Raw genomic sequence first — 226,785 nt, forward strand, 5'->3', positions numbered from 1 at the left:
GGGTGGCGCTGCATGCGCGCCGCGCGTGGCCGACGGATGCGGACGGCCTGCCCGGCGCCAGCCAGACGACGCACGTGCGCGAGCTGGGCCAGTCTGCCGAGGGCTGCGATACCTATCTGTCGCAGTGGGGCGGGCGCGCCACGCTGCGCTGGCCGGACGGGCACGAACTGGCGTTGCACGCCGACGCGGCGTTCGCACACCTGGTGGTCTACACCGCGCCGGGCTCGGATTTCCTGTGCGTGGAGCCGGTGACCAACGTGGCCGATGCCTTCAACCTGGCGGCGGCGGGCGAGACCCGCACCGGCCTGCGGGTGCTGGCGCCGGGCGAGCGCTTCAGCGCGACGCTGTTGCTGGCGCTGCGGCCACCGCGTGACGCGCGTTGAGGCCGGCGGCGATGCGGCTGGCAACGGCCGTAAGCTCCGGCGATAATCCGGCAAAACCCAATCCAGGAGTCGTTACGTGAAAAAGCTCAGCACCGAACAATTGCAGGCGGCGGCCGAGACGCTGCGCCGGGTGCAGGCCAGGCTGGCCCGTTCGGGCAGCCTGCCGCTGGAGCCGACGATCTACGCCAGCGCCAAGGGCTTCCGCCGCAACGTGCCCGACTATGTCTGGGCGTGGCTGTCGGGCCTGCTGGCGCCGCACAAGAGCCTGTCGGCCTGGATGGACGCGCATCGACCCGGTTGGCGCGAGGGCAAGATTCCGGCGGCGGTGGTGTACGCGCGCACCGAGAACGGCTGGTTCGACTGGTTGATTGCCCAGCTCGAGGCCGAGATCGGCGATCCGCGCGCACGCGCCCGGCGCGACGGCCAGGCCTGAGCGCTCAGGCGCGGATGCGGAACGCGCGCAGGCGCCGCAGCAACAGGAAAACGGTTTCCTGCGCCGCGGCCACCAGCAGCGCGGCCAGGATGGCGCTGAGCACCAGCTCGTCCCACATGCGCGGCGGCCCGACCCGGAACTGGATGGTGTCGAACACCAGTCCGGTCGTGACACCCGCGACGATGACGGCTCTCAGGCCCTGCAGCGGCACCAGCCGCAGCATCAGCAAGGCGATCGCCACCATGCCCCAGAGCATGGGTTCCAGCATTTGGTCGGACAGCTGAGAAATCAGGGCAAACTCCCGAAAGCGCGGCAGCGGGTTAAAGGTCTGCCGCGCGCAGTCGAGTTTTTACCTCTTTCCGCGCACGAATGCGAGACGCCCGTCCCAATTATGTCGTTGGGGCGGGGCGGCGTTTCAGAAACCCTCCAGCACGACTTTGCCGCGCGCCTTGCCGCTTTCGATGAAGGCGTGCGCGCGCCGCAGGTTTTCGGCGTTGATGCGGCCATAGTGCTCGCCCAGCGTGGTGCGCAGGGTGCCGTTGTCGATCAGCCGCGCGGCCTGGTTCAGCAGTTCGTGCTGGGCGATCAGGTCGGGCGTGTTGTGCAGCGGCCGGGCGAACATGAACTCCCAGTGCAGCGAGGCCGACTTGCCCTTGAGCAGGCGCACGTCGATGGCGGCGGGATCGTCGATCAGGGCGATCTTGCCTTGCGGCGCGATGGCTTCGGCCAGCTGCGCGAAGTGCTGGTCGGTCTGGGTCAGGCCGGCGATGAAGCTGACCTGCGGCAGGCCGATGCGCTTGAGTTCCCCGGCCAGCGGTTTGGTGTGGTCGATGACGTGATGGGCGCCCAGACCTTTGACCCAGGCCTGGGTCTCGGGCCGCGAGGCGGTGCCGATGATGGTCAGGCCGGTCAACTGGCGCGCCAGTTGCACCAGGATCGAACCGACGCCGCCGGCCGCGCCCACCACCAGCAGCGTGCCCTGGCTGGGCGCGGCGTTGTCCAGCACTCGCAGGCGGTCGAACAGCAGTTCCCAGGCGGTGATGGTGGTCAGCGGCAGCGCGGCGGCCTGGGCGAAGTCCAGGCTTTGCGGCATGCGGCCGACGATGCGCTCGTCAACCACGTGCAGTTCGCTGTTGGCGCCGGGACGCGTCAGGGCGCCGGCGTACCAGACGCGGTCGCCGGGCGCGAACAGGCGGGTCTTGGCGCCCACGGCGCGCACGATGCCGGCGGCGTCCCAGCCGATGATCTCGGGCTGGCCGTCCTTGGGCTTGCGGTTGGCGCGGATTTTGACGTCCACCGGGTTGACGGAGATGGCCTTGACCTCGACCAGTAGGTCGTGGTCGCCGGGCACGGGGTCGGGCGCGGTGATGTCCTGCAGCGATTGCGGATCGGTGGCGGGCAGGTTCTGGAAGTAGGCGATGGCTTTCATGTGACGATCTCGAAACGGGAAGGGGATCAGGCGATGGTGCGGACCACGCCGCCATCGACGCGCAAGGCGGCGCCGTTGGTGGCCGAGGACTGGCGCGAGCAGGTGTAGACGACCATATTGGCCACTTCCTCCACCGTCGCCAGGCGGCGCAGCAGCGAGGTCGGCCGGTGCTGGGCGATGAAGTCGCGTTCCATCCGGTCTTGCGGCAGGCCCTGCGCTTTGGCCATCTCGGCGAAGAAGTCGACCACGCCTTCGGAACGGGTCGGGCCGGGCAGCACCGCGTTGACGGTGACGCCGCTGCCGGCGGTCAGTTCGGCCAGGCCGCGCGAGACGCCCAGCAGCGCGGTCTTGCTGACGCCGTAGTGGATCATCTCGGCGGGAATGTGCAGCGCCGATTCGCTGGAGATGAAGACGATGCGGCCCCAGTCGGCGGCCAGCATGCGCGGTAGGTAATAGCGCGACAGGCGCACGCCGCTCATGACGTTGGTGTCGAGCATGTAGCGCCAGTCGTCGTCGGTGATTTCAGTGAAGGACTTGGGCGCGAAGTAGCCGGCGTTGTTGACCAGGATATCGACGTCGGGATGGGCGGCGCAGATCGAGGCGGCGCCGTCGGCGGTGGACAGGTCGGCCTGCACCGTATGCACCTGGGCGGCTGGGTGCTGGCGCGCGATGGCGGCGGCGGCCTGCTGGAGCTTATCGGCGTTGCGGCCATGCAGCACTACCTGGGCGCCGGCCTCGGCCAGGCCCTGGGCGATGGCCAGGCCGATGCCGCCGGATGAGCCGGTGACCAGGGCTTTCTTGCCGTCGAGTTCGATTTTCATGGGGGACTCCAAAGCGTTGCGGGGATGGCGCCATCATTGCCCAGTGGCGGGCGAGGAAAAACCGGCTAGCATCGGACTCAGTTTCAATGGTTTTTTGAAAATGAGACCCCTATGGTCCGGTTTGAGGATTTGCGCATCTTTGTCGCGGCGGCGGATCACGGCAGCTTCTCGGCCGCCGCGCGCGAGCTGGACCTGACGCCGGCGGTGGCCAGCGCGGCGCTCAAGCGGCTGGAACTGTCGCTTGAAACCCGCCTGTTCGTGCGCTCGACGCGCAGCCTGCGGCTGACCGGTGACGGCGAGCGCTACCTGGAATATGCGCGCGCCGCGCTGGCCAGCCTGCAGGCCGGCCAGAGCGCGCTGGCGCGCGACAAGACGGCGATCTCCGGCACGCTGTCGGTGTCGATTCCGTCGGACCTGGGCCGCCATGTGCTGCTGCCCTGGCTCGATGAGTTCCAACAACGTCATCCGCGCGTGAACTTCCAGGTGCGCATCAGCGACCGCCTGGCCGACCTGTACCGGCAGCCGGTCGACATCGCGCTGCGCTACGGCACGCCCGGCGATTCCGGCCTGGTGGCGCTGCCGCTGGGCGAACACAATCGCCGCGTGGTGTGCGCCGCGCCGGCTTATTTCGCGCGCCACGGCATGCCACGGACACCGGCGGACCTGCGCCGCCACAACTGCCTGTGCTTCGTGCTGGGCGAATCGCTGCACGACCGCTGGGCGTTCGAGCACGAGGAGGGCGCCGTGACCGTGCCGGTCAAGGGTGACCGGGTCGGCGACGATGGCGACCTGGTGCGGCGCTGGGCGCTGGCCGGCCATGGCGTGGCCTACAAGTCGCGCTACGACGTGCTGGCCGATCTGCGCGCCGGGCGGCTGGTGCAGGCCCTGGCCGATTGCCGCGGCGAGCCATCGCCGCTGTATCTGCTGTGCGTGCACCGCATGCTGCTGTCGCCCGCGGTCAAGCGGCTGCGCGAGTTCCTGCAGGCGCGTCTGCGCGACTTCGAGGCGGGGGCCGCGTCGTGACCGCCGCGCCGCTCAGTGATGGGCGGCGGCGCGGTTGGCGGCGCGGGTGCGCGCCGCCTTCTTGGCGGCGGCCGAGCGTCCCGCCGGGCCCTTGGTGGCGGCGGCCTTCCTGGCGGCGGCGGAGCGGTCCGCCGCGGTGCGCCGTGACGCCGACTTGGACGCATGGCGCGACAGCGCGGACTTGGACGCCGGCTTGGTGCTCTCACGCTTGAGGGCGCGGGTGGAGGCGCGGGCGCGGGTGGCGGATTTGGCGTGGCCGTCGTGCGCCATCTCGCTGTCCTGCCTGGCCTTGCGGCGAGTGGATGCGGTGGCCTTCTTCGGCGTGGGCAGATCGACGCCGGCGCGGCGCGCTTTCGACAGCCCGATGGCGATGGCCTGCTTGGTCGAGCGCACCCCGTGCTTGCCGTCGCGCACGTGGTCGATTTCCTCGCGCACGAATTCGCCCGCTTGGGTGGATGGGGACTTGCCTTGCTTCTTGTCGCGCGCGGCGCGTTGCAGCGTTTTCCGTTCAGGCATGACAACCTCCTGGCTTGCGTTTCAGAAGCGAGACCGGGACGTGGCCGCGGCCGCGTCGACGGAACTCGTAACACCACGCTATGCCTCACGCGGTATTCTGTGTGTTCGAATGGATTGCCGGTCGTAAGCGCCGGAACCCCGCGCGCGGCCGACGATTCGCAACGCTTCCCCTTCAAAGGAGACGAGCTATGTCGAATCATGTCTACAAGCAGATCGAACTGGTGGGCTCTTCCACCACGTCCACCGACGATGCGATCAGCAAGGCCATCGAACGCGCATCCGAAACGCTGCGCAACCTGGATTGGTTCGAGGTCACCGAGGTGCGCGGCCACATCAAGGACGGCAAGGTGGCGCATTGGCAGGTCGGGTTGAAGATCGGCATGCGCCTGGAGGACGGCGACGTCTAGGGGCGCCGGCTGGCAGCCCGAGAGCGCACCGCGTTCAGGCTGACACCGCGCCGCGGCCATGGCGGCCTGCTCCTTTTTTGAGCGGTCTTTGCAAGTGCTTGTCGGATAAGCTTTTTTTCAGCTTGTCATGAGACTGTTCAGAGGTTTGTCCACATCCGGTGGGGACAAGTCCGGCGCCGAAGCCGTGGCCGCGTCGGCCGCCGCCGGGCGGGGCCTCGCAACGGCGGGGCTGCGCCTTTATTGCCCGCCAGGCGCAAGCTGTTGGCGGCAAAGGGAATTTTGCCGCTGCCCGCAGACTGTCCTCAGCCTTATCCACATTTCCCGGGGACAACCGGGGCGGCGCCGGCACGTGGTTGGGCGATTCTTGACCAGCACTTGCAGGCACTTGATGTGCAAGGGAAAAATCCACCTGCCCTCATGCTGTCCTCATGCTTGTCCACAGAATGCTGGGACAAATGCCGGCCGGGGCGGGCCTTTGCGCGAGATGCGCGGCCGGCAGGCCGGCGACAGTGGATAAGTCCGGCGGACTTTCGCTGCGGGGGCGATTGCGCATTCTTTGAGCGGCGTTTGCAAGTGCCCGGCCTGACAGGTTTTTTTGCACCTGCCCCCGAACTGTCCTCAAGCTTCTCCACAGCAGACGGGGATAGGTACGCGCCGCCGCTATGCCGTGCCCGACTTGGCGCCCGCCGCCGCCAGCAGCTTGTCGCCGCCATGTTGCTTGAGCGCGGCATCCAGCGCCTTCTGGTAGTCGGGCTGGGCGCTTTCCAGGCGCGCCAGCCCGTCCTGCGTCAACACGGTATAGACCCCTCGCTTGTCGTCCGGGCACAGGTCGCGGATGGTGAGGCCGGCGCGCTCCAGGCGCTCGACCATGCGCGCCACCGAACTCTGGTGCAGGCCCAGGTGCGAGGCCAGTTCCTGCATGCGCAGCTCCGTGTCGGGTGAGCGCGCCAGGACTTCCAGCGCGCGGTATTCCGACAGGCCCAGGCGGTGGCGGGCTTGCAGCACGCCGCCCACATCGCTCTCGACGTTGGCGACGACTTGAATCAGTTTGAGCCATGCATCACTTTTTCTGGACATGAGCCTTGTGCTCCCTTTGCTGGACATTCGATTGCGTCATTTTCCCATATGTATGTCCATGCAAGTGCTGGGCGGCCGCGGCCTGCCGCGGGCAACGCGTTGGGCAGGCCGCGGCGGCCATGGCGCTCATGCGGGCCGGGTGTGCCTGCGGTCGCGCAGCCTGGCGCTGTCGGCCAGTTTCAACCAGACCACGCCGCCGATGATGACGGCCAGCCAGAACGCCTGGGCCAGTGTCAACGGTTGATCGAGCAGGATGCTGCCGAAGGCGGCGGCGCCGACCGAGCCGATACCGGCCCATACCGCGTAGCCGATTCCGACGTCGATGGATTTCAAGGCGACGCTGAGCGCATACAGCGTCAGCAGGAAGAAGACCCCGGCGGAAATTGACCAGCCCGGTACCGTGAAGGCCTGGCTGCCACCGACGCTGAGGGCATAGCCGATCTCGAAGGCGCTGGCCAGCAGCAGCATGATCCAGGCGCGTCCGTTGCCCGGGGTGGTGTGGTGGGTTGTGTTCATGTTGGATTCCTTGTTGCGTTCAGGTCAGTGGAGATGAATCGGTTGTTCCGGGGTGTCAGGCGGCGCCGCTCAGCCGCAGGCCCACCACGCCGCCGATGACCAGGGCGATGCCGACGGCCTTGCCTGCGTTCAGCCGCTGGCCGAAGAACAGGGCGCCCAGCACCACGATGCCGACGCCCGCCACCGAGGTCCAGATTGCGTAGCCGACGCCGACATCGAAGGTGAGCAGGGCCAGGCTGAGGAAGTAGGTGGCGATCGCCCCGCTGACCAGCGTTGCGGCGGTCCAGCCCAAGCGGGTGAACCCTTTCGCGTTGCCCGCGGCAATGGCGACTGCGATTTCAAAGACCACGGCGATTGCCAGATATAGCCAACTCATGGTGAAGCTCCTTATGTAGAGGGTGCGCCGCGGGGGGCGCGTCGATATGCCACGGGGGCGGTTTTTCGGTAAATCAATGTATGCGCATGCATATTAATGGGAGTTCCGTGGTGCGTCAAACTATTTGCGCGTGCATGTATTTTGCGGATGGGCGGATATCGCGCGCCGGTGGCGGGCAGTCAAAAAAAACCCCCGACGTGTCGGGGGGGGGATCGCCCGCAACCGGGTGGGCGATCGGTGCCGGGCGGGGCGGCGCCCCAGGCCCGGCAACGGCGGCAATCAAATCAGCTGTTGAACTTCTTGATCCAGTCGACGTAGCGGTCGATCCAGCCTTGCAGGAATTTGCGCGTGCCTTCGTTGGTGATGTTGTACTGGTCGTCGATCAGGCCGTCGGTGTATTGCAGGAAGACTTCCGGCGTCGTCAGGGCGATGGCGCCCTCGGCGGCCAGGATGTTGCGCAGGTGCTGCTGCATGAGCGCGGTGCCGGCGGCGCTGGGCGAGGTGCCGAGAATGCCGACGGCCTTGCCGGCCCAGGAATTCTGGCCCCAGGGACGCGTGCCCCAGTCGATCGCGTTCTTGATGGCGGCGGGCAGCGAACGATTGTGCTCGGGCGAGACGAACAGGATGCCCTGGGCATCGAGGATCTGCTGCTTGAGTTTGGCCGCGGGCGCCGGCAGGTTGTTCTCGTTGTCCTGGTTGTACAGCGGCACGTCGCCCAGGCTGACGTATTCGAACTTGAAGTCGGCCGGGACCAACTTTTCCAGCGCGCGCGCCAGGCGCAGGTTGATCGACGCGGCGCGCAGGCTGCCAACGAAGACAGCGATCTTGTAGGTGCTCATGAGGTGGGGCTCCTGGGTCGGGAAGACCCAGTGTAGACCTGTCCTCATGACGGCTCAATGGCGCCGCGCCCATAACGTTATGGGCGGTATGGACGTGTGTCGAGTTGCATCCGCCGCGTGCCGGCGCCGGCACGGCGCGGCCGTTTCAACCGCTCATCAGGCTGACATGCGCCGCGACAACGCGCCAGCCTTGCGGCGTGCGCATCCAGGTCTGGCTCTGGCGGCCAATGCGGTCACTGCCGTCGCGCTGGAACTCGATATGGGTGGTGGCGAAATCATGGCCATAGGTGGTGATGGCGGTGCGCAGCACGCGGCGCGCCAGGCCTTGCGGCGCGCGGGCGGCGCGGAAGGCGCGGATGGCGTCATAGCCATAGAGGTTTTCACTGGCGCCGTAGCGCAGCGTGTGCGGGCTGTTCCAGAACAGTTCGTCCAGCACGTCGACCTGATTGTTGACCAGGGCGGTTTCGTAGCGGGCGAAGGCCGCGCTGATGTCGGCGACGACTTCCGGCAGATTGATGTCCATGGGTTTTCTCTGGCTGCGAGTGGAATGCACCGTCATGGTGCGTAATTTAGGGTAATCACCAATATGGGGTGTGTTGCGGTGCGCAAATTCACGCCCGGCTGGGCGCCACCGGGCGTTACCCGCCGCGCGCCGGGGCGAATGCTGCGGCGCGAGGCTGGCACGCCGCTTGCTAGGGTTTACACCACATAACAGGCTGCACCTCGCACCAGGAGTTTCATCATGACCCGTTCCGCCGTTCCCGCTCCGGTCACCATGCTGGTGACGCGGCACATTACGCCCGAACGCTACAGCGACTTTCTTGCGTGGATGCGCCAGGGCGAAATCCTCGCCGCCGGTTTTCCCGGCTTTCTCGGCTCCGGCGTGCTGCAGCCGCCCGAAGGGGGCGACCAGTACCAGATCGTGCTGCGCTTTAACGACGAGGCCAGCCTCAACCGCTGGGAACAATCGCTGCCGCGCCGTATGTGGCTGGAGCGCGGCGCCGCGCTGGTGCGGGCCAGCCATGCACGCCGGGTCAGCGGCATGGACGGTTGGTTCGGACCGCCGCGCGCCGCCGGCGCGCCGCCGCGCTGGAAGCAGGCGGTGAGCATCTGGCTGGCGTACTTCCCGGTGCTGCTGGCGTTCACGCTGTTGGTAAGCGAGCACCTGGCGTCCCTGCCGGTGTTCTGGCGCGCCCTGCTCACCAGCCTGACCATGACGCCGGTGATGGTGTACATCTGCATCCCCTTCGTCACGCGCCGGCTGGCGCGCTGGTTGCAGCCGCGCTGACACCCCGCTAGGCCGCCTGCGCGCGGCGCGTGGCATAGAGCCGGTGCAGCGTGATCTTGCGCACCGCGGCCTGGCTGTCGCCGATGTGCGCTTGCAGCAGCGCCGCGGCGCGCTCGGCGTCACGCGCCAGGATGGCGTCGAGGATGGCGCCGTGTTCGGCATAGGTGCGGTCGATGCGTTCGGACTGGGTGAAGTCGAGCCGCCGCACGATGCGGATGCGCTCGGTGGCCGCGCGGTGCACGCGCGCGATCTCCGGATTGCCGGCGGCGGCCACCAGGTCCATGTGGAAGCGCTCATCGAGTTCGGCCAGCCATTCGCCATTGCCGGAGCGCTGCGCGGGGTCGACCCGCCAGACATCCAGCAGCGGTTGCAGCGCGCGCAGCGGATCGGGTATCTGGCCCGGCGCGCACAGGGCGCGTACGGCGGCGATTTCGAGCACGCTGCGCAACTCGTAGAAGTGGTCGAGCGTGTCGAAGTCCAGCGGCTTGACCAGCCAGCCGTTGCGCTGGCGCACCTCCAGATAGCCTTCGCGTTCGAGCCGGAACAGGGCTTCGCGCACCGGCGTGCGGCTGACCCGCAGGCGTTCGGCGATCTCGGTTTCGGTGAAGCGGTCGCCTGGCGCCAGGCGGAAGTCGAGGATGTCGTGCTTGAGCGTGCCGTAGGCCGAGTCGGCCAGGCTGCGGGGCGTGTCGATGACGGCGAATGCGGAATCCATGTCCGGACCTCGATGCGGCGGGGCTATATGGGGCGGGTGGCGGCGATGCCGGCCTGTTCCAGCCGCCGGGCGGCCAGCAGGCAATCGGCCTCGCGCCACGGCGCGGCGATCAATTGGACGCCCAGCGGCAGATGCGCGTCGGCGCCGATGCCGGGCCAGAGGGGCGCGACGCAGACCGGCAAGCCGAGGCAGGAGACCGGTTGCGTCAGCAAACCCATGCTGGCGCGCGCGGGCAGCGTCTGGCCGGCCAGCGTCAGGCTCTGGGTGCCGATGGCGGTGGCGGGCACCGGCGTGGCCGGGGCGATCAATACGTCGTAGTCGGCGAACAGCGCCTGCGCTTCATGGTAAGCGCGCTGGCGTACCCGCTGCGCCTGCTGCACCCAGGCGGCGGGCACCAGGCTGCCGGCGACCAGGCGGTCGCGCGAATGCGGCTCGTAGTAGTCGTAATGGGTGACCAGGCGGCGGCGATGCAGCGCGCCGCTTTCGGCCGCGGTGATCACGAACGCGGCGGCGCGTGCCTGCGCGGCGCTGGCCAGTTCGACGGTGGCGCTGGCGTCGAGCGCGCGCGCCGCCATCTGCACCGCCTGGCGCGCCTCGGGACCGGCCCAGTGGGCGAAGTAGCCGCCCAGCACCGCCACGCGCAGCGGCCGCGCCGAGGCCAGCTCCGCCAGCACGGGCTCGAGCGGCCGCTGGCCGCAGGCCACATCCTCGGGATCGGGGCCTTGCAGGAGGTCGTAGGCCGCGGCCAGGCCGGCCGCGTCGGCCGCGAACGGGCCGAGGTGATCGAGGCTGCCGACAAAGGGGAACGAACCGGTGCGGGGCAGGCGGCCGAAGGTCGGCTTCAGGCCGAAGACGCCGCATAGCGAGGCCGGCACCCGGATCGAGCCGTTGGTGTCCGAGCCCAGTGTCAGCGGCACCAGGCCGCCGGCCACCGCGGCGGCGCTGCCGCCCGAGGAGCCGCCGGCGATGCGGGCGAGGTCGTGCGGGTTGTGGCAAGCGCCGTAGTGCGAGTTCTCGGTGGTGAAGCCGTAGGCATGCTCGTCCATGTTGAGCGCGCCCACCAGCACCGCGCCGGCTTCGCGCAGACGCGCCACCAGCGTGGCGTCGCGCCGCGCGGGGGGATTGGCGGCGTTGACGCGGCCGCCGGCCAGCGTCACTTCATCAGCGGTGTCGAACAGGTTCTTGACGGCGTAGGGCACGCCGGCCAGCGGCGGCAGCGCCTCGCCGCGGGCGCGGCGCGCGTCGATGGCGGCGGCTTCCTGCCGCGCACGGGCTTCGGTGAGGCTGGTGAAGCAGTTGTAGCGCGCATCGGCCGTGCGGATGCGCGCCAGCGTGGCTTCGAGCACCGCCGATGCGCTGCGTTCGCCGTTGCGGATTTGCCGCGCGAGGTCGAGCAGGGCGCTGTTCACGGGCGGAACACCGAGGCCGATTCCAGCTCCAGCGGCAGCGCCTCGTCGATGAAGGTCGAGGCAATGTCGTGGATGCGGCTGAATTGCTGCGCCACTTCGGCCGCGGCCGGTTCACGCAGGGCGTAGCCGGCCAGCGCCAGCGCGCTGCGTACGTATTGGTCGATGGTTTCCTGGGTCATGGCGGGGCTCCCGGCGAGGATGTTTAAGACGGACGGCGGCGGCGCGTGGCGCTTACCTGCGCACCTCGCGCTGGAAGATCTCCAGGCTCAGTTTCTTCATGCCGATGAAGCTGGGCTCGGACAGCGTCTCGACCGTGCGCGGACGGGCGTCGCCGTAGTCCAGTATCTCGGCCACGCGCGTGGGGCGCTTGGTCAGCAGCAGCACCTGGTCGGCCAGGTACACGGCTTCTTCCAGGTCATGCGACACCAGCAGCATGGTGGTGCCGGTCTGCATGAAGACCTCCTGCAGTTTTTCGCGGATGAACAACGTCATCTCGAAATCCAGCGCCGAGAACGGTTCGTCCAGGAACAGCACCTCGGGTCCCGGGGCCAGGGCGCGCATGATGGACGCGGTCTGCTGCTGGCCGCCCGACAGTTCGTAGGGATAGCGCTTGAGGTCGAACTTGACATCGAACGAGGCCACCAGCTCCTCCACGCGCGCATCGACCTCGGCCTTGCTGCGGCCTTCCAGGCGCAGCGGGTAGGCGATGTTGTCGATGGTGCGCAGCCACGGGAACATGGCCTCGCGGTAGTTCTGGAAGACGTAGCCGATTTTGGTCTGCGCCAGCGATTTGCCGTCGAACAGAATCTCGCCGGCATCGATGGGAATCAGGCCCGCGATCATGTTGATCAGCGTCGACTTGCCGCAGCCGTTGGGGCCGAACACCGAGACGATCTTGCCCTTGGGGATGTCGAGGTTGAAGTCCTCATACAGCGGCCAGCCGGCGAAATACTTGGTCAGGCCGCGGATGGTGATGTGGGTGCCCGCCGGACCCGGCCGGAACGGCGCGGGCGTGGGGGCGGGGGCGATGACGGGGTTGATGACGGTGGACATGATTAGCGGCCGCTCCAATGGACCACGCGCTTTTCCAGCACCAGGAACAGAATGTTGAGGACATAGCCGAGCGCGCCGGCGGCCAGGATCGAGGCGTACATATCGCGCACGTTCAGCACCTGCTGGGCATTGATGATGCGGTTGCCCAGCCCGCTGTCCGAGCCGATGAACATCTCGGCCACGATCACGATGACCAGCGCCATCGACACGCCGCTGCGCAGGCCGACGAAGGTGGGCTGCAGGCTTTCCCAGATCAGCACGTCCTTGAAGATCTGCCAGCGCGAGGCGCCCATCACCCGCGCCGCCATCACGCGCTGCTTGCGCGCGTTGATGACGCCGTAGGCGCTGTTGAACAGGATCACCAGCACCGCGGCGAAGGCGGCGATGGCGATCTTGTTCATGTCGGTCACGCCGAAGATCATCAGGAACAGCGGGATCAGCGCCGACGACGGCGTCGAGCGGAAGAAGTCCACCAGGAACTCGACGCTGCGGTAGGCCTTTTCGTTGCTGCCCAGCAGCACGCCCAGCGGCACGCCGATCACGCCGGCGATGACGAAGGCCTGCAGCGTGCGGTTGACGGAGGACAGGAAGTCGCCCAGCAGCGGGCCGCCGGCCATGCCCTTGGCCAGGGCCACCAGCGTGGCGCCGGGCGTGGGCAGCAGCACCGGGCTGACCAGCTGCAGTCGCACCACCAGGTCCCACACCACGTACAGCGCCAGCGGGCCGATCAGCGGCAGCAGGCGCGCCGCGGTCCATTTGCGGGGCGGGCGCGAGGCGGGCGGCGCGCCGGCGGTTGCCGTGGCGGCCGCCGCGCCAGCGCGGCTTGCGTTGGTCGCGTCCATGGCTCAGCCCTTGTACAGCATCGAGGCCACATCCACCTTCTGCGCGAAGATGCCCTTGTCGGTGAACAGGTCGAAGAATTTCTGGAAATACTGGATGTCGCTGGGCTGGAACTCGTTGTAGAGCGTGTAGGCGGCCAGCGGCACGGCTTCGGTCATGGGGCCTTCGATGGCGGTGTAGCCCTTCATGAAGGGACGCGCTTCGTCAGGCTTGGTGCGGATCAGTTCGATGCCGCGGGCGTAGGCGGCGATGAATTTCTTGCTTTCCTCGGGGTGCTTCTTCAGGAACGCGGTGGTCAGCGAGGCCGAGCCGCCGAACCACGGCGCCATCGGGTCGCCCAGCACGTACTTGGCGATGACCCCGGCTTCGAGCACGCGGGTGGTGCCGTTCAGGCGGCCGACCGTGCCGGTGGGCTCGAGTGTGTAGCAGGCGTCCAACTGGCCGGCGGCGACCGCGGCTACGTGCTGGCTGATCGCCAGCTCGACCACGGTCGCCCCGGTTGCGCCGGCGCGCTCCAGTACTGCTTTGGCCAGCGTGGAATTCTGGATGCCGGGACCAGAACCGACCTTTTTCCCCTTGAGGTCTGCGATGGATTTGATGGGACTGTCTTTGGCGACGATGAACTCGTCCAGCACGTTCTTGGCATTGCTGGGGTTCGAGGCGAATATCTTGAACAGGCCGGGCGAGGCGATTTCGCCGATGGCGAGGTTGGCCGAGCCGGTGCCGTTGGCGCTGCCGTCGGCGCGGCCCGCCAGCATGGCTTCCATGACCTGCTGGGCGCCGGCGAACTTGAGGGCCTCGACGTTCAGACCGGCTTCCTTGAAGTAGCCTTTCTCGATGGCCGCGTAGAACGGCAGGCCGGCGGCGACCGGCCAGTAACCGATGCGGATGACCGGACCCGACTGCGCCCGCACCAGGGCCGGCGCGGCCAGCGTGGCGGCGCCCAGCGCGGCGCCCTGCATCAGCCGGCGGCGGGTGGCGTTGAAAGCGAAGGGCGCGGGGCGTTGGGTCATGTGGGACTCCTGGTCGGAAAAGGGACGGGCGCTTGTAGACAAGCTTGCATACCAGTCATCAAGCAAGACTCGTGCCAACCTTGAAAAGCCCGGTTTTTCGCCATGGCGGGGCGATCATGGCGCAGCGCGTGAACCATGCTGGTGCATGCGGCACCGCGGCAGGGCGCGCGGCCCGTCATGGCGCGCCGGCCCCGCCAGGCGTTAGGATGTGCGCAGGCCGGGGCCTGCCGCTCCGCCATTCAAGGAAGAAGGGCGCGCTGCGGCGTCGATATGAATACCCGTTTTGTCGAAGCATTTCTGTGGTCGGCCCGGCTGGGCAGTTTCCGTGCGGCCAGCGACCGCCTGCACATCACCCAGGCGGCGGTGGCCAACCGCATCGCCTCGCTCGAGGAAGACATCGGCGCGCGCCTGTTCGAGCGCGATGCCAAGGAGTTGCGGCTGACGGCGGTGGGCACGCGCCTGCTCGACTATGGCGAACGCCTGTTGCAGTTGCGCCAGCAGATCCTGTCGCTGGGCCGCACCGGCGACGAGGTGTTCGGCCTGGTGCGCATCGGCGCCATCGAGACGGTGGTGCATACCTGGCTGATCGGTTTCCTGACCAATCTGCGCTCGACCTATCCGGGCATCGAGGTGCGGCTGACCTCGGAGACCACGCGCGCGTTGCATCGCGGCCTGCGCGAGGGCACGCTGGATATCGCCTTGCAGACCGATCTGTTGACCGACACTGGCATCATCAGCACGCCGTGCCTGCCGATGGAGATGGGCTGGGTCGGCCCCGCCGGCGATGACGAGGCGCTGACGGTGCAGCAGTTGCTGAGCGAGCCGGTGTTGACCATGAGTCCCGGTTCGCAGCCGCATGAGGCGTTGAAAGGGCTGTTCCGCGAGGCCGGCCTGCCGCTGGGCAAGGTGCATTGCGTCAGTTCGATGTCGGCGCTGGCGCGGCTCGTGCGCAGCGGCTTCGGCCGTGCCCTGGTGCCGCTGCCGCCGATCTACGAATACGTGGCGCGCGGCGAGGTGCAGATGATCCGCTGCGACGTGCCGGTGCCGCCGCAGTTGCTGGTGGTGAGTTACCTGGAAGGCGCCGGCTCGGAGGCGATCCGGCTGGTGGCCGAGCTGGCCTGCCGCGCGTCGGACCAGTACACCGCGTCGGTCACGCCGCCAACATTCGCGTCGGCGCAATAGCGTTATCCCTAGGTCGGCTTTCAGTAATTCTGTTGCCGCCGCGAAAAATTACTCGTTTGGCGGACCTGGCCCGGCCGGCCGAAGATGAGTCCCTTCCGTTATCGAAGGGACGTTTTCTTTCCATGAGCCAAACCACCGCTTCCGCCACGCCCAACGGCATGCTGTTCGTTGCCTGCGACGTCGATCCCGCCTTCGAGACCGATTTCAACCGCTGGTACGACCGCGAGCACGTCGAGGAGCGCGTGCGCATCCCCGGCTTCCTGTCTGGCGCGCGCTATGTGTCGCTGTCCGGCGGCCGCAAGTACCTGGGGCTGTACCGCACGCAATCGCTGGGCGCCTTCACCAGCGCGGATTACCGCACCGCCTTCGAGCGCCAGACGCCGTGGTCGGTGACCAACCTGGATCGCATGCGCGACCCGATGCGCCGCGTGTGCGCGGTGCAGGCCGTGACGGGTTTCGGCAGCGGCAGCCACATCGCGGTGCTGCCGCTGGTGTACGGCGGCGACGCGGCGGGCCTGGCGGCGCGCGCTGCCGAGAGCGGTGGCGCCCTGGCGCGGTCAGAGGGTTTCGTCCAGTCCTATTTGCTGGCGCCGGATACGGCGCTCAGCGGCCCCTTGCCGCGAGAATCGATGGCAAACCGCCGCCTCGATCCGCTGTTCGTGATCGAGGCCGGTTCCGCCGCCGCCGCGCGCGCCCTGGGCGAACAGGCCGCCGCCGCGTTCGGCACGCGGGCCGCCGACAACTGGCTGCTGGCGCTGGGCTGGAAGCTGGCCGCTGCCGACCTGCGCTGAACCGCGCCAAGACAAGCAACGCCATGTACACGGGACAGGGGTAATCAAATGACTGAGAACACGTTGCACGCGCCGGCCGCCGCGCACGGCGGCGCGTCGTCCGGCAAGATGAAGAAGCTGGCGCTGGCCAGTTCGGTCGGCACCACGCTGGAATGGTACGACTTCACGGTCTACAACCTGATGGCGGCGCTGGTCTTCAACGCCATCTTCTTTCCGTCGTTCGACCCGCTGACGGGCACCATCCTGGCGTTCTCGACCTATGCGGTCGGCTATGTCTCGCGGCCGCTGGGCGGTTTCGTATTCGGCCACCTGGGCGACCGCCTGGGCCGCAAGTTCGTGCTGGTGGCCACGCTCGTCATCATGGGGCTGTCGACCGGCCTGATGGGCATGCTGCCGACTTACGCGCAGTGGGGCGTGTGGGCGCCGGCCGCGTTGGTGGCGCTGCGCTTTGTCCAAGGCGTGGCGCTGGGCGGCGAATGGGCCGGCGCGGTCCTGCTGTCGATGGAACACGGCAAGCCCGACCAGCGCGGCCGCAATGCGTCCTTCACGCAGGTCGGGCCGTCGTGCGGCACGCTGATCGGCACCGGCTTCATCGCCCTGGTCTCGCTGTGGCTCACGCCGGAGCAGTTCCAGGCCTGGGGCTGGCGCCTGCCGTTCGTGTCGAGCGTGGCGTTGGTGCTGTTCGGCCTGTGGCTGCGCCGCGGCGTCGAGGAAACGCCGGTGTTCCGCGACATGGAACAGAAGCGCGAGACCGCCAATGCCCCGGTCAGGGACGTGCTGGTGCAACACTGGCGCCAGCTGCTGGTGGCCGGCGGTGCGCGCATCGGTTCGGACGTGCTGTATGCGCTGGTGGTGGTGTTCACGCTGACATACGTGACCACGGTGCTGCGCCTGCCGCGGCCGCTGGCGCTGGGCGCCACCATGCTGGGCGCGGCGCTCAACGCCATTGCGGTGCCGGTGTTCGGCCACCTGTCGGACCTGATCGGGCGGCGCCCGGTCTACCTGGCGGGCGCGCTGCTGGGCATGGTCTGGGCCTTCGTGTTCTTCACACTGATGGACAGCGCGCAGCCCGTGGCCATCTGCGCCGCGGTGGTGGTGGGCCTGTTGATCCACGCGATGATGTACGGACCGCAGGCCGCCTTCGTCACGGAGCAATTCCCGGGGCGGGTGCGCTACGCCGGCGCGTCGCTGGCCTACACGCTGGCCGGCATCGTCGGCGGCGGTTTCGCCCCGCTGATCATCGCCAGCCTGTTCAAGTCATGGAACTCGACCGTGGCGGTGTCGCTGTACGTGGTGGCCGCATTGGCGGTGACCGCCATCTCGGTGCTGGCCGCGCGCGAGACCGCCAAGGCGCCGCTGCAACGCTGAACGCGCTGCCGGCCTTGCCCTCATCGGCCCGGGTTCGCCCGGGCCTTTTTCCGCGCCCGGGCTTGCGGCAGCGCAGACCGCGGGCGGATGGCGGCCGCGGCAGGGGGGCTTCCTTTTTTATTCGGAAAAACGTCAGGTAGCTGACTTTATTCTGAATAACAAACGAAAATTGTTTACACTCGCATCTACAAAATTTCAGTGTGGACGGGACTGCCGCGGGGCGGATTTTGTCCGAATTACGGGAGAAAGTGATGCGCAAGTTGTTGTTGGGGGTGGCGCTGGCCGCCGCGGTGTTCGGCGGAACGGCTCATGCGGCGGTGGAGCCCAAGGCCGTGGTCGCCAACTATTCGGATCTGGCGCTGGCCGGCTACGAAGACGCGCTGCGCTCGGCCAAGACCTTGCGCGAGGCCATCGACGCCCTGGTGGCCAAGCCCAGCGAACAGACGCTCAAGGCCGCGCGCCAGGCCTGGCTGGACGCGCGCGTGCCGTATCAGCAGACCGAGGCGTTCCGCTTCGGCAACCCCATCGTCGACGATTGGGAAGGGCGCGTGAACGCCTGGCCGCTGGACGAAGGCCTGATCGACTATGTCGATGCTTCCTATGGCACCGAGAACGACGAAAACGCCTACTATGCGGTCAACGTCATCGCCAATTCCACGATCTCGGTGGGCGGCAAGACCATCGATGTCAGCCAGATCACGCCCAAGCTGCTATCCGAAGTGCTGCACGAGGCCGACGGCAACGAGGCCAACGTCGCCACCGGCTACCACGCCATCGAATTCCTGCTGTGGGGCCAGGACCTGAATGGTTCCGGTCCGGCGCCGGCCGCGCGCAAGGGCTCGCCGCAGGAGCGTCACGCGGGCAACCGCCCGTATACCGACTTCGACGTCAAGCAATGCACCGGCGGCCACTGCGAACGCCGCATCGCCTACCTGAAGGCCGTCACCGACCTGCTGGTGAGCGACCTGGAAGAGATGGTTGGCAACTGGCGGCAGGACGGCGCCGCGCGCAAGGCGGTGCAGGAAGATCCCAAGGCCGGCCTGGTGGCGATGCTGACCGGCGTGGGCAGCCTGTCGTACGGCGAGCTGGCCGGCGAGCGCATGAAGCTCGGCCTGATGCTGCATGATCCCGAGGAAGAGCACGACTGCTTCTCGGACAATACCCATAACTCGCACTTCTACAACCAGATCGGCATCCGCAACGTCTACCTGGGCGCGTATACCCGGCCCGATGGCAAGAAACTGGAGGGCGCCAGCCTGTCGGCGCTGGTCAAGGCGCGCGATCCCAAGCTGGACGCCGAGGTGCGCGCCAAGCTGGACGCCACCGTCGCCGCCATGCAGGCGATGAAGACGCGCGCCGAAACGGTCGAGACCTACGACCAGATGATCGCGGACGGCAACAAGGAAGGCAACGCGGTGGTGCAGGCCGCCATCGACCGCCTGGTCGACCAGACCCGCAGCCTGGAGCGCGTGATCGCGCTGCTGGAACTGGGCAAGGTCGCCATCGAAGGTTCCGACAGCCTGGACCAACCCGACGCCGTATTCAAGTGAAGCGCGTAATCGTTGCCGTATTGGCGGCGTCGGCCCACGCCGCCGCTTCTTGCGCGGCCGCTTCCGCGCCGGCCGGGCGCGACGACCTGAGCGCGGCCGACCTCGAGCGCGTTCGCGCCATCACCGCGCCCACCCGCGATTTCTCCAAGGCCGAGGCTTTCGAGACCATGCAGGCCGGCGCCGCCACCACCAACAAGCTCATCAACGCCGACATCTTCTCGCAGCCGTCGGCCAACATGAGCTTCGAGCGGCGCCAGGAATTCCAGGTCGGCAACGGCCTGTTCCGCAAGGACTGGGTGTCGGCGCCCGCGTCCACGCAGGCTTCCGACGGCCTCGGGCCGCTGTTCAACGCGCGTTCCTGTCAGGCCTGTCATACCAAGGATGGGCGCGGCTCGGTGCCGGGCTTCGATCCGCTGGAGCGCCCCGACGCAGTGGCGCTGCTGCTGCGCCTGGCAGTGCCGGAAGGGCCCGACCGTGGCCATCCGCGCCTGGCGCCGGGCGAGATCGCATTGCTGCCCGAACCCGTCTACGGCGTGCAGTTGCAGAACTTCGCGGTGGCCGGCCTGCCGGCCGAAGGCCGCATGGAAATCGACTACACGCCGGTCACGGTCCGGCTCAATGGCGGCGAAAGCGCCACGCTGATGAAGCCGGCCTACCGCATCGACAACCTGGGCTATGGGCCGATGCGCAAGGACACGCAGATCTCGCCGCGCCTGGCGCCGCCGATGATCGGCCTGGGCCTGCTGGAATCTATCCACGAGGCCGACATCCTGGCCAATATCGGCGCCGACAAGCGCGACGGCATCGTCGGCAAGGCCAATTGGGTCACCGACGCGCGCACCGGCCAGCGCGTGCTGGGCCGCTTCAACCTGAAAGCCGGTCAGCCCACGGTGGCGCAGCAGAGCGCCGCCGCGTTCTCCAACGACATGGGCCTGTCCACGCCTCTCTTTCCCAAGCACTACGGCGACTGCACCGCGGCGCAGCCGCAATGCCTGCAGATGCCGCACGGCGCGCAGCCGCGCTTCGGCGCGGAAGAAGTGCCGGCCAAGCTGATGGACTTCGTCACCACCTATTCCACCAACCTGGCGGTGCCGCAGCGGCGCGATACCGACGACGCCCGCGTGCTGGCCGGCAAGAAGCTGTTCTACGAAGCCAATTGCGTGGCCTGTCACGTGCCCAAGTACGTCACCAGCCGCAACGCCAGGCAGGCCGAGCATCGCTTCCAGCTGATCTGGCCGTACACCGACATGCTGGTGCATGACATGGGCGAGGATCTGGCCGATGGCGTGTCCGACGGTTCGGCCAATGGGCGTGAATGGCGCACGCCGCCGCTGTGGGGCATCGGCCTGACCAGGACCGTCAACCCCAACGCCACCTGGCTGCACGATGGTCGCGCCCGCACGCTGCTGGAAGCGGTGCTGTGGCACGGCGGCGCCGGCCAGCCGGCGCGCGACCGCGTGGTGGCGATGACACCCGAAGAACGCGCCGACCTGATCCGTTTCCTGGAGTCGCTGTAATGACGCTCACCGCTATCCGCCGCAGCGCGCCCGCCAGAGGCCTGGCCGCCGCGCTGACGCTGGCCTGGTCCTTGTCCGCCGGCGCGGCCGGCTTGCCCGCCGACCTGGGCGAGCGGCTGGCGCAGGGCTACGCCCGGCCGGCCGCCGCCGGCATGGCCGAGGCCGCCGGCAAGCTGGAAGGCGCGCTGGCCACGTGGTGCGCCAAGCCCGACGCCGCCGGCGCCCGGACGGTCGAGGACGGGTTTGCCGGCCTGGCGCTGGCCTGGGCCCGCCTGGAACCGTTGCGCTTCGGACCGCTGGTGCAGGCCAACCGCTACGAACGCCTGGCGTTCTGGCCGGACACGCGCGGCGTGATGCCACGGCAGGTGCAGGCCGTGATCGCGGCGCAGGATGCCGGGCTGCTCAAGCCGGGCGCGCTGTCCGGCCGCAGCGTGGCGGTGCAGGGCCTGCCGGCGCTGGAATATGTGTTGTATGGCGAACCGGCGCTGCTGGGGCAGACCGGCGCGCCGACGTTCGCTTATGCCTGCGGCTATGCCCGCGCGGTCTCGGCCAACGTCGCCGCGATCTCGCGCGAGGTGGCCCAGGCCTGGGACGGCAAGGCCGGCTTCGGCCGCCAGTTCGCGCGGCCGCAGGCGGACAATGATCTCTACCGCGATCCGCAGGAAGTGGCGGCTGAAGCCATGAAGGCGCTGTCCACCGGCCTGCAATTGGCGCGCGACGTGAAGCTGCTGCCCGTGCTGGGCGCGGCAGCAGACGACGCCCGGCCCAGGCGCGCCGCGTTCTGGCGCAGCGGCCTGTCGATGCGCACGCTGGCCGCCGGCCTGGATGGCCTGGCGGCGTTCTACACGGCCGGCGGCTATGCGCTGCCCAAGGGCGAGGACTGGATGGCGCAGGCGGTGCTGGGCGAACTGCGCAGCGCGGCCCGCACGCTGCGCGAGGTGCCGGCGCCGCTGGAGCAGGCGCTGACCGACACCGAAGGGCGCCGCCTGCTGGGACTGGCGGCCTTGACGCTCAAGAACGCCAAGGCGATCGTCGACCAGGACCTGGCGCCGGCGCTGGGCGTGACCATCGGCTTCAATGCGCTCGATGGCGACTGACGGCAGCCGCTCGCCGCCGCGCCCCGCGCGGCGCGCGTTGCTGGCCAGGGGCGGCGCGCTGGGCGCGGCGCTGGCCTGGCCGAGCCTGGCGCGAGCCGCCGCCGATGACGACACGCGCGCCCGCTATCTGGCGGCGCGCCAGCGCGCCGGCCGCGACGAAGCGGTGGTGCTGGACGGCGCCGGCCAGGACCGGCGGGTGGTGCCGATGCCGGCGCGCGGCCACAGTTTCGCGATCGACGCGGCCTCCGAGCGCGCCGTGGTGTTCGGCCGCCAGCCGGGCTTTTTCGCCCTGGCGTTCGACCTGCGCGGCACGCGCGCGCCGCTTGCGCTGCCTTTGCCCGAAGACCGCCATTTCTTCGGCCATGGCGCCTATTTCGACGGCGCCCGCCTGCTGGCCGCCACCGAGAACGATTTCGACGGCGGGCGCGGCGTGCTCGGCATCTACGACGCGACACCGGGCGGCGGCTATCGCCGCATCGGCGAATTCGACAGCGGCGGCATCGGCCCGCACGAAGTGGTGCTGATGCCGGACGGCAAGACGCTGTGCGTGGCCAATGGCGGCATCCTGACGCATCCGGACTACGGCAAGCTGGAACTCAATCTGGACACCATGCGGCCATCGCTGGCGTATCTGGACGCGGCCAGCGGCGCGTTGCTGGAGCGCGTCGAGCTGGCGCCCGCGCTGCATCGCCTGTCGATCCGCCATCTGGCGCTGGCGGGCGACGGCAGCGTCTGGTTCGGCTGCCAGTACATGGGACCGGCCGGCGACCGGCCGGCGCTGGTCGGTCGCCACCGACGCGGCGCGCAGCCGGAACTGTTCAGCGGACCGGCCGCCACCTTGCGCGAGATGCGCAACTACGTCGGCTCGGTGGCGGCGGACGCGGCCGGCGCGGTGATCGCCACGTCCAGTCCGGTGGGCGGGCGGGTGCTGTACTGGGATGCCGCCAGCGGCCGTTGGCTGGGCGAAACCCGGCTGGCCGATGGCTGCGGCGTGGCGCCCGCCACCGGCGCCGGCTTTCTCGTCAGCAGCGGCCTGGGCGCGATGTTGCGCACCGATGCGGCGGGCGGCGAGCGGCCGCTGCTGTCGCCCTCGCGCGAGCGTTCCTGGGACAACCATTTCCGCCGGGTCGCCCGCGCCGCGTCTTACAAAGCCTGACATTCCGACGCCCTCGGCGCGGCCCAATCCTGGGGACGCATCTGATAAAGTTTTCGGTTGTCTGTTTTGCAAGAGGGAGCAACAACGATGGAAGACGCCTTGAAGGAATTCAGTACCTGGGCCCCCAGGCTGGTGGATCTGGGCATCAATCTGCTAGTGGCCTTGCTGATCCTGATCATCGGCTGGTGGGTCTCGGCATTGCTGGGGCGCTGGGTGCGGCGTATCGCCACACGCTCCAGCAAGATCGATCCGACCATCGTGCCGATGTTCTATAGCACCGTGGTCTGGACGGTGCGCATTTTCACGCTGATCGCGGTGCTGGCGCGCTTTGGCGTGCAAACCGCCAGCCTGATCGCGGTGCTCGGCGCCGCCGGCCTGGCCGTGGGCCTGGCCTTGCAGGGCACGCTGCAGAATATCGCCGCCGGCATCATGCTGCTGATCCTGCGGCCGGTGCGCGCCGGGGAATACGTGGGCCTGAGCACGGGCGCCGAGGGCACGGTGGAAGAAGTCGGCCTGTTCCTGACGCGGCTGGTGCAGGTCGATGGCATTCACCTGACGCTGCCCAACAGCACCGTCTGGAACGCCACCATCACCAACTACAGCCGCAACAAGACGCGCCGCCTGGATATCCCGGTGCCGGTGCGCTATGGCGATGATCTGAACGCGGTGGTGTCCAAGCTGCAGCAGATCGTCGCGGCCAATCCCAATGCCATGCAAGATCCGCAACCCATGGTCAAGGTGGTCGACTACAAGGAAAACGGCGTGGTCGTGAATGTGCGGGTATGGGCCGAGGCGGCCAAATACTGGGACTTGCGCTGGGACCTGTACCACCAGATCCGCAGCTCGCTGGAGGCCGCCGGCTTCCAGGCGCCGATCCCGCTGCGCGAGATCCAGAACCCGAAGGCCAACGCCGCGGCCTGAATGCCGGCCTGGCGCCGGCAAGCGCACGGGCGTCGCGCCAGCCAAGGCGGACGCCCGTTTTTTTGACTGCGCGGGACGGTCCCGGGCCCGCAAGCGGCGCCCGCCGCGTCGGCCCGGCACCCGCTCAGGCCTGCATCGCCAGCCGCGCCAGCTCGGCCTTGATCCAGCCGGCGATTTCGCGCTGGCGCTGCGCCGGCATGCGATCGATGATGGCCGTGACGCTGACGGCCAGCAGCGGCGCGCCATGCGCGTCCAGCAGGGCGCAGCCCACGCCGAGCGCGCCGCGCACGGCATGGTTGCCCACCACCGAATAGCCGCGCGCGCGGGTGTTCTCGATCAGGCGGAACATTTCCTGCGGCGTCATGCCGCCGTACTCGTCCAGGCGGCTGGAGTTGCGCTCGACGATGCCGCGGGCGACGTCATCGGGCAGCGCCGCCAGCAGCGCCATGCCGCCCGAACCCACGCCCAGCGGCTGGCGCTTGCCGGCGTAGGTCGCCAGGATCTGCACCGGATAGCTGCCGATCTCGCGGTGCAGGCTGATGGAATCGTCTTCGTCGCGCACCACCAGGAACACGGCATCGCCGGTGCGGTCCGCCAGCCGCCGCAGCACCGGCAGCAACTGGCGCACGCGCGGGTCGCGCGAGCGGGTGTCGGGGTCCACCGCCAACTGGGCGCGGTATTTCTTGGTGCCCGCCACCGGCAGCACCAGGCCCGCGTCGAGCAGGGCCGCCAGCAGGCGGTAGATGGTGGGACGCTGAATGCCCGTCAAGCGGGCGATATCGGTCACGCTGAGCCCGTCGGGCCCTTGGTCGCGCAGGGCGGCCAGAACGGCCAATCCGCGCCGCAATGTGCGTGGGCCTGCGGCCGCGGCATCGCTGTCTTGCATGCAACTCTCTGAAATCTTAGGGTTATTGCGGAATGGTTGAGGGAAAACCATCGTCCGTAGAGTGGACTCTACCTTGATGCATCGCTCATGTATAGATCAGAATGCACCATCCAATAATTCAAATCGTCCATTTGATGGACAGTATCAGCACGGAGACTATATGAAGACCGGTCACAAGCCTGGACTGCGGCGTTTTGCCGCCACGCTATTGGCTACCGCCGCAAGCGCTTTCGCCATGGGTTCCGCCCACGCCGCCTATCCCGACAAACCCGTCCGCATCGTGGTCGGCTTTTCCGCCGGTGGCACCACCGACGTGATCGCCCGCATCATGGCCAAGGAACTCACCGAGAGCCTGGGCCAGTCGTTTGTGGTCGAGAACAAGCCGGGCGCTGGCAGCAACATCGCCACCGACATGGTGCAGCGCGCCGCGCCCGATGGTTACACGCTGCTGTTCGTGGCGGTCACCAGCGCCATCAACCAGACGCTGTACAAGAACGTGTCGTTCGACCTGACCCGCGATTTCGCGCCGGTGGCGCTGGGCGCCAAGGTGCCGAACATCCTGGTGGTCAATCCGCAAGTGCCGGTGAAGTCGGTGCAGGAACTGGTCGACTACGCCAAGAAGAACCCCGGCAAGCTGGCCTTCGCCTCTTCGGGCAGCGGCACCTCGATCCACATGGCGGGCGAGCTGTTCAAGATGAAGGCCGGCATCGATGTGCTGCACGTGCCCTACAAGGGCAGCGCGCCGGCCATTACCGACCTGATCGGCGGCCAGGTGCAGTTCATGTTCGACAACATGCCGTCGGCCTGGCCGCACGCGCAATCGGGCAAGCTGCGCGCGCTGGCGGTGACTACCGCCGAACGCTCCAAGAGCGCGCCGGACCTGCCCACCATGCAGGAAGCGGGCTTCGCCGGCTTCGATGTGTCGTCCTGGTTCGGCCTGATCGCGCCGGCCGGCACGCCGCCGGAAGTGATCAACAAGCTCAACGCCGCCATGGTCAAGGCGCTGGACAAGCCTGAAGTGAAGACCAGCTTCGAAAAGCTGGGCGCCGTGGGCGTCAAGACCACTCCGGCCGAATTCGGCAAATTCATCAAGTCGGAAGTGGAAGGCTGGGCGCCGGTGGTCAAGGCGTCGGGCGCCAAGGTCGACTGAGCAGGCTTCGTGCCGCCGGCGCAGGCCGGCTGGCGGCCGATGACCGGGGACAGGCTTATGCCTGTCCCTATTTTTTTGCGCCGCTGTCGCGGACCGCGGCCAGCATGGCGGTGCAGACGCCGCGCATCATGTCGACCTCATCCCGCGTCAGGGCGGCCCGGGAAAAAAGATGCCGCATGCGCGGCAGCAGCTTCTTGGGATGGGCCGGGTCCAGGAATCGCACGCCCACCAGCGCCTCTTCCCAGTGCGCCAGGAAGGCCTGCACCGCTTCTCCGGAGGCCGGCTCGGCGCCGCGCGAGGGCGTTTGCGCCGTCGAAGCGGGCAGCAGGGCGGCGCCCTGATCCACCAGCAGCGCGTAGCGCAGCTCCCAGGCCGCCAGTTGCAGCGCCTGGGCCACGTTCAGCGAGCTGTACTCGGGATTGGCGGGAATGTGGCAGATGCGGTGGCACAGGCCGATCTGGGCGTTGGTCAGGCCGGCCCGCTCGGTGCCCAGCACGACCGCGGCGCAACCCTCGGCGGTTTCCGCCAGGTGGGCGCAGGCCAGCTCGGCCGCCTGGCGGATGTCGCAGGGCGGGGGGCCGAGGTCGCGCACCCGGGCGGTCAGGGCGAAGGCCAGGGTCACGGGCGCCAGCGCCTGTTCCAGGGTATCGTAGATGCGCGCGTTTTCCAGCACGTCCAGGGCGCCGCTGGCCAGGGCCACGGCTTCCGGCTGGTGGATGACATCGGCGAATTTGGGGCCCACCAGCACCAGTTCGGAGAAGCCCATGGTCTTGATGGCGCGGGCCGCCGAACCGACGTTTCCGGGGTGGCTGGGGTTCACCATGATGAAGCGAACGCGTGAAAATGCTTGAGTCATTTAAAATGGCACGTTTGGCTTAGTGCCTTCCTGGTTTTTTAGGCCGGTTTTCCCCTGTCGGGGCGGCGGATCCGGGAGGGCGGCTAGCGGCCTACCCACCGCATACGTACGGAATTTTATGCACCCGATGCTCAACATCGCCATCAAGGCGGCCCGGCGTGCCGGCACCATCATCAACCGTGCCAGCATGGATTTGGAACGACTCAGCGTGGCTCGCAAGGGGCCGCGCGATTATGTCACGGAAGTCGATCGCGCCGCCGAGGAGTCCATCGTCGAGACGCTGCGCGCCGCCTACCCGGACCACGCCGTCCTGGGCGAGGAGTTCGGCCTGCAGGGCCCCGACCAGGCGGAATTCCAGTGGATCATCGATCCCCTGGACGGCACCACCAACTTCATCCACGGCCTGCCCAACTACGCCGTGTCGATCGCCCTGACCCAGCGCGGCCAGGTCACGCAGGCGGTCATCTATGACCCGTCGCGCAACGAACTGTTCACCGCCAGCCGGGGCAGCGGCACGTTCCTGAACGACCGCCGCGTGCGCGTCTCGGGCCGCACCCGTTACCACGAGGCGCTGCTGGGCGCGCATTGGCCCAATTCGGGCGACCTGGAACAAGGCTCGGCGCGTTTCCGTGCCATGGCCGAAGGCAGCACCGGCGTGCGCCGCCTGGGCGCCACCGTGCTGGACCTGGCCTACGTGGCCTGCGGCCGCCTGGATGGCTTCTGCGGCGTGGGCCTCAAGCCCTGGGACCTGGCGGCAGGCAGCCTGATGGTGCTGGAAGCCGGCGGCCTGGTGGCCGATTTCGACGGCGAGCAGGGCTGGATGGATTCGGGCAATGTGCTGGCCGCCAGCCCGAAGATCTTCACGCAGATGCTGACCGCGCTGAATCCGGCGCCGGCCGCCTGACGCCTGGCAGCCCTGCCCATGAAAAAAGCCGGCCGATGGCCGGTTTTTTTCATGGCGGCGCCAGCGCCTGCGGCCGGGCGTGGGACGGGGGGCGCGAGCGCGCGAGGCGCTGCCGGATCGTCCGCCGTAAGCCATGCGCACGAGCCGTGTCACCGGCGTGTCACGCATTTTCCGGGTACGATTACCGGTCGTGTAACTTCTGGAGCTCCTGATGGAGTGGCTGCTGGACCCTGCTGCGTGGGTCGGCTTGCTTACCCTGGTCGTCCTTGAGATCGTCCTGGGAATCGATAACCTGATTTTCATCGCCATCCTGGCAGACAAGTTGCCGCCGTCGCAACGCGACCGCGCGCGCATTCTTGGCCTGAGCCTGGCGCTGGTCATGCGGCTGGGCCTGTTGTCGGTCATGTCGTGGCTGGTCACCCTGACCACCCCCCTGTTCTCGGTCGGACCGCTGTCGCCCTCGGGGCGCGACCTGATCCTCATGGCGGGCGGTTTCTTCCTGCTGTTCAAGGGCACCATGGAGCTGCACGAGCGCCTGGAGGGCGGCCAGCACGGCGGCTCGTCCGGGCCGCGCGTGTACGCCAGCTTCTGGGTCATCGTGACGCAGATCGTGGTGCTCGACGCGGTGTTCTCGCTGGATTCGGTCATCACCGCGGTCGGCATGGTGGACCACCTGGCCATCATGATGATCGCCGTGGTCATCGCCATCGGCATCATGCTGCTGGCCTCCAAGCCGCTGACGCGCTTCGTCAACGCCCACCCGACGGTGGTGGTGCTGTGCCTGGGCTTCCTGCTGATGATCGGCTTCTCGCTGCTGGCCGAGGCCTTTGGCTTCAAGGTGCCCAAGGGCTACCTGTATGCCGCCATCGGCTTCTCGGTGGCGATCGAGGCCCTGAACCAGGTGGCGCGCCGCAACCTGCTCAAGCTGGACGCGCGCCGGCCCATGCGCGAGCGCACCGCCTCGGCGGTGCTGCGCATGCTGGGCAAGCGCCCGCCGGCCGACGAGCCCGACCTGCCCAGCGCCGACGGCCCCGCCATCCCGGCCTTCGGGGTCGAGGAACGCAACATGGTCAGCGGCGTGCTGACCCTGGCCGAACGCTCCATCCGCTCGATCATGACGCCGCGCACCGACGTATCGTGGATCAATATCGACGACGACCCCGAGACCATCCGGCGCCAGATCACCGAGGCGCCGCACAGCTTCTTCCCGGTCTGCCGCGGCTCGCTCGACGAGGTGCTGGGCATCGCCCGCGCCAAGGAACTGGTGGCCGACCTGATCACTGAGGGCCGGGTGCGCCGCAACCGCCTGCGCGATCCGATCATCGTGCATGAATCGATCGGCATCCTGCGCCTGATGGACACCCTCAAGCGCTCGCGCGGCCAACTGGTGCTGGTGGCCGACGAGTTCGGCGCGATCGAGGGCCTGGTGACGCCGATCGACGTGTTCGAGGCCATCGCCGGCGAATTCCCGGACGAAGACGAATTGCCCGACATCGTCGCCGACGGCCCCAACATCTGGAAGATCGATGGCGCCGCCGACCTGCACCACGTCGAGCAGGTGCTGGAAACCGAAGGCCTGGTCGACGAGGCGCAGGATTTTTCCACCCTGGCGGGCTATCTGCTGTCGCGCTTCGGCCACCTGCCCAAGCCGGGCGACGTCTGCGAGTACGAATTCCACCACGACCATTTCCGCTTCGAAGTGCTGGAAATGGACGGTCGCCGGATTGCCCTGGTGCGCGTCGAAAAGCGCGTGCCGGAGACGCTGGACGAAGACGCCTCGCTGACCAACGACTAGCGCCTGACTCATTCCCAAGGAACCCTTGCCATCGTGACCGACAACGCGCTCTATCTGATCAAGGCCTTCATCCTCGGCATCGTCGAGGGCCTGACCGAGTTCATCCCGGTGTCCAGCACCGGCCACCTGATCGTCATCGGCGATTGGCTCCACTTCGAGTCCAGCCAGGGCAAGGTGTTCGAGGTGGTGATCCAGCTGGGCTCGATCCTGGCCGTGATGTGGGTCTTCCGGGCGCGGCTGCTGCAACTGATCCGCGGCACCCTCACCGGGGTGCCGAGCGAAGTCGCCTTCACCCGCAACCTGCTGATCGCCTTCCTGCCGGCCGCCGTCATCGGCGCCATCTTCATCAAGTCCATCAAGCAGGTGTTCTACCACCCGGGCGTGGTGGTGGTGACGCTGGTGCTGGGCGGCCTGATCATGCTGTACGTGGAGCGCCGCACTCGTCACACGCCCGGCGACCAGCCGGGCGCGGCCGATGACACCGCGTCCGACGAGCGCGCCACCGCCATGACGCTGGAGCAGATTTCCTGGAAGCAGGCGCTGGGCGTGGGCGTGGCGCAGTGCCTGGCCATGATCCCGGGCACCTCGCGCTCGGGCGCCACCATCATCGGCGGCATGATCGCCGGCATCCAGCGCAAGACGGCCACCGAGTTCTCGTTCTTCCTGGCCATGCCGACCATGCTGGGGGCCGCGGTGTTCGACATGTACAAGAACATGGACGTGCTGACCCAGCATGACCTGTCCGGCATCGCCGTGGGCTTCGTCGCGGCCTTCCTCAGCGCCATCGTGGTGGTGCGTGCGGTGCTGCGCTTCGTCGCCAATCACACCTACCGGGTGTTCGCCTGGTACCGCATCGTGTTCGGCGGCGTCGTGGCGGCCTGGATCCTGACCCGCTGACGCAGTCGCCGCTGGCGCACAATGAGCAAGGGCCGCGTTCAACGCGGCCCTTTGCTTTGTCCGGTCCGGCAAGCCGCCTGGTTAGCCGGCCGTTTCCAGGTCGTAGAACTGCAATCCGTCGCGGTCGATGACCAGCCAGCCGCCGCGCGGCGGCGAAACGTGGTCACAGTCCCAGTCGGGCAGGACCCAGCGCTCGCGTTTGAGGCCATCGACCTGCAGCACGTGGCGGGCGGGGCGGTGCGTGTGTCCGTGCACCATGAGGGCCACGCCGCTGTCGCGGAAGGCCTGCTCGATGGCGGCGGCGTTGACGTCCATGATCTCCATGGACTTGGCCTGGTTCGCCATCTGGCTTTCGCCACGCGCCTGTTGCGCCATCGCCAGGCGCTCGGGGATGGTCTTGGCCAGGAACGCAGCCTGCCATTGCGGGTCGCGCACCATCTGGCGGAACTGCTGGTAGGCCGCGTCGTCGGTACAGAACTCGTCGCCGTGGGTCAGCAGCACATCGCCGCAATCGGTCTGCAGCAGCGCCGGTTCGGGCAGCAGCCTGGCGCCGACGGCGTCGGCCAGTTCCGCGCCGATGAGGAAGTCCCGGTTGCCGCGGCCCAGCCACAGCGGGATGCGGCTGGCGGTGGCGCGCAGCGCGGTCAGCGCCGTGGCCAGCCAGGGCGGCGCGGCGCGGATCACGTCGTCGCCGATCCAGGCGTCGAAGATGTCGCCCGGCAGCAGCAGGGCGGCCGCTTCTTCCTCGGCCGCCCGCAGGAAAGCCAGGAAGGCCTCCGCCGTGGCCGGCGTGGCCGGCCCCAGGTGCAGGTCGGACGCCAGCCAGATCGGGCCGGGCAGGGCGATCTTATTCAAGAACTTCGGCCTTCTCGATGATCACGTCGTCGTTCGGCACGTTCTGGTGGAAGCCCTTGTTGCCGGTCTTGACGGCCTTGATCTTGTCGACCACGTCGGTGCCTTCGGTGACGGTGCCGAACACGGCGTAGCCCCAGCCGTTGGGGGTGGGCGCGGTGAAGTTCAGGAAGTCGTTGTTGGCGACGTTGATGAAGAACTGGGCGGTGGCCGAGTGCGGGTCGCTGGTGCGGGCCATCGCCACGGTGTACTTGTCGTTCTTCAGGCCGTTGTTGGCTTCGTTTTCGATCGGGGCGTGCGTCTGCTTCTGCTTCATGCCGGGTTCGAAGCCGCCGCCCTGGATCATGAAGCCATCGATCACGCGATGGAACACCGTGCCGTTGTAGAAGCCTTCCTTGACGTAGGTCAGGAAATTCTCGACGGTCTTGGGCGCCTTGGCGGCGTCCAGGGTGATGACCATGTCGCCTTGGTTGGTGTGAAGCTTGACGCGGGGGTTGGTGCTCATGGCTTTGGTGCCTTCAGAGGTGGAGTGGGAGGGGGCGGCCGCGGGCGCGGCGCTGACGAGCGCCGGAGCAAACGCCAGCGCGAACGAGCACGCCGTCAGGCGCAGCAGGTGTAGGGGGGAATAGCGGGACATCATTTGTGTTGCCTATCCTTCAGCATGGTTTCGACTTCACGGGCCTTGTCCTGCATGCCCGGCACGCCTTCCTTGGCGGCTTGCCTGTAGGTGCGCAGGGCCTGCAGCAATTGCAGATCGCCCAGGTTGGCGCGCGCGGCGGCGTAGCCCGGGTCGGCGCGCAAGGCCATTTGCAGGGCGTCCTGCGCTTTTTCAAGCTCGCCCCGGCTTGCATATAGAGCCGCCAGGTTGTTCCAAGGTTCCGGCAGCTCGGGGAAGCGGGTCGTCATCTCGGTGTAGATGTCGATGGCTTCGGCCTTGCGGTCGAGCTGGGCCAGGGCGCGCGCGTGCTGGAACATCAGTTGCACGTCGGTGCCGCGCTGGTCCTTGATCTCGGCTTCGCGCTTTTCGATCATCGCCAGGGCTTCGGCGTTTTCGCCGCGGTTCAGCAGGCGCTCGATGTGGGTGGTGATCTGCGAGGCGGAGGGCTGCAGGCGGGTGTCCACGCTGGGCTGGGCCGCCTTGAGCAGATTGGCCAGGCCTTCCCAGCCGCCCTCGGGCGGAATCGGATCCAGGGTGGTGCGGCGGGCGTTGGGGTTCTCGCCGGAACCGCCGGCCATGGATTGGGCGTGGGCGCCAGCGAGCGGCGAACCGGCCATTGCCAGGGCGAGCAGGGCGACGCAAAAACGCGGCTTGATAGTCACGTGGGCATCCGTTAAAAGTCGGGGCCGGCCGGCGCTGACGCGCGCGGGCGGACCGCTTGCTATACTTGACGACCGCCATTTTAGCCTTGGTTGAGTTTTTGGCTCGGCACGGAGGCACGGAGTGCTTGAAGGGGCCCGGACAAGGGGCCCAGACGCCGGGTGGAAGGGATTTCCCCTGGGCGCCTGCCGAAGCGCAGGCCAGGAGCCTCCCCGTTTCCTGGCCAGGCGGCAAGCCCTGCAGGTATCGTCCTTGGGGCGCAACTTTTTCCGCGGCCGTCCCGGAAAGAACTGGATCACATCACTCGCGCCATGCTGCAAATCTACAACACGTTATCGCGTACCAAAGAACCGTTCAAACCGGCCCAGGCCGGCCAGGTGCGCATGTACGTGTGCGGCATGACCGTGTATGACTTCTGCCACCTCGGCCATGCCCGCATGCTGGTGTCGTTCGACGTGGTGCAGCGCTGGCTGCGCGCCAGCGGCCTGGCGGTCGACTACGTGCGCAACATCACCGACATCGACGACAAGATCATCCGCCGCGCGGTCGAGACCGGCCGCCGCATCGGCGAGGTCACCGAGTTCTACATCGCCGCGATGCACGCCGACGAGCGCGCGCTGGGCGTGGCCTCGCCCGACCGCGAGCCGCGCGCCACCCAGTACGTGGGCGAGATGCTGGACATCATCGGCAAGCTCGAACGGAAAGGCCTGGCCTACCAGGCCGACGATGGCGACGTGAACTACGCGGTGCGCGGCTTCGAGGGCTATGGCAAGCTGTCCGGCAAGACACTGGACGACCTGCGCGCCGGCGAGCGCGTGGCGGTGGGCTCGGCCAAGCGCGACCCGCTCGACTTCGTGCTGTGGAAGTCGGCCAAGGAAGAGGAACCGGCCGACACCAAATGGGAGTCGCCCTACGGCCTGGGCCGCCCGGGCTGGCACATCGAGTGCTCGGCCATGAGCAAGTCGCTGCTCGGCCTGCCCCTGGACATCCATGGCGGCGGCCCCGACCTGAAATTCCCCCACCACGAGAACGAGATCGCCCAGACCGAGGGCGCTTTCGGCGGCGTGCTGGCCAACATCTGGATGCACTGCGGCCCGCTGATGGTCGATTCGGACAAGATGTCCAAGTCGCTCGGCAACTTCCGCACCATCCGCCAGACCATCGCCCAGGGCGAGCCGGCGGCCGACGTGGCCGACTACCGCGTCAACCCGCGCGAGGCCGAGATGGTGCGCTTTTTCATCGTGCGCAACCACTACCGCAGCCCGCAGAACTACACCCCGGACAACCTGATCGACGCCCAGAACGCGCTCGACCGCCTGTATCAGGCGCTGCAGAACGTGCCGGCCGACGATCAGGGCATCGACTGGAACGAACCCCAGGCGCAGGCCTTCAAGGCCGCCATGGACGACGATTTCAACAGCTCGGGCGCGGTGGCGGCTTTGTTCGAACTGGCCTCCGAGACCAACCGCGGCAAGCGCGCCCGCAGCGCCGGCCAGCTCAAGGCCCTGGGCGGCCTGCTGGGCCTGCTGCAACAGGACCCGGCCGCCTACTTCCAGTCGCCCACGCGCTATTCGGCGGCCGGCATGGAGCAGGGCGCGCGCGCTGAACTCGACGCCGCCGCCATCCAGGCCCTGATCGATGCCCGCGCCGCCGCCAAGGCGGCCCGCGACTTCGCCGAGGCCGACCGCATCCGCGCCGAGCTGCGCGAAGCGGGTATCGAGCTCGATGACAAACCCGGCGGCCTGACGCAGTGGCGTCGGGCGTGACCCCCCTGGATACCCCGGACATGTCCATCGCCGCCACCGAGATTCCCAAGCCCGACTATTGGGAAGCCGCCGTCGCCCACCTGATGCGGCGCGACCGCATTCTGAAAAAAATTATTCCCCAGCACCCCGAGGTCTGGCTGACCTCGCGCGGCACGCCGTTCGTGACGCTGGCGCGCGCTATCATCGGCCAGCAGGTCTCGGCCAAGGCCGCCGACGCCGTCTGGGACAAGTTCCTGGAAGCGGCCGGCAAGCGTCCCACCCCGGTGGCGGTGTTGCGCGTCGGCCTGGAAGGCCTGCGCGCGGCCGGCCTGTCGCAGCGCAAGGCCGAATACGTGCTGGATCTGGCGGTGCATTTCGGCGAACGCCGGGTGCATCCCGAGAAGTGGGCGGCCATGGACGACGAGGCCGTCATTTCGGAATTGACCGCCATCCGCGGCATCGGACGCTGGACGGCGGAGATGTTTTTGATTTTCAATCTGCAGCGGCCCGACGTTCTGCCGCTGGATGATCCTGGGTTGCTCAAGGCAATCTCGCTACACTATTTCAGCGGCGAGCCTGTCTCGCGCTTCGAGGCTCGCGAAGTCTCGTTGGCGTGGCAACCCTGGCGTACCGTGGCAACCTGGTATCTGTGGCGCAGTCTGGAACCGACGCCGGTCCAATACTGACGCAAGCCAGGTCGCCCATCTACGGAACCACACTACATGCGCAATACATTTCTGGAATTTGAACAGCCGCTCGCCGAGCTTGAGAACAAGATCGAGCAGCTGCGCTATGTGCAGGCCGATTCGGCGGTGGACATCTCCGACGAAATCGGACGTCTGCAGCAGAAGAGCCAGTCGCTGGCCAAGGAAATCTACGCCAAGCTCACGCCTTGGCAGACGGCGCTGGTCGCCCGCCACCCCCAGCGTCCCTACACGCTGGACTATGTGCGCGAGATCTTCACCGACTTCCATGAACTGCACGGCGACCGCATGTACGCCGACGACCAGTCCATCGTGGGCGGCCTGGCGCGCTTCAACGGCACGCCCTGCATGGTGATCGGCCACCAGAAGGGCCGCGACACCAAGGAACGCGCCGCGCGCAACTTCGGCATGCCGCGTCCGGAAGGCTACCGCAAGGCCCTGCGCCTGATGCGCCTGGCCGAGAAGTTCGGCATTCCCGTGTTCACCTTCGTCGACACCCCGGGCGCCTATCCCGGCATCGGCGCCGAGGAACGCGGCCAATCCGAAGCCATCGGCCACAACCTGTACGCCATGGCCGAGCTGAAGGTGCCGGTGATCGTCACCATCATCGGCGAAGGCGGCTCGGGCGGCGCGCTGGCCATCGCCGTGGGCAACGCCGTGCTGATGCTGCAGTACGCCACCTACGCGGTGATCTCGCCCGAAGGCTGCGCCTCGATCCTGTGGCGCAGCGCCGACAAGGCGCCCGATGCCGCCGAGGCGCTGGCCATCATCGCCCCGCGCCTGAAGGACCTGGGCCTGGTCGACCGCGTCATCAACGAACCCGTGGGCGGCGCGCACCGCGATCCGCGCGTCATGGCGCGCCTGCTGCGCCGCGCGCTGGGCGATGCCCTGCGCCAGCTGCAGGGCATGACGCCCGAGCAATTGGTGGAACAGCGGGTGCAACGCCTGCTGTCCTACGGCGCCTTCCAGGAAGTGCGCGCCTGAGCGACGCGCGCGCCGGCGCATGCCGGCGCCGCGGCCGCCTCCGGCCCGCGCCCGCCACCATGAATTCCCGGCCTTGCGCGCCCGCCGCTGCCATCGCCGGGACCGTCTTCCCCCATCCCGTATCGCCCGAGCTGGCCTCGGCCCTGCGCCGCGCCCTGCAAGCGCTGCCGCAGCCGCCGGCGCGGTTCGCCGTGGCCGTCAGCGGCGGCGCCGACTCGGCCATGCTGGCGCTGCACGCGGCCGCCGTGGCACGGGAAACGGGCGCCGGCGTGGTGCTGCTGCATGTGCACCACGGTCTGCAGGACGCCGCCGATGGCTGGCGTGACCAGGTCGAGGCCTTGGCGGACCTGCTCGGGCTGCCCTTGCGGCAGGCCCGGGTCGCGGTCGCCACGGCCGGAGGCCAGGGTATCGAGGCCGCCGCCCGCGACGCCCGCTATGCCGCGCTGGCGCGGCTGGCGGCCGAGGAAGGCGTCGGCCTGATCCTGCTGGCGCATCATCGCAACGACCAGGCCGAGACCGTGTTGCTGCGCCTGCTGCGCGGCACCGGGCTGGGCGGCATGGCGGCCATGGCGCTGCTGACCTCGCGTGATGGCCTGGCCTATCTGCGGCCGTGGTTGGAGCAGGACCGGGAAACGATCCTGCGAGCCGCGCGGCAATTCGCCGACGCCACTGGTTGGCACGCGGTGCAGGACCCGACCAACGCCGATCCGCGCTACACCCGCGCCGCGCTGCGCGAGCTGCTGGCGCCGGTGCTGGACGCGCGCTGGCCCGGCTGGCGCGCCATCGTCGCCCGCCATGCGCGCCACGTGGCCCAGGCCAACGAGATCCTGGACGAGGTGGCGCGCGAGGACTTCGCCGCGCTCGAACCGGGGCCGGACGGCGCCAGCTTCTCGCTGGCGGCCTGGCGCCGGCTGTCGCCGGCGCGCCAGGTGCATGTGCTGCGCCACTGGCTGGAGCGCAATGGCGCCCGCATGCCGACCGAGGCGCGCATGAACGACCTGCTGCGGCAATTGCGCGGGCTGCACAGCCTGGGGCATGACCGGCAGTTGCGGGTGGAGCAGGCCGGGCACCTGATCCGCTGCCATCGCGGGCGGGTCTGGGTCGAGCCGCGCCCGGGCGTGGGCACGCTGGCGCCACGCTAGCGCAAGGCTGGCCCGGCCGGCGCAGGAGGGCGCCGGGTGGGCGGAAATCCGCCGGGGCCGGTCAAATTCCGGCCCGAACGACAAATTCCGGAAAAAATGACCGTTCCGTGGAAAGAAAATTCCATGGCCTGCGCAAAATTTTACCGTCGAGATAGAATATGAGGTTTTGCCCGTCACGACTCTTGCGGCGGGTTTCCAGCCAGAGTACGAGATGTCCCTGATCGTTCATAAATATGGCGGTACCTCGATGGGCTCGGTCGAGCGCATCCGGAACGTGGCGCGACGCGTCGCGAAGTGGCACGCCGCCGGCCACCAGGTTGTCGTGGTCCCCTCGGCCATGGCGGGCGAAACCAATCGCCTGCTGGGCCTGGCGCGCGAGATCGCGCCCCAACCCGACGCGCGCGAGCTCGATATGATCGCCGCCACCGGGGAGCAGGCCAGCAGCGGCCTGTTGGCCATCGCGCTGCAAGCCGAAGGCGTTCCCGCCCGCAGCTACGCCGGCTGGCAAGTGCCGGTGCGCACCGATTCGTCGTTCACAAAAGCGCGTATCACCTCGATTGACGACGCCCGCATCCGCGCCGACCTCGATGCCGGCCGCGTGGTCATCGTCACCGGCTTCCAGGGCGTGGACCCGGACGGCCACATCACCACCCTGGGCCGCGGCGGCTCCGATACCTCGGCCGTGGCCGTGGCGGCGGCGCTCAAGGCCGATGAATGCCTGATCTACACCGATGTGGACGGCGTCTACACCACCGATCCGCGGGTGGTGCCGGAAGCGCGCCGCATGGCCGTCATCTCTTTCGAGGAGATGCTGGAAATGGCCTCGCTGGGCTCCAAGGTGCTGCAGATCCGCTCGGTTGAATTCGCCGGCAAATACCGTGTGCCGACGCGGGTGCTGTCCTCGCTGACCGACCCGCTCATTCCGCTCGACGAAGAAATGTGTTCGGGCACGCTGATTACTTTTGAGGAAGACGAAAAAATGGAAGCCGCCGTTGTTTCAGGCATCGCCTTCAGCCGCGACGAAGCCAAAATCACCCTGCTGGCCGTGCCCGACAAACCCGGCATCGCCTTCTCGATCCTGGGTCCGGTCGCCGCCGCCAACATCGACGTCGACATGATCGTGCAGAACCAGTCCGTGGCCGGCACGACCGATTTCTCGTTCACCGTGAACCGCAACGAGTTCGCGCGCGCCGTCGACCTGCTCAAGCGCGAAGTCATCCCCGCCGTGGGGGCGCGCGAGTTGTCGACCGACGAGAAGGTCGCCAAGGTCTCGATCGTCGGCATCGGCATGCGCTCGCACGTGGGCGTGGCCAGCCTGATGTTCCAGACGCTGTCGCAGGAAGGCATCAACATCCAGATGATCAGCACCAGCGAGATCAAGACCTCGGTCATCATCGACGACAAGTACATGGAACTGGGCGTGCGCGCGCTGCACAAGGCCTTCGGCCTGGATCAGGCGCCCGCCGCCAAGGCCTGAGAGAAACCGCTTCGGCACGTTTTTTTCCCGTCCGCAGCCTGGCCGCGGGTGACAGGATAAAAAGTCGTGCTAGAATCTCGTTCTCTTCGGAGATGTGCCCGAGAGGCTGAAGGGGCTCCCCTGCTAAGGGAGTATGTGGCTAAAAACTGCATCGTGGGTTCGAATCCCACCATCTCCGCCAGATACAGGCAGCGCGTTGAACCGCGATGTCTCAAAACCCGCAGAAGCTAACGCTCTGCGGGTTTTTCTTTGGGTATCCTTGCCTCCTGCTCGATCACCAGCCCGCGCTTGACCACGCCTTCCTGGATCGGCTGGTCGCCGAACTGCGTATAGGCCAGGTAGATGGTGACGGCGCAGCCGACCACCGCCAAGAAGGGCCCGGCCATCAGGAACCAGGGCCAGAATTCGCGGTACCAGGGTTTGACCGCCAGCGGCGCGGCAACATGGGCAGTATTCATCGTCGGCATCCTTTATTCGATATCACTCGGGCACATAGAAACTTGCGGCTTCCTCGGTCTCGATCGACCGGCTGCCATGGTCCTGGGCGCGGGCGCGCAAGGTGATCGGATGGGCGCCAGGCACGGCGCCGGCCGGCATGCGGATCACCATCGGCACCAGCTTGTTGGCCGCCGCCGCCACCTCCACCACATCCGACTCGCTTTGTCCGGCGCGCACCGCCAGCCCGGGCAAGCCCTCGGCCGACAGCCGCAGCCGCAGCGGCGCGTCCGAGGTGTTGATGATCTGCAGTCGGTAGACGTTCTCGATCATGCCGCCGGCCACTTCCCGGCCCAGCACGCCGCGGTCGCGGATCACGTCCACCCGCAGCGGGTTGCGCAGCGCCAGCGATGTCACGAAGGCCACCGCCAGCGTGAGGATCAGCGTGCCGTAGATCAGCACGCGCGGGCGCAGCAGGTGCGCGCGCGCGCTTTTCGTCGACAGGCCGTCCAGCATTGCCCGCTCGGACGTATAGCGGATCAGCCCGGGCGGGTACTGCATCTTGTCCATCACCTGTTCGCAGGCATCGATACAGGCGCCACAGCCGATGCACATGTATTGCAGGCCTTCGCGGATGTCGATGCCGGTCGGGCACACCTGCACGCACAGGCTGCAGTCGACACAGTCGCCCAGCCCCGCGGCCTTGTGGTCGACCTTGCGCGAGCGACCGCCGCGCGGATCGCCACGGCGCTTGTCGTAGGTGACCACGAAAGTATCGGGGTCCACCATCACGCTCTGGAAGCGCGCGTACGGGCACATGTACTTGCACACCGACTCGCGCATGAAGCCGGCGTTGCCCCAGGTGGCGAAACCGTAGAACACCATCCAGAACCACTGCCACGGCCCCAATTGCAGCGTGAACAGCTCGTGGCCCAGCTCGCGGATCGGGGCGAAGTAGCCGATGAAGGTCGAGCCGGTCCACCAGGCCAGCGCGATCCACAGAAAGTGCTTGGTGATCTTCAGGCGCGCCTTGCGCCAGGTCCAGGGCGATTCGTCCAGGCGGATGCGGGCCACGCGGTCGCCTTCGACCTTGCGCTCGATCCACATGAAGATCTCGGTGTAGACCGTCTGCGGACAGGCGTAGCCGCAAAACAGCCGGCCGGCCACCGCGGTGAACAGGAACAGCGCCAGCGCCGAGATCACCAGCAGCACCGCCAGGTAGACCACGTCTTGCGGCCACAGCACCAGGCCGAACAGGTAGAACTTGCGCGCGCCCAGGTCGAACAGCACCGCCTGGCGGCCGTTCCATTGCAGCCAGGGCAGGCCGTAGAAGATCAGTTGGGTCAGAAAGACGAAGACGATGCGCCAGCGGGCGAAAATGCCGCTGACCGAGCGCGGGTAGATCTTGCTGCGCACGCCGGCCAGGGTCTGCTCCAGCGTCTCCTGGCCGGGGCGCGGCGGCCGCACATGCGGGCGCCAGGGCGGCGGGTCGCCGCCAGGCGGCGTGCTGACGCTTGCGGTTGACCCATCATCCATGGGGCAATGCCTGGTCGGCCGAGGGGGCGGCCGGGGCTGGCTGGGACGGCGCCTCCGGCTTGTTCGACAGGCCCCAGACCCAGGCCGTCAGGATCTTGATCTGCACCGGGCTCAGGATGTCGCCGTGCGCCGGCATGTGGTTTTCGCGGCCTTCCAGGATGGTCCGGGTGATGGAGGTTTCCGAACTGCCGTAAAGCCAGACTTCGTCGGTCAGGTTGGGCGCGCCCAGGACCGGGTTGCCTTTGCCATCCGCGCCGTGACAGGCGATGCAGTATGTCTGGTAGCCATGCTGGCCGCGTAATACCCGCTCGGGATCGGCTGCCAGGCCCGACAGCGAACGCACGTACTGCGCGATGTCGCCGGCGGCCTTGGGATCGATGACTGATTTCCACGGGGGCATCACGCCGACGCGGCCATTGGTGATGGTCTGCATGATGGTATCGGGCGAGCCGCCATACAGCCAGTCGTTGTCGGCCAGGTTGGGAAAGCTGGGGCCGCCCTTGGCGTCGGAGCCATGGCACTGCGCGCAGGTGTTCAGGAACAGGCGCTGGCCGATTTCGCGGGCGCCGGGATCGGCGGCGATCTGCGGTATGGTCATCGTTTCGAAGCGCGCGTAGATCGGACGCACGGCTTCGGCCATCCTGGCCTGCTGCTGCGCCACTTCGTTGGCGCTGCTGTAACCCAGCTGACCTTGGTACGAGCCCAGGCCCGGCATGAGGAACAGGTAAGCCAGCGCGACCGCGCAAGCCAGCAGGAACATCCAGGTCCACCAGCCCGGCACCGGGTTGTTCAGTTCCGTGAGGTCGCCGTCCCAGACGTGGCCGGTGTCCTCCACCTGGCCGCTTCCGGCCGGCTGGACGCCGAGCCAGCGGCGTTGCGAGTACAGCAGCCACACGCAAAAGGCCACGCCGCCGACCGCGACGATCGAGATGAAATACCCCCAGAAGCCGCTGACGAAATCGCTCATGGCCGGTTCGCTCCATCTTGTTGTGCCGGCCCGAACTCATCGGGCAGCGCGAACGGCAACATGGCCGATTCGCCGTTGGCGCGCTGGCGGCCGCGCGAGCAGGCCCACCAGACGATGCCGAAAAAGGTTGCCATCGAGATGGCGGTGACGATGGCGCTCAGCAAGACCATGATCAGCCTCCCGCGGCGGCGGCTTGCGAAGCCTGGCTGGCCTTCCGGGCCTCTTCGGCCTTCTTGGCCTGCTGCGCCTTGCGCACGCCCACGCCCAGCCCTTGCAGGTAAGCCACCAGCGCGTCCTCTTCGGTCTTGCCCTCGATGGCCTTGGGCGCCGCCTCGATTTCCTCGTCGGTGTAAGGCACGCCCAGGGCGCGCAGCGCGCGCATGCGCTGTGCGACGTTCTGGCCGGTGATCACCGTCTTTTCCAGCCACGGGTAGGCCGGCATGTTGGACTCGGGCACCACCTGGCGCGGGTTGCGCAGGTGGATGCGATGCCAGTCGTCGGAGTAACGCTCGCCCACGCGCGCCAGATCTGGACCGGTGCGCTTGGATCCCCACAGGAAGGGGTGGTCGAACACCGACTCCGAGGCCAGCGAGTATGGGCCATAGCGCTGTACTTCGGCGGCCAGCACCCGGATCTGTTGCGAGTGGCAGCCGACACAGCCTTCGCGGATGTAGACGTCGCGTCCCATCAGCCGCAGCGGGCTGTAGGGTTCGACCCCCGCCACCGGCTGCGTGGTGCTGTGCTGGAAGAACAGCGGCACGATCTGCACCAGCCCGGCGAATGACACCACCAGGATGCTGGCGATGATCATCCAGCCGATGTTCTTTTCGAGCGTCTGGTGGGAAAAGAAGCCTTGTTGCTTGTTGGCCATGATGTCCTCGTCAGGCAGTGGCTGGCGCGGCGACGGCCTGCGGGTGGTCCTGGGGTGGGATGGCGGGGTCAACCGCCTTAGCGCCGCTGACGGTCTTCCATACGTTCCAGGCCATGATCCAGATGCCTGACAAGTACAGCATGCCGCCGAGCAGGCGGATCAGGTAGTACGGCGTCCGTGTCTTGAGTTCCTCGACGAAGCTGTACACCAGCGTGCCATCGGGTCCGGTGTCGCGCCACATCAGGCCCTGCTGCACCCCGGCGATCCACATCGCGGTGATGTACAGCACCACGCCGATGGTGGCGATCCAGAAGTGCAGCTCGATGGCCTTGACGCTGTACATCTTCTCGCGGCCATACAGGCGCGGGATCAGGTAGTAGAGCGAGCCGAACGAGATCATCGCGACCCAGCCCAGCGCGCCCGAGTGCACGTGGCCGATGGTCCAGTCGGTGTAGTGCGACAGCGCGTTCACGGTGCGGATCGCCATCATCGAGCCTTCGAACGTAGCCATGCCGTAGAACGACAGCGCCGTCACCATGAACTTCAGGATCGGATCGGTGCGCAGCTTGTACCAGGCGCCCTGCAGCGTCATGATGCCGTTGATCATGCCGCCCCAGGACGGCGCCAGCAGGATCAGCGAGAACGCCATGCCCAGCGACTGGGTCCAGTCGGGCAGCGAGGTGTACAGCAGGTGGTGGGGCCCGGCCCACATGTAGGTGAAGGCCAGCGCCCAGAAGTGGACGATGGACAGGCGGTACGAGTAGATCGGACGGCCGGCCTGCTTGGGCACGAAGTAATACATCATGCCCAGGAAGCTGGTGGTCAGGAAAAAGCCCACCGCGTTGTGGCCGTACCACCACTGCACCATGGCGTCCTGCACGCCGCCGTAGGCCGAATACGACTTCCACAGCGTCACCGGCATCTCGATGTTGTTGAAGATGTGCAGGATGGCGATGGTCAGGATGTACGAGCCGAAGAACCAGTTGGCCACGTAGATGTGCTTGGCGCGGCGCTTGATGATGGTGCCGAAGAACACGATGGCGTAGGCCACCCAGACCAGCGTGATCAGGATGTCGATGGGCCATTCGAGTTCGGCGTATTCCTTGCTGCTGGTGTAGCCCATCGGCAGGGTGATGGCGGCGGCCACGATGACCGCCTGCCAGCCCCAGAAGGTGAACGCGGCCAGCCGGTCACAGAAGAGGCGGGCTTGACAGGTGCGCTGGACCACGTAGTACGAGGTCGCGAACAGGGCGCTGCCGCCGAAGGCGAAGATCACCGCGTTGGTGTGCAGCGGGCGCAGGCGGCCGTAGCTGAGCCAGGCGGTGTCGAAATTCAACTGAGGCCAAATCAGCTGCGCGGCGATGAGAACGCCGACGGTCATGCCGACAATACCCCAGACCACCGTCATGAGCGCGAACTGCCTCACGATCCTGTAGTTGAAGGTATCGGCCTTGTGGAATGCGTTGGCCGTGCTTGCGATGGCGGCGTAATCGTTCATTACCCCCCCTTTTGTAAAAACAACAGCTTCAAGTTTCAATGATGAGGAGCGATCTGGAAATGGGATTCGATCCGAATCAGTCCCTGCCATCAGCCTGGCGAGCCGATAGCCGCTTCATCGTTATCTGCATGCGCGGGTGGCCGGGATTCTTGTCGGGAGAAGCGAGGCGCCCCATGGCGCGGGCATCATCCACCACGCGAGGCCGGACCGCTGTCATCGTCGCGCAGGATGGCGGTGCCGGCGTTGTCGGTGTCGTCGTACTGGCCGTTGAATACCGCCCACCACAGCGACACGCCGATGGCCAGCACGAACAGCAGCGACAAGGGCAGCAGCAGGTAGAGGATGGTCATGGCGCGGCCCCCTGCGCATCGCCGGGCGCCTGGCTGCCCGGCCAATCGTGGCGCGACAGCCGCCACGAGTTGTACGCCACCGCCAGCGACAGACGCACCAGCGCGTGCCGGCGCTGCTGGCGGTCGGCCTCGGGCAGACGCCGAGGCTGGGCGAAGATCGATTGGTATCGCATGCGGCAGTACGGCTTGACGTCGCCTCCGGTTTTAGCGCCCGGCGCCTTGCGCCAACTTGCCGCCGGACGGCGGCGCGGCGCTTCCGAGCAGGTGGCCGTTGATCTCGATGCCGTACAGCGAATCCTCGGAATCGTGGTACTTGGCGCGAGTCCTGGCCACGGATTCGGTGTAGCGGGGATCTTGGGGGCGTTCATGCGCATTCATGAAGTAGGCCACGTCCCAGGCCTCCTGGTCGCTTAACAGACCCCCACGGCCCAATGGCATGTTGACCTTGATGAACCCGGCGGCGTTCTTTATCTGATGCATGCCGGCTCCCCAGTTGAAGGAGTCGGGCCCCCACAGGGCCGGGAACACCCAATGCGCGCCGTTCTTCTGGCCCTGGCCGTGTTCGCCGTGGCAGACGGCGCAGTTCTGGGCGTAGACCTGGCTACCGCGCAGGTAGTCGGCCTTCCGTGGCGGCGGCGGCAGCTTGGGATAGCCCTGGCCCTTGAGTGGCACACCGGTGGGGGCGTTGCCGGCGAGCCAGAACATGTATGTCTGCAGGGCGATCAGGACCGGATCATCAGCCGCGGGTGGCTTGCCGTTCATGCTGAAGCGGAAACAGCCCTGCAATCGTTCGGCGAGCGTGTTGACGTGGCCGTTCTTGGCGCGATACGCGGGGTACAGCACGTAGGCGGCCCACATCGGCGCGGAGTCAGGACGACGGCCAGCGTCCAGATGGCAACTGGCGCAATTCAGATTGTTGCCGGCGAACTGGGGGGCCTTCTGCGGGGTATGCAGGAAAATCTGCTCGCCCTGGCGGACGGTCTTGCCGAATGCCGTGTCCGGCAGCGAAGCGGCTGTTGGCGGCGCGAAAGCCGCGCGGGTATCCGTGCGCGCGGTGGGCGCCGCGGGAAGGGCCGGCGTTTGAACAACAGGCGTATCGGCCGCCGGTCGAGGAGGGGACGTTGTCGGATACGCCGGGCCCGCGCGCCGGATCGCGGTGATCAGCACGATGGCGCCCAGAAAAAATAGCGCAAGGACGGCAGCCTGTAGCGGACGGAGGCGGGAGGATGGCGAGATCATGGTTCGGCTTTCGCGGCGTTTGCGGCAAACTGGTCGGCGGCCTTGGGCAGGCCGGCGTAGTAGGCGGACACCGCGTTGATTTCCGCGTCCGTCAAGCGCGTGGCGACGGACGCCATCAGACCCAGCGGACCCGGCGGACGCCGGTTTTCGCGCCACAGGCGCAATTGTTCCGCGATGTAGGCGGCGGGCTGGCCCGCCAGGCTTGGGAAATGGGCGCCCACACCGATACCGCCAGGGCCGTGGCACTGGTTGCAGGCGGGTACGTTTTTGTCCCAGGCGCCGCGAATGGCGAGCCAGGCGCCGACCTCGTCGGGCTTGGGCGACTGCAGCGCGGTGGCGGCCAACCGGTCGGTGTCCAGGGGCAGGGGCAGCGCGGCGTAGAACTGCGCCACGGCCTCGCGTTGCGCCGGGTCCAGGGTCTTGGCGATGGCCGTCATGACCGGGCTCAGGCGAGAGCCGTTGGCGATGGCCTCGAGCTGGTCTTTCAGATAGGCGGCGCCAGTGCCAGCCAACCGCGGAAAGTTGGCCACTGGATTGCCTTCGCCGTGAGCACCGTGACAGAGCATACAGGCGGGGCCGCCGTTGGCGCCGTGGGTGCTTATCAATGATCCGTCAGGCGCGTCCTGCGCTGCGCCGGGCCGTGTCGAAAGCAGGCAGGAAACGAGAATCGCAACGCCCGCCCGGCGGGCGACGGATAGAAGGCGAGGACGCATGGGGAAAAGCTCCGCCGAAGATTTTGTCGTGACTATATTTCCAAAGACGACGACGTAGAACCGCTACGCCTCAAAGGTAGGACACAAAGATCATGCGGGCGCAGACGCCATATTTGCGCCCGCGCATGCCCGAGGCGTTTTCGCGGCGCCGGGGCCGCGGTAAGGCGGCTGAATCGGTCTGCCGCGCTTTGAGAATATTCTTGGTTCGGCCGCGCAAGCTGAAATCTATGATCGCCAGATGATCGTAGACCTCCGTTCCCGGGAAGCGTTGACGGCGGCTCCAGGCCTGCCCATGCTTCTCCTGCACATGTTTGCCGTGGCGCTCACGGCATGCATCCTGGTGGGAACGGCGCTCTACGCGTATTGGTCGTTCAACGGCGAGGTCTCGAAATACCGCCGCCGCATGAATGCCGGCGCCTATAACGCCCAGCTGTATTTCGACCAGCGCGAGGCGCTGCTGCGCTCGGTGGCGGCCTCGGCGGTGCGCAACACCGACCACATGCCGGTCGCGCGCACGCCCAAGACCTTCGGCGCCACCGGCCAGATCAGCGTGACGCCGCTGGTCGACGCCGCCGGCGCCTACGAATGGGCCCTCGTCCTCACGCCGCGCGATCGCGCCAATGTGGCGCAATTGCGCGCCCACATCGTCTATGCGCCGTCTTCCGACGATGTCGTCACGCGCCTGCCGATCCGCGCCGATGGCGGCGCCGCGCCCATGTCCATCGAAACCGCCCGCTGGCTGGCCCAGTCCTTGCGCCTGCGCAACGCGCGGCCGGAGCCGGATGGCCGCACGCCCATCGTCTGGCTGCGCCCGCCCATGGACGAGGCCAATCGGTTGTTCCTCTATACCCCGGCCGACGTCGCCGGCGAGGAACGCACCTGGATCGGCCTGGAGGTCGGCGGCCTGGGCAGCATGGTCGAGGCGGAATGCGCCAGCGACGGCGCCGGCTATGCGTTGTACGACGGCCATGGCGTCATGGCCCTGCATGGCGGCCACCTGCCATCGCGGGTGGACCAGACGCCGGCCCTGCTGTCGCGCGATTCCTTCCGCCTGCGTGGCGACGGTTGGTGGCCGCAGACGCTGGTGCTGGTCAAGTCGGTTGGCGAGGCCGGCTGGCGGCTGGCCTATTACGTGCCCATCGGCGATCTGCTCGAAGACGGCGCCGGCGCGTTCTGGGCCGCGGGCGGCGTGGCCATGGCGCTGATCCTGCTGGTGCTGCTGGCGGTGCGCCATATCCGCGACCGGCTGGTGCGGCCGGCGCGGCGCCAATACGAGGCGCTGGTCGACAGCGTGGCGCTGAACCGCAAGATCGTCGACGTGGCGCCGGTCGGGCTGTGTCTGCTGCGGCGCGCCGATGGCGCCTTGCTGCTGTCGAACACGGCCGCGCGCCAGTGGCTGGGCGAGCAGGACCACTGGCGCCAGGCCCTGTTGCGGGCGGACGCCGGGACCATGGGCCAGGAGTACACGCTCGCCGATGGCCGCAGCGCCTACGTGGCCTTCGCCGCCACCACCTACCAGTCCGAGGACGTGGTGCTGTGCGGCATCAGCGACATCACTGCCCAGAAGAACGTCGAACGCGCGCTGCGCCAGGCCAAACAGGCGACCGACCGGGCCAGCGAATCCAAGGCGATGTTCTTCGCCACCATCAGCCATGAAATCCGCACGCCGCTCTATGGCATCCTCGGCACGCTCGAACTGCTGGCGTTGACCGGCCTGAGCGACCAGCAGCAGCAATATCTCGGCACCATCCAGCAATCGTCCTCGACCCTGCTGCGCACCATCAACGGCACGCTCGATCTGTCGCGCATCGAGGCCGGCCGCGAAGAGCTCGACATCGGCGCGTTCTCGCCGGCCGATCTGGCCGAACAGGTGATGGCGAACTACGCCGCGCGTGCCCGCGCCAAGGGGCTCGACGTGTACGCGGTCACCGAGGTCGGCATGCCGAAGACGATGCTGGGCGATTCGATCCGCATCCTGCAGATCCTCAACAACCTGGTCAGCAATGCCGTCAAGTTCACCGAGGCCGGCCGGGTGGTGCTGCGGGCCAGCGCCACGGCCGATGGGCCGGGCCGCGCGCACTTGCGGTTCCAGGTGGCCGATACCGGCCCGGGCATCTGCGAAAGCCACCGCGCGCGGCTGTTCGAGCCATACTTCCGCGCCCCTGCGGGCCATGTCAGCGACATCGCCGGCACTGGCCTGGGGCTGACGATCTGCCGGCGCCTGTCCGACCTGATGGGGGGCTCGCTGTCGGTGGTGAGCGAAGAAGGCTTGGGCACCAGCATCTCGTTCTGCCTGACGCTGGAAACCGGCGAAGCGGACGCCGGCCCGCCGGTGACGCTGCGGCGGCTGCCGGTATATGTGGACGGGGCGGTGCCGGAGGTCGTCGACAACGTGCGTGGCTGGCTCGACGCCTGCGGCGCGATCGCGTTGCCCTACCGCCAGGCGGCCGACGGCGCCGAGCCGGACGGGGCGGTGCTGGTGCAGACCTGGCCGCCATCGACGCCAGAGCCGCGCTGGACGCGCCAGCGCGTGCGGGTGCTGGCCCCCGGCGCGCAGCAGGGCGCCTTCATGGCCAATGCCGTCTGCGGTGCCGCCAGCGCCTTCAATCCCGTCAGCATCTGCCGCGCGGTGCAGATGGCGCAGGACGGCGTCGAGCGCGGCGCGCTGGGCGCGGACGGCGCACCGCAGCGGCCGCTCGGGCTGCGGGTGCTGGTGGTCGAGGACAACGTCATCAACCAGCTGATCCTGCGCGAGCAGCTCGAACACCTGGGCTGCGTCGCGACCCTGGCCAACAACGGCGACGAGGCATTGCAGCGGTGGCGCGAGCAGCCGTTCGACCTGGTCCTGACCGACCTGAACATGCCCATCGTCAATGGTTATGAACTGACGCGGGCCTTGCGGGACGGCGGCCACGCCGGCCCCATCATCGGCCTGACCTCCAGTTCGGCCGCCGAGATCGCCCAGCGCGGGCTGGCCGCGGGCATGAGCCAGGTGCTGTGCAAGCCCCTGCCTTTCATGGTCTTGGCCCAGACCCTGCGCGGCGTCGCAAAGGACATGACGTGAAACAGCTTTCCGACTACAAAGTGCTGGTCCTGGACGACCACGCCCTGCAATGCCTGCACCTGCGGGACCTGCTGCAGCATGCGGGCTTTGGCCGGGTGGACACGGTCGACAGCGCCAGCGAGGCGCTCGACCGCATCCGCGCCGAGGGCCACCACCTGGTGGTAATGGACATCAGCATGCCGGGCATGGACGGGGTCCAGTTCATCCACGAACTGGCCCGCCTGAACCTGCGGCCGATCCTGGCCGTGGTCACCGCGTGTTCGCGCCGCATGGCCAACAGCGTCGGCCTGATGGCCAAGGAGAACGGCTTTTCGATGCTGGGCGCCTTCGTCAAGCCCGTCACCGGCGAGCAGATCGCCGGCCTGGCCGAACGCCTGCAGCAGCGCGTCCCGCCGCAGGCGGCCGGCGCATCGGCCGACCCGGCCGACAACCGCCACCTGCTGGACCGCGACAGCATCGAATCCGCGCTGCGCGACGGCAGCATCCAGGCCTGGTTCCAGCCCAAGAAGTCGCTGGCCTCCGGCGCCATCGTCGGCGCCGAGGCGCTGGTGCGCTGGAAGCACCGCGGCCTGGGCCTGATGCTGCCGGGCTCGTTCCTGCGCACGTTGCGCCAGTACGGTCTCGACCACGAGTTGTTGACGCGCATGCTCGCGGACAGCCTGACGGCCTATCGCGCCTGGCGCCAACGCGGCTTTCGCGTGCCGGTCTCGATCAACCTGCCGGTCAGCCTGCTGGACCGGCCGCAGTTGCCGGACGAGTTGTACGAGCAGGTCACTCTTGGCGGCATTCCCGCCGAGGACGTAACATTCGAACTCCTGGAAGACGACATGACCGTGACGCCCGGCAATTACTATATGGGCGCGAGCCGGCTGCGGCTGAAGGGATTCGGTCTGTCACAGGACGATTTTGGCAAGGGCTACAGTTCGATGTACAGCCTCATCTCCACGCCGTTTACCGAACTGAAGATCGACCGCGCCTTCGTGCATGGCGTCACCCGCGACGAGGTTCGCGCGGCCGCGCTGGTGGCATCGGTGCAGTTGGGGCGGCAGTTGGGGCTGCAGGTCACGGCCGAGGGCGTCGAGACCATGGAAGACCTGCAATTCCTGCGCCGCATCGGCTGTGACTGCGTGCAGGGATTCCTGATTTCGGCGGCGGTGGATCTGGCGGCGTTCAACGAGCTGCTGGCCAATGAACCCCGCCATGGCGAGCCGCGTCCCTCCGTCCCGCGCGAGCCGGCGGCGGGACGGCGGCGCGGGGTCAACGGGCAACAGGGCCTGTGCGGGGATCCCTTTCGTGTGAACAGGCCCTAGAAGCATCTATGAAACTGGATACGCCGCTCATCAAGGTCATCCGCGCATCCCGCCGCCTGAACATCGCGTTGTTTGGGGCCTTGCCGTTGCTGCTGGCGCTGGGCGGCCTGCTGTACTGGGGAGGCCAGCGCATCCTGCAACAGGAAGAGGAAAAGCTGCGGGTCGACTTTTCCGTTCTGGTCGGCTATATCCACGCTCACGAGAGTGTGCTGCAGGGCCTTTACGCGCAGGGCCTGAGTCCCGACGGCCGGCGCCTGGTGGCGCCCGTGCCCGTCAGCGAGACGAGCGGATTCGACCGCGCTTCGTGGGCATTCTTCAACGGCCAGCACGCCATTGCCGCCATGCCGTTCTCGCTGCTGTGCCAGAGCCCCGACACCTGCCCCGTGAGCAAAGGCATCTTCACCGGCATCGGCGGCTACCTGTCGGATTTCTATTCCACCCGCTGGGCGGCGTCGGTGTATCCGGCAGCCCCGCTGTTCGTCATCTCCCCGAGTCAGCAGGTCAGCCTGAGCGTGCCGGCGATTTCCACCGCGTCCGGCTACGAGCCGCTGACCCGGCAGACGTTCCTGTCGGTGGTGGCGACGGTGCAGCAGGCCGCCGGCGGCGCCGATCCCGAGGATCGCTCTGGCAGCGAGGGGCCGCGGGTGGCGTGGCTGCGCGACGCCGACCTGCCGGACTCCGTCATCGGCATGCTGCCGGTGATGCTGCCATTGAACGCGCGCGAGGGTGAACAGGCCAATCGCCGCAATGTCTACGCGGTGTCGCTGTTGAATCGTGGCCGTGTCAGCATCTCCGAGCGTATCCTGAACCAGCCGCTGTATGACCAGTTCTGGCTGCAGCATCGGGATGGCGCCATTCTGTTCGGCAGCGGCGCGCCGCCGCGCGTGGAGACGGCCGGTTTTCATTTCGGCGGCGACGGACTGGTGTTGCGCATCGTCGACAAGACCGGCGCCTGGACCGGTTACTACAAGCTCGACTATGGCAGCTTCTTCCGCGCCAACATGTGGCTGCCGTTGACGGTGCTGCTGATGCTCGCGGTGGGGCTGGCGGCCGGCGCCGGTTACCTGCTCTGGTACAACCGGCGGGTGATCCAGCCGGCCGAGATCGCCCACCTCGACATGGTGGAGAGCGAGGAATTCAACCGTACCGTGCTCGATACGGCGCCGGTGGCGCTGTGCGTGCTGTCGCGCCTCGAAGGCCGGGTGGTGTTCAGCAACGCGCTGGCGAGCCAGTGGCTGGGCTTCGGCGTGGGCGAGCAGCCCCAGGATTCGCCCGAGGCCAACAAGCTGTTGCGCCAGGTGCTGGGCGCCACCCGGCCAGGCACCATCGAGACCTTCCGTACCCATGAAGGGCGGCCGCTGTTCGTCGCCTTCGCGCCGACCCGCTACAAGAAGCAGGACGTGGTGCTGTGTGCCTTCGCCGACATCAGCGCGCGGGCCGAGATGGAGCACACGTTGGCCCAGGCCAAGCAGCAGGCGGATCGCGCCAACGAGGCCAAGTCCACGTTCCTGGCGACCATGAGCCACGAGATCCGCACGCCGCTCTATGGCGTGCTGGGCACGCTCGAAGTGTTGTCCCTGACCGACCTGGACGACGAGCAGCGCCGCCATGTCGATCGCATCCAGGATTCCTCGGTGATCCTGCAACAGCTGATCAGCGACATCCTCGACATCACCAAGATCGAGTCCGGCCAGCTGGCGCTTGAAATGGACGGCTTCGATCCGCGCGAGTTGCTCGAGAACTGCATTGCCTCGTATGCGGGCATGGCCGAGCAGAAAGGACTGGTCATCTACAGCTGCATCGACACCTCGACGCCGGCCTGGGTGGTGGGCGACGGCGGGCGCATCCGCCAGATCCTCAACAACCTGGTCAACAACGCCATCAAGTTCACCGATTCCGGCCATGTGGTGGCGCGCGTGCGCGCCGAGACCCTGCCGGACGCGCGCACCCGTCTGCACTTCCAGGTGGTCGACAGCGGCGTCGGCATCAGCGCCGAAAACCAGGCGTGCCTGTTCGAACCGTTCTATCAGATCGATAGCGGATCGCATCTGGTGCGGGGGGCGGGCATCGGCCTGTCGATCTGCGCCCGTCTTGCGAAATTGATGGGGAGTACCATCCAAGTGACCAGTGAATTGGGCCTGGGCAGCAGTTTCTCGATCGCCATCGAGTTGGACACGGCCGAGCCGCCACCCGGGCCGTCGCCGCGGCTGGAGGGGCTGCGCGTCTATGTGCGCAGCGCGCGCAAGGAGCTCAGCGAGAACATCTGCCAGTGGCTGATCTATTGGGGAGCCCAGGCCAGCATCGCGCCGGCGACCCTGACGCGGGACGAGGCCGGCGACGGCGTACTGGTCGATGTACACATCGCCGGCGATGCGGCGGCGCCGACCGAATGGCAGGGGCCGGTGGTGTCGGCGGGCGGCCGTGACGTGCACGGCACCGCGCTGTACCGGGCCGACCGGCACTATCTCACCAGCATCGGGTTCGCGCTGGAGCGCTGGGCCTGCGGCGATACCGATACCGCGCGCGAAGCCGTTTCGCGGCATTACGCGCCGTTGAACCTGCGCATCCTGGTGGCCGAGGACAACCCGATCAACCAGGTGACGATGTGCGACCAGCTGGAGCAGCTGGGCTGCCAGGTGACGCTCGCCCCCGATGGCGCCGAGGCGCTGGCGCAATGGAACATTGGCGCCTTCGACGTGGTGCTGACCGACGTCAACATGCCGCGCATGAACGGCTACGAGCTGGCTGGCGCATTGCGCGCGCAGGGCGTGACGGTGCCCATCATCGGCGTCACGGCCAATGCGCTCAAGGACGAAGAGGCGCGCTGCAAGGCGGCGGGCATGAGCAACTGGCTCGTCAAGCCGATCAAGCTGAGCCTGTTGTGGAACCAACTGCGCGCACATCGAGGCGCGGGCGCACCGGCGGCCAGCCCGGAAAGCGCCGCCCCCGCCAATGACGCGCCCGCGCGAGGCGCGCCGCCGATCGTCGGCAAGTATCGCGACGTCTTCCTGCAGACCATGACGCAGGACCTGGCGCGCCTGGAGCAGGCCCATGCCGACGCCGACCTGCGCGACCTGCGCGCGGTGCTGCACCGCATGCGCGGCGGTTTCGCCGCGGTGCAGGCGATGGACCTGTACCAGCAGGCCGAACAGGCCGAGGAGCGCCTGGTCGCCGATGGCCTGAGCGATGCGGCCCAGACCCTGCTCACGGCCTTGCAGGCCGAGCTGCGCAGGACGTTGGCCGAGATCTGAGGTGGGCCGCGCCGGCGTGGCGCCGGGCGGGACGGCAGGGGCTGGCATGGGGCGCGGCGCCTTGCCTTACCAGCGGTAGCTGACGTTGATCATGCCGCCGTAGCCGTGCTGGCTGCCGCTGCCGGTCAGGCCAAAGACATGGCCCGATACCTGCGTCGCCTTGCCGACGCGGCCCTCGGCGCCCACCTTCAATTCGAACGCGTTGCGCGCTGGTTGCGCCTGCAGCGTATTGCTGCCCATGCGCACCGCTGGGTCGGCGCTGTCATGCAGCCAGTTGGCGGCCAGGAAGGGACGCACGGCGGGCTTGCCGGCGGCCGCGGGCGCGGCCTGCGGATAAAGCCGCACGCCGACGCGCGACTGCCAGGCACCGTTGTTGCCGCTACCCATGCGGGTGCCCTGCAGCGTGGCATCGCGCGCGTCATAGCGGCTGTAGAGCAACTGCGCGTTCGGTTCGACCACCAGGGTGTCCAGGGCCGAGCCGGCGGCGAAGGGCTTGAGGGCATAGCCTGCTTCCAGCGAGGCGCTCCAGACGTGGGAGCGATAGCGTACCGAGCCCAGTTCGCTGCTGATCTGGTTGGTGTAGCGGCCGTACTGGATCCAGGTGTCGGCGTAGGCGCCCAGGCGGGTGGCGTCGTTCGCGTAGAAGGTGCCGTAGAGCCCGGCCGAATAACCCGAGACCTTGCCGCGGGCGCGGGCATGGGTACGTTGGCCGCTGCCGGGCAGGATCAGGGTGGACACCGCGCGGCTGCGCGCGTCGCCGTAACCGCCCATCAGGCCGGCATAGAGGGCGCCCGCGCCGCCGAGCGGCGCCTTGAGCAGATCGCCGCCCAATTGCAGCACTGAACGGTCGGTGTCGACCTCGACGCGGCCCTCCGACATGCGCAGGCCGCTGTCGTGGCGGCCCTGCACCCGGGCCCACAGGCCGCGGCCGCGGCGCGCGTCGGCGTCGTCCTCGTCGCCGGCCGGTACACGGTCATGCAGGCCGTGGTTGAACAGGCGGGTCGCGGCCAGGCGGTTGCCGGCGTAGGCGCCGCTTTCGGGCGACACGTTCTTGAAGCCGCCGCCGGGCAGCATGGGATCGGGCGGGGTCACGGGCGGCGCCGGATCGCGGGGGTCGGGCGGGTCGGTCGGGTCCACCGGGCCGGGCGGGTTGACGGGCGGGGTGTAGTCCGAGGTCAGGTACCAGTCGGGCGCCACGCCGCCGTTGCCGCCGCGCACCAGGCTGTAGTCGTAGCCATTGAGCGAGACGGTGCCGGCGCTGGCGCGGTAGCCGGTGGAGCCGCTGTCCAGGTGGAACGCGTCGGCCGTGGTGGTGCCGCCGTTGATCGTCTGGACCACGCGTATCCCGTAGGTGGTCTGGCCGCCGCTGCCGCCGGCGTTGACGACGCGCAGCGCGGTATTGCCCGAGGCGGTGCCGCCATCGATGACCAGCTTGTCGGTGGGCGAGGCGTCGTCGCCCAGGCGGGTGTTGATCACCAGCGTGCCGCCGCCGACGTAGTTGTTGACGGTCAGCGTCTTGAAGCCGCTGGCGCCGGCCGGCGCCGTGAAGGCCACGGTGCCGGCGTTGGCCAGCGTGCCCAGGCGGGAATCGCCACGCACGTTCCAGGTGCTGGCGTTGTCCACTGTCAGGCCGTTGACGCGGCCTGTGCCCCGCTGCACCACGGCGCCGGTCAGCACCGAGCCGTTCTTGAGCGAGACGTCGACGCTGCCGCTGTCGGCCAGCACGTCGCCGGTGAGGCGGGCGTTGGACGCGTCCAGCGTGACTTGTTCGCTTTCGATGACGGTGGTCACGCCGCCGTTGGTGACCGTGACGGCGCGGGAATGCAGTAGCACGCCGCTGTCGATGTCGCCGCCGGCGCGCGCAGTGATGTCCGAGTCCGAGATCAGGAAGGTGTGGCCGCCGCCCGAGGCGAGCAGGCCGGCGCCGTCCTGGGTGTCGATGCGGCTGCCATTGCGCAAGGTGACGGTGTTGCTCAGGCCGGCGCTGGTGAGGTAGCTCCAGATGCCGTTGGCGCTGGCGCCGGTGACGGCAAAGCTGGTGTTGTCCAGCGTGACCGCCGCGCGGTTGCTGACGGCCAGTCCGTTGGCATTGGCGCCACGGGTATTGACCCGGGAGTTGCGCGCCGACAGGCTGGCGCCCGAGCCGCTGGCGAACAGACCATGGGCGCTGTCGCCAAGGGTGTTGATGGTGACGTCTTCCAGCTCGATGGCGGCGCCGCCCATGCGCGCCAGGGCGCCGACGGCGCCATTGCCGGCGGTGTCGATGGTGACCCGGGTGGCCTTGATGGTGGCCGAGCTGCCATATTCGCGCGACAGGTACAGGCCGTGACCGCTGGCATCGCGGGTCTTGATGCGGCCGTCGAGCAGTGTGACCTGGCCAGCCCGGTTGTCCACGCCCAGCAGGGCCGAGGTGATGTCGAAGCCGGTGGCCGAGAAACGCGTGCCGGTGGACGGCAGCCAGACGCCAGTGCCGGAGGGCCCCAGCGCCGAGATCGAGACGTTCTCGATCTCGGCCGAGGTGTCCTTGGCGTTGATGTTGATGCCGTAGTTGTAGCTGCCGGTGGCGGTGAGGGTGGCATTGCGGATCGTGGCGGCCGACGGCGCGCCGCTGCCGGAACTGAGCATCACCGCCGAACCGCCCGCGGTCAGGCTGCCGCCGTCCATCTCGAAGCGGCCGCCTTCGACGCGCGCGCCCATGCCATTGGCGGCGTTGACCTCGGTGTTGCGCAGGGTCACCACGGCGTTGGCGCCGCTGACGCTGACGCCATCGCTGTAATTGCCGGTGGTGGTGATCCTGCTGTCCTGCACGGTGACGCTGCCGCCCGTTTCGGCGGCGGCGCCGGCGGCGTTGTAGGCATTGGTGCTGATGGTCACGTCGTGGGCCACGATGGTCGAGCCTGCGCCCGTCGCCTGCAGGCCGCGGCTGCCGCCGCCGGCAGTGGTGATGCTGCCGCCATCGAGGTCGATGCGGCCGCCGGACTGCGCATAGGCGCCATGCGAGTAGGTGCCCAGGGTGGAGATGGCGCTGCCGCCGACGGTGATCAGGCTGCCCTTGCCGGTGGCCGTCAGTGCGTGGGCGCCCTGGCCGGCGCCGACCGTCTTGATGACGCTGCCGGTCAGCGTCACGCTACCGCCGGCGCTGGCGCGCACGCCAATGGTGTTGGCGCTGCTGGCCGAGCCCGCAGTGATCGTCACGCCATCGCCGCGCGCGCTGTTGCCCGCGACCGATACGTCAAGCGCGGCGCCGTTGCCGGAATGGGTCAGGGTGTCGCCGTTGCCGAGCGTGAGCTGGGTGGCGCCGGACGGATCGTTGACGACCTGCTGGCCGAGTTCGGCGGCCTGCGCGGGATGGACAAATGCCGGCAAGGCGATGGCCAGCAGCCCGAGCATGATGGGGTTGAGCGAACAGTGCATGGTGGGTTCCTTGGCCCTTGGCCTTGGCGTACCCATACACATCGAACATAACCAGACAGAAAGAAGCTGGGGGCGCTGAAGCGTACTAGTGCGTATCGGACAAAGGCGATGACGTGTCAGTAGCTGTCATGGTGCGTTTCGGCGCAGCGGAAAAAAATAAGACGATTCTTAGATGGCCCGCATTGATTTGAAGGAAACGTAACAGGCGCCCGGCCGCATACGTGCCGCGCCGGACAGGCGTGCTTTGGCGCGGACTTCGCGGAAGATTCCCGATACCACGGTGTGGGTCTGGTGCCTGGTCAGCGGGGCGCCAGGCTGGGTGTGCGGCGCCGCCGCGCGTTGCGAGCGGGCAGGGGTCGTGCTGGTGCGCGCTAGCCCAGTGCGGCCAGCAATGCCTGCGCCTGGGCCACCACGTCGGTATCGTTGGGCCGGAACACCACCGGCAGCGCCTGCGCCAGCCGCGTGAAGTGCGCCTGGCTGCTGCGCGCGTAGGCGGGGTCGTAGTGCGTGTCGATCAAGGCCCGCGCCAGGTCGGCGCGGCGGTCTTCGTCGACCAGGCGCAGCCAGCCGCCCACCGTGTCGCGGCTGTGCAGGCCGACCAGGCGCAACAACTGGGACTTGAAGCGTTCGGGATCGTCCAACAACTGCGCATAGTCCTGCTGCAGGAAGAGGGCGCGGTCTTCTCGGCTGGCCGTCACCGCGATGCAGGCGCCGCGATGCATCGCCTCGAGCAGCGGGGCGGGCAGGGCCACCGCGCCGATCCTGCGGCTCTCGGCCTCGACGAAGACCGGGCGGTGCGCATCGAGCTCTCGCAGCCGCGCCGCCAGCCGCGTATCGAAGCCCTTCTGCGTCGGCTGCGCCTGGCCCGGCCGCGCACCCAGCAGCGAGCCGCGATGCGCCGCCAGGGCTTCCAGGTCGAGCGTTTGCGCGCCCGCTTGCGCCAGGGCGTTCAACAGGCGGGTCTTGCCGCTGCCGGTGGGGCCAGTCAGCACCACGAAGCGCAGCGCCGCCGGCAGCGTGTCCAGGGTTTCGAGCGTGGCGCGGCGATAGGTCTTGTAGCCGCCATCGAGCTGGCGCGCGCGCCAGCCGATCATGTTGAACATCACCGTCATCGAGCCGGAGCGCTTGCCGCCGCGCCAGCAATAGATCAACGGACGCCAGCCCTGCGGCCGCGCGGCGAAGGTGGTGTCGAGGTGGCGGGCGATGTTGCGGGCGGCGATGGCGGCGCCCAGGCGGGTGGCCTCGAACGGCGACTCGCGATAGCGCGTGCCGACCAGGGCGCGTTCCTCGTTGTTGAACACCGGCGCGTTCAGGGCGCCGGGGATATGGTCGTCGGCGAACTCGAGCGGCGAGCGCACGTCGATGATGTCGTCGAAATCGTCCAGCCTATCCAGGCCGACAAGCAGGTGTTTCAAGGGATGGCCATCGCGGAATCAATGGCCGATTCTCGCATGTCGCGGCCGTCCGCCCTAGTCCGCGCGCGCGCGCGAAATTCCCTTAGACTTGTGGCATGGGTGAAATCAGAGTGAAAGCAATGACCGAAAACGCCGCGGCCGGATCCGCGCGCAAGGCGGCGCCGTCCCGCACCAAGCCGCCCGAAGTGCGCCTGGACGAGTTGATGGGCGCCGCGCAGGCGCTGTTCCTGGAGAAAGGCGTCGAGGCCACGACGATCAGCGAGATCACTGAAGCGGCCGGCGTGGCCAAGGGCACGTTCTATGTGTATTTCCCTTCCAAGCAGGAGATGCTGGCGGCGCTGGGCCAACGCTATGCGCGGGAGTTCGTCGAACAGCTCGAGCGTGCGGTCGAGGCCTGCGCCGAGGACGATTGGGTCGGGCGCCTGCGCGCCTGGATCCTGGCCAATGTGGCGACGTATTTGCGGACGTACCGCCTCCATGACATCGTCTTCACCCATCCGCATCATCATGCGCGCGAGGGCCATACCGAGAATCTGGTGGTGCGGCAGTTGCAGGGCATCCTGGAGGCCGGCGCGGCGGCCGGGGCCTGGCGCGTCGACAATCCGCGCATGATGGCGCTGCTGATCTACGCCGGCGTGCATTGCGCGACCGACGACGCGATCCTGTCCAAGCTGCCGGACGCCACCGAGTTCGCTCGCGGCGTTGCCGACGCCTATCTGCGCATGCTGGGCGTTGCGGCCTAGGAATGCGCGAGCGGTGGCCGACGCGCGGCGCGCCGCTGGCGGCGACGAGCAGGCCGGGTTCTGCAACGGTATGCGGGCCGAAACAGGCTATAGAAGGCGGCTGGCCGGTAGTCAAGAATAATGAATGGCGGGGGCGAGGCCGCTGCGTTTGTCGTTGCGGTTGGCCGAGGCTTACTTGCGCGATTTTCGAAACAACGCTATGATTCAAGGCTTGCTTTTTCACGCGCCCGTAGCTCAGCTGGATAGAGTACCTGGCTACGAACCAGGGGGTCGTAGGTTCGAATCCTGCCGGGCGCGCCAAGGTTTTTCGGGAATTCGCCGCGCACTGATCATGATCGGTGTGAAGTAGATTCCAAGAAAAACCCAAGGGAAAAGAGAAAGCGGAAAGAAAGTAAAGTAAGTGTAGAAAGTAACTGCGGAAAGTAACTGCAGAAATAAGTGCAGTGCAGCGGCAAAATTATTCTGATATAATCTTGCCTCTTTACCGGAGCGCCCGTAGCTCAGCTGGATAGAGTACCTGGCTACGAACCAGGGGGTCGTAGGTTCGAATCCTGCCGGGCGCGCCAACTCACTGGATGGTGATCATCAAGAGGGTCGGGTCGGTAAAAGCAGTGCCAATGCAGTGAAAGCAGTGCCAATGGAAAGGCCTTTGATCTCGGATCGAAGGCCTTTTTGTTTTGCTGCGGTTCGATGCTTCGCGGTTCTGTGTTTCGTGCCGCCTGCCGGGGCGGCGTTGCCCGCCTTTTGCGCTGCGCCTCAGCCCGCCATGGCGGCAGGCGTGGCCGCCTTGCCTGTGTCGGTGACGGTATCTTTCCCGGCGTCGTCGTCCAGGCCCGAATTCTCCACCCCCCAACTGTCCCTTCCCCAATCGCCCACGGTGTACCAATCGTCGCCCAGCAGTTCGGCCGGGTGCATGGTGCGATCCGAGCCGTTGCCGCAGGCCAGCGCATCGGTGGGGCAGTAGCGGTCGCAGCCCCAGCAGATGCGCTCGGGATGCTTGGGGTGCAGCGGAAACTTCTTGGTCATGGCGGCGCCTCCTGGGCGCCCGCGGGCATCGCGTGGGCGTGTGCCGGACAAGCCGGGCGGGCGCCGTTTCATGGTGTGCCGCTGGCGGTGCGATGGACTTGCCGCCAGCATGCGGGGAGTGTGGTTCAGCGTAGCGCGCGGCGCGAGCGCGGGGCTTGATATGACGCAAGCCGTGCCGGCGCGTACGGCCGCGCCGCGTATCTGTCCGCCGCTGTGCGCGGCCAGTGCATGCGTCGAGCCGCGCCGATTTGCGGACCTGCGCAGCTTCATGCTATAAACACGCCTCTTTAGCGCGCCCGTAGCTCAGCTGGATAGAGTACCTGGCTACGAACCAGGGGGTCGTAGGTTCGAATCCTGCCGGGCGCGCCACCTCATTCGATGCGCGTCGATTCGTCGGCGCCGGCTGTCGGCAAAGATGCCGACAATAGCGGAGTGGCTGACTGCGGGTTGGCCACGGCGGCTGACAGCAACGCATCACGCATCCTGGCAACGGCCTGGCGATTTTCGCCAGGCCGTTTTCGTTTGCGCATCCGGTTCGGGTAGTTCAGGGCAGGGCCGCCGACTACTTCCGGATGTCCTGGCGCTGGCGCTGATAGTCGTCGTAGGAGGTCGAGGCCGCGCTCATGCAGCGCTGGCGTTCCTGCATGTCGGAGATCCTGCCGCATTCGTTGCGTTGCCAGGCCTGCCCGAAACCATAGGCCTGTTGCGACGAGCAGGCGGTGGCGGAGACGGCGGCGGCCAGGCTGGCGAGGAGGGCGAGATGGCGCATGAGGGGTTTTCCTGGAATGAGGCCGAGTGTACAGCCTGCGATTTGCGCCGCGACCATGAACGCCATCGATATCCGACTCGCCGCTATTGCCGACGCGCCCCCCGCGTCGCGCCGCCGTTCGACGCCTACCGCCAGTTCTATGCGCTGACGGCCTGGCTACGCGGGGGTCACCAGACGCGGTACACGCGGCCGGTCTGCGCGCCTTCGACGCTGCGGCTGTAGGCCAGCGCCACGCGCGCGGCCGGCGCGGCCTCGAAGCCCGGGAAGTAGGGGCCGTAGCCCTCCCAGGATTCGCGCAGCACGGTCGGGCTGACCGAATTGATGCGCGCGTCGCGCAATTCCACGGCGGCGCCGCGCACGAAGCCGTCGATGGCCGAGTTGACGGCGCTGGCGTTGGCGCCGAAGCGTATCGGCTCGTCGCTGACGATGCCGCTGGTCAGCGTGATCGAGCCGCCCTGATTGAGATAGTGCTGGCCGATCAGCGCCAGATCGACCTGGCCCAGCAGCTTGTCGTGCAGGCCGATCCTGAATTGCTCGGCGGTCATCTCCGCCAGCGGGCCGAAGTGCAGGGCGCCGGCGGTGGAGATGATGGCGTCGACCTTGCCGATGCGCTCGAACAGGGCGCGGATGCTGTCGCTGCGGGTGATGTCGACCTGGTACTGGCCCTGGGTCTTGCCGACGGCGATGAGGTCATGGCGTTGGCCGAGTTCGTGGGCCACGGCGCGGCCGATGGTGCCGCTGGCGCCGATAAGAAGGATCTTCATGGGGACTCCTGGTATTCATGGGAGGGGCGCGGACGGGGCGTTCGCGCATGAAAGCATTCTGCGGATTCCATTCCTGTGGAAAAATCCGGGAATGGTTGGAACACTTCATACCCAGGGTGCGTAATTCATGGATCGTCTTCTCAGCATGGAGGTCTTCGTGGCGGTGGTCGAGCTGGGCAGCTTGACGGCGGCGGCCGCGCGCCACGAGATGTCGGCGGCCATGGCGGCCAAGCACATCAAGGGCCTGGAGGCGCGGCTGGGGCTGCGGCTGATGAACCGCACCACGCGGCGCCAGAGCCTGACCGAAGCGGGCCAGGCCTACTACGCGCGCTGCAAGACGATCCTGGCGGATATCCGCGAGGCCGAGCAGGGCGCGGAGGCCCTGCGCGTGGCGCCACGCGGTACCCTGCGCATCACGTCGACGGTCTCGTTCGGCTCGTTCGCGCTGGCGCCGGCGATTGCCGAATACCTCGACCGCTATCCGGACGTGAGCGTGGAGCTGGCGTTGAGCGACGTCGTCGAGGACCTGGTGGCCTCGCGCTATGACCTGGCGGTGCGCATCGGCGAGCCGCGCGATTCGGGCCTGGTGGCGCGCCGCATCGGCAGTTACCAGATGATCATCTGCGCGTCTCCGACCTATCTGGCGCGTCATGGCACGCCCGCGACGCCGGCCGACCTCGCTGGCCACCAGTGCCTGGATTTTTCCCATTGGAGCCGGCGCACCGGCTGGCGCCTGGGCGATGGCGAGGATGAGGGCGGGCAGCAGGCCGGCTATCCGCCAACCAGCCGCTTCCTTGCCAATAACGGCCAGGCGCTCAGGCAGGCGGCATTGGCCGGATTCGGCATTGTGCTGCAACCCGAACTGCTGCTGGCCGAGGATGTGCGCGCCGGCCGGCTGACGCCGATCCTGCGGCCCTACTGGCCAGCGGCGCGGCCGGTCACGCTGCTGTACCCGAAGGACAGGCAGGCATTACCCAAGCTCACGACGTTCGTGGAATTCGTCGTGGCGCGGTTCTCGGCGAAAACGGCGCGAAGATAAGGAGGGCGTCAGGCGCGTCGTCGGTCCACCGCCGTCAGGTTCAAGCCGCTCTTGAGCAATTGGTAGGCCTGTCCGCCCAGCCAGGCGACTTTCTCGCCGGAGCTGGTGCGGCAGACGCAATGCGTCTTGGGATCGAAGCGGGATGTGCCCAACGCGGAATAGGCGTCGGGGTCCGACACGAATCGTTCGATGCGATAAAGCGTGCCGTCGGGGGCGGTGGCCAGGACATCGGTCAATCGTCTTGCGGTTCCGAGCATTTTGGATACCTCCCATGCGCGGGCCGTTTTTTGCGCGGCGCCATAGTTGTTCGAACACATCATCAGGCTGGGCGGCGATGGCCCGGCGTCAATGAAAGTGTCCTCCTAACGATGCATCATCGAGTTGGTCGGGCGTCACTCCCAGGGCTGCCGAAATCCGATCCAGGATGATCTGGCGGGGCCGCGGGCGGGGCCTTTCCAATTCGATGTAGATGGAGTGGTCCACTCCCAGCCGGGCAGCCATGTCAGCGGTGCTGATGTTCAGGTGCTCGCGCCAGGCGCGTATCAGGCTCCAATCGTTGCCGGTTTTTAGACTTGCTACAGCTGATGGTACGACGTTTTTTGGTCCCGTGGGCGGTTGGGGCGCGCTTTCGGGGCGGCAGGCGTCGCGCAGGGTATTGCAGGCCTGGGCATCGCCGCCGGCGTCGGCCGGTGGCGGCGCGGCGCTTTGCTCGGCGGTGAAGATCGTGCCGCCATTGACCTGGCGATACCGGTTCTCGCCAATCCAGGCGAGCGCCTCGCCGTTGTCGAGCATGCATTCGCAATCCAGGTGGTAGTTACTGGGAATGCTCTCGAGCTTGGCGATGGTTTCCGTGGTTGTGGCGTGGCGCACCACGCGGTGCAGCACACCGTCGGGCGAACGCACGAACACGTCGGGAAGTCTCCAGGAAAACGGAATGATGATCTCCACGCCTGCAATGGTTTGATGCCACTGTATCCCGCTGCTTACGCGATGGGATGTGGGGTTTCCCCTGCATCGCGCGCGTTTGTCGATGGTAGATCCGATCGCCGCAAACATCTTCACAAATCTTCACGCGATCACTGTTGCGGCGCGAGCGCGCGGCGGCAAGATGGCGGATTCCCTGCAGGAGTCGCCGCGATGTTTTCCTCCGTGACGACAGCCGCGCCGCGGGCGCGCGCCATGGCGTGGACGGCGCTGGGATTGTCGTGTGCCTTGCACGGGGCGGTTGCGTGGTTGTTGTGGCGCGGCGCACCCGAGCACGCGGTGAAGCCGGCGCGGCATGACGATTTGTTCGTGGACCTGCTGCCGGCGCCATTGGCGCGGGCCGAGGCGCCGGTGCCGGTATTGCCGCTGACGCGGCCGGCCGGGGCGCAATCCGGACCACCGGCGCCGGCATCCTCGTTGATGCCGGCCGGCACTGCGTCGTCGCGGCGGCCCGGCGCATCTCCGCGCCAGTCCGCCTCCGCGCCATCGGCCAAGTCAGCGGCGACGCCAGCGCGCGATTTCCGCTGGCGTCCCGAGGACGCGGCCGCGCTGGGAATGCCGCATGCGCAAGGCGAGCCGCGCGTGCGCCTGGCGCCCAGGGCGGCGCCACAACCGTCGGCATTGGCTCAAGGTATCGCGCGCAGCGCGCGGGCGTCATGCCGTGACGCGCATGCGCACCTGGGATTGCTGGCCGCGCCATTGCTGCTGGTCGATGCGTTGCGCGATGACGGCTGCAAGTGGTGAGGCGGGGCGCTGGCGCGAGCGCGCGGCGGTCAGAAACCGGCCGCCGCCAGCAAGCGTGGCAGGAGCCCGGCGGCCGCGCCGCGCAGGTTGAAATGGGCATGCGGGTCCAGCGGCGTGGCGGCGGGATTGACCTGGGCCACCGTGGCCCCGGCGCGCAAGGCGCGCAGCGGCAATTCGGCGGCGGGATGGACCAGGGCCGAGGTGCCGATGCTGAGAAACAGATCGCAGTCGCCAGCGGCCGCCAGCGCGGTCTGCCAGGCGTCGGCGGGCAGGCTTTCGCCGAACCAGACGACGCCGGGCCGGATCGGCGCGCCGCAGTGCAGGCACGCGGGGGGCGCGAGCGCGCGGCCGGCAGCCGGTTCGTCCTCAGGTGCATTTTCTGGCGCGGCGGCGGCGCGCCGCCCGCAGGCGCTGCAGCGCGGCGCGTGCAGACTGCCATGCAGATGGACCACGCTGCCGCTGCCGGCGCGCTCATGCAGGTCGTCGACGTTCTGCGTGACCAGCGTCATCGCGGGCACCTGCCGCGCCAGCGCGGCGATGGCGTGATGGGCTGCGTTCGGCTGGGCACGCGCCACCTGGGCGCGGCGCCATTCATACCAACCCCACACCAGATCGGGCTGCGCCGCAAAGGCCTGCGGGGTGGCGAGCGCGCGCGCGTCGAAGCGCGCCCACAAGCCGGTCAGGGGATCGCGGAACGTGGCGATGCCGCTTTCGGCGGACACGCCGGCTCCGGTGAAGACGAGCACGTGCCGCGCCCGCGCCAAGGTGTCGGCGAGCGCGGGCGGGATGGGAGCAAGATCGGTGTGCATGCCTGGCCGGCGATGATGAGCGAGTCCGTTACGCTGCCCGCGCGGACCCGGTGCTGTCAAGCGCGGCGTGGCGCCGCTGGCGGGACACGGGTCGGGCGCGGGCCGGGGCGCGCCGATGTCGATTGCGATGACCGTCCCAAATCGTGGATACTGGAATGCCAAATTGGGACTACCAAGGGTCAGGCCCGCCGTGGGCCGCCCCCGATCCGGAGACATGCAATGCCCGAAGCCCTTGCCGGCCTGGACCGCCTGCGTCATTTCATCGCGACCGCGACCCGCCTGGCCACGCCCGCCGGGCTGGCGCAATCGCCCGACCTGCAGGCGGCGTTCGCGGCCCTGATCGCGCACGACGACTGGCTGCCCGAGGCCTGTACCGTGCCGCATCCGCAGTACTACCAGCAATACCTGCTGCATTGCGATCCGCTGGAGCGATTTTCGATCGTCAGCTTCGTGTGGGGCCCGGGGCAGCAGACGCCGGTGCATGACCACGAGGTGTGGGGCTATGTCGGCATGCTGCGCGGCGCGGAGGTGAACCAGCGCTATGCGCGCGATGCCGATGGCAGGCTGGCGCCGCGTGGCGGACCCGAGACGCTGCGGCCCGGCGATGTCGAGCGGCTGTCGCCGCAAGAGGGCGACATCCATCGCGTTTCCAACGCCTTCGACGACCGGGTGTCGATCAGCGTGCACATGTATGGCGGCAATATCGGCGCGGTCTCGCGCCATGTCTATGATCCGGCGACGGGACTGGCCAAGCCTTTCGTGTCGGGGTATTCGGGCGCCGCCGTGCCCAATCTGTGGGACCGCTCGGCGGCGGTGCGCGCGTGCCTGCCGGCCCAGGCCGCGTGAGGCGCCCGCGGGCCTGTTCGCGGCGCGCGCGCCATGCTATGTTCGTGTCCTAAATATTGGGAAACCAGGACATGGACAAGACATTGCTCAAGGGGCTGATGGTGCTGGAGGCGGTCACCGACGTCGATAATCCGCCGCGCACCATCGATGCGCTGGCCGCGCGCGTCGGGCTGACGCGCAGCAATACCCACCGCACGCTGCAAACCCTGATCCACGCCGGCTATGTCGTGCGCGACGACGACGGCGGCGGCTATCGTGGCGCGGTGCGGCTGTTCGAGCTGGCGGCGCGCCAGCTGGGCCAGTTGGACCTGCGCAAGCTGGCCGCGCCTTTCATGCGCGCGCTGGCCGACCAGACCGGCGAGACCGTGCATCTGTCGGTGCTGGACGGCTTCGATGTGGTGTACGTCGACAAGATCGACAGCCCGCAGCCGATCCGTGCCTATTCCATGGTGGGCGGGCGCGCCCCGGCCTACACGGTGGCCACCGGCAAGGCGCTGCTGGCTTATCAGGCCGAGGGCTATATCGAGCGCTATGCCGACAAGCTGACGCGGCATACGCCGGCAACGCTGGTTTCGATGCCTTTGCTCAAGGAGGAACTGCGCAAGGTGGTGCGCGCGGGCTATGCGATCAATCGCGGCGAATGGCGCGAAGGGGTGGGCGGGCTGGCGGTGACGCTGTTCAACAGCCTGGACCAGCCGGTGGCGGCGGTCGGCATCTCGGGGCCGCTGGACCGCTTGAGCGCGGCGCGCATGAAGCAGCTGGCGCCGGAAGTGGCCGCCTGCGCCCAGGCCATTTCGCGGGGCCTGGGGTACCGGCGCGGCTTTCTGGGCGAATGAGCGCCGCGCCGGCCCGTGGGCGGGCGCCAGTCTAGCCGCGGTCGCCGGCGCGCAGCCGCGCCAGTTCGGCGGAAAGTTCGGCCACCAGTGCCTGGGCCCGCGCCAGCGGGTCGGGGCCGGTGGCCGGGGCCGCAGCGGGGGCGCCGGCGGCGGGCGTATCGCGCAGGCGCGGCTGCACGTTTTCGTGGCCCACGCTGACATCGACATCGAACACCAGCTGTTCGGCGCGATGCCAGGTGCTGAACCATTCCAGGGGCCGGCCATGCTGGTCCATGCCCTGTCCCTCGAGCATCAGCAAGGGCGTGCCCGCCGCCACCTGCAGCAGGCCGGCCAGGGCGGCATCGGCCGCCACGGCCCGGATCTGGTTGCGGCCGGCGCCGGGATGCAGGCCGAATCGCCGCGTCAGCACGCCGTGCAGCGAAGCGTTGGTGAGTTCGTCGGCGCGCAGTCCGGGCACGGCGGTGGCCGGCAGCCAGGTGCGGACGTAGGCCAGCGGCGCGTCGGCAACATGGCGCACCCGTTCCAGCAGCAGCAGGTCGCTGCTGCCGAAGAACTCGGCCACCGCCTTGGGCGGCTCGGCCGGCGCCAGGTCCAGCACGCGCGTCTTGAGGGTCACGCCGGATTGCGCGAACTGCTCGTACAGGCCGGTGGAGCGCTGCACCAGGCGGCGGTGTTCGCGGGGCGCGGCGACCATCGCCGGGCGCCCGGCCTCGCGCTGGATCAGTCCTTCGGCCGCCAGCGCCGAGAGCGCCTGCCGCACCACGCTGCGGGCCACGCCGAAGTGATCGCACAGCGTCGCCTCGCTGGGCAGCAAGGCGCCTGCGCCGAGCTTGCGGCTGCGGATGTAGCCGCGCAACAGCGCCGCCACCTGGGCATGCAATGGCACCTCGCCGGAACGGTCCAGCGCGGGCAGATCTTCAGCGTTGGCGGGCGCCATGGAATCAACCTCCTGTTTGAGCCCGCGCAGTTTCCCATACATGCGTCCAGCCGGGTGCCAGATGCGCGGCGCGCTCGGCGGCCAGGATCAGACTGTCTTCGCGGGCGATGCCCTGGCCCGCGATGTCGAACGCGGTGCCGTGATCGACCGACACGCGCACCACCGGCAGGCCGACGGTGATGTTAACGCCGTCGTCGCCATAGACGGCCTTGAAGGGGGCGTGGCCCTGGTCGTGGTAACAGGCGATCACGAACTGCCACTTGCCACGCACCGCCTGCGGGAACAGGGCGTCGGCCGGGATCGGGCCGGCCGCCAGGATGCCGGCGGCATTGGCCTCGGCCACGGCGGGGGCCAGGATGTCGGCGTCTTCGGTACCGAAGATGCCGTTCTCGCCGGCGTGCGGATTCAGGCCCGAGACGGCCACCGGGCGGTCGCCGCGGCCCAGGGCCTTGGCGAACGAGCCGGCCAGGCGCAGCACCGCGCGCACGCGCGCCGGGGTCAGGTCTTCGATGGCCTGGCGCAGCGACACGTGGGTGGTGGCGTGGAAGATGTAGAGGTCGCCCGCCGAGAGCACCAGCGAGAAGGTCTTGACGCCGAATTCGTGCGCCAGCAGTTCGGTGTGGCCGGGCCATTTGTGGCCGGCGGCGTGCATGGCGGCCTTGTTCAGCGGGGCGGTGACGATGCCGTCGACTTCGCCGGCGCGCGCCAGGGCGCAGGCGGTGGTGACAAAGCGCACCGAGCCGTCGCCGGCGTCGGCGCTGATCTCGCCGAGCTTGACGTGGCCCAGCGAGGGGCCGGCCTGCAGCACTTCGATGGTGCCGGGCGCATTGCTGGCGTCGGCGGGGCGTTCGACGCGGCGCACGATGGCGGGGTCGCCGCCGAGGCCGCGCACCGCATTGGCCATCACGTCGACGTCGCCAATCACGACCAGGCGCGCCTTCTGGCGCAGTTCGTCATGGCCCATCAGCATCTTGGCCGTGATCTCCGGCCCGATGCCGGCCACGTCGCCGAGGGTCACGGCCAAGAGCGGCAGCTTGGGGGCGGGGGTTTGTGTCATCGCTTGAATCTCCTGTCGCGGATCGCGCGCACGGCGCGAACCAGTACGTCTTCGGCGCCAAAGCCGCCGGCCTTGGTCACCACGGGCAGGCCGTCGGCCGTACCCCCGGTCAGCGTGCCCAGAGGCACGCCGCCCATTACTTCGTCCACCAGGGCGATGCCGCTGGCGCCCAGCGCCAGCAGCACCTGGCGCGCGCCGTCGCCGCCGGTGGCGACCACGCCCGCGGCGCGCGAGGCGCCGATGGCCTGCGCCGCCAGGGCGCCGAGGCGCCACGCTACGGTGTCGGAATCGAGTCCTTCGCGCTGGCCGGCCGGCGCCAGCAACAGCAGCGTGCCGGCGGCGTCGGCGCCGCCCTGCGCGTGGGCGCGCAGCAGCGGCGCGCACCAGGCCTGCCAGGCGGCGTCATCGGCCAGATCCGCCAGCCGCGGCGCCCAGGTGCGCGCGCCGGTGGCTTGCAGCGCGGCGGCTTGCGCGCGCGCGGCGCTGTGCTGCGAGGTCACGACCACGACCACCGGGGCGGTCTGGTCGGCGCCGGCCCAGACGCGGGCCAGCGGCGCCGCCAGGCCCCCCGCGCCCACCGGCAGGGCGCGCGGCCCCAGCAGGCCGATGGCGCGCGCCAGCCGTTCCAGGTCGGCGTCGTCGCGGGCGTCGACCACCACCGTGGCGCCGGCCCGCGCGATGCGCGCGGCCAGCGATTCGGCGGATTCATCGGCCTCGGCCGCGACCTGGGCGCAGCCCAGCAGGGTCGGGATGTGGCTTTCGGTCACGGACGTGACCGGGTCGGTGGCGGCCGAGGTGGCGGTGACGGGCTGGCCGGCCACCCTGAGCACGCCGTTTTCCACGGTACGGCCAGTGGCGGGAAACGCCGGGCAGACCACCGCGATGGCGTCCTCGCCCCAGGCCTCGCGCGCCGCGTCGATCTCGGCCTTGAAGGCGCCGCGCAGCGTCGAGTCCACTTTTTTGTACAGGCGCGTGACGCCGGCGGCGCGCAGCAGTTCGACGTTGCGCCGGATCACCGCGCCCGCTTGCGCGGCCGGCAGGGCGCGGCTGTGGGTGGTGACCGCCAGCACGTCGACGTCGTCGGCGGCCGGCGCCGCCAGCGCCTCGTGGGCGCCGTCGATCGACAGGCGCGTGGTCCAGCCGGCGCGCACGAATTGCACGGCGGTGTCGCCGGAGCCGGTCAGGTCGTCGGCGACGATGGCGATGGCGGGATTCAAAGGGCCTCCCCGCGCGCCTCGCGGTAGTTGCCGCCCGAGCCGGCGTCGCTGGCGTCTTCGGACTTGAGTTCGCCGGCGCGCTTGAGGAAGAACGAGGCCAGCAACGGCGCCAGGATGGAACTGATCAGCACACACGCGGCGACCTGTGCGGTGGCGGTCGAGACGTATTGCTGGAAGTTGGGGTCGGCGGCCGCGACCACGGCGGGGGTGGCGATGGCGTTGCCGGCGGTGGTGCCGGCGGCGAAACCCAGGCCGCTCTTGCCGCCGCGGCGCAGGATCAGGCGATAGCCCAGGTAGACCAGGCCGCCGGTGATGGGGCTGATGATCAGGCCCAGGATCAGGCCGCTGATGCCGCCGTTGACCACGGCGCCCAGGTTGATGCCGGTGCCCAGCGCGAAGGCGAAGAACGGAATCACGATGTTGGGCACGGGCTTGAGCACGTCGCGCCACTTGGGGTCGAGGTTGCCGACCACCACGCCCAGCAGGAACGGCACCAGCGCGGCGACCAGGGCGATCATGGGGATGTCGGCCAGGCCCGAGGCGCCCAGGAACAGCAGGCTGAAGAAGGGGCCGTCGTTGACCGCGCTGGCGACGTAGGCGCCGCGGTCGCGGGCGTCGCCGTACTGGCCGGTGTAGGCGAGCCACAGGCCGCCGTTGCTGTTGTCGAAGGCCGCCAGCAGGGCCAGGATCGACACGCCCAGCACGCCGTTCAGGCCGACATAGCTGCCCAGGATGATGATGAGGGTGGCGGGCACCAGGGTCTTCATCAGCAGGATGGTGCCGGCGGTGGCCAGGATCGGGCCGCCGGTGCGGGCGTTGACGTGGGTACCGGTGGCGAAGATCAGCAATGCGATCAGCGGCAGGGCGCTGTTCTTGAACAGGGCGGTGGTGAAGCCGCCGATGGCCAGCGCGTCGGGCGCGAAGGTGCCGAGCAGCGAGCCCAGGATCAGCGGTACCAGCATCAGGCCGCCGGGGATTTTCTGCATCGTGCCAAAGAAGGGCGAACGGGTGGTTTCGGTCGTCACAATCGGAGTCTCCAGGGGGATTTTCTCGCGGCGCAGACGTTCATGTGCGTCTGTCAGGGGGTTGAAAGCCGCCAGTGTACACCTGTACGTACAGCATGTACGTACAGGGTATCCCCTGTGGCGAATCCGCGACGGACGGCGCGTGGATCAATCCAGGCCGACAAAGCCTCCGGTCTGGTGGCTCCACAGCCGGGCGTACAGCCCGCCCTGGGCGATCAGGCCAGCGTGGCTGCCGGACTCGACGATACGGCCGCCGTCCAGCACCACCAGCCGGTCCATGCGGGCAATGGTGGACAGGCGGTGGGCGATGGCGATGACGGTCTTGCCGCGCATCAGCGCCTCCAGGCTTTCCTGGATCGCGGCCTCGACTTCGGAATCCAGCGCCGAGGTGGCTTCGTCCAGGATCAGGATGGGCGCGTCCTTGAGCAGCACGCGGGCGATGGCGATGCGCTGACGTTGGCCGCCCGACAGCTTGACGCCGCGTTCGCCGACGTGGGCGTCCAGGCCGCGGCGGCCGTCGCCGTCGACCAGCGTGTCGATGAATTCGGCGGCGCGGGCACGGTCGATGGCATCGCGCAGCTGGGCGTCGGTGGCGTCGGGCCGGCCATACAGCAGGTTGTCGCGGATCGAGCGGTGCAGCAGCGAGGTGTCCTGGGTGACCACGCCGATCTGCGAGCGCAGGCTTTCCTGGGTGACGCCAGCGATGTCCTGGCCGTCGATCAGGATGCGGCCGCCTTCCAGGTCGTACAGGCGCAGCAGCACGTTGACCAGGGTCGACTTGCCGGCGCCGGACGGGCCGATCAGGCCGATCTTCTCGCCGGCGTGCACGGTCAGATCCAGGTGCGGGATGATCGGGCGGCGGCTGCCGTAATGGAACGACACGTCCTCGAAACGCACCTCGCCCCGCGTGATGCGCAAGGGCACGGCGCCGGGCCGGTCGAGCACCTGGCGCGGCTGCGAGATGGTGGCCAGGCCATCCTGCACGATGCCGACGTTTTCCGAGATGCCGTTCACTTCCCACATGATCCAGGCCGACATGTTGTTGATGCGGATCACCAGGCCCAGCGCCAGCGTGATCGCGCCCAGGCTGATGCTGCCGATGCTCCACAGCCACAGCGCCAGGCCGGCGGTGCTGGCGATCAGGATGCCGTTGAGCGTGTTGATGGAGACGTCCATGGCGGTGATGACGCGGGTCGACAGGCGCTGCTTTTCGGTTTGCTCGGTCATGGCCTGGCGCGCGTAGTCTTCCTCGCGGCGGGCGTGGGCGAACAGCTTGAGCGTGGCGATGTTGGTGTAGCCGTCGACGATGCGGCCCATCAATTTGGAGCGCGCCTCGGAGGCGATGACGGCGCGCGCCTGCATGCGCGGCACGAAGTACGCCAGCATGCCGCAGTAGATGGCGATCCACAGCACCAGCGGAATCACCAGGCGCCAGTCGGCCTCGGCGAACAGGTAGAGCGCGCTGGCCGCGTACAGGATCACGTGCCATAGCGCATCCACCGATTGCACGGCCGAATCGCGCAGTGAATTGCCGGTCTGCAGCACTCGGTTGGCGACGCGGCCGGCGAAGTCATTATGGAAGAACGCCAGGCCCTGGTTGAGCACGTAGCGGTGGTTCTGCCAGCGCACCAGGGTGGTCAGGCTGGGCGAGACGGTCTGATGCGACAGCAGGTCATGCGCCGCGATCGACAGCGGCCGCAGCACCATCACCACGAAGGCCATCCATGCCAGCGTGTAGGCGTGTTCGCGGAAGAAGTCGGCCGGCGGGGTGTGCTGCGCCATGTCGACCAGGTCCGCCAGGAAGCTGAACAACGCCACTTCCACCAGCGCGCCCGCCAGGCCCACCAGCAGCAGGATGGCGAAGATTGGCCAGACTTGCCACAGATAGTAGGCGTAAAAGCGCAGCACCCGCCCCGGCGGGGTGATGTCGGGGGCCTCCCGGAACGGGTCGATCAGGTTTTCGAAGTAACGAAAGACGGGATTCGCGACGGGGTCTGGTTTGGCGCCGGGCATGAGGGATCCAGGAAAGGAGGCCGCCCAAGCGTATCAGGGTAACCCCTTGAAAATAAAGGGGCTGGACGCCGTCATCCGTATTGCGCGCGCCGCGTTCCCCCTTCGCGGCGGCTGGCCTTTTCCGCCACGATGTTGTCCTGCGCCATGCGCCGGCCGCGTTCCCCGATGCGGCCCAGCAGGTCGCGCAGCAAGGCGACCTCGGCCGCGTCCAGGTCCTGCACCAGCAGGTCGTTCAGGCGCATGACTTCGGGCAGCAGGGCCCGGTAGCGGTCCAGGCCTTCCGCCGTGGCCTGGATCCGCGCCACGCGGCGGTCGGCCGGGTCGGGCAGGCGTTGCAGCCAGCCCTTCTGGCACAGCGCGCCCAGCGTGCGCGAGGTGCGCGCCAGATCGAGCCTGGCGGCGGCGGCCAGTTCGGCCGAGGTCATGATGCCGCCCTCGACCGCGCATGCCAGCAGGCGCCATTCGCGCCGGGTAATGCCGAAACGGCCTTCGCACAGACGCACGAAGACGGGGTTGGACTGGGCCCAGGCCTGGTACAGCTGGTACATCAGCATCCCGGCCAGGGGGTGTTCGACGGGGTCTTGGGGGGGCATTGTCGTCTCCTGCCAACGGCGTGCGCCGTGTCTGTCGCGCTGCGTTCATGGCGCGGCGCATATCGTTATGGTGAGTATTGGCAGTCCATATCGTTATGGCAAGTACTGGATTAGATCAAGCAATCTCCCCGGCGCTACAGTCGTTGCGCCGATCCAGGCTATGGCCCGACATGCAGAAACATAACCGACAGCGGGCCGCTGTCACCAGGGAGACAACTGTGCGAAATTGGATATCCTGTGCCGCGTTCGCGGCGCTCGCGGCGGTTTCAGCCGCGCCGGCCTGTGCCCAGCAGGCGCCGCTGGACGGCGCCTTGACCATCGTGGTGGGTTATCCGCCGGGCGGCAGCTCCGACCGCATCGCCCGCCTGGTGGCCGACCGTCTCAAGGAGCGCCTGGGCGTGACGGTGGTGGTCGAGAACAAGACCGGTGCCGGCGGCCGGATCGCGGCGCAGAGCCTGCATGTCCAGGCCGAGCGCCAGAATGTGCTGATGCTGGCCAATCCCGCGGTGATGGTGGTGGCGCCGCTGGTGTATGCCGAGCCGGGCTACGACGCCCGCAAGGATTTCAAGCCGGTGTCGCTGGTCAGCCGCTACAAGTTCGCGCTGGCCGTGTCGGCCAGTTCGCACATCCACGACATCGCTGCGCTGCGCAGTTGGCTGCGCGAGCATCCGCGCGACTTCACGGTGGGCGTGCCGGCCACCGGCAGCCTGCCGCATTTCTTCGCCCTGATGCTGGGCCGTGCCATCGAGCAGAAGCCCGAGGTGGTGGGGTACCGCGGTTCCGCGCCGCTGATCTCCGAACTGATCGGCGGCATCCTGCCGCAGGCCGTGGACACGCTCGACACGCTGCTGCCGCAGCATCAGGGCGGCAAGATCCGCATCCTGGCGACCTCGGGCGAGGCGCGCGATCCGCAGCTGCCTGACGTGCCCACGTTCCGCCAGGCCGGCATCGACCTGGCGGCGGATGGCTGGAATGCGTTCTTCGCTCCGGCCTCGATGGCTCCGGCCAAGGTCGAGCGGCTGGGCAAGGATATCGCCGCGGTGATGAATGAGCCGGCGATGCAGCGCGCGGTGCGCGCCGCCTATCTGGAGCCGGTGTCGGCCGATGTCGCCGTCACCACCCGCGAGCTGGATGCGTATCGCAATCAATGGGAGCCGGTGGTGCGCGCTTCCGGTTTCACGGCGACGCAATAGGAGCGGACAGCAATGAGCACGGTGCAGAATGTGTTGTTCATCATGGCCGACCAGTTGCGGGCGGACCATCTGAGCTGCTATGGCCACCCCTATCTGCAGACGCCCAGCCTTGACGCGCTGGCCGCGCGCGGCGCGCGTTTCGAGCGGGCCTTCGTCAATTCCGGCGTGTGCGGCCCGTCGCGCATGAGCTATTACACGGGGCGCTATCCGTCGCGCCACGGCGCTACCTGGAACCGGGTGCCGCTGTCGGTCAACGAGATCACGCTGGGCGAATACCTGGCGGGGCAGGGGCGCGACCTGGCGCTGGCGGGCAAGACCCACGTCATTCCCGACAAGGCCGGCATGGAGCGCCTGTCGATCGACGGCGCCTCCGAGCTGGGCGCGCTGCTGTCGCGCGGCGGTTTCACCGAGGTCGACCGCTATGACGGCCATCACGAACCCGGCGCGGAAAGCGGTTATCCCGCCTTCCTGCGCAGCCAGGGCTATGACAGCGCCGACCCCTGGACCGACTACGTCATCGCCGGCGTCGATGCGCAGGGCCAGGTGGTCAGCGGCTGGAACATGCGCAACGCGCACCTGCCGTCGCGCGTGGCCGAGCCGCATTCCGAAACCGCCTACATGACCGACCAGGCGCTGCGTTTCATGCAGCAGCGGGGCGGCCAGCCCTGGGTGCTGCACCTGAGCTACGTCAAGCCGCACTGGCCCTACATGGCGCCGGCGCCCTACCACCAGCGCTATACGGCCGACCAGTGCCTGCCGGTGCGCCGCAACCGCGAGGAACTGGCCGGCGCGCATCCGGTGGTGGCGGCCTATCGCCAGCACGAGGAAAGCGTCAGCTTCTCGACCGACGAATGCGTGCGCGTGGTGCGCCCCGCCTACCAGGGCCTGATCCGCCAGCTCGACGACCACCTGGGCCGGTTGTTCGACTACATGGAAGGCGCCGGCCTGATGCGCAACACGCTGATCGTGTTCACGGCCGACCACGGCGACTTCCTGGGCGACCACTGGCTGGGCGAGAAGGAACTGTTCTACGACACCGTGCAGCGGGTGCCGTTCATCGTCATGGACCCGTCGGCGGCGGCCGATGCGACGCGCGGCCAGGCGTTGGCGGACATGGTGGAAAGCGTGGACCTGGTGCCGACGGTGCTGCGCGCGCTGGACGCGCCGCGGCCGTGGCACCGGCTGGAAGGACGCGAATTGCAGACCGTGCTGCATGGCCGTGGCGCCAGCGAGCCGTGGCGCGATTGCGTATTCTCGGAACTGGACTACAGCTTCCGCCAGGCGCGGCTGCTGCGCGGCAAGACACCGCAGAACGCGCGCGCCTGGTCGGTGCGCACCGACCGCTGGCGCTACGTCTACTGGCTGGACGAGCCCGAGCAACTGTTTGACCTGCACGCCGATCCCGACGAATTCCAGGACCTGGGCACCAGCATCGCGCATGCGCCGGTGCGGGCGCAACTGCGCGAGCGTTTGCTGGACTGGATGTTGCGCGGCAAGCGCCGCACCACCATGAGCGACGCGGCGATCGAGCAGGGAACCAACGCGCACAAGCGCGCCGGGGTGTTTTTCGGACAGTGGTGAGGCAGCGGCCGCGGGGCGCATCCGCGCCGCCGGGGGCGGCCGGCGCAAGGCGCCTTCGCGTGCCGGCGGGCGCTAGGCGCCCGCGGTGTCCTTGCGCGGCGCCTCGGCCGTGGCCTGCTTGAGTTCGCGCCGCAGGATCTTGCCGACGTTGGTGCGTGGCAGCTCATCGCGGAACTCGATGTAGCGCGGCACCTTGTAGCCGGTGAGCTGGGAGCGGCAGTGCGCGATCAGCGTCTCGGCGTCCAGGTCGGGATCCTTGCGGATCACGAATAGCTTGACTGCCTCGCCGGAGCGCTCGTCGGGCACGCCGATGGCCGCCACTTCGCGCACGCCCGGGTGCAGCGCCGCCGCGTCCTCGACCTCGTTGGGATAGACGTTGAAGCCGGACACCAGGATCATGTCCTTCTTGCGGTCGACCAGGAACACATAGCCGGCCTCGTCCACGTAGCCGATGTCGCCGGTGCGCAGGTAGCCGTCGGGCGTCATCACCTGCCCGGTCTCGTCGGGCCGGTTCCAGTAGCCTTGCGTTACCTGGGGCCCGCGCACGCAGATCTCGCCGCGTTCGCCCACGCCCAGCTCGCGTCCTTCGTCGTCGCGGATCGACAGGTCGGTCGACGGCACCGGCAGGCCGATCGAGCCGGTGAACACCTTCACGTCCAGCGGATTGATGGTCACCGCCGGCGAGGTCTCGGTCAGCCCATAGGCCTGGGCCAGCGAGCGGCCGGTGACCGCCAGCCAGCGCTCGGCCACGGCGCGCTGCACCGCCATGCCGCCGCCCATGGTCAGGCGCAGGTGCGAGAAATCCAGTTTGGCGAAGTCCGGATGGTTGAGCAGGGCGTTGAACAGGGTATTGACGCCGGTGAAGGCGCTGAAGGGCACCTTGGCCATTTCCTTGATCAGCCCGCCGATGTCGCGCGGATTGATGATCAGCAGGTTGCTGGCGCCGATCTTCATGTAGGCCAGGCAGTTCGCCGTGAGCGCGAAGATATGGTAGAGCGGCAGGGCCGTGATGATGCATTCCTCGCCGTCCTTGACCCACGGCTTGATCCAGGCGTGGGCCTGGGTCACGTTGGCGGCGAGGTTGCCGTGGGTCAGCATGGCGGCCTTGGCCACGCCGGTGGTGCCGCCGGTGTATTGCAGGCAGGCCAGGTCGTCCTGGGTCAGGGTGACCTCCTCGAACGGCAGGTCGCGTCCGGCCCGCAGCGCCGTGCCCAGGCGGATGGCGGAGGGAATCGACCAGGCCGGCACCATGCGCTTGACCCGCCGCACCACGAAGTCGACCAGGCGGCCCTTGAGCGGGCCGAGCAGTTCGCCGATCGAGGTTACCAGCACCTTTTCGACGGGGGCCTTGGGCAGCGCCTTTTGCAGCGTGGCGGCGAAGTTGTCCGCCACCACGATGGCGCGCGCGCCGGAGTCGGCCAGCTGGTGTTCCAGTTCGTGCGCGGTGTAGAGCGGGTTGCAATTGACCACGGTGCAGCCGGCGCGCAGCGTGCCGAACAGGCACACCGGGTATTGCAGCAGGTTGGGCATCATCAGCGCCACGCGGTCGCCCTTGCGCAAGCCGTTGGCGTGCAGCCAGGCGGCGAAGTCGCGCGTCAGGCGGTCGAGTTCGGCGTAGGTCAGGGTCTTGCCCATGCTCAGGTACGCCGGCTTGTCGGCGAACCGCCGGTAGCTGTCGCGGGCAATCGAGACCAACGTGGTGGCGCGGTCGAGTTCGATGTCCTTGGGGATGCCCGGGGGGTAGCTCTTTTGCCAGATTCGTTCCATTTTCAAGGGGCTCCCAGCAGGGCTTTTTTGAGGGAGGATTGGGCCGGGTCGTCGCCCAGCCAGACGCGCAGCAGCGCGCGGCCGAAGGCCGGGTCGTCGATGCGGCCGCGCGGCTTGCCGTTGTCGGTGATCGCGACGCCACGGGCGTCGAAGTCCAGGTCGATGACGTCGCCTTCGCGGGCCGAGCCGATTTCGGCCATCAGCGCCGACAGGCGGGCCGTGGAGGGTTGCAGGGCGGCCAGTTCCGCTTTGGGGGTGTTGTCGCGCAATCCGTCCTGCAGCGCCGCGTCCAGGCTCTTGCTGTCGACATCGCGCAAGAGCTGCAGCCGCATGCGGCGCGGTTCGTCGCTGTTGATCAAGGCCGCTGCGTCCTGGCTCCTGGCGCTGGCATACAGCGCCGCCACGTAGACCTTGACGATGAACTTGGTGCGCAGGCCGGCGCCGTTCAGCACCAGCGCATGGCCGTCTTCGGCCAACTGCCCGGGCACGCGCACGCCGGCGACCTCCACATCGGCGGCCAGCGCGGGGCCTGCCACCAGGCAGGCGGCCAGGATCAGGCTCAGGGCGGCGGCGCGCCCTCCGGGGGTGATGTCACGCATGGGTCTCCTCCTGTCGTTTTCTGCTTGTAGTACTTCTTGTCGGCGATGTAGATCGTGCGTTCCACGACGGCATAGACGACACCGTCCTTGTCTTTCAATTCCACGGCGTATGTCCGGGTGGTCTCGTGGTCGCGCGCCAGGATGGCGCGTATCTCCGCGATTTCTCCCGGCGGCAGCCGGAAGTCCACATACAGCGTGGTGTAGGCGGGCTTGCGGTAGCGGATGGACGCGGCCTTGTCCCACACGATGTGGTCCGCGCCGAGCGCGGCCATCAGCATGGTGGGATGGGCGCCGTCGGTCACCGCGAACAGCGAGCCGCCGTACATGGACCCCACAATATTGCGCGTGCGCCGCAGCAAGGGCAGCTTGATGCGGATGTGCTGAAAATCCTGCGATACATACAGCACCCGTCCGCCGGTGGCGCGAAACGCCGGATGCAGGTTGAATCCCACCCGCATCAGGCGCGCGCGCCAGGCCGGCGACAGGCGTTTGAACCAATAGGGCTTCACCGCCTTGTCCGGGTTACATCGCTTCGAACAGGCCGGCCGCGCCCATGCCGGTGCCGATGCACATGGTCACCATGCCGTACTTGCCGCCAGTGCGGCGCAGGCCATGCAGCAGCGTGGCGGTGCGGATCGCGCCGGTCGCGCCCAGCGGATGGCCCAGCGCGATGGCGCCGCCCAGCGGGTTGATCTTGGACGGATCGAGCTTGAGTTCGCGGATCACCGCCAGCGATTGCGCGGCGAAGGCCTCGTTCAGTTCGATCCAGTCCAGGTCGTCCTGGGCGATGCCGGCGCGGGCCAACACCTTGGGGATGGCGGCCATGGGGCCGATGCCCATGATTTCCGGCGGCACCCCGGCCACCGAGTAGCTGACAAAGCGCGCCAACGGGCTGAGGTTGAATTCGCGCAGCACGCGCTCGGACACCAGCACCACGGCGGCGGCGCCGTCGGACATCTGCGAGCTGTTGCCGGCGGTGACGCTGCCGCGCGCGGCGAACACGGGCTTGAGCCGCGCCAGGCCCTCGGCGGTGGTGTCGGGGCGCGGGCCTTCGTCGACCTCGACCAGGCGGCGGGTTTCGCGCACGTCGCCCTTGGGCCCGCCGGGCAGGCGCGTCACCACCTCGAACGGCGTGGTCTCGGCGCGGAAGTGGCCGGCGGCGATGGCGGCGTTGGCCTTCTGCTGCGATTCCAGTGCGAAGGCGTCCTGGTCTTCGCGCGACACCTTCCATTGCTCGGCCACTTTCTCGCCGGTCAGGCCCATGCCGAAGGCCATGCCGACGTTCTCGGGATGCGAGAAGATGGCCGGATTGAGCGACACCTTGTTGCCCATGATCTGCGGCATGGCGCTCATGGACTCGGTGCCCGAGCCGATCATGATGTCGACCTCGCCGCTGCGGATGCGGGCGGCGGCGTCGGCCACGGCCTGCAGGCCCGAGGCGCAGAAGCGGTTGACGGTGACGCCGGCCACGCTCTGCGGCAGGCCGGCCAGCAACAGGCCGATGCGCGCCACGTTCATGCCCTGTTCGGCTTCCGGCATGGCGCAGCCGGTGATGACGTCGTCAATGCGCGCCGGCTCCAGCCACGGCGTCTGCTTGAGCACGCCCTGCAGCGCGGCCGCCAGCATGTCGTCGGGCCGGGTAGTGGCGTACACCCCCTTGCGCTTGCCCACCGGCAGCCGCGTCGCCGCAACGATGTAGGCCTCTTGAATCTGCTTGCTCATATCAATTCCTCGTATCCATAACGATCACCCTCTACGCACACCGCGGTCCCCCACCAGCGGGGCCGCGCGGATCCGGCTCCGCCGGTCCGCCACCGGCGCCCCTGGGGGCGGCGCCGAAGGCGCTAGGGGGGAGCCTAATTCCGCAATGGCTTGCCGGTGTCGAGCGTGTGGCGGATGCGGGCCTGGGTTTCGGGGGTGCGCAGCAGCGCCACGAACTCCTTGCGTTCGACCGCCAGCAGCCATTCCTCGTCGACCCTGGCGCCGGTCTCGACCTCGCCGCCGCACAACGCCACCGCGGCGCTGCGCGCCACGCGGTAGTCATGGGCGCTGATCATGCCGCCTTCGCGCATGTTGACCAGCACCATCTCGAAATTGGCGATGCCGTTGCGGCCGGCCACCGGCACGCCCTGCAGCCGAGGCGGCGGCGCGTAGCCGGCGGTGGCCGCGGCGCGGGCCTGGCTGATCGCCACGAACAGCAGTTCGCCGGGATGGAACAGCACGATATCTTGCTGCCGCGCGAAGCCGAGGTCGACGGCCTCGATGGCGCTCTTGGCGACCCGCGCCATGGCGATGGTCTGGAACACCGGTTGCAGGAACGGGAACACCTCGCCGGGCGTGGCGGTGGTGGCCGCCAGCGCCGCGGCGCGGCCGGCGAATTCCTTGCTGCCGCCGCCGGCCGGGATCAGGCCGACGCCGGCCTCGACCAGGCCGATGTAGCTTTCCAGCGCCAGCACGCGGTGCGAGGCATGCATCAGGAATTCACAGCCGCCGCCCAGCGCCATGCCCTGCACGGCCGCCACGGTGGGGATCTGCGCATATTTGAAGGCCTGCGAGGTGCGCTGGAATTTCTCGACGGTGGCTTCCAGCATGTCCCACTGGCCGGCGGCGCAGGCTTCCGATACCTGTTGCAGGTTGGCGCCCACGGCGAACGGGGCATCGTGCCAGATCACCAGGCCGTCGAAGTCGCGTTCGGCGCGGGCCACGGCCTGCAGGATGCCTTCGAGCACCTCGGCGCCCAGCGTGTGATTCTTGGAGGTGACGGAAAGAATGGCGATGCCGGCGTCCACCTCGGGCAGGTTCCACAGGCGCACGCCTTCGTTTTCCCACACGGTGGCGCCACGGTCGTCGGCGCCTTCGCCGAACACGCGCTCGGGGAACAGCTGGCGCTGGTAGACCGGCAGCGCCGAACGCGGCTGCAGCGTGCCGCTGCGGGCGGAATACGAGCCCTGCGGCGTGTGCACGCCCTGGCGGTCGGGCTCCAGGGCCCAGTCCGGCAGCGGCGCATCGCTCATGGCGCGGCCGGCGGCGATGTCCTCGGCCACGGCGCGGGCGATGGCCTGCCAGCCGGCGGCCTGCCAGGTTTCGAATGGGCCCTGGGCCCAGCCGAAGCCCCAGCGCATGGCCAGGTCCAGGTCGCGGGCGTTGTCGGCCACCTGGCCGAGCTGCACGGCGCTGTAGTGGAAGATGTCGCGGAACAGGCTCCACAGGAACTGGGCTTGCGGATGCGCGCTGGCGCGCAGCGCGGCGAAGCGCTTGGCCGGGTCGCGTTCCTTGAGCAGGGCGGCGACGTCGTCGGCCAGCTTGCCGGCGCTGGGACGGTAATCCTGCGCCTGCAGGTCCAGCACCTGGATCTCGCGGCCGGCCTTGCGGTAGACGCCGGCGCCGCTCTTCTGGCCGAGCGCGCCCTTGGAAATCAGGGCCGACAGCCAGGCGGGCAGCGTGAAGTAGCGGTGCCAGGGATCGTCCGGCAGGTTCTTGTCCATGGTGCCGACCACGTGCGCCAGCGTGTCCAGGCCGACCACGTCGGCGGTGCGGTAGGTGGCGCTCTTGGGACGGCCGATCTTCGGGCCGGTGAGGGCGTCGACCTCGTCAAAGCCCAGGCCCAGGCGCTGGGTGTGGTGCATGGCCGCCAGGATCGAGAACACGCCGATGCGGTTGGCGACGAAGTTGGGGGTGTCCAGCGCGCGGATCACACCCTTGCCCAGGGTGGAGGTCAGCCAGGTTTCGAGCTGGTCCAGCACCGGCGCCTGGGTGTGCGAGGTGGCGATGATCTCCACCAGCCGCATGTAGCGCGGCGGATTGAAGAAGTGGATGCCGCAGAAGCGGTCGCGCAGCGCGGCCGGCAGGGCGTTGGCCAGCGCGTCGATCGACAGGCCGGAGGTATTGGAGGCGATGATGGCGCCGGGCGCCACGTGCGGCGCGATGCGCTCGTACAGCGCGGTCTTCCAGTCCATGCGCTCGGCGATCGCTTCGATGATCAGGTCGCAGCCGCGCAGCTGTTCGATATGGTCGTCGTAGTTGGCCGGGGCGATCAGGGCCAGGCGGGCGGGGCTGGCCAGCGGCGCCGGTTCGAGCTTTTTCAGGCCGGCCAGCGCCTTCTTGACGATGCCGTTGCGGTCGCCCTCGGGCGCGGCCAGGTCGAACAGCGTGACGGGCACGCCGGCATTGGCCAGGTGGGCGGCGATCTGCGCGCCCATGACGCCGGCTCCCAGCACGGCGACGTGTTTGACGACGAACTTGCTCAAGGAAGTCTCCTGAAAATACGGGCCGACGGAGGGTGGGACCGGCCCGCCCTCCGCCCAGGCAGGGCTAGAAACGGGACGACAGTTGCAGCCCGAAGATGTGGCCGCTGCTGTCATAGGTGCCCGCGACGCGGCCCTTCGTCAACGCATTGCCGGACGTGGTGTCGATGTCCGTCTTGCGCAGGTACAGGTAGGTATACCCCAGATCGAGCGTGGTGGTCTTGGTGGCCTGCCATTGCACGCCCGTCGAGAACCAGTAGCGGTCGTTGTCGGGCAGCGAGGTGGGACGGTCTTCGGCCTTGTGGACCGGCGACTGGTCGTAGGCCAGGCCGAACTTCCATTTCCAGGCGGGCGCGAACTTGTAGGTCGTGCCGACGGCGATGCGCCAGGTGTCGCGGAAGTTCAGCGGCAGGTCGTCATCGCGCGCGCCGGTGCCGGAGTTGCGGATCTTCAGGTCGGGAATGCTGCTCCAGCCGGTCCATGAGACGTCGCCCAGCAGTTCCCACTTCTCGTTGAGCTGGTGGGTGGCGCTCAGGATCAGCGTGTCGGGCAGGTCGACCGAGGCCTTGGCGTCGAACGAGACCGACCGGCCGGAGGGGCCGCCGATGTTGTCGATGTCGGTGTCGCCCTTGGCGGTGTGCTTGATCTTGGAGCGGTACGACAGGCCGATGCGGGTGGCGTCGGTGGGTTGCAGCATGAAGCCCACGTTCCAGCCCCAGGCGTCGCCCTTCAGGTTGAGGTCGGCGTCGCCGTTGGTAAAGACGGTGCCGCCGCCGGGCAGCGTTACCGGCACCACGGTCTTCTTCTTGTAGTTGGCGTCGATGTGCTGCCAGTTCACGCCGAAGCCCATCGAGAACTTGTCGTTGACCTTGTAGGCGATCGACGGATTGATGTTGATCGTCTTGATCTCGAACTTGTTCGAGTGGTACTGGCCGGCCCAGTCGTCGTCGTATTCGGTCATCAGGCCGAACGGCGCGCCGATGCCCAGGCCGACGAACCATTTATCGCTCAACTGCCACGAACCGTACAGGTTGGGCACGACGCCGAGGTTGCCGGCGTCGCCGCCGTCACCGCCGGTGGGGCGGGTGCCGCCCAGCGCGGTCGGATTGCGGCTGTTGCCGTTATCCGAGAACTTGAACGAGGGCTTGATCAGGTTGACGCCGCCCGAGACATTGATGCCGGGCAGGTAGGTCATGCCAGCCGGGTTGTAATAGATGATGCTGGCGTTTTCCGGATTTGCCGCCGAGCCCGCGTAGGCATTGCCCAGGCCGCTGGCATTCTGCTCCAGGAGCTGAAAGCCGGCGCCATGGGCGGCGCTGGTGGCGCCCAGGCCGACCACAATGGCGGACAGGGTGCTCAGGGACAATAAACGTCTGCTCATGGTACTGCCTCCTCATGTTGGATAGGTATGTCTCTATGGCACTGCCGGTCTCGTCGTCCCGGTCTATCCGGCTCAAGGGGAGGGCCCCAGGCCGGTTTATTTTGCGGCTGCGTCAGCGTGATCCGCCCTGCGCACTGCGACTGCGTTGGTAATGCAGGGGCCCGCCCGTGAACGGCGCGAACCCGGTCCCAAAAATCACGCCGGCATCCGCCAGATCGGCGTCGGCCACCACGCCGGCTTCGACCCGCTCGCGGGTGGCGTCCACCAGCGGCTGGATCAGGCGCTCGGCCAGGCCGGCCGGGGCGCGCGCGCCGGCCTGGCCGTCCTTGACCGGCTTGCCGTCGCGCCAGGTGTAGAAGCCGCGGCCGCTCTTCTTGCCCAGGTCGCCGCGCGCCAGTCTTTCGGTCAGGCAGCGCGGCGGCTCGGCGGCGCCGGCCAGTTGCTGGCCCGCCGCAAGGGCGATGTCCAGGCCGACGGTGTCGGCCAGCTCCAGCGGCCCCATCGGCATGCCGAAATCCACCATTGCTGCATCCACGGTGGCGGGAGTGAGTCCCTCATCGATATTTCGCATGGCCAGCAGCATATACGGAGCGAGCACCGCATTGACGAGGAAACCGGGTGCGTTATGCACCGGTAGGGGCAATTTTCGGACTTGTCCTATGAAGGCGCAGGCGCGCGCCAGCGTGTCCGCGGCGGTGCCGTCGGTATGCACCGCTTCCACCAGCGGCATCTTGGCCACGGGGTTGAAGAAGTGGATGCCGACCAGCCGTTCGGGCCGGGCCAGCCCGGCGCTCAGTGTTTCCAGCGACAGGCTGGAGGTGTTGGTGGCCAGCAGCGCGTCGGCCTTCATGCGCGGCTCCAGCGACTGGTACAGGCCGCGCTTGGCTTCGGGCTGCTCGCTGATGGCTTCGATCACCACGTCGGCCAGCGGCACGCCGTCGCCGGCCGGGTCGGGCACCAGCCGGTCGAAGGCGGCGCGGGCCGCGCGCCGGTCTTTCAGGCGACGCGAGAACAAGGCCGCAGCGCGCTTGATGGCGGGGGCGATGCGGGTCATGTCCTGGTCCTGCAAGGTCACGGTCAGGCCCTGGAGCGCGCACCAGGCGGCGATGTCGCCGCCCATCACGCCGGCGCCGACCACATGCACGTGGCGCACCGGGGCGATGCCGGCCTGGCGGCCGTTGGCCTTGAGGCGTTCCTGCAGCCGGAACACGCGCAGCAGGTTGCGGGCGGTGTCCGAGGCGATGATGGCGTCGATCAGCGCCGGTGCCTGCAAGGCATTGCCGCCATGCTTTTCCCAGATATCGATGATGGCCGGGGCGGCCGGGTAATGGCCGAGCGGGTCCTTGGCCGCGACCTGCTTGCGGGCGCGCTTGGCGGCGACCGCCTTGAGCGGCCAGCGGTTCAGCCAGGCGCCCAGGCCACGCGCGCGGCGTGGCGGCTTGCCCGACAGCACCAGGCCGCGCGCCGCCGCCTGCAGCAGGCGGGTCGGCACGCGCGCGTCCACCAGGCCCAGCGCGGCCGCGCGGCGCGCATCGGCGCCGCGCCCGGTCAGCATCATGTCGAGCGCGGCCGGCGCGCCGACCACGGCGGGCAGGCGCAGCATGCCGCCCCAGCCGGGAAAAATGCCCAGCATGACTTCCGGCAGCGCCAGCGAGGCGTCGGGCGCGTCTTCCACCAGCCGGTAGCGGCAAGCCAGCGCCAGCTCCAGGCCGCCGCCCAGGCAATGGCCCTGGATCAGCGCCAGTGTCGGGTAGCGCACCGCCGCCAGGCGGTTGAACAGATTCCAGCCGCGCGCCACCAGGGCGCGGCCCTGCTCCGGCGTGTTCAGTTCGGCGAATTCGTTGACGTCGGCGCCGACGATGAAGCCGGTGGTCTTGCCCGAGCGGATCACCAGGCCCTTGGGCGGCTGCGCGTCGAGCGCGTCCAGCACCGTGGCCAGTTCCGCCATGGTGTCGGCCGACAGCGCGTTGACCGCGCTGCCGGCGCGGTCGAACGTCAGCCAGGCCAGGCCGTCGGCGTCGCGCTCCAGGCGCCAGTGAGAGAGCGTGTCGAGCGTGTTCATTGGCGGTCCTCGTCCAGCGTTTCGACCAGCATCGCGCCGCCCAGGCCGCCGCCGATGCAGATGGCGGCCATGCCGCGCCGCGCGCCGCGGCGCTTGAGCGCCTCCAGCAGGTGCAGCACGATGCGGGCGCCCGAGGCGCCCACCGGATGGCCGATGGCGATGGCGCCGCCGTCCACGTTCAGGCGGGCCGGGTCGAGCGCGCCCCAGGCGGGCGTGCCGAAGTGTTCCTGGCAATAGGCCTCGTCCTGCCAGGCCGCCAGGCAGCCCAGCACTTGGGCGGCGAAGGCTTCGTTGATCTCCCACAAGTCCAGGTCATTCAGGCCCAGGCCGTGGCGTTGCAGGATCGGGGTGGCGGCGTGGACCGGACCCAGGCCCATCATGGCCGGGTCGAGGCCGGCCCACTGGCTGTCGACGATGCGGCCCAGCGGACGCAGGTTCCAGCGTTGCACCGCTTCCTCGGAGGCCAGCACCAGCATGGCGGCGCCGTCGGTGACCTGCGAGCTGTTGCCGGCGGTGATGTTGCCCCAGGGCTTGTCGAACACCGGCTTGAGCCTGGCCAGCTTTTCGGGCGTGGAATCCTCGCGCACGCCGTCGTCGTCCGGGTACAGCTTGCCCTGCGTGTCGATCAGCGGCGTGATTTCCGTGAAGGCGCCGTTGGCGCGTCCGGCCAGGGCGCGCGCATGGCTTTGCGCGGCATAGGCGTCCATGGCCTGGCGGCTGATGCCGAAGCGGGTGGCGACGTTTTCGGCGGTCTGGCCCATCGACAGGCCGACCACCGGGTCGGTCAGGCCCTTGAGCAGGCCGATGACGGGCGCCAGATGGCGCGGCCGCAGGCGGCGCAGGGTGGCCAGTTTGGCGCCCAGGCCGCGGGCCGCATACCAACTGGCCAGCCAGCGCACCATGTCGTCCGAGAACAGCACCGGCGCATGCGACAGGGCGTCGGTGCCGCCGGCCAGCACCAGCTGCGAGCGTCCGGTCTGGATGTTGGCGATGGCGGAATCCAGGGCTTGCATGCCCGAGGCGCAATTGCGCATTACGGTCCAGCCGGGCACCTTGTTGCCGCAGCCCAGCCGCAGCGCGATCACGCGGCCGATGTTGACCTCGTCGGCCGAGGGCGCGGCGCAGCCGACGATGACTTCGTCCAGCTCGGTGGGGGCGTAGGGCTGGCGCAGCAACAGGCCGCGGCCGGCCTGCACGGCCAGGTCGCCGGCGGCGAACGGGCCGGGGCCCGAGCGCGCCTTCAGGAAGGGGGTGCGGGCGCCGTCGACCACATATACCGGTTTGAATGCCATCCGATCTCCTTGGTGTGTGGACGGGGCTCAGGCCGCCTTGCGTTCGCCGGCCGGCTTGACCGCGCCGGTGATGCCCAGGTCAAAGGGGAAGTCATCCACTTTCACCACGATGTCGCGCAAGTCGTTGCGGCGCTTGACCACCGCATATTCTTCGGCGGTGATGCCGCCAGCGGCATGGACGGCATCGGCCAGGTCGCGCACGTTGGCCTGCGGGTTGCCATCGAGCGTGCCGCGCTTCTCGAACTCGCGGATCTTCGATTCGATCGGTTCGGCTTCGAGCGTGGCGGCCAGCGCCTGCTCGATCGCGCCGACCGGTTCGTCGGCGCTGGCGGGCACATGGCAACCGGCGGTCAGGCGATCGCGCGCCGCGCCGGGGTTGATGAGCAGGCGCGCCACCTCCTGGCCCAGTTGGTCGGACGGCAGCGACTGCGGCCGGCCCCAGGGGAAGACGATGCGGCGCAGGCCCCACGCCACCAGCCGGTTGGGGTAATTTTCCAGCACGCCGTCGATGGCGTCCTGCAGGCGGTACAGCGCATCCTGCACCGACCAGTGCGCCAGCGGCGCGTCGGCGCGCTGGCGGCCCTCGTCCTCGAAGCGCTTGAGCGCGGCGCTGGCCAGGTACATCTGCGACAGAATGTCGCCCAGGCGCGCCGACAGGCGTTCGCGGCGCTTGAGGCTGCCGCCCAGCACCAGCATCGAGGTGTCGGCCAGCAGGGCGAAGGCGGCCGAATAGCGGCTCAGCAGCTGGTAGTAGCGCTTCATTTCGGGCGCGACGTCGGCGTCGACGCCGATGAAACGGCCGCCGGTCAGGGCGGTGCCCAGCGCGCGCAGCTTGTTGCGCGCGACGAAGCCGACGTGGCCCCAGAAGGCGCGGTCGAAATCGTCCAGGCCTTGCTTGCGGTCGGGCGACTGGGCGGCGCGCATCTCGGCCAGCACATAGGGATGGCAGCGGATCGCGCCCTGGCCGAAGATGATCAGGCTGCGCGTCAGGATGTTGGCGCCTTCCACGGTGATGCCGATGGGAATCTGCTGGTAGGCGCGGCCCAGGAAGTTGGACGGGCCCAGGCAGATGCCCTTGCCGCCGATGACGTCCATGCCGTCGTTGACCACTTGGCGGGCGCGTTCGGTGACGTGGTATTTGACGATGGCCGAGACCACCGAAGGCTTCTCGCCCAGGTCGACGGCGCCGGCGGTCATGCCGCGCGCGGCGTCCATCATGTAGGTGTGGCCGCCGATGCGGGCCAGGGCTTCCTCGACGCCCTCGAACTTGCCGACCGGGGTGCGGAACTGGCTGCGCACGCGGGCGTAGCCGCCGACGGCGCGCGCGGTCAGCTTGGCCATGCCGGTGTTGGACGACGGCAGGGAAATCGAGCGGCCGGCCGCCAGGCATTCCATCAGCATGCGCCAGCCCTGGCCGGCCATGGCCGGGCCGCCGATGATGAAGTCCAGCGGCATGAAGACGTCCTGGCCGCGGGTCGGGCCGTTCATGAACATGGCGTTCAGCGGAAAGTGGCGGCGGCCGGTGTCCACGCCCGGGTGGTCGTGCGGCACCAGCGCGCAGGTGATGCCCAGGTCTTTCACGCTGCCCAGCAGGCCGTCCGGGTCGTACAGGCGGAAGGCCAGGCCCAGCAGCGTGCAGACCGGCGCCAGCGTGATGTAGCGCTTGTCCCAGCTGACACGCATGCCGATCACTTCGCGGCCCTGCCATTCGCCCTTGCAGACGATGCCGCTGTCGGGGATGGCGGCGGCGTCGGAACCGGCCCACGGGCTGGTCAGCGCGAACGCCGGCACTTCCTCGCCGCGCGCCAGGCGCGGCAGGTAGTGGTTCTTCTGTTCATCGGTGCCGTAGTGCAACAGCAGCTCGGCGGGGCCGAGCGAGTTGGGCACCATCACCGAGACCGCCAGCGCCGATGAGCGCGTCGACAGCTTGGTCACGATCTCGGAATGCGCGTAGGCCGAGAACGCCAGGCCGCCGTATTCCTTGGGGATGATCATGCCGAGAAAGCCGTTGCGCTTGAGATAGTCCCAGACCTCGGCGGGCAGGTCCAAGCGCTCCTGCGAGATGTTCCAGTCGTCGACCATGCGGCAGGCCTCTTCGGCCTGGTGGTCGAGGAAATGCCGTTCTGCGTCGGTCAGGCGCGGACGCGGATAGGCCAGCAGGCGCTTCCAGTCGGGGCGGCCGCGGAACAGCTCGCCTTCCCACCAGACCGTGCCAGCCTCGAGCGCATCGCGCTCGGTGTCCGACATCTGCGGCAGCACCTTGCGGTAGAGATTGAAGATCGGCGCCGACAGCAAGGCCCGCCTGACGGGCCGCACGCCGAGCAGCACGGCGGCCAGCAGCGCGATGACGACCAGCGCGACGATGACTGCATTCATTTTCCTTGTCTCCTTTTTCGAATTCTCAGGAACTGCCGCACCGCACTGACCCCGGGGCGCGCGCCCTAGGTGGCGGGATGCTGCGGCAGGGGAGCGCGCAGGCCGCCGAGCAGGAAGCTCATCAGGCGGGGCAGCAGCAGCTCGGGGTTGTCGGGTTGCTCGGCCTCGTCGACCGTCCAGCCGGTCACCGAGCGCAGCAGGTCGGTGCCGATGATGGCGTAAGAGGTGGCGCCGAGCATGAACTGGAAACGCCACACGATCTCGGCGCGCGGCACATCGGGCAGCGCGGCGAAGAGGGCGTTGCGATACCGATCGAGCACGTCGGCGTATTCCTCGGCGAACAGCGCGCGGATAAAGCCGGTGGGGTTGGTCATGGTGCGTTCGAGCAGCGGCAGGAACGTGCTGCCGGCCTGCGCCGGATCGGCCGCCAGCCGCAGCAGCGTGCCGAAGAACGCATCGACGATCTGCGACGGCTTGAGCGGCTTGCCCTGGGCCTGTGCTTCGAGTTCGTCCAGCAGGCGCAGGCGTTCGCGGTTCAGGACTTCCAGCCGCCGCTTGAGCACGGCCTGGACCAGCGATTCCTTGGAACCGAAGTGATAGTTGACCGACGCCAGGTTGACACCCGCCGCGCCGGTGATCTGGCGCATGGACGTGCCGTCGTGGCCCTGCTGTGCGAACAGGGCTTCGGCGGTGTCCAGGATCGATTCGCGGGTGTTGGAGGATCTGAGTTCTTGCATTTGGGTGAAATCAAACGTTCGTTTGAAAGCAGTATGCACGTCCCGGTGCCAGGATTCGATAGTGGTTATCCCTAGCCGGTACGCGTGAATCCCGAGACGTTCCGGACGAGCCCTTCGTTCCTTTGCACGAAGGCTCGCGCCGTTGGCCGAGAAAAAGGCGGACGCCTCGTCCAAACGGCGCTACGCCGTTTGTCCTCGGACGAGCGCCCTAGATTGAAAGCCGTCTGGAAAGCCGCGCCGAAACGCCGCAGTATCAGCGCGAGGACTTGAAACCGTGGCACCGTGGATGCGCCTGGCGAGCCCCATCGCCGTTCCGGTGCCGCAGGCCATTGCGCCCTGACACAGGAGCAGGAGATATGAAAACCTACCGAGTGGGGCTGTTGCTGGACGGGACCGACCAGCCCGGGTGGATCCACGACATGGTCGAGTGGCTCGCGCGCAGCCAGGACTACGACATGGCCGCCTTGCTGGTGATGGAGAAGACCGGCACTGAACCACGGCTGGGCGCCAAGGCGCTGTTCGGCACCCTGTCGCGGCTGGAGTCGCGCCTGTTGCCGCCGCGGCAGCGGCAGATGCTGGCCTGCCGCGACCTGCGCGATGGCTTGCCGGCAGCGGTGCCGCTGCTGCGCCTGCCGGCCGATCCGGGCGATGCCGGCCGTGACGACGGCGTCGCGGCGCTGGGGCTGGACCTGGTGATCATGCTGGGGGCGCGGCCGCTGGTGCCGCCGCTGCGCGCGCGCATGGCGGATTGGGCCAGGCTCGGCATATGGCAGCTGAGCTATTCCGATATCGCGGTGTCGACCAGCCGCTACGCCGGGTTCTGGGAGGTCTACCAGCGCGAGGACCATACCACCGTCAAGCTGTGGCGGGTGGGGGCGAGCGTGGAGCAGGATGCGCTGCTGGACCAGCGCAGTTTCAACACGGAGGTGTTCTGGCTGAAGAACCAGACGCGCGCCTTCAGCCTCGGCAATTTCATGGTTTACGACGCCTTGCTGGCGCTGGCGCGGGCGCGCCCGGGCGCGGCGCCGCCCGGCATGCAGATCATGAGCGGCCAGCGCCGCGACGATCCGGCCGAATGGGACAGCGCCGCCTATATCGCGCGCCAGGCCTGGTTAATGGGTGATTTGATTGTGCGCCGCGTCATGGGGCGCAATGTGCGTTGGCGGATAGGGATGTTTCCATCGGCCCGGCAGCAGGCGGTGGTGTCCGAGGCCATGGTATTGCAGCCGCCCAAGGGTCGATTCTTCGCGGATCCCTTTGTATATACGCACGGCAATAATCCATATATATTTTTCGAGGATTACGATTTTAATTCCCGCAAAGGCACGATTTCGGTCGCAACCTTTGAGGATGGGGCTTTCCGGCTGTTGGGGACCGCTCTGAGCCTACCCTATCATTTATCGTTTCCTTATATATTCGAGTACGAAGGCGTTACCTACATGGTGCCGGAAACCTGTGGGAATCGCAGCATAGAATTATGGAAATGCACCGAATTCCCGTTGAAATGGGAATTGGAAATGACGTTGATGACCGATGTTTCGGCGGTCGATACGATTATATTCAAGCGCGGTGAATACTGGTGGCTGTTAACCAATATCGATCGCACGGATGGCCAGAGCCACTGCGACGAATTATTCGCCTTTTTCGCCGATTCGCCGCGCTCGAAGCAGTGGACGCCGCACGCCTGCAACCCCATCGTGCGCAACCCGATGCGGGCCCGCAACGCCGGCATCATTGTCTCTCCTGCGGGAGAGGTGATCCGCTGCGCGCAGTACCAAGGCTTCTGCCACTACGGCAAGGGCGTTTCGCTCAACCGCATCGAAGAGCTGTCGCCTTCGACCTACGTCGAGACCGATGGCGAAATTCACTACGCCAGTTTCCTGAGAAAACGCCATGCTTCAATGCACCATTGGCATCATCAGGGGGGGCATACGGTATTTGACTTCGCCTATATGGAGTAAATGACGCCGTAGTGATAGAAAATAAAAATGTTACCTATATTGCGATTACGGCTTTCTTGTCCGGGCTTAATGTGTCGCTGGAAACATATAGACAAGCCTGTACGTCAATCCGGCCTATCCTTGCAGTCCCCTGCAGCCCTCGGGCTGGGCGTGGTCATGCCTGGCCGCGGACGGGTTCCGGCCCATGCCGTGCGCGCGGCCGCTGCCGCCGCGGTAGGACGGCGCGATGCTCCAGAGGGGGGCTCGGTAAAAACCCTAGCGGATGAAAGGATGATGGCACCCTCTCATCCGGATTTAGGAGACGGGTTTAAGGCTAACGAATGATTTCTGTTTTTGTCGGATTATATCAATTGCAAGTGTCTTGATTTTGCGAAATTCGAACCATAAGATGAGTTCATGCCATCCGTTATGTTGGCTACGAAAGTCCCCAGCCCAAATGGCCCGGTACGGCTTCATTAGATATTCCGGGATATTGCGGAACACCCGCGCAGGGTTGGAAAAAAAATAGTCTTCAGCACAGCGAAGATCCCTTCTAGGCCTGTCGAACTACCGGGAGGACACCATGGCCAAGATGGTCCTGATTGAAGCTCATCCGCTCTTGCGGCTGGGGTTATGGCAGATTCTGAGCAAGTTGGACGATGTGTGGGAAATCGAGGGAATGGGGTTGGCCGACGTCTCCAAGGCCAGTGGCGCGCATGCGGGCGCCGATCTCCTGATCTACGGCCTGCCGGTGGACAGCGAGGAAGCCTGGAGCACGCTGCACGAGATCCAGCGTGAATTGAGTCCCAAGCGGATCCTGCTGCTGACCGATGTCATGCCGCTGCCGATGCCGGTGCAGGGTTTGCCGGGCGCCAGTGTCTTTGGCTGCCTGATGAAGACGGCATCGGTCGAGATCCTGGAAGCGGCGATACGCCTGGTCATGGCCGGCGGACAGTGTTTCCCGAGCGAGCAGGCATTGCAGGCTCCGGCGCAGGCCAGTTGCGCCTTGCCCGCGCGTGACCTGGACGATGGCGCGAGCAAGGCCTCCATGCCGGTCAGCGCCGGCGCCCAGCTGTTGCAGATCACCCCGCGCCAATACGAAGTGCTGGTGTTGCTGGCGCGCGGCTATCCCATCAAGACGGTCAGCCGGATGCTGAATATTTCGGTCGCGACCGCCAAGACGCATGCCTGCACCCTTTATCAGCGCCTGCATGTCAAGAACAAGGGCGAAGCCGTGTATGCGGCGCTGCAGCGGGGCGCCACGCTGGAATGGCATGAGCCGAACGGCCGCGAAGCCGAGGCCGGACAGCTCTACGGCCGCAAGCTGGGCTAGGGGCGGGGGGGCCGGCCCGGCCATCCCGCCTAGGGCATACTCACTGCGTCATCGACGGTCGCCGTGCCGCAGCATTCCTCCACCAATCATCCTCCTGCACGAGATTCAGCGAACGTAGCCGCTGATAGCATGGGTTGTGTCCGCAAGCATGGTTGAGATGGCGCATCACAATGCGCGCCAGCATGATGCCAAGCGGCGGACGAGATTCCCGTGAGCCTGGCCAGGCGCAGGAACCGCCGTTGCCGCCGAGCGCAGCCGTGCCATGGGAACCGTGTCTGGACCCAGCGTCACAAGGTTCCCCCCGGGATGACAACCGTTCTAATCGAAGACTACGCTCTGCTTCGTGTCGCCATCCAGCATGTGCTGGAGCGTGTGCGGAACGCCGAGGACATTCTGGCGATCTCGCCAGCCCATCTCGTCAACATGCAAGGTTCGATCAACCGGCCAGTGGAATTGCTGGTGGTTGGCTGCAGCGGCGTGGCCGAACCCGACATCGGTCTGCTGTCGCAGGCGATGGCGCTGTTCATGCCGCGGCTGGTGCTGGCGCTGTACTCGGTGCTGGACCAGAACGTGATGGCCGCTTGCGCCCGTGCCGGCGTGGCCGGCTATCTGCCCAAGGCGTCCAGCCCTGACGCGCTGGCCGCCGCTGTCAGCCTGGTGCTGGCGGGCGGGGAATGCTATCCGCAACCGTCGCCCAGGGTACTGGCCGCCTCTCAGGCGCCGCTGCAGGAATTGCGCGAGCTGACGCAACGGCAGGAGGAAATCCTGCAGCTGTTGGTGCAGGGCAAGACCATGCGCGAGATCGGCCAGCAGGTGGGGATTTCAGTGGCCACGGTGAAGAGCCACGCCCGGACCCTGTACTGGAAGCTGAACGCGCGCAACCAGGCCGAGGCGGCCTATATCGCGGTGCAGATGGGGTTGGTGCGTGGGGGCGCGGCTGCGCACACGGTCAAGGGCGACGAGAAATGAGGCGACGTGGCCGCCGGCGCCGGCGGCCGCCGGGCATCGCGGCGGCGTCAGCGGCGGGCGCCGCGCCGGGCTGGGGTCGCGCCGGTGGCGGCGGCGTCTGGTTGCGCCACCGCGGCGAATTCGCGTTCGGCGGCGGCCAGCACCGTGTCGATATGCAGGTGATCGAGCGCATAGCGCCGCGCCGCGGCGCCCAGCGTCTCACGGATCTGCGGATGGCTGGCCAGCTTGCGCACCGCCTCGGCCATGGCGGCGGCGTCTTCGGGCGGGGTCGCCAGTCCGCAGCGCGCCACCACGCCGGCCAGTTCGGTGCCGCGCGCGGCCCCGCACACCACCGGGCGGCCGCTGGCCAGCATGCCGGTCAGCTTGGACGGCATGACCAGGTCCGCCGCGCCGGCGCGCTGCGGCAGCAGGTGGATGTCAGCGGTGTTCAGCAGCGCGCCCAGCCGTTCGGCCGGCTGCAAGTCCAGGAAGCGCACCCGCGCCAGGCCTTGGCAGCGCGCCTGCAAGGGCGCGCGTTCCGGCCCCTGGCCGCAGAACACGAACCAGAGCGCCTGCTCGCGTTCGAGCAGGCGGGCCACCTCGGCCAGCGTCTGCAAGCCCTGCTTGCCGCCCATATTGCCCGAATACAGCGCCACCACCGCGTCAGCGGGAATGCCGAGTTCGGCGCGCAGATCGCCATCGCGGCCGGGCGCGATGGCCTCGACGTCGATCCAGTTGGGCAGCAGCACCGCGCGCGCCGGGTCCACGCCCTTGTACAAGGCCAGATCGAGCATGCGGCCGGAGATGGTCGAGACGCGGTCGAAACGCCGCATCAGCCAGCGTTCCGCACGGCGCACGGCGGCGCGCAGCCCGTTGCCCTTGAGCAGGCCCAGGTCGAACGCCGCGTCCACTTCGTAGTCCTGGATGTGCAGCCAGGCGCGCGCGCCGCACAGGCGCGCGGCCAGCCAGGCCGCCGGCGCGCAGAACAGGGCCGGCTCGACCACCACGATCAGATCGGGGCGGCCGGCCGCGGCGCGCAGCAGCGACGGCAGGCTCGATAGCGCGAAACTCGCCAGATGCAGCAGGCGCTTGGCGCCGCCGGGCCGGGCCGGCACCCACAGCGGCGCGCGCCGCACGTCGACGCCGGCGCGTGTCTCGCGCTGGTAGCGGCCGGCGCGATAGCCGTCGTGCACGCGCCATTGCGGGTAATAGGGCGGCGCGGTGACGACGCTGACCTGATGGCCGCGCGCGGCCAGCCATTCGGCCAGCTCGGCGCTGTATTTGCCGATGCCGGTCAGCTCTGGCGCGTAATTGATGCCATACAGGAGGATCTTCATGCCGGCGGCGCCACGCGGGGGCGGACGGGGCGGCAGGGATTGCCGTGGCACACCATGGCGGGCGGCAGGCTGCGGAACACCGAGCTGCGCGCGCCGACCACGGCTTCGCGTCCGACCGTGACGCCGGGGCCGATGAAGACATCGGTGGCGACCCAGGCGCCGTCCTCGATGCGCACGGCGCGTTCGCGCAGCGGGAAATCGGGCTGCGCGGGGTCATGGTCGGCGGCGCACAGGTAGCTGCGCTGCGACACCACGGCATGCGCGCCAATGTGGATCGGCCCGAGGCTGTAGACCACCGCGTCGTCGCCGATCCAGGCATAGTCGCCGATCGTCACCTTCCAGGGATAGGTAACCGTGGCGCTGGGCCGGATCAGCACCTTGCGGCCGACCTGGGCGCCGAAGCGGCGCAGCAGCCAGCGCCGGAAGCCGTACGCCACTTGTGGCGACCAGCGGAACAGCGAACCCTGCACCAGCCACCACAATTGCACCATCAACGCCGAACGGCCGCGCTGGCCGGGCGCGACGGAGAATTGGTCGAGCCGCTGCAGGGCGCTCATTTGGCCGCTCCGCTCAGGGCGTCGTCGCGCGCCGGATCCGCGGCCAGGCGCGCCTGGCGGAGTTCTTCGGTCTTGATGCGGATCTGCCAGTAATACATGGCGCGCGCCACCGCGTAGTCGAAGCCGGCGCGGCCATCGAGAAAGCCCAGGCGCAGCAGGTAGGAATGCAGGAATGCGACCGGCGCCTTGAACGGCATGGCCTGGAACAGGCGCTTGAGCAGGGCGCGCGCGCCCACGTTGGCCTCGCGCGGGTCGTTCATCAGGCCCTTGGTGCGCAGATTGGCTTCCCAGTCGGAATAGCGATTGTGCTTGTCGAAGTAGTGATAGAGCGAGTCGTGGTCGTTGTGTACCATGCGCTCGCGCAGCGCGAAGGTCTCGCCCTGCACCTGCGGTTGGTAGTGGCCTTCGACTTCCCACATGTGGGCCACGTCCAGGTCGTCGTAGTCCAGGAAGCGCGAGCGTTCGCGCGCCAGCAGCGCCAGCTTGTAGACGCGATGGCCGTGACGCAGCTTGCGGCCGCAGAACACGTAGTCGAACGGCACGAAGGCGCCGCCGGCGCCGGCGGCAAAGCGCGGCAGGGCGGCGCGGATCTCGGCGGCCAGTTCCGGCGTCATTTCCTCGTCGGCGTCGACGTACAGCACCACCGGGTGGCTGAACGGCAGTTGTTCCAGGCACCACTGCTTCTTCTTCGGATACTTGCCGTTCCAGCTGAAGGTGCTGACCTTGGCGCCGAGCGCGGTGGCCATGGCGCAGGTCGCGTCGGTGCTGTTGGAGTCGACCACGAAGACCTCGTCGAAGTCGGCCAGCGCCTTCAGGCACTTGGCGATATTGCGTTCCTCATTCTTGGTCATGACGACAACGGATACCGGTATCTTGGACATGATGCTTTCCTGTTCAGGACGCGCCGCGCCGCATCAGCGGCTGGAACAAGTCGATGACGTCGCGGCAATGCCGCTCCAGTGAAAAGGCGTCGGCGCGCGCCGGGCCTTCGGCCGCGAGGCGTTCGCGCATCTTGCCGTCGTAGGCCAGCCGGCGCACCGCCGCCGCCAGGGCGGCGGCGTCGCCCACCGGCACCAGCACGCCATAGCGGCCGGCGTCGAGGATTTCGGCGGGGCCGTGCGGACAATCGGTGGAAATGACCGGCACGCCCAGGCACAGCGCCTCGACCAGCACATTGCCGAAGCTTTCGCGCACCGAGGTCAGGGCGAAGGCGCCGGCGCCGGCAATCACGGGAAACGGGTTGTCGATGTGGCCGGCCAGGGTGACCGGACTGCGCGAGGGGCGCGCATCGATGCGCCTTTGCAGGGCGCCGTGCTCCGAGCCTTCGCCCAGGATGGTGAAGCGGATGCCGGGATCGTCCAGCAGCGCGGCGGCGTCGATCAGGGTGGCATAGTCCTTGACGGCCTCCAGGCGGCCCACCGCGACCACGTGGTAGGGCGCGCCGGCCGGGGCCGGGGCTGGGGCCGCGCCGCCCACGCTCTGCTCGCGCACGTCATCCAGCGGCACCCCGTTGTAGATGGTGCGCACCTTGCCGCGCAAAGGCGGGAACATGCTGACCAGGTCTTCCTTGACGCCGCGCGAGACGCCGACGACAGCGTCGTGGCGGCGGTAGGTCTGGCTCACCAGCCAGCATTTCAGGTGCCGCATGCGCGAGGCGCCGTAGTGAATGGCCGGGCTGCTGTGCTCGAAGGCGACGGTGGCGAAGTCGCCGCGCAATACCTTCTTGGCCAGCACCACCAGCATGTTGCACAGCAGCCCGTGCGAGCAGACAATGGCCGGCCGTTCGCGGCGGATCTGCGCCAGCAGGCGCGCGAACGCCAGCGGCAGCCGCAGCCGCAGGGCGGTCGGCGATTCGATCACCGGCAGCGCCCGGGTCACGCGCGGATTGGCGACGGGGTATTCGCGGTTGCGCGAGCGCAGCAGGAACAGCGAGGCTTCGACGCCCCGCTCGGGCAAGGCGTCGGCGATGAAGGCGACACATCTTCCCACGCCGCCGTGCAGGTCGGGCGCGACGAACAGGACATCAGGCATGTGGCAGTACTCGCGATGACCGCCGGCGCGCGGTGTCCGGACGGGGGCTGGGCGCCGCGGACGCGGGCGCGGGCGTGGGCACGGGCATGGCCCGGGCATTGCGGATGAGCGACAGGCAATAACACAACAGAAAGCCGGTAAAGGCGGTCTTGGGGGCATAAGCCAGGCCGCCGGACAGCGAATCGATGAAGATATAGATCGGCGCCGTGGCCAGCAGGTAGCGTCGGTGCAGTTCCAGGCCAGGATGGGTGTAGCGCCGCGCCAGCGACAGCAGCAGGATCAGCAGGGGCGGCAGCATGATCATCACCGTGCCGACGATGCCGAACTTCATCAGGTAGAACGCCCAGGAGTTGTGCGCGAAGGTACTCAGTTCGAAACCGTTCTCGCCCATCACCCAGCTGCGAAAGCCTGCGCCCTTGCCGAACACCGGACTTTCCGCGAACGAGTCCATCTGCCCCTGCATCTCCTGGATGCGGGCGCCGTAGCTGGAGTCCTCGTCGAGCCGCTCGACGCTGAAGATGCGGTTGCTCAGCACATCCAGATAGCCGATGCTGGCGAACACCAGCACTCCGGCCACAGCCGCCGGGGCGAAGATCAGCACCACCCGGCGGCGGATCTCCGGACCCGAGGCCAGCATCACGGCCAGCAGCACCGACACCATCAGCTGCAGGTACTGGCTGCGGTTCAGCGAGAACACCAGCGCCAGCAGCATATAGACCGTGAGCGCGTAGGCCTTGGGGCCGGAGACGTTGAGTGTCTTGCGGAAGTACAGCAGCGACACCACCCCGAAGGGAATCGCCCAGACGCCCAGGCGCACGTTGCGCAGTGGATTGGCCACGCTGAAGCCCTGCAGTTGCTCCAGCAGCATCAGTGTGGCCACGGCCAGGCAGGCCGCCACGATGTACTTCTGCAGCACCGCGTAGGCGGCCGGGCTATCGATATCCTTGTAGCAAAGGAAAGGCACGCTCAGGAAGTAGAAGACGATGCGCAGGTCACGCGCCACGTCGCCGCTTTCGATGCCGGGATGGTGCAGCGACACCAGCAGCAGGTACACCACCGACAGCACCTGCATGCCCAGCAGCATACCGAGCGCGCCGCGCGGCAGGGCATAGGCGGCTGGCTCGGCCAGCCGCAGGGCCTTGACCGCCAGGATGGCCACGAACAGCACATCGAAGGGCGACAGTTTGAAACTGCCCACCCCCAGGATGAAGTGGTCGTCGTTCAGCGCCAGCGCGGTGAATGCGAACAGTCCCAGCAGGTGCAGCGTGGAAAGGCGGCGGTGCGGATACATGGCGGCTCCGGGGCAGGGAAGGCGGGCTCAGTGCGCGGCCCAGTCGTCGCGCCCGAGCAGCTTGATGGCAAGCTTTTCGACCAGGTATGACAGGTCGCCCTGGCGCGCGTGCGCGGCGACCTGCGAGGCCCGGCAGGACAGGCCGAATAGCTTGCCCATGCCGGGCTCGGTGCGGCGGATGCGGTTGACGATCTGTTCGCGCTCTTCCAGCAGCACGTCCTGCATCAGCGCGGTCTTGGTTTCGTCGTGGGCGGTGTAGACGCCCATCGCGTCCGGCACGATCAGGTTCCTGCCCTCGCGCAGCAGCCGGCTCCACAGTTCCAGGTCCATGCAATAGCGCATGCTTTCCTGCAGCAGGCCGTGCTTGCGCAGCAGGTCGCGGCGGAAGATGGCGGACTGGTTGGGGATCGAGGCCTTGACCACGGTGAGCGTGCCGCGGTTGACCGGGGTGTAGTGGATCTTGCGGAAGATGCGGTTGCCGGCGTCGGCCACGAACAGGTTGCCGCTGACGATGGGCGCCCGGCCCCGCGCCGCGGCCGCGCCCAGTTTGCGCAAGGCGCCCGGGTAGTACAGGTCGTCGGAATTCTGCCAGCCGACGTAGTCGCCGGTGGCGCGTTCGAAGCCCTTGTTGATGGCGTGCGACTGGCCGCGGTCCGGGGCGCTTTCCCAGTAGGTCAGGTAGCGTTCGTACTTGCGGATGATGTCGACGCTGCCGTCGGTGGAGCCGCCGTCGATGATGATGTACTCCAGCCGCGGATAACCCTGGTTCAGCACCGAAATGATGGTGCGCTCCAGGAAGCGGGCCTGGTTGTACGAGGGCGTCACGATGGTCAGCTTGGGCAGCAGGCCGCCGGCGATCGGCGCGGGTGGACGCAGCTCGCGGACGAAGTCGATGAGCTGACGCGAGTACTCATTGTGGCGCTTGCGCATATAGGACCTCAGCATGATGGCTACCGGGTGGCCGCAGGCAGGGCGCCCGGGTAGTCGGGCCGGGATTGACGGATGGCGAGCGCCACGCCGGCCAGCGTGATCGCCGCATAGGCCATGCGGCCCCAGGCCGCGGCGTGTTCACCCGCCGCGTGCACCAGGACGGCCATGACGCCCAGCATGGCCAGGCCGCCCAGGCCGTTGAGAATCGCCACCGCCCGCGAATTGCCCAGGCCGAGCAGCGAGAAATGCGCCGCCGCGTTCAATGACAGCAGGCCCGAGGCGATGATCAGCAGGCGGAACGTGCCCAGGTGGCCCTCGGCCACGGCATGCCCCAGCAGCAGGTCCAACAGCGGCTGGCTGACCGCCAGCACCGCGACCGTGGCGCTGACCGACAGCAGCAGATTCCACAGCATCAGGCGGCGGATCTCTTCCTCGGCCGCGCCCGGGCGCGGCGGCGCGGCCGACAGGCGGCTGACGCGCGGCATGGCCTTCTGGAAGATCGCCACCGAGGCGGTATGGATCATCTGTCCGACTTGCACGCCGACGGTATAGATGGCCAGGGCCGCCGGCCCCATCAGGCTGCCCACCAGCACCCGGTCGACCGAGCCGAAGGCCAGCGCGCTCAGGCTGTTGAGCCAGGACCAGCGCGAGAAGCGGAATGCGTCCAGCATGGCGCCGCGGTCGCGCACCGGGCGCACCAGCACATGGCCGTAGCGGCGCGCGAACACGCGCATCTTGACCGAGCCGGCCAGCAGCAGGCCAAGCGCCTGGGCCAGGCCGGTCCAGGTGGGCGAGGCCGTCAGCCAGGCGGTGGCGCAGGCCAGCGCCAGGGTGCCGCTGCGGCTGACCAGCTCGCACAGCGCGGTGGCGCGGAAGTCCTCGCGGCCCTTGAGGCAGCCGGACATCAGTTGGTCGTACTGCTGCGTCAGGTAGACCGCCAGCGCCGGCATGGCCAGCAGGGTGACGGCCACGCCGCCGAAGGTGGCGGCGGGCCAGCCCCACCAGGCCGCCAGCCACAACAGCGCGGCCACCAGCGTCACCACGCCCAGCGCGCAGCCGATCAGCGACATGGCCACGCCGGCCGCGCGGTAGGCGCCGCCGGGCTCGTGCATGCGCTCGGACACCAGCTTGGTGGCGGTGACGGCGGCGCCCAGGTTGGCGGCATTGCCGAAGCCGGCCAGCGCGATGATCATCGAATACTGGCCGAATCCCACCGTGCCCAGCTGGCGGAACAGGATGGGCAGCGCCATCAGCGCCGCCACCGGGCCGATGCCGTATTCCACCAGCCCCCAGAACGAGGCATTGCCGGCGACGTGCTTCCTGATGAGTCGGTACATCGGAATGGCCTGTTCTCGATAGGCGCGGCGGTCAGGCCACGGGCAGGGGTTGGCGCGCCTGTTCGCGCAGGAAGTGACCATAGGCCAGCGTCACGCCATGGGCCAGGGCAATCTCCGGCTTCCAGCCGAGCGCGCGCACCCGGGACGAGTCCATCAGCTTGCGCGGCGTGCCGTCGGGCTTGCTGGCGTCATAGACGATCCGGCCCCGGTAGCCGACCACCTGCGCCACCACCCGCGCCAGCTCGGCGATCGACAGGTCCTCGCCGGCGCCGATGTTGTAGATGCCTTCGGCGGCAGGCGTCTCCATCAGCATGACGCAGGCGCGCGCCAGGTCGTCCACGTACAGGAATTCGCGCAGCGGCGTGCCGCTCCCCCACAGGGTGACGCTGTCCTGGCCGGCTTCGCGGCCTTCGTGGAACTTGCGGATCAGCGCCGGCAGCACATGGCTGCTGTGCAGGTCGTAGTTGTCGCGCGGGCCGTACAGGTTGGTCGGCATGGCGCAGATGAAACGCGCGCCGTACTCGCGCTGGTAGGCTTCGCACAGTTTCAGGCCGGCGATCTTGGCGATGGCGTAAGGTTCGTTGGTGGCTTCCAGCGGTCCGGTCAGCAGCGCGTCCTCGCGGATCGGCTGCGGCGCTTCGCGCGGATAGATGCAGGACGAGCCCAGGAACAGCAGCTTGCGCACCCCGGCCGCGTAGGCGGCGCGAATCACGTTGCACTGGATCATCAGGTTGCGGTACAGGAAGTCCACCGGATGATTCTGGTTGGCCAGGATGCCGCCGACCTTGGCGGCGGCCAGGTACACCACGTCGACCGGCGTGGTCGAGAAGAAGCGGTGCACCTGGTTCTGGTTCTCCAGGTCCAGTTCGGTGTGGCTGCGCGTGATGATGTCGCGGTAGCCGCGCGCCTGCAGTTCGCGCACCAGCGCGGCGCCCACCATGCCGCGATGGCCCGCCACGAACACGCGTTGGTCCGGATTGCTCATGGCGGACTATTCCTTGTAGGCGTAGATTTCGTAGCCGTTCTGTTCCACCAGCGCGTCGCGGCGGGCGTCCTTCAGGTCGCTTTCCACCATTTCCTTGACCAGCTGGGCGAAGCTGGTGCGCGGCGACCAGCCCAGCTTTTCGCGCGCCTTGGTCGGGTCGCCCAACAGGGTCTCGACCTCGGTCGGGCGGAAATAGCGCGGATCGACCCGCACGATGACCTGGCCGGGTTTGATGTCGTGCACCGGGCTGAACAGCACGGTGGCGGTCTCTTCCAGCCCTTCGCCTTCCCAGGCCAGCAGGATGCCCAGCTCGCGCGCGGCGGTATTGATGAACTCGCGCACGCTGTACTGCATGCCGGTGGCGATGACGTAGTCCTCTGGCGTGTCCTGCTGCAGCATCAGCCACTGCATTTCGACGTAGTCGCGCGCATGGCCCCAATCGCGCAGCGCCGACAGGTTGCCCAGGTACAGGCACTCCTGCAGCCCCAGCACGATGCGCGCCAGGCCGCGCGTGATCTTGCGCGTCACGAAGGTCTCGCCGCGCTTGGGCGATTCGTGGTTGAACAGGATGCCGTTGCAGGCATACATGCCGTAGGCTTCACGGTAGTTGACACTGATCCAGTAGGCATACAGCTTGGCGGCGGCGTAGGGGCTGCGCGGATAGAACGGCGTGGTTTCCTTCTGCGGGGTCTCCTGCACCAGGCCGTACAGTTCGGAGGTCGAGGCCTGGTAGAAGCGCGCCTTGTCCTCCAGCTTGAGGATGCGGATGGCTTCCAGCAGGCGCAGGGTGCCCAGGCCGTCGGCGTTGGCGGTGTATTCCGGCTCCTCGAACGACACCCCGACGTGGCTCTGCGCCGCCAGGTTGTAGATCTCGTCGGGCTGCACGGATTGCACGATGCGGATCAGGCTGCAGGAGTCGGTCATGTCGCCGTGGTGCAGCACGAAATTGCGCGGCTGGTCGTGCGGATCCTGGTACAGGTGGTCGATGCGGGCGGTGTTGAACAGCGACGCGCGCCGCTTGATGCCATGGACTTCATAGCCCTTGGCCAGCAGGAATTCGGCCAGATAAGCGCCGTCCTGTCCGGTAACGCCGGTAATCAGTGCCCGTTTTGGCATGGTTTTATCCTTAAGACTTAGTCATTGCACGAAAGGAGCCGAAGGCTGCGAAACCGATGTTCAATGAGATTACTGTCGCACCCGCCGCAGAGATATCGGCCAAAAGGTCTAAGAGGTCGGCCTGTCGATAGGCAAAAAAGGACTGGATGCCTTCGTCCAGCGCACCCAGGGCCGACACCGCCAGCAGCGCGGTCAGGCCTGGCCGGCGCTGGACCGAGAGGTAGAGCAGCACGGTCAGGAAGGCGTAGGCCATCAGGTGCAGGCGCTTGTCGCCGAACGCATCGGACATCTCGGCGGCCAGGCCCGGCAGGTTGCCCACCGTCACCAGCGTGATGAAGAACAGCGCCGCCAGCGGCAGGCAGACCCGCGCCAGGCCAGGGCGCCAGAAGGAGGAGGCCGCGCACCGCAGGTCAGACACGGCCGTACATGTCCTGGAGGCGGACGATGTCATCCTCGCCCAGATAGGCGCCGGACTGCACCTCGATGATCTCCAGCGGGATCTTGCCGGGGTTCTCCAGACTGTGGACCTCGCCCAGCGGGATGTAGGTCGACTGGTTCTCGGTCAGCAAATACTGCTTGTCGCCGTTGTAGATGCGCGCGGTGCCCGACACCACCACCCAATGTTCGGCGCGATGGTGGTGCATCTGCGACGACAGGCGCGCGCCGGGTTTCACGGTGATGCGCTTGACCTGGTAGCGCGGCCCCTGTCCGACCGAGTCGTACGAGCCCCACGGGCGCTGCACTTCGCGATGGTGGTTCAGCTCGCTGCGGTGCTGCACCTTGAATGCCTCCACCAGCCGCTTGACGTCCTGCGAGCGGGTCTTGTGGGCCACCAGCACGGCGTCGGCGGTCTCGATCACGACGATGTCATCCAGCCCCACCGACGCGACCAGCCGGCTGGTCGAATGGATCAGGCAGTTGCGCGAGTCCTCGACCATCACGTCGCCGGTGGTGGAGTTGCCCTCGGCGGTCTTGTGGGCGATGCCCCAGACCGCGTCCCAGGCGCCGACGTCGCTCCAGGGCGCGGCCAGCGGGATCACCACGGCGCTGTCGGTGCGTTCCATGATGGCGTAGTCCATCGAGTCGCTGGGGCAGGCCTCGAAGGCCGGGCCGTCCAGCTGGAACAGCGCCTGCTCGCCATGGCCGCCGGCCACCGCCGCGCGCACCTGTTCCAGGATGCGCGGCGCCAGCCGTTCCAGCTCGGCCAGGAAGACCGAAGCCTGGAACGCGAACATGCCGCTGTTCCAGTAGTAGCCGCCATCCTCGATGAAGCGCTGCGCCACCTCGGGCGAGGGCTTTTCGACGAAGCGCCGCACCTTGCGCGCCGGGGCCATGGCGCCTGGTTCGGCCGCCTGGATGTAGCCATAGCCGCTGAGCGGCGCGCTGGGGGTGATGCCGAAAGTCACCAGCGCGCCCTGGCGCGCGGCCTGGTAGGCCTCGGCGAAGGCGGCCGCCAGCACCGGGCCGTCTTCCAGCACGTGGTCGGAAGGCATGATCAGCATCACCGGGTCCTCGCCGTCGCGCATGGCGCGCAGGGTAGCGGCGGCAATGGCGGGCGCGGTGTTGCGGGCGAATGGCTCCAGCACGATCTCGGCATCCTGGATACCCAATTCCAGCGCCTGTTCCGCGGCGATGTAACGGTGGGCGTCGTTGCACACCAGCATCGGGCGCGCCTGGGCCCCGGCCGATTCCAGGCGGCGCAGGGTGTTCTGCAGCAGGCTGCGGTCATCGGTCAAACGGATGAACTGCTTGGGCAGCAGCTCGCGCGACAGCGGCCACAGGCGCGAGCCGGAGCCGCCGCAGAGGATGACAGCCCGGTACGGAGGGTGGGGGTTGCTCATGGCGCTGACTCCTTGAAGTAGGCCTGGGTATAGGGGTGGGCGCCGGGGTCGGCGGCGATGGCCGCCGCGGCTTGCCAGCGGTAGCGGCGGTGCTGGCCGAGCGGCAGGCTGGCCGCGTCCAGCGTGAGATCGGCCTCATAGGCGAGGACGATGTAATGGGTGGAACGGCCGGCCTCGCCGGCGAAATTGGTGCCATAGAAGTGTTCGTACACGCCGCGAGGCCGCCAGGCCTGCGGCGGCAGCGTCACGCCCAGTTCCTCGCGGGCGATGCGCTGCAGCGCGCGCGGCAGGGACTCGTTCTTGCGGATGCGGCCGCCGGGCACGAACCAGGAGCCCTGGGCGGGCGGGTTGCTGCGCAGGCCGGTCAGGTAGCGGCCCTGCGCATCGCGCAGCAGCAGGTCGATCGACACCAGCGGCAGCATCTGCACCGCGCGGCGGAAGTCGTCCTCGGCCAGCAGGCCGGCGGGCGGCGGCGGTGCGGCGGGCGCGGGACGCGCGCGCGATGGGGCGAACGGGGGCCAGCCCAATGGTTCAGTAGACATTGCGGCCCGTCCATCCGGAGACCGCCGTGCGGGCGATGATCATCAGGTCCATCCGGAACGTCCAGTGCTGGATGTAGTAGATGTCGTGCTCGACGCGGTCGCTCATCTTGCGCAGCGTGTCGGTCTGGCCGCGCAGGCCGTTGACCTGGGCCCAGCCGGTGATGCCGGGCTTGACGCGGTGGCGCATCATGTAGCGCTGCACCAGGTCTTTGTACAGCTCGTTGTGCTCCAGCGCGTGCGGCCGCGGCCCGACCACCGACATGTCGCCGCGCAGCACATTCAGGAATTGCGGCAGTTCGTCCAGGCTGGTGCGGCGCAGGAAACCGCCGATGCGGGTGATGCGCGTGTCGTTGCGGGTGGCCTGGGTGACCACGCCGTGTTCCTGGTGCACGGTCATGGTGCGGAACTTGTAGACGTGGAAGACCTTGCCGTCCACGCCCAGGCGCGGCTGGGTGAAAAACACCGGTCCGCGCGAGGTCAGCTTGACCAGGCAGGCTACCGTCAGCATCAGCGGCGACAGGCCGATCAGCGCGCACAGCGCGAAACTGCGGTCGAAGGCCTCCTTGGCCAGGCCGCGCACGCCGGCGGCCGGCAGGCTGTTGAGCTGGATCGCCGGCAGCCCGAGGAATTCGCCGATGCGGTGGCCCAGCAGCTGGATCGACATCACGTCGGGAATCCAGCGGATGTCGACCAGGTCATTGCGCAGGTGGTAGAGCACTTCGCGCAGCTCCTGGCCGGCTTCCATCGGCAGCACGATCCAGACTTCGCGCACGTTGTGCTCGCGCACGAAGGTGTGCAGCGCGTCCAGTTCGTGCAGGCGCCGCACCTGTGGCGGCAGGATTTCGTGGGTCTCGGCGTAGATGCCGGCGACCTCGTAGCCGGCCTCGCGGTAGCGTTCGACGCGGCGCCACAGGTCATGGCCGAGCGCGCCGAACCCCACCAGCAGCACGCGCTTGCGGTTCAGGCCGCGGTCGCGCGCCGCGCCCAGCACGGTGTAGACCGCCAGGCGTACCCCGGCCAGCGCCACGGCGGCCGATCCATACCAGGTCGCCGCCCACAGGCGCGATACCGACGCGCTCTGGTGCATCAGGAAACTGACCAGGATGCCCAGCGCGAACACCAGCGACCAGGCCATCAGGCTGCGCACGATCAGGTCGGTCAGGCGCCGCCCGCGCCACGAGACATACAGGCTGAAGGCGGGGAACAGGGCGATCACCCCCAGGCCGCACAGGTAGATCAGGAACAGGTGGATCTGCGGCGGATCCGCCAGCGCCTCCTGCGAAAACTTGAACTCGGTGACGGCCAGGCCGCAGATGATGACGATCGCCGCATCCAGCAGGCGATACAGATAGCCGGATCGGTTCGACCTGCTCGACGTGTCCGTGAGGGACGGGTCCATCGCGTACTCCTTTGCTCGGGGAGTCGCCCTGCGGCCGCGGGGACAACAACGGTGCACTGCCGCAAAGCATGGGGCTACCGTGGAAATCTTATTGAGTGCCCGGCGCACCCGAAACCTCCAAACGATGTAGGAGAAGGCTTAGGGCATCCGTCGAATGTGCGGGGCCTGGAAAAGAGAGTGGAATGTCGCAACCCGTTACGCATCGGGCTCCTTTCCAAGCAACGAAGTCATTCACAGTGGATTCGCCATGACGACACTTATCGGAACGTTGAGCCGGGCCATCGCCGCCATCGCGCTCGTGTCCTCGCTGGGCGCCTGCGCTCTTTCTCCAGGCATGACTTTCGATGCCAAGCATCGGGTCGATCCGCTGGATCCCAACTCGGTGGCCGAGGTCAAGGAAATCACGCCCAGCCTGGTGCTGGAAGACAACCGCGCGCGCCTGGCGCTGCTGAACAACGACGGCGTTTCGCATCTGGTCGACAAGGCCGAGCCGTATCGCATCGGCCCCGGCGACATCCTGTCGATCGTGGTCTGGGATCACCCCGAGCTGGTGCTTCCGACGCAAACCTACGCCATTGGCACTGGGGTGACCGAACTAGCCATCGGGGACACCGCTTCGGGCATTCCGGGGTATACGGTCTCATCCGCCGGATATATCCAATTTCCCTACACGGGACTGCTGAAAGTGGCGGGGTTGACGGAACTTCAGGCGCGCAATCTCATAGTCAACAGTTCGGGTAAATACATCCAGGACCCGCAGATCACGGTGCGAGTGCTGGGCTATCGCAGCAAGCGGGTCTACGTCGAAGGCGAGGTGAAAACGCCGGGTACCGTCGCGATCAATGACATTCCCATGACCCTGCTGGAAGCGATCAATCGCGCGGGCGGCATCCTGCCCACGGGAGATCGCAGCAGCGTCTATGTCATCCGCGCGGGCCGCAAGACGCGAGTGAACCTGCCCTCCCTGATCGACCGCGGGCAGGACCTGAACCAGGTCATGCTGAAGTCGGGCGACATTGTCAGGGTGACGCCGCGCGACGAAAGCAAGGTGTTCGTGACGGGCGAAGTGACGGCGCCGGCCACGATCGTGATGCGCGATGGCAGGTTGACGTTGAACGAAGCGCTGGGCGTGGCGGGAGGGCCCAACCAGCTGACTGCCGACTCGTCGCAGGTGTTTGTGGTGCGCAGTACCGAGCAGGCGATGCCGCTGGTGTTCCACCTGAACGCGGCGTCGCCGCAGGCTTACGCGGTGGCGGAGAAGTTCGAGTTGCAACCCAAGGACGTCGTCTTCGTGGATACGGCGGCGCTGGTGCGGTGGAACCGCTTCATCAGCAACCTGTTCCCGAGCGCGCAAACGGTGCAGACCGTGCATTCAATCAAGTAGTCGACCCTCGGGCCCGTCCCGCGCCAATGGGCGCGGGGCCGGGATCCGGCCCACGCCTTTGGGGGCGCCGCGACCGCGGCGGCGCCTGATCTTGGAGAGCTGCATGTCGTTGCCTATCGAATCGTTCGAGCCCTCCGTCCCGGCTCGCCAGCAGGAAACCCCGCTGTCCTCGCACGTGGACGCCATTTTTTCCAATCGATGGATGATCATCGCCATCACCCTGGTCGCGCTGCTGGGCGCGGTCCTATACGTCATGGTCACCCCTTCGGTGTATTCGGCGGACATCATCGTCCAGGTGGAGGAGGAGGCGCCGCAGGGGCAGAACCGCAGCCTGCTGGGCGACGTGTCGGCCATCTTCGACACCAAGGCCGAGACTTCCGGCGAAATGGAAGTGCTGCGCTCGCGCATGGTGGTGGGGCCAGCCGTCGACAAGTTCATGCTGTACATCCACGCCAAGCCGCGCTATTTCCCGGTGGTGGGCGAATGGCTGGCGCGGCGCCATGAGAGCCTGCCGTATCCGTCCGGGCTGCCGCGCGGCGGCTATGCGTGGGGCGGCGAGTCGATCTCGGTGTCGCAACTGGACGTGCCCAACGAATGGCTCGGCAAGCCCTTTCGCATCACCTATCTGGGCGACGGCGCCTACACCCTGAGCGACAAGGTCACCGGCGCCACGTTCAAAGGCATGGTCGGCAAGCCCGAGCATTTCATGCTGCCCGGCGGCGGCGCGCTGGACCTGCACGTCGACGCCCTGAACGGCCGGCCCGGAACGGAATACACGGTGTCGCGCAGTTCGCGCCTGGCGGCCATTGAAGACGTGCAGGCGCGCTTGGGGATCTTCGAGCGCGGCCGCACCTCGGGCGTGATCGGCGTGACGCTGGAAGGCAACGATCCGGCGCTGACCACTGCAGTCCTGAACCAGATCGGCCAGGAGTACGTGCAGCAGAACGTCAATCGCAAGGCCGCCCAGGCCGAGAAATCGCTGGCGTTCCTGGACCAGCAGCTGCCGCAGCTCAAGCGCGAGCTGGACGCGGCCGAGACCAAGTACAACGCGCTGCGCAACAAGCGCGGCACCATTGACCTGAGCGAAGAAGCCAAGCTGATCCTGGCGCAATCGGTGGATGCCCAGACCAAGGTGATGGAACTGCGCGCCAAGCGCCAGGAGATGATCACCCGGTTCGCGCCGACCCACCCCAGCATCATCGCCATCGACCGTCAGATCGCGTCCCTGACCGGCGACGTCAATCGCATCGGCAGCAATATCAAGCAGTTGCCCGACCTGGAACAGGACGTGGTGCGGCTGGTGCGCGACGTGCGCGTCAACACCGAGCTGTACACCGGCCTGCTCAACAACGCCCAGCAACTGCGCCTGATCCGCGCCGGCAAGGTCGGCAACGTGCGCATCCTGGATGCGGCGGTGCAGCCCGACAAGCCGGTGCGCCCCAAGGCCGCCATCATCATCGCCGTGGCCACGGCCATCGGCCTGATCTTCGGCGTGCTGTGCGCCTTCGTGCGCAACGCCCTGTTCGGCGGCCTGTCCGAGCCGGACGATGTCGAGCGCTACACCGGCCTGCCGGTGCTGGCCGCGATTCCGTACAGCGACCTGCAGGACAAGCTGTGGCGCCGCAGCCGGCGCAAGAACGCCACCATCCCGGCGTTGCTGGCGCAAAGCCAGAGCAACGCGCCGCCGATCGAAAGCCTGCGCTCGTTCCGCAATGTGCTGCAAGCATCGCTGCGCCAGTCGGCCAACAACATGGTCATGTTCACCGGGCCGGTGGCCGGGGTCGGCAAGTCGTTCCTGTCGGCCAACTTCGCCTTCATCCAGGGCGGGGTCGGCAAGCGCGTGCTGCTGATCGACGCCGATTTTCGCAAGGGCCAGCTCAACCGCTATTTTGGCGTGCCCAAGGAGGACGGTTTGTTCGAAGTGCTGTCCGGCACGCTGCCGCTGGAGCGGGTACGCAAGCACAGCGTGTCCGAGGGGGTGGACTTCATCGCCACCGGCGCGGTCAGCTTCGATCCGTCGGAGCTGCTGGCCTCGCCGATCTTCGGCCAGACCCTGCGCGAGCTGGCCAGCCAGTACGACATGGTCATCCTGGATACCGCGCCGGTGCTGTCCTCGCCCGACGCGGCGGTGGTCGGCACGCATGCCGCCGCGGTCATGGTGGTGGTGCGGTCGGGCATGAATACGGTGGGGGAGATCCGCGAGACCGCCAAGCGCCTGATCCAGGCCGGCGCCCCGGTGGACGGCGTGTTGTTCAACGGCCTGAAGCTGATGCCCGAGCGCTTTGGTTTTCGTTCCAAGTACGGTGGCTACCGCTATTCGCGCGCCGCCTATTACGGTGATTTCAAACAGAACGGCCCCAAGTAACCCGCGCGGAGAACTGGCATGCATGGAACGTTTGGCTGGGAACCCCCGCAGATCCTGGATGCGGTCTTCAAGGCGTACGACATACGCGGCACCGTGCCCGATGAAATCGACGCGCGCTTCGCCCATAGCCTGGGCATGGCGGCCGGCGCGCGGGCCCTGGAGCTGGGCGCGCGCGCCATGGTGGTGGGACGCGACGGACGCCTGAGCAGCGTGGAGCTGACGGCGGCGCTGCAGGCCGGGCTGCGCTCGGCCGGGGTGCATGTGATCGACATCGGCATGGCGACTACGCCGATGGTCTATTTCGCCACCTGGCTGATGGACACCGGCGCCGGCATCGCCGTGACCGGCAGCCACAATCCGCCGGCGCACAACGGCTTCAAGATCGTCATGGACGGCGCATCGCTGTATGGCGAAGGCATCACCGCGCTGCGCGATGCGATGCGCCTGCCGATCGAGTCGGCCAGCGTGGCCGGCGGGCGCACCCAGATGCAGATCCAGCCGTGCTACGCGGCGCGGCTGGCGGGCGACATCCGCATGGCGCGGCCGATGAAGATCGCCATTGACTGCGGCAGCGGCGTGGCCGGGGCGGTGGCGCCCGCGTTGTTCCGCGCCCTGGGCTGCGAGGTCACGGAACTGTTCTGCGAGGTGGACGGCTCGTTCCCCGGGCACCATCCCGATCCGGCCGATCCGCAGAACCTGCAGGACCTGATCTATTGCCTGCGCTATTCCGATTGCGAGGTCGGGCTGGCGTTCGATGGCGACGGCGACCGGCTCGGCGTGGTTACCAAGTCCGGCCAGATCATCTGGCCCGACCGGCAACTGATCCTGTTCGCGCGCGACGTGCTGGCGCGCAACCCGGGCGCCGAGATCCTCTACGACGTCAAGTGCAGCCGCCACGTCGCGCGCGCCATCGCCGAGGCCGGCGGCAAGCCGACCATGTGGAAGACGGGACATTCGCTGATCAAGGCCAAGATGCGCGAGACCGGCGCGTTGCTGGCCGGCGAGATGAGCGGGCATATCTTCTTCAAGGAGCGCTGGTACGGCTTTGACGATGGCATCTACGCCGCCGCGCGGCTGCTGGAGATCCTGTCGGCGGCGCCCGATCCGTCGGCGCTGCTGGAAAGCCTGCCGCAGTCCTGCGCCACGCCCGAAATCAAGCTGGAAACCACCCAGGGCGAGCAGTTCGCGTTGGTGGAAGCGCTGCGTGAACACGGAGAGTTCCCCGGCGCGCAATCCATCAATGACCTGGACGGGGTGCGGGTCGACTACGCCGACGGCTTCGGCCTGGCGCGGCCGTCCAACACCACGCCGACGGTGGTGCTGCGTTTCGAGGGAGACACCGTGGCCGCATTGGCCCGCATCGAGGAGGACTTCCGCAATGCGTTCCGGCGTGTTGCCCCTCATATCCGTTTACCGTTCTAAGGAGCATCACGCGATGGGAAAGGCGAATATTGCGAGAGAGGCCCAAGCCGGGGCCGAGGCGGACAGCCTGGCCGCCAGCCCCGAGTGGCAGGCGTTCTCCCAGGCGGCGCGTGGCGCCGCGCTGGACGCGGGCGCGCTGAAGGTGATCGAGGCGGCCGGCTTGTGCGTGGACCTGACGATGCAGCGGCAGTCGGCGCCGCTGGACGCCGCGGCGCAGGCGCTGCTGCGCGCCCGCGGGCTGGATGCGGCGCGCCAGGCGCTGTTCGCCGGCGCGCCGGTCAATTGGACCGAGGGCAAGCCGGCCTGGCACACGGCGCTGCGCGCCGGCCGCACCCGCGAGCAACCGGACGGGCAGGACCAGGACTCGGTCTGCGAGTATTCGCGCATGGCCGACTTCGTGCGCCGCATCGACCAGGGCGCCGATTTTTCCTCGGTGCTGCACATTGGCATCGGCGGCAGCGACTGGGGGCCGCGCCTGGCGATCCAGGCGTTCGGCGGCGCCGGCCAGCGCCGCCAGATCCGCTTCGTCTCGAATATCGACGGCCATGCCTTCCATGACGCCGTGGCCGGGCTGGACCCGCGCCGCTGCCTGGTGGTGGTGTCGTCCAAGTCGTTCACCACCGCCGAGACCCTGCACAATGCGCGCGCGGCCATCGCCTGGCTCCAGCGCGGCGGGGTGACGGACCCCTCGCAGCACCTGGCGGCGGTCACCGCCAACGTGCCGGCGGCGCGCGCGCTGGGGGTGCCGTCGAGCCAGGTGTTCCACATGTGCGACTGGGTCGGCGGCCGCTATTCGGTCTGGTCGGTGGCCGGCCTGTCGATCGCGTTGACGGTGGGCATGGACGTGCTGATCGGCATGCGCGCCGGCGCCGAGGCCATGGACCAGCACTTCCAGCAGGCGCCGCTGGCGGCCAACGCGCCGGTGCAGCTGGCGCTGGCCGGGCTGGTCAATTGCAGCGTGCTGGGGCACGGTTCGCTCAACATCGCCGCCTACAGCGCGCGGCTGCTGCACCTGGTGACCTATCTGCAGCAGCTCGAGATGGAGTCGCTGGGCAAGCGTGTCGGCGGCGACGGCGCCGAGGTCGATGTGCCGACGGCGCCCATCATCTGGGGCATGCCGGGCACCGACGGCCAGCACACCTTCTTCCAGTGGCTGCACCAGAGCGCGCAGGGCGCGCCGGTCGATTTCATCGCCAGCCTGCAGGGCCACGCCGACAGCCCCGACGCCCACCGCATGCTGCTGGCCAATTGCCTGGCGCAGCGCCAGGCGCTGCTGCGCGGCAAGAGCCTGGAACAGGCGTTGCTGGACGTGGCGCATATCGACGATCCCGACAAGGCGCTGAGCCTGGCGCGCCACATGGTGCATCCGGGCGGGCGGCCATCCACGCTGATCGTGCTGCGCCAACTCGACCCGCGCGCGCTGGGCGCCTTGCTGGCGCTGTACGAGCACAAGGTGTTCGTACAGAGCGTGGTGTGGGGCGTCAATCCGTTCGACCAATGGGGCGTGGAACTGGGCAAGCGGCTGGCCAGCGGCATCGAGCGCGAACTGGCGGTGCCGGTTTCGGCTGGCGTGGTCGACTGGGGCCACGACGCTTCCACTTCGTACTGGATCGACCGCTATCGCGGCCATGCCCAGGCGCCGCGCCCGCGCCATGCCTGGGTGCCGGGCGTGGCGGCGCATCTTTGAACGGAGAGCGGGCATGACGGAGATGCGCGTGCTGGTCACCGGCGGCGCTGGCTACATCGGCGCCCACACCCTGGTGGCGATGCTGGCGGCGGGCCAGCGGCCGCTGGTGCTGGACAACTTCAGCAATAGCAGCCCGGAGGCGGTGCGGCGGGTCGAGCGCCTGTGCGGCGCGTCGATCCCGCTGGTCGAGGGCGACATCCGCCAGACCGGATTGGTGCAGGCGCTGCTGGCGCGCGAGGCGCGGCGGGGCGATCCGGTGCGCGCGGTGCTGCACCTGGCCGGCTGCAAGGCCGTCGGCGAATCGGTGGCCGATCCGCTCAAGTACTACGACAACAATGTGGCCGGCTCGGTGGCGCTGTTGCGCGCCATGCGCGACGAGGGCGTGGCGCGCGTGGTGTTCAGTTCGTCGGCCACCGTCTATGGCGAGCCGCGCGCGTTGCCGTTCACCGAGGCGCATCCGCTGGCGCCCGCCAATCCGTATGGCCGCAGCAAGCTGATGGTCGAGCAGATGCTGCGCGACCTGTGCGCCGCCGAGCCGGCCTTCGGCGCGGTGACGTTGCGCTACTTCAACCCGATCGGCGCGCATCCCAGCGGCCAGATCGGCGAAAGCCCGCGCGACGTGCCCAACAACCTGTTTCCCTACATCACCCAGGTGGCGGTGGGGCGCCAGCCGTTCCTGAACGTGTTCGGCGACGACTACGCCACCGAGGATGGCACCGGCGTGCGCGATTACCTGCACGTCATGGATCTGGCGCAGGGCCATGTGCAGGCGCTGGACTATGCCGCCGGCCATGCCGGCTTCGTGGCCGTCAACCTGGGCACGGGGCGCGGCACCAGCGTGCTGGAGCTGGTGCGCGCGTTCGAGCGCGTCAGCCAGCGCCGCATTCCGCTGCGCAAGGCGCCGCGCCGTCCCGGCGACATCGAGCGGATGTGGGCCGATCCGGCGCTGGCGGCCACGCTGCTGGGCTGGCGCAGCACCCGCGGGGTCGAGGCCATGTGCGCCGACGGCTGGCGCTGGCAGCAGGGCAACCCGGGCGGTTACGAGCCCGAGCCGCCGGCGCCATAACCCCAACGCCGTGTCGGTTGGATTTCCGCCAAGCGGGCCGAGCGGTTACAGTTGACGGAAATATTGCGAAGCAGCATCGCCGCGCGGCGCCGCCGGCGCGCGCGATGCACCGTCACCGAGGCACTGTCATGCTCGATTCTCACCCGATCGCCGGCCCGGCCGGCACCCGCCTGGGACTGCCCCGATGAGCGGTCCGGCCTACCTTCCCACCGCCCACTGGAACCTGGACAGCATCGTCTCGGGCCTGCGCCAGGCGCGCGTGGCCTGGCGCGGTCCGCGCGGCCGCCTGCGCGAAGACGCCGGGCTGCGCGAGTTCCCGTCGCAGGAAGCCCTGCGCCAGATCATCAAGGACCTCTGTGGCGCCTTGTTCCCGATGCGCCTGGGGCCGATCGACCTGCGCGAGGAAGTCGAGGACTTCTACGTCGGCCACACCATCGGCGCGGCGCTGGACGCCTTGCTGCACCAGGTCAACCTGGAACTGCAATACCTTGGCCGCGACGACCCGGCGCAACTGGCCGATTCGCAGCCGCGCGCCATCGAGATCGTGCGCCGGTTCGGCGCCGAGCTGCCGCGCGTGCGTGCCGCGCTCGACCTGGACGTGACCGCCGCCTACCAGGGCGATCCGGCCGCGCACAGCGTCGACGAGGTGCTGCTGTGCTACCCGGGCGTGGCCGCCATGATCCACCACCGCCTGGCCAACGTGCTGTACCGCCTGGGCGTGCCGATGCTGGCGCGCATCGTGGCCGAGATCGCCCACGCCGACACCGGCATCGACATCCACCCGGGCGCCACCATCGGCAGCAGCTTCTTCATCGACCACGGCACTGGCGTGGTGATCGGCGAAACCGCCATCATCGGCGACCGCGTGCGGCTCTACCAGATGGTCACGCTGGGCGCCAAGCGCTTCCCGCCGGGCGAGAACGGCGAACTCAAGAAAGGCCTGGCGCGCCACCCGCTGATCGAAGATGATGTGGTGATCTACGCGGGCGCCACCATTCTGGGGCGTGTCACCATCGGCAAGGGCTCGACCATCGGCGGCAACGTCTGGCTCACGCGCAGCGTGCCGCCGGGCAGCAACGTCACCCAGGCCAGCCTGGTCAGCGACATGCCCGATTGCGGCCTGGGCGGCTGACACCGCCCGCGTGGCGCCAGACGCCCGGGCAGCCCTGCTGCCGCCCGCGTCCGGCCCGGGGCGCCTTGGACGCCCGCGTTTCGCTACGGGAAACTGGATGGACACACATGTTTCGGATCTGGCCGCGCTGCGCGGCTTCGTTGACCGCCACCCGCGGCTGTTCGTGCTGACGGGAGCGGGTGTCAGCACCGATTCCGGCATCCCCGACTACCGCGACAGCGACGGCGAATGGAAGCGTTCGCCGCCCATGACGCTGCAGACCTTCATGGGCGGCGGCTATGCGCGCGCCCGCTACTGGGCCCGCAGCATGGTGGGCTGGCGCCGCTTCGGCCAGGTGCAACCCAATGCCTCGCACCGCGCCCTGGCGCAATTGCAGCGGCAGGGGCGGGTGTCGATCCTGGTGACGCAGAACGTCGACGGCCTGCACGAGGCCGCTGGCAGCCCTGATGTGGTGGACCTGCACGGCCGCCTCGACCAGGTGCGCTGCATGCATTGCGATTGGCGCGGCGGCCGCGAGGCCTGGCAGGACACGCTGCACCGGCACAACCCCGGCTGGATCGCGTTCGAAGCCGACGACGCGCCCGACGGCGATGCCGACCTGGAGGGCGTGGATTTCGCGGCGTTCCAGGTGCCGCCCTGTCCGGTCTGCGGCGGCATCGTCAAGCCGGACGTGGTGTTCTTCGGCGAAACCGTGCCGCGCGAGCGGGTCGACCGCGCCAATGCCGGTCTGATGGCGGCCGACGCGGTGCTGGTGGTGGGCTCGTCGCTGATGGTCTATTCGGGCTATCGCTTCGTGACCGCGGCGGCGCGCAACGGCCTGCCGATCGCCACCATCAATCTGGGCCGCACCCGGGCCGACCCTCTGCTGACGCTGAAGATCGAACTGCCCAGCGCGGTGGCGTTGCAGGCGCTGGCGGCAGCATGAAAGTAGGACCGACAGCGGCCGGTTTTTGACCGGTTTAACCAAGTGCCTGGCCTGTAAGGACTTTTTTGTGCTGTTACAGACCTTTCCATAGGGTTGTCCACAGATACTGTGGATAATTCCTAGGGATTACCCCGATTTTGCGAGCATTTCCCGGCGTGTCGGCCGCGAATGTCAAGTCTCGGCGTCGGGGATGGCATCGCCCAGCAGCGCCTTGCGCGCCGCGTGCCAACTGCCGGCATCCGGGGCGTACAGCAGGCCGCCGCTGCGGTGGGTGGGCTTGTAGGGCGAACCGTCGAAGCGCGCCGCGTAGCCGCCGGCCTCGCGGTGCAGCAGCCAGCCGGCGGCATGGTCCCAGGCGGTCAGCTGGTTGTACAGGGCGACGTGGCTGTGGCCGGCCGCCAGCATGCGGTATTCGTGGGCGGCGCAGCGCAGGCTGGCGGTGCTGCCCAGGCGCGACAGGTTGCCGTTGACGGTGCTGCGCAGCGGCTCGGGCAGGGCGCCGGTGGCGATCAGGCCGTCCATGTCCTCGGGCGGCGCCGGGCTGGCCACGGCCAGCGGCGCCTGCTTGCCGTTCTCGTATTCCATCCAGGCGCCTTCGCCGCGCACCGCCAGCGCGCTGTCGCGGTTGACCGGGTCGTAGATCACGCCGGCGATCACGTCGCCGCGGTGGCAGGCCGCGATCATCATGCCGAACAGCGGCAGGCCCGCCACATAGTTGCGGGTGCCGTCGATGGGGTCGATCAGGAACGCCAGCTCGGCGTCCACCAGCATGTTCAGCAGGGCCGGGTTGCGGGTCGAGGCTTCCTCGCCGATCAGCACCGCGCCCGGGTGCAGCCGGGACAGGCGCGCGGCGATCAGGCGCTCGGCGGCCTCGTCGGCGTCGGTGACCAGGTCGCGCGGCGAGCTCTTGTCGCGCACGCTGCCCTCGGGCAGGTTGCGAAAGCGCGGCATGACCTCCGCCTGCGCGGCTTCGGCCAGGATGCCGGCCAGCTTGCGGGTGTCGTCACGGGTGAATGTTCTGCTCATCGTTGCTCGTCCAGGGAACGCGCAAATCTATCATGCCTGGGCGGCATTTGATCGCGATTCATAACCGTATGAGCCTAAAGGGAATTTTGCACCTGTGCAGGGGTTATCTGCCAGGTTGTCCACAATTCCTGGGGATAAACGGGACCGCAGCCCCGTTTATCCGCCCCGGGCGGGAGCCCGGGGCGAGGAGGGGCGCGTTCAGGCGCCCAGGTCGACGCAGAGGTACTTGATTTCCAGGTATTCCTCGATGCCGTACTTCGAGCCTTCGCGGCCCAGGCCGGACTGCTTGACGCCGCCGAACGGGCCGACTTCGTTGGAGATCAGGCCGGTGTTGATGCCGACGATGCCGTATTCCAGCGCCTCGGACACGCGCCAGATGCGGGCGTAGTCGCGGGTGAAGAAGTAGGCGGCCAGGCCGAAGATGGTGTCGTTGGCCATGCCGATGACTTCTTCCTCGGATTCGAAGCGGAACAGCGGCGCCACCGGGCCGAAGGTTTCCTCGGTGGCAAAGCGCATCGACTGGGTCACGTCGCGCACCACGGTCGGCTCGAAGAACGTGCCGCCCAGCGCATGCGGCTTGCCGCCGGCGATGACCTTGGCGCCGTGCGCGGTGGCGTCGGCGATGTGTTCCTGCACCTTCTCGATGGCGTTGGCGTCGATCAGCGGACCCTGGGTGACGCCGTCCTCGAAGCCGTCGCCGACCTTCATGGCGTCGACCTTGGCCACCAGGCGCTTGGCGACTTCCTCATACACGCCGGCCTGCACGTAGATGCGGTTGGCGCAGACGCAGGTCTGGCCGGCATTGCGGTACTTCGAGGCCAGGATGCCGTCGACCGCGCGGTCCAGGTCGGCGTCGTCGAAGACGATGAAGGGCGCGTTGCCGCCCAGTTCCAGCGACAGCTTCTTGATGGTGGGGGCGCATTGCTCCATCAGCGTGCGGCCGACTTCGGTCGAGCCGGTGAAGCTCAGCTTGCGCACCACGTCGCTTTCGCACAGGGCCGCGCCGATCTCGCGCGAGCTGCCGGTGATGACGTGGAACACGCCGGCCGGCACGCCGGCTTCCTCGGCCAGCACCGCCAGCGCCAGCGCGGTCAGCGGCGTCTGCTGGGCGGGCTTGACCACCATGGTGCAGCCGGCGGCCAGGGCCGGGCCGACCTTGCGGGTGATCATCGCGGCCGGGAAATTCCACGGCGTGATGGCGGCGGTGACGCCGATCGGCTGCTTGAGCGCCAGCAGGCGCTGGCCGGCCTTGGGGCTTTGCAGCACGTCGCCGTCGATGCGCTTGGCTTCCTCGGCGAACCACTCCAGGAACGACGCGGCGTAGGCGATTTCACCGGCGGCCTCGGTCACGGGCTTGCCCTGTTCCGAGGTCATGATGGCGGCCAGGTCCTGCTGGTTCTGCATCATCAGCTGGGCCCACTTCAGCAGGATCGCGGCACGCTCCTTGCCGGTCTTGGCGCGCCAGGCGGGCAGGGCGGCCTCGGCGCTGGCGATGGCCTGCTCGGCTTCCTTGCGGCCCAGCTTGGGCACCGACACGATGGTCTTGCCAGTGGAGGGATTGTCCACGGGAATGGACGGGCCGTTGCCGGCCGCCACCCACTTGCCGTCGATGTAGCAGGCGTCGCGCAGCAGTTCGGGGCGCGACAGGGGATGGGTCAATGACGTCATGAGTTAAGTCTCCTTGATGAATTGGGCCCACCCCCGAAGCCGCTGCGCGCTCCTCCCTAGGCGGGCCCCCTCCAGGGGCATGCCTGCTGAGCGGCGGAGCCGGTTCCGCGGCATCCCGATGGGCAGGCGCGGTAGCGCCATCAATAAAAAGCGGATATCCGGCCGGGGTAGGCCAAGCCTGTCCAGGCTGCCTGCGCCGACCGGATGCACGGGATGAGCCCTTGCTTGATTATGCGGCCAGGGCCTCGGCCAGGATGGCCAGCGCGCGGTCGAACTGGGCGTCGGGAATGGTCAAGGGGTACAGGAAGCGCAGGACGTTGCCGTACACACCGCAGCTTAGCAAAATCAGGCCTTGCGCGATGGCGCGGGCCTGCACCTTCTTGACCGCCTCGGCGTCGGGCTTGCCGTTGGCATCGTTCAGTTCCAGCGCCACCATCGACCCCAGGCCGCGCACGTCGGCGATGCCCGGCACCTTGGCGCGCAGGCCCTCGAGGTGGGCGCGCAGCTTGTCGCCCAGTTGCACGGCGCGTTCGCACAGTTTTTCCTCGGCGATCACGTCCAGCACGGCATGGGCCGCGGCCACCGCCAGCGGGTTGCCGGCGTAGGTGCCGCCCAGGCCGCCCGCGGCCGGGCCGTCCATGACGTCGGCGCGGCCGACCACGCCCGAGATCGGGAAGCCGCCGCCCAGGCTCTTGGCCATGGTGATGAGGTCGGCCTGCACCGAGTGGTGTTCCATGGCGAACAGCTTGCCGGTGCGGCCGAAGCCGGTCTGCACTTCGTCGGCGATCAGGAGGATGCCGTGCTCGTCGCAGAGCTTGCGCAGCGCCACCATCAGTTCGGGCGGGGTGATGTTGAAGCCGCCTTCGCCCTGCACCGGTTCGATGATGATCGCGGCGACGCGCTTGGGATCGATGTCGACCTTGAACAGCAGGTCCAGCGCCTTGAGCGAATCGGCCACGCTGATGGACTGGGTGCCGTTGGGGAACGGCACGTGATAGATGTCGCCCGGCATCGGGCCGAACGACAGCTTGTAGGGGGCGACCTTGCCGGTCAGCGCCATGCCCAGCATGGTGCGGCCGTGGAACGAGCCCGAGAAGGCGATGACGCCCGAGCGGCCGGTGGCCGAACGCGCGATCTTGATGGCGTTTTCGACGGCTTCGACGCCGGTGGTGAAGAAAGCGGACTTCTTCAGGCCGTCGATCGGGGCCAGGCGGTTGATGCGCTCGGCCAGCGAGACGTAGCCTTCGTACGGCACGATCTGGTAGGCGGTATGGGTGAAGTTGTCGAGCTGGGCGCTGACAGCGGCCTTGATCTTGGGATGCAGGTGGCCGGTGTTCAGCACGGCGATGCCGCCCGCGAAGTCGATGTACTCCTTGCCGTCGGCATCCCACAGCGTGGCGTTTTCGGCGCGCACGGCATAGAAGTCACACATGACGCCGACGCCGCGCGGCGTGGCCAGGGAACGACGGGTATTCAGGTCCTGATTTTTCATCTCAGCCTCGGATGGCAAGTGGGCGGTAAAGCCTTACTTTAATGCTACTATGGCCCCATTGGTGGGAACCACTTTTATAAATCAGGTAGAACCAATTGCGGTCCATTGTCGGAGACTTGCTGCAACTGCGCCTGGCCGATGCCGCTGGCGGGCCGATGAACAAGCGGCTGTACCATGGCATCCGCGAAGCCATCCTGGACGGATCGATTGCCGCCGACTCGCGCCTGCCCGCCTCGCGCGACCTGGCCGCCGAACTGGGCATCGCCCGCAATACCGTGGTGCACGTCTATGGCCAGTTGCTGGCCGAAGGCTACACCCGCAGCCTGCAGGGCAATGGCACCTTCGTCAACGCGTCGCAGCCCGACTCCTATCTGGCCAGCGGCCGCCAGTCGCGCCGCGCTCCGGTGCCGCAGCCGCGTGCGGCGCTGTCGGCGCGTGGCGCCGCCATCGTCGACGGCGTGTCGGCCTCGCCCTACCAATGGGGCGCCTTCATGCCGGGCGTGCCCGACCTGACCGAATTTCCGCACAAGAAGTTCGGCCGCATTTTTTCCGCGCTGTGGCGCAACCCCAGCCCCGATCTGCTGACCTACGCCTACGGCGGCGGCCTGCCCGCGCTGCGCGAGGCGCTGGCGCAGCATCTGGCGCTGACGCGCTCGATCGACTGCGAGCCGGACCAGATCCTCATCACCGAAGGCTCGCACCAGGCCATCGACCTGGCCACCCGCATCCTCGGCGAGGCGGGCGAGACCGCCTGGGTCGAAGACCCGGGCTATTGGGGCGCGCGTACGGTGCTGCAGGCCAACGGCCTGCATACCGTGCACCTGCCGGTGGACGAGGAAGGCATGCGCCTGCCGGACGCGGGCGCGGTGCCCGGCATGGCGCCGCCGCGCTTCATTTTCGTGACGCCGTCGCACCAGTATCCGCTGGGACCGGTGATGTCGCTGGCGCGGCGCCGGCAACTGCTGGCGGTGGCGCGCCAGCATGGCAGCTGGATCATCGAAGACGACTACGACAGCGAATTCCGCTTCTCGGGCCGGCCGATCGCCTCGCTGCTGGGCCTGGAGCCGGACGCGCCGGTGATCTACATGGGCACCTTCAGCAAGACGCTGTATCCGGGCCTGCGGGTCGGCTACCTGGTGCTGCCCAAGACGCTGACGGCGGCGTTCCAGGCGGCCCACGCCGAGCTCTACCGCGAAGGCCACCTGATGACGCACGCGGCGCTGGCCGCCTTCATTGCCGAGGGCCACTATGCCGCCCACATCCGCCGCATGCGCATGCTGTACGGGCGCCGCCGCGCCATGCTGGTCAACCTGATCGAGCGGCGCCTGGGACCCGAGTGGCTGCATCGCGACGCCAGCCTGGCCGGCCTGCACCTGGTGCTGACCATGCCGCCCCATATGGACGACCTGCGGGTGGTGGAGGTGGCGCGCCGCAAGGGCGTGCTGACGCGCGCCCTGTCGCGCTACTACGTTGGCGCCGAAGGCCGCCGGCCCGGCCTGCTGCTGGGCTATGCCTGCGTGCCCGAGCACGACATCGCGCGCAAGTTCGAAGTATTGCTGGAAAGCCTGGCCGAAGTGGCGCGCATGACGCCGGCCGCGCCGGCGCTGGTGGCGCAGCCGGCCTGACGCGGGTTTGGCAAGCCGGCGCCCGGTTTGCCATGCCGCTCAGGTTGGGCCGGGCTGCCCGCCGCCCAGCGCCGCCGCGAAGGCGGCGGCATTGCGCATGCCCTGGTCCTCGAAATTGGTGTTGAACACCGCATGCGCCTGCGCGCTTTGCCGCGCCAGGTCCTGGAAACGGCGCGCCAGCTCGGCCAGCTCGGCCTCCGAATACGTATATTGAAAGCGCCCCGACGAGGCGGCGCCGCTGGCGTTCCAGGTGGCGGCATTGCGGCCGTGCAGCCGCAGCAGCGTCAGGTCGGGGTGAGTGCATTCCCACACGGCCGGCACGCTGTTGTCGAAACCCTGCGGCGCGTCCACCACCGTGTGGACCACGCCCAGCTCGCGCTCGAACGCCAGCGTGGCCGCCGTGGCCTGGGCGGATTCGAACCAACTGAGGTGCCGGAATTCGACCGCCAGCAGGTGTTCGGGCAGGCGCCGCGCGCACTCGGCCACCAGCGCCTGGCCGCGCGGGCCGCGCCGCAGCCAGGGCGGAAACTGGAAATGCACCGCGCCCAGCTTGCCGGCCATGCGCAAGGGTTCCAGCGCCAACGTGTAGCGGCGCCAGAGTTCATCGCGCAGGTCGCCGGGCATGGCATGGTGGTAGATGACCGGTTCGGGCCAGTCGGCCAGCTCGCGGCGGATGTCGGCGGGCAGCGACGCCAGCGGCGTCTGGTGGCCGGTGAAGAGGCGGTAGGCCTTGATGTTGAAGACGAAATCGTCCGGCGTGCGCTGCGCCCACAGGTAGGCGTTTTCGGCGCTGGGCAGGGCGTAGTAGCTGGAATCGACCTCGGCCAGCCCAAAGCGGCTGGCGTAGAAGCGCAGCCGGGCCTGGGCGTCATGCGCCTGGCGCGGATAGAAGCGGCCGCACGCCAGCAGCGTGGGGTCGGTCCAGGAGGCGGTGCCGGTAAGCAGGCGCATGGGGGCGAAAGGGCGCGTGGCGTTCTGGTGGCGGGGCCGGGCGGCTGGGGCGCCGGCGGACGACCCCGTGGCTATCGGGAAACGGTCCGACGGTGGCCGGGTTCGACTGTTATGATACCTGGATATATCCCCAGGTATCGGGCCGCGCCGACCGCGCCCGCCGCCGCCCACCGCACGCCCATGTCCGACCAGAATCCCGCCCATCCGTCCGGCCGTCCCGATCCGCTGGCCGATCTCAACCCCGCCCAGCGCGAGGCCGCCGAGTTCGGCGTCGGCGGCACGGGCGACGACGGGCCGTTGCTGGTGATCGCCGGCGCCGGCTCGGGCAAGACCAACACCCTGGCGCATCGGGTCGCCCACCTGATCCTGAATGGCGCCGATCCGCAGCGCATGCTGCTGCTGACCTTCTCGCGCCGCGCCGCCCAGGAAATGGAACGCCGCGTCGGCAGCGTGCTGCAGCGGGTCATGAACCTGCGCGGCAGCCAGCAGCCGCCGTCGCTGCCGTGGGCGGGCACGTTCCACGCCATCGGCGCGCGCCTGCTGCGCGATTGCGCCCAGCGCATCGGCCTGTCCGAGGCCTTCACCATCCACGACCGCGGCGACGCCGAAGACCTGATGGGCATGGTGCGGCACGAGCTGGGCCTGTCGTCCACCAAGTCGCGCTTTCCGCTCAAGGGCACCTGCCTGGCGATCTACTCGCGCGTGGTCAACAGCCAGACGCCGGTGGCCGATGTGCTGCACGCCACCTTCCCGTGGTGCGCGCAATGGGAAGACGAACTCAAGAACCTGTTCCGCGCCTACGTCGCCGCCAAGCAGGACCAGCAGGTGCTGGATTACGACGACCTGCTGCTGTACTGGGCCGAGATGATGGGCGACGCGGCCATCGCCGCCGATGTCGGCGCGCGCTTCGACCACGTGCTGGTGGACGAATACCAGGACACCAACCGCCTGCAGGCGGCCATCCTGCTGGCCATGAAGCCCGATGGCCGCGGCCTGACCGTGGTGGGCGACGACGCCCAGTCCATCTATTCGTTCCGCGCCGCCACGGTGCGCAACATCCTCGACTTCCCGGCCCTGTTCCCGCAGCCGGCGCGTGTCATTACGCTGGACCGCAACTACCGTTCGACCCAGCCCATCCTGAACGCCTCCAACGCCGTCATCGGCCTGGCGGCCGAGCGTTACGCCAAGGATCTCTGGAGCGACCGGCAGTCGTCGCAATTGCCCGAGCTGGTCACCGTCAGCGACGAGGCCGGCCAGGCCCGCTGGGTCGCCGACCAGGTGCTGGCGCAGCGCGAAGGCGGCGCCACGCTCAAGTCGCAGGCGGCGCTGTTCCGCACCTCCAGCCACAGCGCCGCGCTCGAACTGGAATTGACCCGGCGCAACATTCCCTTCGTCAAGTTCGGCGGGCTGCGCTTCCTGGAGGCGGCGCACGTCAAGGACCTGCTGTCGCTGCTGCGCTGGGCCGAGAACCCGCGCGGGCGCATGGCGGGATTCCGCGTGGCGCAGCTGCTGCCCGGCATCGGCCCGGCCACCGCCGGCAAGCTGATGGATGCGATGGCGCAATCAGCCGAGCCGCTGCGCGCGCTGCGCGAGTTCAAGCCGGGGGCGGCGGCGCAGGCGGAGTGGGGCGCGTTCGCCGACACCTACGCGGCGCTGGCCGATCCAAACCTGCGCTGGCCGGCCGACGTCGACCTGGCGCTGCGCTGGTACGCCGGCCAACTCGAACGGCTGTACGACGATGCGCGGGTGCGCAAGACCGACCTGGACCAGCTGGTGCGCATTGCCGCCGGTTACCCCTCGCGCGAGCGCTTCCTGACCGAACTGACGCTGGACCCGCCCGACGCCACCAGCGACGAATCGGGCGCGCCGTCGCGCGATGAGGACTACATGATCCTGTCCACCATCCACTCGGCCAAGGGCCAGGAATGGAAGGCGGTGTACGTGCTGAATGTGGTCGATGGCTGTATCCCGTCCGACATGAGCACCGGCAGCGCCGAAGAGATCGAGGAAGAGCGGCGCCTGCTGTACGTGGCCATGACGCGCGCCAGGGAACGCCTGCAGCTGATCGTGCCGCAGCGTTTCTACGTGCACCAGCAGACCGGCATGGGCGACCGCCACGTCTACGGTTCGCGCACCCGCTACATCACCAACGCCATGCTGCCGCTGTTCGATCACTTGCCCAAGCCGCCGGACTTGCCGGCGCGCGAGGCCAAGGCGCCGCAGGCGCCCAGCGTGGACGTGGCCAGGCGCGTGCGCAACCTGTTCGCCTAGCGGGGCGTCCGCGCAGGCCGCGGGCGGGGCGCGCCGGTGGGCTATCATCGGCCGATAGGTTGCACCCGCAGGGCTCGCATCGCCAAAGGATGTCTATGTCTACCGAAGAGAATGCCGCCGCCGCGACCAATAGCGAAGTGGTGGCGTCCATCGCCTATGTGAACGGCCGGCGCGATCACGAGGTGCCCATCGAGGAGGTGGGCAAGCACGTCGATCCCGGCCGCAGCATGCTCTGGATCGGGTTGCGCAACCCCAGCCCCGAGCGGCTGGCGGACGTGGTCGGCCAGCTTGGCGCCTGCGACAAGAACCAGGAAGAAATGCTGGAGGCGCACCGCCGGCCCAAGATCATCGACTACGGCAACATGGTGCTGATCGTCGCCATCACCGTCGAAGTCGAGGCCGAGCGCCCCATCTTCGGCGAAACCCAGTTCCTGATCGGCGAGGGCTTCCTGGTCACGGTGCGGCGCGGGGCCACGGCCGGCCACAGCCCCTTGCGCGAACGGCTGGAGGCCTCGCCCGACCTGCTCAAGCGCGGCAGCGACTATGTCGCCTCCGAATTGCTGGACTGGCTGGTGGACCGCTATGTGGCGGCGGCGGGCAAGATCGAATCGGTGGTCGAGGGGGCGGAACAGAAACTGCTGATCCGCGGCGCCAAGGATTCGGATATCCGCAAGCTGTATCGCCAGCGCCGCGACCTGCTGCGCATCCACACCGTGGTGTCGCCGCTGGCCGAGATCTGCCGGCGCCTGGCGCGGGTCGAGATGTCGGCGGTGGACGAACACGCCCGGCCTTACTTCGGCGAGGTGGCCGACCGCGTGCTGCGGGTCGACGAACTGTTCAATGCCCTGCGCGAGTCGCTGGCCTTCGCCTTTGAAGCCAGCCTGATGATCGGCCAGGCGGCGCAGAACGACACCACCCGCAAGCTGGCGTCCTGGGCCGCCATCCTGGCGGTGCCCACGGCCATCGCCGGCATTTACGGCATGAATTTCAAGTTCATGCCCGAACTGGCGTCGCCGTTCGGCTATCCGGTCACGCTGGGCGTGATCGCCTCGGTCTGTTCGTTCCTATATTGGCGTTTCCGCAAGTCGGGCTGGCTGTAGCGCGGCCCCGGGGCGCAACCGTGCCATCGCGGGCGCGCCGCGCCGCCCGGCGGCCGCCGGGCTGTGGCAAACTGCCTGCGTTTTCCTCTCCGGAGCGCGGCCCGTGCGCGGCAATTCCCCCTTTCGCGGCGGCAGCAAGCTGACCGCCCTCGTCGTCGCCCTGATCCTGGCGGCGGCCGGCGCCCTCGTCAACTGGCTGCAACCTTCCGGCCAGGGCGATGCGCGCCCGGCCGGGCGGCCTGGCGCCAGCGCGCCCGCCGCGCCGGGCCGCGCGGACGCCGTGCCCGCGGGCAGCTATACCCTGACCGGCATGATCGTCAACGTCGCCGACGGCGACACCGTGACGCTGCGCGCGCCCGACGGCCAGCGCCGCATCCGCCTGGACAGCATCGACGCGCCCGAGGAGGGCCATGGCGCGGACCAGCCCGGCCAGCCCTATGCCGAAGCCTCGCGCCAGCACCTGGCCGGGCTGGTGGCCGGCAAGACCGTGACCGCCCAGTGCTACCTGAAGGATCCGTACGGCCGCGACGTCTGCGCCCTGATCCTGGAGGATGGCCGTTCCGCCAACCGTCAGCAGGTCGAGGCCGGCTATGCCTGGGCCTATACCGCGCGGCAGGGCGACTACCTGAACGACAAGGCCATGCCCGGCCTGCAACGCCAGGCCAAGGCCGCCGGGCGCGGCCTGTGGGCCGGCAAGAGCCCCATGCAGCCCTGGAAGTGGCGCTACGACTGCTGGCGCCAGCGCCAGTGCGGCTGAGCGCCGCGCGCCGGCGGGGGAAATCCGTCCTGCTGCGCGCGCCGCATGCCGCCCGCGAGGTCCCTAGGGGGATGCCAGGGTACTGGCGCGGTTACACCTTTGCTATTCTCTGTCGCACTGTATAGAAGGAAAGGTTTCCATGCGTGCTTTGATGCGGCTCTGGGCGGCGGCCATGATGCTGTTGCTGGCGTTGGCGGGCTGCTCCCGGGACGGCAGTCCCATCAACAGCCCCTATCCCTCCGGCGCCGAAGGCCAGAACACACTGTATTCGGCCTTCGTCAAGCGTTCGCCCAAGTACCTGGACCCGGCCAGCTCCTATTCCGGCGATGAAACCCCTTATACCTACAGCATCTATGAAACGCTGTACGGCTACCATTACCTCAAGCGGCCCTACCAACTGATCCCGCGCGCGGCGGCCTCGATCGATCCGCCGGTCTACCTGGACGCGCAGGGCAAGGTGTTGCCGGCCGAGGCGCCGGGCGAGCAGATCGCCGAAAGCGTCTACGACATCAAGATCAAGCCCGGCATCCGGTTCGCGCCGCATCCGGCCTTTGCCCGCAAGACCGACGGCAGCTATGACTACTTCCCGATCGCGCCTGAAGACCTGGCCGGCAAATACGCCATTCCCGACTTTCCGCGCACCGGCACCCGCGAACTGACCGCCGACGATTACGTCTACGCCTTCCGCCGCCTGGCCAGCCCGCGCGTGGCGTCGCCGATCTACTCGCTGATGGCCGAGTACGTCAGCGGCCTCAAGGAATACGGCGACCGCCTCCGCCAGCGCGACCAGGCGCTGCGGCGCGACCTGCCGGGCGGCGCCGGGGCCTCGTGGCTGGACCTGCGCGAACCTGACGGCTTCACCGGCGTGCAAGCGCTCGATCCGCACACGCTGCGCATCCGCGTCAATGGCAAATACCCGCAGTTCAAGTACTGGCTGGCCATGACCTTCACGGCCCCGGTGCCCTGGGAGGCCGATCGCTTCTACAACCAGCCCGGCATGGCCGAGCATGACCTGTCGCTCAACACCTGGCCGGTGGGCACCGGCCCCTACATGCTGGCCGAGTCGCTGCAGAATCGCCGCCACGTGCTGGCGCGCAACCCCAACTTCCATGGCGAGCCGTATCCCTGCGAGGGCGAGCCGGGCGACCGCGCCGCCGGCCTGCTGGCCGATTGCGGCAAGCCCACGCCGTTCATCGATCGCGCCGTGTTCAGCGTCGAGAAGGAAGCCATTCCGCTGACCGGTAAATTCATGCAGGGCTACTACGACGTGCCGCAGATCGAGCGCGGCGAATACGGCGTGGCCATGCTGGTGGCCGCTGGCGACAGCCAGGACAAGGCGCGCAAGTACGCCGAGCACGGCATCCGCCTGCCGACCACGGTCGAGACCGCCAACTGGTACATGGGCTTCAACTGGCTCGACCCGGTGGTGGGCAAGGGCGACACGCCCGAACAGGCCGAGAAGAACCGCAAGCTGCGCCAGGCCATCAGCATCGCCTTCGACTGGGAAGAGTACGTGGCGGTATTCGAGAACAGCCAGGCCTCGGTGGCCTACGGCCCGGTGCCGCCCGGCGTGCTGGGCTACCGCGAGCCGCCCGAGGGCGTGAACCCGGTGGTCTACGACCTGGTTGACGGCAAGCCGGTGCGCAAGTCCATCGACACCGCGCGCAAGCTGCTGGCCGAGGCCGGCTACCCCGATGGCCGCAACGCCGTGACCGGCGCGCCGCTGGTGCTGTACTACGACTCCATGACCGGCGGCGGGTCCAATCCGCAGTTCGACTGGATGCGGCGGCAGATGGCCAAGCTGGGGGTGCAGCTGGACGTGCGCGCGACCGACTACAACCGCTTCCAGGACAAGATGCGGCGCGGGTCGGCGCAGATCTTCCTGTGGGGCTGGAACGCCGACTATCCCGATGCCGAAAACTTCCTGTTCCTGCTGTACGGCCCCAACGCCAAGGCCAAGAGCGGCGGCGAGAACGCCGCCAACTACGACAGCCCCGAATACGACAAGCTGTTCGAGCAGATGAAGTTCCTGGATGACGGCCCCGAAAAGGAAGCCCTGATCCAGCGCATGGTCGCCATCGTGCAGCGCGACGCGCCCTGGATGTTCGGCTACTTCCCGATGTCGGGCGGCGCCTATCAGCAGTGGGTCGGCAACGCCAAGCCGACCCAGATGGTGCGCAACACGCTGCAGTACATGAAGATCGATCCCGCCCTGCGCGAACGCAAGATCGATGAATGGAATTCCCCCATCTGGTGGCCGGTGGGCCTGTTCGTGCTGCTGATCGCGCTGGCGATCTGGCCGTCCTACGTGGCGCTCAAGCGGCGCGAACGGCAGACCGCCTTCGCCCCGGCTTCCCGCAAGGAGCATCAATCATGATCGGCTACGTCATTCGCCGGTTGCTGTACGGCGTGCTGATTCTGATCGGCGTGAACCTGTTCACCTTCATCCTGTTCTTCGCGGTCAACACGCCCGACGACATGGCGCGTCTGGCCATCGGCGGCCAGCGTGTCAGCCAGGACGCGGTCGAGAAATGGAAGGCCGAACGCGGCTACGACAAGCCGCTGTTCTTCAACGCCCGGGCCAGCGGCACGGCGCAACTGACCGACACCGTGTTCTACCAACGCTCGGTGCCGCTGCTGGTGATGGACTTCGGCGCCTCCGACGGCGGGCGCGACATCGGCCGCGAGATCCAGACCCGCATGGGGCCAAGCCTGGCGCTGGCGGTGCCGACCTTCCTGCTGGGGCTGTTCGCCAGCATCGTGTTCTCGTTGACGCTGGTGTATTTTCGCGCCACCCGGCTCGACTTCTGGGGCGTGGTGCTGTGCGTGATGCTGCTGTCCATTTCCAGCCTGTTCTACATCATCGCGGGTCAATGGCTGTTCGCCAAGCTGCTGCGGCTGGTGCCGTTCTCGGGTTTCTCGGGCGGGCTGGACATGGTCAAGTTCCTGGCGCTGCCGGTGCTGGTGGCGATCGTCTCGCGCCTGGGGCCCGAGGCGCGCTTCTACCGCACCCTGTTCCTGGAGGAGATCGGCAAGGACTACGTGCGCACCGCGCGCGCCAAGGGACTGGCCGAGCGCGTGGTGCTGCTGCGCCACGTGCTGCGCAACGCCATGCTGCCGATCCTGACCAGCACCGTGGCCGCCTTGCCGCTGCTGTTCATGGGCAGCCTGATCGCCGAGTCGTTCTTCGGCATTCCGGGCCTGGGCAGCTACACCATCGACGCCATCAACGCACAGGATTTCTCCATCGTGCGCGCCATGGTCTTCCTGGGCGCGTCGCTTTACATCGTGGGGCTGATCCTGGCCGACCTTTCCTACACGCTGGCCGATCCCCGCGTCCGATTCGAGTAGCCGCCATGCCCAAGTTCGTATTCCTCTGGACCGACATCGCGCTGTGGCTGATGGTGCTGGGCGCGCTGGCCTATGTCTGGCACGCGCGGCGCAGCCCGAATCTGCGCGCGACCTGGGCGCGGGTGGCGCGCGACACGCCGGCGATGTGCTCGGCCGTGGTGCTGGCGGCGTTCGCGCTGATCGGCCTGCTCGATTCCATTCACTACCGGCCGCTGCTGCCGCCCGCGCCCGGCGCGGCCGCCGATGCCGCGCCGGTGTATGCGCCGGCCGTCAACTCGGCGCTCGACGGCCTGCTGCGCGGCAGTGTTCTGACGCGCCCCGAGAAAACCTATTCCAGCCCGCTGGCGGTGCGCCAGTTCACCAAGGAGACCTTGCTGGTCGATGACAAGCCGGTGCGCGATTTCCCGCGATTGCGGGCGGCCGGCACCCACCTGGCCGATCCCGACCGCGATCATCTCGGCGATGTTTCCTACCGCTTCGGCCTGGGCCTGGCGGCCGGGCTGGCGGTGGCGCTGGCCGGCGCCGGCCTGGTGTTCGCCTGCCTGGCGCGGCGCGGCGGCGCGGCGGCGGCGGCCGAGGCCCTGCTGGGCGGGCGCGCCGAGGTGCCGTGGCGCGCCATGGCCGTCACCTTCACTTTGCTATGCCTGGTGGCGGGGGCGCTGGCCGGTCTGTCCAGCGGCTATCACGCGCTGGGCACCGACCGCATCGGCAACGACGTGCTGTGGCAAGCGCTCAAGAGCGTGCGCACGGCGCTGGTCATCGGCAGCCTGACCACGCTGGCGATGCTGCCGCCGGCCATCGTGTTCGGCATCGCGGCCGGCTACTTCAAGGGCAAGGTCGACGACGCCATCCAATATCTCTACACCACCATCACCTCGATCCCGGGCGTGCTGCTGGTGGCCGCCTGCGCCTTGATGATGCAGGTCTACATCGACAACCACGCCGACCTGTTCGACACGTCGGCCGCGCGCGCAGACCTGCGCCTGTTCCTGCTGTGCATGATCCTCGGCTTCACCGGCTGGGCCGGCCTGTGCCGCCTGCTGCGCGCCGAGACCCTCAAGCTGCGCGAACTGGAGTACGTGCAGGCTGCGCGCGCGTTCGGCGTGTCGCACTGGCGCATCATGACGCGCCACCTGCTGCCCAACGTCGCGCATCTGGTGCTGATCACCGTGGTGCTGGAATTCTCTGGCCTGGTGCTGTACGAGGCGGTGCTGTCGTACCTGGGCATCGGCGTCGATCCCAGCATGAATTCCTTTGGCTCGATGATCGACGGCGCGCGGCTGGAAATGTCGCGCGACCCGATGATCTGGTGGAACCTGATGACCGCGTTTCTCTTCATGCTGGCGCTGGTGCTGGCCGCCAACCTGTTCGCCGACGCGGTGCGCGATGCCTTCGATCCGCGCACCCGCCGCTACAAGCCGGCCCGCCCGCCCAGCGTCGGCGGGTTCGGCCGCCGTCGGGGCGCGGTCCTCGCGGCCGATGCCCGCGCCGTCAAGCCGGGAGACACGCCATGAGCCAGGATATCCGCCAGGACGCGCCCTTGCTGGCGGTGCGCGGCCTGGACGTCGACATCGCCGGCGAGAGCGGCATGACGCACGCGGTCAAGCGGCTGGAGCTGGCGATTTCGCGGCGCGAGACGTTCGCGCTGGTGGGCGAGTCCGGTTGCGGCAAGAGCATGACCGCGCTGGCGCTGTTGCGCCTGCTGCCGGACGCCGGCCGCATCGTCGGCGGCCAGATCGACCTGGATGGCGAAGACCTCAACCGCCTGCCCGAAAGCGCGATGCGCGGCGTGCGCGGCGGTCGCATCGGCATCATCTTCCAGGAACCCGCCACCAGCCTCAACCCGGTCATGCGGGTCGGCGACCAGATCATCGAGACGCTGGTGGCGCACACGCCGCTGCGCGGCGCCGCGGCCCGCGCCCGCGCCATCGACTGGCTGCGGCGGGTCGGCATCGCGGAGCCGGAGCGGCGCATCGACGATTATCCGTTCCAGTTCTCCGGCGGCCAGAAGCAGCGCGTCATGATCGCCATCGCGTTGGCGGCCGAGCCGTTGCTGCTGATCGCCGATGAACCCACCACCGCGCTCGACGTTACCGTGCAGGCGCAGGTGCTGGCGCTGCTGGCCGACATCCAGCGCGAGATCGGTATGGCCGTGCTGCTCATCACCCATGACCTGGCGGTGGTGCGCAATGTCGCCCACCACGTGGCCCTGATGCGCGGCGGCGAGATTGTCGAGAGCGCCGACGCCGAGGAATTCTTTCGCGCGCCCAAGCACCCCTATGCGCGCCAGCTGTTCGACGCCATTCCCACCTTCGGCAAGCGTGGCCGGCCGCTCAGCGAGGCCGGCCGCGCGGCCGCGGCGGCAGAGACGGACACGCGCCGAGGCCGCGCGCGCGAACCGGGGGTGGTGCTGGACGTGCAGGACCTGAAAGTCCATTACCCGGTGCGCAAGGGGCCGCTGCGGCGCGTGGCGTCGTGGGTCAAGGCGGTCGATGGCGTGACCTTCACGCTGCGCGCCGGCGAAACCCTGGCGCTGCTGGGCGAATCGGGATGCGGCAAGACCACCACCGGCAAGGCGCTGCTGCGCCTGATCGATGGCGCCCATATCGCCGGCCGCGCCATGCTGCAGGGACAGGACCTGCTGACCGCCGACCGCGCCCGCTTGCAGCGCCTGCGCCAGGACATCCAGATCGTGTTCCAGGACCCCTATGCGTCGCTCGATCCGCGTATGCGGGTCGGCGACATCCTCGACGAAGGCCTGGCGTCCCTGCGCCGCGGCATGGCCGCGCGCGAACGCCGCGAGCGCGCCGCCCGGCTGATCGAGCGTGTCGGCCTGCCGGCCGACACGCTGGCCCGTTATCCGCACGAGTTCTCCGGGGGGCAGCGCCAGCGCATCGCTATCGCGCGCGCGCTGGCGGTGGAACCGAAGGTGCTGATCTGCGACGAGCCGACCTCGGCGCTGGACGTGTCGGTGCAGGCGCAGATCCTGGACCTGCTGCGCGAGCTGCAGGACGAGCTGGGCATCGCCTACCTGTTCATCACCCACAACTTCGGCGTGGTCGAATACCTGGCCGACCGCATCGCGGTGATGGACGGCGGCCGCATCGTCGAGCTGGGCGAGGCCGACGCGGTGCTGCACGCGCCGCGCCAGGACATGACGCGCCGATTGCTTCAGGCGGTGCCGCGCCTGCAATTCGGCTCGGCCTGAGGCGCGTCGGCGGGTTCCCGGCCCGATCCCTGGCCACGCCGCGCCCGCGGGGCCGGCCCCATGAAATACGCCCCGGTCCTTGCGAACCGGGGCGCGGCCTGCCTGCGCGGCGGCGTTCAGTCGTGGGCGTTGCGGGTTTCCAGCCAGACCAGCGTGTCGTGCCGCAGGGCGCGCACGCACTGCGCCAGGAAGGCATGCACCACCTCCAGCTCGCTGGCGTCGTAGCGCCGGGCCATCAACACCACTGCTTCGGCCACCCATTGGCGCTCCTGGGCCAATTGCTGACATTGCTCCTCGACCGGCCGGATCACGATCATGCGACGATCCAGCGGATGGCGGCCCCGCTGCACATAGCCGGCCGCTTCCAGACGGTTGATCAAGGCGGTGGCGCCGCCGGAGCTGATGCCCATCAACTGGGCCAGTTGCCCGGTGGGCAGGGCATCGAACTCCATGACCAATTCCAGCGCCTTCAGATCCGCCAGGGGGATACCCAGTTTCTCCGCCAGGGCCGACTGGCACGCCGCGTTGTACACGGCGAACTGCCGGCCCAGCATCAGGGCGATGTCGTCGAGCGTTCCCGGTCGCAGATCGTTATGGCGGGATTCAGGCATCACTGTGACATGCTCATGGTGGACGATGGTTTCTTGTTGCAGCATGGCGTCGCTCCCTCACGGACCGGTTGATCACTTGTTGGCCGTCAGGCCGCCCAGCAAGCCGCCCAGCAGGCCGCCGTTGGTCGAGCCGCTGCCGCTGCTGGTGCCGCCGTTGACGCCGGCCGTCACGCCGCCCAGCAGGCCACCGAGCAGGCCGCCATTGCTGGCCGAACCCGCGGAGGAACCGCTGCCGCCGGCGCTGGCCGTGCCGCCACCCGTCAGTCCGCCCAGCAGACCGCCCAGCAGGCCGCCGTTGGCGCCCGTGGTGCCGCCACCCGCGGTGCCGCCCGTGGCGCCCGTCACGCCACCCAGCAGGCCGCCGAGCAGGCCGCCGTTGGCCGCGCCGCCCGTGGCGCCGCCGAGGTTGCCAGTGACGCCGCCCAGCAGGCCGGTCACCGGGGCCAGCAGGCCGCCATTGGCGCCACCGGCGCCGCCGGTCACGCCGCCCAGGATGCCGGTGATGGGGCTGAGCAGGCCGCCATTGTTGCCGCCGACCGCGCCACCCAGGCCCAGGCCGCTGGTCAGGGACGCGACCGCGCCCGTGGCATTGGCCAGTGTGTTGCCGAGCGGGTTGGTGTTGCCCGGCGTGGCGTTCAGCAGGCCGCCGGCACTGCTGACCGCGCCGCCCAGGCCCTGCAGCACGCCGTTCAGGCCGGCGACATCACCGCCGGGCAACTGCGTGCCGAGATTGCTGACCGTGCCGCCCAGGGTGTTGAGCAGACCGGCCACCGGCGTGCCCAACTTGGTCGTGGCGCCGACTTGCTGCGTCAGGCCGACCACGGTCCCGGCCAGCGGGCTGGCGGTGGGGTCGAGGGCCGCGCCCAGGCCGCCCAGCGTCGGCTGCAGGCCCAGCGGCAGCACGTTGTCGACGGTCTTGCCGACATTGGCCAGGGCCGGTTCCAGCAAGGGCTTGGACGGGCCGTCGAGCACGCCGCCGGTGACGCCGCCGACCAACTGGTTGACCGGGTTCAGCAGGCCGCCCTGGCCCGACAGGCCGGCGGTCAGCGCGCCCACCGCGTTGGTGGCGTTGCCCAGGATAGTGGTCAGCGGTTGCGGATTCTGCGGGTCGGCATTGAGCAGGCCGCCGGTGCTGGCGACCGTCTTGCCCAGGCCTTCGACCAGGCCACCGACGCCGCTGCTCAGGCCGCCGGGCAGGCCGGTGCCCTTGACCGTGGTGCCCAGGTCCTGGACCAGGCCGCCCACTTGCTGGACGGTGCCGTCGACCGGCTGGCCCAGACCGGTGGTCGCGCCCACTTGCTGGGTCAGACCCACCACCGTGTCGACCACCGGCTTGACGGTCGGATCGAGCGCCTTGCCGACCCCACCCAGCGTGGTGTCCAGATTCAGGGGCAGGGCATTGTCGACAGCGCCGCCGGTATTACCCAGCGTGGTTTGCAGCAAACCCGTGGTGACGGGATCGGTCGGGTTATTCGGGTTGTTCGGATCGCTCGGGCCGCCCGGGTTGGTCGGCACATTCGTGCCGGGCAGGGAGGCCGAACTCTTGTCGCTACCACCACCACCACCGCCGCACGCGGCCAGGGCGCTCATCAGCGCGGCTGCCATAACGGTGGAAGTCAGAATACGTTGTACGCGTTGCGTTTCAATCTTGGCATTCATGGCGAGCTCCTGTGGGGGATGTGTCAGGCGGCGAAACTGCCCGATACATCCCTACACGCATAAACCATGCCAATATTTTCCGAATGCCGTTCGAGTCCTTTTTTGGGTTGATTTTTGTTTATAAAAAATCGTTTAAAATCAATTAGTTAAATATAAAACAGAGGGTTTGCACCAATATTGAGAATCCCCCATTTTTACGATCACGCGCAGCCTGCGAATGTTACGTTCGAGCCCGTATCAGCCGTTACGTTACGGGCGACGTTACGTAACGCGGTGTGTGCAACAGGCAAAAAAAAGCGCCTGTCGCAACAGGCGCGGGATCATCGGCGCGGCGCCTCAGAAGGCGTCGTAATACAGCGAGTAATTGGCGTTGAAACGCACGTCGCGATTGTTGTTGACGGTGGCCGAGCCAATCGGTTTGGCCACGTTGAAATCAAACAGATAGTACTTGTCGTCGGTAAAGCGCAGCCCCAGGGCCACCGAAGACAGATGGCGCTGATTCAATTGCTGCAGGCTCGAATTGTTGTACCAGGTGCGCGCATAGTCGATCAGCGCATACGGCTGCACATTGGTCAGATATTGCCAGCCGATACCGAAGCGGCGATTCACCTCGGCCGAAACCCCGACGCCCTTGTCGCCGCTCTGCTCGCCTTGCGGATAACCCATCGCGTAGCGCCAACTGCCGAAAGACACCTGTTCGGACGACGGCAGGATGTTGCTGGAGTACTGCGCGGCGCCGGACAGGGTCAGGCCGAACTGCGCCGGCAGCGCGAAAGTCTGCTTGGCATTCAGGTTGTAGCGGGTGAAATCCAGGTCGAGCACCGGCACCGCCGAATAGCCGTAGTTGGTGTTGATCTCCTTCTTGGCGCCGGCGGCGTCGAAGCCCTTGGCGACCGCCAGCGTCACGTCGGAAGTCATGGATTCCGACACCTGGATATAGCGCATTTCGAGGTTGGCCGCGCGCACTTGGGCATCCTGCTGCAACCAGCGGTCGGATGCCTTGGCCTCATAGCGGTCCTTCGAGTTGGCGGCGTACACCCCCAGCGTGCCGGTCAGCGAGCGGGTGTTGTTCAGCAGGAACGGGTAGCTGATGCCGATGCCGATGCGGTCGTTCTTGACCCGGCGATTGAAGCCCAGGTATTCGATCGCCTCGTCCTTGGGCCGCGCGTCATAGTGGTAGCCATCCACCTTGACCGCCAGGCCGTCGTTGCCCAGCGGCACGCGGATTTCGCCGGACACGTATTTGACGTCGTCGGTATTGAACGGCACCGACGCCGTCAGCTTGACCTGTTCGCCCAGCGGGGTGAGGCTGTTGGTGGCGACGTTGACCAGGGGCTGCATGCCGGTGCCCAGGTCCGCCACGCCGCCGGTCAGGCTGACCGGTTGGCGCGATGCCGCCAGCACCAGTTCGGTAGCGCCGTCGGCGCGGCGCGGCAGGTCCAGCGAGGGCGTGAATTTCACGCCGGGCACCGTGCGCATCAGATTCAGCACGCGCTCCAGCGTGGCCTGCTGCAGCGGCTTTTCCTGCTTGAGCGGCTCGGCCAGCGATTCCAGGCGGTCCTGCGCGTTGCCGATGTCGCCCTCGATGCGCACCGTGCCGATGTAGCCCTCGACCACGGTCACCACCACCAGGCCGTTGGCGAAGTTCTGGTTCTGTACCAGCGCGAACGACAGGGGATAGCCGCGCTCGCGGTACAGCTGCGTGATCTTGTCGACCTGCTGCACCAGCTCGCCCAGGCTGATCTCCTTGCCCGACAGCGGCGAAAGCAACGCGGCCACGTCCTCGAACGGTATCGCATGCACGCCGGTGACATCGAAATGCCGCGGCACGATGCGCTGCGCCAGGCGCGCCTGCAGCGCCCGTTGTTCCGGTGTCTGCGTCTGCACCACCGGCGGCGGCTGGGTGGCGCTGGGCGGGCGCTCGATCTGGGGCAGGGCATCCACCGGGTTGCCGCGCAATGGGCCGTCGGCGTGCGCCGCGCCCAGGGGGGCCAACATGCAGATCAAGGCGAGGGAAAGCGGACTTGCAGGAAGCGTGCGTCTCATGCCGTGGTGTCTCTTGTTTGCCGCAAGCGCCGTTTAAACAGGCTCCGGATAAATCGTCCGAATAAGACTTGGATATATGCGGCCGCCGTATAACTAAACCCGGTCGCGCGCCGCACAGGCGGTATGTTGCCAGCGCGGGGAGGCAATGACAAATTATTTCATTGTGACTGCCTGGGAACTGGATATAACAACAGAGCGCAATGAAATGCAATTGTGGCAACGCCGATCTCGCGTTTTCCTGCATACGGGAAAATGGTGTCGGTGAATTTCAGAATATTCGTTACAAGTAAGCCGTCGCAGTGTTGCGAATACTGGTACAAACCCTGATGTGTATTAATTGTTAATAGATAAGACTATATAAACGTTTCAAAACACATCAGGTTTACAGGCTCTCGGGAGTCCGCAGATGGACCAGGATGACCGCAACAGAATCGTCGAAAGCAGCGCGCCCGCAATGACTTGCCGGCGGCCTGTTCACGGGGGGCGCGCATGAATCCGGGCGACATCGTTCCGCTTTCGTTCAATGCCGGTCTGGTGGGGCTTTCGTTCCTGATCGCGGTGCTCGGCTCCTATGTGGCGCTGCTGGCCGCGGTCGGCATCCGTGCCGAAACGCAGGACGGCGAGATCCGCATCGGTTACATCATCATCGGCGCCCTGGCGATGGGCGGCGTCGGTATCTGGAGCATGCATTTCATCGGCATGCAGGCCCAGGAGCTGCCGTTCAGCGTGAGTTACCAGGTCGGTATGACGGTGCTCAGTTTCGTGGTGGCGGCGGGGTTTTCCGGCTGGGCCTTCTGGTATGTAGGCCGTGACCGCTTCACATTTATGCGTTGCCTGGTCGGTGGCGTGGCCGCCGGCCTTGGCGTGGCGGCGATGCATTATGTGGGCATCAGCGCCATGCGCATGCCGGCGATATTCATGTGGAACCTGCCGATGGTTGTTTTATCGGTATTGATAGCGGTAATTGCCGCATCAGCCGCGCTGTGGCTGGCTTTCAATACGCAGAACGAGTTTCAGCGCGCCGCGGCGGCTGTTTTGATGGCGATCGCGGTGTGCGGCATGCATTACACCGGCGCCGCGGCCGGCACCGTGGTCTGTACCGCCCCGCGCGATTTTTCCAGCATGCAGATCGGCGGCGTGATGCTGCCGTACATCGCGTTCGGGTTGTCGGTGGTCATGTTGCTGGTGATGCGCTGGCATCTGCAGCGTGCCTCGCGCCGGTTCCGCGCGCGCCTGGCGCAACGCATCGATTCGATCATTGAATCGGTCCCCGCGGTGGAGCCGGGCAGGACGCCCGGCTCCACCCTGGGGCCGGGTTGAGGGCCTGTCCACAGGCTTTGCGGTACCCGGAAGGGGCGAGGGTGTGGAACACGCCAGCGCACCGGCAGTTCCGGGCTTAGGGGGCCAGTGCCGTCCCGGCGGCTTGGCTCGATCATCAAGCGAGACCTCAGGAGCTCGACATGAAAGCGAAACTTGCGCAGTTCTGGAACGACGAAGATGGCATTACCGCCCTGGAATACGGGCTGATCGCGGGCACCATCGCGGTGGCGCTGGTGGCGGCTTTGGCGACATTCACGGGCGCGCTCAGCGGCCTGTTCACGTCGCTGCAGGCCAAGCTCGCCGCTGCCTCCACGTGAGGCCGCGGGGCCCGGCCGGTTGCCGGCGGGCCTGGCCGTGGCCAGGCAACGCCGGGCGGCCGGGCCGGCCGCCGCGCCTGGCGCGGAATCGATGTTGACTGCGTTTGCCGCGCGGCGGATCGAGGCGGTTGCGGGTTGACGGCGTTGCGCCCGGCGGCGTGAGCGCCGGGCGCGGCCCGGCTTTGCCAGTCGGTCAGAGAAAGGAGACGGTGTTCGTCTGGACGGACACTCCCGTTGTTGAATCCGAAACCGTCGGAAGGTCCTGCCTTGTATCCAGGGGAAGTGCTGTGGTGGCTGTTGTTCGCATGCTGGAATCTGGTGTTGGTATACACCGATCTGCGCTATCGCCGCGTACCCAACACGCTCATCGTCGCGGGATTCGCGGGACAGGCGCTGTGGTTGCTGGCCGCATGGCTGGTGCCGGCCTGGAGCTATCCGCCGCGCTGGACCGGCTGGTCCATGGCGCTCGCCGGCTTTGCGCTGGCATTGCCCTTCTTTCCCCTTTGGACCCGGCGCCTGATGGGCGCGGGCGACGTCAAGGCGATCGCCATCCTCGGCCTCTTGATGGGCTTTGCTCCCTTGTCGATGACGCTAGTGGCCGCCAGCCTGCTGGCCGGCCTGCATGCCTTGCTCTACCGGTTCATCGCCCGCAGCCGGACGTTGCCGCTTCGGGCCCGTCAGATCCCCTACGGCGCCTACCTCGGCCTGGCCGCCCTCAGCGTGGCGTTTATTCCCTTGAATTCGGACTGGTATTCGTGGTGTTCTTCCTGGTGTTCTACGCCATCCTGACGTACGCACTGGTGTTCACCGCGCAGCACTCGGTCACCCTGGCCGCGCAGGACGGCGCGCGCAAAGTGCTGCAATGGCAGCCGGGCGCCACCTCGCTGGCCATGCGCGCCAACGCCGGCCGCGATATCGCGCTGGACCGCGCCGGCTGGATCACCACCATGTCCTCGGCCGCCGTCGCCGTGGCGGTGTGCGGGGCCGCGGGCACACTCAGCAGCGCCGCCGGCGGCGCCTGCAGCGGCCAGCCGCTCAGCGCCGACCAGATCGAAGTGACGGTCAGCTACCCCTACGGCGCCAATCCGCTGATTCCCAATTTCCCCTTTCTGGCCCAGGCCCTGATGCCGCCTTCCAGCGTGCTCAGCGCGCGCGCCACGGTCCATCTGGGCAATGCCCTGGACGGGAGCAACTGATGGCCGCGCGCGCCGCCGCTCCCGCCATGCGCGGCCACGGGCGCCGCCAGCGCGGCATCGCCACGCTCGAATTCTCGTTGATGGTGACCATGCTGCTGATGTTCGTCTGCGCCGTGGTCGGCTATGGCGTGCTGTTCTGGATGCAGCAGCAGCTGGCCGCGGCCGCCTCCGAGGGCGCGCGCGCCGCGGTCCACGCGCGCTTTGCCGGCGAGGCGGACGTGCCCGGCGCGGCCTGTTCGGCGGCGATGAGCGTGTTCGGCAGCGGCTCGGCGGTTGCCTGCCGCACCACCAGCGCGCCCTGCGCCTGGAGCGGGTCGGGCGGGCAGACGGCGCAATGCAGCACCGTTGCCATGACGTTCAACGTGCAGGCCTGGCCGGTGTTGTCGACCTTCCAGGCGTTCATCGCCATGTTGCCCGGCACCGACAAAAACTGGATTCCGACCCGGCTGTCGTCCAGGGCCATCGTGCAAATTTCCCAAGGGGCGCCATGAGCAGTCTGAGCAAAATCATCGCGGGTGTGCTGCTGGCCGCGGGGCTGGTGCTGGCGTTCGTGGCATGGCGGCTGGCCTCGGCGCCGCCGCCACCCGCGCCGGCGCCGGCCAGCCCGGTGGCGACCACGCCGCCGGCGCCGGCCGAGGCGCCGGTCAAGCGCTATCCCGTGGTGGTGGCGGCCGCGGCGATTCCCGCGGGCACGCGCCTCGAAGGCGACAAGCAGCTCAGGATCGATCAATGGCAGGTGGCGCTGTCGGGCAGCTACAGTTCGATCAAGCCGCTGCAGGGAGCCTATACGCGGGTCGACCTGGCCGCCGGCGATCCATTGCTGCCGAGCATGCTGGCGCAGGGGCTGGCGCGCCAGCTCAAGCCGGGCGAGCGCGCGCTGGCGATCGCCGTCGACGAGGTGGTGGGCGGCGCCAACCGCATTGCGCCGGGGGATCTGGTAGATGTGTTCTTCGTGGTGGAAAAGGGCCTGGAGATCCCTGGCGGCCAGGCGCGCTTGCTGCAATCGCAGGTGCGCGTGCTGGCATACGGCGCGGCCTCGGTGGACGGCCCCGAGGAAAAATCCCTGTTGCCCGGGCCGCCGGGGCAACCCGCCAGGACGGCGGTGCTGGCCGTGCCGGTCGAGCATGTCAACGAACTGATGCTGGCCAGCCGCGCCGGCCGCTTGCAATTGGCGCTGCGGCCGATCGGTGACGACGGCAAGCCCGACACCCGGCTGTTCGCGCAGCGCAGCGCCGTGCTGCCCGCGCGCGCCGACCTGACCGCCGAACAACTCGAACAATTGCAGAGCGGCCCGAACCGCGCCTACGCCGGCGACAGCCTGGCTCAACTGGACGCGCCTACGCCGGCCGCCAAGCCCGTGCCGGCCCCGGCTGCCAGGCCCGCGCCGGCCCGCGCCGGCAGCGGCCGGACCGTGGAAATACTGCGAGGAGAAAAATCCGAGCGCGTGCGCTATTGAAACGTGGCTGCGCGTGGCCTGGTGCCGCCCGCGGCTGGACCTTCCCTGTTACTCAGATCCAGCAAATGAAGAGATTTCAGCGCACCACCCTGACTTGTGTCCTGTCGGCCGCGGCGGCGATGGCCGGCGGCAGCGCCGCGCTGGCGCAGACCGCGCTGCAAACCGCGCCGGGCGCCAGCGCGCCCGCGCGCGACATCGTGGTTGGCGTCAAAGGCCAGCAGACGCTCCTGCTGGACGGCGCGCCGGCGCGTATCGCCATCGGCGATCCCGATGTGGCCGACATCAAGGTGTTGCCGGCCTCCGGCAAGCGCCAGGCGGCGTTGCTGCTGTATGGCAGGAAGCCCGGAACCACGCAGTTACAGGTCTGGACCGGCGCCAACGCCGCGCCGCAGCGCTGGAACCTGCGGGTCGCCGGCGAGGTGCAGCAGGTCATGGCCGGGCGGGGCGTGTCCGGCGGCGCCAACGTCGACGTGGCGGGCGACCGGGCGGTGATCTCGGGCCAGGCCGACTCGCCACTGACGCACCAGGCCTCGGTGGCCGCCGCCAGCGCGACGGTGGGCGGCAAGAACGTGGTCGACGTGTCGACCGCCGGCACGGGCGGCGTGGTGCAGGTCGAGGTCAAGGTGGTCGAGGTCTCGCGCTCGGTCATGAAGCAGGCCGGCATCAGTTTCGCCGGCCGCAGCGGTCCGTGGGGCGGCACCAACTCGATCACCCCGGACGGCTTTTCCGCGCCGCTGGGTTTCAACAAGGGCGCGGCGCTGGCCTCGGGCTTCTCGCTGTTCTACGACTCCAATGATTTCAGCGCGCGCCTGCGGCTGCTGCAGAACAATGGCATGGCGCGCGTGCTGGCCGAGCCTACGCTGGTGGCGCTGACGGGCCAGAGCGCCAGCTTCCTGGCGGGCGGCGAACTGCCGATTCCCGAGGCTGGCGGCCTGGGCACCACCACGGTGACGTTCAAGCCGTTCGGCATCGGCCTGACCGTCACGCCCACGGTGCTGTCGCGCGAGCGCATTGCCCTGAAGGTGGCGCCGGAGGCCAGCGAACTGGACTACAGCAATGCCATCGCGGTTTCCAACGGCACCAATTCGACCACGCTGATCCCGGCGTTGCGCACGCGCCGCGCCGACACCACGGTGGAACTGGGCGATGGCGAGAGCTTCGTCATCAGCGGCCTGGTGTCGCGCCAGACCCGGGCGCTGGTCAATAAAGTGCCGATGCTGGGTGACCTGCCCATCATCGGTTCGTTTTTCCGCAGCGTCGATTACACCCAGGAGGACACCGAGCTGGTGATCGTGGTGACGCCGCGCCTGGTGCGGCCCATTGCGCGCGGTGTCACGCTGCCGCTGCCCGGGGCCAGGCAGGAGGCGGCCGATACCGCGTTCAACGCTTGGGGGTACTACCTCATGGGGCCTGCGGGCGGGCAGCAAATGCCGGGCTTTTCACGGTGAGCGATATGAAGACACATGCCAGGGAGTGGGTTGGCTTGCAGAACGGCAATCGGTTTCTGTTTTGTTCCAGGGGCGACAGCGTCGCCGCCCAGCTCGGCCAGGCGCTGGGCGACATGGGCATGTTGACCCAGGAAGTCCCGGGCGTCGAAGAATTCGGCAGGCGCCTGGCCGAGATCGAGCCGCAGGTGGTGTTCCTGGACTTCACCCTGAGCGAGGACGAACCCGGAAAGCTGTTCAAGTCGGCCGAGCTGGCGCGTCTGCTGGCGCGCATCGCGCCGGCGATCCCGCGTGTCGCGGTAGGCCTGCTGAGCCAGCCGGAAGGCGCCATCGCCGCGCTGCGCGCCGGGGTCAGCGACTTCGTCGATCCGACCGTGGCGCCGCAGGAAGTCAAGGACGTGGTGCAGCGCCTGCTGGACGGGCCGGCCGGCGATGGCCGCATGGATGGCTCGCGCCGCAGCGTGCTGCTGCTGGGCGCCCGCCCCGGCGTCGGCACCAGCACCCTGGCCGTGCACCTGGCGGGTATGGTGCAGGATCGTCTCAAGCAGCAATCCGCCGCGCGCGGCGCGGCTTCCGGCGTCAAGGGCGCCAAGCCGGCCAGCGACAACGGCAGCCACTTGCCCCTGGACAGCCGGGTGGCGCTGATGGACCTGGGCTGGCCGGTGGGCGATTGCCAGCTGTACCTGAACATCGGCGGCGATTTCGATTTCGCCGAGGCCGCGCGCAACCTGCGCCGCCTCGATTCGACCTTGCTCAGTTCGGCCATGTCGCATACCGCCAATGGCCTGAGCGTGCTGGCGCTGCCGCGCGACCTGAGCCAGATGCGCGAGGTGTCGCAATCCGATTCGCTGCTGGTGTTCGAACGCATGCGCCAGCATTTCGGCGTAGTGGTGGCCGATTCGGGCGGGTTCAGCAATCCCGAATTCGTCGCCGGCCTGGCGCGCGCCTCGCAGCATAACTGGATCGTCACCGACCAGAGCGTGGGCGCGCTGGTGTCGTTGGCCGGGCTCTTGCAGGAGCTGGAGCAGTTGCATGTGGACCGCCGCAGCCTGGGCCTGATCGTCAACCGCTACGACGAGCGCTATGGCATGACGGCGCAGCAGATCGCCGAGCGTTTCCAGCTCGATCTGATCGGCACGCTGCCGGACCGCACGCTGGCGCTGATGGTCTGTACCAACCAGGGCCACCTGTTGCACGAGGAGGCCGAGCGCGACATCTACGTGCGCGCGGTGCAGGCGCTGGCCGAGAAGCTGAGCGCGGAAGAAAACACGCCCGGCGGCCGGGCAAGCTGGCTGGCCACCTGGCTGCCCGGCGTGCACCGCCGCATGGTGGTCGAGTAACGCAGGCGGCGGGATCCCACATGATCATGACAGCGACCATAGAATTCGGCGGCGATGGCGACAAGGGCTTCGCGGCATCCAACCGCTTCCAGGAAGTCAAGACGGCGGCCTACGAACACCTGCTCTCGCGCATCGAGGAACTGGGTGCGGAGTTCGGCCGCTGGGCGCGTTCGGCGATCCAGGAGTTCGTCGACATCGAAGTGGCCAGCTTCGTGCGCCTGCGGCGGGTGCCGATCAACGAAGGCGAGATGCGTCAGATCGCCGAGGCCCTGACCAAGGAACTGGCCGGGCTGGGGCCGCTGGAGGACCTGCTGGCCGACCCGGCGGTCGAGGACATTCTCATCAACGGCTACGACAACGTATTCGTCTCGCGCCGCGGCGTGCTGGCGCGCGAGACGCTGCGTTTCACCGACAACCAGCATGTGCTGCGCATCGTGCGCCGCATCCTGGCGCCGATCGGACGCCGGCTGGACGAATCCAGCCCCATGGTGGACGCGCGCTTGCCCGATGGCGGACGCCTGAACGTGGTGATCGAACCGCTGGCCGTGGATGGCCCGATGGTCTCGATCCGGAAATTCCGCCAGGACCCGCTCAAGCCGGCCGACCTGCTGACGCTGGGCACCTTCGACGAGGACATTTACCGCCTTCTGAACGAGGCGGTAAAGAACCGCTGCAACATCCTGGTGTCCGGCGGCACCAGTTCGGGCAAGACCTCGCTGCTGAACGCGATGGCCTTTTTCATTCCAGAGACCGAACGCGTGGTGACGGTGGAGGACACGGCGGAACTGTCGCTCAACCACCCGCACGTGGTGCGGCTGGAATCGCGCCAGGGGGGCTTTGACGGCAGCGGCGCGGTCAGCATCCGCGAGCTGATCCGCAACAGCCTGCGGATGCGCCCCGATCGCGTGGTGGTGGGCGAAGTCCGCGGCGCCGAGGTCATGGACATGCTGCAGGCCATGAACACCGGCCACGAGGGCTCCATGGCCACCATCCACGCCAATTCGCCGCGCGAGTGCCTGTACCGGATCGAGATGCTGGCCGGCTTTGCCGGTTTCCAGGGCAGCGAAGACAGCCTGCGGCGCCAGATCGCCAGCGCGCTCGACTTCATTGTGCAGATCGGCCGCCTGTCCAACGGCAAGCGCCGGGTGCTGTCGGTCACGGAAGTCACCGGCATGGGCGATAGCGTGATCTCGACGCAGGAACTGTACCGCCACGAATCCTTCACCACGCCCGAGGGCGAGGAAAAGGACCGCTGGAACTGGCTCGGCATCCACCCGCATACCCCCAAGCTGGCCAAGCTGCGCAATGAACAGCGGCCGCCCGACAACGCGCCGCCCGAATCCGACGGCGGCGGCTTCTGGAGCAGGAGGCGCTGATGCTGCAAGCCGGCGTGATCGGTGGACTGGCGCTGGTGCTGGCCCTGGCGGCGGTGCTGCTGTGGCGGCACGCCAACAGCGGCCAGCGGCGCGCCGCCAGTTCGGCCTTTCTCGAAGATCAGTTGCGCCGCAGCCGCGGCGCGCCGGTCAGCGGCAAGATGCCGTTCGCGCAGGGCGCGCGCGCGCTGCGCAGCGGCTTTTCGCGCTGGGACATGCTGTTGCTGCAGGGCGGGGTGCGCCAGAGCCCGGGCTTCTACGCCAAGTTGATCCTGCCCATCGTGGTGGGCGCGCTGCTGGCCTGGGCTTTCCTGGGCTGGCTGTCGGCCCTGGTGGCGCTGGTGCTGCTGTCGGTGTTCGCCTATTTCCTGCTGTGGCTGCGCGCCGACCGGCGCCAGCGGCGGCGGGTGTCGCAGCTGCCGGCGTTCCTGGACAACATCGTGCGCCTGGTCACCATCGGCAACAGTATGGCGGCGGCCTTCCAGACAGCCGCGGCCGCCACCGACGAACCGCTGCGCGAAGTGGTCGAGACTGCGGCCGCGCTGAGCCGTTCGGCCAAGGAACTGGATGCGGCGCTGGTGCAGGTCTCGCGCCAGTACGACATGAAGGAGCTCTACATGGTGGCGGCGGTGGTGTCGGTGGCGCTGCGCTTTGGCGGCCGCAGCGACCAGGTGCTGGAACGCATGGCGGCATTCATGCGCGACATCGGCCAGGCGCGCGCCGAGCTGTCGGCCAGTTCGGCCGAGATCCGGCTGTCGGCCTGGATCCTGGCGCTGCTGCCGCTGGGCATCGCCGGCTTCATCATGGTGGCCAACAACGACTTGTTCATGGGACTGTGGGTCGACCCGCTCGGCTTCAAGATGCTGATGACGGCGGTCTGTCTGCAACTGGGTGGCTCGTACATCCTGTACCGCATGGCCAAGGCCATTTGAGGACGCCGCGGATGCCAGCGATCGAATCCTGGAATGTCTCGACCGTGCTGGCGGTGGCGTTGATGCTGGTCGCCGCCGCGATGCTGATCGTGGGCCTGAGCATGACACGGCGCCTGCGCGGGCAGGACCGCAGCCGCCAGGTGGTGGACCAGGCCCTGGCCAAGCGGGAGGGCCGCGCCAGGGCGCCGGCCGAAGCGCCGGCGCCGGCCGAAGGCGGGCAGGGGCGGCTGGCGGCGGCCACGCGCGCGGCCGATTCGTTCGGCAAGCGCCTGAGCGAAGGCCGCTTCGCCGAGGCCCTGCTGGCCGGCGAGGACCGCAAGCTGGTCGACCTGGCGGGTTATGACAACCCGGTCACGGCGCGGCAGCGCTTCATCGTGGCGCGCTTCACCCTGGCGCTGCTGTTGCCGGCCGCGGCGGTGGCGTTCGACCTGGGGCGCACGGTCAGCGGTTCAGCGCTGGGCTTGTTCGTGGCCGCGTTCTTCGGCTTCGCCATCGGCTACATGCTGCCCAAATGGCTGGTGCGCCGCCGCGTGTCGCGCCGGCGCCGGCAGGCGGCCAACGAACTGCCGCTGCTGATCGACCTGCTGCGGCTGTTGCAGGGGGTGGGGCTGTCGATCGATCAGAGCCTGCAAGTGTTGACCAAGGAATTCAATCAGGTGCTGCCGGTGCTGACGCATGAACTGCGGCTGGCGTCCGAACTGTATGTGCGCGGCCGCACCCGCGAGCAGTCGCTGGCGCGGCTGGCGACGGGCTTCGACAACGACGATCTGTCGGCCATCTGCCGCCTGATCGCGCAGGTCGACCAGCACGGCGGCGCGGTGCAGGAGCCGCTCAACCGCTTCGGCGAGCGCTTGCGCGAGAAGCGCCGCCTGGAATTGAAGGAAAAAGTGGGCAAGACCACCGTCAAGATGACGGCGGTCATGATTGTGACCTTGCTGCCGGCGCTGTTGATCGTGACCGGCGGCGCGGGTTTCGTGGCGGTATTGCGCGGTTTGTCGCGCATGGGGGGCATGTGATGGCGGGCGCGATGGGAAGGGCGCGGTGTGCGTGGCGTTGGACCTTGCTGGCGGCGGTAGTCGCGGGCGCCGGGGCGTTGGCCGGCTGCCAGAGCAACAACGCCGAGACCGCCTGGCAATTGATCCAGCAACAACAGCAGGAACAGGCGCTGATGCGGCAGCGCGAGGACGAGGCCGAGAACCGGCGCAAGCCGGCCGAGCCGGACATGATGCTGTCGATGATCGCCGAGGCGCAGCGCCAGCAGCGGTATTTCGCCTCCCTGGCCTACATCGACGCGTTCCAGCAGAAGTTCGGCAATGATCCGCGCATCGCGGTGCTGCGCGCCGAGGCGCTGCGCCAGACCGGCCAGACCGCGTCCAGCGAGCAGGCCTACCGCGCCCTGATCGGCACCGCGCAGGCGGCCGAGGGCTGGCACGGACTGGGCCTGATCGCCGGCTCGCGCGGCCAGTTCGAGCAGGCCGCCGACGATTTCGCCCGCGCCGCCAAGCTTGCGCCGATGGACCCGGGCATCCTGGGCGACCTGGGGTTTGCGCGCTTGCGGGCTGGCGATCCGGCCGGCGCGCGCGTGCCGCTGGGCCAGGCCGCCGAGCTGGCGCCGGAGAACGCCAAGGTGCTGGCCAATCTGGCCCTGCTGCTGCTGGTCGAGGGCGAGCCGGTGCGGGCCCAGAACGTGATGGACCGTGCCAGGCTCAGCGAGGAAGCGCGCGGCCAGGTGTTGCGCCTGGCGACCGAAATCCGCAGCCAGGCCGCCGCGCCGCTGGCCGTGGCGCCGGGGACGCCGGCAGGCGCCACGGCCACGGTGACGCAGATCCCGTCGGCCACCGAAGCGGCTGCCACCCGGGTATCGCGCGGGGAGGGCATCGTGCTGCCGGTCATGAGCCCCTTGATGGACAGACTGGGCAATGGCCCGATCGTGCGCTAACCAGGAACCGCCACCATGTCTCGAACCGCTACCTTCTTTTCTCTCACCCTGGCGCTGGGCGGGGCCGTGCCCTGGGCCTGCCAGGCGCAATCGAACGCGCCTCTGACCGGCGCCATGAGCGGCGGCGCGGCCCAGGCCACGCCGGTGCCGGCAGCGCCTGCGGCCGCCGCGCCGATGCCGGCCCGGCCCGTGGTGCAACAGGTGCAGACGCCGCTGCCGCAGGCCGCGGCGCCGGCGGCCCAGCCGGCCGCGCCGGCCTCCGAGGCATTCGGCGACATCACCCGCGGCCTGCTGGCGGCGCAGGCCGACGGCCGCCGTGCCGGCGCCGCGCTGCCGGTGCTGGGGGCGACGTCCACGGCGGCCTGGAATCGCTACCTCGAAAGCTTCAGCCACCCGATCCCCGAATGGTTCACCAAGCGGGTCCAGACCAATAACACCAACTAGGCGCACCAAGGAGCCTCGCCCGCCTCATCGAGCCACGGAGCCACGATCATGCCAGCCATCCCGCTTCATTCTGCGATCTGCCCGCGGCAGCGTGGCAGCATGACCGTGGCCATCATTTTCGTGGTCATCGTCGGCGTGGTGCTATTGGGCGTGGCGCAACTGGGCTACGCCTACTACATGAAGCGGGAAATGCAGAAGGCGTCGGACCTGGCCGCCTTGTCGGCGGTACAGGTACTGGGCCTGGGCGCGCCCGCCGATTGCGCCCGGGCCCAGGCCGCGGGGCAGGCGGCGGTGCTGGCCAATGTGCCCAACATCCTCGAAACCTTCTCCGCCACCGACGTGACCGTCGAGTGCAAGGTGTGGGACACCAGCCGCGCCGATGCCAACGGCATGTACGTGTTCGACCCCGCCGGCGGCCAGGCGCCGAATGCGCTGCGCATCACGCTGAGCAAGTCCCTGCGGAGCCTGTTGCCGGGGATTGCCGACGGCGCGCCGGTCCGGGTAGTTTCCGTGGCCACCAACACCCAGCCGGTCGCGGTCTTCACGGTTGGCTCGCGCCTGTTGCGCCTGCAGCGGGGCGGCCTGCTGTCGCAGTTGCTGACCACGGTCGGCGCCACCCCGGCGCAGTTGGACGTGCTTGACGCCGCCGGCCTGGCGAGTGTCAACATCACGCCTTCCGGCCTGCTGGAGGCGCTCGGGCTGCCGGTGTCGGTGGCCACTGGCGTGGGCACCCCGGAGCAACTGGCCGCGCTCAGCAACCTGACGCTGGGGCAACTGCTGCAGGCCACGCTCACGGTGATGAACAAGGCCGGCGGCACCGCCGGGGCCAGCGTCGGGCTGCTGACCGATGCCATCAACGTGGTGCTCAACGTGATGCCGCTGAATCTGCCGGTGAAGCTGTTCGGCGACGGCGGCGTGCTCGACCTCAATGTCATCGGCGGCGACGTCAGTTCGGCGCTGCAGGCCAACATCAATGCGCTCAATGTGCTGGAGACCGCGCTGGTCGTCGCCAACGGCCAGAACCTGGTGGACCTGGGGTTGAGCGTGCCGCTGCTGGGCTTGCAGTCGCAGGTGCGCATCGTCGAGCCGCCCACCATCGGCGTCGGCGGCGTCGGCGCCCAGGCCACCAGCGCCGGCATCCGCGTCTACCTGCGGGCCAACACCAGCAATATCCCGTTGGTCGGGCCGCTGCTGGCCAACACCCTGGGCACGCGCATCGACCTGCCGGTCATCATCGACGTGGCGCAGTCCACCGGCACCGTATCCAAGCTGTGTCAGGCGCCCTTGACCGAATCGCAGGCCACCATTGACGTGACATCGTCGGTGGCCAATATCTGCCTGGGGCGCTTCCCGGGCATGGCGTCCGCCGTCGACCCCGTGCAGGCCAATTTCCTGTCCCTCACCAACAGCTGCCAGCCGGGCTCGTTCGCGGCGATCCAGCGCTACCAGGTGCTGAACGTGCTCGGCATCCTGCCGCTCACCAGCAAGGTGACGCTGCCGATCTTCAATTCGACCGCGCCGGTGTCGGTGACGCTGACCGAGCCGCCATCGCCCGATTCCACCGCCACCGTCAACGCCACCTCGGTCGATCTGGGCGCGCTAGCGGGCAATCTGGCCGACGCCGTGGTCGGCGGCATCCTGGGCGATCTGATCGGCACCGGCACGCCGTTGACCGCCGCGCAGCGCACCTCGCTCGCCACTACGCTGGTGGGCGGCGGCGGCAGCAATCCGGGAAAATCGATTTCGCAGGTGGTCAACGACATGCAGTGGTCCTCGACCGCGCTCAACCAATTGGGCCAGCGCATGGCCACGGGCGGCCTGACCGGGGTGCTGGGCGGCACGCTGCAACTGGTGGGCAATCTGCTCAATTCACTGTTGCTGGCGCCATTGAGCGACCTGACTTGCGCGCTGGCGATCACCCCCGATGCCATCCGCCAATGCCGTGTCAATGCGGTGTCCTCGCTGGCCCTGAGCGGCGGCAACCAGGTGGGCGGCGTGCTGTCCATCGTGGTCACGCTGTTGCAGCCGCTGCTGGGCATGCTGTCGAACCTGCTGCAGCAATTGCTGGACATGCTCGGCCTGAGCGTTGGCCAAACCGATGTATCGCTGCTGTCCGTGGACTGCGGCAAGCCCCGTCTGGTGTATTGATGATGAAGCCCGTGATTCCCCTTCCTTCCTGGCCGGCGCGGTGGTCGCCATGACCCAGAAATTCTCGCGCGAAGAGTTCGACGTCTACGTCTGGGAAGGCACATCCGACATCGCCAGCCGCGCCGAGCGCTGCCTGGCGGGCATGGACGTGTCGCTGGTTCGCGCCGACGCCGGCACCGCGTTCCCGCCGCCGCGCGACCCGTCGCGGCCGGCCGTGGCGCTGGTGTCGGTCTCGGTCATGGGCGACAACCGCTTCAGCGGCTACGACTGGTTGTCGGGGCAGGCCATGCCGGTGATCTGGGTGGCGTCCGAGGCGCGCGGCCGCGATCCGCGCTACTACCCGCCGGAGTACTCGTACACCTTGCCGCTGGCCTTCACCACCTCGGATCTGCGCAAGTTGCTGTTCGAGCTGCTCGGCACGCTGGACCAGTTCAGCCGCAGCGCGCCGCGCCGCGAGCAGCCTTTGATCGCGGTGTCCGAGCCGATGCGGGCGTTGCTGGCCGAGGCCGACATGTTCGCCGACTGCCGCAGCAACGTGCTGATCCACGGCGAGACCGGCGTGGGCAAGGAGCGTATCGCGCGCCTGCTGCACGACCGCGCGGCCTGGTCGGACGGACCCTTCGTCGCGGTCAATTGCGGCGCCATCCCGGAAGGCCTGTTCGAGGCGCATTTCTTCGGCCATGCCAAGGGCGCCTTCACCGGCGCCGTGGGCGCGCACAAAGGCTATTTCGAGCAGGCCAATGGCGGCACGCTGTTCCTGGACGAAATCGGCGACCTGCCGCTGTACCAGCAGGTCAAGCTGCTGCGGGTGCTGGAGCAGAGCGCGGTGACGCGGCTGGGCTCGACCGTGGAAGTGCCGGTGGATTTCCGCCTGGTGGCGGCCACCAACAAGGACTTGCGGGTGCTGGTGGGCCAGGACGAATTCCGCGCCGATCTCTATTACCGCCTGGCGGTGATCGAGCTGCGCATCCCCAATCTGGAGCAGCGCGGCGCCGAGGAAAAGGCGGCGATTTTCCGCGCCCTGCTGGAACGGCTCGGGGCCGAGGGCGAGCCGCCGGACTGGTTGCTTGAACGGGTGGCCCGCACGCGCTATGCCGGCAATGTGCGCGAGCTTTCCAACGTGGCCGAGCGCGTGGCCATCGTGCGGCGCCAGTTCCAGGCCTGGGACCAGCCGCGCATCGAACGCATCTTCGACCAGTTGGCCGAGCCGCTGCGGGTGCCCGGCGCGCTCGCCGCGGCGGCCGCCAGCACCCAGTGCGAGCCGCCGGTGTTCAGCGACGCCGAGCGCGCCGAGCGGGCCCGCATCCTGGCGGCGCTCGACGTCAATGGCTGGCGCCGCCAGGACACCGCCAACACCCTGGGGATCAGCCGCAAGGTGCTGTGGGAAAAAATGCGCAAGCTGCATCTGGGCGGCGGCCAGGGCGAGACCGCCGACGGCATCGTGGAGGCCTCGTGAGGCGCCGCCGCGCGGGTCCGGCGTGGCGCAATAGGGAATGGCCCTTAGCGCGCGACACTATGGCCGTGTGCTATGTCAGCGTGTCAGCCGCGAGCGAAATAAATTGCTATAGTTCCGCAACGATTTTATTGGGGAAGGCATGAACGTCCACTTTATCCGTGCCACCGCGCGCATGGCGCTGCTGGGTGCGGCCCTGTCCGGCCTGGCTGCCTGCGCCAGCGCGCAATCCGAGCCCCCGCGTCCCACGGTGCAGCAGGTCGAGGACAAGCAGCCCGCGTCCACTCCGGTGACGCCGCCGGCGCCGGCGCCCGCGGCGCGCCCGGCCTCCACCGTGGCCGAACTGCAGGGGTTGATCCAGAACCGCCAGGTGTCCGAGCTGCGCACGAGCTACAACGGCACCTACGGCGCCAGCCTGCTGTTCAAGCCGGACGAGCTGACCTACTACGTGGCCCTGTTCCAGCAGAAGGATTTCTGGCGGGTGCTCAAGACCGAATCGGAAAAGCAGGCGGAAGCCACCTACCGCGCGTTCGCGGCCCAGTCGGCCGATCTGGCCGAAGTGGACATCAAGCGCATCAAGCTGCAGGCCGAATACACCCATGCCGAGAAACTGCTGGCCGCCCGCAATGCCGAGCTGAGCACGCTGCAGGCCGACCGCACCCTGCGCATGCAGCAGGAACAGCAGGTCGCCGCGCGCCAGGAGCAATCGCGCCAGGAAGCCACGGCGCTGGCTGATCAGCAGAAGGACGTGCGCCAGCAACTGCGCGACCTGCAACGCCAGATCGACGCGCTGCAGGCGCAGCAGGCGCAGATCGGCCGCATGCCGGCCGCGCCCAAGCGCGGCAAGTAAGCGCCGCGCACGCCAGCAAGCGGGCCCTCGGGCCCGCTTTTCATTGCCTGCCGGCCACCGCCACTGTGGCGAAAATGCCGCTGGAACCGCCTGGACCGGCCGAAATCCGCCCCGATGGCCGGCTGCCCGGGCCCATCCGGCCACTTTCTTGTATTCTGGCCGCCAGTCCCCATATTTCCACCATGGCTCTCAAAGTTTTCGACCTCCAGTGCGAACACGGCCACATCTTCGAAGGCTGGTTCGGTTCGCACGACGACTATGACGCGCAGCAGGCGCGTGGCCTGGTGTCGTGCCCGGTCTGTGGCTCGGCCAGCATCACCAAGCGGCTGTCCGCCCCGCGGCTGAACGTGGCGCATCTGCACGCGCCCGAGGCCCGGCCGGCGGCGCCGGCCGGCGCCACCGACGCCGAGAAGATGTCGGCGCTGCAGGCGGTGGTCATGCGCCAGGTGCGGGCGCTGTTGCGCAACACCGAAAACGTCGGCGCGCGCTTTGCCGAGGAAGCACGCCGCATCCATGACGGCGACGCCGACGACCGTCCCATCCGCGGCACCGCCACGCGCGAAGAGCGCGAGGCCCTGGCCGATGACGGCATCGAAGTGATGGCGGTGCCCGACTTCCTGGACGACGAGCGCCTGCAATAAGCGCGCCGGAAGGCGCCGCCCGCCGGCCCCGCCAGGCGAAAAAAAAGCGCCAGACCCCGAAGGGCTGGCGCTTTTTGGTACCTGCGGCCGGATCAGTTGTTGACGCGGCTGCGGTATTCGTTGGTGCGCGTGTCGATTTCGATCTTGTCGCCGATGGCGCAGAACAGCGGCACGTTCAGTTCGTAGCCGGTGTTGATCTTGGCGGGCTTGGTCACCTTGCCCGACGTGTCGCCACGGACGGCCGGTTCGGTGTAGGTGATTTCGCGCACGATGGTCGTAGGCAGTTCCACCGAGATGGCGCGGCCGTCGTAGAAGACCACTTCCACGGGCATCGCTTCTTCCAGGTAGTTCAGCGCGTCGCCCATGCTTTCGGCTTCGATTTCGTACTGGTTGTAGTCTTCGTCCATGAAGACGTACATCGGGTCGCCGAAGTACGAGTAGGTGCATTCCTTGCGATCGAGCTGGACGACTTCGAACTTTTCGTCGGCCTTGTAGACCGATTCGCTGGCCGAGGCGGTCAAGAGGTTCTTGAACTTCAGCTTGACGACGGCGGCGTTACGGCCGGACTTGTTGTATTCGGCCTTCTGGACCACGAGGGGATCCTTGCCGACCATGACCACGTTGCCGACTCGCAATTCCTGAGCGGTTTTCATCGATAAAACTCCGGGGGGAAAGGGTGCACTCGCCGTGCTTGCAGAAAGCCGCCGCAGGCGCCTGGCAGCGGGCCGCAAGGCCCATCGCCATCAGCCTGGAGATTCTGCGGAACCCATGAAAACGAGCCCGCCCATCTGGCTTCATGCACACCCCGGGAGGCGTCATAGTTGAGGCGCCGACAATCCAGGGCGACTCAGAAAACTCTCTATTCTAGCGTTTCTTGGCCAACTCTGCGCAAAAAACAGCCAGACTCTCAGCCAGATCGGGCCGGGCCGCCTGCGCCGCGTCCCAGTCGCGGGCTGCCTGGTTCCAGGCTTGCCAGGGGCCGGGTTCCAGGGCCGCTGCCAGCGCGGCTTCGGCGGCGGTGGCCGCGTCCGCCTGGTTCCAGGCGCGGATGAGGTCGGCGGCGGGGGCCGGGGCCGGATAGCGCGCCAGCCAGGCGTCGAGCTTTTCCAGGTGGATGTTCCCCGCCTGGGGGTAGATCTGCCAGACCAGCGGTCGCGCCGCCCATGCCGCGCGCACGAAAGAGTCCTCGCCGCGCACGAAATTCAGGTCGGCGCACCACAACACGCGGTCGAAGTCGGGCTGGGCCACGAACGGCAGGCGCGCCACGGCCGGGCCGCCGGGCAGGGCGCAAGCCGCCTCCAGGCCGGGGGCGACGCCGACGGGCGCCAGCAGCAGGGTCGGACGCGTGTCAGCCGCCAGCGCCCGCGCCAGGGCATCGACCGGGGCGCCCGGGTAGCAAAACAGGGACATCGTGCGTGCGCCGTTGCGGCGAAGCGACAGCAGGCCGTCGGCCACGCCCAGGCCGCGCAGGAACGCCTCCTGGGCGGCGGGATCGGCCTGGAACGCGTCGCGCTCGGCCGACAGCCCCGGCTCGCGCAGCAGGCCGCCGGTGGCCGGCGTGAAGCCGGGGAAGAAGAAATGCTTCACCAGACCGTCGGGCCGCTGCGACGGCAGGCCGTGGCAGCTTTCCACCCAGGCCTCGGCGCTCAGATATTCCAGATTGACCCAGGCCGGATGGCGCTGGCGCATGCTGTCCAGGAAAGTGTCGGGCGGATCGCAGGCGAAAGCCTCGATCACCACGTCGCGCGCGGCCAGTCCCGGGCCGGGCGTGGCCGACCAGCGCACCACATCCACGCCCTGGCAGGCCTGGCGCGCCGCGCCGGGGTCGATGCCGGGCTGGATGCGGGCGAAGCTGGCCAGGTCGTCGACCCACAGGCGCACGTCCCAGCCATGGCCGTGCGCCAGCCGCCGCGCCAGGCGCCAGCAGACGCCGATGTCGCCGTAGTTGTCGACCACGCGGCAGAAGATGTCCGCTTGCATCGACGCGGCTCAGTGGAACTTGGCGGGCGCGGCCTCGGCGTCCTCGGGCAACTCGGCGTGCACCAGTTCGCCCAGCGGATTGGGGAAGTAGGGCGCGCCGCAATCCTCGCAGTATTCCGGCGGCAGCACGCCGGGAATGCGGCGCACGTCGGTCACGCCGTATTCCTTGAGCAGGGCCGCGATCTCGTCGACCACGTCGGGCAGGCCCTCGTCGGCCGGCACGTCATCCTCGCGGCCGTACAGCGGCCAGACGCAGCCGTAGTAGACGTCGTTGCTGTTGCGCGCGGTGAAACCGATGCGGTATTCGTCGATGCGGCTTTCTCCGCAGCCGGCCACCACGGCCCGCAGTTGCGAAGCCTCGAGGTTGACCGCGCCTTCGAGCCAGCTCACGGCGGCGCGCAGCGACAGCGGCCGCACGCGGCGGTCGGCCTCGCGGTTGCTGACGTAATAGGCGTCGGGCAGCAGCGCCTCGAAACCGCAGCCCGGCAGCAGGCCGGCCAGCGTCGGCTGGGCCTGGGCGGCCCATTGCGCCAGGCAGGCGTCGCGGCTGGCCTCGGCGTCGCCGATCTGCTCCTGCCAGCGGAATACCGGCGCGAACTCGGGCACCGCCACGGCCGCCACGATATAGCGCGTATCGGCCAGCATGTTGGCGGTTTCGGCCTCGGTGTTCAGCGCCGGCTTGGTGGTCTCGGCGCCCAGCGCCTGCGTGCCCAGCCGTTGCAGCCATTGCCAGGTTTCCGAGAACGTGCGCGGCATCTGGTCGACGCTGACCAGGTACGGCATCAGGGCGCTGCGCGCCTGGCTCGACAGCACGTGGCCATGCAGTTGCGCCAGCAGGGCCTGCTGGACGCTGGCCGAAACCGGCCCGGTGGGAATCGCGTAGCGGGTCCAGGCAACGATGGGCGCGACGATCAGCAGGACGTCATGGCGCACGCCATTCTTGTCGATCTTCATCGACTCGGACAGGGTTTCGGCTTGCTCGATCAGGACTTCATAGGCGCCCACATCGTTCTGGGCCAGATGGTCCAGTGCGGCTTCCAGCGGGGCATCCTGGCCTGCCTTGAGCAGCTTCGGAATCGCTTCGCCAAGCTGATTCTCCCAGTACACGTCTTCGACGCGGCTGCCCGAGCGGTTGAGCGACTGGGCGAGCGTGATCAGGCGAGTGGCATCGCGGGTCAAGCGGGGAGCGGATTGGCTGCGGGATCGGGCCATAACTTCGGAGGACGTCCAGTAAGTGTGCAACGGCGTAGTTTAACGCCCGCCACGATCGCGGGCGCCGGCGTGCCCTGGCGCCCGCGGTTCGCGCTGGTCGCAGGGGGGCCAGCGGCGCCGTGTCGGTCCGCGATTGGTGCTGATCTGGCAACAGATCATCCCTTTGGGATGGGTTTATTGCCGATCGGAATCGGACGAAAATGATTCCATCGTCATGCTTTCCGGAGTCATCGCCATGCGCTGGCCTACGCTTTTCGTTTCCCACGGTTCTCCCATGCTGGCCGTCGAGCCCGGTTCGACCGGTCCCGCCCTGGCCGCCTGGAGCCGGTCGTTCGGCCGCAAGCCGCGCGCCATCCTGGTGGTGTCGCCGCACTGGATGGGCCACGGCCTGGCCCTGTCCACCCGCGAGCAGCAGGTGGCCTGGCACGACTTCGGCGGCTTTCCGCCCGAGCTCTACGCGTTGCAGTACGCCGCGCCCGGCTCACCCGAACTGGCCGAACGCACCCAGGCGCTGTTGGCCGGCGCCGGCATCGCCGCCGAGCGCGATCCGCGCCGGCCGCTGGACCATGGCGCCTGGGTGCCGTTGCGCTACCTGTATCCCGAGGTCGACGTGCCGGTGGTGCAGCTGTCGCTGGACATGGGCCGCGACGCCGCCGGGCAGCTCGAACTGGGCCGCGCCCTGGCGCCGCTGCGCGACGAGGACGTGCTGATCATCGGTTCGGGCTCGCTGACGCACAATCTGCGCGACGTGCGCATGCCGCAGGACGCGCCGCCGGCGCCCTACGTGCCGGCGTTCCAGGACTGGTATGCGCGGCATCTCGCGGCCAACGACGTGCCGGCCCTGCTCGACTGGCAAGCGCGGGCGCCGGGCGCGGCGCAGGCCCATCCGCACGACGACCACCTGATGCCGCTATACGTGGCGCTGGGCGCGGGCGGCGGCCAGGCCAGGCGCCTGAACGACGAAGTGTCGTACGGCGCGTTGGCGATGGATGCCTATGCGTTCGACTAGCGCCCGTTGACGCCGCCCGCCGCGCGCCGGGGTGGGCGGCAGTCTACGTTTGGTTACCCGGCGCGGTTTCAATCCGCGCACCGTCTATGCATAATGGCTGCCGCCCGCGCCGCGGGCGTTTCCTTGTTCTGGACGCATGCCGGCGCCCGCCGGCCGGGAGTGTAGAGATCGTGAAAGCGCACATCGTGAAATCCGCCTGTCTGGCTCTCGCCGCCGCCATGCTGGGGACGGCGGCGTCCGCCTGGGCCGAGGACGTCAAGGGTTCCCGCGACCATCCGGCCCTGACCCGTTTCGAGGGCGCCGAGATCCGCGCCTACGAGTACAAGGACTACGACGAGGCCGTCATGCCCGACCGGCCGGTCGCGCGGCAAGCCGAGCCCAAGGGCCTGGAACTGGAAGGCAAGCTGACGCGCATCGCCTATCGCATCGACGGCAGCAAATCGGCGCTGGAGGTCTATCGCAACTACCAGGCGGCGCTCCAGGCCGGCGGCTTCAAGACCCTGTTCGAATGCAAGGGCGACGGGCAATGCGGCGAGGATTTCCAGTCGTTCGTGATCAACAGCGGCAAGGTCAGTCAGCCCGGGCAGGGCGACGCGGCGTTCGGCGGCAAGTACTACGCCGTGCTGGCCAAGAAGGAGGCGCCCACGGGCGATCTCTACGTGTTCCTGGATGTGATGGAAGACAGCGCCAACCACATCACGCCGGTGTTCCAGCAAGTGGTCGAGACCAAGCCGATGCAGACCGGCCAGGTCAAGGTGCTGGACATGGCCGCCATGCAGAAGTCACTGGCCGAGTCGGGCCGTGTCGCCGTCTATGGCGTGTATTTCGACACCGACAAGGCCGACATCAAGCCAGAGTCCAAGGCCGCGCTGGACGAGATGGGCAAGCTGCTCGATGCCAATCCCGGCCTGAAAGTCTATGTGGTGGGCCACACCGACAACCAGGGCACGCTGGCCGGCAACCTGGAGTTGTCGCAAAAACGTGCCGACGCCGTGGTCAAGGCGCTGGAGACGGGCTACAAGATCCCCGCCGCGCGCCTGTCGCCGCGCGGCGTGGCATCGCTGGCGCCGGTGGCCGCCAACGACGCCGAGGCCGGCCGCGCCAGGAACCGCCGGGTCGAACTGGTCGCCCAATGACGCGGCGCGCCTGACGCGGCGCACGTGCGGCGCCATGAGAAAAGCCCCTGGAACCCGACGGTTCCAGGGGCTTTGTCTTGGCGGGCGGCGGGTTACGCGGCCAGCAGCTGGCGCAGCACGAAGGGCAGGATGCCGCCATGCTGGTAGTAGTCGACCTCGATCGGGGTGTCGATGCGCAGCAGCACCGTCACGTCCTGCTTCGAACCATCCTTGCGGGTGATCGTCAGCGTTACGTCCTGCATCGGCTTGATGCCGTTTTCCAGGCCCGAGATGTCGTAGGTCTCTTCGCCGGTGATGCCCAGCGACTGCACGCTGTCGGTGCCCTTGAACTGCAGCGGCAGCACGCCCATGCCCACCAGGTTGCTGCGGTGGATGCGCTCGAAGCTGCGCGCGATGACGGCCTTCACGCCCAGCAACTGGGTGCCCTTGGCGGCCCAGTCGCGCGACGAGCCGGTGCCGTACTCTTCGCCGCCGAACACGATGGTGGGCGTGCCGGCCGCCACGTACTTCATGGCCGCGTCGTAGATCGACATCTGTTCGCCGGTCGGCTGGAACAGGGTTTCGCCGCCTTCGAAGCGGCTGCCGTCCGCAAGCGCCGGAATCATCAGGTTCTTGATGCGCACGTTGGCGAAGGTGCCGCGCATCATGATTTCATGGTTGCCGCGGCGCGAGCCGTAGCTGTTGAAATCGGCCTTCATGACGCCGTGTTCCTTGAGCCACTTGCCCGCCGGCGAGGTTTCCTTGATGGAGCCGGCCGGGGAGATGTGGTCGGTGGTGACGGAGTCGCCGAACACGCCCAGCGCGCGCGCGTTCTTGACGGTCGGCATCGCGCCCGGCGTCATGCCGAAGCCCTCGAAGAACGGCGGCTCGGCGATGTAGGTGGAGTCGGGCCAGTTATAGGTATCGCCCTTGACGCCCTTGATGTTCTCCCACAGCTTGCCCGGGTTGCTCTTGACCTGGCCGTAGTTGGCCTCGAAGGCCTTGGGGTCCAGCGCGTACTTGAGCAGCGACTCGACTTCCTCGGTGGTCGGCCAGATGTCGCCGAGCCAGATGTCGCCGTTCTTGCCGCGGCCGACCGGTTCGGTCATCAGGTCGCGCGTCACGGTGCCGGCCAGGGCGTAGGCCACCACCAGCGGCGGCGAGGCCAGGAAGTTGGCCTTGATGTTCGGGTGGATGCGCGCCTCGAAGTTGCGGTTGCCGGACAACACCGCCGAGCACACCAGGTCGTTGCTGGTGATGACGTCGTTCAGGTCGGGCGTCAGGTCGCCGGCGTTGCCGATGCAGGTGGTGCAGCCGTAGGCGGCCACGTCGAAGCCCAGCTTTTCCAGGTAGGGCAGCAGGCCGGTCTTGGTCAGGTATTCGGTGACCACGCGCGAGCCGGGGGCCAGCGAGGTCTTGATGTGCTTGGGCACCTTCAGGCCGGCTTCCACCGCCTTCTTGGCCAGCAGGCCCGCGGCCAGCAGCACGCTGGGGTTGGAGGTGTTGGTGCACGAGGTGATGGCGGCGATCAGGATGTCGCCGTTCTTGACCTTGGTGCCGGTGCTGGTGGTGAAGGTCTGCTGCAGCTTCTCGGCCGGCTGGTTGAAGCCGTTTTCGGAGACCGGCTTGGAGAACAGGTCGATGAAGGTGCTCTTGACGTTGCCGATCTCGATGCGGTCCTGCGGACGCTTGGGGCCGGCCAGCGACGGCGCCACGGTGGACAGGTCCAGCGTCAGCAGCTTGGTGTAGTTGATGTCCTTGGCGGCGGGCACGCCGAACATGTCCTGGGCCTTGAAGTAGGCCTCGAACGCGGCGATTTCGGCTTCGGTGCGGCCGGTGCCGCGGAAGTAGTCGATGGTGCGATCATCGACCGGGAAGAAGCCCATGGTGGCGCCGTATTCGGGCGCCATGTTGCCGATGGTGGCGCGCTCGGCCACCGACAGGCTGGCCGTGCCCTCGCCACAGAACTCGACGAACTTGCCGACCACCTTCTCGCGGCGCAGCATTTCGGTGATGGTCAGCACCAGGTCGGTGGCGGTGACGCCGCCGCGCAGCTTGCCCTTGAGTTCCACGCCGACCACGTCGGGGGTCAGGAAGTACACCGGCTGGCCCAGCATGCCGGCCTCGGCCTCGATGCCGCCCACGCCCCAGCCAACCACGCCGATCCCGTTGATCATGGTGGTGTGGCTGTCGGTGCCCACCAGCGAGTCAGGGTAGTAGACGTTGTTCTTCTTGTCCTGGTGCACGCCGCGCGCCAGGTATTCCAGGTTCACCTGGTGGACGATGCCGAAGCCCGGGGGCACCACGCCGAAGGTGTCGAAGGCCTGCATGCCCCACTTCATGAACTGGTAGCGCTCCTGGTTGCGCTTGAATTCCAGCTTCATGTTCAGGTCGAGGGCGTTCTTGGTGCCGAAGTAGTCGATCATGACCGAGTGGTCCACCACCAGGTCCACCGGCACCAGCGGCTCGATGCTCTTGGGGCTCTTGCCCATCTTGTCGGCCACCGAGCGCATCGCGGCGATGTCGGCCAGCAGGGGCACGCCGGTGAAGTCCTGCAGCACCACGCGGGCCACGACGAACGGGATTTCATCCTCGCGCCTGGCGTTGGCCTGCCAGCTGGCGAGCTGGCGCACGTGTTCCTCGGTGACCTTCTTGCCGTCGCAGTTGCGCAGCACGGATTCCAGCACGATGCGGATGGAGACCGGCAGCCGCTGTACGTCCACGCCCAGCGCCTTGCCCAGCGCCGGCAGCGAGTAGTACTGACAGGACTTGTTGCCGATCTTGAAATTCTTCAGTGTGTCGAGGGTGTTGTGCGGCATGATGGACTCCGTGGTTTTGCCCGCGTAAAGCCGGCATTTTCAGGCGTTTCGGCGCGTTTGTCATTCTGGGGGACAGCCGCGCGGGCGCGATACATGTCTTATATCTTATATAAGACTCAAGGGGCGCGTCAAAGTTCCGCCCCGCGCCCGGTGGCGATTGCACGGCGAGCGCGCAACACCTTACTGTGGCGCACGCGCGGTCTCCCTGCAAGTCCCCCGGTTTTTACCAAAGAAGTCCTACCGCCGCATGGCGGGGCAGGGCGCCGGATCAGGCCAGCAACGCCGGCAGTTCCGCCGCGGCGAAATCCAGAAAACGCCGCAGCGCCAGCGGCGCGCCGCGGCGGGCGGGGATGACGGCATAGATGCGGGCCGGCGTGGCCTGCCAGGCGGGCAACAACTGGACCAGGTCGCCCTTGGCCAATGTGCCGGCGCATAGATAGTGCGGCAGCAACGCCACGCCCAGGCCGGCGCGCGCCATTTCGCGCAGCACCGCCAGGTTGCTGCTGAGGCAGCGCGGGCGGTATTCGACCGACTCGGCATTGCCCGCCGGGCCGGTGAAGTGCCAGCTTTGCGGGCTGTCATGAGTGGCATGGGCCAGTAGCGGCAGGGCGTTCAGGTCGCGTGGCCGGCGCGGGGCCGGTCGCGCCAGGGCGGGCGCCGCCACCAGGATCTGCGGTACCGGGGCGAGTTCGCGCGCCACCAGCCGCGAATCGGTCAGCGAGGCGCCCTGGGCGCGGAAGGCCAGGTCGTAGCCTTCGCCCACCAGGTCGATGATCTGGTCGCGGGTATCCAGCAGCACCCGCACGCCCGGATGCTGCAGGCAGAAGCGGGCCACCAGTTCGCCCAGCAGCGTCACCGCCAGCGCCGAGGGCGCCGTCATGCGCAGCAGGCCGCTGGGGGTGTCCCCCATCGTCGCCGCCAGGTCGAACGCGCTGCGGGCCTCGCGCGCCATCGCCAGCGCATGCACATAGATCTGCTCGCCCATCGGCGTCAGCGAGACCCGGCGGGTGTTGCGCTGGAGCAGCCGCAGGCCCAGGCGCGCCTCCAGTTCGGCCACCCGGCGGCTGAGCTTGGAGCGCTGCATATTGAGGACTCGGGCGGCGGCGGAAAAGCCGCCTTTTTCGACCACCTCGGTGAAAAGCAACAGGTCGTCGAGGTGGTGGATATAGGAATGCATGGGTCCGCGGGTGGAATTGTCCTGTGAGGCAGGACAATTATTCCTGAAATTACCCTCTACTGTGTCGAACGCGGAACCCATAAGCTTTGCGCCTCCGCAACTTCCTGGCAGCACATCCTTGACGATCCGCCTCAGCCCCCCCGTGGCCAAGCCCTTCGAGCCTGCGGGCAATGCCCGTTCCTTCCGGCAATTCCGCTCCCCGGATTTCCCCGGAGGCATGTCGCCCCTGGTGCTGGCGGAGCACTTTGTCTTGACGGGACCGAGTTTCGCGCCCCATCCCCACGCCGGCATGTCGTCGGTGACACTGTTGCTGGAAGACAGCCGCGGCGCGCTGCGCAGCCGCGACAGCCTGGACAATGACCACGAGGTACGGCCCGGCGACCTGTACTGGACCGTTGCCGGGCGCGGCATTGTCCACGACCAGCAACCGGTGGACGCATCGCGGTTGAACGGCCTGCGCCTGTACGTCAATCTGCCGTTGCGGCTCAAGGACGTGGCGCCGTCGGTCGCGCTGCTGCGGGCCTGGGAAATGCCGGTGATACAGAGCGATGCCGGCCGGGTGCGGCTGGTCTCGGGGCGCTACGAAGGATGGCAGTCGCCGCTGGCGACGCCCGCGCCCTTGTTGATCCTGGATGGGTGGCTGCGCCCCGGCGCATCGCGTCTGGTGCCGTTGCCGCAGGGCTGGAATGCCTGGCTGTACACGGCGCAGGGAGAACTGGGGGTGCGCGCCTGGCATACCGCCACGCCAACGGCACCGCCGCCCGCGGCGGCCGCGCCGTTGGCGCCGTACCGTCCGGCCAGGCGGATGCCGGCGCCCGCCAGGCGAGCCGTCGATCCCGATTTCGCCGTCCTGCCGCCCGGCGCCGCGCTGACGGCCGCGGCGGATGCCGAGGGGCTGCTGCAGCTGCTGGCGGCCGGCGCGCCGGCCCATTTCATCCTGGTGGCGGGGCCGGCCATCGACGAGCCGGTGATTCAGCGCGGCCCCTTCGTGATGGCGGACGCGCGGGCCCTGGCCCAGGCCATGGCGGCCTATGAGGCCGGTGCGTTCGGCCAGGTGCGCGAGGAGGCCGGGCTGTCCGTCTGAATGGCCGCAGGCGGGCCGCCGGGGTCCGGGCCGGCGCGGCCGCCCGGCCCGGACAGGCTCCCGTCAGGAATGGGGACAGTGTCGTTGTGTGATGGCAACAAAGTGATTTTCTATATAAGGGACGCAATGAGAATGATTTCCTTTTATATAGAATCAAGCCCGCACGATCTCAATACCCCTTGGTGAACGGGCTCGACAAGGCCGGGCAGACCGGTTCCGCGGCAGTTCGAGTGGCAGGCCGTTACCGAGCGTGACCCATCGGGATTTTTGCGATTCCCTGCTTCTCGCGAAGCGCCTGCCTACAGACATCCCGACATGAACATTCGAATGCTCGCCTATGTGGTTGCGGCCCTGCCGTACGCCGTCCATGCCCAATCCGCCAAGCCCGCCTCCGACGCCGGGGTCGTGTCGCTGGACGCGATCAAGGTCGAGGCCAGCGCCGACGCCTCGGCGGGCGGCCTGGCCCAGCCCTACGCCGGTGGCCAGGTGGCCCGCGGCGGCCGGGTGGGGGTGCTGGGCACGCAGGACATCATGAGCACGCCGTTCAGCATCACCAGCTATACCAACGAACTGATCCAGGACAAACAGGCGCGCAGCGTCGGCGACGTGCTGCAGAACGATGCGGGCGTGCGCGTGGCGCGCGGCTTCGGCAACTTCCAGGAGTCGTACTTCATCCGCGGCTTCATCCTGAGTTCCGACGACGTGGCCTACAACGGGCTGTACAGCCTGCTGCCGCGCCAGTACATCGCCACCGAGCTGTTCGAGCGGGTCGAGGTGCTGCGCGGGGCCTCGGCTTTCCTGACGGGCGCCTCGCCAGGCGGCGACGGCATTGGCGGCGCCATCAACCTGGTGCCCAAGCGCGCGCCCAACGAGCCGCTCACCCGCTTCACCACCGGCATTTCCAGCGGCGGCCAGTTCTCGGTCTCGACCGACATCGCGCGCCGCTTCGGCCCGGGCGACAGCACCGGCATCCGCCTGAACGTGGCCAATCGCAGTGGCGACACGGCCATCGACGATGAGCACTCGCGCACCAGCCTGGTGTCATTGGGGCTGGATTGGCGCTCGGCCGACACGCGCCTGTCGGCCGATATCGGCTGGCAGGAAAACAAGCTCAAGCGCGCCCGCCCCAACGTCACGCTGCGCGGCGTGACCAGCGTGCCGGACGCGCCGCACGCCAGTTCCAACTATGCGCAGCCCTGGTCATACTCGAACGAACGCGACGTGTTCGGCACCGTGCGCGCCGAGCACGACTTCAGCGACAAGCTGACCGGCTGGGCGGCTTATGGCTTACGCCGGAGTGACGAGGCGAATTCACTGGGTAACGTGACCGTAACGAATGGGCGTAGCGGCGATGGCAGCTTTATGCGTTTCGACAATACGCGCAAGGATTCAGTAGATACCGGGGAATTCGGTCTTCGCGCGAAACTGCGCACGGGCGCTATTGGCCACGAAATCGTTGCGTCTGCTTCGTTTTTCCAGCTCAAGAAAAAGAACGCTTACGACTATGCTCAGAGCTTGGCAACCAACATTTACCACCCGATCTCCTACGATCTGCCGAGCTTTGGCTCCACTTTGAGTAATGGCGGGGATTTGGATTCTCCTCTGTTGACCGGGCGCGTGCGAATTAGTAGTTATGCCCTCGGCGACACGCTGTCATTCCTGGACGACAAGGTGCTGCTGACGCTGGGCATCCGCCACCAGCGCCTGTCGCAGAGGGACTACTTCTATAACACCGGCAAGGAACAAGGCGCCTACGACGCCAGCCGCAACTCGCCCGCCGCTGGCATCGTCTTCAAGGTGACGCCGAGCGTGTCGCTGTACGCCAACTATATCGAGGCCCTGGTGGCCGGCGAGACCGCGCCGCAGACCGCCAACGGCAAGCCCGTGGCCAACGCCGGCCAGAGCCTGCAGCCGTACGTCTCCAAGCAGAAGGAAATCGGCGTCAAGTACGACGGCGGGGGCCTGGGCGCGGGCCTGGCGCTGTTCTCCACCGACAAGCCGCGCGCGGCCTACAACGCCAGCAACGCGTTCACCGCCTCCGGCAAGGACCGCCACCAGGGCGTCGAACTGACCGTGTTCGGCGAACCGGTCAGGAGCGTGCGCGTGCTGGGCGGCCTGACCTTCCTGGATGCCAAGCAGCGGTCCACCGGCAATGCCAGCATCGACGGCAACCGCGTCATCGGCGTGCCGCGCTTTCAGGCCAACCTGGGCGCGGAATGGGACATTCCCGGCGTGCGGGGCCTGGCGGTGGACGGCCGCGTGGTCTACACCGGCGCGTCCTACGCGGATGACGCCAACACCCTCAAAGTGCCGGGCTGGACCCGCTTCGATGCCGGCGTGCGCTACATGATGGACGTTGACGGCCACGTGGTGACGTTGCGCGCCCGCGTCGAGAACATCGCCAACCGCAACTACTGGTCGTCGGTGGGGGGCTACCCGGGCAACGGCTACCTGGTCCTGGGCGGCCCGCGCACCTTCCTGCTGAGCGCCAGCATGGACTTCTGAGCGCCCGAAGCGCCCGCCGCGAGGCGGGCGCCGCGCAGGCAAACGCACAACGCCCCGCCGGTTTCGCCGGCGGGGCGTTGTCTTGGCGCGGCGGGGTTGGCGGCGCGGCGCTAGGTCATCAGCCAGCCGCCCGCCACATCCAGCACCTGCCCGGTCACGAAGCGCGCCTGGTCGGAGGCGAAGAACAGGCAGGCGTCGGCCACTTCCTCGGGCGTGCCGAGCCGGCGCAGCGCGGTGACGCCGGCCACGGCGTCGTTGATTTCCTTGGGCACGCTTTTCAGCAGCGGGGTGCTGATGCGGCCGGGCGCCAGGCCATTGACGGTGATGCCGTGCTCGCCCAGTTCGGCGGCCCAGTGGCGCGTCAGGCCCAGCAGCGCCGCCTTGGTGGCGGCGTAGTGCGCGGCGACGATATCGCAATAGGCCTTGCCGGCCACGGACGACATGTTGATCACGCGCCCCTGGCGCTGGCGCACCATGTGCGGCGTGGCCAGGCGGGTCATGTAGAACACGCTGTTCAGGTTGACCGCCACCACCTTGTCCCATTCGCCCGGCGTCATTTCCCACACTTTCAGCGCGCGGCCGTCGGTCTTGGGCGAGATGCCGACATTGTTGACCAGGATGGTGGCCGGGCCGAGGTCGCGGGTGATGCGGTCATACGCGGCCTGGCATTGGTCGAAGTGCGCCACGTCGGCCTGCGCGAAGCTCACCGCGTGGCCGCGCTGCTTCAGCGCCTTTTCATAGTCCTGGCCGCCCTGCGAATTGAAGTCGATCAGCCCGACCTTGCCGCCTTCGGCCAGGAAGCCCTCGACGATGGCCGAGCCGATGCCGCCGACCGCGCCGGTGACAACGATGACCTGATCCTGGAAGCGCGCGCTCATGGCTTGACCTGCAGCATGATCTTGCCGATGTGCCTGCTGCTTTCCATCAGCGCGTGGGCCTGGGCCGCCTGCGCCAGCGGGAACACCTGGTGGATCAGCGGCAGGCAGCGGCCCTGTTCCATCAGCGGCAGCACCTTGTCTGCCAGCGCCCGGGCGATAGCGCCCTTGTCCTCGTCCGAGCGCGGCCGCAGGGTGGAGCCGGTGAACGACAGCCGGCGGGTCATGATGGGCAGCGCGTCGATCTCGGCCTTGCTGCCCTCCAGGAAGGCGATCTGCACCAGCCGGCCGTTGACCGCCAGCAAGCGGATGTTCTTGTTGATATAGGCGCCCCCGACCATGTCGAGGATCACGTCCACACCCTGGCCGCCAGTGGCCTGGCGGATCTCGGCCTCGTAGTCGGTGTCGCGGTAGACCACGGCATGGTGGGCACCGGCCTTCAGGCAGGCCTCGGCTTTTTCCGGGTTGCCCACGGTGGTCCAGACCTCGGCCCCAAAGGCGCGCGCCAGTTGGATGGCGGTCAGGCCGATGCCGCTGGAGCCGCCGTGCACCAGGAACTTCTCGCCGGCCGCGAGGCGGGCGCGCTCGAACACGTTGGTCCAGACGGTGAAGTAGTTCTCCGGTATGGCGGCGGCCGACAGCAGGTCCAGCCCGCGCGGCACCGGCAGGCAATGGCGTTCGTCGGCCAGGCAGTACTGCGCATAGCCGCCGCCGGGCGTCAGCGCGCAGACCGGGTCCCCCACGCGCCACTGCGTGACGTCGGGGCCGACGGCGGCGATGGTGCCCGCCACCTCCAGCCCCAGGTAGGGCGAGGCGCCGGGCGGCGGCGGATACGAGCCCGAGCGTTGCAGCACGTCGGGGCGGTTGACGCCGGCGTAGGCGACCTCGATCAGCACCTGGCGGCCGCTGGGCGCGGCCATCTCGCGTTCGGCCAGGCGCAGGCAATCGGGCGCGCCGCCGGCGCCGTGGTCGATGAATGTGCAGCGTAAAGACATGAATGCGGTCCTTCGGATTTCAATGGCCCAGATAGGCCTTCTTGACATGGGGATCGGCCAGCAGCTCGGCGCCGGTGCCGGTGCGCACGATGGCGCCGTTCTCCAGCACGTAGCCGCGATCGGCCAGGCGCAGGGTGCGGAACACATTCTGCTCGACCAGCAGCACCGTGACGCCGTGGGACGTGACGTCGCGGATGATGTCGAACATCTGCTGCACCAGCAGCGGCGACAGGCCCAGCGAGGGTTCGTCGAACACCAGCAGCTTGGGGTCGGCCATCATGCCGCGCGCGATCGCCACCATCTGCTGTTCGCCGCCGGACAGCGAGCCGGCGTATTGCCCCAGGCGTTCGCGCACCCGCGGGAAGATCTGCAGCACTTCCTCCAGCTTGCGCTGCACGATGGGGCGGGCGGCGCGCTTGTACGAGCCCATCAGCAGGTTGTCGCGCACCGTGAAATGGGGGAACAGCTGGCGCCCTTCGGGAATCATGGTGATCCCGGCGTCGACGATGTCGTAGGGTGTGCGGTTGGTCAGGTCCTGGCCCTCGAACTCGACCCGGCCGGCGGTGGCGGCGACCACGCCACACAGCGTCTTCAGGGTGGTGGTCTTGCCGGCGCCGTTGGCGCCGATCAGCGTCACGATTTCGCCGGCCCGCACTTCGAAGTTCAGGCCGTTGAGCACCTGGCTCTTGCCATAGCCCGACGAAAGATCCGAAACCTTAAGCATCCTGGTACTCCTTGCCCAAATAGGCTTCGATGACGGCGGGGTTCTCGACCACGTCGCGGGGCGCGCCGCTCACCAGCACCGCGCCTTCGTTCAGCACGATGATGCGGTCCGACAGCGCCATGGTGGCCTGCATCATGTGCTCGATCAGCAGCACCGACACGCCCGAATCGCGGATGCGGCGGATCATCTGGATCGACTTTTCGATGTCGGTCGGGTTCAGCCCCGCCATGACCTCGTCCAGCAGCAGGATGCGCGGCCGGATCGCCAGGGCGCGGGCGATCTCCAGCCGCTTCATGCCGCCCACGGTGAGACTGCGCGCCTCGGTGTTCAGGTACTTGAGCAGGTCGGTTTCCTCGGCCACCTTCAAGGCGATCTGCTCGGCCTCCTCGCGGTCGGCGGTATGGATGAACGCGCCCAGCATGATGTTCTCCAGAACCGTCAACCCGGTGAAGGGCTTGGCGATCTGGAACGTGCGGCCCAGCCCGTGGTGGGCGAATTCGTCGGGCGTGCTGCACGAGACCCAGTTGCCCTTGGCATCCACCATCGACACCGCGCCCTTGTCCGGCGACAGGAAGCCGGACAGCAGGTTGAACACGGTGGTCTTGCCGGCGCCATTGGGGCCGATCATGCCGAGGATTTCGTACTGGTTCAGCGTCAGCGACACGTCATTGGTGGCGCGCAGGCCGCCGAAGCTCTTGAACAGGTTTTCGGCCTTGAGCACCGGTTGTTCGCGCCGCGTGGCATCGGTCGGACGGGCCTGCTCGGTCCGCTGGCGCCGGGCGCGCGGCGTGCCCAGGTAGGGCAGGCGCGCCAGCGCGCGCTCGATCGCCGGACCGAAGGCGCCGGCCAGGCCGCGCGGAATGGTCAGCACCACCGCCACCAGGATCAGGCCGTAGATCAGCCCGTGCATGCCGTTGCCCACGCTCGACAGCCAGCCGCGCGCCAGCTCGGCGATCGGCAGCACCAGGAAGGTGCCGGCGATGGGGCCGGCCACCGTGCCCAGGCCGCCGATCAGCGCGAACATCGCCACCTGGATCGACAGCTCCAGCGAAAAAGCCGAGCTGGGGTCGACGAAGGTCAGGTAGGTGATATGGAAGGTGCCGATCACGCTGGTCAGCATGGCCGACACCACCGCCGCGATGATTTTGACGCGCACCGTGTGGATGCCGACCGCCAGCGCCGCGTCCTCGCGCTCGCGGATGGCGATCAGGTAGTGGCCGATGCGCGACTTGCGGATGTACCAGGATACCCAGGTCACCAGCAGGAACAGGCCGAAGGCGATGATCACGTAGTTGATCTTTTCGCGGAACACGATCCAGGTCCAGCCGATGTTCAACGGCAGGCTGATGCCGCTGGAGCCGCCGGTCCAGCTTTCTTCGTGGATCACCAGCAGCCGCACCACCTCCAGGATGGCGATGGTGGCCAGCGCGAAGAACGGGCCGCGCAGGCGCAGCGTGGGATAGCTGATCAGGATCGCCACGGCGCCGGAAATGACCGCGCCCGCCAGCATGCCGAACCACGGCGAGATGCCGAAGTTCTGCGTCAGCAGGGTGGCGGTGTAGCCGCCGATGCCGTAGAACACCGCGTGGCCCAGCGACAGCTGGCCGGCGTAGCCGCCGACGATGTTCCAGGCCACCGACAGCGCGGAAAAGACGAACAGCAGGACGAACAGGTTGGTCCAGAATGGCGTGCCGGCGACCACCGGCACGATGAACATGGCGGTCAGCAGAATCAGGCTGACGTAGGCTTTGGGGCTTCGAAAGTCGGGAAACACGTCTCGCTCCTTGTGGCTCTGATCACTCTGTGCCGACGCCGAACAGGCCGGTCGGACGCAGGACAAGGATCAAGAGGAAGATCCCGAAATAGACGACCTCTTTCAGGTCGGGGGCGATGTAGTAGCCGGCCAGGGTGTCGACGATGCCGATGATCATCGACCCGGCCACCGCGCCATACAGGCTGCCCAGGCCGCCCAGCACCACGATCACGAAGGCGGTCAGCACGAAGTACGTGCCCACCGTCGGGAACACCGGATACTGCGGCGCCAGCAGGCCGGCGGCGATGCCGACGAAGGCGGTGCCCAGGCCGAAGGCGATGGCATAGACGTTGTTGACGTTCACGCCCATCAGCGTGGCGGCGTACCGGTGCTGCGCCACCGCCCGCAGCGCGCGGCCCAGATAGGTGCGGTGCATGAACAGGTGCAGCAGCACGGCCAGGCCCAGGCCGACCACGAAGGTCACCAGCTGGCCGGTGACCATGGTGTAGTTGCCAATGTCGAGCGTGCTGGTGCCCAGTTGCACCGGGGCGCGGTACACGTTGGCGCCGAATATCACCAGCGCCAGGTTCAGCAGAATGGTGGAGACGCCCACCGTGGCGAAGATCTGGATGTGCTGGTCGGCATTGAGCAGCGGCTGGATGATGCCCTTCTGCGTCAGCGCGCCCAGCGCGAACAGGATGACCGCCACCGGCACCAGGCCGATGTACGGATGCACGCCGAACTGCGCCGCGATCAGGTAGACCGCGTACATGCCGATCATCAGGAATTCGCCGTGCGCGAAGTTGACGACGCGGACCACGCCGAAGATCAGCGTCAGCCCCAGGCTGATGATGGTGTAGGCGCCGCCCAGCAACAGGCCATTGATGACCAGTTGAATGAAGATATCCATGGTGCAACCTCTTAGAGCGGGGCTGGCCCCGGCGCCGCGCCGTCTTCGGCGGGGCCGGGGCGCGGGCCCCAGTGAAACGCCGGACGCCCCCGAGCGTCCGGTTGCCGGCAAGTCGTCGCGGCCGGCGCGATGGCGTCATCGCGCCGGCCCTGGCGTTTTATTTCTTGAAGACGGGCTTGCCGAGCGCGAGGTTGTCAGGGGCGATGGTGACCAGCTTGCCGTCCTGCCACTGCATCACGTAGAACGTGGAGGCCTTGTTCTGGCCATCCTCGCCGAAATCGAAGCCCCAGCCGTTGGCGGTCTGGCCCGCCGGCTTCTTATAGGCCAGCACGGCCGCGCGGATCTTGTCCTTGTCGGTCGATTTGGCATTGGCGATGGCTGCGAAGAAGGCCTTGGCGCCGACATAGTTGGTCAGGCTGTGGCCCGATTGCGGGTCGCTCTTGTAGGTGGCCTTGTAGGCTTGCAGGAACTTTTCCAGGCCAGGCGCGCCGGCCGGGTTGATGGACGCCTGCGGGAAGTCCAGGTCGAACACGCCGTTCATGTCGGCGCCCACGGCCTTGGCGGTGTCGGCCAGCGAGTAGCCGCCGCCAGCGCCGATCACCACCTCGGGCTTGAAGCCGGCGGCGCGCGCCTGGCTGAAGTACAGGATGGCGTCGTTCTGGTACGCGGTCTGCAGCACCACATTGACCTTGGCGCCCTTCAGGCGCAGGATCAGCGAGGACAGGTCGACCGTCTTGGCCGAGTAGGGCAGCACTTCGGCCACGGTGTAGCCCAATTCCTGGGCGCGCTTTTTCTCGGTGGCGGCCACGTCGGTGCCGTAGGGGCCGTCCTCGTGGATGATGCCGATGCGGATGTCCTTGGGGTTCAGGCCCATGCCGGGCGCGATGATGTCATGCAGCGCATTGACCACCGCCACGCCGTACAGACCGGTGTTGGGGTTGCTGCGGAACAGGTACTTGTAGCCGCGCGTGGTGATCTTGTGGGCGGTGGCGCCCAGTTCGAAGTAGGGCACGCCGGCCAGTTCGGTCACGGGCGAGGCTGCGTACGAGATGCCCGAGGCGTAGCTGCCGAACACGCCCACCACGTTGGACGAGATCAGGCGCTTGGTTTCGGACACGGCCTGCGTCGGGTCCACCGCGTCGGCCTTGATGATCTGGATCTTCTCGCCGTTGATGCCGCCCGCGGCGTTGATCTCGTTGACGGCCAGTTCGAGGCCGCGGTAGCTCTCTTGTCCCAGCAGCGCCAGGGCGCCGCTGAACGGGAAGAGGGCGCCCACTTTCATGTCGGCCGCCGCGGTGCCGCTGGCCAGGACGCCGCACAGTCCCAGCGCGATGGCGAATTTATTGATCTTGAACACTGTCTACGCTCCTTTGTGGGTATGGGGTGCGGACTTTCTGCTGTCTCGTCCGTCTGTTTTTAAATATATGATATATGGGCCGGAGGGGGTCAAAGACCTCGTCCTGGATTCTAGTGCCGGACTCGTCCGGCTGAATCGGGGATTTCCCTCAAGCCGCATGGATAAAGCGTTTCCAGGCGATTTTGTGGTTCTTTCCAGGCTGAATTCCGCTGTGCGGATGTTTATTTTCGGATACTTTCCGGGTTCCGCCGAAAGCAAGAAAACTCCCCTTAAAATCATATATCCTATATGATCAAAAGGCGTTTCAGCAGAAAAATCCAGGAGACAGGAGCATGTTCGAGGAAGTGGATTTCGCCGGCAAAAAGGTACTCATCACCGCCGGCGCCGATGGGTTGGGCCTGGAAATGGCGCAGGTGTTCCACCGGGCCGGGGCCGCCGTGCTGGTGTGCGACGTCAATCGCGAGCGCCTGGCGGCCTTGCCGGCCGAGTTGCCCGGCGTGCGGGCGGTATACGCGGACGTGTCGGATGAAGACAGCGTGGCTGCGCTGTTCGACGCCGTGCGCCAGCAGTTGGGCGGGCTGGACATCCTGGTCAACAACGCTGGCGTGGCCGGCCCCACCGGTTTCGTCGAGACCCTCTCCAAGACCGATTGGGACCGCACCCTGGCGGTCAACATCACCGGCCAGTTCCTGTGCGCGCGTCAGGCCATCCCGCTGCTCAAGCAGTCGCGCGCCGGCGTCATGATCAACCTGTCGTCGGCCGCCGGCCATCTGGGTTTTGCCGGACGCTCGGTCTACTCGGCCTCCAAATGGGCGGTGATCGGCTTCACCAAGTCGCTGGCGATCGAGCTGGGCGGCCACGGCATCCGCGTCAACGCCATCCTGCCGGGCGCGGTCGAGGGGCCGCGCATCCGCGCCGTGATCGACGCCAAGGCGCAAACGCTGGGCAAGCCGGTCGAGGAAATCGCCGCGCTCTACGAGAACCAGGCGGCGCTGGGGCGCATGGTGACGGCGCGCGACATCGCCAACATGGTGCTGTTCAACGCCAGCGAGGCCGCCCGCAGCGTGACCGGGCAGGCCATCGTGGTGGACGGCTTCACGCAGAAGCTCTATTGATGGCGGCCGATCCGCAGCGGCGCCGCGCCGCCATCATCGGCACCGGCCTGATCGGCCAGGCCTGGGCCATCGTGTTCGCGCGCCAGGGCTGGCAGGTGCGCCTGCATGACGTCAACGGCGCCATGCTGGCCGAGGCTGGTACGCTGATCCGGCGCCAGCTCGACCAACTGCAGGCGCACGGCCTGCTGCGCGACGCGGCGGCCGCCGCCGCCCGCATCGAGGTGGCGGCCAGCCTGCCCGAGGCGCTGGCCGGCGCCCGCTACATCCAGGAGAACTCACCCGAGCGGCGCGACCTCAAGCGCGAGCTGTTCGCGCAGTTGGACGCGGCAGCCGAACCGGACGCGATCATCGGCAGTTCCACGTCCAGCATCCCCGCTAGCGAATTCACCGAAGACCTGCCCGGCCGCCACCGCTGCCTGGTGGCGCATCCGGTCAATCCGCCCTACCTGATCCCGGTGGTGGAGCTGTGCCCGGCGCCCTGGACCAGCGCGGCCGCCATGCAGGCGGCGCGCGACATCATGCTGGACATTGGTCAGAAGCCGGTGACGATGCGGCGCGAGATCGAGGGCTTCATCCTCAACCGCCTGCAGGGCGCGCTGCTGCACGAGGCCTTCCGCCTGGCAGCGGCCGGCATCGCCAGCGCCGAGGATATCGACACCACCGTCAAGGACGGCCTGGGCCTGCGCTGGTCGTTCATGGGACCGTTCGAGACCATCGACCTGAACGCGCCCGGCGGCATCGCCGACTATTGCGCGCGCTACGGCGGGCTGTACCAATCCATCGGCGCCACCCAGCGCGAAGCCGTGCCCTGGGACGGCGCGCGGGTCGAGGCCCTGGCGGCCGAACGGCGCGGCCTGCTGCCGGCCGATGAGCTGACGGCGCGCCGCTATTGGCGCGACGAACAACTGATGCGCCTGATGCGCCACAAGCAACAGCAAGACAACGGAGACGAAAATGGCTAAAGCCAAGCAGAAAGTCGTGATCACCTGCGCCGTGACGGGCGCCATCCACACGCCCAGCATGTCGCCGCACCTGCCGGTGACGGCCGACGAGATCGCCGAGGCCGCCATCGGCGCGGCCCGCGCCGGCGCCGCCGTGCTGCACCTGCACGCGCGCGACCCCGAGACCGGCAAGCCGTCGCAGGACCCGGCGCTGTTCGAGCCGTTCCTCAAGCGCATCAAGGCCGAGACCGACGCCATCATCAACATCACCACCGGCGGCAGTCCGCACATGACGGTGCAGGAGCGCATGCGTCCGGCCACCACCTTCAAGCCGGAACTGGCGTCGCTGAACATGGGTTCGATGAACTTCGGCCTGTTTCCGATGCTGGGCCGCTTCCAGGACTTCAAGCACGAGTGGGAGCGCGAGCACCTGGAGAACAGCCGCTCGCTGATCTTCCGCAACACCTACCAGGACATCGAATCGATCCTGGAGCTGGGCAACGCCAACGGCACCCGCTTCGAGTTCGAGTGCTACGACATCAGCCACCTGTACAACCTGGCGCACTTCGTCGATCGCGGCCTGGTGAAGTCGCCGCCGTTCATCCAGTCGGTGTTCGGCATCCTGGGCGGCATCGGCCCGCATCCGGAAGACCTGATGCACATGAAGCGCACCGCCGATCGCCTGTTCGGCAATGAATACGAATGGTCGATTCTGGGCGCCGGCCGCAACCAGATGCCGCTGGCCACCATCGGCGCGGCGATGGGCTCGAACGTGCGGGTGGGGCTGGAGGATTCGCTGTGGATCGGACCGGGCCAGTTGGCCGAGTCGAATCGCTCGCAGGTCGAGCGCATCCGCACCATACTGGAAGCGCTCAACCTGGAGGTGGCCACGCCGGCCGAGACCCGCGCCAAGCTGGGTTTGAAAGGCGGCGACAACGTGGCGTTCTAGCACGCGCCGGCCGCGCCGGCGCCGCGTGTCGGGGTGACGCCTCGGCGCGGCGCCGGGTTCGCGGGCCATGGCGCCGGGCGGATGGCCCGGCGCGGGTCAGGCGTGGCGGCGCAAAGCGTCGACGAGGGTCTTGATGTCCAGCGGACGATCGAAATTGGCGGCATGGCGCGCGGCCAGCGTCAGTTCGGCGGCCTGCGCCAGTTCGGCCGCGGACGGCGCGGGCGCGCCCAGTGCCGCCAGCGTGGTCGGCAGCCCGACCTGTTCGTACCATTGCGTCAGGGTAGCCAGCATGCCGTCCTGGCGCGCCTCCAGGTCGAGCTGCACCAGCAGGCCGACGGCCACCTGCAGCCCGTGCGGCGCGCTGGCCAGGCCGTTGATCTGCGGCAGGCCGCGTGTCAGGGCGTGGGCGATCGACAGGCCGCCGCTCTCGAAACCCAGGCCGCTCATCAGGATCATGGCTTCCACCGCGCGTTCAAAGGCGGGCGTGGGCTGGCCGCTGCCGGCGGCCGCCAGCGCGTCGGCGCCGTCGGCCAGCAGCGTGCGCAGGCTGCCGTCGGCGATCAGTTGGGCCGTCAGCGGCGGGGCGCCGTCGTACATGTTGCGCCCGCCGTTGCGGGCGCATTGTTCGGCCTCGAATTTCTTGGAGATGGCATCGCCCAGGCCGGCGCGAAAGAACGCGGCGGGCGCGGTGGCGATGACGGCGGTGTCGACCAGCACGATGGTCGGGTTGAACAGCATGTGCTCGACCGCCAGGAGGTTGTGATGGGCGTCGTACAGCACGTAGTTCTTGCTGGTGGGCGCGTCGTTCGAGGCCACCGTGGGCACGGTGACGAGGTGGCAGTGTCCGGCCTTGGCCACCGCCTTGCCGGCGTCCAGCGCCTTGCCGCCGCCCACCGCGATCACCATGTCGATGCCGGCGGCCGCGGCCTGCGCGCGCAGCGCCGCGATCGACGCGGGCGTGATGTCGCCTTCAACCGGCAGGGCCGTCAGCGCCACGCCGTGGGCGCCGCACAATGCTTCGATTCTCGGGCCCAGCACGCCCTGCACGTAACGGTCGATGACCAGGGCGGCGCGGCGGCCGAACAGGGCGGCGTAACCGCCCAGTGCGTCGAGAGCGCCGGCTCCCTGGATGTAGCGGCCGGGAGCACCGAAAATCTTCAGCATCGAATCTTCCTATTTGCGAGGCCCGGGCGGGCGGTAGTCGAGTTCTTTTTCGCGTTCGACCAACCAGTCGATCATGATCTTGCCGCCCCACACCAGGTCGGCCTGGATCGCCTTGGTGGCGGCTTCGGGGTCGCGCGCCTCCAGCGCGGCCAGCACCGCTTCGTGGCGGTGCTCGTCCTGGGAATAGTCGAGCCCGGCGGTCTTGACGTGGAACACCTTGAGGATCGGGCCGGTGATGACCCAGAACGATTCCACGGTGTTGCGCAGGATGGGCTTGTTGCTGGCTTCCAGAATGCCGAAGTGGAACTTGCGGTTCAGGTAGCTGGCGCGCTTGGGGTCGGTCGAGGTGCAGGAGATGAAGTCCTTCTGCAGCGCGATCAGGTTGTCCAGTTGCTTGCGCGTGATGTTCCTGGCGGCCTCGGCCGCGCCCATGCCTTCGAGATGGAAGCGGATCTGCTGGATCTCGCGCAGCTTTTCCGAATTGACGTAGGGCACGTAGACCGCGGTGGCGGCCTGCATTTCCAGGCCCTGTTCGCTGATGAGGCGGAAGATGGCCTCGCGCACGGGCGTGATCGAGACGCCCATTTCCTGGGCCAGCTCGCCAATGATGAGGCGCTCTCCGGGTTCGTACTGCCCGTTGATCAGGGCACTGCGGATCTCGTTGTAGACCTTGACGGAGAGGTTCTCTTTTTTTACCGGTTTCAGGCTGGGCATGACGGTCGAGGCTTGCGGGTTCGATGGAATGGGGGCAAGCCGTGAAACGGCGCCCGGCTGAATTCTATCCCGCCCTGGCCAATTCAAGCGCGATGGGTATATTATATATCATATATTATAATGCGCGGAGGAGACGCCATGCGCCAGGACCGGGGTGACCCCACAGAAGACGAGTTGCGGAGGCTGCGGGAAAAGGCCCGTCATATCCGTTTGGAAACCATCCGGCTGATCGAGATCGCCAAGGTCGGGCACTACAGCTCGGTGTTTTCATGCGCCGAGATCTTTGCCGCGCTGTACTACGACGTGATGCGGCTGCGGCCGGGCGAGCCGGCCTGGCCGGACCGCGACCGCTTCCTGATGGGCAAGGGCCACGCGGCGGTAGGGCTGTTCCCGGTGCTGGCCGACCACGGCTTTATCCCGCATGCGCTGCTGGACGGCTACACCCGCCTGGGCAGTCCGCTGGGCGACCATCCCGACATGACCAAGGTGCCGGGGGTGGATTTCAGTTCCGGCTCCATTGGCCACGCGCTGTCCAACGGCGCCGGCATGGCGCTGGGCGGCCGCATGAGCCAGCGCGACTTCAACGTGTTCGTGATGCTGGGCGACGGCGAGATGCAGGAAGGGCAGGTGTGGGAAGCGGCGCTGTTCGCCGCGCATCACAAACTGTCGCGCCTGGTCGCCATCATCGACCGCAACGGCTACCAGCTCGACGGCAAGGTTGACGACGTGATCGGCGTGGAATCGCTGCGCGACAAGTGGCAGGCCTTCGGTTGGGAGGTGCACGAGGTCGACGGCCACGACCTGGTGGCGCTGACCGCGCTGCTGCGCCGCCTGCGCGCCGACCAGGCGCGCGCGCGGCCCGCCTGCGTCATCGCCAAAACCATCAAGGGCAAGGGCGTTTCCCATATGGAAACCGAACCTGGCTGGCATCTGGGCTACCTGGCGCCGCAGGACGCGCAGGCCGCCATCGACGAAATCATGACCCGCGAGATCTGAATGGCACAGGCACAGACGCTTTCCCCCGATTCCTGGCAGTACCGCGCCCTGAACGCGGTGAACCCCGGGCTGTCGTATCTTTCCGACGCGCTGATCGAGCTGGCGCGGGCCGGGCATCCGGTGGTGGCCGGCTCGGCCGACCTGCAATATTCCAATGGCCTGAACCGCTTCGCCTCGGCCTACCCCGACCGCTACGTACAGTTCGGCATTTCCGAGCAGAACATGGTGTCGGCCGCGGCCGGCCTGGCCACCACCGGCGCGATGCCGTTCGTGGCCACCTTTGCCTCGTTCCTGGGCTTGCTGTGCTGCGAACAGATCCGCATGGACGTGGCCTATACCAAGCTGCCGGTGCGGCTGATCGGCCATCACACCGGCATCAGCCTGGGCTTCTACGGCACGTCGCACCACGCCACCGAAGACATTTCCACCATGCGCGCCATCGCCGGGCTGACCGTGGTGTCGCCGGCCGACGGGCCGCAACTGGCGGCGGCCATCAAGGCCTCGGCGGACTGGCCCGAGCCGATCTACTTCCGCATCGGCCGCGGCCGCGATCCGCAGGTCTATGACGACGGCACGCCGTTCACCTTCGGCCGCGCCATCGTCCATTCTCGCGGCAGCGACCTGAACATCATCGCCTGCGGCATCACGCTGCACGCGGCGCTGGAGGCCGCAGCGCGGCTGCGCGAAGATGGCCTGTCGGTAGGCGTGATCGACATGCCGACCCTCAAGCCGCTGGACCGCGAAGCGGTGCTGGATGCGGCCGGGCAGGCGCGCGCGCTGCTGACGGTGGAGGAACACAATGTCATGGGCGGCCTGGGCTCGGCGGTGGCCGAGGTGCTGGCGGACGCCGGCAGCGGCACGCGCCTGCGGCGCCATGGCATCTACGACGAATACAGCCTGATCGCGCCGCCTACCACGCTGTACGCCCATTACCGGCTCGACGGCGCCGGCATCGAGGCGGTGGCGCGCGAACTGCTGCAGCGATAGGGCATGGCGGCATTGAAAGGCGCCCGGCGCGGCGCCACGACACGGAGACAAGCAATGAAGGAAATCAGCGGCAATACCCGCCTGTTCGGCATCCTGGCCGACCCGATCTATCACGTCAAAACCCCGCAGCGCCTGAACGAGCATTTCGCCCGCATCGGCTTCGATGGGGTTTGCGTGCCGTTCCATGCGCGGCCGGATAACCTGGCCGAGGTGGTGGCCGGGTTGAGCCGGCTGGAGAACCTGGGCGGCCTGATCATCACCATGCCGCACAAGGCGGCGATCCTGGCGCTGGCCGACGACGCCACGCCGGTGGCGCGCAAGATCGGCGCGGCCAATGTGGTGCGGCGCGAGGCCGACGGCCGCCTGGTGGCGCACATGCTGGACGGCGAGGGCTTCGTGCGCGGCCTGCGCACGCACGGCGTGGCGCCCGAGGGCAAGACCGCCTATCTGGCCGGGGCCGGCGGCGCGGCCAATGCCATCGGCTTCGCCCTGGTGCAGGCGGGCGTGTCGCGGCTGACCATCGCCAACCGCACGCCGGCCAAGGCCGAGGACCTGAAGGCGCGCATCCTGTCGCTGCATCCCGGGGCCGACATCACGGTCGGCACGGCCGATCCGGCGGGCCATGACCTGGTGGTCAACGGCACTTCGCTGGGCATGAAGCCGGACGACGCGCTGCCGCTGGACACGGCGCGCCTGACGCCCGACCAATTGGTGTGCGAGGTCATCATGCAGCCGGCCGATACGCCGTTGCTGGTGGCGGCGCGGGCGCGCGGCTGCAAGGTGCACTACGGCGCGCCGATGCTGGCCGGGCAGATCGAGCTGATGGCGGAAATGATGGGCGTGGCGCCGGCCGCGCGGGCATGAGGCGGCGACGGACCAGACGATGGGCGATTACGACTTCATTATCGCGGGCGGCGGCACGGCCGGCTGCATCCTGGCCAACCGCTTGACGGCCGACGGGCGCCACCGGGTGCTGATGCTGGAGGCCGGGCACGAGGCGCGCAGCATGTGGATCTCGATCCCGGCGGGCTTTTCCAAGCTGCTGGTGAACCCCGACTACAACTGGCGCTTTGCCACCGAGCCGGAGGACAACGTCTACGGCCGCGCCATTGCCGTGCCGCGCGGCAAGGGCCTGGGCGGCTCGACGCTTATAAACGGCATGATCTACGTGCGCGGCCGGCCGCAGGACTACGACGGTTGGGAGGCCGCTGGCGCCACCGGCTGGGGCGCGCGCACCGCCGAGCGCGTGTTCCGCAAGATCGAGTGCTATGAGCCGGGCGGCCCGACTCGCGGCAAGTCCGGCCCAATGCACGTGGAGGAAGTGGCCGAGCGCTTTCCGCTGTCCGACGCCTTCCTGCGCGCGGCGCAGGAAGACGGCCTGCCGCTCAATCCCGACTACAACGCCGGCTGCCAGGACGGGGTCGGCTATTACCAGGTGGTGCAGCGCCACGGGCGCCGCTGGAGCGTGGTGGACGGTTACCTGAAACCCGCCGCCGGCCGCAAGAACCTGACGGTGGAATGCGGCGCCCACGTGACGCGGCTTTTGTTCGAGGGCAAGCGTTGCGTCGGCGTGGCGTACCGCAAGAACGGCCAGGAATTCACCGTGCGGGCGCGGCGCGAGACGCTGCTGTGCCTGGGCGCGGTGCAGTCGCCGCAATTGCTGGAGCTGTCGGGCGTGGGCAACCCCGCGCTGCTGCGATCCTTCGGCATCGCGGTGGTGCACGCCCAACCGCAGGTGGGCGAGAACTACATCGACCATTTCGCCACGCGCATGAACTGGCGGGTCAGGAACACCGTGACGCTTAACGAGATGTCGCGCGGCTGGCGTCTGGCGCAGCAGGTGGCGCGCTACTACACCCGCCGCAAGGGCATCCTGACGCTGGGAACGGGGCTGGTGCACGGTTTCGTCAAGAGCGCGCCGGACCTGCCGGCGGCCGACGTGCAGTATTTCTTCGTGCACGCCAGCTACGCCAACGCGGCCGAGCGCATCCTCGATCGCGCGCCGGGTATGACCATCGGCGTGGCGCAACTGCGGCCGGAGTCAGTGGGCTCGATCCACCTGAAGTCGGCCGACCCGCTGGCGGCGCCGTCGATCCGGCCGAACTTCCTGTCGGCGCAGGTCGACCGCGACAGTCTGGTGGGTGGCATGCGGGTGGCGCGGCGCATCGTGCAGCGGCCGGCCCTGCGGCACTATGTGGAAAGCGAGTTGAGCCCGGGGGCGGCGGTGGACAGTGATGACGCGTGGCTGGATTTCGCGCGCCGCAACGGCCAGACCATCTATCACCCGATCGGTACCTGCCGCATGGGCGTGGACGCCGACGCCGTCACCGACCCGCGCCTGCGCGTCAACGGCATCGCCGGCCTGCGGGTGGTGGACGCGTCGGTGATGCCGAGGATGGTGTCCGGCAATACCCAGGCGGCGGTGATGATGGTGGCCGAGCGCGGCGCCGAGATGATCCTGGAGGATGCCGCTGCCGCGTGACCCGGGGACGGCTTGTGACCGCGAGTTCTAAGTTTTTATCAATAAAAACTGATTTTGTATTGAAGTCGGGCCAATCGAAGCAAGAATAAGGAGTGATTGCTATAAATATAAGGGTAAATACTTAAGTCCCGTGTCTTGTGGGAAGGCTGGAATTCTCTTAATTTGTTTTATCAATAAAAAAGAATTTCATGAGACGCGGCGTTCGCGCCGTCCGACCTTCCCACCGACGAGAAGAGACATGACCCTACGTTTGCAAGACAAGCGGGCGCTGGTCACGGCAGCCGGCAACGGCATCGGCCGCGCCAGCGCCCTGGCCATGGCGCGCGAGGGCGCCCAGGTCTGGGCCACCGACATCAACGAGGCCGCGCTCGCCGACTTGGCGAATGAGGCCCGCGAAGCGGGTCTGGACGGGCTTCGCACCCGGGTGCTGAACGTGCGCGACGGCGCGGCCGTGGCGGCCTGCGCCCGCGAGACCGGCGCGGTGGACGTGCTGTTCAATTGCGCCGGCTTCGTCCACGCCGGCACCGTGCTGGACTGCGAGGAAGCCGACTGGGACTTCAGCATGGACCTGAACGTCAAGACCATGTACCGCACCATCCGCGCCTACCTGCCGGCGATGCTGGCGCGCGGCGGCTCGATCATCAACATGGCCTCGGCCGCCTCCAGCGTGAAGGGCGTGCCCAACCGCTTCGTCTATGGCGCCTCCAAGGCCGCCGTGATCGGCCTGACCAAGGCGGTGGCGGCCGACTTCGTGACGCGCGGCATCCGCTGCAACGCCATCTGCCCCGGCACCGTCGAATCGCCTTCGCTGCGCGAGCGCATTGCCGCCCAGGCGCGCCAGCAGGGCAGCGACGAGGCGGCCGTACGCGCCGCCTTCGTGGCGCGCCAGCCGATCGGCCGGGTCGGCCGGGTCGAAGAAGTCGCGGCGCTGGTGGTCTATCTGGCCAGCGACGAATCCGCCTTCACCACCGGCACTACCCACGTCATCGACGGCGGCTGGTCCAACTGACCCGCTCGCGCGCGCTTTTTTCTTTCAAGGACTCTGCATGAAACTCGTACGCTACGGCCAACCCGGCCAGGAAAAACCCGGCCTCATCGACGCCCAGGGCGCGCTGCGCGACCTGTCGGGCGCGGTGGCCGACATCGATAGCGCCGCCATCGCCCCGGCCGCCTTGGCCAGGCTGGCGAAACTCGACCCGGCCAGCCTGCCGCGCGTGGATGGCGCGGTGCGCTACGGCTGCCCCGTCAGCGGGGTCGGCAAGATCGTCTGCGTCGGCCTGAACTACGCCGACCACGCCGCCGAATCGGGCCTGCCGGTGCCGGCCGAGCCGGTGCTGTTCCTCAAGCCCAGCTCGTCGCTCAGCGGCCCCAACGATCCGGTGATCATCCCGCGCGGCTCGGTCAAGACCGACTGGGAAGTGGAGCTGGGCGTGGTCATCGGCAAGCAGGCGTCGTACGTGGAGGAAAGCGAGGCCATGGACTACGTGGCCGGCTACACCGTGGTCAACGATGTGTCCGAGCGCGAATACCAGATCGAGCGCGGCGGCCAGTGGGACAAGGGCAAGGGCTGCGACACCTTCGCGCCGGTCGGCCCGTGGCTGGTGACGCGAGACGAGATCGCCGATCCCCAGGACCTGGACATGTGGCTGGAGGTAAACGGCCACCGGTTCCAGAACGGCAGCACGCGCACCATGGTGTTCGGGGTCAAGACGCTGGTCAGCTACATCAGCCGCTTCATGTCGCTGATGCCGGGCGACATCATCAGCACCGGCACGCCGCCGGGAGTGGGCCTGGGCCAGAAGCCGCCGGTGTACCTGAAGGCGGGCGACGAGATGCGCCTGGGTATCGCCGGGCTGGGCGAACAGCGCCAGGCCCTGCGGGCCTGGCGCCGGGCCGAATAGAATCGGGCTTCAACCCCACGCCGACGCCATGACCGCTTCCAAGATTTCCGCCGCCGATTCCATGCCGACCGAGGCCGACGTCCCGGACGCGCCGGGCGCGCAGCGCTATGCCGCGCCCGCCCTGGAAAAGGGGCTGGACATCCTGGAGGCGCTGGCCGCCAGCCCGGCCGGCTACACGCTGGCCGAGCTGGCGCAGCAGATCGGCCGCAGCGTCAGCGAGATCTTCCGCATGGCGGTGACGCTGCAGCGGCGCGGCTACGTGCAGGTCGACGACAACGACCGCTACACGCTGACGCTGAAGATGTTCGAACTGGCGCACCGCCAGCAGCCGCTCAAATCGCTGGTGAGCGTGGCGCTGCCGCTGCTGCGCGAACTGGCCAACCGTTCGCGCCAGTCATGCCACCTGGCGGTCTACCAGGCGGGCCGGGTGGTGGTGATCGCGCAGGTCGACAGCCCCGAGCGCTGGTCGTTCGGCCTGAAGGTGGGCGTGATGATGGGCCTGACCGACACCTCCTCGGGCCACGTGCTGCTGGCCTTCCGCGACGAGGTCGAGCGCACCCGCATGCTGGCCGCCCATATCAAGGTGGAAGGCGAGCTGGAATCGGACCCGGGCGAGTTGTTTCCGCTCCTGGCCGACGTGCGCAGGAACGGCTGCGCCTGCATGCCGAGCCGCCAGATCCGCGGCATCACCAATGTCGCCTTCCCGGTGATGGGCGTGGGCGACCAGGCCATCGCCGCCATCAATGTGCCGCACATCGAGCGCATCGACCGCAAGGAATCACCCAGCATCGCGCAGGTGCAGGAGATCGTCGGCAATATCGCGCAGCGGCTGTCGACCCTGATGGGGTACAGCGGCTACCTGCCCGAGCAGGCGTAGTTCAGCGGCCGGCCGATGCCGGCGCCGCGCCGCCGGCCGCGAGCTGTTCGAGCGGAGCGAGGCACAGCACGTAGAGTTTGCCCTGGCGGTTGGCGACGATGCCTTCGCGCCGCCACCTGGCGAAGATGCGGCTCAGGGTCTCGGCGCGCATGCCGAGCTTGACCGCGATCTGCGAATGGCTCAAGGGCAGGACGAGCGGCTGCCCAGCCCGCGGCTTGCCGGCGCGCAGCACGTATTCGGCCAGCCGCTGCTGCGCCGAACTGGACGTCAGCCAGTCGATGCGGTCGGTGTGGTGCCGCACCAGCCAGGCGCCATGCGAGGCCACGCGGCAGGCCAGGCGGCCATCGTCGCGGCACAGTTGCAGGAAGGCGCCGTGCGGCACCAGGCAACCGCTGCCGTCGCGGTGCGCGCGGATGTGATGAAGATGGCGCGGGGCGGATTCGAACAGGGTCAGCACCGACAGCCAGCCGCCCGGGCCGACTTCGCCGAATACCTTTTCGCCGCCGTCGGCGGTATAGCGCAGGCCTTGCACCCACCCCTCGCACACCAGCAGGCATGAAGTCGCCGACTGGCCCTCGGAGAACAGGGTGTCGCCCGCCGCGAACCGCAGCCAGCGGCCGTGCGCGGCCAGCGCCCCAAGCGCCGCCTCGGGGATGCCTTCGAACCAGGGATGGCGCCGCAACGCGGCGAGCACAAGCGACCGGGACGAATTGACAATAGTCATTTGAATGGCAGGGGGGGATACCTAGAATTTGAATCGAAAATGATTCTTGTTCAGATGCTATCACCGTGAAAAAATGCGAGGCCAGGACGCCGCCGAAATCGCGCCGCCTTATAAATCTCCCTATGGTTCCGGCGGCCTTGCTGGCGCTGGCAGCTGCGTCCGGCGCGCTGGCGGCGCCGCTGTCCTTCAACGACATGCTCGGCAATCCGGTCACGCAGGCCGCGCCCTCGACGCGCGCGGTCTCGCTGCCGATGCCGGGCGGCACGCTGCTGATGTCGCTGGACGGCGGTTCGTCGCGGCACCTGGCCGGCATGCATCCCGATTCCTATGCACGCATGGCGGATCCGCTGCCGTCGCGCCTGTTTCCCCACATGGAAAGCGTGCGCTCGGACATCACCCGCTCGGGCTTCGTGCCGAACGTGGAAACCCTGCTGCAGATCCAGCCCGACATGGTGTGGCAGTGGGGCCACATGGGCGACGATCTGCTCGCGCCGTTGCGCAATGCCGGCCTGCCGGTGGCCGCGTTGCTGTACGGCACCGATGTGCGCACCCGCGAGTGGATCCGGTTGATGGGGCATTCGCTCGGGCAGGACGCGCACGCCGCCCGGCAACTGGCGTGGCGCGATGAGGTGCGCGCGCGGATTCTCGATGTCACTGCCGGCCTGCGCGCCGACGAACGCCCCGGCGTGCTGTATCTGTCGCGATACCGGCCGCAGTTGCGCACCTCGGGCGCGGGCAGCAGTTTCGATGACGACATCCAATTGACCGGCGGGCGCAACGTGGCGGCCGCGGTGGTCGGCACCGGCCAGTCGGTCGGCATCGAGCAGATCATGGCCTGGGCGCCGGACGTGATCCTGCTGAACAATTTCGAGTCGGGCCTGACGCCGGCCATGATCTACGCCGATCCGCTGTTCGCGGACATCCCGGCCGTGCGCAGCCACCGCGTCTACCTGATTCCGGCGGGAGGCTACATCTGGGATCCCCCCAGCCAGGAATCGCCGTTGTACTGGCAGTGGCTGAGCCAGTTGCTGCATCCGGAGCGGTTCGATTGGCCGCTGCGCGAGCACATCACGCAGGCCTACGCCTGGTTGTACGGCTATGACATCGGCGCCGCCGATATCGACAGGGTGCTGCGCATGCGATTGAACCAAGGGGCCGCCGGCTATGACCGCCTGCATTGAACGGGCCCCCGGGCGCGGCGAAGGCCGGCGGTCCGCGTGGCCCTGGTGGTTGATGATCGCCGCGGTGCCGCTGTCGGCATTGGCCGCGTTGTGCGTGGGACGCTATGCCTTGCCGGTGTCGCACGTGGCCGCCGTGCTGGGAAAGGCGCTGTTGCCCGATGGCCTGGCCGCGTGGCTGCCGTCCATTGCCGATGCCGAGCGCCGCGTAGTGCTGCTGGTGCGCCTGCCGCGGGTGCTGCTGGCGCTGCTGGCCGGCTCCAGCTTGGCGCTGTGCGGCGCGGCCTTGCAGGGCGCTTTCCGCAATCCCCTGGTCGGGCCGCAGATACTCGGCATCTCCTCCGGCGCGGCATTCGGCGGCTGCGCCGCGATCCTGCTGTTCTCGTCGTTGTGGGCCACCCTGGGGCTGGCTTTCGCCGGCGGGTTGCTGGCGGTGGCTATCGTCTACCTGCTGGGCCGTTCGCAGGGCCGCACCACCATCCTGATGCTGGTGCTGGCGGGCGTGGTCACCAGCGCCTTCTTTTCCGCGCTGATCTCGCTGGCCACCTACTTCGCCGATCCCTACGACAGCCTGCCGGCGATCGTGTTCTGGCTGATGGGCAGTTTCGCCACGGCGTCGTATGTCAAGCTGGCGGCGGCGCTGGCGCCGATCATGGCCGGCATGGGCCTGTTGTTCGCGCTGCGGTTCCGCATCAACGTGCTGTCGCTGGGTGACGAGCAGGCCAGCGCTATGGGGCTGGCGGTCGAACCGCTGCGCTGGATGCTGCTGGGTTGCGCCACGCTGGTGGTGTCCGCCAGCGTGGCGGTATCGGGCACGGTGGGGTGGGTCGGACTGGTAGTGCCGCACATCGCGCGCATGCTGGTCGGCCCCGACCACCGCGTGCTGCTGCCCGCCAGCGCCTTGCTTGGCGGCACCTACATGGTGTGGGTCGATACCGTGGCCCGCAGCGCCACCAGCGCCGAGATTCCGCTGGGGGTGATCACCGCGTTGATCGGCGCGCCCTTGTTCGCATGGCTGCTGCGCCGCACGCAAGGCCGGGAGGCGGGCCATGCTTGAACTGGATCGCCTTGCCGTGCAGGCCGGCGGCCGCCTGCTGCTGTCGGACCTGTCGCTGCGCGTGCCGGCGGGCGGCGTTCTGGCTGTGCTGGGGCCGAATGGCCGGGGCAAGACCACCTTGCTCAAGACGCTGCTGGGCTTGCAGCCGCCGGCCGCCGGCACGGTTTCCCTGAACGGCCATGCCGCCTACGTGCCGCAGCGCACCGATTCGCTGTTCGCCTATGACGTGCTGGCCATGGTGACCATGGGCCGCGTGCGCCACCTGCGCTGGTGGGCCTCGCCGGGCCCGCGCGACCGCGAAATCGCCCGCGAATGCCTGCGCGCCGTGCGGCTGGAGCATCTGGCGGGGCGGCCGTTCCATGCGCTCAGCGGTGGCGAACAGCAACTGGCCTGCATCGCGCGGGCCATGGCCAGCGCCAGCCCCATCATCGTGCTGGACGAGCCCAGCGCGGCGCTGGACCTGCGCAACCAGGACGTGATCCTGTCGTTGCTGCGGCGGCTGGCGGGCGAGGGCATGGCGGTGGTGTTCTCCACCCATCAGCCGCAGCATGCCCAGCACATCGCCGACCAGACCCTGCTGATGCATCCCGACGCCTGCGAGGCCGGCCCCACTGGCCAGATGTGCACCGACGAGCGCCTGACCCGCCTTTACGGCCTGCCGCTACGGGTGACCGCCATCGCCGCCGACGGCCGCGAGGTGCCGGGCGTGATTCCGCTTTTCCATTGAACGCGATGAACACGATCGTCTATCTGAACCACTGGACCGGCAGCGGTCCGGCCGCGCTGACCGGCGGCGAGGCGCCGCCGGCCATTGCCGAACCGCTGTACGCCCTGCATCGCCTGGAACTGGCGACGGTGCGCGCTTTGCTGGTGCCGGCCAATACCGACCAGCGCTACCTGCTGTCTCAGCAGGCCCGGCTCGAGGCCTGGCTGCTGGCCGGCGGCACCATGGTGTTCAACGGCCATGTGGCTTACCCCTTCCTGCGCTGGCTGGCGCCGTTCGTGCCCGGTCCGGCGCGCGGCATCGACGGCCTGCGGCTGCACCGTGCCGATGCCCACCCGGTGTTCGAGGGCGTCGATCCGGAACACCTGACCTTCCGCCGCGGCGTGGCCGGCTTCTATGCGCGCGGAGGCAACCCGCCGCCGGCCGGCGCAAGGGTGCTGCACACGCTGGGGCCGGACGCGGTGCCGGTGGATTGGGTGCTGGCGCTGCCCGGGGGCGGCCGCCTGCTGACGCATTCCGGCAACGATATGTGGATGTATGCCGGCAGCGCCGACAGCACCTGCCGCATCGTGCCGCAGCTGTTCGATTGGCTGCACGGGGAGGCGGCATGACCGGCGCCCGTCACCCCGACCCGGCCCGGCGCGAGCCGGTGATTGCCGCGCTGGACGCCGGCACTTACTACCACCACCGCACCTTTCGCACGCCCGAACTGGCGCCGTACATCGACCGGGTGATCTACCTGCCGGAGCTGGATGACGCCGTCCTGGACGGCTGCGACGCCCTGATCGTGTCGTGCCGCATCAACCCGGAGCTGCTGGTGGCGCAGCGCGACCGCTTCGCCCGCTTCCTGGCCGCCGGCAAGACGCTGGTGGCGATGGGCGAAACCGGTTCGCACCGCTGGCTGGACGGGGTGCGCTGGACCGACTGCGAAGTGAACTTCTGGTGGTGGAAGACCCCCGGCGCCGATCCCGGCCTGCGGCTGGCGGCGCCCGGCCATTCGTTGTTCCGCTATCTGACGCTGGCCGATGTCACCTGGCATCAGCACGGCACCTACGCGCCGCCGCCGGGCGCGGTATCGCTGGTCGACAAGGTCGGCGCCGGTTCGGTGCTGTACGAGGACTGCCGCAGCACGGCGGGCCGGCTGATCGTGACCTCGCTGGATCCGATGTATCACCACGGCAGCTATTTCATGCCGGCCACCAGCCGTTTCCTGCGCGGCTTTCTGCCGTGGCTGAAAGATTCCACCCCCGCCGCCTGAGGCGGCGTCCCTTCGGCCTCCGGGCTTTGCCATTGCATTCTCGTATGACTCATTCCTTCCCGCTATCGCCTTTCGCCCACGCCATCCTGCTGGCCGCCGCCAGTCTCGGCGCGCCCGCCATGGCCGCCGACTCCGCCGCGCAACTGCCCGCCATCCGGGTCACGGCCGATGATGCCGCCGCCGACGACGGCCGCCTGCATGCCAGCGGCGCCGTGCCGCCGGCGGCGACGCTCGACCATACGGTCACGCAATCGGTGTCGGTGGTCGACCGCCAGGATCTCGACCGGCTCAGCGCCATCAGCACGCTGGAGCTGCTGGGCCGGATTCCCAACGCCACCATCAATCTGGGCGGCGGCATTGGCGGCACGTTGTTCCTGCGCGGCATGGACACGCTCGATATGCGGGTGCCCGTGTTCATCGACGGCAATCGCTTCCGTGGCCGCAACAAGCTGCAGTTCATGCTCATCAGTCCGACCGAACTGGAGGCCGTCGAAGTGGTGCGCGGGCCGGATTCGGCGCGCTTCGGCAGCGATGGGCTGGGCGGCCTGATCAACTTCGTCACCAAGCGCGCCCACGGCAACCTGGCGCATGGCTTCGCGCTCGATGGCGGTGAGCTGTCGGCCACCTGGAACAGCAATGGCAACGGGATGCAGGCCAGCGCGGCGCTGGAGGCGGCCGGCGACGGCCTGGACCTGCGTGTCTATGCCACCGGGCGGCGCGCCGGAAACTTCCGCAGCGCCAGCGATGAAGTGCCCAATAGTGATTTTCGCAGCGCGGGCGGCGGCATCGTGCTGGGCTACATGCCGGACGCGCGCCAGCGCGTCGAGATCAGCGGCCGCATGGCACACGTGAACGAAGGGTGGGCCGGCACCGTGCCGCCGTATCCGCTGGCCACCACCCGCAGCGATCCCTTGAACGTCAAGCAGGGAAAGTTGGCCTATCAGGGAGCGTTCGACGGCGTGCTCAGCGAGTTGCGCGCCAGCCTCTACGTCAACGAGTTCGACACCACGCTGGTGGTGCACAACCAGGCCAACCCAAACCGGGTGCTGGATGTGCAGCGCCACGTGCCGGGGCCGCTGGCTTATGGCGGCAATCTGGCGGCGACTATTCCGTGGGCCAGCGTCGCCACCACGGTCGGCATGGATTTCATGCACGAGAACTGGCCTGGCCAGGCGCGGCGCACGCAGGTGACGCTGCGCCAACCGGATGGCGGCACGACGGTCAATCGCGGCGATTGGGTTCCCAGCGGCCCGTCCCGCTACCAGACCAATATCGGGGTCTTCCTGAGCAACGAGTGGACGCCGTCCCCGAAATGGACCTTGACCGCCGGCGGCCGTGTGGATTGGTACCGGTCCGACGTCGATCTTTCGCCTTTGCCATCGCCCGATCTGTTGCCGGCCTTCCGCGCGGCGCAGAACAACCAGCAGACCGCCACCACCGGCAGCCTGGGGCTGTCGTACCGCGCCACCAAGGTGGTCGAACTGTTGGGCAGCGTCGGCAACTCGTTCCGCATGCCGTGGATCTTCGACATGTTCGACGCCGGCTTTACCGGCGCCAGCTATGCCTTCCCCAATCCCGAACTCAAGCCCGAGCGTGGTGTCAACGTCGATGTGGGCACCCGGCTGCATTTCGATGATGCCACCGTCGGCCTGACGGCGTTCCGCAGCGACTTCCGCGATTTCATCGAGAACGTCAACACCCTGTACAACGGCCTGCCCGCGACGCAGAAAAGCAATGTCGGCAAGGTGCGCGTACAGGGGGTCGAAAGTGACTGGCGCTGGCAGGTGACGCGCGCGTTCAACCTGTATGGCAGCGCCGGCTACCTGCATGCCACCAACCGGATCACGAACCGGCCGTTGCCGTCGATCGCCACGCTCAGCGGCCTGATGGGATTGCAGTACGTCGGCCCGAACGAGGCCTACGCCTTGAGCGGCGAGTTGCAGTGGGCCAAGGGGCAGGGCCGCTACGACGACCACAGGGAGTATCCGGCGGCCGGCTTTGGCGTGGTCAACCTGTTCGCGCAACTGCAATTGGACAAGCTGGGCCTGCCGCGGGTGGGTAACACCCAGGCGGTGTTCAGCATCAACAACCTGTTCGACCGCGCCTATCGCACCGCCGCCACGGCGTCGAATGTGAACTACCCGATGACGAACCTGAATCCGTTGCTGCAGCCCGGACGCAGTTTCAGCGTGACGCTGCGCACGCGCTTCTGAGCCTGCCGCGCGGGGCGATGTCGTCCCGGCTGCAAGATCCCATCGCCGCCGCCCGAGGCGGCGCGCCTCCCGCCTTCGGGCTTTGCTTTTGCGCTCCTGTATGACTCAATCCTTTCCGCCTTCGCCTCTGGTTCGCGCCTTCCTGCTCGCGGCCATCACCCTTGGCGCGCCCGCCACGGCCGCCGACACCGCCGCGCAACTGCCCGCCATCCGGGTCACGGCCGATGACGATGCCGTCGACGATGGCCGCCTGCATGCCATCGGCGCGGTGCCGCCGACGGCAACGCTCGATCATGCGGTGACGCAATCGGTGTCGGTGGTCGACCGCCAGGACATCGACCGGCTCAGTCCCATCAGCACGCTGGAGCTGATCGGCCGGATTCCCAACGCCACCATCAACCACACGGGCGGCATCGCCGGCACGGTGTTCCTGCGCGGCATGAACACCAACGACATGCGGGTGCCTGTCTTCATCGACGGCAATCGCTTCCGCGGCCGCAATACCCTGCAATTCATGCTGATCAGCCCGACCGAGCTGGAGCAGGTCGAGGTGGTGCGGGGACCGGATTCGGCGCGCTTCGGCAGTGACGGGCTGGGCGGCCTGATCAACTTCGTCACCCGGCGCGCCCACGGCAATCTGGAGCATGCGTTCCAGCTCAATGGGGGCGAGGTGTCGGCCGCATGGCGCAGCAATGCCAATGCGATGCAGGCCAGCGCGGCGCTGGAGGCCGCCGGCGACGGCTTCGACCTGCGCGTCTACGCCACCGGACGGCGCGCCAGCAACTTCAGCAGCGCCGCCGAGGAGGTGCCCAACAGCGGTTTTCGCGGCGCGGGCGGCGGCATCGTGCTGGGCTACATGCCGGACGCGCGCCAACGCGTCGAGATCAGCGGCCGCATGGCGCACGTCAATGACGATGCGGCCGGCGCGGTGCCGCCGTATCCCCTGGCCAGCAGCCATCGCGATCCGCTGGCCGTCAAGCAGGGCAAGCTTGCCTACGCGGGCGAATTCGACGGCCTGATCAGCCAGTTGCGGGCCAGCCTTTACGTCAACGAATTCGATACCACCCTGGCCGCCCACAATGAGGTCAACGCGGCGCGCGTGGTCGACGTGCGGCGTCACGTCATCGGACCGCTCGTCTATGGCGCCAATGTCGCGGCGACCATCCCGTGGGCCAGTGTCGCCACCACGGTGGGCATGGACTTCATGCACGAAACCTGGCCGGGCATGAAGCTGCTTACCCAGACCACAGTGCGCCAGCCCGACGGCAGCCGCGCCGTCAATCGCGGCGATTGGGTCCGGACCGGTCCGACCCGCTACCAGACCAACATCGGCCTGTTCCTGAGCAACGAATGGAACCCCGCGCCGAAATGGACGGTGAGCGCCGGCGGCCGCTTCGATTGGTACCGCTCCGACGTGGGGCTGAGTCCGTTGCCGTCGCCCGATCTGCTGCCGGCATTCCGCGCGGCACAGAACAATCAGCAGACCGCTCTCACTGGCAGCCTGGGCCTGTCGTACCGCGCCACCGAGCGAGTTGAACTGCTGGGCAGCGTGGGCAATTCGTTCCGCATGCCCTGGATTTTCGACATGTTCGACGCCGGCTTCACGGGCACCAGCTACACCTTTCCCAATCCCCAGCTCAAGCCCGAGCGCGGCACCAACGTGGACGTTGGCGCCCGCCTGCATTTCGACAATGCCACGGTCGGCCTGACGGCGTTCCGCAGCAATTTCCGCGATTTCATCGAGAGCGTCGACACGATGTATCTGGGCCTGCCCGCCACGCAGCGCCGCAACGTCGGCAGGGCGCGCGTGCAGGGACTCGAAAGCGATTGGCGCTGGCAGGTGACCCATGCGCTCAACCTGTATGGCAGCGCCAGTTACCTGCACGCCACCAATCAGGTCACCCATCGGCCGTTGCCGTCGATCGCCACGCTCAGCGGCCTGATTGGATTGCAGTACGTCGGCCCGAACGAGGCCTATGCCCTGAGCGGTGAATTGCAGTGGGCCAAGGGGCAGAATCGCTACGACGATCGCCGGGAATATCCGGCCGGCGGCTTCGGCGTGGTCAACCTGTACGCGCAATTGCAGCTGGACAAGCTCGGAATGCCGCAGTTGGGCAATACCCAGGCGGTGCTGGGCATCAGCAACCTGTTCGACCGCGCTTATCGCACCGCCGCTACGGCGTCGAACGTGAACTACGCCATGACCGGCCAGAATCCGCTGCTGCAGCCGGGGCGCAGTTTCAATCTGACGCTGCGCACCCGGTTCTGACGCGGCGCGGCGGCGGGGACCGGACCCGGCCGCCGCGGGTTCCAGGCCGATGGCTCGGCCGTTACGACGCCCGGCTGGGCTGGGCCGCGCCTGGCGCGGCGCCACGCCGGCGCGCCGCCTCGCGCTCCGGCGTCGGCAGGTATACCGCGCACAGCAGGTTGGCGCCGGCGATGATGGCGAACATCAGCGCCAACGGTTGCCAGGTCAGGCCGAAGGTGTGCGCCACCCACAGGCCCACCAGGGGCGTGGTGCCGCCGAAGATCGCGCCGCACAGCTGGAAGCTGAGCGAAATGCCGGTGTAGCGCATCTCCACCGGGAAGGCCAGCGGCAGATAGGGCGCCAGCACCGCATAGTAGGCGCCGATCAGGAAGATGGCCGTGAGGATGCCGATGGCGATGTTCTGGATGTCGCCGGTCAGGATCAGCATCATCATCGGCACGGCCCACAGCGTCGACAGCGCGGTGACCCAGATCAGGAAACGGCGCTCGCCGATGCGGGTGGCGATGTAGGAGGCGATCGGAAAGCTGATCAGCTCGACCACGCCGGCCCAGGTCACCACGTCCAGGATCTGGCTGCGGGTGATCTTCAGGTAGGTGGTGGTGTAGGTGATCATCAGCGTGGTCACGAAGTAGAACCCCGAGATGCCCAGCAGGCACAGGCCGATACCCAGCAGCAGCGCGCGTTTGCGTTCGCGCAGCACCATGCCGATGGGGGCGGTGGCTTCCTTTCGCTTTTCCTTCAGGCGCGCCTGCAGCTCGGGGCTTTCGTTGACGCCGCGACGGATGACGAAGGCCACCAGCACCAGCACGCCGCTGATGATGAAGGGCAGGCGCCAGCCCCATGCCAGGAAGTCTTCCTTGGGCAGGTCCGACACCAGGCGGAACACGCCGGTCGCCAGGATCAGGCCGATGGGACTGCCGTACTGCGGCGCCGAGGCCAGGAAGGTGCGCCACTTGGGCGGCGCGTGTTCGGCCGCGATCAGCACCGCGCCGCCCCATTCGCCGCCCACCGCGATGCCCTGCACCAGCCGCAGCGCCACCAGCAGCACCACGGCGGTCAGGCCGATCGAATGATACGAAGGCAGCAGGCCGATCAGCGTGGTGGCCACGCCCATCAGCAGCAGCGTGATGACCAGGCTCTGCTTGCGGCCGACGCGGTCGCCGAGGTGACCGAACAGCACCGCGCCCACCGGCCGCGCGAAAAAGCCGATGGCGAAAGTGCCGAGCGAGGCCAGCGTGCCCATGTAGGGATCGTTGGTGGCGAAGAACACATCACCGAACACCAGGGCGGCCGCCGTGGCGTAGCAATAGAAGTCGTACCACTCGATCATGGTGCCGAAAAATGCCGCGGCCGCGGCCCTGACCGGCTGTCTGCGGCCATTGCTGTCGTGCATGGAATTCCCCTTGTTTGATGCGGTCGCCCAGGTGGCGCCGCGATGTCGAATACCGGCGTTGACGATAGCAACTACTGGCTATATCTTGTATAGCCACAATTGACGCTCATATATGGCCACTTCATGAAGGAAGTCCTGCTTGCCGATCTGCTGTCGGGCGCGCTGTCGCGCGAATCGGCCGACCCCTTGCAGAAGCAGATCTACGACATCGTGCGGCGCGGGGTGCTGGACCACACCCTGGTGGCGGGGCAGCGCCTGCCGTCCTCGCGCGTGCTGGCGCAGGAGCTGGGCATTTCACGCATCACGGTGACGCTGGCCTATGAGCGCCTGATCGCCGAGAACTACCTGAGCGCGCGCGGCGGCAGCGGCACCTTCGTCGAGAAGACGGTGGACCGGCCCCTGTTGCCGCCGGCTTCTCCCGAGCACGTGCAGCGTCACGTGCCGGGCCTGTCGACGCGCGGCGAGGGCATCGCCGGCGGCGCGGCCGGGCTGGGCCAGCACACCGGCGCCTTCGTGCCGGGCGTGGCCGACGCCAGCCTGTTTCCGTTCCACTTGTGGCGCCGGCTGGTGTCGCGCCACCTGGGCAAGTCGAACCTGGCGCTGGCGGGCTATGCCAAGGATGGCGCCGGCTTTCTGCCGCTGCGCGAGGCCATCGCCAGCTACCTGCGCCTGGCACGCGCGGTGGTGTGCGAGCCCGAGCAGGTCATCGTCACGGCGGGCACGCACCAATCGGTCGACCTGTGCGCGCGCATGCTGGCGGGCGCGGGCGATGCCGCCCTGGTCGAGAGCCCGTGCCATTGGGCCTTTCCGCCGGTGCTGGGGGCGGCGGGCGTGCGCGCCCATGCGGCGGCGGTCGACGAGCAGGGCCTGGACCTGGCGGCCAGCAAGTTGCCGCGCCGGGCGCGGCTGCTGATCACCAGCCCGTCGCACCAGTACCCCACTGGCGTGGTGATGCCGCTGGCGCGGCGGTTGGAGCTGCTGCAGGCGGCGCGGGCGCGCGGGCTGTGGGTGCTGGAGGACGACTACGACAGCGAATTCCGCTACGACGGCGCGCCGATTCCGTCGTTGCAGGGGCTGGATGCCGACGGCCGCGTCGTCTACCTGGGCACCTTCAGCAAGACCATGTTCGCCGGTCTGCGCATGAGCTACATGGTGGTGCCGCCGCAGGTGGCCGAGTCATTTTCGCGGGCCTGCGCCAGCATCTACCGGCCAGGCCAGTTGCACCTGCAGGCGGCGCTGGCCGATTTCATGGCGGACGGCCATTTCTCGCACAACATCAAGCGCATGCGCACCGAGTATGCCGGCCGCCAGATCGTGCTGCGCGAGGCGCTGGCGGCGCGGGTCGGTGAACAGGTGCGGCTGTCGCAGGCACGGGCCGGGCTGCATGTATATGCGCGGCTCGACCGCAAGGTATCGGTGCCGCGCCTGGCCGAGGCCGCCCGCGAAGAGGGCATCGTGGTGGGATTGCCGCATTACCTGCCTGATGCGGCGCGGGCGGCGGCGCCAGCGGTGGTGCTGGGGTATGGCGGCGTGCCCTGCGAGCGCATCGGCGATGGCGTGGCGCGCTTTGCGCGGGCGCTGGCGCGGGCCGGCGAGAGCGGGCCCGCGCGCCGGGCGCGGCGCTGAGCTTTGTGGCGGTGAGCGTTGGTCGGTCAGGGTGGCCGGCCATGACGCCGTGGTTCCGCTACCGCGGCGCATGGCGTCGGCCAGGACCCGGGCCGCGCCGCGTTGCCGCCTACAGCGCCGCCAGCGTCTCATCCGCCGCCGCCAGCAGCAGGTCGGCGTGTTCCCGCGCGAACGGCAGTTGCGGGCGCAGCTTGAGCACGTTGCCGTGCAGGCCGGTGGCGCTGAGCAGCACGCGGCGCCGGCGCATCAGGTTGACGAAGCGATGCGTTTCTTCCTTGGCCGGTGCCTGGGTGGCACGGTCGCGCACCAGTTCGACGCCGATGAACAGGCCGTCGCCGCGCACGTCGCCGATCAGTGCATGGCGCTCGGCCAGGGCGCGCCAGCCGTCGCGCAGGTACTGGCCGATGCGCGCGGCGTTGGCCTGCAGCCCTTCGTCCTCGATCACCGACAGCGTGGCCTGGGCCGCGGCGCAGGCCACCGGATTGCCGCCGAAGGTGTTGAAGTAGCGCGCTTCGCGGCCGAAGCGTTCCAGGATGTCGGGGCGCGAGACCATGGCGGCGATGGGATGGCCGTTGCCCATCGGCTTGCCCATGGTGACGATGTCCGGCACGAGATCGTGGCGCTGGAAGCCCCACATGCGCGAGCCGGTGCGGGCGAAGCCGGCCTGCACCTCGTCGGCGATGAACAGGCCGCCGGCGTCGCGGATGGCCTGCGCCGCCGGCGCCAGGAAGCCGGCCGGGTCGCTGTAGACGCCATCGCTGGACAGAATCGTGTCGACCAGCAGCGCGGCCGGCTTGATGCCGTGGCGCCGCAGGTCGTCGATGGCGGCCTGCACCTGCTGGCCGAACCACGCGCCCAGCGTGGCCGGATCGTGGCGGTAGCTGTCGGGCGCTGCCACGGCGCGCGTGTCCACGCCCAGCGGCACCGCCTGGCCGAGCGACGGCGATACGGCCGCCACCGCGGCGGTGACGCCGTGGTAGGCCAGCTGCGTGACGATGACGCCGGTGCCGCCGGTATGGCTGCGCGCCACACGCAGCGCCAGGTCATTGGCCTCGCTGCCGGTGCAGGTGAAGATGACCTGCGACAGCGGCTGCGGGAAGGTCGCCAACAGGCGCTCGGCGTAGTCCAGCACGCCGTCGTGCAGGTAGCGGGTATGGGTGTTCAGCAGCGCGGCCTGTTCGGCGATGGCGCGCACCACGCGCGGATGACTGTGGCCCACCGAGGCCACGTTGTTGTAGGCATCCAGGTAGCGTTCGCCGTCGGCGCCATACAGCCACACGCCTTCGCCGCGCACGATGTGCAGCGGCTGGTCGTAGAACAGGCGGTAGGCCGGCCCCAGCACGCGCTGGCGACGGGCGATCAGGTCGCGTTCGGCCCGCGGCAGCGCGTCGGCGGCGGCGGGGTCGAAGGCGTTGAGCATGGCTTGGTCTCGGCTCATACAAGGGTCTCCATCGGGGTCTGGCTGGCGGCCAGCAGGGTTTCGCTGGCCTGCTGGCGCGGCAGGGCGTCCAGGCGCGCCAGGCCGGCCCAGGCCAGGGCGTTGTTGCGCAGGATGTATTGGCGGTTCTCGGGATGCTGCTGCGCGCGCCAGCCGGTGATGGCCACGGTGATCAAGAGGCGCGTGGCGATCAGGTCGGGCAGCAGCGCGATTTCGGTTTCGGTCAGGGGCAGCGTCTGATGGTAGCTGGCCAGGCATAGGCGCAGGCCCGCCGACAGCGGGTCGGGGGCGTCGTCCAGCAGGTAGGCGGCGGCCACGGCCAGGTCCTGCGCCAGCGGCGCGCGCACCATGTCGCCGAAGTCGAGCAGCGCCGCGACCTGGGCATGATCGTCGCGCGCGACCATCACGTTGTACGGATTGAGGTCGTTGTGGATGACCTGGCGCCGCAGCCCGCCCAGGCGCGGCCGCAGCCCGTTGACGAAGCGCTCCAGCTGGCGCTCGGCCAGTCCCCGCCGCGCCACTTCAGGGATCTTCGGCAGCAGGTCGGCCACGCGCTCGGCGTGTTGCAGGTCCCACAGCAGTTCGTGGTCGGCCATGGCGTGGTCGAAGCCGGCCAGCGCCAGGTCGAACTGCGCCAGCGCGCGGCCCAGGGCGCGGTATTGCGCCGGGCTGCGCGCCACCTGGTGCAGCGGCACGCCGTGCACGAAGGTCATCAGCCGCAGGGCGCGGCGCGCGCCGTCGCCCGCGTCGTGCCAGTGCACGTAGTCGCCTTGCAGGTCGGGGATCAGGCGCGGCACCGGCGGTTGGCCGCCAGCCAGCATCAGCCGCAACTGCGCCTGGGTGTGGAAGTCGGTGACCGCCGGGTCCTCGGCGGGGTGGGTGGCCTTGAGCACGTAGGCGCTGCCATCGGCTGCGCGCAGCAGGAAGTTCTGGTCGCGTTCGCTCGACAGCAGGGTGGCCCGTGTCGCCAGACCGTAGTGGCGTTGCGCCAGGGCCTCGGCCTGGGGCAGGGACAACTTGGGCGGCTCGGCCGCGAACAGCGCCTGGCCGGCGCTGGGAAGATGGCTGCGGCTCATGCGTGGCGCTCTTCCAGTCCGCACCATTCGGCGATGAACAGGGCGATGGTCTGGGTGACCTTGCGCACCGATTCCAGGTTGACCGCCTCGTCATAGCCGTGCGGCATGCGGCATTCCGGGCCGTAGACAATGGCGGGAGTATCGGCGTACAGGCCGTAGAAGCGGGCGTCGGTGGCGGCCGAGGTGGCGTATTCGCGCAGCGGCTCGCCGAACACCTGTTCGTGCGCGGCGCGCAGCGCAGCCTCGGCCTGGTCGGCATTCTGCAATTCGTAGCCCTCGGCCATGAAGCCGTGGTAGACCACTTTGGGCGGATGCGTGGCCAGGAACGGATCGCGCGCCGCGGCCTGGGCCACGAACGCCTCGATCTCGGCGCGCGCGGCCTCCAGGCTCTGGCCGGGGTAGACCGCCACGCGCATGTCGAAGGTGCACCAGGCCGGCACGCTGGACGGCCAGTCGCCGCCGGCGATCTTGCCGAGGTTGAAGCGGATCGGGTGGGGGTGGTCGCAGAAGTGGCGGTGGTCGCACTTGTTGGCGTTCCAGCGCGTTTCCAGCTCGTCCAGCGCCTGGATCAGGAAGATCGCCTTCTGGATGGCGTTGGCGCCGGCGCCGGTGAAGGCGGCCGAGGCGTGCTGGGGGTCGCCTTCGACCTGCACCTGGAACCACATCGGTCCGACCTGGGCGCGCATCAGCATGGGCAGCAGCGGCTCCGGGATGAAGGCGGCGTCGGCGCGGTAGCCGCGCGCCAGGCAGGCCAGGGCGCCGTTGCCGGTGCATTCCTCTTCCACCACCGATTGCAGGAATACGTCGCCGGCCGGCGCCAGGCCGATGGCGGCCAGCGCGTCCATGGCCGACAGGCAGGCGACCAGGCCGGATTTCATGTCGCCCGCGCCGCGGCCGTGCATCCAGCCGTCGACGATGGCCGGGTCATAGGGATCGCGGCTCCATTGCGCCCGCGGGCCGACCGGCACCACGTCGATGTGGCCGTTCAGGATCAGCGAGCGGCCCGTCAGGCTGCGCGCGCGGTGCGCGCCGACCACGTTGTAGGCATTGTCATAGGACACCGCCACCGGCGAGAAGCCCGGCAGGTGGCGGATGGCGTCGACGTCGATGCGCCAGCGGTCCACCGCATAGCCGCGTTCGGCGTAGCGCGCCGCCATGAAGTCCTGCGCGGTGGCTTCCTCGCCGCGCTGCGATGGCAGGCGCACCAGTTGCGCCGTCAATTCGGTCTGGGCCGCGAAGCCTGCGTCCACGGCTTGGAGGATGCGCTGGCGCAGCGCCGGAGTCAGTTCTGGCATGGATGTGCTCGGGGTTGACTGTCAATCCGGCCATCCTAGGCAAAATTGGCTTGGCAAAAAATAGCCAATCCAGGTTATTTCATATAGCCACTTTCGGGCCGCCGCGCCGAGGGGAAACGGGCCCGCGCCGATGCCGGCCTCGCCCCGGGGGGCGGGCTTGGCAGCAGGCGCGGCCGGTCACAGCAGGAACAGGAGCGCCGCCGCCACCGCGGTGGGCGCCAGCGCGCCGCCCAGCAATCCCGCCATGCTGACCGAGCCATCGCTGAACCCGCCGCGCAGCAGGGCCACCCCGGCGGGGTTGGGCGCGTTGGCGATCACGGTCAGGCCGCCGCCGGCGACCGCGCCGGCGACCAGCATGTATTGCGCCTGCGCGGAGATGCCGTCGATCAGCGACCCCAGATAGGTCAGGGCGGCATTGTCGGTGACCGCGGTCAGGGCCAGCGCGCCAAAGAACAGGACGCGCGGTTCGAGCGCGCTGACGATCGGCTGCAGCCACCATTGCTGCAGGCCGCCCAGCACCACCAGTCCGGCCAGGAAGAAGCCGACCAGCAGCGCTTCCTTGATGATGAGGCGGCTCTGGTGCGCCTTGTAGGCCTGGGTGTAGCCCAGGAAGAACAGGAACAGCCCGAGGAAAATCACGGGGTGGTGGGCGCTCAGCACCACGGCCGCGAGGAACAGCAGGTGCACCACGATGACCGTGGACGATATCGGCGCGGATTGGTCGCCGCGCGCCATGACGTCGCCCGATTGCAGGTGCGGCCGCAGCAGCCAGGTGATGGTGGTGGCGTTGATCAGCACCGCCAGCGCGGCCTTCCAGCCGAACGCCTTGAGCATGAAAGCGCTGTCCCAGCCCCAGGTGGCGGCCACCATCAGCACCGGCGGCGCGGCGTACGAGGTCAGGGTGCCGCCGATCGAGATGTTTACGAACAGCACCCCCAGCGCCAGGTATTTGAGCCGTTCCGGCATGTCGCGGTGAAACACCTGCGGCGCCAGCATCATCGCGGCGATGGTCATGGCGGCCGGTTCGGTGATCAACGAGCCGGCCAGCGGCACCAGGGCCAGGCACAGCCAGGCCTTCGCGGTCCGGTCGGCGACCGGGATCAGGCGGGCCAGCCGATTGACCAGCCGCATGACCGCGGTGAGCACCGGCAGCGACGCCGCGATCACCATCACGACGAAGACGAATGCCGGCTCGGTGTAGTTGCGCGACTCCGCGTAGGCGAGCGCGCTGTCGCCGGATGCGGCCAGGGCCATGAGCAGCAGCAGGATGGCGGCCCAGAAGCCGAACACCACCTCGACTTCGCCGAGCAGGTGCAACAGCCCTTCATGGCGCTTGCTGCGGTGCGCCAGGCGCAGGAAAAGGGGCGTGGAAAAAGTGTGCAGCAGGGCGATCGCGAAGACGATCGCGGCAATGATCTCAATCGGCTTGTCTGTCACGCGCGGGGTTCCTCGGTAGCTATTTCATATGCGCGCGACTTCGATCCAGAGTCGCGCCATCACGACATGTCGCACCAGATCATACAGGTGCGGCGGGGCATCGGCCGGCACCAGAACGCGGCGCACCAGGGCTTGCAGGTCGACGCGCAGGCATGGCTGGGGAAGCGGCGTGACCTGCCGGCGCATCGTGGCCATCAGCCGGACCCGGCCGAGCGACGGCATGTCGATGTCGAGGCGGGCGTCGGCGGGAGGCAGCACGGCATCGCGCAGGGCGTCCAGCGTCGAGCAGATGTAGATGGCGGATGGCGCCAGGGCATTGCCATCGACGCCGCGGCGCCACTCCTGCGTGCCGATGAGCGTGGCGCAGGCATCCGTTCCGGGCGCCTCGAAGCGCAGCCGGCTGAATTCCAGCAATTCCATCAGCTCCACGAACGACAGTCCGCGTGCGATCGGCATGGCCGTTGCGGCATGACCGTCACCATCGTGCGATCTCATGGCGTACTCCCGGTGTTGCGCCCGGGGCCGCCTGGCGGCGGCCCCGGGGTCTTGCTTGGTGTTGACGATCAGGATTGCGCCTGCGCCATCGCGCGCACCTTGTAGCGGTTGCGAACGGTGGAGAAGGCCAGCCACAGGGCCAGCGCGAAAATCGCGTAGACGAAGCCGGCGCTGATCGGGCGGTCAATGAAAATGCTCAGTTGGCCACGCGACAGCAGCAGGGCGCGGCGGAAGTTCTCTTCGACCATCGGTCCCAGCACGAAGCCGAGCAGCAGCGGCGCGGGCGAGAAATGCAATTTCAGGAACAGGTAGCCGACCATGCCCAGCACCAGCACCATGCCAACGTCGAACAGGTTGTTGTTGGTGCTGTAGACCCCGACGCAGACGAAGAACAGCGCCGACGGGAACAGGTACTTGTAGGGCACCTTGAGCAGCTTGGCCCACACGCCGATCAGGGGCAGGTTCATGACCACCAGCATGACGTTGCCGATCCAGAAGCTGGCGATCAGCCCCCAGAACAGGTCGGCATGCTCGGTCACCATCTGCGGGCCGGGCTGGATGCCATGGATGATCAGCGCGCCCAGCATCAGCGCCATCACCGAATCCCCGGGGATGCCCAGGCTCATGGTGGGGATGAAGCTGGTCTGCGCCGCCGAGTTGTTGGCCGCCTCGGGGCCGGCGATGCCTTCGATGGCGCCATTGCCGAAGCGGTTCGGCGTCTTCGATACGCGCTTTTCCACGGCGTAGGACATGAACGACGCGATGGTCGCGCCGGTGCCCGGCAGGATGCCCAGGACCGCGCCGATGACGCTGCCGCGCGCGATCGGCATGACCGATTGCTTGACGTCGCCCGGCTCGGGGCGCACCGACATCTTGGTGGCGTTGCCGACGGTGGCGGCCCGGCCGATGCGGTTGACGTTGGCGAAGAAGTCCGCCAGGCCGAACAGGCCCATGGCCAGCGCCACCAGTTGCACGCCGTCGCTCAGTTCGATCACGCCGAAGGCGTAGCGGATGGTGCCGGTATTGACGTCGGTGCCGACCACGCCAAGCAGCAAGCCCAGGAACACCATGGCCACGCCCTTGATGGCCGACCCTTTGGCCAGGGTTGCGCCGGCGAACAGCCCCAGCATCATCATCGAGAAATACTCGGCCGGACCGAACTGGAAGGCGACTTCCACCAGCAGCGGCGAGAACAGGATCATGATGATGATGCCGACGCTGGCGCCGATGAACGAGGCCAGCACCAGCATGAACAGGGCCGAGCCGGATTTGCCGCGCCGTGCCAGGGGGTTGCCGTCCAGGCAGGTGACGGCGTGCGACGGCGTGCCGGGCAGGTTCAGCAGGATGCAGGTGATGCCGCCGCCGTATTGCGCGCCGTAATAGATGCCGGCCAGCATCATCAGGGCGGCCACCGGCGTCATGGCGTAGGTGAGCGGCAGCAGGATGGATATCGCGGCCAGCACGCCCATGCCGGGCAGCACGCCGATCATGTTGCCCATGAAGACGCCAAAGAGCGACCAGAGCAGGTTTTCCCACTGGAAGGCGACGGAGAAGCCGTGCAGAACGTTATCGAGCAATTCCATGGCTTAACCCCAGCGCAGCATCGGGAACTGCAATTGCAGCGCCCACGAGAAGACGATCGCGCCGAACAGCGTCATGGCGGCGGCCAGGATGGCGGCGGATTTGTATGTGTTGGACGTATCCCCCAACGCGGAAACGAACACCAGGGCGAAGGTGGCCGGCAGGAATCCGAGGGTCTGGCCGAGCACGATGAACAGCCCGATACCGGCGGCGATGCAGGCCATGCCACGCAGACGCTCGCGCCGCGTCGGCCGCGGCAGCTGTTCTTCGAGCTGCTCTTCCTGCACTTCATCGGGGTCGGGGCAGAGGGGGATCAGCACGCCCAGGGCGACCAAAAAGCACCCCACCAGCATCGGGAAATATCCCGGCCCCATGCGCGCCAGTTCGCCGATGTTGTATGAGGTGGCCTCGAAGAGGGTCAGCGCGCCGCAGAGGGCGATGAATGCGCCTCCCCACAGATCGCGCTTTCTAGAGAATATGGTGCTGCCCATGGCGTGCTCCCCGTTTTTTGTTGATGACAAGACCGCGGGCCGTGCGGCGCACGACCCAGGGAGCCGGGACTTTAAGGAGGGCGGCTTGCATTCTGCTTTCGTTCGTTTGCGCCCGGCTTGCGGGATAACCATGAGGCCGAGGGTAGGGGCGCGCGCGGGAGTAACGCAGGGTGAACAAGCTGTAATCGCCATGTTCACAAAAGTGAACATTTCACGATGAAAAGCGCCCGAAACCGGGGGCGGCACGCTTCTTGCCCGCTGCGTGCGCGCTTGCGAAATCTTGCAAATTGGGGGGAGGCAGTGGCCACGGCATAATCACGTTTTTGCTGTCATGCGCGCCGATCATGTTTCGCTTGCCGCTTACCGCGCGGATTCCGCTCGCGGTTTCCCTGTTGTTCCTGGTGATTTCCGCCGCGCTGATATCGCTGGCGCTGCACGGGCTGTCGCGCCAGTTCGACAGCCAGGTCGCCAATCTGGGGCAGGTCTACCTGGACGGACTGTCGGCGGCGATCCTGCCGGCGGTGCGCGCCAACGATGGCGCCCAAATGACCGAAGTGCTCAATCGCGCGCTCGATACCCATCTGGGCGTGGTGGACCGTACCCTGGCGGTGGTCACGGCCGATCACCGTCTGCTGGCGCATGTGGCGCGCTATCCGGAAGTGGAGCCGGTGCCCCTGGCGGCCTTGCACGGCGGGTCCGGCAGCCTGATCAGCCTGCGTTCCGAAGGGGTCTGGACCTGGCGGCTGCTCGACAGCGCGCAGCCGCGGCTGGGGACCCTGATCGCCAACCTGGACGTCAGCGAATTCCTGCAGCAGCGGCGCGAACTGGCGCTCGAACTGGGACTGGTGGGGCTGGCCGTCAGCCTGCTGGGCGCGGGGCTGTGCTACGGCATGGCGCGGCGGCTGCAGCGCCCCATCATCTCGCTGACCCAGGCGTTGCGCGCCGGACGCGAGGATCAGCCGCGCGAGATGGCGGTGCGCACCGGCGATCCGGAATTGCAGGAACTGCTGGCCGCCTACAACTGGATGGTGGCCAGCGTGCGCGAGCGCGAGGCCTTCGCCCAACGCCACGCGCACATCGAGCGCGAAGCGATGCTCGGCCGCATGTCGGCGGCGCTGGCGCATGAAGTGCGCAATCCGCTGGGCGGGCTGCGCACCGCCGTACAGACATTGCGGCAGTTCGGCGATCGCGCCGAAGTGCGGCAGGAGTCGCTCGGCTTCATCGACCGCGGGGTCGAGGCGCTGCAAGCCGTGGTCGACGCCAGCCTGCGTACGTTCCGGCCGGGCACGGCGTTGCTGCGGCGTGCGGACATCGAGGATATCCGCCTGATGGTCAGGTCGCAGGCGGCCAAGGACGCGGTGCGGGTGGCGCTGGCGTGCCGGGGGATGGGCGAGCAGGCCTTGCCTTTGCCCGCCGGGCCGGTGCGCCAGGTGCTGCTCAATCTGGTATTGAATGCGGTGCAGGCATCGCCGCCGGGCGGCGCGGTCTGCGTCGCGGCGCGGGCCGGGCGGCATTGGCTCAGCCTGCACGTGACGGACAGCGGCGCCGGACTGCCGCCGGATGCGCGCTCGGCGCTGGCGGGCGGCTCGCCCGGCGGCGACGGCATGGGCCTGGGCATCGTCGCCGACCTGGTGCGCGCCATGCAGGGGCGCTTGCGTGTGCGCGCGGCGGGGCCGGGCACGCGGATTTCAGTGCGCATTCCATTGCCGCAAGGGGGGCAACCGCGATGAACGATACCCAGATCCTGCTGATCGAGGACGATCCGGTGCTGGGCGGGGCCTTGTTGCAGCGCCTGCGGCTGGAAGGCTTGTCGGCGCAGTGGGTGCAGAGCTGCGCGCAGGCGGTGGAGTGGTTCCGCCGCTCGCGCCAGCGTCCCGCCTTCGTGCTGGCCGATATCCGCCTGCCGGATGGTTCCGGCGAGGACCTGTACCGGCGCCTGATTCCCTATCTGGCGCAGGCCACCGTGGTGTTCGCCACCGCCTATGGCGAGATCGCGCAGGCGGTCAGGCTGGTGGCGGCCGGCGCCAGCGATTATCTGACCAAGCCTTATGACACCGACGCGCTGGTGGCGCGCATGCGCGCGGTGATCGCGGCCCAGCCCGCCGGCGTGGCTGGCGAGGTGCGCGACAACCCATTCCGTTTCGACGATCCCGCGAGCCCGCTGGCGCGCGAGCTCGAACGCCTGGCGGCCAGTTCCCTGCCGCTGCTGCTGGAAGGCGAAACCGGGACGGGCAAGGATCGGGCGGCCCGCTATGCGCATGCCCGCTCGCCGTTCGCGGCGGGGCCGTTCGTGGCTGTCAATTGCGCCTCGATCGCGCCCGAGCTGGCCGAGAGCCTGTTGTTCGGTCATGCCAAGGGGGCATTCAGCGGCGCCAACGCCGCGCGAGAGGGCTTTTTCTCCGAGGCCCAGGCCGGGACGCTCTATCTCGACGAGGTGGCAGAACTGGCCCCCAAGACCCAGTCCGCGCTGTTGCGGGTGCTGGAGAACGGCGAGTACCGGCCGTTGGGCGAAATCCAGAGCCGCCAGACCCGCTGCCGCATCATTGCCAGCACCTGCGGTCCGCTGGACGCGGCGGTGGCCGAGGGGCGCATGCGGGCCGACCTGTATTACCGGCTGGCAGTGGCGCGACTGGGGTTGCCGCCGCTGCGCGAGCGGCCGGCGGCGCTGGAGCCGTTGGCGTCAGCCCTGCTGGCGGAGTCGCCGCAGGCCATGGGCAAGCGATTTTCGGCCGCGGCGCTGCGGGCATTGGGCGACCATGACTGGCCGGGCAACATTCGCGAGATGCGAAACCGGATCGCGCGGGCGGTGGTATTGGCCGACGGCCCCGAGTTGGACGCCAGCGACGTCTTTCCCGAACTCAAGCTGGAAGGCGCGTCGGATCTGGCGACCCGCCGCACCCATGCTGAACAGCGCGCCATCCAGCAGGCCATCGCCGAATCCGGGGGGCACCTGGGCAGCGCCGCGAAGCGGCTGGGTATTTCCCGCACGACCCTGTGGAAGAAACTGCGCGCCACGCGCGAGGACGACGGCGGGACGCCATAGGGGCCTGGGCCGTGCCAGGGGGCTGGGGGCGCGGCGGGCACGCCGCTTGCTGGCGCGACACCCTCATGCCGGCGTTGGCGCGCGCGCCCGGCGCTGCGACAATGCAGGCAGGCGGTCAACCCAAACAGTGGACGGGGCGGCAACGGCGCCCCTGAGGAGAGCGGCATCATGGCGACGCGAACCATCTGGAAAGGCGCGATTTCGTTCGGGCTGGTGCACATCCCGGTGGGCCTGCATACGGCCACCAGCGAATCGGGCGTGGACTTCGACTGGCTCGACAAACGCTCGATGGACCCGGTCGGCTACAAGCGTATCAACAAGCGCACCGGCAAGGAGATCGACAAGGACAACATCGTCAAGGGGGTGGAATACGAGGACGGCCAGTACGTCATCATTTCCCCCGAAGAGATCGCCGACGCCTATCCGCGCACCACCCAGACCATCGAGATCCAGCAATTCGTCGAGGCCGGCGAGGTGCCGTTCGTGTACCTGGAGCGGCCCTACTACCTGGCGCCGATCGGCAAGGGCCAGAAGGTCTATGCCTTGCTGCGCGATACGCTGGCCAAGACCGGCAAGATCGGCATCGCGCGGGTGGTGATCCAGACCAGGCAGCACCTGGCGGCGCTGATCCCGGCGGGCGACGCGCTGGTGCTGAACCTGATGCGCTGGGGCGACGAGGTCAAGGGCACCGACGAGCTGGACCTGCCCAAGGCCGGCGCCAAGGATTCCGCGCCCAGCGCCAGCGAATTGAAGATGGCGCGGAAGCTGGTCGACGACATGTCCGGCCACTGGGACCCGGAACAATACAAGGACGAGTTCAAGGCCGCCGTCATGGATCTGGTGGCGCGCAAGGTCAAGGCGGGCAAGACCGAGACGGTGATCGAACCGCGGGAGGAATCGCCGGCCTACGCCGATAACGTCATCGACCTGACCGAACTGCTGCAACGCAGCCTGAAGGGCCGGGCCGCGGACGGGACCGGGCCGCGGACGGCGGCAAAAAAGACCGCGAAGAAGACCGCGAAGAAAGCCCCCAGGAAAGCGGTCGGCAAAGCGGCGAGCAAGACGGCGGCTCGGAAAGCCACGAAGGCGGCGTGACCATGGCCGATACCCTGGCGAAATACCGCGCCAAGCGCGACTTCACGCTGACTCCGGAGCCGGCCGGCGGCGGTCAGCCCAACCAGGCCGCGCGCGCTTTCGTGATCCAGAAGCACTGGGCCAGCCGGCTGCACTACGACTTTCGGCTGGAACTGGACGGCGCCATGAAGAGCTGGGCCGTGCCCAAGGGGCCCAGCTACGACCCATCGGTCAAGCGCATGGCGGTGCAGGTGGAGGACCATCCCATCGCCTACAACCGCTTCGAGGGCGAGATCCCGCAGGGCCAGTATGGCGCCGGCAAGGTCATCATCTGGGACCGCGGCACCTGGACGCCCGTGGGCGATGCGGCCGAGGGCTATCGGCGCGGGCACCTGAAGTTCGACCTGCATGGCGAGAAGATGCGCGGGCGCTGGGCGTTGATCCGCATGAAAGGCCGTGAGTCCGAAAAGCAGCCGCCCTGGCTGCTGGTCAAGGACCGCGACGACTTCGCCCGCGCCGAAAGCGAGTTCAGCGTGGTCGACGAACAGCCCGACAGCGTGGTCGCGCCGCCGGCCGGTGGCCGGCCGGCGCCCGCCGCCGCGCCGTCCGCCATGGCGGCGCCCGGCGACCCGCCCGACGATCCGCCCGTGGCGGGCCCGTTGCCGGGCAAGGCGGCCGACCTGCCTGGGCGACTCAAGCCGCAACTGGCCACGCTGGTGGCGGGCGTGCCGGCCCAGGCGGGCGACGACTGGCTCTACGAGATGAAATTCGACGGTTACCGGCTGCTGGCGCGGCTGGATCATGGCGAGGTGCGCCTGTACACGCGCAATGGCCACGACTGGGCTCCCAGGCTGCCGCACCTGGTGGCGGCGCTGCGGCGCATGCCGCTGGAGACGGCGTGGCTGGACGGCGAGATCGTGATGCTGGCCGATAACGGCGCGCCCAGCTTCCAGGCGCTGCAGAACGCCTTCGATGGCGAACGCACCGACGCCATCCTGTTCTATGTGTTCGACCTGCCTTACGTCACCGGCCGCGACCTGCGCGGCGAGCCGTTGCGGGTACGCCGCGCGGTGCTGGCGCGGGTGATGGCGGCCGCCGGCGGCGACCCGCTGCGCTTTAGCGATGCCTTCGACGCGGCGCCGGCCGACCTGCTGGCGTCGGCCTGCAAGATGGGGCTGGAGGGCATCATCGCCAAGCGCCTGTCCTCGCCCTATGTCGCGCGCCGCAGCGACAGCTGGCTCAAGCTCAAGTGCGCGCGGCGGCAGGAATTCGTCGTCGTCGGCTATACCGATCCCAAGGGCACGCGCGTAGGGCTGGGCGCCTTGCTGCTGGCGTATCACGACGCGGCCGGCCGGCTGGTGTACGCCGGCAAGGTCGGCTCCGGGTTCGACGACGCCGGGCTGGCCGCGCTGCGCCAGCGGCTGCAGGCATTGCGGACGCGCCAGGCCAGCGTCAAGGCGGGGGGCGCCGGCCGTGACACGCACTGGGTGCGGCCCGAACTGGTGGCCGAAGTGTCGTTTGGCGAATGGACGGAATCGGGGCATGTGCGCCATCCCGTGTTCCGTGGACTGCGCACCGATAAACCGGTGCGCGCGATCACGCGGGAGGTGGCGATGGGTGCGGATACGATACGGGACGCCAAGGCCGGAGGCACGGCGCGGCAAGGCCGCGAGGCGAGCGCCAGGACAAGCACGAGGACGACCACCATGGCGGCGGGCAAGCACACGGAGAAGGCCGCCACCACCGTCGGCAAGCTTACGCATCCGGACCGCATCATCGATCCGTCGACCGGCCTGACCAAACTGGACCTGGCCCGCTACTACGGCCTGGTGGCGCCGATGCTGCTGCGCCACCTGAAGGACCGCCCGGTATCGTTCCTGCGCGCCCCGGCCGGCATCAAGGGCGAGCTCTTCTTCCAGAAGCACCTGGAAGCGCCAATGCCGGGCGTGAGGTCATTGCCGCAGGCCCTGGACCCGGACCATCCGCCGCTGATGGAAGTGCCGACGCCGCAAGCGATCCTGTCGGCCGCGCAAATGAACGTGGTGGAGTTCCATACCTGGAATGCGGTCAAGCGCGCCATTGGCAAGCCCGACCGCATGGTGTTCGACCTGGACCCCGGCGAGGGCGTGACCTGGGACGCGGTGCGGCAGGGCGCACAGTTGCTGCGCACGTTGCTGACCGAGATCGGATTGCAGGGCTGGCTCAAGACCAGTGGTGGCAAGGGCCTGCACGTGGTGGTGCCGCTGCGCCGCCAGTATGGCTGGGACACGGTCAAGGCGTTTTCGCAGGCCATCGTGGCGCATCTGGCCCGCACCCTGCCGCAGCGGTTCGTGGCCAAGAGCGGCCCGAAGAACCGCGTCGGCAGGATCTTCGCCGACTACCTGCGCAACGGCTTCGGCGCCACCACGGTGGCGGCGTGGTCGGCGCGCGCGCGGCCGGGGATGGCGGTGTCGGTGCCGCTGGCGTGGGACGAACTGGACCAGGTCCGGTCCAGCGCCCAGTGGACCATCGCCAACATCCATGAACGCCTGGATGTTGGCGATGCGCCGTGGGACGGCTATGCGCCGCAGGCGCTGGCGGCGGCCATGAAGGCGCTGGATTTCAAGCCGGACGGCGGCGGCCGCGCCTAGTTTTCCTGACGCAGCAGCGCCTGGACTTCGGCCCGGCGACCCTGGTCAGCCACTTCCCGGCCAGGACGCGGCGGCGCCTTGAGGGCCTTTTGCAGGTAGGGCAGGGCTTCCACTTTCCGGTTGCGGTAGATCAGGTAGTCGGCATAGAAGTAGTTCGGATCGATGCCGTTGGGATTGAGCGCCAGCGCCTGCTGCAGTAGCGCCTCGGCCTTCTTGTTGTCGCCGAAACCCACCGGCCAGCCGGGCACCTTGTAGTACAGCACGCCCAGGCTGTTGAGCGCCGAGCCATCCAGGGCCTTGCGATCGATCTTGATGGCCGATTCGTATTCCGCCTTGGCCTGCTTGGCGAGGCTGAGCGCGCCCAGCCCGCCTTTGGCGCCGGCCCAGGAACTGAGCACGATGCCTTCCCAGATATGCGGCTCGGCGCGGTCCGGGTAGCGCGCGGTAAGCGCATGCGCCTGGTGCGACAGGCTTTCGAAACGCGCTTCGCGCTCGCGTTCCGGCGTCTGGTATTGGATCACGGCCCATTCCGATTGCAGGGCATGTATGCCTTGATCGAGTTCGGCCGGCTCGGCCCTGGCCAGGCCCGGCCCGGCCAGGGACAGGCAGGTGATGGCCGCGACGGCGGCGGCGCGCAACAGATGACGTCGATTCATGAGGAGACTCCTGATTTGGGAAATACCGCGCCAAGCGCGCGCCGGTGCTTGGCAAAGACGCCGTCCAGCAGGCGCGGGCAAAGGGTGTTGAGACGCACGGCCAGGGCTTCGACCAGGCCGGCAAAGCGCTGCGGCGACTCGTTTTCGAGCATGCGCTGCACCGCCAGGGCCACTTTGTCGGGCGAGTCGCTGGGCGAGCCGGTGGCCTGGTTGAAGGCGATGACCTCGGGCGAATTGAATGGCGTGTCAATGGCGCGCGGCGCGTAGTACTGGAGCTTGACACCGCTGCCGGCCAGTTCCCGCCGCAGCGCCTCGGTGTAGACGCGCAGGGCCGCCTTGGAGGCGCCGTACGCCGCAAACCCCGGCACGCCCAGGCTGCCGAGCACCGAGCCGATGTTCAGCACCTGCGCGCGCGGCAGGGCGCGCAGGTGCGGCAGCATTTCGCCGGTCAACAGCATCGGCGCCAGCACGTTGGTGGCGAACAGTTGCTGCGCCTGGTCGGCCCGCAGGTCCTGCGCCGGGGCGAAGGCCGCGAGCGCGGCATTGTTGATGAGGACGTTGGCGCCGCGCGCCGCGGCGGCATCGACAATGGCGGCGCGGCCGCCGCTGGTGGTGACGTCCACCACCAGCGCGTCGACCGCGTTGCGGTCGGTGCCGCCCGCGTTCAGTGATTGCGCCAGCGCCAGCAGGGGGTCGGCGCTGCGGCCGATCAGCAGCACGCGGGCGCCCTGGGCGCGCAGCCGGCGAGCGATGGCGCTGCCGAGACCGCCGGCCGCGCCGGTCAGGACGACGGAGGCTTCGCGGATATTCATCGGCTGACCTCATCTGCGGCGGCGCGCGGCAGGCCCTGGAAGATGCCGCCGTACAGGCCATAGAACATGCGCGCGGCATGCACTACCGCGGCCTGGTCGGCGGGGTCGTCCAGGTCGTTCACCAGTTCGGCGAAATGCGCCGTGTGTTCCTGGTCCAGCGTGCCGTGCGAGCGCAGGTAGCTGAAGGCCGCGGGCGGAAGCCCCAGGCCCTGCTGGATGCGGTCGGCGGCGTTGAGCGCGAGCGCGACGCTGGTGCCTTCGAGCACATGCACCATGCCGAAGAAGCCGACCGGATTGTTGCGGTTGATGGTGTCGTAGGCATAGGCCACCATGATCTCGGTGGCCGGACCGGGTCCGGCCCGCTTCACCGCGTCCGCGTCCTCGCCCAGCGCCCGCAGGTCATTCAGGATCCATTCGTCGTGGCCGGTCTCTTCCTCGATGTACTCGTCCAGCGCTTCGTCTAGCCAGTCCAGGCGCGCGGGAATGCGCGCGCGGCAGCTGTGCATCAGCGGCACGGTGTGGCGGACGTGGTGATAGGCCTCGCGCAGGAAGGCGACATAGCCGGGCAGAGTGACCTCGCCGCGCAGGCATTCCTGGATGATAGGGGTCTGTATCAGGCGGTCGCGGTGTTGCCGCGTCTCGCTCAGCAGGGTGTCATAGAAGGGCATGGTGGGTCAGGGCTGTAAGGGTTGCTCGGAGGGGGGGAACAGGTCGGCGTGGCACTGGTGGATAGCATCGCGGCGGGGCCGGCCATTGGCCGTCGCCAGGCCGGCGGCGGCGGAAAAATCGGCGCGGCCGCGGGTCCATGGACCGATGCGCGCGTAGTCGGGCAGGTGCTGGTTGGCGCGGGCGATGGCGCGCGCCAAGGCGGCGTCATCCTGCGCGCCCTGCGGCCAGATCACGGCGCCCAGCGCCGCTTGGCCCTCGCCCAGCACCACGGCGTGGCGGATCTCGGGCTGGCTGGTGAGCGCCACTTCCACCCATTCGGGCGAGACGTTGCGGCCGAAGCCGGTGATCAGCACATTCTTCGCGCGTCCCTGGATATGCAGGAAGCCGGCCGCGTCGATCCGGCCCAGGTCGCCGGTGGGCCACCATGTACGCCGCGCAGCCGGTTCGCCCAGATAGCCAAGCGCCAGGCTGCCGGCGACCTCGATCTCGCCCGCATCGTTGATGCGCACGCGCGCATGGGGCAGCGGCCGGCCCGCCGAGCCGGGGAGGTCGGCGCCGGGCAGGTTGAGCGTCTGCACCGACGCCGCTTCGGACAGGCCGTAGCCTTCATAGGCGGGCAGGCCGGCGGCGCGCGCCTGTCCCAGCAGTGTCGTGCCGACCGCGGCGCCGCCGACCGCCACCAGGCGCAATCCCGCGGGCGCGGGGTGACGGGTGGCGTGCAGCCAGCCGGCGTAGGCGCGCAACATCTGCGGCAGGACGATGACGCTGTCGGCGCGCGCCTCGGTGAGCGCGGCGTGCAGCTTTGCGGGCTCGAACTGCGAGGAGCCGGACAGCCCGACCTGCGCGAGCGGGCGTACGTCGACCATCGCGCCGTGCAGCAGCGGCGCATAGACGCCGGCGATGTTCTCCAGCAGCACTGGCAAGGGCAGGGCCACGAGGTGGCGGGCGATGCCAAGCGGCGCGGTGGCTTGCGCCAGGCCGGCGGCCACCGCCAGCATGGCGGCACCGCCCAGGCAGACGCCCTTGGGCAGGCCGGTGGAGCCGGAGGTGAAGGTGATCTTGTCGGTGCCCGCCGGCAATTGCGCCGGCTGTGCCTGGCGCCGCAACAGGGCCAGTTCGCCCGCGACCGAGCTGGGGCTGAAGCCGAAGCCGGCCAGGCGGCCGGCATCGCTGGCCGCGCAGGCCAGGGCTTGCGCGCCGCTGGCCCGCAGGGTCGCGGCGATCTGCTCGGGCGTGAAGAACAAGGGCAGGGGCAGATGCACCGCGCCGCTCGCCAGGCACGCCAGATCGAGCACGATCCAATCGACGCCATTGTCCAGCAGCGAGGCCACGATGCTGGCGCCGCTGCGCGACAGCTGTTCGCTGCAATCACGCACGCGATCGACCAGGGCCGCATAGGTCAGCGTGTCCGCGGGCGAGCGCAGCGCCAGGTGCTGGGCGCGGGCGGGGTCGCGCAGCGCGGCGAAGAAGGCATTGACACTCATGCTTCGCGCTCCGGGATGTGGGCCAGGATGGCGTCCAGGCGGCCGGCGAACACTTTCGGTTCATGCTCGTAGTAGGTGCCCCAGTCCTTGCGGTCGGCGGCGTCCAGGCCGCGGGCGGTGGCGATGGCCAGCGGCTGGTGCGCCAGGCCCATGCGCGAGAACAGATGGTGCAGTTCCTTGGTCAGTGTGCCCACCGCCCATTCGAAGCCGCCGCGGTGCAGGTGATCCGCCAGCAATGGCACCAGCAGACGGCCGGCGCCCGGCCGCGCGGCGGCGAACTGGCCGGTTTCGACGATGTGCGCGCGCGCCACCGGCAAACCGCGCTCGCTCAGGTAACGCTCGATCGGCGCGGCCAGATAACGCTCCAGGAACAGCGGCTCGCGCGCATCGCGGTAGCCGGCCGCGGCCAGGATCTCCTCGCCGATGCGCAGGCTTACCAGGCTGGGCATCCAGTGCTTGAGCTGGGCGCCGAAGCGTTGCCGGTAGCGTTCGTGGATATAGGCTTCGACCCGGGCGCGGGCGGGATCTCCCTCGGGATGGACGTGCAGCACCGGCCGTTCGGGGCGGGCCGTGGTGTGCGGGGCCATGGCGGCAAGGAGCGAGGAGGATTTGAACTGCGGCATGAAAGATTCCGGTCGGCGCATCGTCGAGTTCCTTTAACGATGGCCCGCAGCGTAGAGGCCGGACCTTAATCGCAAATTAAGCGTGCGGCGGTGGTAATCTCGGAGTCATCGGACTGCTGGGGGATAAAATGCGTATCCTTATCGTCGAGGACGATCCGCTGATCGGCGATGGCATCAAGAAGGGCCTACGCCTTTTGGGCTACGCCGTCGATTGGTTCGGCAGCGCCGCCGAAGCCGATCAGGCGCTGCGGGTGGTGCAGTACGACGCGGTGGTGCTGGACCTGGGCTTGCCCGGCGAGGACGGCGCCGCCTTGTTGCTGCGCTGGCGCCGGGCCGGACACGACCTGCCGGTGCTCATCCTGACCGCCCGCGACGCCGTCGACAGCCGCATCGCGGGCCTGGATGCGGGCGCCGACGATTACCTGATCAAGCCCATCACCCTGGACGAACTGGCCGCCCGCCTGCGCGCGGTCACCCGGCGGGTGGCCGGCAAGCCGGAACCGGTGTGGCGCCATGGCGACCTGGAATACCAGCCCTCGGCCCACGAGGCGCGTTGGAAGGGCCAGCCGGTCGACCTGACTTTTCGCGAGGCGCAATTGCTGGAGCTGTTCCTGTCGCACCCGAGCCGGGTGCTGACGCGTGATTTTCTGCGCGACAAGCTGTATGACTGGGACACCGACAACGAAGGCAGCAACACGCTGGAGGTGCATGTGCACCACCTGCGGCGCAAGATCCATCCCAAGATCGTGCGGACCCTGCGGGGCTCCGGCTATGCGCTGGGTCAGCCGGACGCCGAATCATGACCTTGCAGCGCCGGTTGATCATCGCGGTGCTGCTGGCGGTGCCGCTGGGCTGGCTGCTGACCATCGCCGCCACCTACTGGCGGGCGCAGCACGAGATCAACGAACTGTACGACACCGACATGCTGCGGCTGGCCGAACAGACGCTGGCCGTGGCGTCGCTGCTGCCGCCTGTGGGCTCGCTGAACGCGCCATTGCCGCTGCGGGCCCCCGATTCCGGCGATGCCAGCCACGGCGACCTGTCGGTGGCGATCTGGCGGGGCGCGGGCGAGCCGCTGGTGATGGACGCCGAGGCCGCGCAGTTTCCCCGAGGCGACGGCGTGCAGGGGTTTGCCGACAGCATGGTCAATGGCCGGCCCTGGCGGCTCTATTACCTGAGCGACGCCACGGGCCAGACACGCGTCGCGGTGGGGCAGCGCTTCGGCGAACGCGAGGATCTGGTGGTCGCCTACCTGATGAGCCAGCTTGCGCCCCTGCTGGTCGGCCTGCCGGCGCTGATCATCGCCTTGATGATCGCGGTGCGCCGCGCGATCCAACCCGTGCGGGCTTTGTCCGGCGCCCTGGAACACCGGCGCCCCGACGATGCCACGCCATTGTCCGAAGACGCGCCAGGCGAACTCAAGCCGCTGGTGACCGCGATGAACGGCCTGCTGGCGCGGGCCGGTCGTCTGATCGAACAGGAGCGGCGCCTGACCGCGGACGCGGCGCACGAGTTGCGCACGCCCTTGGCGGCGTTGCGGGTGCAATGGGAAGTGGTGCAGCGCGCCCAGGATCCGGCCCTGCGCGCCGAGGCGCAGGCGCGCGTGACGCGCGGGCTGGACCGCATGGACCGGCTGGTGACGCAGCTGTTGACCATGGCGCGCCTGGACAGTGTTGGCGAAATCGCCTTCGCTTCCGAAGTGGATTGGCGCGCCGTGGCGGAACAGGCGATCGGCGACTGCCTCTTCATCGCCAACCGGCGCGACATCGATATCGAGGTGGATTGGCCTGCCGCCGGCCAGGTGGCGCTGCCGGTGGCCGGCGATGCCGAGGCGCTGGCCATCCTGTTGAAGAACCTGCTCGACAACGCCATCCGCTACGGGCCCCGCCATGCCCGGGTCCGCATCCGTTTCGAGCCGACCCGCATCCTGGTCGATGACGAAGGCACGGGCCTGGCGCCCGAGGTCGCGGCGCGCCTGGGCGACCGCTTCCTGCGGGCGGCCGGCAACGAGGAATCGGGCAGCGGCCTGGGGGTGTCGATCGCGCAGCGGATCGCCCGCAATCATGGCCTTGCCCTGCGCTATGAAACGCGCGCGCCGGCGCCGGGACGGCCGGGGGGCTTGCGCGCCATCCTGTCCCGGGCCACGGGCCGCGCGGGCGAGTGACCGGCGTTGCCGTGGCGCGCTTCAGTCCGCGCCGGCGGCTGCCGGCCCGGCGCGGGTCCGGCCGCGCGTGCCGATGCCGAACACCTGCGCGCCGATGCCCATGGCGACGATGACCGCCGCGAGCACCGAGGTGTAGAGCACCTCGTTGCGATAGGTGCCTTCGACCACCATGGTGATCAGCGCGGCGATGATGCAGACGATCACCGCATACGTGAGCCAGGGAAACAACCACATCTTGAATTGCAGCGCAACGCCGCGCGCCTGCAGACGCTGGCGCATGCGCAGCTGCGAGCACGCGATCGCCAGATAGACGAACAGCGCGATGGTGCCGGTGGCCTGCATCAGCACGTCGTAGACATCCATTTTCGAGGTGGCCATCATCCAGACCGCGGCAAAGGCGAACAGGCTGGAAATAAGGACGCCGACGTAGGGCGTGCCGGTCTTGCGCCCGGTGATCTGCATGATACGGTGCGCATCGCCGCGCCTGGCAAGCGAGTAGAGCATGCGCGAGGCGGTGTACAGCGCCGAGTTGAAGCAGCTGCACACCGAGGTCAGCACGATGAAATTGACGATGAACTGCGCATGCGGAATACCAAGGGCGTCGAGCGCGACGTTGTAGGTGCCCTGGGTCGGTTGCGTCAATCCAGGCGCGTTGTACGGCACCAGGCACACCACGATGAAGATCGAGCCCACATAGAACAGGCAGATGCGCCACACCACCGAGCGCGTGGTCTTGATGATTTCGCGGCCCGGATCGGCCGATTCGGCGGCGGCGACGGTGACGATCTCGGCGCCGATGAAGGCGAACATCACGCCCAGCAGCGCCACCACCACGGCCTTGGGGCCGTTGGGCATGAAGCCTTGGCTGGTCAGGTGGCTCCAGCCGTTGGCGTCGCCCCACGGCCACAGGTGCGCCAGCGCCAGGCTGCCCATCACCAGGAAGAGGACGATGGCCACGACCTTGATGAGGGCGAACCAGAATTCGAATTCGCCATAATTGCGCACGTTCAGGAAGTTGACGATCAGCAGGGAGACCGTTACCAGCAATGCGTAGCCCCAGGCCGGCAGCATCGGAAACCAGCCGTGCAGGATCTGCCCGGCGACGTAGGCTTCCCAACCCATCAGCAGGGCCCAGAAATACCAATAGAGCCAGCCGATGGTGAAGCCGGCCCAGCGCCCGATAGCGCGGTCCGCATAGGTCGAGAACGAGCCGGTGTCCGGCTGCGCCACCGCCATTTCGCCCAGCATGCGCATGGCCAGGATGACCAGGATGCCGCCGCCGATATACGCCAGGATCACGGCGGGCCCGGCCAGCGCAATCTGTTTGCCGGAACCCACGAAGAGCGCCGCGCCGATCACGCCGGCGATGGACATCATCGTGAGGTGGCGGGATTTGAGACCGCCCTTGAGTTCGGTATTCGGGGTGTTCGCCAACTGTCTGCTCCTCTTCAGATACGCGGGGGCATGGCATATCCGCCGTCGTAATGGAAAGGCGGCATGTCCCCTGCCGGTGATTGCGCCGGGGCCTGGGCGGAATGAGTGTTGGAGTGGGCCGGCCCCGGGCGTCTCGAGATACAGAGCATACGCGCGCCGCTGCCGGTATTGCCGGACCTGCCATTCCCTGTTGCAAGTGCCAGATTTTGTCGCGCTTCTCGGGCTTTGCGCGGGGACCGGCCCTGGGGGAGATCGCGGCAATCCGCTGATCCTGACGCGGCCGGCGGCAAGGTAGGGCAGGGGGCGCGGGCAAAAAAAGGCCTGGGCATCGGTTCCGATCCCAGGCCAAGAGCCAACTGTTGATACTGCTTCTTTCAGTCGGCCTCGACAAACGCCTCTTCACGTTTCTTGCGCAGGGCGGGCAGCGCCACCAGCACCAGCAGCACGCCGGCGGCCGCCAGCAACGAAGCCGACAATGGCCGCGTCACGAAGGTGCTGAAGTCGCCGCGCGACAGCAATAGCGCGCGCCGGAAGTTCTCTTCCATCATGGGGCCCAGCACCAGGCCGAGCAGCAGCGGCGCGCCTTCGCAGCCGAGCTTGCTCCAGATGTAGCCGATGATGCCGAAGATGGCGAACATGAAGATGTCGAAGGTGTTGTAGTTCAGTGAATACACCCCGATCGTGCAGAACACCAGGATCGCCGGGAACAGCATGCGATAGGGCACCCGCAGCAGCTTCACCCAGATGCCGATGAGCGGCAGGTTCAGGATGACCAGCATGAGGTTGCCGATCCACATCGAGGCGATCAAGCCCCAGAACAGCTCGGGATGGCTCGACATCACTTGCGGGCCGGGCTGGATGTTGTGGATGGTCATCGCACCGACCATCAGCGCCATCACCGCATTGCCGGGAATCCCCAGCGTCAGCAGCGGGATGAACGAGGTTTGGGCGCCTGCGTTGTTGGCGGACTCGGGGCCGGCCAGCCCGGCCGGATGGCCCGTGCCAAAGCGCTCGGGCTGTCGGGACAGTTTTTTCTCGAGCGCATAGGACGCGAACGCCGACAGTACCGATCCGCCGCCTGGCAGGATCCCCAGCGCCGAGCCCAGCGCCGTGCCGCGCACGATGGCGGGCGCGGCCTCGCGGAATTCCTCCCGGCTGGGATAGAGCGAGCCTACCTTGTCGGTGATCTCGACGCGTTGCTCCTTGAGTTCGAGATTCGCCATGATTTCCGACAGGCCGAACACGCCCATCGCCACCACCGCGAAATCAATGCCGTCCTGCAGCTCGGGCACGCCGAAGTCATAGCGGGCAACGCCTGAGTTTACGTCGGTGCCTACCATGCCCAGCAGCAGACCCAGCAGAATCATGCAGATGGCCTTGGACAACGATCCCGACGCCAGCACGACCGCGCCGATCAAGCCCAGCGCCATCAGCGAAAAGTACTCGGCCGGCCCGAACGCGAATGCCACTTCGGCCAGCGGCGGGGCGAACGCCGCGATCAGCACCGTGGCGACGCTGCCCGCGAAGAACGAGCCGATGGCCGCCAGCGCCAAGGCTGATCCGGCGCGTCCGTTGCGGGCCATCTGATGGCCATCGAGCACCGTCACCACCGCCGATGTCTCGCCTGGCAGGTTCACCAGAATGGCGGTGGTTGAGCCGCCGTACTGCGTGCCGTAGTAAATACCCGCCAGCATGATGAGGCCGGCGGTCGGCGGCAGCACATAGGTAATGGGCAGCAGCATGGCGATGGTGGGCACCGGACCCAGGCCCGGCAGCACGCCCACCAGGGTGCCCAGCAGGCAGCCCAGGAACGCGTAGAACAGGTTTTCGGGCGTGAACGCCACCGAGAAACCCAGCATCAGGTTTTGAAGCAATTCCATGATTTTTTTCCCCGCTCAGTTGCTCATGAAGCTCGGCCAGAGCGGAAAGATCAGGCCCAGTCCGCGAATGAAAGCGAGGTAGGAGAAGAGCACCAGGAACAATCCGTTGGCGACCGCCACTTTCCAGTTGAATTCATGGCTGGCGACGCTGCTGACCACCACCAGCAGAAAGACGGAGAGATACAGCCCCAGCCATTGCAGCGCGAAGCCGTACAGGACGACCGACCCCACCACCAGGGCGACGATGCGGAAATCAAAGCGGCTGACGGTGGTTTGCATGGCGCGCCGCGATAGCGAGCCCAGCAGCACGATCGCGCCTACGAGCGCGAGGACGACGCCTAGCCAAAAGGGGAAGTATCCGGGACCCATGCGTGCCGCGGTCCCCATGCTGTACTGCGTTGCGTGCAGCGCGAAACCCGTGCCCAGGGCGATGAACATCCCCCCAGACCAGAAATCCTGTTTGTTCCTTATCAAGTTGCTGTCTCCCTAGTGTGGCGTTCCCACTCGGGTGTAATGCGGATGAGAACGCGCTTGATATGCGCATCAGAAGCTGTCGTAGATGTTGGTTTTTCGACAGTGATCTGAAAGCGTGCGTGCATCCTACGCGACATGCTTTTTCATGAGAACCGGGTGAAACTACTGAATTTCTCCGGGATATCCCTCAATTTTTCCTGTGCGCAAGGGGGGGCGAAAAAAAATTCGAGTGAACGCTGTGTGAACACCGCGCGCACTGACAGCGCGTGGCCCGGACCGCGGTCGGGCTTCCAAAATGATGCCAAATCTGTGCGTAACGTGACAGAATGTCGGGCAAGCGCGAGCCCGCTGTATCGCTGAACCCCGTATTGAGCAGGTCCTGACATGCCCGTAATCGGCGACCCGTACCCAACCCGACCTTCCGGCGATGGCTTGGGTGGCGCGCATTCCGAATCCGACGGCCGCCTGGACCGGCTGGCGCGCCTGGCCCGGCGCCTGTTCCAGGTGGACATGGCGGTTCTTGACTGTGCCGTGGCCGCTGGCGCATTGCAGGGGGTGGACGGCACCCCGCCCGCGCATTCCCCGTCCTGGTCCATCGAGTGCCCCGTGCGCGCCGCCGACGGCCGTCTGCT

The 226,785-nt window shown here is 68.1% G+C and carries 200 protein-coding genes and 4 tRNA genes (2 of these 204 cut by a window edge); 100 read left to right on the forward strand and 104 right to left on the reverse strand.

Annotated elements, in window-relative coordinates; all coding sequences use genetic code 11:
* Positions 1-383 carry the end of an aldose epimerase family protein gene (locus K2W61_RS16495; RefSeq protein WP_236756085.1) on the forward strand. The gene continues 523 nt to the left of window position 1, outside the view, so the window shows 383 of its 906 coding nt (coding positions 524-906); its start codon lies off the left edge, out of view; its stop codon occupies positions 381-383.
* 76 nt (positions 384-459) lie between these two features.
* Positions 460-816: a hypothetical protein gene (locus K2W61_RS16500; protein WP_175133505.1), complete on the forward strand. Its 357-nt coding sequence runs from the start codon at positions 460-462 to the stop codon at positions 814-816.
* Between the two features lie 4 nt (positions 817-820).
* Here K2W61_RS16500 and K2W61_RS16505 read toward each other — a convergent pair whose 3' ends face one another.
* The 3 genes from K2W61_RS16505 to K2W61_RS16515 all read right to left on the reverse strand — a co-directional run bounded on the left by K2W61_RS16505 (position 821) and on the right by K2W61_RS16515 (position 3,066).
* Positions 821-1,084, reverse strand: coding sequence for a hypothetical protein (locus tag K2W61_RS16505; RefSeq protein ID WP_236756087.1), 264 nt, complete (start codon positions 1,082-1,084; stop codon positions 821-823).
* A gap of 147 nt (positions 1,085-1,231) precedes the next feature.
* A complete protein-coding gene (locus K2W61_RS16510) occupies positions 1,232-2,245 on the reverse strand; it encodes a zinc-binding alcohol dehydrogenase family protein (RefSeq protein ID WP_236756089.1) in 1,014 nt (337 codons plus the stop codon).
* 26 nt (positions 2,246-2,271) lie between these two features.
* Entirely contained in the window at positions 2,272-3,066 is a 795-nt protein-coding gene (locus K2W61_RS16515; protein ID WP_175133507.1) for an SDR family NAD(P)-dependent oxidoreductase, read from the reverse strand.
* A 111-nt stretch (positions 3,067-3,177) separates the two neighbouring features.
* Here K2W61_RS16515 and K2W61_RS16520 point away from each other — a divergent pair, with 111 nt between their 5' ends.
* Positions 3,178-4,089, forward strand: coding sequence for a LysR family transcriptional regulator (locus K2W61_RS16520; protein WP_175133508.1), 912 nt, complete (start codon positions 3,178-3,180; stop codon positions 4,087-4,089).
* 12 nt (positions 4,090-4,101) lie between these two features.
* Here the strand turns inward: K2W61_RS16520 and K2W61_RS16525 are convergent, their stop codons facing one another.
* Entirely contained in the window at positions 4,102-4,605 is a 504-nt protein-coding gene (locus tag K2W61_RS16525; protein WP_175133509.1) for a DUF6496 domain-containing protein, read from the reverse strand.
* 188 nt (positions 4,606-4,793) lie between these two features.
* On the opposite strand from K2W61_RS16525, the gene K2W61_RS16530 reads away from it, so the two are divergent.
* Positions 4,794-5,012, forward strand: a complete 219-nt coding sequence (locus tag K2W61_RS16530; protein ID WP_175133510.1) for a dodecin — start codon at positions 4,794-4,796, stop codon at positions 5,010-5,012.
* Positions 5,013-5,672: 660 nt separating this feature from the next.
* On the opposite strand, the gene K2W61_RS16535 is transcribed toward K2W61_RS16530, so the two are convergent.
* The 5 genes from K2W61_RS16535 to hpxZ form a co-directional block, all read right to left on the reverse strand.
* The gene (locus K2W61_RS16535; protein ID WP_175133511.1) at positions 5,673-6,089 is read right to left on the reverse strand and encodes a MarR family winged helix-turn-helix transcriptional regulator; all 417 of its coding nucleotides are present in this window, start codon (positions 6,087-6,089) and stop codon (positions 5,673-5,675) included.
* A 126-nt stretch (positions 6,090-6,215) separates the two neighbouring features.
* Complete coding sequence (locus tag K2W61_RS16540; RefSeq protein WP_175141439.1) at positions 6,216-6,605, reverse strand: DMT family transporter; 390 nt, start codon at positions 6,603-6,605, stop codon at positions 6,216-6,218.
* Between the two features lie 55 nt (positions 6,606-6,660).
* Complete coding sequence (locus tag K2W61_RS16545; protein ID WP_175133513.1) at positions 6,661-6,981, reverse strand: DMT family transporter; 321 nt, start codon at positions 6,979-6,981, stop codon at positions 6,661-6,663.
* A 284-nt stretch (positions 6,982-7,265) separates the two neighbouring features.
* Positions 7,266-7,820, reverse strand: a complete 555-nt coding sequence (locus K2W61_RS16550) for an NADPH-dependent FMN reductase (protein ID WP_175133514.1) — start codon at positions 7,818-7,820, stop codon at positions 7,266-7,268.
* A 145-nt stretch (positions 7,821-7,965) separates the two neighbouring features.
* Entirely contained in the window at positions 7,966-8,343 is a 378-nt protein-coding gene (gene hpxZ / locus K2W61_RS16555) for an oxalurate catabolism protein HpxZ (RefSeq protein ID WP_175133515.1), read from the reverse strand.
* A gap of 219 nt (positions 8,344-8,562) precedes the next feature.
* On the opposite strand from hpxZ, the gene K2W61_RS16560 reads away from it, so the two are divergent.
* A complete protein-coding gene (locus tag K2W61_RS16560; protein ID WP_236756090.1) occupies positions 8,563-9,108 on the forward strand; it encodes an antibiotic biosynthesis monooxygenase in 546 nt (181 codons plus the stop codon).
* Positions 9,109-9,115: 7 nt separating this feature from the next.
* Here the strand turns inward: K2W61_RS16560 and K2W61_RS16565 are convergent, their stop codons facing one another.
* The 6 genes from K2W61_RS16565 to K2W61_RS16590 are packed head-to-tail and all read right to left on the reverse strand — an operon-like array spanning position 9,116 to position 14,138.
* On the reverse strand, positions 9,116-9,823 hold the full coding sequence (locus tag K2W61_RS16565) for a GntR family transcriptional regulator (protein ID WP_175133517.1): 708 nt from the start codon (positions 9,821-9,823) through the stop codon (positions 9,116-9,118).
* Positions 9,824-9,846: 23 nt separating this feature from the next.
* Positions 9,847-11,232, reverse strand: a complete 1,386-nt coding sequence (locus K2W61_RS16570; protein ID WP_236756091.1) for an AtzE family amidohydrolase — start codon at positions 11,230-11,232, stop codon at positions 9,847-9,849.
* Positions 11,229-11,411 (reverse strand): DUF4089 domain-containing protein, encoded by a 183-nt coding sequence (locus tag K2W61_RS16575; protein ID WP_175133519.1) that lies wholly within the window; start codon positions 11,409-11,411, stop codon positions 11,229-11,231. Before K2W61_RS16575 ends, K2W61_RS16570 begins: the two co-directional genes overlap by 4 nt.
* Positions 11,412-11,463: 52 nt before the next feature.
* Positions 11,464-12,285 carry an ABC transporter ATP-binding protein gene (locus K2W61_RS16580; RefSeq protein WP_020928903.1) on the reverse strand — a complete coding sequence of 274 codons (822 nt, stop codon included), beginning with the start codon at positions 12,283-12,285 and terminating at the stop codon, positions 11,464-11,466.
* Between the two features lie 2 nt (positions 12,286-12,287).
* Positions 12,288-13,127 (reverse strand): ABC transporter permease, encoded by an 840-nt coding sequence (locus K2W61_RS16585; RefSeq protein ID WP_175133520.1) that lies wholly within the window; start codon positions 13,125-13,127, stop codon positions 12,288-12,290.
* Positions 13,128-13,130: 3 nt separating this feature from the next.
* Positions 13,131-14,138 (reverse strand): ABC transporter substrate-binding protein, encoded by a 1,008-nt coding sequence (locus K2W61_RS16590; protein WP_175133521.1) that lies wholly within the window; start codon positions 14,136-14,138, stop codon positions 13,131-13,133.
* Positions 14,139-14,408: 270 nt separating this feature from the next.
* Here K2W61_RS16590 and K2W61_RS16595 point away from each other — a divergent pair, with 270 nt between their 5' ends.
* The 8 genes from K2W61_RS16595 to K2W61_RS16630 all read left to right on the forward strand — a co-directional run bounded on the left by K2W61_RS16595 (position 14,409) and on the right by K2W61_RS16630 (position 23,720).
* Entirely contained in the window at positions 14,409-15,320 is a 912-nt protein-coding gene (locus tag K2W61_RS16595) for a LysR family transcriptional regulator (protein WP_175141441.1), read from the forward strand.
* 122 nt (positions 15,321-15,442) lie between these two features.
* Positions 15,443-16,111: a DUF4286 family protein gene (locus tag K2W61_RS16600; protein WP_236756092.1), complete on the forward strand. Its 669-nt coding sequence runs from the start codon at positions 15,443-15,445 to the stop codon at positions 16,109-16,111.
* A gap of 48 nt (positions 16,112-16,159) precedes the next feature.
* A complete protein-coding gene (locus K2W61_RS16605) occupies positions 16,160-17,479 on the forward strand; it encodes an MFS transporter (RefSeq protein WP_175133524.1) in 1,320 nt (439 codons plus the stop codon).
* 251 nt (positions 17,480-17,730) lie between these two features.
* Positions 17,731-19,029 (forward strand): imelysin family protein, encoded by a 1,299-nt coding sequence (locus K2W61_RS16610; RefSeq protein ID WP_175133525.1) that lies wholly within the window; start codon positions 17,731-17,733, stop codon positions 19,027-19,029.
* Positions 19,026-20,546: a di-heme oxidoreductase family protein gene (locus tag K2W61_RS16615; RefSeq protein WP_175133526.1), complete on the forward strand. Its 1,521-nt coding sequence runs from the start codon at positions 19,026-19,028 to the stop codon at positions 20,544-20,546. Before K2W61_RS16610 ends, K2W61_RS16615 begins: the two co-directional genes overlap by 4 nt.
* A complete protein-coding gene (locus K2W61_RS16620; protein WP_236756093.1) occupies positions 20,546-21,643 on the forward strand; it encodes an imelysin family protein in 1,098 nt (365 codons plus the stop codon). The genes K2W61_RS16615 and K2W61_RS16620 overlap by 1 nt, the downstream gene beginning before the upstream one ends.
* Complete coding sequence (locus tag K2W61_RS16625; protein ID WP_419761603.1) at positions 21,624-22,799, forward strand: DUF1513 domain-containing protein; 1,176 nt, start codon at positions 21,624-21,626, stop codon at positions 22,797-22,799. The genes K2W61_RS16620 and K2W61_RS16625 overlap by 20 nt, the downstream gene beginning before the upstream one ends.
* Positions 22,800-22,886: 87 nt before the next feature.
* A complete protein-coding gene (locus K2W61_RS16630) occupies positions 22,887-23,720 on the forward strand; it encodes a mechanosensitive ion channel family protein (RefSeq protein ID WP_175135770.1) in 834 nt (277 codons plus the stop codon).
* 124 nt (positions 23,721-23,844) lie between these two features.
* Here the strand turns inward: K2W61_RS16630 and K2W61_RS16635 are convergent, their stop codons facing one another.
* Positions 23,845-24,606: an IclR family transcriptional regulator gene (locus K2W61_RS16635; protein ID WP_175135771.1), complete on the reverse strand. Its 762-nt coding sequence runs from the start codon at positions 24,604-24,606 to the stop codon at positions 23,845-23,847.
* A 160-nt stretch (positions 24,607-24,766) separates the two neighbouring features.
* On the opposite strand from K2W61_RS16635, the gene K2W61_RS16640 reads away from it, so the two are divergent.
* Entirely contained in the window at positions 24,767-25,756 is a 990-nt protein-coding gene (locus K2W61_RS16640) for a tripartite tricarboxylate transporter substrate binding protein (protein ID WP_175135772.1), read from the forward strand.
* Positions 25,757-25,823: 67 nt separating this feature from the next.
* Here the strand turns inward: K2W61_RS16640 and K2W61_RS16645 are convergent, their stop codons facing one another.
* Positions 25,824-26,612, reverse strand: coding sequence for an RNA methyltransferase (locus tag K2W61_RS16645; RefSeq protein WP_175135773.1), 789 nt, complete (start codon positions 26,610-26,612; stop codon positions 25,824-25,826).
* A 118-nt stretch (positions 26,613-26,730) separates the two neighbouring features.
* Here K2W61_RS16645 and K2W61_RS16650 point away from each other — a divergent pair, with 118 nt between their 5' ends.
* The 3 genes from K2W61_RS16650 to K2W61_RS16660 all read left to right on the forward strand — a co-directional run bounded on the left by K2W61_RS16650 (position 26,731) and on the right by K2W61_RS16660 (position 30,208).
* Positions 26,731-27,516 carry an inositol monophosphatase family protein gene (locus tag K2W61_RS16650; RefSeq protein ID WP_175135774.1) on the forward strand — a complete coding sequence of 262 codons (786 nt, stop codon included), beginning with the start codon at positions 26,731-26,733 and terminating at the stop codon, positions 27,514-27,516.
* A 211-nt stretch (positions 27,517-27,727) separates the two neighbouring features.
* The gene (locus K2W61_RS16655) at positions 27,728-29,311 is read left to right on the forward strand and encodes a TerC family protein (RefSeq protein ID WP_175135775.1); all 1,584 of its coding nucleotides are present in this window, start codon (positions 27,728-27,730) and stop codon (positions 29,309-29,311) included.
* A gap of 33 nt (positions 29,312-29,344) precedes the next feature.
* On the forward strand, positions 29,345-30,208 hold the full coding sequence (locus K2W61_RS16660) for an undecaprenyl-diphosphate phosphatase (RefSeq protein WP_175135776.1): 864 nt from the start codon (positions 29,345-29,347) through the stop codon (positions 30,206-30,208).
* Positions 30,209-30,289: 81 nt separating this feature from the next.
* Here the strand turns inward: K2W61_RS16660 and K2W61_RS16665 are convergent, their stop codons facing one another.
* From K2W61_RS16665 to K2W61_RS16675, 3 genes are all read right to left on the reverse strand, one after another.
* On the reverse strand, positions 30,290-31,063 hold the full coding sequence (locus tag K2W61_RS16665) for a UDP-2,3-diacylglucosamine diphosphatase (RefSeq protein ID WP_175141446.1): 774 nt from the start codon (positions 31,061-31,063) through the stop codon (positions 30,290-30,292).
* Entirely contained in the window at positions 31,056-31,565 is a 510-nt protein-coding gene (locus tag K2W61_RS16670) for a peptidylprolyl isomerase (protein ID WP_175135778.1), read from the reverse strand. The genes K2W61_RS16665 and K2W61_RS16670 overlap by 8 nt, the downstream gene beginning before the upstream one ends.
* Positions 31,566-31,696: 131 nt before the next feature.
* Positions 31,697-32,380: a tetratricopeptide repeat protein gene (locus K2W61_RS16675; RefSeq protein ID WP_175135779.1), complete on the reverse strand. Its 684-nt coding sequence runs from the start codon at positions 32,378-32,380 to the stop codon at positions 31,697-31,699.
* Between the two features lie 309 nt (positions 32,381-32,689).
* Here K2W61_RS16675 and cysS point away from each other — a divergent pair, with 309 nt between their 5' ends.
* The 6 genes from cysS (at position 32,690) to K2W61_RS16705 (ending at position 38,611) form a co-directional block, all read left to right on the forward strand.
* On the forward strand, positions 32,690-34,144 hold the full coding sequence (gene cysS, locus K2W61_RS16680) for a cysteine--tRNA ligase (protein ID WP_175141447.1): 1,455 nt from the start codon (positions 32,690-32,692) through the stop codon (positions 34,142-34,144).
* Positions 34,145-34,164: 20 nt separating this feature from the next.
* Complete coding sequence (locus K2W61_RS16685) at positions 34,165-34,809, forward strand: DNA-3-methyladenine glycosylase family protein (RefSeq protein ID WP_175135784.1); 645 nt, start codon at positions 34,165-34,167, stop codon at positions 34,807-34,809.
* 36 nt (positions 34,810-34,845) lie between these two features.
* Positions 34,846-35,811 carry an acetyl-CoA carboxylase carboxyltransferase subunit alpha gene (locus K2W61_RS16690; protein ID WP_175135781.1) on the forward strand — a complete coding sequence of 322 codons (966 nt, stop codon included), beginning with the start codon at positions 34,846-34,848 and terminating at the stop codon, positions 35,809-35,811.
* 59 nt (positions 35,812-35,870) lie between these two features.
* Positions 35,871-36,953 (forward strand): tRNA lysidine(34) synthetase TilS, encoded by a 1,083-nt coding sequence (gene tilS, locus K2W61_RS16695; protein WP_236756095.1) that lies wholly within the window; start codon positions 35,871-35,873, stop codon positions 36,951-36,953.
* A gap of 211 nt (positions 36,954-37,164) precedes the next feature.
* Entirely contained in the window at positions 37,165-38,430 is a 1,266-nt protein-coding gene (locus K2W61_RS16700) for an aspartate kinase (RefSeq protein ID WP_175135782.1), read from the forward strand.
* A gap of 88 nt (positions 38,431-38,518) precedes the next feature.
* Positions 38,519-38,611: transfer RNA gene (locus tag K2W61_RS16705), tRNA-Ser, on the forward strand.
* A 46-nt stretch (positions 38,612-38,657) separates the two neighbouring features.
* Here K2W61_RS16705 and K2W61_RS16710 read toward each other — a convergent pair.
* The 10 genes from K2W61_RS16710 to K2W61_RS16755 form a co-directional block, all read right to left on the reverse strand.
* Complete coding sequence (locus tag K2W61_RS16710) at positions 38,658-38,888, reverse strand: FixH family protein (RefSeq protein ID WP_175135783.1); 231 nt, start codon at positions 38,886-38,888, stop codon at positions 38,658-38,660.
* A 22-nt stretch (positions 38,889-38,910) separates the two neighbouring features.
* Positions 38,911-40,401 (reverse strand): cytochrome c oxidase accessory protein CcoG, encoded by a 1,491-nt coding sequence (gene ccoG, locus K2W61_RS16715; protein ID WP_236756097.1) that lies wholly within the window; start codon positions 40,399-40,401, stop codon positions 38,911-38,913.
* On the reverse strand, positions 40,394-41,368 hold the full coding sequence (ccoP, locus tag K2W61_RS16720; RefSeq protein ID WP_236756098.1) for a cytochrome-c oxidase, cbb3-type subunit III: 975 nt from the start codon (positions 41,366-41,368) through the stop codon (positions 40,394-40,396). Before ccoP ends, ccoG begins: the two co-directional genes overlap by 8 nt.
* Entirely contained in the window at positions 41,365-41,541 is a 177-nt protein-coding gene (locus tag K2W61_RS16725; RefSeq protein ID WP_236757008.1) for a CcoQ/FixQ family Cbb3-type cytochrome c oxidase assembly chaperone, read from the reverse strand. The genes ccoP and K2W61_RS16725 overlap by 4 nt, the downstream gene beginning before the upstream one ends.
* Complete coding sequence (gene ccoO / locus K2W61_RS16730) at positions 41,541-42,239, reverse strand: cytochrome-c oxidase, cbb3-type subunit II (RefSeq protein WP_236756099.1); 699 nt, start codon at positions 42,237-42,239, stop codon at positions 41,541-41,543. Before ccoO ends, K2W61_RS16725 begins: the two co-directional genes overlap by 1 nt.
* A gap of 10 nt (positions 42,240-42,249) precedes the next feature.
* Positions 42,250-43,737 carry a cytochrome-c oxidase, cbb3-type subunit I gene (gene ccoN, locus K2W61_RS16735; RefSeq protein ID WP_236756100.1) on the reverse strand — a complete coding sequence of 496 codons (1,488 nt, stop codon included), beginning with the start codon at positions 43,735-43,737 and terminating at the stop codon, positions 42,250-42,252.
* Positions 43,738-43,922: 185 nt separating this feature from the next.
* On the reverse strand, positions 43,923-44,087 hold the full coding sequence (ccoS, locus tag K2W61_RS16740) for a cbb3-type cytochrome oxidase assembly protein CcoS (RefSeq protein ID WP_175135982.1): 165 nt from the start codon (positions 44,085-44,087) through the stop codon (positions 43,923-43,925).
* Complete coding sequence (locus tag K2W61_RS16745; protein WP_236757104.1) at positions 44,084-44,260, reverse strand: hypothetical protein; 177 nt, start codon at positions 44,258-44,260, stop codon at positions 44,084-44,086. The genes ccoS and K2W61_RS16745 overlap by 4 nt, the downstream gene beginning before the upstream one ends.
* A gap of 31 nt (positions 44,261-44,291) precedes the next feature.
* Positions 44,292-45,326 carry a c-type cytochrome gene (locus tag K2W61_RS16750; protein ID WP_236756101.1) on the reverse strand — a complete coding sequence of 345 codons (1,035 nt, stop codon included), beginning with the start codon at positions 45,324-45,326 and terminating at the stop codon, positions 44,292-44,294.
* Positions 45,323-46,039 carry a c-type cytochrome gene (locus tag K2W61_RS16755; protein WP_175135693.1) on the reverse strand — a complete coding sequence of 239 codons (717 nt, stop codon included), beginning with the start codon at positions 46,037-46,039 and terminating at the stop codon, positions 45,323-45,325. The genes K2W61_RS16750 and K2W61_RS16755 overlap by 4 nt, the downstream gene beginning before the upstream one ends.
* A gap of 292 nt (positions 46,040-46,331) precedes the next feature.
* Here K2W61_RS16755 and K2W61_RS16760 point away from each other — a divergent pair, with 292 nt between their 5' ends.
* Genes K2W61_RS16760 through K2W61_RS16770 form a run of 3 tightly spaced genes read left to right on the forward strand, consistent with a single transcriptional unit; the run spans position 46,332 to position 53,664 of the window.
* Positions 46,332-49,103, forward strand: coding sequence for an ATP-binding protein (locus K2W61_RS16760; RefSeq protein WP_236756102.1), 2,772 nt, complete (start codon positions 46,332-46,334; stop codon positions 49,101-49,103).
* Complete coding sequence (locus K2W61_RS16765) at positions 49,100-50,413, forward strand: EAL domain-containing response regulator (RefSeq protein WP_236756103.1); 1,314 nt, start codon at positions 49,100-49,102, stop codon at positions 50,411-50,413. The genes K2W61_RS16760 and K2W61_RS16765 overlap by 4 nt, the downstream gene beginning before the upstream one ends.
* Before the next feature lie 8 nt (positions 50,414-50,421).
* Positions 50,422-53,664, forward strand: a complete 3,243-nt coding sequence (locus tag K2W61_RS16770; RefSeq protein ID WP_236756105.1) for a hybrid sensor histidine kinase/response regulator — start codon at positions 50,422-50,424, stop codon at positions 53,662-53,664.
* 66 nt (positions 53,665-53,730) lie between these two features.
* On the opposite strand, the gene K2W61_RS16775 is transcribed toward K2W61_RS16770, so the two are convergent.
* Positions 53,731-57,078 carry an autotransporter outer membrane beta-barrel domain-containing protein gene (locus K2W61_RS16775; protein WP_236756107.1) on the reverse strand — a complete coding sequence of 1,116 codons (3,348 nt, stop codon included), beginning with the start codon at positions 57,076-57,078 and terminating at the stop codon, positions 53,731-53,733.
* A 371-nt stretch (positions 57,079-57,449) separates the two neighbouring features.
* Positions 57,450-58,493, reverse strand: a complete 1,044-nt coding sequence (gene mnmH, locus K2W61_RS16780) for a tRNA 2-selenouridine(34) synthase MnmH (RefSeq protein WP_236756109.1) — start codon at positions 58,491-58,493, stop codon at positions 57,450-57,452.
* Between the two features lie 119 nt (positions 58,494-58,612).
* Between mnmH and K2W61_RS16785 the strand changes: the two genes are divergently transcribed.
* From K2W61_RS16785 to K2W61_RS16795, 3 genes are all read left to right on the forward strand, one after another.
* A complete protein-coding gene (locus tag K2W61_RS16785) occupies positions 58,613-59,236 on the forward strand; it encodes a TetR/AcrR family transcriptional regulator (protein WP_236756111.1) in 624 nt (207 codons plus the stop codon).
* A 223-nt stretch (positions 59,237-59,459) separates the two neighbouring features.
* Positions 59,460-59,536: transfer RNA gene (locus K2W61_RS16790), tRNA-Arg, on the forward strand.
* A 189-nt stretch (positions 59,537-59,725) separates the two neighbouring features.
* Positions 59,726-59,802: transfer RNA gene (locus tag K2W61_RS16795), tRNA-Arg, on the forward strand.
* 190 nt (positions 59,803-59,992) lie between these two features.
* Here K2W61_RS16795 and K2W61_RS16800 read toward each other — a convergent pair.
* The gene (locus K2W61_RS16800; RefSeq protein ID WP_175141535.1) at positions 59,993-60,262 is read right to left on the reverse strand and encodes a DUF3079 domain-containing protein; all 270 of its coding nucleotides are present in this window, start codon (positions 60,260-60,262) and stop codon (positions 59,993-59,995) included.
* A gap of 292 nt (positions 60,263-60,554) precedes the next feature.
* Here K2W61_RS16800 and K2W61_RS16805 point away from each other — a divergent pair.
* Positions 60,555-60,631, forward strand: a tRNA-Arg gene (locus K2W61_RS16805).
* Between the two features lie 193 nt (positions 60,632-60,824).
* On the opposite strand, the gene K2W61_RS16810 is transcribed toward K2W61_RS16805, so the two are convergent.
* Both K2W61_RS16810 and K2W61_RS16815 read right to left on the reverse strand, forming a co-directional pair.
* Positions 60,825-61,031, reverse strand: coding sequence for a hypothetical protein (locus K2W61_RS16810; RefSeq protein ID WP_175135686.1), 207 nt, complete (start codon positions 61,029-61,031; stop codon positions 60,825-60,827).
* 167 nt (positions 61,032-61,198) lie between these two features.
* Positions 61,199-61,795 (reverse strand): short chain dehydrogenase, encoded by a 597-nt coding sequence (locus K2W61_RS16815; protein ID WP_175135685.1) that lies wholly within the window; start codon positions 61,793-61,795, stop codon positions 61,199-61,201.
* 127 nt (positions 61,796-61,922) lie between these two features.
* On the opposite strand from K2W61_RS16815, the gene K2W61_RS16820 reads away from it, so the two are divergent.
* The gene (locus tag K2W61_RS16820) at positions 61,923-62,834 is read left to right on the forward strand and encodes a LysR family transcriptional regulator (protein ID WP_236756112.1); all 912 of its coding nucleotides are present in this window, start codon (positions 61,923-61,925) and stop codon (positions 62,832-62,834) included.
* A gap of 8 nt (positions 62,835-62,842) precedes the next feature.
* On the opposite strand, the gene K2W61_RS16825 is transcribed toward K2W61_RS16820, so the two are convergent.
* Positions 62,843-63,091: a hypothetical protein gene (locus K2W61_RS16825; protein ID WP_175135683.1), complete on the reverse strand. Its 249-nt coding sequence runs from the start codon at positions 63,089-63,091 to the stop codon at positions 62,843-62,845.
* An 88-nt stretch (positions 63,092-63,179) separates the two neighbouring features.
* Entirely contained in the window at positions 63,180-63,782 is a 603-nt protein-coding gene (locus K2W61_RS16830; protein ID WP_175135682.1) for a helix-turn-helix domain-containing protein, read from the reverse strand.
* 189 nt (positions 63,783-63,971) lie between these two features.
* Between K2W61_RS16830 and K2W61_RS16835 the strand changes: the two genes are divergently transcribed.
* The gene (locus K2W61_RS16835; protein ID WP_236756113.1) at positions 63,972-64,562 is read left to right on the forward strand and encodes a hypothetical protein; all 591 of its coding nucleotides are present in this window, start codon (positions 63,972-63,974) and stop codon (positions 64,560-64,562) included.
* Positions 64,563-64,591: 29 nt separating this feature from the next.
* Here K2W61_RS16835 and K2W61_RS16840 read toward each other — a convergent pair whose 3' ends face one another.
* On the reverse strand, positions 64,592-65,371 hold the full coding sequence (locus tag K2W61_RS16840) for an SIR2 family NAD-dependent protein deacylase (protein WP_175135680.1): 780 nt from the start codon (positions 65,369-65,371) through the stop codon (positions 64,592-64,594).
* A 219-nt stretch (positions 65,372-65,590) separates the two neighbouring features.
* Between K2W61_RS16840 and K2W61_RS16845 the strand changes: the two genes are divergently transcribed.
* Both K2W61_RS16845 and K2W61_RS16850 read left to right on the forward strand, forming a co-directional pair.
* The gene (locus K2W61_RS16845) at positions 65,591-66,217 is read left to right on the forward strand and encodes a cysteine dioxygenase family protein (RefSeq protein ID WP_175135679.1); all 627 of its coding nucleotides are present in this window, start codon (positions 65,591-65,593) and stop codon (positions 66,215-66,217) included.
* Positions 66,218-66,288: 71 nt separating this feature from the next.
* A complete protein-coding gene (locus K2W61_RS16850; protein ID WP_175135678.1) occupies positions 66,289-67,053 on the forward strand; it encodes an IclR family transcriptional regulator in 765 nt (254 codons plus the stop codon).
* Positions 67,054-67,084: 31 nt separating this feature from the next.
* Here the strand turns inward: K2W61_RS16850 and K2W61_RS16855 are convergent, their stop codons facing one another.
* From K2W61_RS16855 to K2W61_RS16880, 6 genes are all read right to left on the reverse strand, one after another.
* Positions 67,085-67,990, reverse strand: coding sequence for a GntR family transcriptional regulator (locus tag K2W61_RS16855; RefSeq protein WP_175135677.1), 906 nt, complete (start codon positions 67,988-67,990; stop codon positions 67,085-67,087).
* A 4-nt stretch (positions 67,991-67,994) separates the two neighbouring features.
* A complete protein-coding gene (gene pdxA / locus K2W61_RS16860) occupies positions 67,995-69,047 on the reverse strand; it encodes a 4-hydroxythreonine-4-phosphate dehydrogenase PdxA (RefSeq protein WP_175135676.1) in 1,053 nt (350 codons plus the stop codon).
* Positions 69,044-70,264 (reverse strand): D-threonate kinase, encoded by a 1,221-nt coding sequence (dtnK, locus tag K2W61_RS16865; RefSeq protein WP_236756114.1) that lies wholly within the window; start codon positions 70,262-70,264, stop codon positions 69,044-69,046. Before dtnK ends, pdxA begins: the two co-directional genes overlap by 4 nt.
* Positions 70,261-71,289, reverse strand: coding sequence for a 2-keto-3-deoxygluconate permease (locus K2W61_RS16870; protein ID WP_175135814.1), 1,029 nt, complete (start codon positions 71,287-71,289; stop codon positions 70,261-70,263). Before K2W61_RS16870 ends, dtnK begins: the two co-directional genes overlap by 4 nt.
* 147 nt (positions 71,290-71,436) lie before the next feature.
* Positions 71,437-73,302, reverse strand: a complete 1,866-nt coding sequence (locus K2W61_RS16875; RefSeq protein ID WP_175135813.1) for an ABC transporter ATP-binding protein — start codon at positions 73,300-73,302, stop codon at positions 71,437-71,439.
* 71 nt (positions 73,303-73,373) lie between these two features.
* Positions 73,374-73,895: a MarR family winged helix-turn-helix transcriptional regulator gene (locus tag K2W61_RS16880; protein ID WP_175135812.1), complete on the reverse strand. Its 522-nt coding sequence runs from the start codon at positions 73,893-73,895 to the stop codon at positions 73,374-73,376.
* A gap of 218 nt (positions 73,896-74,113) precedes the next feature.
* On the opposite strand from K2W61_RS16880, the gene K2W61_RS16885 reads away from it, so the two are divergent.
* Together K2W61_RS16885 and K2W61_RS16890 are read left to right on the forward strand one after the other, a co-directional pair.
* Positions 74,114-75,088 carry a Bug family tripartite tricarboxylate transporter substrate binding protein gene (locus K2W61_RS16885; protein WP_236756115.1) on the forward strand — a complete coding sequence of 325 codons (975 nt, stop codon included), beginning with the start codon at positions 74,114-74,116 and terminating at the stop codon, positions 75,086-75,088.
* Positions 75,089-75,100: 12 nt separating this feature from the next.
* Positions 75,101-76,669: a sulfatase-like hydrolase/transferase gene (locus K2W61_RS16890; protein WP_175141531.1), complete on the forward strand. Its 1,569-nt coding sequence runs from the start codon at positions 75,101-75,103 to the stop codon at positions 76,667-76,669.
* Between the two features lie 72 nt (positions 76,670-76,741).
* Here K2W61_RS16890 and K2W61_RS16895 read toward each other — a convergent pair whose 3' ends face one another.
* The 10 genes from K2W61_RS16895 to K2W61_RS16940 form a co-directional block, all read right to left on the reverse strand.
* Positions 76,742-78,436: an AMP-binding protein gene (locus K2W61_RS16895; protein WP_236756116.1), complete on the reverse strand. Its 1,695-nt coding sequence runs from the start codon at positions 78,434-78,436 to the stop codon at positions 76,742-76,744.
* A gap of 2 nt (positions 78,437-78,438) precedes the next feature.
* Positions 78,439-79,035, reverse strand: a complete 597-nt coding sequence (locus K2W61_RS16900; protein ID WP_236756117.1) for a chalcone isomerase family protein — start codon at positions 79,033-79,035, stop codon at positions 78,439-78,441.
* Positions 78,996-79,544 (reverse strand): DUF4442 domain-containing protein, encoded by a 549-nt coding sequence (locus tag K2W61_RS16905; RefSeq protein ID WP_175135807.1) that lies wholly within the window; start codon positions 79,542-79,544, stop codon positions 78,996-78,998. The genes K2W61_RS16900 and K2W61_RS16905 overlap by 40 nt, the downstream gene beginning before the upstream one ends.
* Positions 79,545-79,557: 13 nt before the next feature.
* Entirely contained in the window at positions 79,558-80,757 is a 1,200-nt protein-coding gene (locus tag K2W61_RS16910; RefSeq protein WP_175141528.1) for an acetyl-CoA C-acyltransferase, read from the reverse strand.
* Positions 80,758-80,891: 134 nt separating this feature from the next.
* On the reverse strand, positions 80,892-83,282 hold the full coding sequence (locus K2W61_RS16915; protein WP_236756118.1) for a 3-hydroxyacyl-CoA dehydrogenase/enoyl-CoA hydratase family protein: 2,391 nt from the start codon (positions 83,280-83,282) through the stop codon (positions 80,892-80,894).
* Positions 83,283-83,346: 64 nt separating this feature from the next.
* Complete coding sequence (locus tag K2W61_RS16920) at positions 83,347-84,660, reverse strand: OmpP1/FadL family transporter (RefSeq protein WP_175135804.1); 1,314 nt, start codon at positions 84,658-84,660, stop codon at positions 83,347-83,349.
* Between the two features lie 112 nt (positions 84,661-84,772).
* Complete coding sequence (locus tag K2W61_RS16925; protein ID WP_236756119.1) at positions 84,773-86,722, reverse strand: 3-hydroxyacyl-CoA dehydrogenase NAD-binding domain-containing protein; 1,950 nt, start codon at positions 86,720-86,722, stop codon at positions 84,773-84,775.
* Positions 86,719-88,014 carry an acetyl-CoA C-acetyltransferase gene (locus tag K2W61_RS16930; protein WP_236756120.1) on the reverse strand — a complete coding sequence of 432 codons (1,296 nt, stop codon included), beginning with the start codon at positions 88,012-88,014 and terminating at the stop codon, positions 86,719-86,721. The genes K2W61_RS16925 and K2W61_RS16930 overlap by 4 nt, the downstream gene beginning before the upstream one ends.
* 27 nt (positions 88,015-88,041) lie before the next feature.
* A complete protein-coding gene (locus tag K2W61_RS16935; RefSeq protein ID WP_236756121.1) occupies positions 88,042-90,390 on the reverse strand; it encodes an acyl-CoA dehydrogenase in 2,349 nt (782 codons plus the stop codon).
* 65 nt (positions 90,391-90,455) lie between these two features.
* Entirely contained in the window at positions 90,456-91,127 is a 672-nt protein-coding gene (locus tag K2W61_RS16940) for a TetR/AcrR family transcriptional regulator (protein WP_175135900.1), read from the reverse strand.
* Between the two features lie 356 nt (positions 91,128-91,483).
* Between K2W61_RS16940 and K2W61_RS16945 the strand changes: the two genes are divergently transcribed.
* The 3 genes from K2W61_RS16945 to K2W61_RS16955 all read left to right on the forward strand — a co-directional run bounded on the left by K2W61_RS16945 (position 91,484) and on the right by K2W61_RS16955 (position 95,369).
* The gene (locus tag K2W61_RS16945) at positions 91,484-93,088 is read left to right on the forward strand and encodes a glucosamine inositolphosphorylceramide transferase family protein (protein ID WP_236756122.1); all 1,605 of its coding nucleotides are present in this window, start codon (positions 91,484-91,486) and stop codon (positions 93,086-93,088) included.
* A gap of 562 nt (positions 93,089-93,650) precedes the next feature.
* Positions 93,651-94,400, forward strand: a complete 750-nt coding sequence (locus tag K2W61_RS16950) for a response regulator transcription factor (RefSeq protein WP_175135901.1) — start codon at positions 93,651-93,653, stop codon at positions 94,398-94,400.
* Between the two features lie 306 nt (positions 94,401-94,706).
* Positions 94,707-95,369 (forward strand): response regulator transcription factor, encoded by a 663-nt coding sequence (locus tag K2W61_RS16955; protein WP_175135902.1) that lies wholly within the window; start codon positions 94,707-94,709, stop codon positions 95,367-95,369.
* 47 nt (positions 95,370-95,416) lie between these two features.
* On the opposite strand, the gene K2W61_RS16960 is transcribed toward K2W61_RS16955, so the two are convergent.
* From K2W61_RS16960 to K2W61_RS17020, 13 genes are all read right to left on the reverse strand, one after another.
* The gene (locus K2W61_RS16960) at positions 95,417-96,685 is read right to left on the reverse strand and encodes a glycosyltransferase WbuB (RefSeq protein ID WP_175135510.1); all 1,269 of its coding nucleotides are present in this window, start codon (positions 96,683-96,685) and stop codon (positions 95,417-95,419) included.
* Positions 96,682-97,242, reverse strand: coding sequence for a putative colanic acid biosynthesis acetyltransferase (locus K2W61_RS16965; RefSeq protein ID WP_175135511.1), 561 nt, complete (start codon positions 97,240-97,242; stop codon positions 96,682-96,684). The genes K2W61_RS16960 and K2W61_RS16965 overlap by 4 nt, the downstream gene beginning before the upstream one ends.
* Positions 97,239-98,123, reverse strand: a complete 885-nt coding sequence (locus tag K2W61_RS16970) for a glycosyltransferase family 2 protein (RefSeq protein ID WP_175135512.1) — start codon at positions 98,121-98,123, stop codon at positions 97,239-97,241. Before K2W61_RS16970 ends, K2W61_RS16965 begins: the two co-directional genes overlap by 4 nt.
* Positions 98,124-98,136: 13 nt before the next feature.
* A complete protein-coding gene (locus K2W61_RS16975) occupies positions 98,137-99,273 on the reverse strand; it encodes a glycosyltransferase (RefSeq protein WP_236756123.1) in 1,137 nt (378 codons plus the stop codon).
* Positions 99,266-100,564 (reverse strand): O-antigen ligase family protein, encoded by a 1,299-nt coding sequence (locus K2W61_RS16980; RefSeq protein ID WP_175135514.1) that lies wholly within the window; start codon positions 100,562-100,564, stop codon positions 99,266-99,268. Before K2W61_RS16980 ends, K2W61_RS16975 begins: the two co-directional genes overlap by 8 nt.
* A 27-nt stretch (positions 100,565-100,591) precedes the next feature.
* On the reverse strand, positions 100,592-101,509 hold the full coding sequence (locus K2W61_RS16985) for a glycosyltransferase family 2 protein (protein ID WP_236756124.1): 918 nt from the start codon (positions 101,507-101,509) through the stop codon (positions 100,592-100,594).
* 5 nt (positions 101,510-101,514) lie between these two features.
* On the reverse strand, positions 101,515-102,831 hold the full coding sequence (locus K2W61_RS16990; protein ID WP_236756126.1) for a lipopolysaccharide biosynthesis protein: 1,317 nt from the start codon (positions 102,829-102,831) through the stop codon (positions 101,515-101,517).
* Positions 102,832-102,862: 31 nt separating this feature from the next.
* On the reverse strand, positions 102,863-103,816 hold the full coding sequence (locus K2W61_RS16995; RefSeq protein ID WP_175135516.1) for a GDP-L-fucose synthase family protein: 954 nt from the start codon (positions 103,814-103,816) through the stop codon (positions 102,863-102,865).
* Positions 103,817-103,822: 6 nt separating this feature from the next.
* Positions 103,823-104,932 (reverse strand): GDP-mannose 4,6-dehydratase, encoded by a 1,110-nt coding sequence (gene gmd, locus K2W61_RS17000; protein WP_006387741.1) that lies wholly within the window; start codon positions 104,930-104,932, stop codon positions 103,823-103,825.
* A gap of 10 nt (positions 104,933-104,942) precedes the next feature.
* Positions 104,943-105,350 (reverse strand): VanZ family protein, encoded by a 408-nt coding sequence (locus tag K2W61_RS17005; protein WP_236756127.1) that lies wholly within the window; start codon positions 105,348-105,350, stop codon positions 104,943-104,945.
* Positions 105,343-106,773 carry a mannose-1-phosphate guanylyltransferase/mannose-6-phosphate isomerase gene (locus K2W61_RS17010; protein ID WP_175135518.1) on the reverse strand — a complete coding sequence of 477 codons (1,431 nt, stop codon included), beginning with the start codon at positions 106,771-106,773 and terminating at the stop codon, positions 105,343-105,345. Before K2W61_RS17010 ends, K2W61_RS17005 begins: the two co-directional genes overlap by 8 nt.
* Positions 106,770-107,231, reverse strand: coding sequence for a GDP-mannose mannosyl hydrolase (locus tag K2W61_RS17015; protein WP_217467988.1), 462 nt, complete (start codon positions 107,229-107,231; stop codon positions 106,770-106,772). The genes K2W61_RS17010 and K2W61_RS17015 overlap by 4 nt, the downstream gene beginning before the upstream one ends.
* A gap of 73 nt (positions 107,232-107,304) precedes the next feature.
* Positions 107,305-108,714, reverse strand: a complete 1,410-nt coding sequence (locus K2W61_RS17020; RefSeq protein ID WP_175141521.1) for an undecaprenyl-phosphate glucose phosphotransferase — start codon at positions 108,712-108,714, stop codon at positions 107,305-107,307.
* 247 nt (positions 108,715-108,961) lie between these two features.
* Here K2W61_RS17020 and K2W61_RS17025 point away from each other — a divergent pair, with 247 nt between their 5' ends.
* From K2W61_RS17025 to K2W61_RS17055, 7 genes are all read left to right on the forward strand, one after another.
* Positions 108,962-110,098 carry a polysaccharide biosynthesis/export family protein gene (locus K2W61_RS17025; RefSeq protein WP_236756128.1) on the forward strand — a complete coding sequence of 379 codons (1,137 nt, stop codon included), beginning with the start codon at positions 108,962-108,964 and terminating at the stop codon, positions 110,096-110,098.
* A gap of 103 nt (positions 110,099-110,201) precedes the next feature.
* Positions 110,202-112,463, forward strand: a complete 2,262-nt coding sequence (locus K2W61_RS17030; RefSeq protein ID WP_175135522.1) for a GNVR domain-containing protein — start codon at positions 110,202-110,204, stop codon at positions 112,461-112,463.
* 18 nt (positions 112,464-112,481) lie between these two features.
* Positions 112,482-113,885 (forward strand): phosphomannomutase/phosphoglucomutase, encoded by a 1,404-nt coding sequence (locus K2W61_RS17035; RefSeq protein WP_175135523.1) that lies wholly within the window; start codon positions 112,482-112,484, stop codon positions 113,883-113,885.
* Positions 113,886-113,898: 13 nt separating this feature from the next.
* Positions 113,899-115,572 (forward strand): glucose-6-phosphate isomerase, encoded by a 1,674-nt coding sequence (gene pgi, locus K2W61_RS17040; RefSeq protein WP_175141519.1) that lies wholly within the window; start codon positions 113,899-113,901, stop codon positions 115,570-115,572.
* 13 nt (positions 115,573-115,585) lie between these two features.
* On the forward strand, positions 115,586-116,638 hold the full coding sequence (galE, locus tag K2W61_RS17045) for a UDP-glucose 4-epimerase GalE (protein WP_175135525.1): 1,053 nt from the start codon (positions 115,586-115,588) through the stop codon (positions 116,636-116,638).
* A gap of 184 nt (positions 116,639-116,822) precedes the next feature.
* Entirely contained in the window at positions 116,823-117,770 is a 948-nt protein-coding gene (gene epsC, locus K2W61_RS17050) for a serine O-acetyltransferase EpsC (RefSeq protein WP_175135526.1), read from the forward strand.
* 97 nt (positions 117,771-117,867) lie between these two features.
* A complete protein-coding gene (locus tag K2W61_RS17055; RefSeq protein WP_175135527.1) occupies positions 117,868-118,695 on the forward strand; it encodes an NAD-dependent protein deacetylase in 828 nt (275 codons plus the stop codon).
* A gap of 171 nt (positions 118,696-118,866) precedes the next feature.
* Here K2W61_RS17055 and K2W61_RS17060 read toward each other — a convergent pair whose 3' ends face one another.
* The 3 genes from K2W61_RS17060 to gabT form a co-directional block, all read right to left on the reverse strand.
* Entirely contained in the window at positions 118,867-119,721 is an 855-nt protein-coding gene (locus tag K2W61_RS17060; protein ID WP_236756129.1) for an inositol monophosphatase family protein, read from the reverse strand.
* Between the two features lie 198 nt (positions 119,722-119,919).
* Complete coding sequence (locus tag K2W61_RS17065; protein WP_175141518.1) at positions 119,920-121,389, reverse strand: NAD-dependent succinate-semialdehyde dehydrogenase; 1,470 nt, start codon at positions 121,387-121,389, stop codon at positions 119,920-119,922.
* 229 nt (positions 121,390-121,618) lie between these two features.
* Positions 121,619-122,881: a 4-aminobutyrate--2-oxoglutarate transaminase gene (gene gabT, locus K2W61_RS17070; RefSeq protein WP_175135530.1), complete on the reverse strand. Its 1,263-nt coding sequence runs from the start codon at positions 122,879-122,881 to the stop codon at positions 121,619-121,621.
* A 95-nt stretch (positions 122,882-122,976) separates the two neighbouring features.
* On the opposite strand from gabT, the gene pdxR (K2W61_RS17075) reads away from it, so the two are divergent.
* Positions 122,977-124,506, forward strand: coding sequence for a MocR-like pyridoxine biosynthesis transcription factor PdxR (gene pdxR, locus K2W61_RS17075; RefSeq protein ID WP_419761604.1), 1,530 nt, complete (start codon positions 122,977-122,979; stop codon positions 124,504-124,506).
* A 39-nt stretch (positions 124,507-124,545) separates the two neighbouring features.
* On the opposite strand, the gene K2W61_RS17080 is transcribed toward pdxR (K2W61_RS17075), so the two are convergent.
* Positions 124,546-125,457 carry a DUF72 domain-containing protein gene (locus tag K2W61_RS17080; protein WP_175135531.1) on the reverse strand — a complete coding sequence of 304 codons (912 nt, stop codon included), beginning with the start codon at positions 125,455-125,457 and terminating at the stop codon, positions 124,546-124,548.
* Between the two features lie 180 nt (positions 125,458-125,637).
* On the opposite strand from K2W61_RS17080, the gene K2W61_RS17085 reads away from it, so the two are divergent.
* The 7 genes from K2W61_RS17085 (at position 125,638) to K2W61_RS17115 (ending at position 136,144) form a co-directional block, all read left to right on the forward strand.
* A complete protein-coding gene (locus tag K2W61_RS17085) occupies positions 125,638-127,728 on the forward strand; it encodes an ATP-dependent helicase (RefSeq protein WP_236756130.1) in 2,091 nt (696 codons plus the stop codon).
* 95 nt (positions 127,729-127,823) lie between these two features.
* Entirely contained in the window at positions 127,824-128,828 is a 1,005-nt protein-coding gene (locus K2W61_RS17090; protein WP_175135533.1) for a magnesium and cobalt transport protein CorA, read from the forward strand.
* A gap of 103 nt (positions 128,829-128,931) precedes the next feature.
* Positions 128,932-129,585 (forward strand): thermonuclease family protein, encoded by a 654-nt coding sequence (locus K2W61_RS17095; protein ID WP_175141514.1) that lies wholly within the window; start codon positions 128,932-128,934, stop codon positions 129,583-129,585.
* Between the two features lie 139 nt (positions 129,586-129,724).
* A complete protein-coding gene (locus tag K2W61_RS17100) occupies positions 129,725-131,962 on the forward strand; it encodes an ABC transporter substrate-binding protein (protein WP_175141513.1) in 2,238 nt (745 codons plus the stop codon).
* Positions 131,959-132,936 (forward strand): ABC transporter permease, encoded by a 978-nt coding sequence (locus K2W61_RS17105; protein ID WP_236756131.1) that lies wholly within the window; start codon positions 131,959-131,961, stop codon positions 132,934-132,936. The genes K2W61_RS17100 and K2W61_RS17105 overlap by 4 nt, the downstream gene beginning before the upstream one ends.
* Positions 132,937-132,941: 5 nt before the next feature.
* Positions 132,942-134,450: an ABC transporter permease gene (locus tag K2W61_RS17110; RefSeq protein ID WP_175141512.1), complete on the forward strand. Its 1,509-nt coding sequence runs from the start codon at positions 132,942-132,944 to the stop codon at positions 134,448-134,450.
* An 8-nt stretch (positions 134,451-134,458) separates the two neighbouring features.
* Positions 134,459-136,144 (forward strand): ABC transporter ATP-binding protein, encoded by a 1,686-nt coding sequence (locus K2W61_RS17115; protein ID WP_175132738.1) that lies wholly within the window; start codon positions 134,459-134,461, stop codon positions 136,142-136,144.
* 116 nt (positions 136,145-136,260) lie between these two features.
* Here K2W61_RS17115 and K2W61_RS17120 read toward each other — a convergent pair whose 3' ends face one another.
* From K2W61_RS17120 to K2W61_RS17130, 3 genes are all read right to left on the reverse strand, one after another.
* Positions 136,261-136,800, reverse strand: a complete 540-nt coding sequence (locus K2W61_RS17120; RefSeq protein ID WP_175132726.1) for a MarR family winged helix-turn-helix transcriptional regulator — start codon at positions 136,798-136,800, stop codon at positions 136,261-136,263.
* Between the two features lie 27 nt (positions 136,801-136,827).
* Positions 136,828-138,414: a collagen-like triple helix repeat-containing protein gene (locus tag K2W61_RS17125; protein ID WP_175132725.1), complete on the reverse strand. Its 1,587-nt coding sequence runs from the start codon at positions 138,412-138,414 to the stop codon at positions 136,828-136,830.
* A 336-nt stretch (positions 138,415-138,750) separates the two neighbouring features.
* On the reverse strand, positions 138,751-140,412 hold the full coding sequence (locus tag K2W61_RS17130) for a ShlB/FhaC/HecB family hemolysin secretion/activation protein (RefSeq protein ID WP_419761605.1): 1,662 nt from the start codon (positions 140,410-140,412) through the stop codon (positions 138,751-138,753).
* 537 nt (positions 140,413-140,949) lie between these two features.
* Between K2W61_RS17130 and K2W61_RS17135 the strand changes: the two genes are divergently transcribed.
* The 17 genes from K2W61_RS17135 to K2W61_RS17215 all read left to right on the forward strand — a co-directional run bounded on the left by K2W61_RS17135 (position 140,950) and on the right by K2W61_RS17215 (position 157,314).
* Positions 140,950-141,780 (forward strand): MHYT domain-containing protein, encoded by an 831-nt coding sequence (locus tag K2W61_RS17135; RefSeq protein ID WP_175132723.1) that lies wholly within the window; start codon positions 140,950-140,952, stop codon positions 141,778-141,780.
* A gap of 140 nt (positions 141,781-141,920) precedes the next feature.
* Entirely contained in the window at positions 141,921-142,097 is a 177-nt protein-coding gene (locus K2W61_RS17140; RefSeq protein WP_175132722.1) for a Flp family type IVb pilin, read from the forward strand.
* A 282-nt stretch (positions 142,098-142,379) separates the two neighbouring features.
* Positions 142,380-142,886 (forward strand): prepilin peptidase, encoded by a 507-nt coding sequence (locus tag K2W61_RS17145; RefSeq protein WP_175141541.1) that lies wholly within the window; start codon positions 142,380-142,382, stop codon positions 142,884-142,886.
* Positions 142,853-143,293 carry a TadE family protein gene (locus K2W61_RS17150; protein WP_236756132.1) on the forward strand — a complete coding sequence of 147 codons (441 nt, stop codon included), beginning with the start codon at positions 142,853-142,855 and terminating at the stop codon, positions 143,291-143,293. The genes K2W61_RS17145 and K2W61_RS17150 overlap by 34 nt, the downstream gene beginning before the upstream one ends.
* The gene (locus K2W61_RS17155) at positions 143,293-143,784 is read left to right on the forward strand and encodes a TadE/TadG family type IV pilus assembly protein (RefSeq protein ID WP_175132721.1); all 492 of its coding nucleotides are present in this window, start codon (positions 143,293-143,295) and stop codon (positions 143,782-143,784) included. Before K2W61_RS17150 ends, K2W61_RS17155 begins: the two co-directional genes overlap by 1 nt.
* A complete protein-coding gene (cpaB, locus tag K2W61_RS17160) occupies positions 143,781-144,749 on the forward strand; it encodes a Flp pilus assembly protein CpaB (protein ID WP_175132720.1) in 969 nt (322 codons plus the stop codon). Before K2W61_RS17155 ends, cpaB begins: the two co-directional genes overlap by 4 nt.
* Positions 144,750-144,814: 65 nt before the next feature.
* Positions 144,815-146,197 (forward strand): type II and III secretion system protein family protein, encoded by a 1,383-nt coding sequence (locus tag K2W61_RS17165; protein WP_175132719.1) that lies wholly within the window; start codon positions 144,815-144,817, stop codon positions 146,195-146,197.
* Positions 146,194-147,534 carry a pilus assembly protein CpaE gene (locus tag K2W61_RS17170; RefSeq protein ID WP_175132718.1) on the forward strand — a complete coding sequence of 447 codons (1,341 nt, stop codon included), beginning with the start codon at positions 146,194-146,196 and terminating at the stop codon, positions 147,532-147,534. Before K2W61_RS17165 ends, K2W61_RS17170 begins: the two co-directional genes overlap by 4 nt.
* 20 nt (positions 147,535-147,554) lie before the next feature.
* Positions 147,555-148,910: a TadA family conjugal transfer-associated ATPase gene (locus K2W61_RS17175; protein ID WP_175132717.1), complete on the forward strand. Its 1,356-nt coding sequence runs from the start codon at positions 147,555-147,557 to the stop codon at positions 148,908-148,910.
* On the forward strand, positions 148,910-149,839 hold the full coding sequence (locus K2W61_RS17180; RefSeq protein WP_175132716.1) for a type II secretion system F family protein: 930 nt from the start codon (positions 148,910-148,912) through the stop codon (positions 149,837-149,839). The genes K2W61_RS17175 and K2W61_RS17180 overlap by 1 nt, the downstream gene beginning before the upstream one ends.
* Before the next feature lie 11 nt (positions 149,840-149,850).
* Positions 149,851-150,855: a type II secretion system F family protein gene (locus tag K2W61_RS17185; protein WP_236756134.1), complete on the forward strand. Its 1,005-nt coding sequence runs from the start codon at positions 149,851-149,853 to the stop codon at positions 150,853-150,855.
* An 11-nt stretch (positions 150,856-150,866) separates the two neighbouring features.
* Complete coding sequence (locus K2W61_RS17190) at positions 150,867-151,778, forward strand: tetratricopeptide repeat protein (RefSeq protein ID WP_236756135.1); 912 nt, start codon at positions 150,867-150,869, stop codon at positions 151,776-151,778.
* A 15-nt stretch (positions 151,779-151,793) separates the two neighbouring features.
* On the forward strand, positions 151,794-152,222 hold the full coding sequence (locus K2W61_RS17195; RefSeq protein WP_175132713.1) for a DUF3613 domain-containing protein: 429 nt from the start codon (positions 151,794-151,796) through the stop codon (positions 152,220-152,222).
* Between the two features lie 99 nt (positions 152,223-152,321).
* Positions 152,322-154,370, forward strand: coding sequence for a pilus assembly protein TadG-related protein (locus tag K2W61_RS17200; RefSeq protein WP_236756136.1), 2,049 nt, complete (start codon positions 152,322-152,324; stop codon positions 154,368-154,370).
* 49 nt (positions 154,371-154,419) lie between these two features.
* On the forward strand, positions 154,420-155,826 hold the full coding sequence (locus tag K2W61_RS17205; protein ID WP_175141509.1) for a sigma 54-interacting transcriptional regulator: 1,407 nt from the start codon (positions 154,420-154,422) through the stop codon (positions 155,824-155,826).
* A 139-nt stretch (positions 155,827-155,965) separates the two neighbouring features.
* Positions 155,966-156,673 carry a DUF2968 domain-containing protein gene (locus K2W61_RS17210; protein ID WP_175132710.1) on the forward strand — a complete coding sequence of 236 codons (708 nt, stop codon included), beginning with the start codon at positions 155,966-155,968 and terminating at the stop codon, positions 156,671-156,673.
* A gap of 182 nt (positions 156,674-156,855) precedes the next feature.
* A complete protein-coding gene (locus K2W61_RS17215; protein WP_175132709.1) occupies positions 156,856-157,314 on the forward strand; it encodes a DUF1178 family protein in 459 nt (152 codons plus the stop codon).
* A 92-nt stretch (positions 157,315-157,406) separates the two neighbouring features.
* Here K2W61_RS17215 and efp read toward each other — a convergent pair whose 3' ends face one another.
* The 3 genes from efp to K2W61_RS17230 form a co-directional block, all read right to left on the reverse strand.
* Positions 157,407-157,967: an elongation factor P gene (gene efp / locus K2W61_RS17220; protein ID WP_175132708.1), complete on the reverse strand. Its 561-nt coding sequence runs from the start codon at positions 157,965-157,967 to the stop codon at positions 157,407-157,409.
* A 211-nt stretch (positions 157,968-158,178) separates the two neighbouring features.
* Entirely contained in the window at positions 158,179-159,294 is a 1,116-nt protein-coding gene (gene earP, locus K2W61_RS17225) for an elongation factor P maturation arginine rhamnosyltransferase EarP (RefSeq protein WP_236756137.1), read from the reverse strand.
* A gap of 9 nt (positions 159,295-159,303) precedes the next feature.
* Positions 159,304-160,506: a DUF2863 family protein gene (locus tag K2W61_RS17230; protein ID WP_175141507.1), complete on the reverse strand. Its 1,203-nt coding sequence runs from the start codon at positions 160,504-160,506 to the stop codon at positions 159,304-159,306.
* 235 nt (positions 160,507-160,741) lie between these two features.
* On the opposite strand from K2W61_RS17230, the gene K2W61_RS17235 reads away from it, so the two are divergent.
* Positions 160,742-161,515: a DODA-type extradiol aromatic ring-opening family dioxygenase gene (locus tag K2W61_RS17235; protein ID WP_175132735.1), complete on the forward strand. Its 774-nt coding sequence runs from the start codon at positions 160,742-160,744 to the stop codon at positions 161,513-161,515.
* A 170-nt stretch (positions 161,516-161,685) separates the two neighbouring features.
* A complete protein-coding gene (locus K2W61_RS17240) occupies positions 161,686-162,651 on the forward strand; it encodes an OmpA family protein (protein ID WP_236756138.1) in 966 nt (321 codons plus the stop codon).
* A gap of 92 nt (positions 162,652-162,743) precedes the next feature.
* Here the strand turns inward: K2W61_RS17240 and acnA are convergent, their stop codons facing one another.
* Both acnA and K2W61_RS17250 read right to left on the reverse strand, forming a co-directional pair.
* Positions 162,744-165,449, reverse strand: a complete 2,706-nt coding sequence (gene acnA / locus K2W61_RS17245) for an aconitate hydratase AcnA (RefSeq protein WP_175132705.1) — start codon at positions 165,447-165,449, stop codon at positions 162,744-162,746.
* A gap of 268 nt (positions 165,450-165,717) precedes the next feature.
* Positions 165,718-166,626 carry a LysR substrate-binding domain-containing protein gene (locus K2W61_RS17250; RefSeq protein ID WP_236756139.1) on the reverse strand — a complete coding sequence of 303 codons (909 nt, stop codon included), beginning with the start codon at positions 166,624-166,626 and terminating at the stop codon, positions 165,718-165,720.
* 217 nt (positions 166,627-166,843) lie between these two features.
* On the opposite strand from K2W61_RS17250, the gene K2W61_RS17255 reads away from it, so the two are divergent.
* Both K2W61_RS17255 and K2W61_RS17260 read left to right on the forward strand, forming a co-directional pair.
* On the forward strand, positions 166,844-167,710 hold the full coding sequence (locus tag K2W61_RS17255) for a pirin family protein (RefSeq protein ID WP_236756141.1): 867 nt from the start codon (positions 166,844-166,846) through the stop codon (positions 167,708-167,710).
* 315 nt (positions 167,711-168,025) lie between these two features.
* A complete protein-coding gene (locus K2W61_RS17260; protein ID WP_236756142.1) occupies positions 168,026-170,215 on the forward strand; it encodes a TonB-dependent receptor in 2,190 nt (729 codons plus the stop codon).
* Between the two features lie 110 nt (positions 170,216-170,325).
* On the opposite strand, the gene K2W61_RS17265 is transcribed toward K2W61_RS17260, so the two are convergent.
* The 6 genes from K2W61_RS17265 to K2W61_RS17290 all read right to left on the reverse strand — a co-directional run bounded on the left by K2W61_RS17265 (position 170,326) and on the right by K2W61_RS17290 (position 176,829).
* Entirely contained in the window at positions 170,326-171,093 is a 768-nt protein-coding gene (locus K2W61_RS17265) for an SDR family oxidoreductase (protein WP_175132702.1), read from the reverse strand.
* Positions 171,090-172,085, reverse strand: a complete 996-nt coding sequence (locus tag K2W61_RS17270; RefSeq protein WP_236756143.1) for an NAD(P)H-quinone oxidoreductase — start codon at positions 172,083-172,085, stop codon at positions 171,090-171,092. The genes K2W61_RS17265 and K2W61_RS17270 overlap by 4 nt, the downstream gene beginning before the upstream one ends.
* A gap of 19 nt (positions 172,086-172,104) precedes the next feature.
* The gene (locus K2W61_RS17275) at positions 172,105-172,809 is read right to left on the reverse strand and encodes an ABC transporter ATP-binding protein (RefSeq protein ID WP_175132700.1); all 705 of its coding nucleotides are present in this window, start codon (positions 172,807-172,809) and stop codon (positions 172,105-172,107) included.
* Positions 172,802-174,583 carry a branched-chain amino acid ABC transporter ATP-binding protein/permease gene (locus tag K2W61_RS17280; RefSeq protein ID WP_175132699.1) on the reverse strand — a complete coding sequence of 594 codons (1,782 nt, stop codon included), beginning with the start codon at positions 174,581-174,583 and terminating at the stop codon, positions 172,802-172,804. Before K2W61_RS17280 ends, K2W61_RS17275 begins: the two co-directional genes overlap by 8 nt.
* Before the next feature lie 22 nt (positions 174,584-174,605).
* Positions 174,606-175,472: a branched-chain amino acid ABC transporter permease gene (locus tag K2W61_RS17285; RefSeq protein WP_175132698.1), complete on the reverse strand. Its 867-nt coding sequence runs from the start codon at positions 175,470-175,472 to the stop codon at positions 174,606-174,608.
* Positions 175,473-175,629: 157 nt separating this feature from the next.
* A complete protein-coding gene (locus K2W61_RS17290) occupies positions 175,630-176,829 on the reverse strand; it encodes an ABC transporter substrate-binding protein (protein ID WP_175132697.1) in 1,200 nt (399 codons plus the stop codon).
* A gap of 332 nt (positions 176,830-177,161) precedes the next feature.
* Between K2W61_RS17290 and K2W61_RS17295 the strand changes: the two genes are divergently transcribed.
* The 3 genes from K2W61_RS17295 to kce are packed head-to-tail and all read left to right on the forward strand — an operon-like array spanning position 177,162 to position 179,834.
* Positions 177,162-177,944 (forward strand): SDR family oxidoreductase, encoded by a 783-nt coding sequence (locus K2W61_RS17295; protein ID WP_175132696.1) that lies wholly within the window; start codon positions 177,162-177,164, stop codon positions 177,942-177,944.
* Positions 177,944-178,906: a 3-hydroxyacyl-CoA dehydrogenase gene (locus tag K2W61_RS17300; RefSeq protein ID WP_175141503.1), complete on the forward strand. Its 963-nt coding sequence runs from the start codon at positions 177,944-177,946 to the stop codon at positions 178,904-178,906. Before K2W61_RS17295 ends, K2W61_RS17300 begins: the two co-directional genes overlap by 1 nt.
* Complete coding sequence (gene kce, locus K2W61_RS17305) at positions 178,899-179,834, forward strand: 3,5-dioxohexanoate:acetyl-CoA acetone transferase (RefSeq protein ID WP_175132694.1); 936 nt, start codon at positions 178,899-178,901, stop codon at positions 179,832-179,834. The genes K2W61_RS17300 and kce overlap by 8 nt, the downstream gene beginning before the upstream one ends.
* 96 nt (positions 179,835-179,930) lie before the next feature.
* Here the strand turns inward: kce and K2W61_RS17310 are convergent, their stop codons facing one another.
* Positions 179,931-180,998: an iron-containing alcohol dehydrogenase gene (locus K2W61_RS17310; RefSeq protein WP_236756144.1), complete on the reverse strand. Its 1,068-nt coding sequence runs from the start codon at positions 180,996-180,998 to the stop codon at positions 179,931-179,933.
* A gap of 9 nt (positions 180,999-181,007) precedes the next feature.
* Positions 181,008-181,712 carry a GntR family transcriptional regulator gene (locus K2W61_RS17315; RefSeq protein ID WP_175132692.1) on the reverse strand — a complete coding sequence of 235 codons (705 nt, stop codon included), beginning with the start codon at positions 181,710-181,712 and terminating at the stop codon, positions 181,008-181,010.
* A gap of 138 nt (positions 181,713-181,850) precedes the next feature.
* Between K2W61_RS17315 and K2W61_RS17320 the strand changes: the two genes are divergently transcribed.
* From K2W61_RS17320 to K2W61_RS17350, 7 genes are all read left to right on the forward strand, one after another.
* A complete protein-coding gene (locus K2W61_RS17320; protein WP_175132691.1) occupies positions 181,851-182,708 on the forward strand; it encodes a transketolase in 858 nt (285 codons plus the stop codon).
* A complete protein-coding gene (locus K2W61_RS17325) occupies positions 182,709-183,695 on the forward strand; it encodes a transketolase family protein (RefSeq protein WP_175141501.1) in 987 nt (328 codons plus the stop codon). It abuts the gene before it with no gap.
* Between the two features lie 54 nt (positions 183,696-183,749).
* Positions 183,750-184,559 carry a shikimate dehydrogenase family protein gene (locus tag K2W61_RS17330; protein WP_236756145.1) on the forward strand — a complete coding sequence of 270 codons (810 nt, stop codon included), beginning with the start codon at positions 183,750-183,752 and terminating at the stop codon, positions 184,557-184,559.
* Positions 184,560-184,578: 19 nt separating this feature from the next.
* Complete coding sequence (locus K2W61_RS17335; protein WP_236756146.1) at positions 184,579-186,177, forward strand: GMC family oxidoreductase; 1,599 nt, start codon at positions 184,579-184,581, stop codon at positions 186,175-186,177.
* 238 nt (positions 186,178-186,415) lie between these two features.
* Positions 186,416-187,186, forward strand: coding sequence for an SDR family oxidoreductase (locus K2W61_RS17340; RefSeq protein WP_175132687.1), 771 nt, complete (start codon positions 186,416-186,418; stop codon positions 187,184-187,186).
* 37 nt (positions 187,187-187,223) lie between these two features.
* Positions 187,224-188,078, forward strand: a complete 855-nt coding sequence (locus tag K2W61_RS17345) for a fumarylacetoacetate hydrolase family protein (protein WP_175132686.1) — start codon at positions 187,224-187,226, stop codon at positions 188,076-188,078.
* A 28-nt stretch (positions 188,079-188,106) separates the two neighbouring features.
* The gene (locus tag K2W61_RS17350) at positions 188,107-188,955 is read left to right on the forward strand and encodes an IclR family transcriptional regulator (RefSeq protein WP_175141498.1); all 849 of its coding nucleotides are present in this window, start codon (positions 188,107-188,109) and stop codon (positions 188,953-188,955) included.
* 1 nt (position 188,956) lies between these two features.
* On the opposite strand, the gene K2W61_RS17355 is transcribed toward K2W61_RS17350, so the two are convergent.
* Positions 188,957-189,679: a Crp/Fnr family transcriptional regulator gene (locus K2W61_RS17355; protein ID WP_175132684.1), complete on the reverse strand. Its 723-nt coding sequence runs from the start codon at positions 189,677-189,679 to the stop codon at positions 188,957-188,959.
* A gap of 122 nt (positions 189,680-189,801) precedes the next feature.
* On the opposite strand from K2W61_RS17355, the gene K2W61_RS17360 reads away from it, so the two are divergent.
* From K2W61_RS17360 to K2W61_RS17390, 7 genes are all read left to right on the forward strand, one after another.
* Positions 189,802-190,860 (forward strand): ABC transporter substrate-binding protein, encoded by a 1,059-nt coding sequence (locus K2W61_RS17360; protein ID WP_236756147.1) that lies wholly within the window; start codon positions 189,802-189,804, stop codon positions 190,858-190,860.
* Entirely contained in the window at positions 190,844-191,914 is a 1,071-nt protein-coding gene (locus K2W61_RS17365) for a FecCD family ABC transporter permease (RefSeq protein WP_236756148.1), read from the forward strand. Before K2W61_RS17360 ends, K2W61_RS17365 begins: the two co-directional genes overlap by 17 nt.
* Complete coding sequence (locus tag K2W61_RS17370) at positions 191,907-192,641, forward strand: ABC transporter ATP-binding protein (protein ID WP_175132683.1); 735 nt, start codon at positions 191,907-191,909, stop codon at positions 192,639-192,641. Before K2W61_RS17365 ends, K2W61_RS17370 begins: the two co-directional genes overlap by 8 nt.
* 5 nt (positions 192,642-192,646) lie before the next feature.
* A complete protein-coding gene (locus K2W61_RS17375; RefSeq protein WP_175132682.1) occupies positions 192,647-193,249 on the forward strand; it encodes a hypothetical protein in 603 nt (200 codons plus the stop codon).
* A complete protein-coding gene (locus K2W61_RS17380; protein WP_236756150.1) occupies positions 193,246-193,896 on the forward strand; it encodes a hypothetical protein in 651 nt (216 codons plus the stop codon). The genes K2W61_RS17375 and K2W61_RS17380 overlap by 4 nt, the downstream gene beginning before the upstream one ends.
* A gap of 44 nt (positions 193,897-193,940) precedes the next feature.
* On the forward strand, positions 193,941-196,109 hold the full coding sequence (locus K2W61_RS17385; protein ID WP_236756152.1) for a TonB-dependent receptor: 2,169 nt from the start codon (positions 193,941-193,943) through the stop codon (positions 196,107-196,109).
* Between the two features lie 100 nt (positions 196,110-196,209).
* On the forward strand, positions 196,210-198,378 hold the full coding sequence (locus K2W61_RS17390; RefSeq protein WP_236756153.1) for a TonB-dependent receptor: 2,169 nt from the start codon (positions 196,210-196,212) through the stop codon (positions 198,376-198,378).
* A gap of 61 nt (positions 198,379-198,439) precedes the next feature.
* On the opposite strand, the gene K2W61_RS17395 is transcribed toward K2W61_RS17390, so the two are convergent.
* Entirely contained in the window at positions 198,440-199,771 is a 1,332-nt protein-coding gene (locus K2W61_RS17395) for an MFS transporter (RefSeq protein ID WP_175141492.1), read from the reverse strand.
* Positions 199,772-199,894: 123 nt separating this feature from the next.
* Between K2W61_RS17395 and pdxR (K2W61_RS17400) the strand changes: the two genes are divergently transcribed.
* A complete protein-coding gene (pdxR, locus tag K2W61_RS17400; RefSeq protein WP_236756154.1) occupies positions 199,895-201,397 on the forward strand; it encodes a MocR-like pyridoxine biosynthesis transcription factor PdxR in 1,503 nt (500 codons plus the stop codon).
* Between the two features lie 109 nt (positions 201,398-201,506).
* Here pdxR (K2W61_RS17400) and K2W61_RS17405 read toward each other — a convergent pair whose 3' ends face one another.
* From K2W61_RS17405 to K2W61_RS17435, 7 genes are all read right to left on the reverse strand, one after another.
* Positions 201,507-202,835 (reverse strand): aspartate aminotransferase family protein, encoded by a 1,329-nt coding sequence (locus tag K2W61_RS17405; RefSeq protein ID WP_175132676.1) that lies wholly within the window; start codon positions 202,833-202,835, stop codon positions 201,507-201,509.
* A complete protein-coding gene (locus K2W61_RS17410) occupies positions 202,832-203,911 on the reverse strand; it encodes a phosphotransferase (protein WP_236756155.1) in 1,080 nt (359 codons plus the stop codon). Before K2W61_RS17410 ends, K2W61_RS17405 begins: the two co-directional genes overlap by 4 nt.
* Complete coding sequence (locus tag K2W61_RS17415; RefSeq protein WP_236756156.1) at positions 203,908-205,206, reverse strand: ArgE/DapE family deacylase; 1,299 nt, start codon at positions 205,204-205,206, stop codon at positions 203,908-203,910. The genes K2W61_RS17410 and K2W61_RS17415 overlap by 4 nt, the downstream gene beginning before the upstream one ends.
* Positions 205,207-205,383: 177 nt before the next feature.
* Positions 205,384-206,643 carry a putative Na+/H+ antiporter gene (locus K2W61_RS17420; RefSeq protein ID WP_236756157.1) on the reverse strand — a complete coding sequence of 420 codons (1,260 nt, stop codon included), beginning with the start codon at positions 206,641-206,643 and terminating at the stop codon, positions 205,384-205,386.
* A gap of 24 nt (positions 206,644-206,667) precedes the next feature.
* The gene (locus K2W61_RS17425; protein WP_175141487.1) at positions 206,668-207,138 is read right to left on the reverse strand and encodes a hypothetical protein; all 471 of its coding nucleotides are present in this window, start codon (positions 207,136-207,138) and stop codon (positions 206,668-206,670) included.
* Positions 207,139-207,206: 68 nt separating this feature from the next.
* The gene (locus K2W61_RS17430) at positions 207,207-208,721 is read right to left on the reverse strand and encodes a tripartite tricarboxylate transporter permease (protein ID WP_175132671.1); all 1,515 of its coding nucleotides are present in this window, start codon (positions 208,719-208,721) and stop codon (positions 207,207-207,209) included.
* A 3-nt stretch (positions 208,722-208,724) separates the two neighbouring features.
* Positions 208,725-209,210 carry a tripartite tricarboxylate transporter TctB family protein gene (locus K2W61_RS17435; protein WP_236756159.1) on the reverse strand — a complete coding sequence of 162 codons (486 nt, stop codon included), beginning with the start codon at positions 209,208-209,210 and terminating at the stop codon, positions 208,725-208,727.
* Positions 209,211-209,554: 344 nt separating this feature from the next.
* Here K2W61_RS17435 and K2W61_RS17440 point away from each other — a divergent pair, with 344 nt between their 5' ends.
* The 4 genes from K2W61_RS17440 to ligD all read left to right on the forward strand — a co-directional run bounded on the left by K2W61_RS17440 (position 209,555) and on the right by ligD (position 215,957).
* Positions 209,555-210,940 carry a sensor histidine kinase gene (locus K2W61_RS17440; protein WP_175132669.1) on the forward strand — a complete coding sequence of 462 codons (1,386 nt, stop codon included), beginning with the start codon at positions 209,555-209,557 and terminating at the stop codon, positions 210,938-210,940.
* On the forward strand, positions 210,937-212,253 hold the full coding sequence (locus K2W61_RS17445) for a sigma-54-dependent transcriptional regulator (RefSeq protein ID WP_175141486.1): 1,317 nt from the start codon (positions 210,937-210,939) through the stop codon (positions 212,251-212,253). Before K2W61_RS17440 ends, K2W61_RS17445 begins: the two co-directional genes overlap by 4 nt.
* 168 nt (positions 212,254-212,421) lie before the next feature.
* The gene (gene ku / locus K2W61_RS17450) at positions 212,422-213,348 is read left to right on the forward strand and encodes a non-homologous end joining protein Ku (RefSeq protein ID WP_175132667.1); all 927 of its coding nucleotides are present in this window, start codon (positions 212,422-212,424) and stop codon (positions 213,346-213,348) included.
* A 2-nt stretch (positions 213,349-213,350) separates the two neighbouring features.
* On the forward strand, positions 213,351-215,957 hold the full coding sequence (gene ligD / locus K2W61_RS17455; protein WP_236756161.1) for a DNA ligase D: 2,607 nt from the start codon (positions 213,351-213,353) through the stop codon (positions 215,955-215,957).
* On the opposite strand, the gene K2W61_RS17460 is transcribed toward ligD, so the two are convergent.
* Genes K2W61_RS17460 through K2W61_RS17480 form a run of 5 tightly spaced genes read right to left on the reverse strand, consistent with a single transcriptional unit; the run spans position 215,954 to position 220,201 of the window.
* Positions 215,954-216,613: a tetratricopeptide repeat protein gene (locus K2W61_RS17460; RefSeq protein WP_175132665.1), complete on the reverse strand. Its 660-nt coding sequence runs from the start codon at positions 216,611-216,613 to the stop codon at positions 215,954-215,956. The two genes, ligD and K2W61_RS17460, sit on opposite strands and share 4 nt — an antisense overlap.
* On the reverse strand, positions 216,610-217,425 hold the full coding sequence (locus K2W61_RS17465) for an SDR family oxidoreductase (protein ID WP_175132664.1): 816 nt from the start codon (positions 217,423-217,425) through the stop codon (positions 216,610-216,612). Before K2W61_RS17465 ends, K2W61_RS17460 begins: the two co-directional genes overlap by 4 nt.
* Entirely contained in the window at positions 217,422-218,093 is a 672-nt protein-coding gene (locus tag K2W61_RS17470) for an iron-containing redox enzyme family protein (protein ID WP_175132663.1), read from the reverse strand. Before K2W61_RS17470 ends, K2W61_RS17465 begins: the two co-directional genes overlap by 4 nt.
* Positions 218,094-218,099: 6 nt before the next feature.
* Positions 218,100-219,578, reverse strand: a complete 1,479-nt coding sequence (locus tag K2W61_RS17475) for an AMP-binding protein (RefSeq protein ID WP_236756162.1) — start codon at positions 219,576-219,578, stop codon at positions 218,100-218,102.
* Entirely contained in the window at positions 219,575-220,201 is a 627-nt protein-coding gene (locus K2W61_RS17480) for a thermostable hemolysin (protein ID WP_175141481.1), read from the reverse strand. Before K2W61_RS17480 ends, K2W61_RS17475 begins: the two co-directional genes overlap by 4 nt.
* A 128-nt stretch (positions 220,202-220,329) precedes the next feature.
* On the opposite strand from K2W61_RS17480, the gene K2W61_RS17485 reads away from it, so the two are divergent.
* Together K2W61_RS17485 and K2W61_RS17490 are read left to right on the forward strand one after the other, a co-directional pair.
* Complete coding sequence (locus K2W61_RS17485; protein WP_175132660.1) at positions 220,330-221,004, forward strand: response regulator; 675 nt, start codon at positions 220,330-220,332, stop codon at positions 221,002-221,004.
* The gene (locus K2W61_RS17490; RefSeq protein WP_236756163.1) at positions 221,001-222,365 is read left to right on the forward strand and encodes an ATP-binding protein; all 1,365 of its coding nucleotides are present in this window, start codon (positions 221,001-221,003) and stop codon (positions 222,363-222,365) included. Before K2W61_RS17485 ends, K2W61_RS17490 begins: the two co-directional genes overlap by 4 nt.
* A 21-nt stretch (positions 222,366-222,386) precedes the next feature.
* Here the strand turns inward: K2W61_RS17490 and K2W61_RS17495 are convergent, their stop codons facing one another.
* The 3 genes from K2W61_RS17495 to K2W61_RS17505 all read right to left on the reverse strand — a co-directional run bounded on the left by K2W61_RS17495 (position 222,387) and on the right by K2W61_RS17505 (position 226,117).
* Positions 222,387-223,742 (reverse strand): amino acid permease, encoded by a 1,356-nt coding sequence (locus tag K2W61_RS17495; protein ID WP_236757012.1) that lies wholly within the window; start codon positions 223,740-223,742, stop codon positions 222,387-222,389.
* 431 nt (positions 223,743-224,173) lie between these two features.
* Complete coding sequence (locus tag K2W61_RS17500; protein WP_236756164.1) at positions 224,174-225,679, reverse strand: tripartite tricarboxylate transporter permease; 1,506 nt, start codon at positions 225,677-225,679, stop codon at positions 224,174-224,176.
* Between the two features lie 15 nt (positions 225,680-225,694).
* The gene (locus tag K2W61_RS17505; protein WP_175132656.1) at positions 225,695-226,117 is read right to left on the reverse strand and encodes a tripartite tricarboxylate transporter TctB family protein; all 423 of its coding nucleotides are present in this window, start codon (positions 226,115-226,117) and stop codon (positions 225,695-225,697) included.
* A gap of 420 nt (positions 226,118-226,537) precedes the next feature.
* On the opposite strand from K2W61_RS17505, the gene K2W61_RS17510 reads away from it, so the two are divergent.
* Positions 226,538-226,785, forward strand: the 5' portion of a protein-coding gene (locus tag K2W61_RS17510) for a GGDEF domain-containing protein (RefSeq protein WP_175132655.1). It continues 1,438 nt past the right edge of the window; the window shows 248 of its 1,686 coding nt (coding positions 1-248); its start codon is at positions 226,538-226,540; its stop codon lies off the right edge, out of view.

The organism is Achromobacter pulmonis (genome assembly GCF_021733725.1).
Classification (GTDB): Bacteria; Pseudomonadota; Gammaproteobacteria; order Burkholderiales; family Burkholderiaceae_B; genus Achromobacter; species Achromobacter pulmonis.

Excerpts from the sequence above, each read along its gene's own strand:
- K2W61_RS16970 (WP_175135512.1), bottom strand. The coding sequence starts at position 98,123 with ATGTCCAAGATACCGGTATCCGTTGTCGTCATGACCAAGAATGAGGAA.
- K2W61_RS17500 (WP_236756164.1), bottom strand. The coding sequence starts at position 225,679 with ATGGAATTGCTTCAAAACCTGATGCTGGGTTTCTCGGTGGCGTTCACG.
- K2W61_RS17270 (WP_236756143.1), bottom strand. The coding sequence starts at position 172,085 with ATGTCTTTACGCTGCACATTCATCGACCACGGCGCCGGCGGCGCGCCC.
- K2W61_RS17285 (WP_175132698.1), bottom strand. The coding sequence starts at position 175,472 with ATGGATATCTTCATTCAACTGGTCATCAATGGCCTGTTGCTGGGCGGC.
- K2W61_RS16880 (WP_175135812.1), bottom strand. The coding sequence starts at position 73,895 with ATGCCCCCCCAAGACCCCGTCGAACACCCCCTGGCCGGGATGCTGATG.
- K2W61_RS17275 (WP_175132700.1), bottom strand. The coding sequence starts at position 172,809 with ATGCTTAAGGTTTCGGATCTTTCGTCGGGCTATGGCAAGAGCCAGGTG.
- K2W61_RS16940 (WP_175135900.1), bottom strand. The coding sequence starts at position 91,127 with ATGCAAGAACTCAGATCCTCCAACACCCGCGAATCGATCCTGGACACC.
- K2W61_RS16710 (WP_175135783.1), bottom strand. The coding sequence starts at position 38,888 with ATGAATACTGCCCATGTTGCCGCGCCGCTGGCGGTCAAACCCTGGTAC.
- K2W61_RS16985 (WP_236756124.1), bottom strand. The coding sequence starts at position 101,509 with ATGCTGAGGTCCTATATGCGCAAGCGCCACAATGAGTACTCGCGTCAG.
- K2W61_RS17495 (WP_236757012.1), bottom strand. The coding sequence starts at position 223,742 with ATGATGTCCATCGCCGGCGTGATCGGCGCGGCGCTCTTCGTGGGTTCC.
- K2W61_RS16640 (WP_175135772.1), top strand. The coding sequence starts at position 24,767 with ATGAAGACCGGTCACAAGCCTGGACTGCGGCGTTTTGCCGCCACGCTA.
- K2W61_RS16625 (WP_419761603.1), top strand. The coding sequence starts at position 21,624 with ATGCGCTCGATGGCGACTGACGGCAGCCGCTCGCCGCCGCGCCCCGCG.
- K2W61_RS16930 (WP_236756120.1), bottom strand. The coding sequence starts at position 88,014 with ATGGCATTCAAACCGGTATATGTGGTCGACGGCGCCCGCACCCCCTTC.
- K2W61_RS16700 (WP_175135782.1), top strand. The coding sequence starts at position 37,165 with ATGTCCCTGATCGTTCATAAATATGGCGGTACCTCGATGGGCTCGGTC.
- K2W61_RS16595 (WP_175141441.1), top strand. The coding sequence starts at position 14,409 with ATGAATACCCGTTTTGTCGAAGCATTTCTGTGGTCGGCCCGGCTGGGC.
- K2W61_RS17360 (WP_236756147.1), top strand. The coding sequence starts at position 189,802 with ATGGTTCCGGCGGCCTTGCTGGCGCTGGCAGCTGCGTCCGGCGCGCTG.
- K2W61_RS17405 (WP_175132676.1), bottom strand. The coding sequence starts at position 202,835 with ATGAGCCGAGACCAAGCCATGCTCAACGCCTTCGACCCCGCCGCCGCC.
- K2W61_RS17310 (WP_236756144.1), bottom strand. The coding sequence starts at position 180,998 with ATGCTGAAGATTTTCGGTGCTCCCGGCCGCTACATCCAGGGAGCCGGC.
- K2W61_RS17215 (WP_175132709.1), top strand. The coding sequence starts at position 156,856 with ATGGCTCTCAAAGTTTTCGACCTCCAGTGCGAACACGGCCACATCTTC.
- K2W61_RS17190 (WP_236756135.1), top strand. The coding sequence starts at position 150,867 with ATGGGAAGGGCGCGGTGTGCGTGGCGTTGGACCTTGCTGGCGGCGGTA.
- cysS (WP_175141447.1), top strand. The coding sequence starts at position 32,690 with ATGCTGCAAATCTACAACACGTTATCGCGTACCAAAGAACCGTTCAAA.
- K2W61_RS16950 (WP_175135901.1), top strand. The coding sequence starts at position 93,651 with ATGGCCAAGATGGTCCTGATTGAAGCTCATCCGCTCTTGCGGCTGGGG.
- K2W61_RS16585 (WP_175133520.1), bottom strand. The coding sequence starts at position 13,127 with ATGGACGCGACCAACGCAAGCCGCGCTGGCGCGGCGGCCGCCACGGCA.
- K2W61_RS17175 (WP_175132717.1), top strand. The coding sequence starts at position 147,555 with ATGATCATGACAGCGACCATAGAATTCGGCGGCGATGGCGACAAGGGC.
- acnA (WP_175132705.1), bottom strand. The coding sequence starts at position 165,449 with ATGCCGCACAACACCCTCGACACACTGAAGAATTTCAAGATCGGCAAC.
- K2W61_RS17260 (WP_236756142.1), top strand. The coding sequence starts at position 168,026 with ATGAACATTCGAATGCTCGCCTATGTGGTTGCGGCCCTGCCGTACGCC.
- K2W61_RS16990 (WP_236756126.1), bottom strand. The coding sequence starts at position 102,831 with ATGTACCGACTCATCAGGAAGCACGTCGCCGGCAATGCCTCGTTCTGG.
- K2W61_RS16820 (WP_236756112.1), top strand. The coding sequence starts at position 61,923 with ATGGATCGTCTTCTCAGCATGGAGGTCTTCGTGGCGGTGGTCGAGCTG.
- K2W61_RS16650 (WP_175135774.1), top strand. The coding sequence starts at position 26,731 with ATGCACCCGATGCTCAACATCGCCATCAAGGCGGCCCGGCGTGCCGGC.
- ccoP (WP_236756098.1), bottom strand. The coding sequence starts at position 41,368 with ATGAGCGATTTCGTCAGCGGCTTCTGGGGGTATTTCATCTCGATCGTC.
- K2W61_RS17505 (WP_175132656.1), bottom strand. The coding sequence starts at position 226,117 with ATGTTCATCGCCCTGGGCACGGGTTTCGCGCTGCACGCAACGCAGTAC.
- K2W61_RS16960 (WP_175135510.1), bottom strand. The coding sequence starts at position 96,685 with ATGAAGATCCTCCTGTATGGCATCAATTACGCGCCAGAGCTGACCGGC.
- K2W61_RS17475 (WP_236756162.1), bottom strand. The coding sequence starts at position 219,578 with ATGAGTGTCAATGCCTTCTTCGCCGCGCTGCGCGACCCCGCCCGCGCC.
- K2W61_RS16550 (WP_175133514.1), bottom strand. The coding sequence starts at position 7,820 with ATGAGCACCTACAAGATCGCTGTCTTCGTTGGCAGCCTGCGCGCCGCG.
- ligD (WP_236756161.1), top strand. The coding sequence starts at position 213,351 with ATGGCCGATACCCTGGCGAAATACCGCGCCAAGCGCGACTTCACGCTG.
- K2W61_RS17195 (WP_175132713.1), top strand. The coding sequence starts at position 151,794 with ATGTCTCGAACCGCTACCTTCTTTTCTCTCACCCTGGCGCTGGGCGGG.
- K2W61_RS17335 (WP_236756146.1), top strand. The coding sequence starts at position 184,579 with ATGGGCGATTACGACTTCATTATCGCGGGCGGCGGCACGGCCGGCTGC.
- K2W61_RS17390 (WP_236756153.1), top strand. The coding sequence starts at position 196,210 with ATGACTCAATCCTTTCCGCCTTCGCCTCTGGTTCGCGCCTTCCTGCTC.
- K2W61_RS17200 (WP_236756136.1), top strand. The coding sequence starts at position 152,322 with ATGACCGTGGCCATCATTTTCGTGGTCATCGTCGGCGTGGTGCTATTG.
- K2W61_RS16785 (WP_236756111.1), top strand. The coding sequence starts at position 58,613 with ATGACCGAAAACGCCGCGGCCGGATCCGCGCGCAAGGCGGCGCCGTCC.
- K2W61_RS17080 (WP_175135531.1), bottom strand. The coding sequence starts at position 125,457 with ATGCGCCTGCTTACCGGCACCGCCTCCTGGACCGACCCCACGCTGCTG.
- K2W61_RS16670 (WP_175135778.1), bottom strand. The coding sequence starts at position 31,565 with ATGAGCACCAACCCCCGCGTCAAGCTTCACACCAACCAAGGCGACATG.
- K2W61_RS16835 (WP_236756113.1), top strand. The coding sequence starts at position 63,972 with ATGTTTTCCTCCGTGACGACAGCCGCGCCGCGGGCGCGCGCCATGGCG.
- K2W61_RS16505 (WP_236756087.1), bottom strand. The coding sequence starts at position 1,084 with ATGCTGGAACCCATGCTCTGGGGCATGGTGGCGATCGCCTTGCTGATG.
- K2W61_RS16965 (WP_175135511.1), bottom strand. The coding sequence starts at position 97,242 with ATGAGCGCCCTGCAGCGGCTCGACCAATTCTCCGTCGCGCCCGGCCAG.
- K2W61_RS17300 (WP_175141503.1), top strand. The coding sequence starts at position 177,944 with ATGGCGGCCGATCCGCAGCGGCGCCGCGCCGCCATCATCGGCACCGGC.
- K2W61_RS17325 (WP_175141501.1), top strand. The coding sequence starts at position 182,709 with ATGGCACAGGCACAGACGCTTTCCCCCGATTCCTGGCAGTACCGCGCC.
- gmd (WP_006387741.1), bottom strand. The coding sequence starts at position 104,932 with ATGCCAAAACGGGCACTGATTACCGGCGTTACCGGACAGGACGGCGCT.
- K2W61_RS16855 (WP_175135677.1), bottom strand. The coding sequence starts at position 67,990 with ATGGCGCCCGCCAACGCTGAAGATCTGCCCGCGCTGGACCGTTCCGGC.
- K2W61_RS16850 (WP_175135678.1), top strand. The coding sequence starts at position 66,289 with ATGGACAAGACATTGCTCAAGGGGCTGATGGTGCTGGAGGCGGTCACC.
- K2W61_RS16895 (WP_236756116.1), bottom strand. The coding sequence starts at position 78,436 with ATGGAACGAATCTGGCAAAAGAGCTACCCCCCGGGCATCCCCAAGGAC.
- K2W61_RS16630 (WP_175135770.1), top strand. The coding sequence starts at position 22,887 with ATGGAAGACGCCTTGAAGGAATTCAGTACCTGGGCCCCCAGGCTGGTG.
- K2W61_RS17440 (WP_175132669.1), top strand. The coding sequence starts at position 209,555 with ATGTTTCGCTTGCCGCTTACCGCGCGGATTCCGCTCGCGGTTTCCCTG.
- K2W61_RS16755 (WP_175135693.1), bottom strand. The coding sequence starts at position 46,039 with ATGCGTCCTCGCCTTCTATCCGTCGCCCGCCGGGCGGGCGTTGCGATT.
- K2W61_RS17295 (WP_175132696.1), top strand. The coding sequence starts at position 177,162 with ATGTTCGAGGAAGTGGATTTCGCCGGCAAAAAGGTACTCATCACCGCC.
- K2W61_RS17410 (WP_236756155.1), bottom strand. The coding sequence starts at position 203,911 with ATGAGCCGCAGCCATCTTCCCAGCGCCGGCCAGGCGCTGTTCGCGGCC.
- K2W61_RS17165 (WP_175132719.1), top strand. The coding sequence starts at position 144,815 with ATGAAGAGATTTCAGCGCACCACCCTGACTTGTGTCCTGTCGGCCGCG.
- K2W61_RS16605 (WP_175133524.1), top strand. The coding sequence starts at position 16,160 with ATGACTGAGAACACGTTGCACGCGCCGGCCGCCGCGCACGGCGGCGCG.
- K2W61_RS17365 (WP_236756148.1), top strand. The coding sequence starts at position 190,844 with ATGACCGCCTGCATTGAACGGGCCCCCGGGCGCGGCGAAGGCCGGCGG.
- K2W61_RS17155 (WP_175132721.1), top strand. The coding sequence starts at position 143,293 with ATGGCCGCGCGCGCCGCCGCTCCCGCCATGCGCGGCCACGGGCGCCGC.
- K2W61_RS17105 (WP_236756131.1), top strand. The coding sequence starts at position 131,959 with ATGATCGGCTACGTCATTCGCCGGTTGCTGTACGGCGTGCTGATTCTG.
- K2W61_RS17180 (WP_175132716.1), top strand. The coding sequence starts at position 148,910 with ATGCTGCAAGCCGGCGTGATCGGTGGACTGGCGCTGGTGCTGGCCCTG.
- K2W61_RS16590 (WP_175133521.1), bottom strand. The coding sequence starts at position 14,138 with ATGACCCAACGCCCCGCGCCCTTCGCTTTCAACGCCACCCGCCGCCGG.
- ku (WP_175132667.1), top strand. The coding sequence starts at position 212,422 with ATGGCGACGCGAACCATCTGGAAAGGCGCGATTTCGTTCGGGCTGGTG.
- cpaB (WP_175132720.1), top strand. The coding sequence starts at position 143,781 with ATGAGCAGTCTGAGCAAAATCATCGCGGGTGTGCTGCTGGCCGCGGGG.
- K2W61_RS17415 (WP_236756156.1), bottom strand. The coding sequence starts at position 205,206 with ATGCCAGAACTGACTCCGGCGCTGCGCCAGCGCATCCTCCAAGCCGTG.
- K2W61_RS16980 (WP_175135514.1), bottom strand. The coding sequence starts at position 100,564 with ATGTATCCGCACCGCCGCCTTTCCACGCTGCACCTGCTGGGACTGTTC.
- K2W61_RS17205 (WP_175141509.1), top strand. The coding sequence starts at position 154,420 with ATGACCCAGAAATTCTCGCGCGAAGAGTTCGACGTCTACGTCTGGGAA.
- efp (WP_175132708.1), bottom strand. The coding sequence starts at position 157,967 with ATGAAAACCGCTCAGGAATTGCGAGTCGGCAACGTGGTCATGGTCGGC.
- ccoS (WP_175135982.1), bottom strand. The coding sequence starts at position 44,087 with ATGACCATCCTCTACCTGCTGCTGCCCTTGTCGCTGCTGTTCGTGCTG.
- K2W61_RS17350 (WP_175141498.1), top strand. The coding sequence starts at position 188,107 with ATGACCGCTTCCAAGATTTCCGCCGCCGATTCCATGCCGACCGAGGCC.
- K2W61_RS17120 (WP_175132726.1), bottom strand. The coding sequence starts at position 136,800 with ATGCTGCAACAAGAAACCATCGTCCACCATGAGCATGTCACAGTGATG.
- K2W61_RS16825 (WP_175135683.1), bottom strand. The coding sequence starts at position 63,091 with ATGCTCGGAACCGCAAGACGATTGACCGATGTCCTGGCCACCGCCCCC.
- hpxZ (WP_175133515.1), bottom strand. The coding sequence starts at position 8,343 with ATGGACATCAATCTGCCGGAAGTCGTCGCCGACATCAGCGCGGCCTTC.
- K2W61_RS16750 (WP_236756101.1), bottom strand. The coding sequence starts at position 45,326 with ATGATCTCGCCATCCTCCCGCCTCCGTCCGCTACAGGCTGCCGTCCTT.
- K2W61_RS16815 (WP_175135685.1), bottom strand. The coding sequence starts at position 61,795 with ATGAAGATCCTTCTTATCGGCGCCAGCGGCACCATCGGCCGCGCCGTG.
- K2W61_RS16910 (WP_175141528.1), bottom strand. The coding sequence starts at position 80,757 with ATGAGCAAGCAGATTCAAGAGGCCTACATCGTTGCGGCGACGCGGCTG.
- K2W61_RS16840 (WP_175135680.1), bottom strand. The coding sequence starts at position 65,371 with ATGCACACCGATCTTGCTCCCATCCCGCCCGCGCTCGCCGACACCTTG.
- K2W61_RS17480 (WP_175141481.1), bottom strand. The coding sequence starts at position 220,201 with ATGCCGCAGTTCAAATCCTCCTCGCTCCTTGCCGCCATGGCCCCGCAC.
- K2W61_RS16800 (WP_175141535.1), bottom strand. The coding sequence starts at position 60,262 with ATGACCAAGAAGTTTCCGCTGCACCCCAAGCATCCCGAGCGCATCTGC.
- K2W61_RS17375 (WP_175132682.1), top strand. The coding sequence starts at position 192,647 with ATGAACACGATCGTCTATCTGAACCACTGGACCGGCAGCGGTCCGGCC.
- K2W61_RS17130 (WP_419761605.1), bottom strand. The coding sequence starts at position 140,412 with ATGTTGGCCCCCCTGGGCGCGGCGCACGCCGACGGCCCATTGCGCGGC.
- K2W61_RS17025 (WP_236756128.1), top strand. The coding sequence starts at position 108,962 with ATGACGACACTTATCGGAACGTTGAGCCGGGCCATCGCCGCCATCGCG.
- K2W61_RS17010 (WP_175135518.1), bottom strand. The coding sequence starts at position 106,773 with ATGAGCAACCCCCACCCTCCGTACCGGGCTGTCATCCTCTGCGGCGGC.
- K2W61_RS16995 (WP_175135516.1), bottom strand. The coding sequence starts at position 103,816 with ATGAGCAATCCGGACCAACGCGTGTTCGTGGCGGGCCATCGCGGCATG.
- K2W61_RS17320 (WP_175132691.1), top strand. The coding sequence starts at position 181,851 with ATGCGCCAGGACCGGGGTGACCCCACAGAAGACGAGTTGCGGAGGCTG.
- K2W61_RS17395 (WP_175141492.1), bottom strand. The coding sequence starts at position 199,771 with ATGCACGACAGCAATGGCCGCAGACAGCCGGTCAGGGCCGCGGCCGCG.
- K2W61_RS16600 (WP_236756092.1), top strand. The coding sequence starts at position 15,443 with ATGAGCCAAACCACCGCTTCCGCCACGCCCAACGGCATGCTGTTCGTT.
- tilS (WP_236756095.1), top strand. The coding sequence starts at position 35,871 with ATGAATTCCCGGCCTTGCGCGCCCGCCGCTGCCATCGCCGGGACCGTC.
- K2W61_RS17030 (WP_175135522.1), top strand. The coding sequence starts at position 110,202 with ATGTCGTTGCCTATCGAATCGTTCGAGCCCTCCGTCCCGGCTCGCCAG.
- K2W61_RS16760 (WP_236756102.1), top strand. The coding sequence starts at position 46,332 with ATGCTTCTCCTGCACATGTTTGCCGTGGCGCTCACGGCATGCATCCTG.
- K2W61_RS17330 (WP_236756145.1), top strand. The coding sequence starts at position 183,750 with ATGAAGGAAATCAGCGGCAATACCCGCCTGTTCGGCATCCTGGCCGAC.
- K2W61_RS16955 (WP_175135902.1), top strand. The coding sequence starts at position 94,707 with ATGACAACCGTTCTAATCGAAGACTACGCTCTGCTTCGTGTCGCCATC.
- K2W61_RS17125 (WP_175132725.1), bottom strand. The coding sequence starts at position 138,414 with ATGAATGCCAAGATTGAAACGCAACGCGTACAACGTATTCTGACTTCC.
- pdxA (WP_175135676.1), bottom strand. The coding sequence starts at position 69,047 with ATGACACAAACCCCCGCCCCCAAGCTGCCGCTCTTGGCCGTGACCCTC.
- K2W61_RS17380 (WP_236756150.1), top strand. The coding sequence starts at position 193,246 with ATGACCGGCGCCCGTCACCCCGACCCGGCCCGGCGCGAGCCGGTGATT.
- K2W61_RS17385 (WP_236756152.1), top strand. The coding sequence starts at position 193,941 with ATGACTCATTCCTTCCCGCTATCGCCTTTCGCCCACGCCATCCTGCTG.
- K2W61_RS16935 (WP_236756121.1), bottom strand. The coding sequence starts at position 90,390 with ATGAATGCAGTCATCGTCGCGCTGGTCGTCATCGCGCTGCTGGCCGCC.
- K2W61_RS16920 (WP_175135804.1), bottom strand. The coding sequence starts at position 84,660 with ATGAGCAGACGTTTATTGTCCCTGAGCACCCTGTCCGCCATTGTGGTC.
- K2W61_RS17445 (WP_175141486.1), top strand. The coding sequence starts at position 210,937 with ATGAACGATACCCAGATCCTGCTGATCGAGGACGATCCGGTGCTGGGC.
- K2W61_RS16890 (WP_175141531.1), top strand. The coding sequence starts at position 75,101 with ATGAGCACGGTGCAGAATGTGTTGTTCATCATGGCCGACCAGTTGCGG.
- K2W61_RS17485 (WP_175132660.1), top strand. The coding sequence starts at position 220,330 with ATGCGTATCCTTATCGTCGAGGACGATCCGCTGATCGGCGATGGCATC.
- K2W61_RS16690 (WP_175135781.1), top strand. The coding sequence starts at position 34,846 with ATGCGCAATACATTTCTGGAATTTGAACAGCCGCTCGCCGAGCTTGAG.
- K2W61_RS17185 (WP_236756134.1), top strand. The coding sequence starts at position 149,851 with ATGCCAGCGATCGAATCCTGGAATGTCTCGACCGTGCTGGCGGTGGCG.
- K2W61_RS16560 (WP_236756090.1), top strand. The coding sequence starts at position 8,563 with ATGACCCGTTCCGCCGTTCCCGCTCCGGTCACCATGCTGGTGACGCGG.
- K2W61_RS16645 (WP_175135773.1), bottom strand. The coding sequence starts at position 26,612 with ATGACTCAAGCATTTTCACGCGTTCGCTTCATCATGGTGAACCCCAGC.
- K2W61_RS17345 (WP_175132686.1), top strand. The coding sequence starts at position 187,224 with ATGAAACTCGTACGCTACGGCCAACCCGGCCAGGAAAAACCCGGCCTC.
- K2W61_RS17140 (WP_175132722.1), top strand. The coding sequence starts at position 141,921 with ATGAAAGCGAAACTTGCGCAGTTCTGGAACGACGAAGATGGCATTACC.
- K2W61_RS17355 (WP_175132684.1), bottom strand. The coding sequence starts at position 189,679 with ATGACTATTGTCAATTCGTCCCGGTCGCTTGTGCTCGCCGCGTTGCGG.
- K2W61_RS17470 (WP_175132663.1), bottom strand. The coding sequence starts at position 218,093 with ATGCCCTTCTATGACACCCTGCTGAGCGAGACGCGGCAACACCGCGAC.
- K2W61_RS16745 (WP_236757104.1), bottom strand. The coding sequence starts at position 44,260 with ATGCGATACCAATCGATCTTCGCCCAGCCTCGGCGTCTGCCCGAGGCC.
- K2W61_RS16515 (WP_175133507.1), bottom strand. The coding sequence starts at position 3,066 with ATGAAAATCGAACTCGACGGCAAGAAAGCCCTGGTCACCGGCTCATCC.
- K2W61_RS16510 (WP_236756089.1), bottom strand. The coding sequence starts at position 2,245 with ATGAAAGCCATCGCCTACTTCCAGAACCTGCCCGCCACCGATCCGCAA.
- K2W61_RS16525 (WP_175133509.1), bottom strand. The coding sequence starts at position 4,605 with ATGCCTGAACGGAAAACGCTGCAACGCGCCGCGCGCGACAAGAAGCAA.
- K2W61_RS16620 (WP_236756093.1), top strand. The coding sequence starts at position 20,546 with ATGACGCTCACCGCTATCCGCCGCAGCGCGCCCGCCAGAGGCCTGGCC.
- K2W61_RS16975 (WP_236756123.1), bottom strand. The coding sequence starts at position 99,273 with ATGCCTGATGTCCTGTTCGTCGCGCCCGACCTGCACGGCGGCGTGGGA.
- K2W61_RS17435 (WP_236756159.1), bottom strand. The coding sequence starts at position 209,210 with ATGGGCAGCACCATATTCTCTAGAAAGCGCGATCTGTGGGGAGGCGCA.
- ccoG (WP_236756097.1), bottom strand. The coding sequence starts at position 40,401 with ATGGATGATGGGTCAACCGCAAGCGTCAGCACGCCGCCTGGCGGCGAC.
- K2W61_RS17110 (WP_175141512.1), top strand. The coding sequence starts at position 132,942 with ATGCCCAAGTTCGTATTCCTCTGGACCGACATCGCGCTGTGGCTGATG.
- K2W61_RS17055 (WP_175135527.1), top strand. The coding sequence starts at position 117,868 with ATGGACACACATGTTTCGGATCTGGCCGCGCTGCGCGGCTTCGTTGAC.
- K2W61_RS16945 (WP_236756122.1), top strand. The coding sequence starts at position 91,484 with ATGAAAACCTACCGAGTGGGGCTGTTGCTGGACGGGACCGACCAGCCC.
- K2W61_RS17460 (WP_175132665.1), bottom strand. The coding sequence starts at position 216,613 with ATGAATCGACGTCATCTGTTGCGCGCCGCCGCCGTCGCGGCCATCACC.
- K2W61_RS17370 (WP_175132683.1), top strand. The coding sequence starts at position 191,907 with ATGCTTGAACTGGATCGCCTTGCCGTGCAGGCCGGCGGCCGCCTGCTG.
- K2W61_RS16810 (WP_175135686.1), bottom strand. The coding sequence starts at position 61,031 with ATGCGCCATCTCGCCCTCCTCGCCAGCCTGGCCGCCGCCGTCTCCGCC.
- K2W61_RS16520 (WP_175133508.1), top strand. The coding sequence starts at position 3,178 with ATGGTCCGGTTTGAGGATTTGCGCATCTTTGTCGCGGCGGCGGATCAC.
- K2W61_RS17425 (WP_175141487.1), bottom strand. The coding sequence starts at position 207,138 with ATGAGATCGCACGATGGTGACGGTCATGCCGCAACGGCCATGCCGATC.
- K2W61_RS17135 (WP_175132723.1), top strand. The coding sequence starts at position 140,950 with ATGAATCCGGGCGACATCGTTCCGCTTTCGTTCAATGCCGGTCTGGTG.
- K2W61_RS16685 (WP_175135784.1), top strand. The coding sequence starts at position 34,165 with ATGTCCATCGCCGCCACCGAGATTCCCAAGCCCGACTATTGGGAAGCC.
- K2W61_RS16900 (WP_236756117.1), bottom strand. The coding sequence starts at position 79,035 with ATGCGTGACATCACCCCCGGAGGGCGCGCCGCCGCCCTGAGCCTGATC.
- K2W61_RS17100 (WP_175141513.1), top strand. The coding sequence starts at position 129,725 with ATGCGTGCTTTGATGCGGCTCTGGGCGGCGGCCATGATGCTGTTGCTG.
- K2W61_RS17060 (WP_236756129.1), bottom strand. The coding sequence starts at position 119,721 with ATGAGCAGAACATTCACCCGTGACGACACCCGCAAGCTGGCCGGCATC.
- K2W61_RS16535 (WP_175133511.1), bottom strand. The coding sequence starts at position 6,089 with ATGTCCAGAAAAAGTGATGCATGGCTCAAACTGATTCAAGTCGTCGCC.
- K2W61_RS17065 (WP_175141518.1), bottom strand. The coding sequence starts at position 121,389 with ATGACGTCATTGACCCATCCCCTGTCGCGCCCCGAACTGCTGCGCGAC.
- K2W61_RS17235 (WP_175132735.1), top strand. The coding sequence starts at position 160,742 with ATGCGCTGGCCTACGCTTTTCGTTTCCCACGGTTCTCCCATGCTGGCC.
- K2W61_RS17020 (WP_175141521.1), bottom strand. The coding sequence starts at position 108,714 with ATGGACCCGTCCCTCACGGACACGTCGAGCAGGTCGAACCGATCCGGC.
- K2W61_RS16530 (WP_175133510.1), top strand. The coding sequence starts at position 4,794 with ATGTCGAATCATGTCTACAAGCAGATCGAACTGGTGGGCTCTTCCACC.
- K2W61_RS16610 (WP_175133525.1), top strand. The coding sequence starts at position 17,731 with ATGCGCAAGTTGTTGTTGGGGGTGGCGCTGGCCGCCGCGGTGTTCGGC.
- K2W61_RS17315 (WP_175132692.1), bottom strand. The coding sequence starts at position 181,712 with ATGCCCAGCCTGAAACCGGTAAAAAAAGAGAACCTCTCCGTCAAGGTC.
- pdxR (WP_236756154.1), top strand. The coding sequence starts at position 199,895 with ATGAAGGAAGTCCTGCTTGCCGATCTGCTGTCGGGCGCGCTGTCGCGC.
- K2W61_RS16845 (WP_175135679.1), top strand. The coding sequence starts at position 65,591 with ATGCCCGAAGCCCTTGCCGGCCTGGACCGCCTGCGTCATTTCATCGCG.
- K2W61_RS17210 (WP_175132710.1), top strand. The coding sequence starts at position 155,966 with ATGAACGTCCACTTTATCCGTGCCACCGCGCGCATGGCGCTGCTGGGT.
- gabT (WP_175135530.1), bottom strand. The coding sequence starts at position 122,881 with ATGAAAAATCAGGACCTGAATACCCGTCGTTCCCTGGCCACGCCGCGC.
- kce (WP_175132694.1), top strand. The coding sequence starts at position 178,899 with ATGGCTAAAGCCAAGCAGAAAGTCGTGATCACCTGCGCCGTGACGGGC.
- K2W61_RS17340 (WP_175132687.1), top strand. The coding sequence starts at position 186,416 with ATGACCCTACGTTTGCAAGACAAGCGGGCGCTGGTCACGGCAGCCGGC.
- K2W61_RS16635 (WP_175135771.1), bottom strand. The coding sequence starts at position 24,606 with ATGCAAGACAGCGATGCCGCGGCCGCAGGCCCACGCACATTGCGGCGC.
- K2W61_RS16575 (WP_175133519.1), bottom strand. The coding sequence starts at position 11,411 with ATGACCCAGGAAACCATCGACCAATACGTACGCAGCGCGCTGGCGCTG.
- K2W61_RS17465 (WP_175132664.1), bottom strand. The coding sequence starts at position 217,425 with ATGAATATCCGCGAAGCCTCCGTCGTCCTGACCGGCGCGGCCGGCGGT.
- K2W61_RS16540 (WP_175141439.1), bottom strand. The coding sequence starts at position 6,605 with ATGAACACAACCCACCACACCACCCCGGGCAACGGACGCGCCTGGATC.
- K2W61_RS17230 (WP_175141507.1), bottom strand. The coding sequence starts at position 160,506 with ATGGCCCGATCCCGCAGCCAATCCGCTCCCCGCTTGACCCGCGATGCC.
- ccoO (WP_236756099.1), bottom strand. The coding sequence starts at position 42,239 with ATGGCCAACAAGCAACAAGGCTTCTTTTCCCACCAGACGCTCGAAAAG.
- K2W61_RS16655 (WP_175135775.1), top strand. The coding sequence starts at position 27,728 with ATGGAGTGGCTGCTGGACCCTGCTGCGTGGGTCGGCTTGCTTACCCTG.
- K2W61_RS16875 (WP_175135813.1), bottom strand. The coding sequence starts at position 73,302 with ATGCCCGGCGCCAAACCAGACCCCGTCGCGAATCCCGTCTTTCGTTAC.
- K2W61_RS16565 (WP_175133517.1), bottom strand. The coding sequence starts at position 9,823 with ATGGATTCCGCATTCGCCGTCATCGACACGCCCCGCAGCCTGGCCGAC.
- K2W61_RS17490 (WP_236756163.1), top strand. The coding sequence starts at position 221,001 with ATGACCTTGCAGCGCCGGTTGATCATCGCGGTGCTGCTGGCGGTGCCG.
- earP (WP_236756137.1), bottom strand. The coding sequence starts at position 159,294 with ATGCAAGCGGACATCTTCTGCCGCGTGGTCGACAACTACGGCGACATC.
- K2W61_RS17035 (WP_175135523.1), top strand. The coding sequence starts at position 112,482 with ATGCATGGAACGTTTGGCTGGGAACCCCCGCAGATCCTGGATGCGGTC.
- K2W61_RS16775 (WP_236756107.1), bottom strand. The coding sequence starts at position 57,078 with ATGCACTGTTCGCTCAACCCCATCATGCTCGGGCTGCTGGCCATCGCC.
- K2W61_RS16545 (WP_175133513.1), bottom strand. The coding sequence starts at position 6,981 with ATGAGTTGGCTATATCTGGCAATCGCCGTGGTCTTTGAAATCGCAGTC.
- K2W61_RS16925 (WP_236756119.1), bottom strand. The coding sequence starts at position 86,722 with ATGAACACGCTCGACACGCTCTCTCACTGGCGCCTGGAGCGCGACGCC.
- K2W61_RS17255 (WP_236756141.1), top strand. The coding sequence starts at position 166,844 with ATGTCGCCCCTGGTGCTGGCGGAGCACTTTGTCTTGACGGGACCGAGT.
- galE (WP_175135525.1), top strand. The coding sequence starts at position 115,586 with ATGACGGAGATGCGCGTGCTGGTCACCGGCGGCGCTGGCTACATCGGC.
- ccoN (WP_236756100.1), bottom strand. The coding sequence starts at position 43,737 with ATGAACGATTACGCCGCCATCGCAAGCACGGCCAACGCATTCCACAAG.
- K2W61_RS17085 (WP_236756130.1), top strand. The coding sequence starts at position 125,638 with ATGTCCGACCAGAATCCCGCCCATCCGTCCGGCCGTCCCGATCCGCTG.
- K2W61_RS17090 (WP_175135533.1), top strand. The coding sequence starts at position 127,824 with ATGTCTACCGAAGAGAATGCCGCCGCCGCGACCAATAGCGAAGTGGTG.
- K2W61_RS17265 (WP_175132702.1), bottom strand. The coding sequence starts at position 171,093 with ATGAGCGCGCGCTTCCAGGATCAGGTCATCGTTGTCACCGGCGCGGTC.
- pgi (WP_175141519.1), top strand. The coding sequence starts at position 113,899 with ATGGGAAAGGCGAATATTGCGAGAGAGGCCCAAGCCGGGGCCGAGGCG.
- epsC (WP_175135526.1), top strand. The coding sequence starts at position 116,823 with ATGAGCGGTCCGGCCTACCTTCCCACCGCCCACTGGAACCTGGACAGC.
- K2W61_RS16770 (WP_236756105.1), top strand. The coding sequence starts at position 50,422 with ATGAAACTGGATACGCCGCTCATCAAGGTCATCCGCGCATCCCGCCGC.
- K2W61_RS17250 (WP_236756139.1), bottom strand. The coding sequence starts at position 166,626 with ATGCATTCCTATATCCACCACCTCGACGACCTGTTGCTTTTCACCGAG.
- K2W61_RS16580 (WP_020928903.1), bottom strand. The coding sequence starts at position 12,285 with ATGTCCACCGTCATCAACCCCGTCATCGCCCCCGCCCCCACGCCCGCG.
- K2W61_RS17430 (WP_175132671.1), bottom strand. The coding sequence starts at position 208,721 with ATGGAATTGCTCGATAACGTTCTGCACGGCTTCTCCGTCGCCTTCCAG.